Annotated in this window: 236 protein-coding genes, 4 tRNA genes, 1 pseudogene and 1 riboswitch (2 of these 242 only partly in view); of the genes and pseudogenes, 138 read left to right on the top strand and 103 right to left on the bottom strand. The window is 40.9% G+C overall.

The features are described from left to right. Both AC6JA8_RS16090 and AC6JA8_RS16085 read right to left on the bottom strand, forming a co-directional pair. A protein-coding gene (locus AC6JA8_RS16090) for an ATP-dependent helicase C-terminal domain-containing protein (RefSeq protein ID WP_497974708.1) crosses the window boundary here: on the bottom strand, nt 1–1,460 show its 5' portion. Its footprint begins 880 nt before the window's first position; 1,460 of the gene's 2,340 nt are visible here — the first part of the coding sequence; it begins with the start codon at nt 1,458–1,460; the stop codon falls past the left edge of the window. A gap of 12 nt (nt 1,461–1,472) precedes the next feature. Further along, nucleotides 1,473–2,351: a LysR family transcriptional regulator gene (locus tag AC6JA8_RS16085; RefSeq protein ID WP_497974707.1), complete on the bottom strand. Its 879-nt coding sequence runs from the start codon at nt 2,349–2,351 to the stop codon at nt 1,473–1,475. A 103-nt stretch (nt 2,352–2,454) separates the two neighbouring features. Here AC6JA8_RS16085 and AC6JA8_RS16080 point away from each other — a divergent pair, with 103 nt between their 5' ends. The 4 genes from AC6JA8_RS16080 (at nt 2,455) to AC6JA8_RS16065 (ending at nt 5,492) form a co-directional block, all read left to right on the top strand. Beyond that, nucleotides 2,455–2,826, top strand: a complete 372-nt coding sequence (locus AC6JA8_RS16080; protein WP_497974706.1) for a hypothetical protein — start codon at nt 2,455–2,457, stop codon at nt 2,824–2,826. A gap of 71 nt (nt 2,827–2,897) precedes the next feature. Beyond that, nucleotides 2,898–3,614 (top strand): signal peptidase I, encoded by a 717-nt coding sequence (lepB, locus tag AC6JA8_RS16075; RefSeq protein WP_497974705.1) that lies wholly within the window; start codon nt 2,898–2,900, stop codon nt 3,612–3,614. Between the two features lie 126 nt (nt 3,615–3,740). Beyond that, a complete protein-coding gene (locus AC6JA8_RS16070) occupies nt 3,741–4,256 on the top strand; it encodes a hypothetical protein (protein WP_497974704.1) in 516 nt (171 codons plus the stop codon). Nucleotides 4,257–4,343: 87 nt separating this feature from the next. After that, on the top strand, nt 4,344–5,492 hold the full coding sequence (locus AC6JA8_RS16065; protein WP_497974703.1) for a PAS domain-containing sensor histidine kinase: 1,149 nt from the start codon (nt 4,344–4,346) through the stop codon (nt 5,490–5,492). Between the two features lie 9 nt (nt 5,493–5,501). Here the strand turns inward: AC6JA8_RS16065 and AC6JA8_RS16060 are convergent, their stop codons facing one another. Together AC6JA8_RS16060 and AC6JA8_RS16055 are read right to left on the bottom strand one after the other, a co-directional pair. Then, entirely contained in the window at nt 5,502–5,636 is a 135-nt protein-coding gene (locus tag AC6JA8_RS16060) for a hypothetical protein (RefSeq protein ID WP_497974702.1), read from the bottom strand. Between the two features lie 9 nt (nt 5,637–5,645). Further along, nucleotides 5,646–6,170: a hypothetical protein gene (locus AC6JA8_RS16055; RefSeq protein WP_497974701.1), complete on the bottom strand. Its 525-nt coding sequence runs from the start codon at nt 6,168–6,170 to the stop codon at nt 5,646–5,648. 118 nt (nt 6,171–6,288) lie between these two features. On the opposite strand from AC6JA8_RS16055, the gene AC6JA8_RS16050 reads away from it, so the two are divergent. After that, the gene (locus AC6JA8_RS16050; protein ID WP_497974700.1) at nt 6,289–7,185 is read left to right on the top strand and encodes a LysR family transcriptional regulator; all 897 of its coding nucleotides are present in this window, start codon (nt 6,289–6,291) and stop codon (nt 7,183–7,185) included. A gap of 1 nt (nt 7,186) precedes the next feature. After that, the gene (locus tag AC6JA8_RS16045; RefSeq protein WP_497974699.1) at nt 7,187–7,768 is read left to right on the top strand and encodes a DUF4269 domain-containing protein; all 582 of its coding nucleotides are present in this window, start codon (nt 7,187–7,189) and stop codon (nt 7,766–7,768) included. Here AC6JA8_RS16045 and AC6JA8_RS16040 read toward each other — a convergent pair. Both AC6JA8_RS16040 and AC6JA8_RS16035 read right to left on the bottom strand, forming a co-directional pair. Further along, complete coding sequence (locus AC6JA8_RS16040) at nt 7,739–8,521, bottom strand: nitroreductase family protein (protein WP_497974698.1); 783 nt, start codon at nt 8,519–8,521, stop codon at nt 7,739–7,741. The two genes, AC6JA8_RS16045 and AC6JA8_RS16040, sit on opposite strands and share 30 nt — an antisense overlap. Continuing rightward, the gene (locus AC6JA8_RS16035; RefSeq protein ID WP_497974697.1) at nt 8,511–8,852 is read right to left on the bottom strand and encodes a hypothetical protein; all 342 of its coding nucleotides are present in this window, start codon (nt 8,850–8,852) and stop codon (nt 8,511–8,513) included. Before AC6JA8_RS16035 ends, AC6JA8_RS16040 begins: the two co-directional genes overlap by 11 nt. 95 nt (nt 8,853–8,947) lie before the next feature. Between AC6JA8_RS16035 and AC6JA8_RS16030 the strand changes: the two genes are divergently transcribed. Beyond that, nucleotides 8,948–9,832, top strand: coding sequence for a LysR family transcriptional regulator (locus AC6JA8_RS16030; protein WP_497974696.1), 885 nt, complete (start codon nt 8,948–8,950; stop codon nt 9,830–9,832). 125 nt (nt 9,833–9,957) lie between these two features. Continuing rightward, nucleotides 9,958–10,704 carry a hypothetical protein gene (locus AC6JA8_RS16025; RefSeq protein ID WP_497974695.1) on the top strand — a complete coding sequence of 249 codons (747 nt, stop codon included), beginning with the start codon at nt 9,958–9,960 and terminating at the stop codon, nt 10,702–10,704. On the opposite strand, the gene truA is transcribed toward AC6JA8_RS16025, so the two are convergent. From truA to AC6JA8_RS16010, 3 genes are read right to left on the bottom strand one after another with little or no spacing between them, the layout of a single operon-like run. After that, nucleotides 10,701–11,501 carry a tRNA pseudouridine(38-40) synthase TruA gene (truA, locus tag AC6JA8_RS16020; RefSeq protein WP_497974694.1) on the bottom strand — a complete coding sequence of 267 codons (801 nt, stop codon included), beginning with the start codon at nt 11,499–11,501 and terminating at the stop codon, nt 10,701–10,703. The genes AC6JA8_RS16025 and truA overlap by 4 nt on opposite strands. 1 nt (nt 11,502) lies before the next feature. Continuing rightward, nucleotides 11,503–11,907 (bottom strand): GFA family protein, encoded by a 405-nt coding sequence (locus tag AC6JA8_RS16015; protein ID WP_497974693.1) that lies wholly within the window; start codon nt 11,905–11,907, stop codon nt 11,503–11,505. A 1-nt stretch (nt 11,908) separates the two neighbouring features. Next, nucleotides 11,909–12,268 carry a hypothetical protein gene (locus AC6JA8_RS16010; protein WP_497974692.1) on the bottom strand — a complete coding sequence of 120 codons (360 nt, stop codon included), beginning with the start codon at nt 12,266–12,268 and terminating at the stop codon, nt 11,909–11,911. A gap of 138 nt (nt 12,269–12,406) precedes the next feature. Here AC6JA8_RS16010 and AC6JA8_RS16005 point away from each other — a divergent pair, with 138 nt between their 5' ends. Continuing rightward, nucleotides 12,407–12,787: a hypothetical protein gene (locus AC6JA8_RS16005; RefSeq protein WP_497974691.1), complete on the top strand. Its 381-nt coding sequence runs from the start codon at nt 12,407–12,409 to the stop codon at nt 12,785–12,787. A gap of 56 nt (nt 12,788–12,843) precedes the next feature. Here the strand turns inward: AC6JA8_RS16005 and AC6JA8_RS16000 are convergent, their stop codons facing one another. Next, nucleotides 12,844–13,197, bottom strand: a complete 354-nt coding sequence (locus AC6JA8_RS16000) for a hypothetical protein (RefSeq protein WP_497974690.1) — start codon at nt 13,195–13,197, stop codon at nt 12,844–12,846. 323 nt (nt 13,198–13,520) lie between these two features. Here AC6JA8_RS16000 and AC6JA8_RS15995 point away from each other — a divergent pair, with 323 nt between their 5' ends. Beyond that, a complete protein-coding gene (locus AC6JA8_RS15995; protein ID WP_497974689.1) occupies nt 13,521–14,414 on the top strand; it encodes a hypothetical protein in 894 nt (297 codons plus the stop codon). 146 nt (nt 14,415–14,560) lie between these two features. Then, entirely contained in the window at nt 14,561–15,790 is a 1,230-nt protein-coding gene (locus tag AC6JA8_RS15990; protein ID WP_497974688.1) for a catalase family protein, read from the top strand. A 99-nt stretch (nt 15,791–15,889) separates the two neighbouring features. On the opposite strand, the pseudogene AC6JA8_RS15985 reads toward AC6JA8_RS15990, so the two are convergent. Continuing rightward, nucleotides 15,890–16,117 (bottom strand): annotated as a pseudogene (locus AC6JA8_RS15985) (ORF6N domain-containing protein); the annotation flags it as partial. 91 nt (nt 16,118–16,208) lie between these two features. Next, a tRNA-Leu gene (locus AC6JA8_RS15980) sits at nt 16,209–16,294 on the bottom strand. Between the two features lie 109 nt (nt 16,295–16,403). Between AC6JA8_RS15980 and AC6JA8_RS15975 the strand changes: the two genes are divergently transcribed. After that, complete coding sequence (locus AC6JA8_RS15975) at nt 16,404–17,927, top strand: cyanophycinase (protein ID WP_497974687.1); 1,524 nt, start codon at nt 16,404–16,406, stop codon at nt 17,925–17,927. Here AC6JA8_RS15975 and AC6JA8_RS15970 read toward each other — a convergent pair whose 3' ends face one another. Both AC6JA8_RS15970 and AC6JA8_RS15965 read right to left on the bottom strand, forming a co-directional pair. Then, nucleotides 17,928–18,875, bottom strand: coding sequence for an NAD-dependent epimerase/dehydratase family protein (locus AC6JA8_RS15970; RefSeq protein ID WP_102244810.1), 948 nt, complete (start codon nt 18,873–18,875; stop codon nt 17,928–17,930). It lies immediately after the preceding gene. Further along, nucleotides 18,872–19,684 (bottom strand): lysophospholipid acyltransferase family protein, encoded by an 813-nt coding sequence (locus AC6JA8_RS15965; RefSeq protein ID WP_102244809.1) that lies wholly within the window; start codon nt 19,682–19,684, stop codon nt 18,872–18,874. Before AC6JA8_RS15965 ends, AC6JA8_RS15970 begins: the two co-directional genes overlap by 4 nt. 113 nt (nt 19,685–19,797) lie before the next feature. Here AC6JA8_RS15965 and AC6JA8_RS15960 point away from each other — a divergent pair, with 113 nt between their 5' ends. Continuing rightward, nucleotides 19,798–20,115 (top strand): hypothetical protein, encoded by a 318-nt coding sequence (locus AC6JA8_RS15960; protein ID WP_102244808.1) that lies wholly within the window; start codon nt 19,798–19,800, stop codon nt 20,113–20,115. A gap of 10 nt (nt 20,116–20,125) precedes the next feature. Here the strand turns inward: AC6JA8_RS15960 and yihA are convergent, their stop codons facing one another. Beyond that, complete coding sequence (yihA, locus tag AC6JA8_RS15955) at nt 20,126–20,812, bottom strand: ribosome biogenesis GTP-binding protein YihA/YsxC (RefSeq protein ID WP_158649720.1); 687 nt, start codon at nt 20,810–20,812, stop codon at nt 20,126–20,128. Between the two features lie 120 nt (nt 20,813–20,932). Between yihA and AC6JA8_RS15950 the strand changes: the two genes are divergently transcribed. Next, entirely contained in the window at nt 20,933–22,288 is a 1,356-nt protein-coding gene (locus tag AC6JA8_RS15950) for a sigma 54-interacting transcriptional regulator (protein WP_497974686.1), read from the top strand. On the opposite strand, the gene AC6JA8_RS15945 is transcribed toward AC6JA8_RS15950, so the two are convergent. Further along, nucleotides 22,232–23,302, bottom strand: a complete 1,071-nt coding sequence (locus AC6JA8_RS15945) for a hypothetical protein (RefSeq protein ID WP_497974685.1) — start codon at nt 23,300–23,302, stop codon at nt 22,232–22,234. The genes AC6JA8_RS15950 and AC6JA8_RS15945 overlap by 57 nt on opposite strands. A 54-nt stretch (nt 23,303–23,356) precedes the next feature. Continuing rightward, the gene (locus tag AC6JA8_RS15940; RefSeq protein WP_497974684.1) at nt 23,357–23,596 is read right to left on the bottom strand and encodes a hypothetical protein; all 240 of its coding nucleotides are present in this window, start codon (nt 23,594–23,596) and stop codon (nt 23,357–23,359) included. Between the two features lie 7 nt (nt 23,597–23,603). Here AC6JA8_RS15940 and AC6JA8_RS15935 point away from each other — a divergent pair, with 7 nt between their 5' ends. Genes AC6JA8_RS15935 through AC6JA8_RS15920 form a run of 4 tightly spaced genes read left to right on the top strand, consistent with a single transcriptional unit; the run spans nt 23,604 to nt 27,875 of the window. Further along, the gene (locus tag AC6JA8_RS15935; protein WP_497974683.1) at nt 23,604–24,158 is read left to right on the top strand and encodes a hypothetical protein; all 555 of its coding nucleotides are present in this window, start codon (nt 23,604–23,606) and stop codon (nt 24,156–24,158) included. A gap of 53 nt (nt 24,159–24,211) precedes the next feature. Further along, the gene (locus AC6JA8_RS15930) at nt 24,212–25,087 is read left to right on the top strand and encodes a YicC/YloC family endoribonuclease (protein ID WP_497974682.1); all 876 of its coding nucleotides are present in this window, start codon (nt 24,212–24,214) and stop codon (nt 25,085–25,087) included. Further along, nucleotides 25,080–25,658 carry a guanylate kinase gene (gene gmk / locus AC6JA8_RS15925; protein ID WP_102244802.1) on the top strand — a complete coding sequence of 193 codons (579 nt, stop codon included), beginning with the start codon at nt 25,080–25,082 and terminating at the stop codon, nt 25,656–25,658. The genes AC6JA8_RS15930 and gmk overlap by 8 nt, the downstream gene beginning before the upstream one ends. A 12-nt stretch (nt 25,659–25,670) precedes the next feature. Further along, a complete protein-coding gene (locus AC6JA8_RS15920) occupies nt 25,671–27,875 on the top strand; it encodes a RelA/SpoT family protein (protein ID WP_102244801.1) in 2,205 nt (734 codons plus the stop codon). Between the two features lie 3 nt (nt 27,876–27,878). On the opposite strand, the gene AC6JA8_RS15915 is transcribed toward AC6JA8_RS15920, so the two are convergent. From AC6JA8_RS15915 to AC6JA8_RS15905, 3 genes are read right to left on the bottom strand one after another with little or no spacing between them, the layout of a single operon-like run. Further along, nucleotides 27,879–28,535 (bottom strand): YdcF family protein, encoded by a 657-nt coding sequence (locus tag AC6JA8_RS15915; protein WP_497974681.1) that lies wholly within the window; start codon nt 28,533–28,535, stop codon nt 27,879–27,881. 19 nt (nt 28,536–28,554) lie between these two features. Continuing rightward, complete coding sequence (locus AC6JA8_RS15910) at nt 28,555–28,932, bottom strand: Rid family detoxifying hydrolase (RefSeq protein ID WP_497974680.1); 378 nt, start codon at nt 28,930–28,932, stop codon at nt 28,555–28,557. Nucleotides 28,933–28,934: 2 nt separating this feature from the next. Continuing rightward, entirely contained in the window at nt 28,935–31,265 is a 2,331-nt protein-coding gene (locus AC6JA8_RS15905) for an NADP-dependent malic enzyme (RefSeq protein WP_497974679.1), read from the bottom strand. A 125-nt stretch (nt 31,266–31,390) separates the two neighbouring features. Further along, nucleotides 31,391–31,486, top strand: a riboswitch (TPP riboswitch). Between AC6JA8_RS15905 and AC6JA8_RS15900 the strand changes: the two genes are divergently transcribed. The 5 genes from AC6JA8_RS15900 (at nt 31,479) to AC6JA8_RS15880 (ending at nt 35,658) form a co-directional block, all read left to right on the top strand. After that, complete coding sequence (locus tag AC6JA8_RS15900) at nt 31,479–32,075, top strand: ECF transporter S component (protein WP_102245516.1); 597 nt, start codon at nt 31,479–31,481, stop codon at nt 32,073–32,075. (Overlaps the previous riboswitch by 8 nt.) Continuing rightward, nucleotides 32,068–33,456: an ABC transporter ATP-binding protein gene (locus tag AC6JA8_RS15895; protein ID WP_497974678.1), complete on the top strand. Its 1,389-nt coding sequence runs from the start codon at nt 32,068–32,070 to the stop codon at nt 33,454–33,456. Before AC6JA8_RS15900 ends, AC6JA8_RS15895 begins: the two co-directional genes overlap by 8 nt. Then, nucleotides 33,437–34,171, top strand: a complete 735-nt coding sequence (locus AC6JA8_RS15890; RefSeq protein WP_497974677.1) for an energy-coupling factor transporter transmembrane component T family protein — start codon at nt 33,437–33,439, stop codon at nt 34,169–34,171. The genes AC6JA8_RS15895 and AC6JA8_RS15890 overlap by 20 nt, the downstream gene beginning before the upstream one ends. Before the next feature lie 9 nt (nt 34,172–34,180). Next, on the top strand, nt 34,181–35,128 hold the full coding sequence (locus tag AC6JA8_RS15885; RefSeq protein ID WP_497974676.1) for a hydrogen peroxide-inducible genes activator: 948 nt from the start codon (nt 34,181–34,183) through the stop codon (nt 35,126–35,128). A 2-nt stretch (nt 35,129–35,130) separates the two neighbouring features. After that, nucleotides 35,131–35,658, top strand: a complete 528-nt coding sequence (locus tag AC6JA8_RS15880; protein ID WP_497974675.1) for a GNAT family N-acetyltransferase — start codon at nt 35,131–35,133, stop codon at nt 35,656–35,658. 37 nt (nt 35,659–35,695) lie between these two features. Here AC6JA8_RS15880 and AC6JA8_RS15875 read toward each other — a convergent pair whose 3' ends face one another. From AC6JA8_RS15875 to AC6JA8_RS15860, 4 genes are all read right to left on the bottom strand, one after another. After that, on the bottom strand, nt 35,696–36,265 hold the full coding sequence (locus AC6JA8_RS15875; protein ID WP_497974674.1) for a hypothetical protein: 570 nt from the start codon (nt 36,263–36,265) through the stop codon (nt 35,696–35,698). 159 nt (nt 36,266–36,424) lie between these two features. Beyond that, nucleotides 36,425–38,224: an arginine--tRNA ligase gene (argS, locus tag AC6JA8_RS15870; RefSeq protein ID WP_158649718.1), complete on the bottom strand. Its 1,800-nt coding sequence runs from the start codon at nt 38,222–38,224 to the stop codon at nt 36,425–36,427. A 20-nt stretch (nt 38,225–38,244) separates the two neighbouring features. Further along, nucleotides 38,245–38,688: an OsmC family protein gene (locus AC6JA8_RS15865; protein ID WP_497974673.1), complete on the bottom strand. Its 444-nt coding sequence runs from the start codon at nt 38,686–38,688 to the stop codon at nt 38,245–38,247. Then, complete coding sequence (locus AC6JA8_RS15860) at nt 38,688–39,122, bottom strand: hypothetical protein (protein ID WP_142408983.1); 435 nt, start codon at nt 39,120–39,122, stop codon at nt 38,688–38,690. Before AC6JA8_RS15860 ends, AC6JA8_RS15865 begins: the two co-directional genes overlap by 1 nt. Before the next feature lie 88 nt (nt 39,123–39,210). On the opposite strand from AC6JA8_RS15860, the gene lon reads away from it, so the two are divergent. Beyond that, complete coding sequence (lon, locus tag AC6JA8_RS15855) at nt 39,211–41,640, top strand: endopeptidase La (protein ID WP_497974672.1); 2,430 nt, start codon at nt 39,211–39,213, stop codon at nt 41,638–41,640. Here lon and AC6JA8_RS15850 read toward each other — a convergent pair. Beyond that, nucleotides 41,598–43,637 carry a site-specific recombinase gene (locus tag AC6JA8_RS15850; protein WP_497974671.1) on the bottom strand — a complete coding sequence of 680 codons (2,040 nt, stop codon included), beginning with the start codon at nt 43,635–43,637 and terminating at the stop codon, nt 41,598–41,600. The two genes, lon and AC6JA8_RS15850, sit on opposite strands and share 43 nt — an antisense overlap. 22 nt (nt 43,638–43,659) lie before the next feature. Then, the gene (locus tag AC6JA8_RS15845; protein ID WP_497974670.1) at nt 43,660–44,181 is read right to left on the bottom strand and encodes a hypothetical protein; all 522 of its coding nucleotides are present in this window, start codon (nt 44,179–44,181) and stop codon (nt 43,660–43,662) included. Nucleotides 44,182–44,410: 229 nt separating this feature from the next. Between AC6JA8_RS15845 and AC6JA8_RS15840 the strand changes: the two genes are divergently transcribed. The 5 genes from AC6JA8_RS15840 (at nt 44,411) to AC6JA8_RS15820 (ending at nt 51,648) form a co-directional block, all read left to right on the top strand. After that, a complete protein-coding gene (locus AC6JA8_RS15840; protein ID WP_497974669.1) occupies nt 44,411–45,487 on the top strand; it encodes a hypothetical protein in 1,077 nt (358 codons plus the stop codon). Nucleotides 45,488–45,528: 41 nt separating this feature from the next. After that, nucleotides 45,529–47,625: a S9 family peptidase gene (locus AC6JA8_RS15835; RefSeq protein ID WP_497974668.1), complete on the top strand. Its 2,097-nt coding sequence runs from the start codon at nt 45,529–45,531 to the stop codon at nt 47,623–47,625. Further along, nucleotides 47,622–47,996, top strand: a complete 375-nt coding sequence (locus AC6JA8_RS15830) for a bleomycin resistance protein (RefSeq protein WP_497974667.1) — start codon at nt 47,622–47,624, stop codon at nt 47,994–47,996. Before AC6JA8_RS15835 ends, AC6JA8_RS15830 begins: the two co-directional genes overlap by 4 nt. A gap of 179 nt (nt 47,997–48,175) precedes the next feature. Continuing rightward, nucleotides 48,176–49,606, top strand: a complete 1,431-nt coding sequence (locus tag AC6JA8_RS15825; protein WP_497974666.1) for an SGNH/GDSL hydrolase family protein — start codon at nt 48,176–48,178, stop codon at nt 49,604–49,606. Nucleotides 49,607–49,623: 17 nt separating this feature from the next. Next, nucleotides 49,624–51,648 (top strand): S9 family peptidase, encoded by a 2,025-nt coding sequence (locus tag AC6JA8_RS15820; RefSeq protein ID WP_497974665.1) that lies wholly within the window; start codon nt 49,624–49,626, stop codon nt 51,646–51,648. Nucleotides 51,649–51,671: 23 nt separating this feature from the next. Here AC6JA8_RS15820 and AC6JA8_RS15815 read toward each other — a convergent pair whose 3' ends face one another. Continuing rightward, complete coding sequence (locus AC6JA8_RS15815; RefSeq protein ID WP_497974664.1) at nt 51,672–52,553, bottom strand: chemotaxis protein CheX; 882 nt, start codon at nt 52,551–52,553, stop codon at nt 51,672–51,674. A 261-nt stretch (nt 52,554–52,814) separates the two neighbouring features. Between AC6JA8_RS15815 and AC6JA8_RS15810 the strand changes: the two genes are divergently transcribed. Beyond that, nucleotides 52,815–54,524, top strand: a complete 1,710-nt coding sequence (locus AC6JA8_RS15810) for a M3 family oligoendopeptidase (RefSeq protein WP_497974663.1) — start codon at nt 52,815–52,817, stop codon at nt 54,522–54,524. 54 nt (nt 54,525–54,578) lie between these two features. Here the strand turns inward: AC6JA8_RS15810 and AC6JA8_RS15805 are convergent, their stop codons facing one another. From AC6JA8_RS15805 to AC6JA8_RS15790, 4 genes are all read right to left on the bottom strand, one after another. Then, on the bottom strand, nt 54,579–54,908 hold the full coding sequence (locus tag AC6JA8_RS15805) for an SWIB/MDM2 domain-containing protein (RefSeq protein WP_497974662.1): 330 nt from the start codon (nt 54,906–54,908) through the stop codon (nt 54,579–54,581). Nucleotides 54,909–54,990: 82 nt separating this feature from the next. Then, a complete protein-coding gene (locus AC6JA8_RS15800; protein ID WP_497974661.1) occupies nt 54,991–55,380 on the bottom strand; it encodes a GFA family protein in 390 nt (129 codons plus the stop codon). 66 nt (nt 55,381–55,446) lie between these two features. Then, nucleotides 55,447–55,524, bottom strand: a tRNA-Glu gene (locus tag AC6JA8_RS15795). A gap of 39 nt (nt 55,525–55,563) precedes the next feature. Further along, nucleotides 55,564–55,640: transfer RNA gene (locus AC6JA8_RS15790), tRNA-Lys, on the bottom strand. 131 nt (nt 55,641–55,771) lie between these two features. Here AC6JA8_RS15790 and mtaB point away from each other — a divergent pair. Further along, nucleotides 55,772–57,076: a tRNA (N(6)-L-threonylcarbamoyladenosine(37)-C(2))-methylthiotransferase MtaB gene (gene mtaB, locus AC6JA8_RS15785; protein WP_497974660.1), complete on the top strand. Its 1,305-nt coding sequence runs from the start codon at nt 55,772–55,774 to the stop codon at nt 57,074–57,076. Between the two features lies 1 nt (nt 57,077). Here the strand turns inward: mtaB and AC6JA8_RS15780 are convergent, their stop codons facing one another. Next, complete coding sequence (locus AC6JA8_RS15780) at nt 57,078–57,452, bottom strand: hypothetical protein (RefSeq protein ID WP_497974659.1); 375 nt, start codon at nt 57,450–57,452, stop codon at nt 57,078–57,080. A 91-nt stretch (nt 57,453–57,543) separates the two neighbouring features. Continuing rightward, nucleotides 57,544–58,083 (bottom strand): L,D-transpeptidase family protein, encoded by a 540-nt coding sequence (locus tag AC6JA8_RS15775; RefSeq protein WP_497974658.1) that lies wholly within the window; start codon nt 58,081–58,083, stop codon nt 57,544–57,546. Between the two features lie 115 nt (nt 58,084–58,198). Between AC6JA8_RS15775 and xdhA the strand changes: the two genes are divergently transcribed. From xdhA to AC6JA8_RS15755, 4 genes are all read left to right on the top strand, one after another. Then, a complete protein-coding gene (xdhA, locus tag AC6JA8_RS15770) occupies nt 58,199–59,656 on the top strand; it encodes a xanthine dehydrogenase small subunit (RefSeq protein ID WP_497974657.1) in 1,458 nt (485 codons plus the stop codon). Further along, nucleotides 59,653–61,980: a xanthine dehydrogenase molybdopterin binding subunit gene (gene xdhB / locus AC6JA8_RS15765; protein ID WP_497974656.1), complete on the top strand. Its 2,328-nt coding sequence runs from the start codon at nt 59,653–59,655 to the stop codon at nt 61,978–61,980. The genes xdhA and xdhB overlap by 4 nt, the downstream gene beginning before the upstream one ends. Continuing rightward, nucleotides 61,973–62,743, top strand: coding sequence for a xanthine dehydrogenase accessory protein XdhC (gene xdhC, locus AC6JA8_RS15760; protein ID WP_497974655.1), 771 nt, complete (start codon nt 61,973–61,975; stop codon nt 62,741–62,743). The genes xdhB and xdhC overlap by 8 nt, the downstream gene beginning before the upstream one ends. Nucleotides 62,744–62,856: 113 nt before the next feature. Beyond that, a complete protein-coding gene (locus tag AC6JA8_RS15755; protein WP_497974654.1) occupies nt 62,857–63,858 on the top strand; it encodes a zinc-binding dehydrogenase in 1,002 nt (333 codons plus the stop codon). Nucleotides 63,859–63,900: 42 nt separating this feature from the next. On the opposite strand, the gene AC6JA8_RS15750 is transcribed toward AC6JA8_RS15755, so the two are convergent. Further along, on the bottom strand, nt 63,901–64,422 hold the full coding sequence (locus AC6JA8_RS15750; protein ID WP_497974653.1) for a L,D-transpeptidase family protein: 522 nt from the start codon (nt 64,420–64,422) through the stop codon (nt 63,901–63,903). A gap of 108 nt (nt 64,423–64,530) precedes the next feature. Between AC6JA8_RS15750 and AC6JA8_RS15745 the strand changes: the two genes are divergently transcribed. After that, complete coding sequence (locus AC6JA8_RS15745; protein ID WP_497974652.1) at nt 64,531–65,151, top strand: DUF4337 domain-containing protein; 621 nt, start codon at nt 64,531–64,533, stop codon at nt 65,149–65,151. Here the strand turns inward: AC6JA8_RS15745 and AC6JA8_RS15740 are convergent, their stop codons facing one another. The 4 genes from AC6JA8_RS15740 to AC6JA8_RS15725 form a co-directional block, all read right to left on the bottom strand. Further along, nucleotides 65,152–65,685, bottom strand: a complete 534-nt coding sequence (locus tag AC6JA8_RS15740) for a GNAT family N-acetyltransferase (RefSeq protein ID WP_497974651.1) — start codon at nt 65,683–65,685, stop codon at nt 65,152–65,154. 2 nt (nt 65,686–65,687) lie between these two features. Further along, nucleotides 65,688–66,968 carry an adenylosuccinate synthase gene (locus AC6JA8_RS15735; RefSeq protein WP_497974650.1) on the bottom strand — a complete coding sequence of 427 codons (1,281 nt, stop codon included), beginning with the start codon at nt 66,966–66,968 and terminating at the stop codon, nt 65,688–65,690. After that, a complete protein-coding gene (locus AC6JA8_RS15730) occupies nt 66,968–67,918 on the bottom strand; it encodes a hydroxyacid dehydrogenase (RefSeq protein ID WP_497974649.1) in 951 nt (316 codons plus the stop codon). The genes AC6JA8_RS15735 and AC6JA8_RS15730 overlap by 1 nt, the downstream gene beginning before the upstream one ends. 85 nt (nt 67,919–68,003) lie before the next feature. Continuing rightward, nucleotides 68,004–68,549, bottom strand: a complete 546-nt coding sequence (locus AC6JA8_RS15725) for a deoxycytidylate deaminase (protein ID WP_102244766.1) — start codon at nt 68,547–68,549, stop codon at nt 68,004–68,006. A 115-nt stretch (nt 68,550–68,664) separates the two neighbouring features. Between AC6JA8_RS15725 and AC6JA8_RS15720 the strand changes: the two genes are divergently transcribed. The 3 genes from AC6JA8_RS15720 to AC6JA8_RS15710 all read left to right on the top strand — a co-directional run bounded on the left by AC6JA8_RS15720 (nt 68,665) and on the right by AC6JA8_RS15710 (nt 71,031). Then, nucleotides 68,665–69,111, top strand: a complete 447-nt coding sequence (locus AC6JA8_RS15720) for a hypothetical protein (protein ID WP_102244765.1) — start codon at nt 68,665–68,667, stop codon at nt 69,109–69,111. A gap of 76 nt (nt 69,112–69,187) precedes the next feature. Further along, nucleotides 69,188–70,678: a hypothetical protein gene (locus tag AC6JA8_RS15715; RefSeq protein WP_497974648.1), complete on the top strand. Its 1,491-nt coding sequence runs from the start codon at nt 69,188–69,190 to the stop codon at nt 70,676–70,678. Beyond that, nucleotides 70,675–71,031, top strand: coding sequence for a hypothetical protein (locus AC6JA8_RS15710; RefSeq protein WP_497974647.1), 357 nt, complete (start codon nt 70,675–70,677; stop codon nt 71,029–71,031). The genes AC6JA8_RS15715 and AC6JA8_RS15710 overlap by 4 nt, the downstream gene beginning before the upstream one ends. A gap of 3 nt (nt 71,032–71,034) precedes the next feature. On the opposite strand, the gene AC6JA8_RS15705 is transcribed toward AC6JA8_RS15710, so the two are convergent. Next, a complete protein-coding gene (locus tag AC6JA8_RS15705) occupies nt 71,035–71,697 on the bottom strand; it encodes a PilZ domain-containing protein (protein ID WP_497974646.1) in 663 nt (220 codons plus the stop codon). Nucleotides 71,698–71,802: 105 nt separating this feature from the next. Further along, nucleotides 71,803–72,396, bottom strand: coding sequence for a hypothetical protein (locus AC6JA8_RS15700; RefSeq protein ID WP_497974645.1), 594 nt, complete (start codon nt 72,394–72,396; stop codon nt 71,803–71,805). Nucleotides 72,397–72,568: 172 nt separating this feature from the next. Here AC6JA8_RS15700 and AC6JA8_RS15695 point away from each other — a divergent pair, with 172 nt between their 5' ends. After that, nucleotides 72,569–74,650, top strand: a complete 2,082-nt coding sequence (locus AC6JA8_RS15695; RefSeq protein WP_497974644.1) for a hypothetical protein — start codon at nt 72,569–72,571, stop codon at nt 74,648–74,650. Between the two features lie 50 nt (nt 74,651–74,700). On the opposite strand, the gene AC6JA8_RS15690 is transcribed toward AC6JA8_RS15695, so the two are convergent. Next, the gene (locus AC6JA8_RS15690; protein ID WP_497974643.1) at nt 74,701–75,132 is read right to left on the bottom strand and encodes a hypothetical protein; all 432 of its coding nucleotides are present in this window, start codon (nt 75,130–75,132) and stop codon (nt 74,701–74,703) included. Nucleotides 75,133–75,182: 50 nt separating this feature from the next. Between AC6JA8_RS15690 and uvrC the strand changes: the two genes are divergently transcribed. Continuing rightward, a complete protein-coding gene (uvrC, locus tag AC6JA8_RS15685; protein WP_497974642.1) occupies nt 75,183–76,955 on the top strand; it encodes an excinuclease ABC subunit UvrC in 1,773 nt (590 codons plus the stop codon). Here the strand turns inward: uvrC and AC6JA8_RS15680 are convergent. After that, nucleotides 76,942–77,808 carry a LysR family transcriptional regulator gene (locus AC6JA8_RS15680; RefSeq protein WP_497974641.1) on the bottom strand — a complete coding sequence of 289 codons (867 nt, stop codon included), beginning with the start codon at nt 77,806–77,808 and terminating at the stop codon, nt 76,942–76,944. The two genes, uvrC and AC6JA8_RS15680, sit on opposite strands and share 14 nt — an antisense overlap. 93 nt (nt 77,809–77,901) lie before the next feature. On the opposite strand from AC6JA8_RS15680, the gene AC6JA8_RS15675 reads away from it, so the two are divergent. After that, nucleotides 77,902–78,357: a hypothetical protein gene (locus tag AC6JA8_RS15675; protein WP_497974640.1), complete on the top strand. Its 456-nt coding sequence runs from the start codon at nt 77,902–77,904 to the stop codon at nt 78,355–78,357. Nucleotides 78,358–78,459: 102 nt separating this feature from the next. Here AC6JA8_RS15675 and AC6JA8_RS15670 read toward each other — a convergent pair whose 3' ends face one another. Then, entirely contained in the window at nt 78,460–78,672 is a 213-nt protein-coding gene (locus AC6JA8_RS15670) for a hypothetical protein (RefSeq protein WP_102244756.1), read from the bottom strand. A 101-nt stretch (nt 78,673–78,773) separates the two neighbouring features. On the opposite strand from AC6JA8_RS15670, the gene AC6JA8_RS15665 reads away from it, so the two are divergent. From AC6JA8_RS15665 to AC6JA8_RS15655, 3 genes are all read left to right on the top strand, one after another. After that, the gene (locus tag AC6JA8_RS15665) at nt 78,774–79,439 is read left to right on the top strand and encodes a uracil-DNA glycosylase family protein (protein WP_497974639.1); all 666 of its coding nucleotides are present in this window, start codon (nt 78,774–78,776) and stop codon (nt 79,437–79,439) included. Between the two features lie 147 nt (nt 79,440–79,586). Then, on the top strand, nt 79,587–80,699 hold the full coding sequence (locus AC6JA8_RS15660) for a SpoIID/LytB domain-containing protein (protein WP_497974638.1): 1,113 nt from the start codon (nt 79,587–79,589) through the stop codon (nt 80,697–80,699). A gap of 12 nt (nt 80,700–80,711) precedes the next feature. Beyond that, entirely contained in the window at nt 80,712–81,494 is a 783-nt protein-coding gene (locus AC6JA8_RS15655; protein ID WP_102244753.1) for an N-acetylmuramoyl-L-alanine amidase family protein, read from the top strand. Nucleotides 81,495–81,582: 88 nt separating this feature from the next. On the opposite strand, the gene AC6JA8_RS15650 is transcribed toward AC6JA8_RS15655, so the two are convergent. After that, nucleotides 81,583–82,245 carry a hypothetical protein gene (locus AC6JA8_RS15650; protein WP_102244752.1) on the bottom strand — a complete coding sequence of 221 codons (663 nt, stop codon included), beginning with the start codon at nt 82,243–82,245 and terminating at the stop codon, nt 81,583–81,585. A 167-nt stretch (nt 82,246–82,412) separates the two neighbouring features. Here AC6JA8_RS15650 and AC6JA8_RS15645 point away from each other — a divergent pair, with 167 nt between their 5' ends. The 18 genes from AC6JA8_RS15645 to AC6JA8_RS15560 all read left to right on the top strand — a co-directional run bounded on the left by AC6JA8_RS15645 (nt 82,413) and on the right by AC6JA8_RS15560 (nt 100,278). Continuing rightward, entirely contained in the window at nt 82,413–83,339 is a 927-nt protein-coding gene (locus AC6JA8_RS15645) for a hypothetical protein (protein ID WP_102244751.1), read from the top strand. Nucleotides 83,340–83,438: 99 nt separating this feature from the next. Beyond that, the gene (locus AC6JA8_RS15640) at nt 83,439–84,236 is read left to right on the top strand and encodes a DsbA family protein (RefSeq protein WP_497974637.1); all 798 of its coding nucleotides are present in this window, start codon (nt 83,439–83,441) and stop codon (nt 84,234–84,236) included. 111 nt (nt 84,237–84,347) lie between these two features. Then, nucleotides 84,348–84,776: a hypothetical protein gene (locus AC6JA8_RS15635; RefSeq protein WP_497974636.1), complete on the top strand. Its 429-nt coding sequence runs from the start codon at nt 84,348–84,350 to the stop codon at nt 84,774–84,776. A 1-nt stretch (nt 84,777) separates the two neighbouring features. Beyond that, a complete protein-coding gene (locus AC6JA8_RS15630) occupies nt 84,778–85,056 on the top strand; it encodes an HU family DNA-binding protein (RefSeq protein WP_102244749.1) in 279 nt (92 codons plus the stop codon). Between the two features lie 161 nt (nt 85,057–85,217). Further along, nucleotides 85,218–85,835 (top strand): flagellar basal body-associated FliL family protein, encoded by a 618-nt coding sequence (locus AC6JA8_RS15625; protein ID WP_497974635.1) that lies wholly within the window; start codon nt 85,218–85,220, stop codon nt 85,833–85,835. A gap of 67 nt (nt 85,836–85,902) precedes the next feature. Continuing rightward, nucleotides 85,903–86,928 (top strand): flagellar motor switch protein FliM, encoded by a 1,026-nt coding sequence (gene fliM / locus AC6JA8_RS15620; protein WP_497974634.1) that lies wholly within the window; start codon nt 85,903–85,905, stop codon nt 86,926–86,928. A 24-nt stretch (nt 86,929–86,952) separates the two neighbouring features. After that, nucleotides 86,953–87,285, top strand: coding sequence for a flagellar motor switch protein FliN (fliN, locus tag AC6JA8_RS15615; protein WP_102244746.1), 333 nt, complete (start codon nt 86,953–86,955; stop codon nt 87,283–87,285). Nucleotides 87,286–87,310: 25 nt separating this feature from the next. Continuing rightward, on the top strand, nt 87,311–88,591 hold the full coding sequence (locus AC6JA8_RS15610; protein ID WP_497974633.1) for a flagellar biosynthetic protein FliO: 1,281 nt from the start codon (nt 87,311–87,313) through the stop codon (nt 88,589–88,591). 26 nt (nt 88,592–88,617) lie between these two features. Continuing rightward, on the top strand, nt 88,618–89,382 hold the full coding sequence (gene fliP / locus AC6JA8_RS15605) for a flagellar type III secretion system pore protein FliP (RefSeq protein WP_142409005.1): 765 nt from the start codon (nt 88,618–88,620) through the stop codon (nt 89,380–89,382). 7 nt (nt 89,383–89,389) lie between these two features. After that, nucleotides 89,390–89,665: a flagellar biosynthesis protein FliQ gene (gene fliQ / locus AC6JA8_RS15600; protein WP_102244743.1), complete on the top strand. Its 276-nt coding sequence runs from the start codon at nt 89,390–89,392 to the stop codon at nt 89,663–89,665. Nucleotides 89,666–89,670: 5 nt separating this feature from the next. After that, nucleotides 89,671–90,450, top strand: a complete 780-nt coding sequence (locus AC6JA8_RS15595; RefSeq protein WP_491637646.1) for a flagellar biosynthetic protein FliR — start codon at nt 89,671–89,673, stop codon at nt 90,448–90,450. Nucleotides 90,451–90,501: 51 nt separating this feature from the next. Beyond that, nucleotides 90,502–91,581 carry a flagellar biosynthesis protein FlhB gene (gene flhB, locus AC6JA8_RS15590; RefSeq protein ID WP_497974632.1) on the top strand — a complete coding sequence of 360 codons (1,080 nt, stop codon included), beginning with the start codon at nt 90,502–90,504 and terminating at the stop codon, nt 91,579–91,581. Between the two features lie 21 nt (nt 91,582–91,602). Next, entirely contained in the window at nt 91,603–93,681 is a 2,079-nt protein-coding gene (flhA, locus tag AC6JA8_RS15585) for a flagellar biosynthesis protein FlhA (RefSeq protein ID WP_497974631.1), read from the top strand. Nucleotides 93,682–93,684: 3 nt separating this feature from the next. Further along, nucleotides 93,685–95,187 (top strand): hypothetical protein, encoded by a 1,503-nt coding sequence (locus AC6JA8_RS15580; RefSeq protein WP_497974630.1) that lies wholly within the window; start codon nt 93,685–93,687, stop codon nt 95,185–95,187. A gap of 77 nt (nt 95,188–95,264) precedes the next feature. Continuing rightward, complete coding sequence (locus AC6JA8_RS15575) at nt 95,265–96,140, top strand: AAA family ATPase (RefSeq protein ID WP_497974629.1); 876 nt, start codon at nt 95,265–95,267, stop codon at nt 96,138–96,140. A gap of 17 nt (nt 96,141–96,157) precedes the next feature. Continuing rightward, a complete protein-coding gene (locus AC6JA8_RS15570) occupies nt 96,158–96,943 on the top strand; it encodes a FliA/WhiG family RNA polymerase sigma factor (RefSeq protein WP_102244737.1) in 786 nt (261 codons plus the stop codon). Continuing rightward, nucleotides 96,943–97,896: a hypothetical protein gene (locus AC6JA8_RS15565; RefSeq protein WP_102244736.1), complete on the top strand. Its 954-nt coding sequence runs from the start codon at nt 96,943–96,945 to the stop codon at nt 97,894–97,896. Before AC6JA8_RS15570 ends, AC6JA8_RS15565 begins: the two co-directional genes overlap by 1 nt. Before the next feature lie 24 nt (nt 97,897–97,920). Further along, complete coding sequence (locus AC6JA8_RS15560) at nt 97,921–100,278, top strand: hypothetical protein (protein WP_497974628.1); 2,358 nt, start codon at nt 97,921–97,923, stop codon at nt 100,276–100,278. A gap of 35 nt (nt 100,279–100,313) precedes the next feature. Here AC6JA8_RS15560 and AC6JA8_RS15555 read toward each other — a convergent pair whose 3' ends face one another. Next, a complete protein-coding gene (locus AC6JA8_RS15555) occupies nt 100,314–101,519 on the bottom strand; it encodes a polysaccharide deacetylase family protein (protein WP_497974627.1) in 1,206 nt (401 codons plus the stop codon). A gap of 115 nt (nt 101,520–101,634) precedes the next feature. Here AC6JA8_RS15555 and AC6JA8_RS15550 point away from each other — a divergent pair, with 115 nt between their 5' ends. Further along, on the top strand, nt 101,635–102,117 hold the full coding sequence (locus AC6JA8_RS15550; protein WP_497974626.1) for a hypothetical protein: 483 nt from the start codon (nt 101,635–101,637) through the stop codon (nt 102,115–102,117). A gap of 11 nt (nt 102,118–102,128) precedes the next feature. Here AC6JA8_RS15550 and AC6JA8_RS15545 read toward each other — a convergent pair whose 3' ends face one another. Further along, complete coding sequence (locus tag AC6JA8_RS15545; protein ID WP_497974625.1) at nt 102,129–104,930, bottom strand: FG-GAP-like repeat-containing protein; 2,802 nt, start codon at nt 104,928–104,930, stop codon at nt 102,129–102,131. A gap of 77 nt (nt 104,931–105,007) precedes the next feature. On the opposite strand from AC6JA8_RS15545, the gene AC6JA8_RS15540 reads away from it, so the two are divergent. From AC6JA8_RS15540 to AC6JA8_RS15530, 3 genes are read left to right on the top strand one after another with little or no spacing between them, the layout of a single operon-like run. Further along, the gene (locus AC6JA8_RS15540) at nt 105,008–105,745 is read left to right on the top strand and encodes a hypothetical protein (RefSeq protein WP_497974624.1); all 738 of its coding nucleotides are present in this window, start codon (nt 105,008–105,010) and stop codon (nt 105,743–105,745) included. Next, the gene (locus tag AC6JA8_RS15535) at nt 105,742–107,178 is read left to right on the top strand and encodes a GH3 family acyl-acid amido synthetase (protein ID WP_497974623.1); all 1,437 of its coding nucleotides are present in this window, start codon (nt 105,742–105,744) and stop codon (nt 107,176–107,178) included. The genes AC6JA8_RS15540 and AC6JA8_RS15535 overlap by 4 nt, the downstream gene beginning before the upstream one ends. After that, on the top strand, nt 107,171–108,232 hold the full coding sequence (locus tag AC6JA8_RS15530; RefSeq protein ID WP_497974622.1) for an aromatic ring-hydroxylating dioxygenase subunit alpha: 1,062 nt from the start codon (nt 107,171–107,173) through the stop codon (nt 108,230–108,232). Before AC6JA8_RS15535 ends, AC6JA8_RS15530 begins: the two co-directional genes overlap by 8 nt. Here the strand turns inward: AC6JA8_RS15530 and AC6JA8_RS15525 are convergent. Then, a complete protein-coding gene (locus AC6JA8_RS15525) occupies nt 108,219–110,294 on the bottom strand; it encodes an RND transporter family protein (RefSeq protein ID WP_497974621.1) in 2,076 nt (691 codons plus the stop codon). The two genes, AC6JA8_RS15530 and AC6JA8_RS15525, sit on opposite strands and share 14 nt — an antisense overlap. Nucleotides 110,295–110,481: 187 nt before the next feature. On the opposite strand from AC6JA8_RS15525, the gene AC6JA8_RS15520 reads away from it, so the two are divergent. Further along, nucleotides 110,482–111,957, top strand: coding sequence for a hypothetical protein (locus AC6JA8_RS15520; protein WP_497974620.1), 1,476 nt, complete (start codon nt 110,482–110,484; stop codon nt 111,955–111,957). Between the two features lie 51 nt (nt 111,958–112,008). On the opposite strand, the gene AC6JA8_RS15515 is transcribed toward AC6JA8_RS15520, so the two are convergent. Further along, nucleotides 112,009–112,995 (bottom strand): fatty acid desaturase family protein, encoded by a 987-nt coding sequence (locus AC6JA8_RS15515; protein ID WP_497974619.1) that lies wholly within the window; start codon nt 112,993–112,995, stop codon nt 112,009–112,011. A 75-nt stretch (nt 112,996–113,070) separates the two neighbouring features. Here AC6JA8_RS15515 and AC6JA8_RS15510 point away from each other — a divergent pair, with 75 nt between their 5' ends. After that, the gene (locus AC6JA8_RS15510) at nt 113,071–114,750 is read left to right on the top strand and encodes a B12-binding domain-containing radical SAM protein (RefSeq protein WP_497974618.1); all 1,680 of its coding nucleotides are present in this window, start codon (nt 113,071–113,073) and stop codon (nt 114,748–114,750) included. Here AC6JA8_RS15510 and AC6JA8_RS15505 read toward each other — a convergent pair. Further along, on the bottom strand, nt 114,747–115,742 hold the full coding sequence (locus AC6JA8_RS15505; protein ID WP_497974617.1) for a fatty acid desaturase family protein: 996 nt from the start codon (nt 115,740–115,742) through the stop codon (nt 114,747–114,749). The genes AC6JA8_RS15510 and AC6JA8_RS15505 overlap by 4 nt on opposite strands. Nucleotides 115,743–115,856: 114 nt before the next feature. Between AC6JA8_RS15505 and AC6JA8_RS15500 the strand changes: the two genes are divergently transcribed. Together AC6JA8_RS15500 and AC6JA8_RS15495 are read left to right on the top strand one after the other, a co-directional pair. Continuing rightward, nucleotides 115,857–116,531, top strand: a complete 675-nt coding sequence (locus AC6JA8_RS15500) for a lipoprotein N-acyltransferase Lnb domain-containing protein (protein ID WP_497974616.1) — start codon at nt 115,857–115,859, stop codon at nt 116,529–116,531. Continuing rightward, entirely contained in the window at nt 116,524–117,165 is a 642-nt protein-coding gene (locus tag AC6JA8_RS15495) for a phosphatase PAP2 family protein (protein ID WP_497974615.1), read from the top strand. The genes AC6JA8_RS15500 and AC6JA8_RS15495 overlap by 8 nt, the downstream gene beginning before the upstream one ends. Here AC6JA8_RS15495 and AC6JA8_RS15490 read toward each other — a convergent pair. Further along, nucleotides 117,144–117,761 carry a hypothetical protein gene (locus AC6JA8_RS15490; RefSeq protein ID WP_497974614.1) on the bottom strand — a complete coding sequence of 206 codons (618 nt, stop codon included), beginning with the start codon at nt 117,759–117,761 and terminating at the stop codon, nt 117,144–117,146. The two genes, AC6JA8_RS15495 and AC6JA8_RS15490, sit on opposite strands and share 22 nt — an antisense overlap. Nucleotides 117,762–117,836: 75 nt before the next feature. Here AC6JA8_RS15490 and AC6JA8_RS15485 point away from each other — a divergent pair, with 75 nt between their 5' ends. Then, the gene (locus AC6JA8_RS15485) at nt 117,837–118,733 is read left to right on the top strand and encodes an acyl-CoA desaturase (RefSeq protein WP_497974613.1); all 897 of its coding nucleotides are present in this window, start codon (nt 117,837–117,839) and stop codon (nt 118,731–118,733) included. Here AC6JA8_RS15485 and AC6JA8_RS15480 read toward each other — a convergent pair. Genes AC6JA8_RS15480 through mazG form a run of 3 tightly spaced genes read right to left on the bottom strand, consistent with a single transcriptional unit; the run spans nt 118,730 to nt 121,324 of the window. Beyond that, nucleotides 118,730–119,890: a hypothetical protein gene (locus AC6JA8_RS15480; protein ID WP_497974612.1), complete on the bottom strand. Its 1,161-nt coding sequence runs from the start codon at nt 119,888–119,890 to the stop codon at nt 118,730–118,732. The genes AC6JA8_RS15485 and AC6JA8_RS15480 overlap by 4 nt on opposite strands. Beyond that, nucleotides 119,887–120,528 (bottom strand): dephospho-CoA kinase, encoded by a 642-nt coding sequence (gene coaE, locus AC6JA8_RS15475; protein WP_497974611.1) that lies wholly within the window; start codon nt 120,526–120,528, stop codon nt 119,887–119,889. Before coaE ends, AC6JA8_RS15480 begins: the two co-directional genes overlap by 4 nt. Further along, nucleotides 120,509–121,324 carry a nucleoside triphosphate pyrophosphohydrolase gene (gene mazG / locus AC6JA8_RS15470; RefSeq protein ID WP_102244716.1) on the bottom strand — a complete coding sequence of 272 codons (816 nt, stop codon included), beginning with the start codon at nt 121,322–121,324 and terminating at the stop codon, nt 120,509–120,511. The genes coaE and mazG overlap by 20 nt, the downstream gene beginning before the upstream one ends. A 50-nt stretch (nt 121,325–121,374) precedes the next feature. Here mazG and ybeY point away from each other — a divergent pair, with 50 nt between their 5' ends. The 16 genes from ybeY to AC6JA8_RS15390 all read left to right on the top strand — a co-directional run bounded on the left by ybeY (nt 121,375) and on the right by AC6JA8_RS15390 (nt 139,309). Then, the gene (gene ybeY / locus AC6JA8_RS15465; protein WP_497974610.1) at nt 121,375–121,887 is read left to right on the top strand and encodes an rRNA maturation RNase YbeY; all 513 of its coding nucleotides are present in this window, start codon (nt 121,375–121,377) and stop codon (nt 121,885–121,887) included. A gap of 20 nt (nt 121,888–121,907) precedes the next feature. After that, a protein-coding gene (gene prfB, locus AC6JA8_RS15460; protein ID WP_497976888.1) for a peptide chain release factor 2 occupies nt 121,908–123,033 on the top strand; the annotation gives its coding sequence in 2 pieces (ribosomal slippage) (nt 121,908–121,979 and nt 121,981–123,033; 1,125 coding nt in all). Further along, the gene (locus AC6JA8_RS15455; RefSeq protein WP_497974609.1) at nt 123,020–124,222 is read left to right on the top strand and encodes an ABC transporter permease; all 1,203 of its coding nucleotides are present in this window, start codon (nt 123,020–123,022) and stop codon (nt 124,220–124,222) included. Before prfB ends, AC6JA8_RS15455 begins: the two co-directional genes overlap by 14 nt. Next, nucleotides 124,219–124,890, top strand: coding sequence for an ABC transporter ATP-binding protein (locus AC6JA8_RS15450; RefSeq protein ID WP_497974608.1), 672 nt, complete (start codon nt 124,219–124,221; stop codon nt 124,888–124,890). The genes AC6JA8_RS15455 and AC6JA8_RS15450 overlap by 4 nt, the downstream gene beginning before the upstream one ends. A 98-nt stretch (nt 124,891–124,988) precedes the next feature. Further along, nucleotides 124,989–127,274, top strand: coding sequence for an outer membrane protein assembly factor BamA (gene bamA / locus AC6JA8_RS15445; protein ID WP_102244711.1), 2,286 nt, complete (start codon nt 124,989–124,991; stop codon nt 127,272–127,274). A gap of 18 nt (nt 127,275–127,292) precedes the next feature. Beyond that, nucleotides 127,293–127,799, top strand: coding sequence for an OmpH/Skp family outer membrane protein (locus AC6JA8_RS15440; protein WP_158649709.1), 507 nt, complete (start codon nt 127,293–127,295; stop codon nt 127,797–127,799). An 84-nt stretch (nt 127,800–127,883) separates the two neighbouring features. Next, the gene (lpxD, locus tag AC6JA8_RS15435) at nt 127,884–128,924 is read left to right on the top strand and encodes a UDP-3-O-(3-hydroxymyristoyl)glucosamine N-acyltransferase (protein WP_497974607.1); all 1,041 of its coding nucleotides are present in this window, start codon (nt 127,884–127,886) and stop codon (nt 128,922–128,924) included. Nucleotides 128,925–128,943: 19 nt separating this feature from the next. Then, nucleotides 128,944–129,435: a 3-hydroxyacyl-ACP dehydratase FabZ family protein gene (locus tag AC6JA8_RS15430; protein WP_102244708.1), complete on the top strand. Its 492-nt coding sequence runs from the start codon at nt 128,944–128,946 to the stop codon at nt 129,433–129,435. Nucleotides 129,436–129,458: 23 nt separating this feature from the next. After that, entirely contained in the window at nt 129,459–130,250 is a 792-nt protein-coding gene (gene lpxA / locus AC6JA8_RS15425) for an acyl-ACP--UDP-N-acetylglucosamine O-acyltransferase (protein WP_497974606.1), read from the top strand. Between the two features lie 8 nt (nt 130,251–130,258). Next, complete coding sequence (locus AC6JA8_RS15420; RefSeq protein ID WP_497974605.1) at nt 130,259–131,209, top strand: Gfo/Idh/MocA family protein; 951 nt, start codon at nt 130,259–130,261, stop codon at nt 131,207–131,209. Next, nucleotides 131,209–132,360 carry a lipid-A-disaccharide synthase gene (gene lpxB / locus AC6JA8_RS15415; RefSeq protein ID WP_497974604.1) on the top strand — a complete coding sequence of 384 codons (1,152 nt, stop codon included), beginning with the start codon at nt 131,209–131,211 and terminating at the stop codon, nt 132,358–132,360. Before AC6JA8_RS15420 ends, lpxB begins: the two co-directional genes overlap by 1 nt. Continuing rightward, entirely contained in the window at nt 132,332–133,402 is a 1,071-nt protein-coding gene (lpxK, locus tag AC6JA8_RS15410) for a tetraacyldisaccharide 4'-kinase (RefSeq protein WP_497974603.1), read from the top strand. The genes lpxB and lpxK overlap by 29 nt, the downstream gene beginning before the upstream one ends. Before the next feature lie 10 nt (nt 133,403–133,412). Then, entirely contained in the window at nt 133,413–134,567 is a 1,155-nt protein-coding gene (locus tag AC6JA8_RS15405) for a DUF3108 domain-containing protein (protein WP_497974602.1), read from the top strand. Next, entirely contained in the window at nt 134,568–135,734 is a 1,167-nt protein-coding gene (locus AC6JA8_RS15400) for a glycosyltransferase (RefSeq protein WP_497974601.1), read from the top strand. It begins immediately after the preceding gene. A 127-nt stretch (nt 135,735–135,861) separates the two neighbouring features. Further along, nucleotides 135,862–137,397: a YiiX/YebB-like N1pC/P60 family cysteine hydrolase gene (locus AC6JA8_RS15395; protein ID WP_497974600.1), complete on the top strand. Its 1,536-nt coding sequence runs from the start codon at nt 135,862–135,864 to the stop codon at nt 137,395–137,397. Between the two features lie 229 nt (nt 137,398–137,626). Continuing rightward, nucleotides 137,627–139,309, top strand: a complete 1,683-nt coding sequence (locus AC6JA8_RS15390; protein ID WP_497976887.1) for a 30S ribosomal protein S1 — start codon at nt 137,627–137,629, stop codon at nt 139,307–139,309. 64 nt (nt 139,310–139,373) lie between these two features. Here the strand turns inward: AC6JA8_RS15390 and AC6JA8_RS15385 are convergent, their stop codons facing one another. The 3 genes from AC6JA8_RS15385 to AC6JA8_RS15375 form a co-directional block, all read right to left on the bottom strand. Further along, the gene (locus tag AC6JA8_RS15385; RefSeq protein WP_497974599.1) at nt 139,374–140,705 is read right to left on the bottom strand and encodes a hypothetical protein; all 1,332 of its coding nucleotides are present in this window, start codon (nt 140,703–140,705) and stop codon (nt 139,374–139,376) included. A gap of 141 nt (nt 140,706–140,846) precedes the next feature. Further along, entirely contained in the window at nt 140,847–141,131 is a 285-nt protein-coding gene (locus AC6JA8_RS15380; RefSeq protein ID WP_497974598.1) for a hypothetical protein, read from the bottom strand. Between the two features lie 155 nt (nt 141,132–141,286). Beyond that, nucleotides 141,287–141,979 carry a L,D-transpeptidase gene (locus tag AC6JA8_RS15375; protein ID WP_497974597.1) on the bottom strand — a complete coding sequence of 231 codons (693 nt, stop codon included), beginning with the start codon at nt 141,977–141,979 and terminating at the stop codon, nt 141,287–141,289. Between the two features lie 278 nt (nt 141,980–142,257). On the opposite strand from AC6JA8_RS15375, the gene AC6JA8_RS15370 reads away from it, so the two are divergent. The 4 genes from AC6JA8_RS15370 to AC6JA8_RS15355 are packed head-to-tail and all read left to right on the top strand — an operon-like array spanning nt 142,258 to nt 146,245. After that, complete coding sequence (locus AC6JA8_RS15370) at nt 142,258–143,043, top strand: TIGR02147 family protein (RefSeq protein WP_102244694.1); 786 nt, start codon at nt 142,258–142,260, stop codon at nt 143,041–143,043. After that, nucleotides 143,043–143,951, top strand: a complete 909-nt coding sequence (locus tag AC6JA8_RS15365; protein ID WP_497974596.1) for a hypothetical protein — start codon at nt 143,043–143,045, stop codon at nt 143,949–143,951. The genes AC6JA8_RS15370 and AC6JA8_RS15365 overlap by 1 nt, the downstream gene beginning before the upstream one ends. Nucleotides 143,952–143,962: 11 nt before the next feature. After that, nucleotides 143,963–144,388, top strand: a complete 426-nt coding sequence (locus tag AC6JA8_RS15360; protein ID WP_497974595.1) for a hypothetical protein — start codon at nt 143,963–143,965, stop codon at nt 144,386–144,388. A 33-nt stretch (nt 144,389–144,421) separates the two neighbouring features. Beyond that, nucleotides 144,422–146,245, top strand: a complete 1,824-nt coding sequence (locus AC6JA8_RS15355; protein ID WP_497974594.1) for a hypothetical protein — start codon at nt 144,422–144,424, stop codon at nt 146,243–146,245. Between the two features lie 27 nt (nt 146,246–146,272). Here the strand turns inward: AC6JA8_RS15355 and AC6JA8_RS15350 are convergent, their stop codons facing one another. Together AC6JA8_RS15350 and AC6JA8_RS15345 are read right to left on the bottom strand one after the other, a co-directional pair. Then, nucleotides 146,273–146,731, bottom strand: coding sequence for a hypothetical protein (locus AC6JA8_RS15350; protein WP_497974593.1), 459 nt, complete (start codon nt 146,729–146,731; stop codon nt 146,273–146,275). Nucleotides 146,732–146,737: 6 nt separating this feature from the next. Next, nucleotides 146,738–147,544, bottom strand: a complete 807-nt coding sequence (locus AC6JA8_RS15345) for a polysaccharide deacetylase family protein (protein ID WP_497974592.1) — start codon at nt 147,542–147,544, stop codon at nt 146,738–146,740. A gap of 195 nt (nt 147,545–147,739) precedes the next feature. Here AC6JA8_RS15345 and AC6JA8_RS15340 point away from each other — a divergent pair, with 195 nt between their 5' ends. Genes AC6JA8_RS15340 through AC6JA8_RS15330 form a run of 3 tightly spaced genes read left to right on the top strand, consistent with a single transcriptional unit; the run spans nt 147,740 to nt 149,321 of the window. Beyond that, nucleotides 147,740–148,126 (top strand): hypothetical protein, encoded by a 387-nt coding sequence (locus AC6JA8_RS15340; protein WP_497974591.1) that lies wholly within the window; start codon nt 147,740–147,742, stop codon nt 148,124–148,126. Between the two features lie 9 nt (nt 148,127–148,135). Next, complete coding sequence (locus AC6JA8_RS15335) at nt 148,136–148,822, top strand: class I SAM-dependent methyltransferase (protein WP_497974590.1); 687 nt, start codon at nt 148,136–148,138, stop codon at nt 148,820–148,822. Between the two features lie 10 nt (nt 148,823–148,832). Further along, nucleotides 148,833–149,321, top strand: coding sequence for a hypothetical protein (locus AC6JA8_RS15330; RefSeq protein ID WP_497974589.1), 489 nt, complete (start codon nt 148,833–148,835; stop codon nt 149,319–149,321). On the opposite strand, the gene AC6JA8_RS15325 is transcribed toward AC6JA8_RS15330, so the two are convergent. Further along, nucleotides 149,313–149,966: a M24 family metallopeptidase gene (locus AC6JA8_RS15325; RefSeq protein ID WP_497974588.1), complete on the bottom strand. Its 654-nt coding sequence runs from the start codon at nt 149,964–149,966 to the stop codon at nt 149,313–149,315. The two genes, AC6JA8_RS15330 and AC6JA8_RS15325, sit on opposite strands and share 9 nt — an antisense overlap. After that, nucleotides 149,963–150,244, bottom strand: a complete 282-nt coding sequence (locus AC6JA8_RS15320; RefSeq protein ID WP_497974587.1) for a hypothetical protein — start codon at nt 150,242–150,244, stop codon at nt 149,963–149,965. Before AC6JA8_RS15320 ends, AC6JA8_RS15325 begins: the two co-directional genes overlap by 4 nt. Nucleotides 150,245–150,272: 28 nt before the next feature. Here AC6JA8_RS15320 and AC6JA8_RS15315 point away from each other — a divergent pair, with 28 nt between their 5' ends. From AC6JA8_RS15315 to AC6JA8_RS15290, 6 genes are all read left to right on the top strand, one after another. Next, on the top strand, nt 150,273–150,608 hold the full coding sequence (locus AC6JA8_RS15315; RefSeq protein WP_497974586.1) for a response regulator transcription factor KdpE: 336 nt from the start codon (nt 150,273–150,275) through the stop codon (nt 150,606–150,608). A gap of 64 nt (nt 150,609–150,672) precedes the next feature. After that, complete coding sequence (locus AC6JA8_RS15310) at nt 150,673–151,899, top strand: MFS transporter (protein WP_497974585.1); 1,227 nt, start codon at nt 150,673–150,675, stop codon at nt 151,897–151,899. After that, nucleotides 151,896–153,062, top strand: a complete 1,167-nt coding sequence (locus tag AC6JA8_RS15305; protein ID WP_497974584.1) for a GNAT family N-acetyltransferase — start codon at nt 151,896–151,898, stop codon at nt 153,060–153,062. The genes AC6JA8_RS15310 and AC6JA8_RS15305 overlap by 4 nt, the downstream gene beginning before the upstream one ends. After that, the gene (locus tag AC6JA8_RS15300) at nt 153,049–154,215 is read left to right on the top strand and encodes a LuxE/PaaK family acyltransferase (protein ID WP_497974583.1); all 1,167 of its coding nucleotides are present in this window, start codon (nt 153,049–153,051) and stop codon (nt 154,213–154,215) included. Before AC6JA8_RS15305 ends, AC6JA8_RS15300 begins: the two co-directional genes overlap by 14 nt. After that, a complete protein-coding gene (locus AC6JA8_RS15295; RefSeq protein ID WP_497974582.1) occupies nt 154,215–156,734 on the top strand; it encodes an acyl-CoA reductase in 2,520 nt (839 codons plus the stop codon). Before AC6JA8_RS15300 ends, AC6JA8_RS15295 begins: the two co-directional genes overlap by 1 nt. Nucleotide 156,735: 1 nt before the next feature. Next, on the top strand, nt 156,736–157,989 hold the full coding sequence (locus tag AC6JA8_RS15290; protein WP_497974581.1) for a phenylacetate--CoA ligase family protein: 1,254 nt from the start codon (nt 156,736–156,738) through the stop codon (nt 157,987–157,989). Between the two features lie 96 nt (nt 157,990–158,085). Here AC6JA8_RS15290 and hflX read toward each other — a convergent pair whose 3' ends face one another. The 5 genes from hflX to AC6JA8_RS15265 all read right to left on the bottom strand — a co-directional run bounded on the left by hflX (nt 158,086) and on the right by AC6JA8_RS15265 (nt 162,777). Then, complete coding sequence (gene hflX, locus AC6JA8_RS15285; protein WP_497974580.1) at nt 158,086–159,420, bottom strand: GTPase HflX; 1,335 nt, start codon at nt 159,418–159,420, stop codon at nt 158,086–158,088. Nucleotides 159,421–159,429: 9 nt separating this feature from the next. Further along, nucleotides 159,430–160,287: a pantoate--beta-alanine ligase gene (panC, locus tag AC6JA8_RS15280; protein WP_497974579.1), complete on the bottom strand. Its 858-nt coding sequence runs from the start codon at nt 160,285–160,287 to the stop codon at nt 159,430–159,432. Nucleotides 160,288–160,289: 2 nt separating this feature from the next. Next, entirely contained in the window at nt 160,290–161,516 is a 1,227-nt protein-coding gene (gene coaBC / locus AC6JA8_RS15275; protein WP_497974578.1) for a bifunctional phosphopantothenoylcysteine decarboxylase/phosphopantothenate--cysteine ligase CoaBC, read from the bottom strand. A gap of 36 nt (nt 161,517–161,552) precedes the next feature. Beyond that, on the bottom strand, nt 161,553–161,771 hold the full coding sequence (locus tag AC6JA8_RS15270) for a hypothetical protein (protein WP_497974577.1): 219 nt from the start codon (nt 161,769–161,771) through the stop codon (nt 161,553–161,555). Between the two features lie 109 nt (nt 161,772–161,880). Then, the gene (locus AC6JA8_RS15265) at nt 161,881–162,777 is read right to left on the bottom strand and encodes a radical SAM/SPASM domain-containing protein (protein ID WP_497974576.1); all 897 of its coding nucleotides are present in this window, start codon (nt 162,775–162,777) and stop codon (nt 161,881–161,883) included. Between the two features lie 23 nt (nt 162,778–162,800). On the opposite strand from AC6JA8_RS15265, the gene AC6JA8_RS15260 reads away from it, so the two are divergent. Continuing rightward, a complete protein-coding gene (locus tag AC6JA8_RS15260) occupies nt 162,801–163,718 on the top strand; it encodes an SAM-dependent methyltransferase (protein WP_497974575.1) in 918 nt (305 codons plus the stop codon). Here the strand turns inward: AC6JA8_RS15260 and AC6JA8_RS15255 are convergent, their stop codons facing one another. Further along, nucleotides 163,719–164,258 carry a glutathione peroxidase gene (locus tag AC6JA8_RS15255; protein ID WP_497974574.1) on the bottom strand — a complete coding sequence of 180 codons (540 nt, stop codon included), beginning with the start codon at nt 164,256–164,258 and terminating at the stop codon, nt 163,719–163,721. Between the two features lie 138 nt (nt 164,259–164,396). Here AC6JA8_RS15255 and AC6JA8_RS15250 point away from each other — a divergent pair, with 138 nt between their 5' ends. After that, the gene (locus AC6JA8_RS15250) at nt 164,397–165,053 is read left to right on the top strand and encodes a DedA family protein (protein ID WP_497974573.1); all 657 of its coding nucleotides are present in this window, start codon (nt 164,397–164,399) and stop codon (nt 165,051–165,053) included. A 62-nt stretch (nt 165,054–165,115) separates the two neighbouring features. Further along, a complete protein-coding gene (locus AC6JA8_RS15245) occupies nt 165,116–167,203 on the top strand; it encodes a phospholipase D-like domain-containing protein (protein ID WP_497974572.1) in 2,088 nt (695 codons plus the stop codon). Here the strand turns inward: AC6JA8_RS15245 and AC6JA8_RS15240 are convergent. Then, complete coding sequence (locus tag AC6JA8_RS15240; protein WP_497974571.1) at nt 167,198–167,728, bottom strand: methylated-DNA--[protein]-cysteine S-methyltransferase; 531 nt, start codon at nt 167,726–167,728, stop codon at nt 167,198–167,200. The genes AC6JA8_RS15245 and AC6JA8_RS15240 overlap by 6 nt on opposite strands. A gap of 1 nt (nt 167,729) precedes the next feature. Next, complete coding sequence (locus AC6JA8_RS15235) at nt 167,730–168,284, bottom strand: TMEM165/GDT1 family protein (protein WP_497974570.1); 555 nt, start codon at nt 168,282–168,284, stop codon at nt 167,730–167,732. A gap of 357 nt (nt 168,285–168,641) precedes the next feature. Between AC6JA8_RS15235 and AC6JA8_RS15230 the strand changes: the two genes are divergently transcribed. Beyond that, the gene (locus AC6JA8_RS15230; RefSeq protein WP_497974569.1) at nt 168,642–169,712 is read left to right on the top strand and encodes an OmpA family protein; all 1,071 of its coding nucleotides are present in this window, start codon (nt 168,642–168,644) and stop codon (nt 169,710–169,712) included. A 45-nt stretch (nt 169,713–169,757) separates the two neighbouring features. Here the strand turns inward: AC6JA8_RS15230 and AC6JA8_RS15225 are convergent, their stop codons facing one another. Continuing rightward, the gene (locus AC6JA8_RS15225; protein WP_497974568.1) at nt 169,758–170,072 is read right to left on the bottom strand and encodes a helix-turn-helix domain-containing protein; all 315 of its coding nucleotides are present in this window, start codon (nt 170,070–170,072) and stop codon (nt 169,758–169,760) included. A gap of 38 nt (nt 170,073–170,110) precedes the next feature. Then, a complete protein-coding gene (locus AC6JA8_RS15220; protein ID WP_497974567.1) occupies nt 170,111–170,788 on the bottom strand; it encodes a hypothetical protein in 678 nt (225 codons plus the stop codon). A gap of 105 nt (nt 170,789–170,893) precedes the next feature. Here AC6JA8_RS15220 and AC6JA8_RS15215 point away from each other — a divergent pair, with 105 nt between their 5' ends. Next, entirely contained in the window at nt 170,894–171,937 is a 1,044-nt protein-coding gene (locus tag AC6JA8_RS15215; RefSeq protein WP_497974566.1) for a hemolysin family protein, read from the top strand. On the opposite strand, the gene AC6JA8_RS15210 is transcribed toward AC6JA8_RS15215, so the two are convergent. The 3 genes from AC6JA8_RS15210 to AC6JA8_RS15200 form a co-directional block, all read right to left on the bottom strand. Next, nucleotides 171,934–172,353: a hypothetical protein gene (locus tag AC6JA8_RS15210; protein ID WP_497974565.1), complete on the bottom strand. Its 420-nt coding sequence runs from the start codon at nt 172,351–172,353 to the stop codon at nt 171,934–171,936. The genes AC6JA8_RS15215 and AC6JA8_RS15210 overlap by 4 nt on opposite strands. An 80-nt stretch (nt 172,354–172,433) precedes the next feature. Beyond that, the gene (locus tag AC6JA8_RS15205) at nt 172,434–172,733 is read right to left on the bottom strand and encodes a GlsB/YeaQ/YmgE family stress response membrane protein (protein WP_497974564.1); all 300 of its coding nucleotides are present in this window, start codon (nt 172,731–172,733) and stop codon (nt 172,434–172,436) included. 96 nt (nt 172,734–172,829) lie between these two features. Continuing rightward, nucleotides 172,830–173,726 carry an AraC family transcriptional regulator gene (locus AC6JA8_RS15200; protein ID WP_497974563.1) on the bottom strand — a complete coding sequence of 299 codons (897 nt, stop codon included), beginning with the start codon at nt 173,724–173,726 and terminating at the stop codon, nt 172,830–172,832. An 80-nt stretch (nt 173,727–173,806) separates the two neighbouring features. On the opposite strand from AC6JA8_RS15200, the gene AC6JA8_RS15195 reads away from it, so the two are divergent. Continuing rightward, nucleotides 173,807–174,094, top strand: a complete 288-nt coding sequence (locus AC6JA8_RS15195; RefSeq protein WP_497974562.1) for an Mpo1-like protein — start codon at nt 173,807–173,809, stop codon at nt 174,092–174,094. Nucleotides 174,095–174,133: 39 nt separating this feature from the next. Here the strand turns inward: AC6JA8_RS15195 and AC6JA8_RS15190 are convergent, their stop codons facing one another. After that, on the bottom strand, nt 174,134–174,478 hold the full coding sequence (locus AC6JA8_RS15190) for a hypothetical protein (protein ID WP_497974561.1): 345 nt from the start codon (nt 174,476–174,478) through the stop codon (nt 174,134–174,136). An 89-nt stretch (nt 174,479–174,567) separates the two neighbouring features. Continuing rightward, nucleotides 174,568–176,016 (bottom strand): aminotransferase-like domain-containing protein, encoded by a 1,449-nt coding sequence (locus AC6JA8_RS15185; protein ID WP_497974560.1) that lies wholly within the window; start codon nt 176,014–176,016, stop codon nt 174,568–174,570. Between the two features lie 159 nt (nt 176,017–176,175). Between AC6JA8_RS15185 and AC6JA8_RS15180 the strand changes: the two genes are divergently transcribed. Next, complete coding sequence (locus tag AC6JA8_RS15180; RefSeq protein WP_497974559.1) at nt 176,176–176,403, top strand: DUF2917 domain-containing protein; 228 nt, start codon at nt 176,176–176,178, stop codon at nt 176,401–176,403. Here AC6JA8_RS15180 and AC6JA8_RS15175 read toward each other — a convergent pair. Continuing rightward, entirely contained in the window at nt 176,400–176,795 is a 396-nt protein-coding gene (locus AC6JA8_RS15175; RefSeq protein ID WP_497974558.1) for a DUF6973 domain-containing protein, read from the bottom strand. The genes AC6JA8_RS15180 and AC6JA8_RS15175 overlap by 4 nt on opposite strands. Before the next feature lie 7 nt (nt 176,796–176,802). Beyond that, nucleotides 176,803–177,462, bottom strand: coding sequence for a murein L,D-transpeptidase catalytic domain family protein (locus tag AC6JA8_RS15170; RefSeq protein ID WP_497974557.1), 660 nt, complete (start codon nt 177,460–177,462; stop codon nt 176,803–176,805). A gap of 194 nt (nt 177,463–177,656) precedes the next feature. Between AC6JA8_RS15170 and AC6JA8_RS15165 the strand changes: the two genes are divergently transcribed. After that, nucleotides 177,657–178,172: a hypothetical protein gene (locus tag AC6JA8_RS15165; RefSeq protein WP_497974556.1), complete on the top strand. Its 516-nt coding sequence runs from the start codon at nt 177,657–177,659 to the stop codon at nt 178,170–178,172. Nucleotides 178,173–178,210: 38 nt separating this feature from the next. Here the strand turns inward: AC6JA8_RS15165 and AC6JA8_RS15160 are convergent, their stop codons facing one another. Then, on the bottom strand, nt 178,211–178,828 hold the full coding sequence (locus tag AC6JA8_RS15160) for a phospholipid scramblase-related protein (RefSeq protein WP_497974555.1): 618 nt from the start codon (nt 178,826–178,828) through the stop codon (nt 178,211–178,213). Between the two features lie 110 nt (nt 178,829–178,938). Between AC6JA8_RS15160 and AC6JA8_RS15155 the strand changes: the two genes are divergently transcribed. Both AC6JA8_RS15155 and AC6JA8_RS15150 read left to right on the top strand, forming a co-directional pair. Next, entirely contained in the window at nt 178,939–180,312 is a 1,374-nt protein-coding gene (locus tag AC6JA8_RS15155) for a hypothetical protein (protein ID WP_497974554.1), read from the top strand. Nucleotides 180,313–180,441: 129 nt separating this feature from the next. Beyond that, the gene (locus AC6JA8_RS15150) at nt 180,442–181,488 is read left to right on the top strand and encodes a hypothetical protein (RefSeq protein ID WP_497974553.1); all 1,047 of its coding nucleotides are present in this window, start codon (nt 180,442–180,444) and stop codon (nt 181,486–181,488) included. A 91-nt stretch (nt 181,489–181,579) separates the two neighbouring features. Here the strand turns inward: AC6JA8_RS15150 and AC6JA8_RS15145 are convergent. Continuing rightward, nucleotides 181,580–181,656: transfer RNA gene (locus AC6JA8_RS15145), tRNA-Asp, on the bottom strand. A gap of 170 nt (nt 181,657–181,826) precedes the next feature. Between AC6JA8_RS15145 and AC6JA8_RS15140 the strand changes: the two genes are divergently transcribed. Together AC6JA8_RS15140 and AC6JA8_RS15135 are read left to right on the top strand one after the other, a co-directional pair. Beyond that, nucleotides 181,827–182,573: an SDR family NAD(P)-dependent oxidoreductase gene (locus tag AC6JA8_RS15140; RefSeq protein ID WP_497974552.1), complete on the top strand. Its 747-nt coding sequence runs from the start codon at nt 181,827–181,829 to the stop codon at nt 182,571–182,573. A 3-nt stretch (nt 182,574–182,576) separates the two neighbouring features. Further along, entirely contained in the window at nt 182,577–182,849 is a 273-nt protein-coding gene (locus AC6JA8_RS15135) for a hypothetical protein (protein WP_497974551.1), read from the top strand. Here AC6JA8_RS15135 and tsaA read toward each other — a convergent pair. Both tsaA and def read right to left on the bottom strand, forming a co-directional pair. Then, the gene (gene tsaA, locus AC6JA8_RS15130; protein ID WP_497974550.1) at nt 182,842–183,483 is read right to left on the bottom strand and encodes a tRNA (N6-threonylcarbamoyladenosine(37)-N6)-methyltransferase TrmO; all 642 of its coding nucleotides are present in this window, start codon (nt 183,481–183,483) and stop codon (nt 182,842–182,844) included. The genes AC6JA8_RS15135 and tsaA overlap by 8 nt on opposite strands. Nucleotides 183,484–183,485: 2 nt before the next feature. Then, nucleotides 183,486–184,043, bottom strand: a complete 558-nt coding sequence (gene def / locus AC6JA8_RS15125; protein ID WP_497974549.1) for a peptide deformylase — start codon at nt 184,041–184,043, stop codon at nt 183,486–183,488. Between the two features lie 63 nt (nt 184,044–184,106). Between def and AC6JA8_RS15120 the strand changes: the two genes are divergently transcribed. Genes AC6JA8_RS15120 through AC6JA8_RS15105 form a run of 4 tightly spaced genes read left to right on the top strand, consistent with a single transcriptional unit; the run spans nt 184,107 to nt 186,327 of the window. Further along, entirely contained in the window at nt 184,107–184,583 is a 477-nt protein-coding gene (locus tag AC6JA8_RS15120; RefSeq protein ID WP_497974548.1) for a low molecular weight protein-tyrosine-phosphatase, read from the top strand. Then, nucleotides 184,576–185,064, top strand: coding sequence for a transcription elongation factor GreB (gene greB / locus AC6JA8_RS15115; RefSeq protein ID WP_497974547.1), 489 nt, complete (start codon nt 184,576–184,578; stop codon nt 185,062–185,064). Before AC6JA8_RS15120 ends, greB begins: the two co-directional genes overlap by 8 nt. A gap of 5 nt (nt 185,065–185,069) precedes the next feature. Beyond that, on the top strand, nt 185,070–185,450 hold the full coding sequence (locus AC6JA8_RS15110; protein ID WP_497974546.1) for a DUF6165 family protein: 381 nt from the start codon (nt 185,070–185,072) through the stop codon (nt 185,448–185,450). A 19-nt stretch (nt 185,451–185,469) separates the two neighbouring features. Then, nucleotides 185,470–186,327 carry a class I SAM-dependent methyltransferase gene (locus AC6JA8_RS15105; protein WP_497974545.1) on the top strand — a complete coding sequence of 286 codons (858 nt, stop codon included), beginning with the start codon at nt 185,470–185,472 and terminating at the stop codon, nt 186,325–186,327. Here the strand turns inward: AC6JA8_RS15105 and AC6JA8_RS15100 are convergent, their stop codons facing one another. From AC6JA8_RS15100 to AC6JA8_RS15050, 11 genes are all read right to left on the bottom strand, one after another. After that, nucleotides 186,328–186,747, bottom strand: a complete 420-nt coding sequence (locus tag AC6JA8_RS15100; RefSeq protein WP_497974544.1) for a hypothetical protein — start codon at nt 186,745–186,747, stop codon at nt 186,328–186,330. Nucleotides 186,748–186,749: 2 nt separating this feature from the next. Next, nucleotides 186,750–187,238, bottom strand: a complete 489-nt coding sequence (gene nusB, locus AC6JA8_RS15095; protein ID WP_497974543.1) for a transcription antitermination factor NusB — start codon at nt 187,236–187,238, stop codon at nt 186,750–186,752. After that, complete coding sequence (nrdR, locus tag AC6JA8_RS15090; RefSeq protein WP_102244639.1) at nt 187,222–187,719, bottom strand: transcriptional regulator NrdR; 498 nt, start codon at nt 187,717–187,719, stop codon at nt 187,222–187,224. Before nrdR ends, nusB begins: the two co-directional genes overlap by 17 nt. Nucleotides 187,720–187,721: 2 nt before the next feature. Continuing rightward, nucleotides 187,722–188,975: a serine hydroxymethyltransferase gene (glyA, locus tag AC6JA8_RS15085; RefSeq protein ID WP_497974542.1), complete on the bottom strand. Its 1,254-nt coding sequence runs from the start codon at nt 188,973–188,975 to the stop codon at nt 187,722–187,724. A gap of 2 nt (nt 188,976–188,977) precedes the next feature. Further along, a complete protein-coding gene (gene fabF / locus AC6JA8_RS15080) occupies nt 188,978–190,234 on the bottom strand; it encodes a beta-ketoacyl-ACP synthase II (RefSeq protein ID WP_497974541.1) in 1,257 nt (418 codons plus the stop codon). A gap of 85 nt (nt 190,235–190,319) precedes the next feature. Continuing rightward, nucleotides 190,320–190,547, bottom strand: a complete 228-nt coding sequence (gene acpP / locus AC6JA8_RS15075) for an acyl carrier protein (protein WP_102244636.1) — start codon at nt 190,545–190,547, stop codon at nt 190,320–190,322. A gap of 51 nt (nt 190,548–190,598) precedes the next feature. Continuing rightward, nucleotides 190,599–191,360 (bottom strand): 3-oxoacyl-ACP reductase FabG, encoded by a 762-nt coding sequence (gene fabG / locus AC6JA8_RS15070; RefSeq protein ID WP_102244635.1) that lies wholly within the window; start codon nt 191,358–191,360, stop codon nt 190,599–190,601. Continuing rightward, nucleotides 191,357–192,301, bottom strand: a complete 945-nt coding sequence (fabD, locus tag AC6JA8_RS15065) for an ACP S-malonyltransferase (protein ID WP_497974540.1) — start codon at nt 192,299–192,301, stop codon at nt 191,357–191,359. The genes fabG and fabD overlap by 4 nt, the downstream gene beginning before the upstream one ends. A 15-nt stretch (nt 192,302–192,316) precedes the next feature. After that, nucleotides 192,317–193,318, bottom strand: coding sequence for a beta-ketoacyl-ACP synthase III (locus AC6JA8_RS15060; protein WP_142409054.1), 1,002 nt, complete (start codon nt 193,316–193,318; stop codon nt 192,317–192,319). Nucleotides 193,319–193,416: 98 nt separating this feature from the next. Continuing rightward, complete coding sequence (gene rpmF / locus AC6JA8_RS15055; protein ID WP_142409055.1) at nt 193,417–193,626, bottom strand: 50S ribosomal protein L32; 210 nt, start codon at nt 193,624–193,626, stop codon at nt 193,417–193,419. A gap of 107 nt (nt 193,627–193,733) precedes the next feature. Further along, the gene (locus tag AC6JA8_RS15050) at nt 193,734–194,246 is read right to left on the bottom strand and encodes a YceD family protein (RefSeq protein ID WP_497974539.1); all 513 of its coding nucleotides are present in this window, start codon (nt 194,244–194,246) and stop codon (nt 193,734–193,736) included. Between the two features lie 59 nt (nt 194,247–194,305). On the opposite strand from AC6JA8_RS15050, the gene AC6JA8_RS15045 reads away from it, so the two are divergent. From AC6JA8_RS15045 to AC6JA8_RS15010, 8 genes are read left to right on the top strand one after another with little or no spacing between them, the layout of a single operon-like run. Beyond that, on the top strand, nt 194,306–194,812 hold the full coding sequence (locus AC6JA8_RS15045; protein WP_497974538.1) for a shikimate kinase: 507 nt from the start codon (nt 194,306–194,308) through the stop codon (nt 194,810–194,812). Nucleotides 194,813–194,843: 31 nt separating this feature from the next. Beyond that, nucleotides 194,844–196,319 carry a hypothetical protein gene (locus AC6JA8_RS15040; protein ID WP_497974537.1) on the top strand — a complete coding sequence of 492 codons (1,476 nt, stop codon included), beginning with the start codon at nt 194,844–194,846 and terminating at the stop codon, nt 196,317–196,319. Nucleotides 196,320–196,329: 10 nt separating this feature from the next. Further along, entirely contained in the window at nt 196,330–197,469 is a 1,140-nt protein-coding gene (gene alr / locus AC6JA8_RS15035) for an alanine racemase (protein ID WP_497974536.1), read from the top strand. A gap of 4 nt (nt 197,470–197,473) precedes the next feature. Continuing rightward, a complete protein-coding gene (locus tag AC6JA8_RS15030; RefSeq protein WP_497974535.1) occupies nt 197,474–198,277 on the top strand; it encodes an MlaE family ABC transporter permease in 804 nt (267 codons plus the stop codon). Between the two features lie 8 nt (nt 198,278–198,285). Further along, nucleotides 198,286–199,038 (top strand): ABC transporter ATP-binding protein, encoded by a 753-nt coding sequence (locus tag AC6JA8_RS15025; protein WP_497974534.1) that lies wholly within the window; start codon nt 198,286–198,288, stop codon nt 199,036–199,038. 21 nt (nt 199,039–199,059) lie between these two features. Then, complete coding sequence (locus AC6JA8_RS15020; RefSeq protein WP_497974533.1) at nt 199,060–200,430, top strand: MlaD family protein; 1,371 nt, start codon at nt 199,060–199,062, stop codon at nt 200,428–200,430. Between the two features lie 3 nt (nt 200,431–200,433). Then, nucleotides 200,434–201,702: a hypothetical protein gene (locus AC6JA8_RS15015; protein ID WP_497974532.1), complete on the top strand. Its 1,269-nt coding sequence runs from the start codon at nt 200,434–200,436 to the stop codon at nt 201,700–201,702. 3 nt (nt 201,703–201,705) lie between these two features. After that, nucleotides 201,706–202,311 (top strand): L-threonylcarbamoyladenylate synthase, encoded by a 606-nt coding sequence (locus AC6JA8_RS15010; protein WP_497974531.1) that lies wholly within the window; start codon nt 201,706–201,708, stop codon nt 202,309–202,311. Here AC6JA8_RS15010 and AC6JA8_RS15005 read toward each other — a convergent pair. After that, nucleotides 202,288–202,812, bottom strand: a complete 525-nt coding sequence (locus tag AC6JA8_RS15005; protein WP_497974530.1) for a DciA family protein — start codon at nt 202,810–202,812, stop codon at nt 202,288–202,290. The genes AC6JA8_RS15010 and AC6JA8_RS15005 overlap by 24 nt on opposite strands. Nucleotides 202,813–202,855: 43 nt before the next feature. On the opposite strand from AC6JA8_RS15005, the gene AC6JA8_RS15000 reads away from it, so the two are divergent. The 3 genes from AC6JA8_RS15000 to AC6JA8_RS14990 are packed head-to-tail and all read left to right on the top strand — an operon-like array spanning nt 202,856 to nt 205,003. Further along, nucleotides 202,856–203,524 carry a hypothetical protein gene (locus AC6JA8_RS15000; RefSeq protein WP_497974529.1) on the top strand — a complete coding sequence of 223 codons (669 nt, stop codon included), beginning with the start codon at nt 202,856–202,858 and terminating at the stop codon, nt 203,522–203,524. Then, entirely contained in the window at nt 203,514–204,446 is a 933-nt protein-coding gene (locus tag AC6JA8_RS14995) for a hypothetical protein (RefSeq protein ID WP_497974528.1), read from the top strand. The genes AC6JA8_RS15000 and AC6JA8_RS14995 overlap by 11 nt, the downstream gene beginning before the upstream one ends. Before the next feature lie 44 nt (nt 204,447–204,490). Continuing rightward, nucleotides 204,491–205,003, top strand: coding sequence for a GNAT family N-acetyltransferase (locus tag AC6JA8_RS14990; RefSeq protein WP_497974527.1), 513 nt, complete (start codon nt 204,491–204,493; stop codon nt 205,001–205,003). 38 nt (nt 205,004–205,041) lie between these two features. On the opposite strand, the gene rpsT is transcribed toward AC6JA8_RS14990, so the two are convergent. Continuing rightward, a complete protein-coding gene (gene rpsT / locus AC6JA8_RS14985; protein ID WP_102244619.1) occupies nt 205,042–205,305 on the bottom strand; it encodes a 30S ribosomal protein S20 in 264 nt (87 codons plus the stop codon). Nucleotides 205,306–205,470: 165 nt separating this feature from the next. Between rpsT and AC6JA8_RS14980 the strand changes: the two genes are divergently transcribed. The 4 genes from AC6JA8_RS14980 to AC6JA8_RS14965 are packed head-to-tail and all read left to right on the top strand — an operon-like array spanning nt 205,471 to nt 209,541. Next, nucleotides 205,471–206,325 (top strand): 3-hydroxybutyryl-CoA dehydrogenase, encoded by an 855-nt coding sequence (locus tag AC6JA8_RS14980; RefSeq protein ID WP_497974526.1) that lies wholly within the window; start codon nt 205,471–205,473, stop codon nt 206,323–206,325. After that, complete coding sequence (locus AC6JA8_RS14975) at nt 206,312–207,115, top strand: enoyl-CoA hydratase-related protein (protein WP_497974525.1); 804 nt, start codon at nt 206,312–206,314, stop codon at nt 207,113–207,115. The genes AC6JA8_RS14980 and AC6JA8_RS14975 overlap by 14 nt, the downstream gene beginning before the upstream one ends. A 5-nt stretch (nt 207,116–207,120) precedes the next feature. Beyond that, entirely contained in the window at nt 207,121–208,263 is a 1,143-nt protein-coding gene (locus AC6JA8_RS14970) for an acyl-CoA dehydrogenase (RefSeq protein WP_497974524.1), read from the top strand. A gap of 57 nt (nt 208,264–208,320) precedes the next feature. Continuing rightward, nucleotides 208,321–209,541 carry a hypothetical protein gene (locus AC6JA8_RS14965; protein WP_497974523.1) on the top strand — a complete coding sequence of 407 codons (1,221 nt, stop codon included), beginning with the start codon at nt 208,321–208,323 and terminating at the stop codon, nt 209,539–209,541. A 66-nt stretch (nt 209,542–209,607) separates the two neighbouring features. Here the strand turns inward: AC6JA8_RS14965 and AC6JA8_RS14960 are convergent, their stop codons facing one another. Then, nucleotides 209,608–210,057, bottom strand: a complete 450-nt coding sequence (locus tag AC6JA8_RS14960) for a hypothetical protein (RefSeq protein ID WP_497974522.1) — start codon at nt 210,055–210,057, stop codon at nt 209,608–209,610. A 60-nt stretch (nt 210,058–210,117) separates the two neighbouring features. Then, nucleotides 210,118–212,073: a hypothetical protein gene (locus tag AC6JA8_RS14955; protein ID WP_497974521.1), complete on the bottom strand. Its 1,956-nt coding sequence runs from the start codon at nt 212,071–212,073 to the stop codon at nt 210,118–210,120. Nucleotides 212,074–212,192: 119 nt separating this feature from the next. On the opposite strand from AC6JA8_RS14955, the gene AC6JA8_RS14950 reads away from it, so the two are divergent. Beyond that, nucleotides 212,193–213,350 (top strand): thiolase family protein, encoded by a 1,158-nt coding sequence (locus AC6JA8_RS14950; RefSeq protein WP_491637423.1) that lies wholly within the window; start codon nt 212,193–212,195, stop codon nt 213,348–213,350. 26 nt (nt 213,351–213,376) lie between these two features. Next, entirely contained in the window at nt 213,377–214,423 is a 1,047-nt protein-coding gene (locus AC6JA8_RS14945) for a Crp/Fnr family transcriptional regulator (protein WP_497974520.1), read from the top strand. A gap of 2 nt (nt 214,424–214,425) precedes the next feature. Here the strand turns inward: AC6JA8_RS14945 and AC6JA8_RS14940 are convergent, their stop codons facing one another. Next, nucleotides 214,426–215,946 carry a hypothetical protein gene (locus AC6JA8_RS14940; RefSeq protein ID WP_497974519.1) on the bottom strand — a complete coding sequence of 507 codons (1,521 nt, stop codon included), beginning with the start codon at nt 215,944–215,946 and terminating at the stop codon, nt 214,426–214,428. A gap of 191 nt (nt 215,947–216,137) precedes the next feature. Between AC6JA8_RS14940 and AC6JA8_RS14935 the strand changes: the two genes are divergently transcribed. The 4 genes from AC6JA8_RS14935 to AC6JA8_RS14920 all read left to right on the top strand — a co-directional run bounded on the left by AC6JA8_RS14935 (nt 216,138) and on the right by AC6JA8_RS14920 (nt 220,481). Next, entirely contained in the window at nt 216,138–216,962 is an 825-nt protein-coding gene (locus tag AC6JA8_RS14935) for a DUF4339 domain-containing protein (protein WP_497974518.1), read from the top strand. Then, nucleotides 216,952–217,869, top strand: a complete 918-nt coding sequence (locus AC6JA8_RS14930) for an alpha/beta hydrolase (RefSeq protein WP_497974517.1) — start codon at nt 216,952–216,954, stop codon at nt 217,867–217,869. Before AC6JA8_RS14935 ends, AC6JA8_RS14930 begins: the two co-directional genes overlap by 11 nt. Next, entirely contained in the window at nt 217,866–218,396 is a 531-nt protein-coding gene (locus AC6JA8_RS14925) for a hypothetical protein (RefSeq protein ID WP_497974516.1), read from the top strand. Before AC6JA8_RS14930 ends, AC6JA8_RS14925 begins: the two co-directional genes overlap by 4 nt. Before the next feature lie 63 nt (nt 218,397–218,459). Beyond that, a complete protein-coding gene (locus tag AC6JA8_RS14920; RefSeq protein ID WP_497974515.1) occupies nt 218,460–220,481 on the top strand; it encodes a serine/threonine protein kinase in 2,022 nt (673 codons plus the stop codon). 2 nt (nt 220,482–220,483) lie between these two features. On the opposite strand, the gene AC6JA8_RS14915 is transcribed toward AC6JA8_RS14920, so the two are convergent. The 6 genes from AC6JA8_RS14915 to AC6JA8_RS14890 form a co-directional block, all read right to left on the bottom strand. Beyond that, a complete protein-coding gene (locus tag AC6JA8_RS14915; protein WP_102244604.1) occupies nt 220,484–221,350 on the bottom strand; it encodes a pyruvate, water dikinase regulatory protein in 867 nt (288 codons plus the stop codon). After that, nucleotides 221,347–222,315: a tRNA (adenosine(37)-N6)-dimethylallyltransferase MiaA gene (miaA, locus tag AC6JA8_RS14910; protein ID WP_497974514.1), complete on the bottom strand. Its 969-nt coding sequence runs from the start codon at nt 222,313–222,315 to the stop codon at nt 221,347–221,349. The genes AC6JA8_RS14915 and miaA overlap by 4 nt, the downstream gene beginning before the upstream one ends. Beyond that, nucleotides 222,312–224,024 carry a DNA mismatch repair endonuclease MutL gene (gene mutL, locus AC6JA8_RS14905; protein WP_497974513.1) on the bottom strand — a complete coding sequence of 571 codons (1,713 nt, stop codon included), beginning with the start codon at nt 224,022–224,024 and terminating at the stop codon, nt 222,312–222,314. Before mutL ends, miaA begins: the two co-directional genes overlap by 4 nt. Next, nucleotides 224,024–224,932: a GGDEF domain-containing protein gene (locus tag AC6JA8_RS14900; protein ID WP_102244601.1), complete on the bottom strand. Its 909-nt coding sequence runs from the start codon at nt 224,930–224,932 to the stop codon at nt 224,024–224,026. Before AC6JA8_RS14900 ends, mutL begins: the two co-directional genes overlap by 1 nt. Before the next feature lie 63 nt (nt 224,933–224,995). Continuing rightward, the gene (locus AC6JA8_RS14895) at nt 224,996–226,264 is read right to left on the bottom strand and encodes a phosphoglucose isomerase-related protein (protein WP_497974512.1); all 1,269 of its coding nucleotides are present in this window, start codon (nt 226,262–226,264) and stop codon (nt 224,996–224,998) included. Between the two features lie 7 nt (nt 226,265–226,271). Then, nucleotides 226,272–226,415, bottom strand: partial view of an acyl-CoA dehydrogenase family protein gene (locus AC6JA8_RS14890; protein ID WP_497974511.1) — the end only. It continues 993 nt past the right edge of the window; only the last 144 of its 1,137 coding nucleotides appear in the window; its start codon lies beyond the right edge, outside the window — the gene reads right to left on this strand; it ends in the stop codon at nt 226,272–226,274.

The raw sequence follows: 226,415 nt of genomic DNA, 5'->3' as shown, positions 1-226,415 counted from the left end.
CCTTCGCGCAATTTAGAGATTTGATCAACATAACCAAAGAGAATCATCTTCTCCAGGTCAGCATGAGTGCCATTATCTTGAGGCTTAAAGTAATTTTTTGCCAGGGATTTGAAACGATTTGTATTTTTTGGCTCAAGCAGGTCGGCCAGGAATTGAACAACCTGATTGTATGTTTCTGACCCGCAAAGCGAAGCTTCATGCAGTATTTTTGAAACGCGCGGATGAAAGGGAAGACGTGAAAGTTTATGGGCCAGAGAAGTAGGAAGTTTATTTTCTAAAAAACCGATTTGAGTCAGGAAGTCTTCAGATTTTTTAACTTCGCTTTCTTTTAAAGGCGCCACAAAGGTAAAGTCATTGAGAGAGGCCTTAAATAAATCGGCCGATGTAATGATAAGTTCACTCAAGTCCGAGCGGTTGATCTCTGGAATATCAAAAAGATCTCTTCCTTGAAAATCTTGTTCAGCATAAAGTCTTAAAGCGTAGCCATCAGCTTCTCTTCCTGCACGATTGGCCCTTTGAACAGCAGAAGACTGGCTGATCTTTCTTAATTCAACCATCGGAAGCCGGGTAATCGGATTGATTCGGCTAATTTTATGAAGTCCAGAGTCAATAACTGAGCGAACTCCAGGAATAGTCACAGAGCTCTCAGCAATATTTGTCGAGAGGATCACGCGCTTATGAGAAAGATCGTAGAAGCTCTCATCGATATTGATCCCGGCGACTTCAGAGTGAAGGATGACTACTTCGCAGTCAAAATTGTTTCTTACGATCTCTTCGCACTTTCTAATCTCATACATTCCTGGAAGAAAGATTAAGACGTGGCCAGGGCGTTTAATAACATCTGAAAGGGCATTATAAACTTTTCTCTCCAATGGGTCTTTCAGTACAAGCGTATTGTTGGGTAAATGGTCAATCTGGAGTTTATGTTTGGTCTCATTAAGCTCCAGCGTTTTGACCCTGCCTATAAGCGCACTGTCGAGTTCAGCGAGGTTGATTGTCGCCGACATGATGATGACTTTTAAATTTTTATTTTTCTCTTTGATTTTATGAAGAAAACTAAAAGCGATATCCGTGTAGTAGTGCCTTTCATGGAATTCATCCAGGATGACAACATCACAGTCCTCGAGAGTCGGATCGCTGGCCAGAATTCTTAGGAATGTTCCTTCCGTCAGAAAGATGACTTGAGTCTCATCTGTGGCCATCTTTTCATATTTAAAAATATGGCCGACACTTTTTCCTGGTAGCTCACCTTTATTTTTGGCCACAAATTGGGAAGCGAGTTTTGCTGCCAGTTTTCTTGGTTCAAGGATGTAAATTTTCTTTTTATATTTTTCACTCAAAAAGAGTGGGACACGCGTGGTTTTTCCAGATCCGGGAGTTGATTTGATGACTAAGAAGTCCACTTCATCAAGCGACTTTAAAATATCATCTTTTAATGTATCAATAGGAAAAGGGTGCATTCTTATCAATCTCTATTTATGGAAAAGTTTTTCGGTTTCTCTGTTTAATTCATGTGCCAGCACTTTCGCATTAGGAGAAAGCGATTTCTTCGTAATTAAAACAATTTTGTACCTGATTTTCTGGGCCAGGTCATGATGGACCTCAACAAGTTTTAAATCAGGAACAGAGGCGGCCACGAAATCAGGAATCATCCCAATTCCCAATCCTGCGCTGGCAAAACGAGCGATAACTTCCCAGCTTTCAACAACCATCGCAATTTTCGCTTGGGATTTTTTGTAGCGTTCTTTATAAGTCTTTTTTAGTTCATTTACGCCTGGTTTTTCTTCAGTGACTAAAAAACCCATATTCTTAACATTATCAGCAAAAGCAGAGCCGACAACGCAGCGGAAAGTTCCTTCGTGTAGTACGTGTTTGTGAACGCCGCTAATCGCACGGTTATCGACAACCAGGCCAACTTCAATTTCTCCAGCGATAACTTGCTCAAGAATATTTTTAGTGTGCCCGATTTTAAGAACCGGCTGAATTTTAGGATAGTTTTTTTGTAGAGTGCTCATCACATCAGGAAGCAGCACGAGAGCTAAACTTCTGAGCGTGGCAAAAGTGAGAGGTCCATGGGCCTCATCTTTGGCCCCTGCAAGCTTGGCCTTCATGTTGGTAACAGAATCAAGAATTTCTTTAATTGATTCCAGGGCGACAAGCCCTTCACTTGTTAGTTTAAATTGATTTTTACTATGTCCCATCAGCGAGCAATCCATTGACTCTTCTAATTTTCGAATGGCCTGGCTGACAGCGGACTGGCTAACATGATTTTTTTTAGCGGCGGCGGCGACACTTCCGAGATTGGCAGCATCGAGGAAATAGCGCAAATGGTAGATATTTGGATCACTCATAGGATTATATAATAAGAAAAACTACTTATTTTTGAAAGAATAATTAATTTTTATAATACAAAAAGGGGTGCTATAAGCCTCCCATTAACTAAAGGGGGGATTTATGATTGCTAAAATTCTATCGTTTGTGCTTGTTCTTGGCCTTTCCGAGGCCCATGCTTTGGACTTTAAACTTGTAAGACAGAACTCAAACACAGCTTGTTATATTTATACAGATTCAGTTTACTTTGCTTATCAAGGTGAAGAAGTTGGTGGTCGTGACGGCCTATATTTTTCCACAGACATTACTTCAGTTGACCAGCTGGAGGAAGACGTTCGTCAGGCAAAGGCAACTGCTTCTATTGTTATAAAGAATGGAGCAGCAGAGCTTGGATACTTTAAAGGAGACTTTATCGTTGATGCACAAGGGACTATTTATTTTCTGCAGTCCGAAAAAATTAAAACTTTTATGGATTTAAACTGCGCAGGCGAATAGTCTGCTAATAAACAATTGATCTTTGTTATGGACGGGCGTAATACTATTAGAGTCATTATATTGGAGACTCTATGAAAGAACTAAGCAAAAAAATAAATGCTAAGGAGATCAGGTCTTACATCCTGATCATTGCGGCCGTCTTTGCCTTCCGCTCAACTTTTTTTGAGCCTTTTAGAATTCCTTCTGGGTCTATGATTCCTACGCTTAATATCGGCGACTTTATTGTTGTTAATAAATTTGCCTACGGATTTAAACTCCCTTATTCGGAAACTTTTTCAGATCCCGTGTACCTGACAAAATTTGAACCACCAAAGAGAGATGATGTCATTGTTTTCAAATATCCGGTGGACACTTCAAAGAACTTTATTAAACGAGTTATTGGTCTTCCTGGTGATGAGATTGAAATTGTTAATAAAGAAGTCCTGGTTAATGGCAAGCCGATGGCGATGATTCCAGACAACTCAGATGTAACGAAAGATTTCGCAGGAAGTTTTGATGGCGAGAAAGTTCAGTTCTTTAAGATTAAAGATAGTGAACGTGAATTTAATATTCAGACAACGCATAAACTTACCCAGGTCGACACTTTCCCTAAGTTTAAAGTTCCGGCAGGGAATTATTTTGTAATGGGAGATAACCGCGATTTTTCTGCTGACTCACGATTCTGGGGTTTTGTTCCAGAGCAGAATATTAAAGGAAAGGCCTTTGTCGTTTGGATGTCTTTAACTCTTCCATTACTAGATGATGCTTTTAGCTTTACTCCTACGAGAATTGGAAAAATGATTCGTTAATTTAATACGCTTGTATTAAATATGATACGGTCAGGCCATTCCTATTTCGCTAACTTGTTTAAATCAAATATCCCCCTTTTGGCATTGGCCTTGCTTTAGAGCAAGCAGAACAAAAAGGGGGGAACCATGAAATCAATTTTTTTAAGTGCACTTGTATTATTAACTCTAGTGAGCTGTGACTCAGATTCAGTAGCGAAGAAAGAAAGCTGTTATTTTAATGACGTCCAGGTTAGTTGTGATCAACTTCGAGGCAATAGTGATTCAAGGCCAGCGGCGCAACGTTTTTCTTTAGAGGCTTCAGGAAGCGGACGTTACAAGATCGACAACGGTGTTTTGACTTTTCTATCACCAATTGTAAAAACAACGTCTAAGTCCATGGATGGCTCGAACTATAATTGTTCGATCAACATTCCTCAAGGAACTAAGTTTGCTGTTGATGTAGATGAGCGCCAGTTATCTCTTTCATATAACAAAGATAAGGTGTCTTACGAACGAGTTTCGTCAATGGACGAGCTTAACAATGATCATCTGGAATGGGGAAGCTTTGAGCACTATGACAGCGCTAACGATATCAAAGATCATATGAAATTTAATTCCAATGGGATTATTGAGATCAAAGTTCTTTGCTATTTTTCTAAATAATAGAAACCTCATTTAATGATTCGGGCATCAAGCTAAATTTTACAGAAGCCAGTAAGTAAATTATGCTTTAAAAATATTAGGATGCTTATGCCCGAATCTTCTCCTTATTCAATTGACCCAAAAATCATCGCCGAACAAAAAAAGTTCGAAGCATTGTTTTATGGGTGTGACACACCAATGGTGCTTTTCAAAGGACCAGAGCTGATTTATGAAATGTTCAATGAACAGTATCAATCTATTTACCCTGGCCGTGATCTTTTAACCAAACCACTGTTAGTCGCTGTGCCTGAGTTACAAGACTCTCTTTTTCCAAAAATTTTAAAAAAAGTTTACGAAACAGGAGAAGCTTTTTTCTCTCAAGAAGGTCTCGCCTATATTTTAAATAAGGCAAGTGGAGCAGTGGAAGAGCGTTATTTTGATACAACTTTTTCTCGTATCAGTTATGGAGAAGGGGAGCCTTATAGAATTCTTGCGACACCTAGAGAAGTTACGGCCCGAGTCTTAAATAGAAAAAAACTAGAGGATAGTCTAAGAGAGCTACAGGAAGAAAGAGATTTGCGTGAAAGATTTGTTTCTGCCTTGACTCACGATCTTCGCACGCCAATGGCGATTGCCAAAGTCGGCTCACAGATTATTAAGCTCAATAAAGACAAGCCAGATGTCATTGTGGAAACAGCGGATAGGATTGCTGTCAGTGTAGACCGTGCAGACCGTATGATTCGCGACTTGCTGGATGCCAATCGTTTAAAGGTTGGAGCTGGGATTAATGTCACTCTTCAAGAGTGCCACCTCGAGTTGATTGTCTCTTACGTTGTCAACGACCTGGAAAAGCTTCATGGTAAACGTTTTCAAGTTAAATGCTCACAAGATATGATTATCGGTCATTGGGATAACCTAGCCATCCACCGCATGATTGAAAACCTGGCAAGCAATGCAATTAAATATGGCTCATACGATAGTGATGTCATCATTACTTTAAAATGTGAAAATGGATTTGCTGAGATTGCCATCCACAATGAAGGTAAACCAATCTCTAAAGAAGATCAGGCCTTGCTCTTTACTCACTTTGGGCGTTCGAGTGCCGCTTTAAAAAGTGGGCAGACTGGATGGGGAATAGGGCTTGCGTTGGTGAAAGGATTAGCAGAAGCTCATACAGGTTCAGTTCGCGTCGAAAGTTCCGCAGAAGATGGAACAACTTTTTTCGTCACTCTTCCTTTAGAACCTAAAAAGAAATAAAAAGGGCCATCATCTTGATGGCCCGGCAAACATAAAAACAAAACGAGTCTTATTCGGAGTCGTTTGGGATGTCATTTGTTTAGCAAAAGCGCGGTTTGAAACCAAAGACGAAAATAGGATCACGGGTAATAGTAGTCGTGCCATCTTTTCCTCTTAACAGGCCATTCCTGAATTGTAAGTAAGTTCACAATCCAAAATTTGAGTTTCAATTTTATCGTCAGCGCCATCTTGGTAAATATAACCGTTGATGATCGCCTTGAAAGTCGCACTTCCGTTAGTGTCATTGCATTCGTCTTTTTCAGCTTCAAAATTCCACTTCACAGGATTTCCATCAATGTCGAAGGCCTTCACTGTTTCCGGCATTGCAATCACTGAAAAGTATCCTGATTCTGGAACTTCAGCCGTCACTGTTACTACTTTTAAAGGTGAATTGTGAAATGTTGAACCGTAATTGTCCATATCGTCTGGTGTGTTTAAAACAACTTCTTTGTTGTTCAGAGAGATTTTAATTGTGGGAGCTGCCCAGCCTTTTCCATTTGATCTAGTTAGAAAAACGCTCACGTCTTGTTTGGCACCAGAGTTTAGGGCCGAGTGACAAGAAAGTCTGTGACTTCCTGGATGAGCAAAAGCCGCTGTTGAAAGAGTTCCGAAGACTAGTAGAGTAAGTAATTGTTTCATTGTTTTCCCCTTGTTTTGCTTGCGCCGCGAATTTCTTTTACTTTACTGATTTTGAAAATTAGAATGATTTGTATATATTCTTCTAAAAACTAGAATGATTGATTAAGTGGCGGAAACTATGGAATTAAATTACCTAAGAGTCTTTTATGAAGTGGCCAAGACTGGAAAATTTTCAGAGGCGGCAAAAAAACTTAATATCAGTCAATCGGCCTTAAGCCGTTCAGTAAGTCTTTTAGAAGAAACAGAAAACGTCGTTCTTTTTGACCGCTCAAAAAGTGGCGTCACCCTTACTCCTAAGGGAATTGATGTTTTTAAACTGTGTGAGAAGCTCTTTCATACAGAAAAAGAAATTGAAAACCTATGCCGTGGCGTTCAGGAAAACTGTGAAGGCCTGTTGAGATTTGCAGCTTCTGATCACATTGTTAATGATCTTCTACCTGGACCTTTGCATGAATTTAGAAGAGAGCATCCGAAGGTCATTCCTTCTGTACGAGCGGGAACTCCTGATGAGATCGTGCATCTTCTTCTGACCACTGACTGCGAGTTTGCTTTGATGTTTGCTAAGATCAATACTCCGCAAATTGAATTCCGTCGTTTATACCCGGAAAGAATGTCGTTGGTATGTCATCCAGATCTTTGGAAGGAGTCTAAATCATCAAGTAATGAAAAGACTCTCAAAAAACTTATCAGTAAATATGGTTACATCAGTTCAATCGGCGCGACTTTAGGGCGCAGGTCTTCACAAGTACTGATTGAATTATTTGGTGAACTTCCTCCGATTGGTTTTGAAGTCAACAGCCAGGAGTCACAAAAACGCATATGCATGGCCGGGGAAGGTGTTGCTTACCTGACTAACTTTATGGTGAAAAATGAAATCGAAAGCGGTGAGCTTTTTGAAATACCGGTAGAGCATATTCATGAATTCCATTTGTGGTTAGCGAGACCAAAAGGAAAGAACTTGAGCCTGACTTCGCGAATGTTCCTACAACACTTCATTCCGGATTTTGAGTTTTAAGATGAATCTTCCAGACTTTAAAAATCCTGGATATTTAAAAGAGGGAACACTCAGACAAAGGGAAGCCTATAAGGCGATTTCTTCTTTAAATATTTTGGAGCTTCTTAATAGCTATTCACCCATTCTTACGGGAACCATTCCAATTGATATTGATCTTCCAGAAAGCGATCTCGATATTATTTGTTCTAGTTCTGACTTAAAAGTATTCGCTACTCAGATCAAGAAACATTTTGGTAATTGTGAAAGATTTAAACAGTCTCAATATAAAATTAATAATGAAGAATGTGTTGTCGCAAATTTCTTTGCTGAAGGATTTGAATTTGAGGTTTTTTGCCAACATAAAGTGACTGATAAGCAAAATGCTTATTTGCACATGCTTGCCGAAGCTAAGGTTCTTGCTCTGGGTGGGGAAGTCTTCAAAAAGCAGGCACGTCTTTTAAAGGAAAAAGGAATAAAGACAGAGCCAGCTTTTGCTCAGCTTCTGTCTTTACCTGGAGATCCTTATCAGGCAGTCTTGGACCTAAATTATCTATCTGAAGAAAAACTAAAAGAACTAGTGGCGCATAAAATTTTGCTCTTCTAGGTATTTTAAAAGATTTTGAGAGTAATCAATATGTGACTCTCTGGTGTACTTTAATTTTGTGTACACTTCAGCAAGACTTGTTACATTGTTATCTTCAATCATTTTTCTAAGTTCTGGAACCTCTCTATATCTCTTCATCCCAAGCTCTTCGCGTTCTTTATAAATCTCTTTTACTTGCGAAGGTGAGTAATCCCGATAGGTTTCAAAATGCATGACACCGTCTAAAGAAAGCCTTTTTCTGACGGACGGGCTCTCATCCGGATACCCCAATGAAAAACCCACAACTGGGACAACATTGTCCGGACACTGCAGGGCCTTTCCGATAAGGTGAGCATTGGCGAGGGTTGTTCCCATAAAACAAATTCCTAACCCCAATGATTCAGCAAGCAGTGAAAAGTTCTGAGCGACTAAAGTGGCATCAATACTTGCGATCATAAAACTCATAAAGTTGTCGAAATTAAGCGGGGCCTTGTTTTGCTCTATCCATTGTCTCATGCGATGGAAGTCTGCACAGAAGGTGACAAGAACAGGGGCCTCTATCACCATCTCTTGATTAAAGTGCAGAGGATAAAGCTCTTCTCTGAGCTTTTTGTCTTTAGTCACAATCATGCTGTAACATTGCATATTGCCTGATGAGGATGCATTCATAGCGTACTCGGCGATTTTTAAAATCACCTCGTCGTCCACAGGCGTATCCTTATATTTCCTGATAGATCGATGAGCAGCGATCTGAGAAAAAGTATTATTCAGCATAAACCCTTCCACCAGTAATTGGGAAATGGTCACCGCCAATCATCAGTTCACCTTTTAAAGATTTAAAGTCGTCTTCTGAATGAAGCAGGTAGCTTCCTTTTAGAGTAGCTCCATTTTCAATTGTTGAAAAGTTAAAGCTCATGCTTTTTTCCTGGCGCTCATAATTTAAAAGGGAGGTCGTAAATTGACCTGGAACCGTTAGAGACCCTTTGCCATTTTCCATAATAAGCAAATCTTTAAAGGTCGTTGTACCGATTTGCGTATTTAAGATATAGATTTCCATGGCCTGGGCATTAAAAGATAAGAATAGGGCAGTTAATAATGTTTTCATTGGTTTCTCCTGGTGAAAAAGAAATTAGACCAGGGTTTAGGTAAATAAAAGTGAATTATATTTACTTAATGTTAACTAAAAGTTAATGATTAGATATGGACTTAAACCGTTTACAATACTTTCTCGTTGTCTGTCAGACTGAGCATATGAAAAGGGCCTCTGAAATCCTGGGAATTAGTTCTCCCGCTATTTCAAAGGCGCTCAAGATTTTAGAAGAAGAAATTGGTCATAAACTCATTATTAATGAGGGAAGAGGGATCAAGATTACAGACAAGGGCCGTGAGCTTGCCCGCTTAATAGAGCCGCAGCTGAGTAACCTTAACAAGATTAAAGATGAACTCGACTCCAGCCGTTCATTAGTGAATTCAATTCGCTTTGGGACGTTTGAAGTTTTTTCTACTTACTTTGCAGGAGAGCTTTTTCATAAAGTCTTCAAAGATTATGAAGTCAGCATGTACGAGCTTATCCCTGGAAAAATCGAACAAGCGCTGGAAGATTTCCAGATTGATTATGGGATTACTTATCTCCCGATCCCTCACCCCAAGATTGAGCATATAAAGATTGGCGAAGTGAGTATGGGAGTCTTTGCTAAAAAAAGCACTTTTAAGAATGTAGATTTTGCAGAATTGCCTTTTGTTATTCCCATCAGACCCATTGATTCATCACCAACAAAGGTTAAAGGTCTTGATGGATGGCCAGATGATTTGGTTTATAGAAACATCAAATACCGCGTGGGACTTATGGAGTCTGCCCTGGAGTTCTTGCGCCAAGGGATGGCCGTGGCCTATCTCCCAACGTTTGTCGTTGAACTTCATAACAGATCAGTAAAGAGTGAATTCCACCTAAGTGAAGTGGATGTTCATGTGAAAGTGAAGAAACAAAAGCAGGGTATCTACTTAGTTAAAAGAAAGACTGATATCGAATCAGATGTAGATAAAAAGATCGCCAAAGGTATCAGGACGATCATGAAGACGACCTAACTTGATGATATTATAGCCTCAAGGAGTATCCTTCTAATTTATGCAAGGATTCGATTAAATAATTCTAATTTTCAAAACTATAACTGCGTCGTAAATCCTCCCCAGCAAACAAAACAGGGGGATTTATGAGAAATTTAGTTATCGGATTAGTTCTACTTTTCACAGCACAGACATCTTTTGCAAGTGAGCGAGCTTTTAGGATTGATAGATTTTTTCCAGTGGTAAACGGTTATGCTGTGGCCTGGGGAGTTCCTGGTCAGAACTTAGACTTTGAATGGCTCGATACACTTACATACGACCAGATTGATCAGCACCTGGATATTTCATCTGTTCGCAACTTTGTTGTCGATATTGAATCAAATAAGATTTTAACTGTCGTTGGTGCAAACGACGAAGAAAGAGATGAGTTTGTTGTTTTTAATGTTGGTGATACGCACTTTGGAAACCACTACAATCTATCTCTAGATAAACTGGCCATTCAAAACCTTGGTTATGACACTGACGCTATCGTCTTAACAGAAAACTTTAAGTGGTCAAACTATGTTTCCAAAATTCTTTTAATCAACAGAGAAACAAAAGACTTAAAAACTGTCGAATTAAAGGGCGATGAAACAATGGAAGTGTTAAGAAAAAAACTGAGAGAGTCTATACTTCCTAAAAACATCAAGCTTTTTGATGACGCTTCTGAAAATGTAACATTTAACGAAACTAAATTCCTGGAGAATGTAGGGGATGTTAACGTAATCACTTTTGATTACTCGTACCCTAAGTCTATGGAGAATGCACTGGAAGTTGTAGCAACCGTTAAGATGAAATACGAGAACGGTAAAGTGATTCCTTATATTCTTTCTGTAAAACAAAAGCAGTACTAATCTCTTGGATAAGAGATTTTATAAAGGTACAGACCATTAGGAGAAGCAACTTTCCATAGTTGCTTCTCTTTTTTTTGGCCATCAATGAGAGCTAGAAACTCTTCAATACTCAGTTTTTTGCTTCCGACCATCCATAAAGCACTCATCAAATGCCTGATCATTTGCTTGAGAAAGCCATTGGCCTCAATTCTTAATTGATAACAAGATTGTAGATTGTTGGGGATATGAAATAAGGTTTGACCAATAAAGATCTCATGAGGATTGATTTCTGTGAGTTCACAAAAAGAAATCTCTCTTTCTGTTGTCTTCACATTGCTTCCAATAGAATAAAAATTGCAAAAATCGTGTTTTCCAATAATGCCCTTTAAGCAAGTTTGCATGGCCGCAATGTCGAGCTCATTAGCAATATTGGCAATGAACTGCCTGTCTTCCAAGCTCACTTGCTTTTTGTTGGTAAAAAAGTAGCGGTACTCTTTAGAAAGGGCCTCTGCTGCTGGTTTAAAAGTTCCTCCGCAAGGAGCGATCGCCTGGCATTTGATGTCTTGAGGAAGATGATGATTAAATGATTCAAGAAAAGTTTCACATTCAATAGGGAGAGCAGAAGATATTTTTACAACTTGATCAATGGCATGAACACCAGTGTCAGTGCGTGAGGCTGCCCTCGTTGTCACCTTGCCATCAATTAATTGGGCGAGGGCCTTGTTGATTTCATCCTGAACAGTACGAAGTCCATTCTGCCATTGAAAGCCTGCGTATTGAGTTCCTGCGTACTGAATAGTTGTTTTGTAGTAATGCATTTTATCCAGGGAATGTTTCAAACTCTTTTACACCTTCAAGATTTTTTGACCAGGAAGACTTACTTCGGCAGAAAATGTGAGCCGTTGGTTTTAGTTGAACGTCTTCATCCAAACTTCCTGCTGGAACAACCAGAAGTTGACCATTGAGCTGAAGGTTAGGCATTGCGGAGCCGCAGTTGGCGCAAAAGCTTTTAGAGTGTCTGGTTGAATTGAGGAGAAAGGTTCTCACTTTATCTTCACCTGAAATCCAAGTAAGTTTTGCACTTGATGAGAAGAGGTTAGCCGCATGAGCAGAACCTGTGTCTTTTTGGCAATGCTTGCAGTGGCAAAGAAAGAAACTTTCAAAATGCCCATTTACTTCATATGTAATTTGACCACAAAGACATGAGCCAGAATGCTTTTCCATTTTATACCCTCGGAATACCTGTTTGCTCGATGATTTCTACTCCGTTACCAGGAAAGACTGCAAAGTGAGGATGCTCGACAAACATTTCTGCCGCTTCCTCATGTGATTTTGCCTGCACAATAAGAAATGTTCCCATTTGGCTTGGGATGTCGCGAATCCCTTTATTGTCGACTTGCTTTGTGACTTCTCCAAGATGGCCTCCGTCATAAATGACTTGAGCCTGGTATTTTGCTGACCATTTTGCAAGAAGTTCAGGTCCTTGATCTAGTCGGCTTTTCTGCTCTTCTCGTCCGAGTTTTTTCCAGGCTTCATGAGCCTCACTATTTTCGGCACAGGTAAAAATTGCAAGGAATGTTTTCATTGAGGCTCCGCTTTAAACTTCTTTTTCATAACCTATAAAGCTAGTGTAGATTTCTTCACCTAATTATTCAATTTTTACTTAACCTTAATGCTGGGGTGAGTGATAATGAGATGTGTTGTTATTCTTCGAGAGGGTCTTATGAATAGATATCTTTATGGAATGGTTGTTATTTTAGTTGTGGCAGGAATTGCAATCTTCAAGCATTTTGATTTTGGTCTCGTGCTGGTCTTTACAATATCAATCCTAGCGGTACTTGCCTGGCTTAAAAATGTAAATGCACAAAAAGCAGATAAGCTCGAGAGAGTTAAACCAAAAAAAGAAGCAGAAGAGCTATTTACCGGCGAAGAAGGCGAGGATTACCACAACGACTTCTCTAGAGTTCCTGCTGGCGCAGCAGATGATGTAACTCCACCACCTCGTTCAATTGGGTATGGATATGGAGACGGCGGAAGATCGACTTATGAAGACTTAGAGAGGATTGGGATTAATACAAAGATTGATAAAGAAGATAAGAAGTAGGAATAAAAAGGCCCATCGCCTAAAAAACGATGGGCCTTTAATTTTTTTAAAATAAATTAACGCTTACAAGCTAAAGTTGTGATCTCAGACCAAAGCCCATCATTAAAAACCATTTCTCCATTTTGTTTAACCTGAACAAGTTCTACATAAACAGATTGAATTCTTCTTGCAGTTAAACCAACAAATTCCATTTTTAGTTTTTTACAGGCATAAATCCCAGTGCTGTGACTATATTCGCTACCAAATAATGAATAATTTTTGCCATCAATTTCGATTGTAGGATTCATGATATTGATAACATTTTCTTCACTAATAACAGCTGTCCCATTAATTTTACTTTTAATGATTTTTACATCTGCTAAAGAGGAAAATGAAAGAAGTAGCGTTAACATTGTAATGAAAATATTCATAAATTTCTCCGGGCGATTATTGTTTTTATGGATTATACACAAGCTTTGATCAAGGAGAGAAAGCGTGTAAAGGATACCGAGAATGAGGGAGAGCTAAACCATATTTTGAGAGGTTAGAAGTTCCCCGTTAAATGTCACAAGGGAGAAATGTCACAATATATAAAGCGAAAAAGACTAGATGCCTCATAGGATGCTACTAATCTTTACACTGATATATCTTCGTTTTTCCACTTGGATTAGGCCTTTGTCATCAGTCTACAGCTGATCAACAGAGTAAAGAAAAACGTCTTATATTTCGATAAGCATTTAAGGGGCAACATAATATGAAGATTTTAATTAATTTTTTCCTGTTGATTTTTTTAGTAGTGAATCCAAGCTTATCGTTTGCAGAGACGACAAAGTTAGGTGCGGTTGGGCTTAGGTATGTTGCTGATGAATACAACAAAAATTCAAAAGATCTTAATTCACTTGTCTCACATATTAATAAAATAGATAGCAATAAAGGCAAGCAGCTTGAAGAGTTCTTTAAGAAGCAGAGTTTACCATTAAATACAAAACTGCCTGAGATGCAAGTAGAAGGGGATCATCTTGTTGTTGTCGATGGTTTTAATCAAAAGTGGATACTGATTCCTCAACAAAACAGAATGCTAAAGGTTGTTTTTAAGAATGGCCAAAAAGATTTAACATTCGCCATGTCTCCCGATGAAGTAGCAAAAAAGATCGAGCTATTAACAACACCACCAAAAGCAGTAAATATTTTTAACTTTTTCATCCAAAATGCAAATGCTGAGGGCGGAGTCGGTGAAGTTATCGGTATGGCCGCGAATGGAGTTTTTGTTGCTGTCAGTTTTGGAGTTCTAGCAGTTGTAGAAACTATTGGGAATGTTCTATCTGACCTTAAAAAAATTCCAAGCGATTTGAGAGAGTCTCAAGTTAGAGATGCTGCTGATACGGCATGTGCTCAGTTAAAAGAAGGCAAGACGGTAAAAAACGTTGATAAAGTTAAATCTAATTTAGAGGCCCTAAAAGAAAAGAAGGGGTGTGTTGCTTTCTGGGAAAGCTTCATGGAAAATTCTTGTGGATGGTACGATGAAAGATTTGCCTGCTTATCTGGTAAAACAGTGAGTGTGACCGATGGCCAAAGAAATGCAGTAAAGCCAAAAGAAAGTGAAGCGCCTGCGAAGGCAACAAAAGCAGCTAGTGATATTAGGAAGTAATCTAAAAGGGCCATTATTTTTTAGACAAACTTGATAACCTATCTTTTTGATAAGGATGGAGTTTTTTTCCTTTAATTTTTAAAAGATCATTTCTATTGAAAACAAGTAAAATCTATTTAGGAAACTAGATTGATGAGGGAGTAGAAATGAAAAGGTTAAGTATTATTTTGTTGGCTTCGGCCACTGCTTTTAGTTGTTCGTCACCAAAAGAAAAAGCACCACAAATCAGAAATATTGCCAGCAAAGAATCTATTCATGAACAAAATCTCAAAATCTTAAGCTCTATTCCACTACTCAAAGGGGTAGAGGTAAAAACAAGAGACGAGGACTCAATAGCCGCGAGTCTGGTTGAAATTTTTAATAAAATTGCTGATGAGAATAAGAATTCAAATCAATCATTAAATCGTGGGACTCATGCTAAAGGGTCTTGTTTCAATGGACAAATCCAGGTTTATTCTAAAGATGATTTAAAAAGTAAATTTTCTTACCCTGGGAATTATGCTGATGCTTTGTTGCAGGGAGTGTTTTCATTCAAAGGAACTTATCCAATTCAGATTAGATTCGCCAATGCCAAGGGGGGACGTTTCCCTGATACCGCCAACGATGTGCGTGCATTGTCTTTTTCGATGGAAACATCAAATGAAATTTTTGATTATAGTGGAAAGAACCGTCTCGATTTCATGATGAATTCCTCGCCCATGTTTGCTGTAAATAACATTGTTGAATTTTATGAATTAATGAAGGCCGCAAGACTAGGACAAAAAGACTTTAGCTATTTTCCAAATCCGTTATATTTGCAATCAACTATACGAGCTGCCAATTTGCTAAAGACCTATGAACGCAACGATATTAAAAGTTACACAACTGAAATGTACTGGGGGAATCTTCCTTATCTTAGTGGTGTAAATGAAAACGGAACAGCTAAACATTTTGTCAAATACAGGGTCATTCCTTGCAATGGTAAAGGAATTCAAAAAGAGGCAAGTGCTGGTAAGTCTGCAACTTATTTACAAGATGATATCAAGGCAAAAGTTGAAAAAAATGAAGTGTGCTTTTATTTGCAAGCTCAAGTCTTTGATCTCAAAAAATTAAGCAACACTGCTATTGGTCCACAAAAAAGATGGAGCACTTCTCAATGGATTGAAAATGGTGGAGCAGAGTGGGATGAGAAGGTGTTGCCATTTTATACACTAGCTAAAATCGAAGTGCCAAAAACGTTAAATGAAAATATTGATAGCGATGAGCTTTGCAAAGAGAATTATATTAATACTCGTCTTCATGCAACCAGTGCAAATCGTCCTGTCGGGTCACTTGCGAGAGTGCGTACATTCGTAGAAGAGAATAGTCGCGCAAGAAGGATGGGAGAGATTGATTAGTTTTTAAATTGTTGGTGCTTCGTGGAGGATGATCTTCGAACTGAGATTTTGGAGTTTAACTTCTAATTCCTTTTGTAAAGATTACTCTTCAAATACTTGCACACTTGAGGTTCCAAATTGGAACCTCAAAGATTCTTCTTCAATTTCAGTTAGTTGAAACATGAAATCATCAGGAAAACGTTTTTTATTTCTTTGAACTGCTTTATTTAAATTCTTTGTTTCTACACCATAAAGCTTTGCGAGATCGCTATCTAACATTACTCGTTGACCTCGAATTATATAAATCATGCTTTCGATGGCCAATAATTCTTGTTCTATTTTTGTCATAAAATCTCCTTTGAGGAGATTCATATAATGAATAGCGAATATGCTTTGAAGATTTAATAAATTGAGATTGAAATATTTCTGATATGAATTTTGGTGCCTCGGGCGAGACTCGAACTCGCACATCCTTGCGGACGGCGGATTTTGAATCCGCTGCGTCTACCATTCCACCACCAAGGCACTGATTGGATTAGGATATCTTAAGGATAGGAGGCGTTTACGTCAATTCAATTCTTTTAGTCAGGTATTATTAAGTTATCTTTTTCGGGTAGGTTTCGATAAGAAAACTATGAAAATAAAAGCATTATTTCTGGGGTTAATGCTTTCTCAATCTGTCCTGGCCGCGCCAGGAGTAGTTGTGCTTGCGGGCGGAGGTCCGGAGGGCGATATTGGGATGGAGAAGGATTGGTCGTACACTCTTTATAAAAAACTCATCGATAACGGTGACACGACTAAGGATGGAAAGATCAAAGTCGTTGTTCTCTCGCTCGATAAACCCGACACTAATTTCATGGTGGATTATCTCAAATCCATGGGAGCGACGAGCTCTGAAAACCTGGTCATCAATTCTAAAAAAGCGGCCAATGACCCAAAGCTAGTTAAGACGCTGGCCGATGCTGATGTTCTTTTTATTCGCGGTGGAAACCAAGGGAAAGCTTACCAATTGTGGAAAGACACAAAACTGCATGAGCAGATTAAAGCGCTGGCCGATAGAGGCGGGGCGATTGGTGGGACGAGTTCTGGTTCAATGGGGCTTTCGCAGTACTCGATGACTGGTGGGCAGGATTTTACGAGTAAAGATGTTATGCAAGACTCGCATTCACCACTTCTAAACGATAAAGTTGATCCATCTGTTTCTGGAATCCATAATGACTTTTTAAACCTGGTTCCGGGAGTTATTGTCGACACTCATTGTGGTGAGCGTGCGAGACTGGGAAGAATTTTAGCAGTACAGGCAAAAGCGATTGAAGATTATAAAGACGATAAAATCGTCGGGATTTGTCTTGAAGAAAAAACCGGGCTTGTGGTCAAAGACGGAAAGGCCGAAGTTTTTGGAACAGGTGTTGTTCACTTCACTCAGGAAACAGAAGATACAAAAATCATTCGCGAACCGGGAAAGCCTTTGGTTTATACCGATATCAGAAACGATGCCTTGACTCAGGGATGGACGTTTGATTTAAAAACCAGACTTCCTGATTTAAAAAAGAAACCAGAGAGTGCTCAATCAATCAGACCTGTGACTCTTTGTGGTTTGGCCGATGATAAGCTCTCAGTAGAAGGATCAGTTGTAACCAATTACACGATGAATGAACCTGAAAAAGCGAGAAACCTTTTCATAGCCAACGATGCTCACTCTGATTTTAAATTAAAAACAGGTGATAGGATCAGAGGTTTGGTTCAAACCAGGTCATTGGTGAAGCTCTCTGAGCATCCAGAATCAAGCATTGTTTTTTTGGATGCTAATTCCAAACTCGAAGGAATTGGAGACAATCGTTTTATCTCGCTTAAAAAGTCTGGTAAGGAAGCTGAGGTTCCAAGCTTGATCCTTGATTGCCAGTACTGTTCTTTTACTTCAGTCTCACCGTATCTTTCTAATCAGGATGATGGAAGCCAGACTCTGCGATCTGCGGGAATGGTGAACATGCGTGTTCATGTAATCAGTAAAGATGTCGCTTACAATGTTAAAGACCACAAGACATCTTATTCAGACTCTGAGGCCTTGGGTCCAACCTGTGAGGAAAAAGGAAAGAAGAAAGTCATGAAGTTCCTTGATGACCAGCAAAAGATTCTTACAAAGATGATTTGTAAATAATCAATTGAGCTTTAGGAGTTCAAGTGCTTCTTTGGCACTAAAACGGAAAGTGTCTTCTCCCAATGTCTTTTTAAGCTCGCTATTATCCAGAGTCGCTGGGAACTTGATGTAGTCCAGGAGGTAGAGGGGAAACTTCCACACCGGGGTTAAAACTTTTGCCAACTGCTCGACAGCAATAATGGGTACCAGGACTTTTTTCACACCGATAATTTCAGAAGCCTCATGCAAGCTCACCACATCATCGCCGGCAACATTGTAAATTCCAGTTCCTAATTTTTCGACAGCATTGACGATCATAGTGGCCATGTCGAATTCATGGATAAACTGGAACATTGGATTATAATCAAGCGGCAGAGGAGCGTAAGGCGTTTTTAAGTATTGAGTGATTGAGTTTTTAATCTGAGGGCCGATGATGTTACAAGGGCGCAGCACAATGGTTTGAATCTGGTTTTGGTTTTTCCACATCCAGTTCGTACACATCTGATCCATTTCAACCACATCTCTTAGTTCAGCGTATTTAAAACTCGCGCGAAGAGGCGAGTCTTCTCTTAAAAACATCGGGTTGTCAGGAAGAGCTCCGTAAACGTGATGGGTAGAGAGAATGACGACTTTTTTTGAGCGGAACTTCTGAGCAAGTTCTAAAATAGTATTTGTCCCCACCAGATTAATGTCGATGCGTTTGTGGATATTTCCCATCGCAGGAGAGTGACCTAAACGACCTAAGTGCAGGACACTTTCAAACTGGTGCTCGCGGAAAAGTTTCTCAAAGTTCGTGCGGTTGTATTTAATCTGTTGAACAGTGATATGCGGACGCTTTGGAATATTATCAATCGGGCGAGAATCCACGCCGTGAATCCTGATATCGGGATGAGCTTTGATTAAGAGCTCGGCAGTGATCTTGGCAAGAGCACCTTGAATCCCAATGATGAGAACTTTTTTTGTGCTCATGATTTTAACCTTTGCGCTATTGTGCGTTTGTTTTTTAAGCCTTCTTGTGTGAGCTCTTCAATCTTCTTTTCCAGAGCAATGATATGCGGCTCTAGCTCTTCATCTAAAGCTTCAGCGCTAAGTTCTGCCGGAAGCATATAGGGATCACCAATGTAAATATCAATAGGAGAAGGCAGAGGAAATAGGTTTAGCGATAAGGGCACAGCTGGTACATGAAGAAGTTTTGCCACTTTCTTTAAGTGGTAAACGTAAGGAAAAAACTCTTCTGCTCCAACGACAGCAATCGGAAGGATCTCAACCTTTGACGTCAAGGCCATTCTTAGAAAGCCCTTAGTGAAGCGTTGAAGTTTGTAGTGATCTTTTGTTTCTTTTGCAATCCCACGCACTCCTTCAGGAAAAACGAGAATGGATTCACCGCGCTTTAAAAGATTAAGGCAGTTGATCCTGTCGCCTAAAACCGCTCCGCCTTCACTCGACCATCGTCCTAAAAAAGGAAGTGAAGTGAGGAAGCGTTCAACTAAAGGGCGCAGAATTTTTGGGTGATCAAGCTCTGTTGCAAAAGCGGTGCAGATTAAAAGTCCGTCAATCGGAATCTGGCCGGTATGATTTGAAACCACCATGTAGGCCTTGTCTTCAACTTTTTCTTTCCCATGAAGTCGGACATCAAAATAATATTTATAAAATGGCCAGATGGCCTTCAGGTCACTGATGGCGCGCTTAGGTTCTAAACCCCAAGGATCGCGTTCTTTGGAATAGCGTTTTTCCAGGGCCTTTTCCAGTTTAGTGAATTTTTGTTTGAAGATAACCAACTATTCCTCTCAAGGTATTAGTGTTTTCACCTTTAATGCTATCAAAATATTCATTCTTCACAAGCTTTCTTATAGTGGTAAACTACGAAGGATACCAGAGGAGCGATGCGCGCATGAAGAAAAGATCTAACTTAAAAAATAAGTTTAACTTTTGGTTCTTAAATTTTCATAAAGAACTTATGAAGACGAGCGCTATTGGCAAAAAGATGCTCACAGCATCCCGCACGAATGCCCATTTAAAAGAGACCTACGAAGAACTGGGAAAACTTTTAGAGCGTGGAGTTGATAATGGAGATGTTGACTGGGATTCTCCTAAAATGCGTGCCCTTCTTCATACGATTAAAGCGTGCAAAAGAGACCTCGAAGAAATCGAGAGCAAGATGAATAAGATTAAATTCCCGGCGATCGACCTGAAAAAGGATGATGACTAGATACAAGACACTAGATGTCTGAGTCTTCGTGAGTCTTTCTTAATTCCAATTCTTCCAGAATGTGTGTAACGATGGCCTCCTCAACTTGAGGGACACCTTTTTTGCTTTCAGCTGAAGCAAAGTACATCTGGCGAATCCATTTATAATCTTTTGAGAGAGCAGGCTTTAGTTTTTCCAGAGCCGCTCTTTCTTTTTGAGTTTTAAGTTTATCAATCTTGTTAAAGACAAGAACCGTTTTTCTCGCAAAGCCTTTGATGAAGTCATAGAACTGGCGGTCTACGTCCTGGTCAGGGTGACGTGCATCCTGCAGGTTTAGAAGTAGCATTGATTCTGAAGCTTCAGCAAAAAAGGCCCCCATCAATTCGTTCCAGTTTTTTGACATCTCTTTTGAAACTTCTGCAAATCCGTAACCAGGAAGGTCGATCAGGTAAAATGGAGGAAGGTCTGATTTTTTTCCATTGAGATTTAATTCAAATTCAAAAATGTTGATCTCGCGTGTGCGTCCTGGAGTTTTAGAAACGCGCGCTGTCTTTGAACCAAAAAGAGCATTGATCATGCTCGATTTACCAACGTTTGAGCGGCCAACGAAACTTACGCCAATAATATCTTTGTGGTCTGCCAGCCATTCCTCGAATTGAGCAATGTCGGAAATTCCCATTTTGAACTGTGCGCTTTGTTGTCTGATTGTGTAGCTCATAACTGTACCTAAGTTTAAATATTGAGCGAGTATAACACTAAAAATCATATCTGTACACGATTCTAGGCCGGCATAACAGTTGTAAAGAAGGCGAGAAAAAGCTTTTTTAGAGGGGGATTAATGGAAGCTATGAGACAAATGACAACTGAACTGCGCGCAGCTCGCGCACTTTATCCATCCGTCATTCCCAACGGTGCCAGAGAGGGGGATTCTTTTTTACTCGATGCTTTTCAAGAGAAAAAGAGAACTCTCAAACTCAACCGAACTAGTTATCGTTTTCTTTTTGATGATCATTTCAATTTTGATTTTATTAAGTCAGAGATCAAACTTCCTGTTTTTGGTGGAGCGAGTGGTGGCTTTGAAATGATTCTTGTTGCTTCGGCCAAAACTAAAATGCACAACCAACATTCTCGCTACCTTTTTCGCAGTTTGGGAGAAACGCCTTTTAAGCTCAACGGGAGTTACTCTTACGAAGCTTTTTTAGAGCGTGGAGATGTCATTGACCTGGGGTTTAATCGCCTGCACTTTTTAAGGCCGGAGAGACAGACTTCAGAAGAAAATCTTCTGCCTATGGCCGTGATGAGTAGTTCTCTTCCTGTCTTAATTGAAGGTGAAACGGGAACAGGAAAAACAACGTTAGCAAAAAAAATACATGAGGCCAGTGGAAGAAGTGGACGCTTTGTTCATTTAAACCTTTCCGCCTTTTCTCAAGGTCTGATTGAATCAGAACTTTTCGGGCATGTTAAAGGTGCTTTTACCGGGGCCTTAAATGCGAAGAGAGGAGCGATTCTCGAAGCACACAAGGGAACTTTGTTTCTCGATGAAATTGATTCTTTGTCACTGGATCTTCAGACCAAACTGTTACTATTTTTAGATAACTATGAAGTTCGACCTGTCGGAGGAGAAAGCGCAACAACAGCTTCCGTCAGAATGATTTTTGCATCGGGGAGTGATTTGAAGAAGAGAGTGATGGAAGGAAAAATGCGCAGGGATTTTTACTATCGCCTTAGAGCTGGAAGTTCGCTTCGCCTCAATTCATTAATTGAAGACAAAGAGCGTATTAAAGCGCTTTGCTTGATGTTTGAAAAAGAGCATTGTGCTGTGTTGTCAGATGAGTTGATTGATTTTTACATGAATTGCCCTTGGCCTGGAAACATCAGGCAGCTCAATTCTCATCTGATGAGAAAGAAGATTCTCTCTGAAGGAAAAAGACTGGTGGTTGATGAAAGCGACAAGGAACTCATGTTTGAAGAAGGCGAGAGAATCCAGAAACAGGAAATCATCCCAATGGAGCAGATGAAAATCAAATACTGTTATGAGACTTATCTGCGCTCAGATAAGAATCTCACCCGCACAGCAAAGCTTCTGGACGTGAGTCACAATACACTCAAGGCCTATATTGCAAAAAGAGAAAGTGAGTTAAGAGACAATAAGGTAGTCCACATAAATCTCCAGGATTTTCCCTTCGATTCCTGAGTTCTTTAAGTACTCATTGAGTTCAATTCTGATTTTATCTTTGATGATCTGGCGTCCTTCTTCTTCAATTGGAAGTTGAGGGATGACCGGTTCAACATGCATATTGATATAATCACGGATTTCAATTTCGTGATCTTTTAAGAAGAGAGTGACGTTGCGGTTGCTTGAAAGAGCGGTGAAATCCACCCAGATCTGACGATTTCTTCTGGTATCTTCTAAGAAGAGCTGAAGATTGATATCTTTAAATGTCGCCATCTTTTCAGTCTGCATGAAATACTTTGGTCTTCCACCAAGAACTTGCTTGATTTCAACAGACTTAACTTTGGCCCCTTCGATCTTTTCCATCATTTCTTTTTCAATCGCTTTGATTTCTTCATCAGAAGGAGGCAGTTGATTGATATGAATAGAAACACCTAGAAGATGCTCTTCAATTTCTTTCTCAATATGCTCCAGGTCTTTTTTATCTTCGATTGACTTGGCAGTGATCGTGACATCGAGTTCAAGTTCTTTGTCACCCAGAACGTGATATTTTAATTTTTTAAATTCTAAAATCGGTTCTTCCAGCTCTGCTGAGGCCGGAGCTCTTAGAGCTTTTGTTCCGCTGATAATTTTTTCAGTGTTTTTATAAATGAAGTAACCAGAACCTGCAAAAATAGACATGATGATCACAAAACTGAAGGCCTTAACCGGATCAGTTTTGAACTTTTTGAGTGGAGAAACAATCATTTCCACTTTGTTTCTTTGCTTGAATTCATCTGAGCGCAGATAAATTTGAGCACCAACAATATGACCTTTAACGATCGTTATGTAATGTTGGCTATATCCAATGACCTTTAAAAAGAAAATTCTGATTTTTGGAACGTAAACTCCGGCCTTCTTTTTGACCAGTTGAGGAGAGTGTTTAATCCAATCAATCGATTTAAAAACAAAATGTGGAGTGGCCGCCTTCATCTTTTCGATGAACGTCATTATCAGGTTATCAATGGCCTCTTCAATTTTAATTAAAAACTTCAAGTTTAGGACTCCTTCAATGTCTTATCGGACTTCTTCAATAGAAATTGAGGAGGTCTATTTTTGTCCGACTGTGCGAGTCAGGAAATGCAACTTTTGCCTATTGGTGGCCAGAAGCGCTTCCGAGCGAAGGTTCACAAAGGCTTTGCCCGATAAATGACTCATGAAGAGGAAACTCTTCGACAAAAATGACAGGAGAAGACCCATGAAGATATTGGCAAGGAAAGCAATTTTATTGGTTGGAGTAGTAACACTCACTTCAAGCTGCTCCTTGATGCTACCGGATAGGAGTTTCATTGCAGAAATGGAAAGAGAAGATGGTGGCTTTCTCAGTCCTGGACAAGACTTTCCAGTAGTTAGCGGAGACACCGGTGAAAGAGGAAGAAGCCGCGAAGAAATTATGAGCCGAACGCCGGCAAGTGAGAGAGCAAGGCGCTTAAACAAAGAAAGTGTATCGCTACGTGAAGAGCTGATTCAGAAGGAAGATTCCATGACTGAAGAAGAGGCCGGGCGTTATCTTCAAGACAGAAAGTTCCTGCAAACGGACTCTGACAAGCTTTATTACCTGAGTCTGTCACCGTATGAGAGGGATTCTTACATTCAAACGAAGCAAATGGACCTAAAAGAGGACCTGGATCAGCGTAGAAACATGGTGCAGAGGCGCTCAGTCCACGGTAGTGAGCTGTTTTTAGGAATGGAGAAAGGCGAAGTTATTAATGTGTGGGGTAAACCTGCCCGCGTAGAGATTGCAGGTAACCCAAAAAATCAAAATGAGCGCTGGTCTTTTGTTGAAGATGGTAGCGTCAGACAAGTGTATTTTGAGAATGGAAAGGTTCAAGGCTGGGCCCTTGATCTCTAAATCAAAAAGTAATATCCTCGGCACAATCTAAAAATCCCATTGCCGAGGATCCTATGACAGCACAATCTATGACCGGTTTCGGTCAAGCCGCTACTCAGTCTGAGAATTTCATTGTTTCAGTTGAAATGAAAAGTGTGAACAATCGTTTTAAAGACATTCGTTTTAAAATGCCTTCAACACTCAATGCGCACGAACTCGAACTTAAAAAAGAAATGACTGATATTTTTTCGCGTGGGAGTTTTGATGTTTATGTAAATATCAAGCGCGCGGAAAATAAAAATCGCTTCGATGATTTAGACACAAAAAAAGTTTCGCAATTTATCCAGAAGGTAACTGCGCTGACAAAAGCTGAAGGAGTCACTCCGACGCTTTCTATGACAGATCTTCTTCGTTCAGAGTTTCTGATCGACCAGGACGATGCGAACCAGGAAGAACTAAGTGAACTTCTTTTCAAATCTTTCAAAGGTGCTATCGGAGAGCTTAAAAAATCTCGCGAAGCTGAAGGTGAAAAGTTGATTAAAGTCCTAGAGAAACACCTGGATCACTACAAAGAACATTTTAAGACAGTGGAAAAGAACGCTGAACACTTCAAGACCAATGTGGAAGAGAAGCTGAAGAAACGTGTTGATGAATATAAAACTCTGATCGCTGTCGATCAGGGAAGACTGCTTCAGGAAGTGATCTTTTATTTAGAAAAGATCGACATCCATGAGGAAATTAACCGCATTCATTCCCACTTGGAAAAATTTCAAAATCTTTTAAAATCAAGTAATGACGTTGGAAGACAGATTGATTTTATCCTGCAAGAGCTTGGTCGCGAGACTAATACCATAGGGTCAAAGTCAAGTATGAAAGAGATTTCAGATTCTGTTGTTCAAATGAAACTACAGTTAGAAAAAATGCGCGAGCAAGGGTTGAACATTGAATAAGGACCAATTTACCGGCAAATTAATCGTTATTGTCGCTCCGTCTGGCACGGGGAAGTCCACAATGATCAAAAGATTAAAGAAAGATTATCCAACAATCGTCGAATCTGTTTCTTTCACCACAAGACCTATGCGTCCAGGTGAAATTCATGGCTTAAGTTATTTTTTTATTTCACGAGAAGAGTTCATCGCTAAAAGAGACAACAACGAATTTTTAGAATGGGCCGAAGTTCACGGTAACTTTTATGGAACATCTAAAGCTTTTGTCGAGCAATGCCTGAGCGAAGGAAAGCATGTTCTTTTCGACCTCGATGTTCAGGGTGTGGATTCAATGAAGCTGCATTTTGGAGATGTCGCCAATGTTATCTTTATCGCTCCACCATCAGTGGAAGAGCTGGAAAAGAGACTGCGCAATCGTGGAACTGAAAGCACTCAGATCATCAATCTTCGCATTACAAATGCCAAGAAAGAGCTTTTGAGAAAAGACGATTTTGATTTTTTTATTTTAAACGACGATATCGAAAACGCCTATGGCAGGCTAAAAGAAATCACCATGGAAATCCTTCGCGGATAAGAGCTAAAAAGAATGCAACAGAGTTTAGATTTTTCACACGAGAGAGACCTCACAGTAGACGACTTAGTTAGAAGAGTGGAAGCGTACTATCCAGACGCTGACTTCGTTAAACTAAGAAAGGCCTTTCTATTTGCTGAAAAAGCGCACTCTGGGCAAAAGAGAAGCTCTGGTGAAGATTATATCATTCACCCAATGAACGTGGCTGCCACTCTGATCAAGCTTCACATGGACCTTGATACGATTATGGCCGGGTTTCTTCACGACGTCGTTGAAGACTGCAATATCTCTCCTCAGGAAATTGAAAAAGAATTTGGAGCAGGAGTTGCTGACCTGGTTGTCGGTCTGACAAAGATCGGAAAAATCAAATTCAAGACGAAAGAAGAATCGCAAATTGAAAACTTCCGCAAGATGGTCGTGGCGATGGCCAAAGACCTTCGCGTAATCATCGTTAAGCTTGCCGATCGCATGCACAACATGAGAACGCTTCAATACGTTTCTGATGAGAAACAAAAAAAGATCGCTCAAGAGACTCTTGATATCTACGTTCCTCTGGCAAGCCGTCTGGGGATTAACTCAGTTAAGTCGGACCTGGAAGACTTATGTCTTCGTTTCCTTAAACCGGAAATCTATTACCGTTTAGCTGAAAAAGTTTCGATGAAAAAATCGGAGCGCGACGCTTATATCAGAGACGTTATTTCAAACATCAAAGAAAAACTTCTGGAGTACTCACTTCACGCTGAAGTAAAGGGACGTCCAAAACATTTCTATTCTATTTATAAGAAAATGACTTCAAGAGGCGTTGACTTCGAACAGGTTCAGGATTTACTGGCCTTTAGAATTATCGTTTCCAATATCACTGAATGTTATAAGGCGCTGGGGATTATCCACTCGTCTTATACGCCAATTCCAGGGCGCTTTAAGGATTACATCGCTATTCCTAAGGTGAACAACTACCAGTCACTCCATACGACGATTATGGGGCCAAAAGCTGAGCGTATTGAAATCCAGATCAGAACAAGCGAGATGGATGAAGTTGCAGAAGCAGGGGTTGCTGCTCACTGGAAATACAAAGAAGGTCTTGCTGGTAAAACAGCTCCGAAACTCGACTGGGTTCAGGAACTTCTTGAATACAACAAAAACACAGACAACAAAGCAGAGTTCCTGGACGTTATTAAAAACGACCTGGATCTCGATGGTGTATTCGTCTTCACTCCCAACGGAGACGTAAGAGAATTAAAATACGGAGCGACTCCGCTGGATTTCGCTTACGAGATTCACACTGAAGTTGGTCACCACTGCGTGGGTGCTAAGGTTAACGGAAAGATCGTTCCTCTTAGACACATTCTAAAATCAGGGGACTCGGTAGAGATCCTGACAAGTAAAACTCAAACGCCGTCGAAAGACTGGTTAAATATCGCGAAGTCTTCTAAGGCCCGCAGTAAAATCAAGCAATGGCTGCTTAAAGTTGAGCGCGACGAAAACAGAGAACTGGGTCGCGAGATCCTGGAAAAAGCGTTCAAAGTTTTTGGAACGAGTATCAAAGCTCTTAAGAAGAACAACGAGTTCAAAGAGATGTTTGATGAGCTTCACATTATCGATGAAGAAGAACTTTGCGTTCTCGTCGGTTCTGGAAAGCACACAGCAAAAAGTATTATCGAGCACATTCCATCTCTAAAAGAAGCGGCCGCTAAAGCTGAGATTAAAGAGCTGGATGATAAGATCACAGAAATCGAGTCTTACTCAGATAAGATGACGAAAAACGTGCGCAAGAAGTCTCTGTCTGACAATGCCATCATTGTAGACGGAATGAGCGACGTCGTGGTTCGTATGGCCCGTTGTTGTAACCCGATTCCGGGTGACAGTATCGTGGGCTTTATCACTCGTGGACGCGGGATTACTGTTCACACGGCCCAATGTAACCGTGTCGATGCAGAGTCGCTTATTCGCACGATTAGAGTTTCTTGGAATAAAGGTTTCAGCTTCACTCACCCGGTAAGCGTGCGAGTGATGACTCAAGATAAGCCGGGGATTCTATCCCTGATTTCAAAAACCATTAACAACGCCGGCATCAACATCAGAAGTGCCCTTGCCAAGTCTATGCCTGATAGAAAGGGAAGTTTTATCTTTGAAGTTGAAGTTAAGGACTACAGCGAACTTTTAAAGACAATCAGTGCGATTGAGTCTTTAGAAGAAGTTATTTCTGTAACGCGCGTTTAGTGATTAATAGAAATTCTTAATAGGCGATTTCTGATCCCAATAGATCAGGAAGAGTTTTGTACGGATCAGTTTGAAAACTTCCGTATAAAGGATTTTGATATTCTTAAAACTTAAGTAATCAGATGGCACCGGAGTGAAGAAAAACTCAAACTTCTCATCTTCAAGCATCAGCGAATTGAAAATCATTTTGATTCTCATAATGTGGTAGTCACTTGAGATAACCAGGATCTTGTTAAGACCGCGGTTAGAACGAAGGTATTTAAGCGTTGAAACGACGTTTTCCACCGTGTTTCTTGCCGTGTAGTCCAGTTCGATATGGTCTGTTGTTTCTGCCGGATCAATCGGGTTCATAATTGTGCGAACCGAGTTCTTCTCATGAACGCCAGTGATAAAAACATTTGGTTGTTTAAATTCCTGCGCCTTTTTAACAGCAAATTCAATTCTTTTTGGACCGCCCGTGAAAACCACGATGAGGTCAGGCGGACTCTGGACGAAAGTTGAGACAGAGTTTTTCCCTTCGTTTCTTGCGTCCAGAAGTAAAATGGCACAAGCAAATGAGTAACAGAAAAAGAGAGAGGCCAGAATGATCACCACGCTTAAGAAGTGGCGATACATTCTGGTTCCCTTAGATTCAAATACGTATTTGCTTTTTAAAATCATAGTGTCCGATAACTGGTGGCTACTTTGCCGCAATAACTTCGATTTCTACTAGAGCTCCCTTTGGAAGCTTAGAGACTTCAACAGTACTTCTTGCAGGGTATGGTGCCTTAAAAAACTCAGTGTAAGCAACGTTTACAGCTGCAAAGTTGCCTAGATCTGTTAAAAAGATCGATGTCTTAATGATATCTTCTCTTTTAAGATTTTGTGAAGTCAAAAGGCCATCGATGTTCTTCATAATCTGATTTAATTGAGCATCAAAGCCGTTTGCCAGCTCTCCAGACTTTGGTTCGATACCAATTTGGCCTGAAAAGTAATAAGTTCCGTTTACAGCGACGCCTTGCGAATAAGTTCCAACGGCTGCTGGGGCCAAGTCAGTACTAATAATTGTTTTATTCATAATTACTCCTTCGTACTCATTTTCTTATCTGACAGAAGTGCAGAAAGAACACACATATTGACGATTTCAGTTACTGTTGCTGTTCTTGGAATGATGTTCGCCGGCTGATTCATCGGAAGAAGAATTGGCCCGATCGCGTTTGCGTTTCCAAGTTGTGCAAGAAGTTTGTAACTGATGTTCGCTGAGTTTAGTTCAGGGAAGATCAGGATGTCGCTTGGCCCATCAAGAGTAGAGAAGCTAAACAATTTATCCATTAATCCCTTGTTAACAGCAACGTCCGCTTGCATTTCCCCTTCAACTAAAAGGTTCGGGTAGCGAGTTTTTGTTAACTGAACAGCGCGCTTAACAACCTTTGCTCTTTCAGAGTCGTTTGAACCAAAGTTCGAGAACGACAGGAAGGCGATACGTGGTTCGCGCTTCATAAGTTTTCTGAAAAGTTCCGCTGTACCAGCTGCGATCTCACAAAGTTGGTCTTCATTTGGTTCAATTTGAACAGCACAGTCTGCAAAGAACAGAACGCGGTTCTTGAAGCTCATAACGAAGATACCAGCAGCGCTTGCCTTTTCTTTTGTACCAATAACGTGCATTAGTGGTGGGAAGCAGTCAGCGTAGTTTAGAGTTGGACCAGCGATAACAGCATCAGCTAAGCCGTGTTTCACCATCATCGAACCGAAATAGTTCTGGTGGCTCATAAGCTCTTCTGCGTGGTAAACCGAAACACCACTTCTTTGTCTTTCTTTTGAGTAAAGACGAACGTAGTTTTCAAACTCTTCATGTTTTCTTGGATTGATCGTACGAACATCGTCCTTGTATTTTTCCAGGCCAAGCATGTCCATTTTTTTGTGGATAGCTTTCTTGCGTCCAAGAAGAATTGGTTCGATTTTATCTTCTTCAACAAGTTGTTTAACTGCTTGAAGGATACGTGTGTTTGTTCCTTCAGCGAAAACCACTCTAACTTTTTTACCAGACTTCGCTACGTAAGTAGCAAGGCGGTCGCGAAGAGATTTCATGAACTGAGCAGAGTTCCCCATACGTCCTTCAAGGGCGCGGGCGTAAGCGTGAAGATCGTCAATGTTAAATCTCGCTACACCTGAGTCCATAGCAGCTTTTGCTACCGCTGGTGTGACACGAGTTAATACGCGTGGGTCAAATGGCTTAGGGATCAGGTAGTTTTTACCAAATTTAAAGTCTTCTCCACCGTAGGCCATTTTTACTTCTTCAGGAACTTCTTCTTTTGCCAGACTTGCCAGGGCGTGAACGGCCGCTAGTTTCATCTCAACGTTAATTTTTTTCGAACGCGTATCCAGGGCACCTCTGAAAATGAATGGGAATCCTAGAACGTTATTAACTTGGTTAGGGAAGTCTGAGCGACCAGTTGCCATGATGGCATCATCGCGTACAGCGTGAACTTCTGCCGGGTAAATTTCCGGATCTGGGTTGGCCATGGCAAAGATGATAGGGTTTGGTGCCATATCTTTAACCATTTGCTGAGTGACTAGTCCTCTGGCAGAACAACCGATGAAAACGTCAGCTCCCACCATCGCATCACCTAGAGTTCTTGCTTTTGTTTCAACAGCAAATTCGTCTTTGTATTTGTTCATTCCTTCTTTACGACCTTTGTAGATCGCTCCGTTAGAATCACACATGATCAGGTTTTCTCTTGGAAGACCTAATTCAAAGAATAATTTTGCACAAGAAATCGCAGCAGCTCCAGCGCCTGAAACGGCCACCTTTGTTTTCTTGATATCTCTTCCGGTGATCTCGATGGCATTTAAAAGCGCAGCCGAAGCGATAATCGCTGTACCGTGCTGGTCATCGTGGAAAACCGGGATTTGCATTTTTTCAATTAACTGTGTCTCGATTTCAAAACACTCTGGAGCTTTGATGTCTTCAAGGTTTACACCCCCAAAAGTCGGCTCAAGAGCTGAGACAATTTTTACCATTCCTTCAACTGTGTTTTCGTTAACTTCGATGTCGAATACATCGATGTCAGCAAAACGTTTGAAGAGTAGACCTTTACCTTCCATTACAGGTTTACCAGCAACGGCACCGATATTACCTAAACCTAAAACGGCCGTACCGTTAGAGATTACAGCAACCAGGTTTCCTTTGGCAGTGTACTTGTAAGCAAGCTCAGGGTCTTTAGCGATTTCCAGACATGGCCAGGCAACTCCAGGAGAGTAAGCTTTAGTTAAGTCTAGAGAAGTGAGAGTTGGCTTCGTCGAGATAACCTCGATTTTACCGGGGCGCCCGTCGGCATGATAGTCTAGGGCCTGTTGTTTTTTTTCGTCCGCATCGTTTCTTTCAGTGCGATCATTTCGTTGATTACTCACGGTCAATCCTCTTGTTAAATGGAATATTTACGACCGAAGTAGGGTATGCCTTTTGCCTCAATATGCAAAGAAAATAGCATGGTTTTTCATTGCGCAATAAGGGAAGAAAAGCTAAACTGGGCCTATTAGAAACCTAGGGGTGGTGGACCATTGTCTGCCTGAGAAATACCCTCGCACCTGACCAGGATAATGCCTGCGTAGGAAAGGAGAATCATGAATACACTCGCGCGTCCTCTCGAAAAACTAAAATCCCTGACAATCTTTGAAATCGTCCTCACATTAGTGCTCGCTGTGGCATTGGGTGTCGCATTCTGGGGTTGGACTTTTGTTTATGACTTAGCTAAGCCTTTTTTAAAGGTCGCAGGTTTAAGTTACTTAGTGGCAGGATTTTGGATTCTTGCCTCTGTTTTAATTCCTCACATTGTTAGAAAACCAGGTGTCGCTTTAATCGCTTCCCTGATGGCCGCTTTCATTGAGAGTTTGCTCACTCACTGGGGGCTTATGTCTGTCGTTTGGGGATTAGTGCAAGGACTTGGAGCAGAGGTCGTTTTTTTAGCGTTTTCATACAAAAGATGGAACCTGTTTGTGCTTATGTTGGCAGCAGGTGTTTCCGCTTTCTTTAGTTACACACTTGATTATTTCTACTATGACTATAAATCGCTGAGTGCTGGCTTTAACCTGCTTCAGTTGTCGTCTTATATTATTTCGTCGCTCTTTTTTGCAGGCCTTTTAAGTCATTTATTAGGGAAAAGATTAGTGAGACTTGGAATATTAGATCAGTTCCTGATCGCCAAAGACCAAGATGTATAAGTTATCACCATTTACTTATACGTTTGCCGGACGTTCAAAAGCTAAAAAAATATTTTTAGATTCGACTCTTATTTTTGAGCGAAATGACACCGTCGCCATCATTGGGCCTTCTGGCGGCGGAAAGTCGACTTTGCTTAAAATCTTAAAAGGGATCATTCCTGAATACAGCAGTGGTAAACTAGAGGGAGAAATTCTTTTTAATGGACATCCATTGAATGGAGTTTATTTTCAGGAAAACCTGCAAAAAATTCTTTATCTTTTTCAAAATCCTTTTTCGCAGCTGATTTATCCGGGGACAGAAGAAGAGTTTCTCTTTTCTATGGAAAATTTCAATTTCACCCGCGAAGAAATGGACCGCGAGAAAGAGAAGTTTGAAAAACTTTTTAACTTAAAAAATATTTGGGGAAAAAAGACCTCTGAACTTTCAAATGGAGAGTGCCAGAAATTAGTTTTGGCCTCCATGCTGGCCATTGGTCCGGATGTTCTTCTCTTAGATGAACCGACGGCTTTTTTAGATCCGGTCGCAAGAAAAGAATTTTACCAATACCTGGAAGTCATTCGTAAAGACCGTCTTTTAATTATTGTCGATCATCATGTAGATGAGATTAAACCACTCATCAATAAAGTGGTCTTTGTTGACCATGACGGACGTATAACTCCAGGCTCTTTTGCAAAGAATGACTTTGTGGTGGAAGACATCTCATTGCCAAAACCTAAAGCAGTAGAAGAGGTGAGAGTCACTGTTTCTGACCTGAATTTTTCATACCATAAAGACCGCGAACTTTTAAAAGAGGCCAATGCCACTTTTAAAAGTGGTGAAGTTGTGGCCATCAGAGGAAGAAACGGAGAAGGAAAGAGTACATTTTTTAAACTTCTCTCTGGGATTCTTAGACCTAAGAGTGGTCAGGTCCTTTTGGAAAAAAATGGGAAAACTTATAAAAACGACAAGGTCTTTCCTCATGTCGGTTTTGTTTTCCAGAACCCTGAGGCCCATTTTTTCTTTGATACTATTGAAGAAGAACTTAAGCAGAGCTTTCGTTTTTTAAGTAAAGAGCATACGGAACTTAAAGATGATCTCTTGTCCCGATTTTTCCATGACATTGATTTAAAAAAATCGCCCTTTCTTCTCTCTGAAGGAGAAAAACGCAGGCTTTCCATTTTGATGACGGTCTTTTTAGAAAAAAGCTTAATTCTTTATGATGAGCCAACTTTTGGGCAGGATCAAAAGTCGATAGAAGAAATTATTGTCTTAATCAGAGAGTTAAAAAAATTAGGATTGATTCAGGTCTTTATCTCTCATGATGATTACTTGATTGAGAAGATTGCTGACAGGGTTTTAGTTTTAGAAGCGGGGAGGCTCTATGAAGTTCCTCGAGACTAAAGCAGAGTTTATCCACTCATGGTACTTGCTGATTATCAGCTTTTTTACCTTTATCTTTTTGTTGGCATCTAATGTTCTGTGGGCGAATTTCGCGCTGACTTTATTTATGCTCTTTCTCTTTAAGAAAAATGGGCTTTCAAACCGCGTGCTTTTGAAGCTTTCACTATATGCCGGTTTTTTTGCTTTTATGTTCTTACTACTCAATCTTCTTTATCCGGGAGAAAAATTGAGAGTTGGGGAGCAGGTGACTATCTTTTCATGGACTGTTTATAAAGCGGCCTTGATAAATGGATTGCAGAACTTTGCCCGTCTCTTTATGCTGACATTAGTTTCGATGAGTTCAACTTACACTATTATTTACACCAAAGTGATTTTGTACCTCATTATCCATAAAGGTCTTAAGGTCATTATGGGGTATCCACTTTTGATTGCCTTAAATTCAATCCTACTTTTTAAAGAAGAATTTGACCGCATCAGGCTTTCGGCCCGCTTTAGAGGTCTTGGCTGGTGGGACAGGCTTTTTGTTCTTTTCCCACTTCTCGTGTTTGCTATCAGGCACTCACAGCGCGGCTCTCTTTCCCTGGTGACCCGTGGGCTCAATCCGAATAAGAGTTTTTACTTTGGGTATGAGCTAAGTGCCCGTGATCGTAAATGGTTACGTGGATTCTTTCTGTTCTATATAGTCCTTGTTGCTATCGCTATTTATTTTCGATAGAATAAGTCTATGACTATTACACAACTAGAATATGTTCTCGCCGTAGATAAACACCGTCATTTTGGAAAAGCTGCTAAAGCTTGTAATGTGACTCAACCAACACTTTCGATGCAATTGCAGAAAGCGGAAGAAGAATTAGGAGTCGTGATCTTTGATAGATCAAAAAATCCGATTCTTCCGACAGAAGAAGGAAGTCAGATTATTAATCAGGCACGCTCTGTACTTCGCGAGTATAAAAAGATTTTCTCAATTATCGATGCGAACAAAACAGAAGTAAGAGGTGATTTTAGACTGGGTGTTATTCCCACACTTGCTCCTTACGTGATCCCACTTTTTGCCGCCAGCTTCGTAGAGAAATACCCAGATGTAAAACTGACGATTGAAGAGTTTAAAACAGAAGATATTATCGACCTATTAGGACGCGATGAAATTGATGCCGGTCTTTTAGTCACTCCAATTCAGGGAGAGAACTTTATTGAACGCGTTCTCTTTCATGAGCCTTTCTCTGTTTTTGCTTCAGATGACCATCATCTTTTAAAAAAAGCTAAAGTAAAAGACAAAGACCTGGATACATCAGATGTATGGCTTTTAAATGAAGGCCATTGTTTCAGGCAGCAGGTTTTAAACCTATGCAAACTTTCCCGCGATAACGGACTTCACGACAACTTGAAGTTTGAAAGTGGAAACTTAGAGACGCTTAAGAATATGGTTATCAATAGCAGTGGATATACACTGCTGCCAGAGCTTGCCGTTCTTAACCTTTCGAAGGAAGAAAAAAAACACGTGCGTGAGTTCCAGGCACCGATTCCAACTAGAGAAGTGTCATTGGTGCACAACCGTATCTTCTTAAAAGAAAAAATCATTACGGCCCTGGAAGAGTCTATTATTGAAAATCTTCCGGAGAGCCTGACTTCACTTAAAAAGAAAAACATTGAAGTCATTTCAATCGACGCTTAAATATGATTAACATACCGGTGATTGAAACATCCCATCTTATCTTGCGAGGCCATCATCCGGATGACTTCGTAGCACTAAAAGAGATTTGGGAAGACCTGGAAGTGGTGAAGCATATTTCAGGAACTCCTTCGACTGAGCAGCAGTCGTGGATGAGACTGGCCAATTACCTGGGACACTGGAGCCTGATGGGTTTTGGTTACTGGGGCATTGAAGAAAAGAGCACTGGAAAATATATTGGAGAAATTGGTTTTGCAGATTTTAAGCGCGAGATCACTCCTTCAATCACTGGCATTCCTGAGGCCGGATGGATTCTTTCCAGCTCAGTTCATGGCAAAGGTTATGGGAAAGAAGCACTAAAAGCAATTTTAGAATGGAGTGATAAAAATCTCAGTTTCGATAGAACTGTTTGTATTATTAATCCGGAAAATACCCGTTCAATTGCACTGGCCGAAAGGTGTGGGTATAAAAAGATTTGTGAAACGACTTTTAATGGAAAACCAACTATTCTTTTTGAGAGATTAAGAAACTAAAAAAGGCCTCTTTCGAGGCCTTTTGTTTTTAGTCTAATTAGATTTGAGAGCTTAATTCTTTCATTTCCTTGATCGCTCTTTCAATTGAATTGTAACAAACCTTTGAAGCGATCACTCCTTTGTAAGTTACACCAAAAGAGTTCTTACATCTGCTTCCTTGATTGTCTGGCATTGATGGGTATAGGATAGCAAAGTCACCAGTTGTATCTTGCTCATTACAGATTGCTTCTGACTCCATCACTTTGATGGCCTTATCTAAAGTCTTGTAGCAAGAAAATGTGCTAATCGTAGCGCCTTTATATGTAACTGCGATATAGCCAGGAGTACATACTGCTCCTCTAACATCGGCCAGGCCTTCAGCAAGCAGGCTGCAGTTATTGTTCTTTATTTGTTTGTGACATGATTGGATTTTGTTTAAAGCTTTCTGAGCTTCAAATTCATTGTCGTGGCATGAGATGAGTGTGTTGTGGAAAGCTACACCTGTTTTGTTTCCTGTACAGACACGACTCGTATTGTCCATTTGGTTTGCCGAAAAGATAGAACAGTTGTTTTCAGCAAAAGCGGGAATCGCAGCTAATAGAGTAAGGGCAAAAAGAAAAGCTTTCATAAAATCTCCTCGAACGTTAATCGTTTAATGAGGTCATTATGACAGACAGAATTTTTAATTCTGATCTTTTGAAAAAAAGTTATAGGGGGTTGGATTTGTGTCTAATAAGTAGACAAGACTATCACAAAAAAGGCCTGCAAAAGCAGGCCTAAGTTTTTGTTACATTTTTTCAGGAGGAGTGATTCCAAGCAGATAAAGCCCCGTTTTCAGGGTGTCTGCGAAGGCCTCAAGCAGGCTTAAACGAGCCGCTCTTAACTCTTCAGTCTCTGCCTTCATAACAGAAACCTCAGTGTAGAAACGGTTGTACGCTTTACACGTAAAGAAGAGGTGGTTGGCAATCGTTGATGGACGGTAGTTGTCACAGGCATTGATTGTCACCTGGTTAAAATCGTATAAGTGTCTCATTAGATCTCTTTCAGATTCATGAGTCAGAAGATCAAGGTTAGCTAAGCTTCCTTTTAATCCTTGCTCCTGAGCTTTTCTTAGGATCGATTTTGTTCTGGCGTAAGAGTACATTAAGTACGGGCCAGAGTTTCCTTCAAACGACACCCATTCTTTCGGGTCAAAAACGATTTCTTTATTCGGGTCTGCTTGAAGCATCCCGTATTTAATCGCCCCAACAGCAAGCTTGTGAGCTGTGTCTTCTTTTTGCTCTTTAGTCCACTCGGCCGAGTATTTCTCAAGATACGTATTGATCTCTTCGATAACCAGGTTGATGAGTTGAAGGAATGTAAAAGAGTTTCCGGCACGCGAAGACATCTTTCCATCCGGGCGAACAACCATTCCGTATGAAAGGTGGTAGCACTTCGGAGCTTGTGGGAATCCCATTTTCTCCAGAGCGTAGAAGAGTTGTTTGAAGTGGAAGTTTTGCTCGCTTCCTACAACGTAAATACTTCTGTCGATATCGAAGTCATTAAACTTCACTTTTGCCAGTGCTAAGTCTTTAGTGATGTATAAAGTTGTCCCGTCTGATTTTCTTGCCATAAAGAAGCCCAGCTTCTTGTCAGACATATCAAATCCGATGGCCCCTTGATCTTCAACGAATAGACCTTTTTTCATATACTCTTCAACGATGGCCTGAGAAGCTTCTGAAACTTCCGACTCGTAGAAGAAATGATCAAACTTAACGTCTAGCCATTTATAAATCTTGTTGAAGTCATCAAGACAGTACTGACGAGTGACAACCCAAGTGTCGTAGTATTTACCAGACTTGTTTTCAATTTGTTTTAAGATCTCAGAGATCTCTTTGTTGTATTGAAGTTTTGTTGCATCGTCTGTGGCGTCTTTTAGTTTATTGTTGGCCTCCACATAACGTTGCCCAAGCCATTCAGCTTTGTTTTCAACGCTCTCAAGTTTTTCACTTCCCGTATAGTGCTCAACACCCCAAAGGCATTTTGCAATGTGAGTCCCTTCATCTCCAATGTAGTTGGCCGCAATAACTTTGTAGCCATTGTAAGTGAAGATACGGCAGATACTGTCTCCCAGACATACGTTACGTCCGTGACCAACGTGGAACTCTTTGTGAGTGTTGGGTTGAGAGAACTCGATCATAACTTTTGTTTTGTTGTGATCAGCGTTTGATTTTAGAATATTAAATCCTGACCCATTAACTAAACTAGGAACAAGGGCCTTCGCCACTTCTTTCTGGTTCGTGAAGATATTTAAGAAAGCGCCTTTTAAAACGACACTATCAACCCATGGGTTCTTTTCTTCTTCAAGAAGGCGTTTAAGTTCTGTCGCTACTTCGTTAGGGTTTTTCTTAATAGCTTTAGCGAAACGAAAACATGGAAGGGCGTAGTCTCCCAGTGCTTTTTCCGGTGGCTGCTCTAGAGTCCTGAAGAAATCCACAACTGTCAGTTCCGGCGGAAGATTCGCTTCGATTTTCTTTAAAGCAGAAAAAAGCGATTCGGCCAGTGAGCACTTTGCGGGATCGTAACTAAAATTGGCTAGCTGATTCAAAACTATATCTCCTAACGGTATTATAAAACGTTTACTTTTGATTGCAGTGACTGAGCGATAAAGCAGTTCCGGTGAGCTTTTTCATGGAGCCCTTTTAGTTGCTCTTGCGTTGGAGTTTTGTCTCCAGAAAAAACAATCTTTGGAGTCAGGTTGATTTCTGTCACAGAAAATCTTCCTTCAGCATTTTTTCCCATCAAAGCTTCCGCTTTGCAATCGTAGCTTTCAACCACAAAGCCCATCTTGGCCGCAACGGCTAAGAAGGTCAGCATGTGGCAGCTCGCTGTGGCTGAGGCCAGAAGTTCTTCTGGGTTCGTCATGTCGGGGTTGCCGAAGTATTCAGGTGCAGCAGAGTTCTTTAAAGTCTGGTTGCCTGAAAAATGCAGAACATGATTGCGGTTAAGTTTCTCATACGTAAACTCCGCGCTCTCTTTTTTCCAGTTCAGGTTGATTATATATTGGCCCATTAATCTTTTACCTTGTACTCAGCTTCAACAGTCGTTCCACTAAATCCTTGATCGTATCTTTTTGGATGCCTGATCTTATTTGTGATGACAAATTTTTCTGACGATTCACCACTAAGAGCAACGAGCCAGCTGATGATAACCAGAACCTGGTTTGTATTCCAGTAGGCCACAGTTGCAAGAGTCGCGACAAGAATTCTTGGTGCGAAGAAAAATCCCAGCCACCATAAAAAACCACCAAACTCAACCGAACCTACTAACAGTCCTGATACTAAGAGAGTCAGACGTGGGAAGAGTGCAATCGAGAAAAGAAAGAACCATCCGTGTTTGCTAAAGTAATCAATTTTCCCAAATTCTACGTCCGTGAAATTATAAAGAAGTGTAGAAGCACCGGTGATGGCGAGGAAAATAATGGCAATTTTAAATAAGGTTTTCATAGGGAATACTCTACCAAAACACATGGCGATAAGAAATTAAAAAGAGGCTTACCCTTGACGAAAATTAACCTGCCCACAACTTATAAATATGAAAACAACACATACAATACAGTCTTCAGAATTTTTACCAACCTTAGTGCTTAAAAACACCGTACTTTTCCCGGACGTGACCCTGCCGGTCCTCGTCTCAAAGTCGGTTAGTTTAAACGCACTACATCGCGCCATTGACACGGATAAAGAGAGACGTTTTGTCGCTCTGACTCTGAAAGAGGGCGCCGAAATCGACAATATTAAGTCTTCTGACTTTTACACCGTCGGAACACTTTGTATTGTGGAGCGCATAGAGAAAAACGAGAGAGGCGAGTCCATTGCCTACGTTAGATCAATCGAGAGATTTGAGGCCAGGACGATTCAGTTTGAATCGGCCTATAATGCATGGGCGGCGCAAGGAGAGCTCGTCCCGGATCATAAGGATCTCGATGCGGCTACGGAAAAGGCCTTGCTGACAAGTTTAAAAGAAGTCTCAAGAGAAATCTTAACTTCGATCAATGCGACCGAAAATTTTAAGCGCACCCTGGATGATTTTAAAGATGCCGGTCTTTTTACCAATGTGGTGGCCCAACATCTGCCATTGATCATTGCTAAAAAACAGGAAATCCTGGAGCTTGCTTCGGTGAAAAACCGTTCGCTAAAAGTTCTGGAACTTTTAGTTGAACAGCGTGAGATGATTAAAGTTAACAATGAAATGGGTTTAAAGATTTCTGAAAAAACCAGCAAAGCTTACCGTGAATCCATCCTGCGCGAACAACTGCGCACCATTAAGGAAGAACTTGGAGAAGGAGACCCGGCGGACGAATCTGGTGAAAAGAAGTCACTAAAGGATAGAATTAAAGAAGCTAATCTGCCCAAAGATGTCGAGAAAGTCGCGCTGGAGCAGGTGAACCGCTATGAAAATATGGGACAGCAAAATGCAGAGTCTCATGTGATCAGAAACTATCTTGAACTTATTTTAGCTCTTCCATGGAATGAAGAGGCCAAAGGTGAGCTTGATTTAGATCTTGCTCAAAAGATTTTAGATGAAGAGCACTTTGGTTTAGAGAAAATTAAAAAACACATTGTTCAGCATCTCGCTGTCATGAAACTTTCGCCGAATAAAAAAGGCTCAATCCTTCTTTTTGTCGGTCCTCCTGGTGTTGGGAAAACGTCACTCGGGCAAAGTATTGCTAAAGCTCTGGGCAGAAAATTTGTCCGCGCCGCTCTCGGTGGTGTGAGAGATGACTCTGATGTCAGAGGGCATAGAAGAACCTATGTCGGAGCAATGCCTGGCCGAATTATCGAAGGGATCAGACGAGCGAAAGAAAAAAATCCAGTCTTTATGCTGGATGAGATTGATAAACTTGGTCGTGGATACGGAGGAGACCCGGCTTCAGCACTTCTTGAAGTCCTGGACCCGGAACAGAACTCTACGTTCACCGATCAGTACTTAGATTTACCGTTTGATTTATCAAAAGTGTTTTTTATTGCGACGGCAAACTCGCTGGATACAATCCCTGCTCCATTACTAGATAGAATGGAAATCATCCAGCTTTCTGGTTATACGACAGATGAGAAACTGCATATCGCAAAAAGCCACTTGCTTCCTAAACAATTAAAGGAGCACGGAATGACTCCGGAAAAAGTTCAGATCTCTGATGAGGTTCTAACTGGAGTGATTGCCGATTACACCCGTGAGGCCGGAGTGCGCGACCTGCAAAGAAAGATTGCCCGCATCTTGCGCTCAGTGAGTGAGAAGGTGGTGAAACACGCCGATCAGGAAAAGTTTATTGTTGATAATGCCATGGTGGAAGACGTTTTAGGTCTCGATAAAAATTCTTACGAGCTGGCACAAGCGAGTGCGACAGCGGGAGTTGTCACTGGTCTTGCGTGGACACCGGTTGGTGGAGATATCCTCTTTATCGAAAGTGCGATGATGCCAGGATCTGGAAAAATTCAGCTCACAGGTAAATTGGGTGAAGTTATGACAGAGTCGGCCCATATCGGTCTAAGTCTCGTTCGATCAAAACTTTCTAAACTAGTGCCGGGCTTTGATTTCTCGAAAACGGATTTCCACATTCACGTTCCATCTGGATCAATTCCTAAAGATGGACCGAGTGCAGGGATCACGATCTTCACAGCTCTATGTTCATTAGTGCTTGGCAAAGTGGTTGACCCAAAACTTGCGATGACTGGTGAGATTACGCTCAGAGGAGCGGTAATGCCGGTTGGTGGGATTAAAGAAAAGCTGATTGCAGCTCACAGAGCAGGCATCAAGCGCGTGATCCTGTCAAAACGCAATGAAAAAGACTTAAGAGAAGTTCCAGCGATTGTAAAACAGGAGATGGAATTTATCTTTATCGAAAATATTAACGAACTGACACAAGCTGTGTTCGGAAAAATGTCTCCCCCTCATTTTTACGAATCACTACTGGGGCCTCCTTACGTAGAGGACTTCGGTATGAAGAACGAAAACGGTTTCTGATAAAAACGTTTGAGCACTGATTGAAAGATCAGTGCTTTTCTATGTGAGGAAATCTTTTTCGCTCTAAAAGCTACAAACAGTGCCAGGAGGAAACTGACTGACAGGTTTAGGAAACCAATCAATACAATACCCAAGGCAGCTCTGATGAACTCTGGACTTTTAAGGGATTCAACACCTAGTGAGGAAACAGCTGCCGTCAGGGCCCCTGTTGAGAGAGTTACGTGGCGAACTTCAAGTGGGATTCCGATAAATTTTAAAATCTCAGGCATCAATCCGAGTAAAAATCCCAACGATACACTTCCAGCAATACCGGTAATTTCGTGATCAAAAAAATGAGCAACTTTTTTAGCGCCGTCAGCTGTCAGGATTGTTTTAATCTTTTTATTATTAGTAATCAGGTAACTTAACTGGTGAAAGCTATACCAGTTTGTCGTCCAGCCCGCGATAACACTTGATGACCAGAGAAGCACACCAGTGAAAGCTCCATAAATAATAGTCGGGCCAAGAATGTCTGTTGAGTGCAGAGTGTAGTAGGCAGTGTCAGGCGAAAATAACCAGTGTCCGGTCACTGACATACAAATATAGTTAATGATTAAAATGGCCGGGATAACTGCGGCCAGGTTTCCAAAAACTGCTGCAATTTGTGTCCTGGTAATATAAACAATCTCATCTGTTACAGCTTCAATCCCTTCGCGGTTTTCGGCCAGTTCAAGTTTTTTAGCTAGTGCCGGAGCTGTGGCCGCAGGTTGTTTGGTTGCGAGTGTGAAACCACACATCTGAATAAAGAGAAAACTTCCAGCATAATTGATTGTAGAAAAAGCACCATAGAAGAACTTGTTGAGACCAATCATTCCTAACAGGTTTTTTAGCAAGACTGTCAGTGCCGTTAAAACTCCACCGCCCATCGCACTCTTAACCATTTTCACATACTCTTTTTTGTCCTTGGCGATATAGTGTTCGCCGGCCTGAGAGTTATTTTCAATGATTTTCTGAGCAAGGAGAGTCGCGTTGTTTGAATAAATCCCCATTGCATTTCTTTGCAACAGGTTTTGTTCAACTAATTCTGCCACAAAGTGAGAGATTCTCGTTCTGGTTAGGTGGCCAGTGCTGACAATGTCCAGGAGTGTATGAGTTCTTTTTAAGAAGAGTTTCATTCTCTCTAGTTGGAATACCAGATGAGTGCTTACTCCAAAACGATCCAGGTGATGGTAAACTTCACTGATGGCCGCTTGAGACTCCATGAGAAGGTCAAGCAATTCTTCATGCAACTGTTGAGCGAGTGCCGGATTATTGTTTTCACTTTTAGTTTTTAAATAAAGATTTAGTTTCCCTGAAAGATAAAAGAAGGGAAGCGACTTCATTCTTTTATGAGGAATGCGCTTTCTGATTCCTGGACTTAAACCTATCGCGACAATCTGAGAGATCAGGTAGATGAGCGCTTCTTCGATATCACTTTTTAAGTGCGGGTAAGTTTCATTATTTGTATCAAATAAAGTCGTGAGCTTTTCTAATGTTTGTTCATCCAGCGATTTTAACCACTGGACATCTTCTTCATCAGGAAAAAGAGTGATCATTAATTCACTGAGCTGATGACCGATGGGTTTTTTGGGCAGTATTTTTTCCGTGAGCTTGTCAACAAGTTCGCCAATCAGACCAATTTGAGATGGCAGACCAACTTCACAGAAGAATTCAATTGATGAAAGCTCTTGAAGTGTAAGCGTCAATGATTTTTGAATTTTTTCTTTTTTGTCAGGGTTGCGTTCGAGAACCATGAAGAGGTATTTGATTTTTGTTGCGGCCGCTTTTTCAGGAGCGTCTTCAAATAAATCAGTGCCTCTGATCCATTTTACCAGCTTTTGTAACCATTCGATACGGGTTTCAAGAGAGGATTGAGGATTGGCTTCGCTTAAGATGAGGTCGAGTGAAGTTTTTTTATTTTCATCGACCTCGTATTGCTTGTATTTTCTAAAGATTGAAATAAGTCTATTGAACAACATGAGGCATAGTGTACCTCAATTTTTACTTCATAACTAGATTTTTAATTCCTACTGCACCAAGCACCATTACGCGGTTTGTTTGAATTTGAATTGAGTTAATTCCTTTTCCTTGCTTAAAGAGAGTCCATCCGGCCTTGTTGTCTTGAGCAAGTTGAACTTCGTATGATCTTCTTTCTCCTGTTGCACCATTGTAAAGTGTATCTACGATAACGATACCACCTTGCTCTCTATCAAAGTCACTGCTCTTTAATCTCATAAGAACGTGCTTATCCCTTTGTTCTAAAATCATACCACTTTTCATGATCACTGCTGGATCAAGAAGATCGCGACGAACTTTTGCTCCATTTTCGTAAACATCCTTATAGAATGCACGAATTGTTCTTCCATCTGGTGATTCAACGATTAACTTATATGTAGTCGATTTGCTTTCATCTTGAGAGACAGTTGCTAAAACCTTCTCTGAAGCCTTCGCCACATTAAAGATTGAAATCATAATCGCTACTGTACAGATCGCAGTTGATGAAATGATTGATTTTAAGTTCATTGTTTTTTCCCCTTTCAAAAAATAATTTTGATGCTCCCGTCTGTGCACGGGCAGTGCCAAAAAAAAGGTTGAATTCGGAGTTATTCTAGCACCGAAAAACTCGGGTATTGGTGTCCTCTGGTCACCATGTAAAAAATACCTGGGGCCATCTAAAAAGTAGTCAGTCAATAAAGCGCTGATTCATGGCAGAGGAATAAAAATTGCTTAATATGTGAGTAGTGAGGCCCTTATGGTTAGTATTCGCCATTCCATACAGATAAACCGCCGACTTCTCGTTCTCATCGCTGGGCTCTTAGTTGTTGTGGGTCTTTTGTTGGGGAAATTTTACTTCCAGCAAAAAGCAGAAAACAAAGCTCTGCGCTTAAAGATTCTTTCAATGAGTGAGAATAGAAGAACTCCTAAACCTTGGTCTGCTTTAACTGCAGCACCTAATGCTTCGACATCTGCTTTTACTGCACCGGCAGTTGCCCCAGTTCAAATAACAACACCTGCACAAACAGAAGCTCCACCTCTCGTCGATCAAGATACGCAAACATTAGCTGGAACACTAACAAACCAAATGCGCAGACCAAAAAACCTTGATGTTAAAGCTCTCGATCAAAACATTGCTATCGCTGATGAAATTATTTCGCGCGAACCGGATAGTTATAGTGCTTATAAGGCCAAACTTATTTCCATGCTCGTAAAAGAAGGGAAGTTTAATCAACCAGCAAATGAAGATGAAGTAGAGTCTCTCTTGGAAGATATGGCCCAGTTTAATACCAGTAACGATACTCTTGCCCGCAGAGAGGCCACATTAATTGCTAATACTAATGCTGATATTGATAATATTGACAATCAACTCAATGCTCTAGGACAGGAGCGAGAAATGCTTGAGTCGCAGCTCAATAGTTTTACTGCCGACTCGCCAGAACTACTTAGCGTAAATGAGCGTTTGGCGCAAATTGAAGAACAAGAGGCGACGCTGATGTCCAACGTCGAGTCTCTTGAGGCAAACCTCGCTGAGAATAGAGCGCAGATAACAAATGAAGATGTAGTCGAGATTCCTTTTATGCGCCTGCTCGCTAAAAATGATTACGAAAGTGTTATGAGGAACGCACAGACTTTTATTGACCAATTTCCTAATTCACCAAGTGGCTACTATTACATGGTTCGCGCTCTGGAGCTTCAAGGGCAGAAGGCCGAAGCTTTAAACCTTATTCAAAACAGTCGCCTTACTCCAGAAGTACAAGGCAGCCTATTGCAAAGACTGCAAAATGAAAGCTCTCAGGACCCAAAGAATTACTGGCAAAAACTTAGCTTCTAAAGCAAAATACATCCATTATTTCTTTTTCAATGGATGAAAATATGTTCAGACAGGCATTGCTCCTTTTATCGCTGGCCTTCACGCAGGTTCAGGCCGCAGAAGTAAGCGCACCGATTGCAGAAAAAATTCCAACTAAATTAACCAAACACAAAGACACCAGGATCGACAATTATTTTTGGATGAAGGACAAGAAAAATCCAAAGGTCATTGAGCACCTAAAAGCTGAAAATGCTTACACAGACAGTGTGATGAAGGATTCAAAAGATCTACAGGAAAAACTTTACACTGAAATGCGCTCGCGAATTAAAGAGGACGATCAATCTGTTCCTTACATCGAGAGAAACTATCTTTACCTGACGAGAAATTTCCAAGGAAAAGAATACCCTGTTTATTACCGCCAAAAAAATGTAGCAGGAGCAAAAGAAGAACAGCTTTTGGACGTGAATGAAATGGCCAAAGGCCTGGACTTTATTCATGTAAGTTTTCCTGATTTTTATAATGATGAGAAAACGTACGCCTATGCTGTAGATACAAAAGGAGACCGCGTTTTTACGATTTATTTCAAAGACGCTGAAACAGGAAAAACTCTTCCGCAACAAATTGAAGGCGTGACGGGGAATTTCGTATGGGCAGAAACTGGAAAAGTTCTCTTCTATACAAAACATGACCCCATCACATTGCGTTCAGATAAAGTTTATCGTTATGAACTTGAAACAAATAAGAGCACCCTTGTTTACACTGAAAAAGATGAGAAGTTCGAAGCAAGTATCGGAAAAAGCTTAAGCCGCGATTATGTTTATATTTACAACGGCAGTACATTGTCTTCTGAAGTGATGCTTCTTTCTTCGAAAGACCCTTTTGGGAAATTCAAATTGTTTTCTCCAAGGAAAAAAGACCAACTTTATTCAGTAATGGATGGGAAAGACCGCTTCTATATCCTGACAAACTGGAAAGCAAAAAACTTTCGCCTAATGGAGACATCTCCAAAAGAGACAGCTCAAAAAAATTGGAAAGATGTTATAGCACATAGACCAGATGTTTTCATTGAAGAGGCATCGGTCTTTAAAAATTATATTATTTTAAGTGAGCGCTCAAATGGGCTGACGCAAATTAATGTTATTAAGCGCGGAGAGAGTAAAGGAACCTATATTAATTTTCCTGATCCAGCGTACAGTGTGTATTCAGCGATGAATGCAGAATATGATTCAAATGTCTTTCGTTATGGATTTATCTCAATGAATAGACCGGCCTCTTTTTATGATTTTAATTGTGAGACAAAAGAGTCGAAGCTTTTAAAAGAAAAAGAAGTGCCAAAGTACGATTCTTCTCAATACGTTTCTGAAAGAATTTTTGCCACAGCTAAAGATGGAGTGAAGATTCCTATTTCTCTAGTTTATAAAAAAGGTTTTAAGAAAGATGGAACAAATCCTCTTTTAGTTTATGGTTATGGTTCATACGGTATGAGTTCAGATCCATATTTTTCTCCTGCGCGTGTGAGTTTATTGGATCGCGGTTTTGTCTACGCTATTATTCATATCCGTGGAGGAGCTGAAATGGGAAGAGCGTGGTATGAAGATGGAAAGTTCTTAAAAAAGAAAAATACCTTTACTGATTTCGTCGCTGGAACTGAGTTCCTGGTGAATGAAAAATACGGCAATCCTAAAAAGGTTTTCGCTAACGGTGGAAGTGCCGGAGGCCTTCTGATGGGAGCGGTAATGAACCTGCGCCCAGATCTGTACACAGGAATTGTGGCCGAAGTGCCTTTCGTTGACGTGGTAACGACAATGCTTGATAGTTCTCTTCCGCTAACGACAGGCGAGTATGAGGAGTGGGGAAATCCAAACGATAAAAAGTACTACGAGTATATGAAGAGCTATTCTCCTTATGACAACGTTAAGCCAATGGACTATCCAAATCTTTTTGTCACGACAGGATTAAATGACAGTCAGGTTTCTTTTTGGGAGCCGACAAAATGGGTTTCAAAAATCCGCGATATGAGAATAGATAAATCAAAAATCCTAATGATGAAAATCGAAATGGATGTTGGTCATGGTGGAAAAAGTGGACGCTTTGAATACCTTCGCGATGAAGCCCTTCAATATGCTTTTTATTTAAATTTGGCAGGAGTTAAACAATGATGCCAATGGAACTTTCTGCAGCCATTCCTCAGCTTCCCTCGGGAGATATTGAGGTGACAGCGGCCTTTTTTAAGGAAGATCTGGGGTTTGAGATTGTGTCTCTTATGAAAGAGCATAAATTCCTTATCGTAAGAAGAGGGCCGGCCGAGATTCATTTCTGGCAAGCAGAATCTAAGGAAGAAGCTCTGCAAATAGGGAGTGCCAGCAGTTGCTACATTAGAGTGAAAAATATCACCGTTCTTTTTGAAGAATTTAAAAGTAGAAAAACTCGCTTTCGTTACGAACTTCAGAAGATGCCTTGGGGCATGTATGAGATGCAAATTGATGATCCGTTTGGGAATGCGATCAGGTTTGGGGAAGTGATTAATTAGTATATCAAAGGGGCCTTTCTGGGGCCCTTTTTTATTCCAGAGCTGATATGTAAGGACAGCAAATAAACTGTGCCACTCTGGCATGTGAAAAAATAATCTCAGCACTCTATCACCTTGAATTTAAAAAATAAGGTTGTCTTAAAACTCGGATTAGTAAAAGAAGGTATAATAATCAGGAAATGAGAAAAACCATTAAATCTCTCCTGATTAAAGTCTCCTTTTTTTGCCTGTCGCTAGTATTATCTATTGCGGTCTGCGAAGTTGCTCTTAATTACCTGCTAAAAAAATACCAAATGCCTTATACCTACACAGCGGTAAAAAACAATCCTCATAAAAATTTTAATGAAGAGAAGATGAGAAGGCATGAAGACATCTATGAGATGTACAAGTCGTTGCCGAGCAACCTGGAGATTATCACGGTAGGCGATTCATTCACTAATGGTGGGAATGTTGAGTGGGAGCAAAGTTATCCTTTTCGTCTTTTTGAAAAACTCGATAGAAGATTCCCAGTCTCTAATATGGGGATTTGTGAGGATACAACGAAGGGCACTTACATGCGCCTGTCTCACTACTTTCAGAATAAAAAAGATCTTTCCAGAAAGACGATAGTCGTTGTTCTCGTGGGCGCAGCTGATATGTTTTATGACACAGGTAAAGAGTTTGAGTCTTTTTACAACGAGTATATGGGTGGCAATCATATCTCTTCCGAGTCTATTTCTTTTAAAATCGAAGACCGACTTTCTTTATTCTCGAAACTTAAAACAGTCAAAATGACGAAGTTTGTTTTTGACTGGGCCCAGAACAAAATTTTTGATGATCAGCAAACGACTGTAAAAAATGCTCTGGCGGAAAGACTCCAGTCTTGCTTTGACTCGACGGGATCAGTACGCAGAGAGTGCTTTATAAAACACTTAAGTAAAATCAAAACAGCGTTTAAAGATGGTTACAGCAAAATTTTCTTTAAGAAACTTCAAGACACTATTATTAGCGTCAACTTAAGAGACAAAGATGGAAGTGAAGAGCGCATTGTCGAAGACCTTCTAACCGCGATTCATGTTTTCCCGCGAATGCTGGCAGCACCAAGTGTATTATACAATCTTGCCTCATATACAACTCTTCAAAGCCATTACTCACTAGAGCTCGATATCATCCCATTGGTAAAGCACATCACGACAGATGAACGCGACTTTTTCCATGAAATAGAAAAAGACCATGACCAAATCAACAAGAGCTCGGCCATGTTAAAATCAATTGAGAGCTGGAGTGCCTACGGAGCAGAGGCAAGAAGGATTCAAAGTCAGTATCATGAAAAGATCATCAACCTGGTTCAAAAAGAAAGAGGGGAGATTATCTTCCTGACCTACCCTTTAGATTATAAGAATATCAATTCGGCCATTATGAAGCTTGCTCAAAAAGAGAATGTTCACGTGGTGAATGTAGCGAGTGTTTTTAATAAGCTTATTCAAAGCGGAGTGCCTCAAGATGAACTCATTGGAGATTGGGAGCATTGCACACCAAAAGGTTATGATGTTATTGCATCATCTGTTTTAAGCAAGATTGAAGAGATTTCAAGGCTCCATCGGAAAAATGTGGTATCCTATCAGGAGTAAAAACCTAGAGGATCGCCATGAAACTAACTCCACCAAGTGCAGATGCAAAAGAATTTTATACAAGCTACCATAAAGAAAAAGTTCTCGATCCTTATTTCTGGTTAAAAGAAAAAGAGAACCCCGCAGTCATTGCTCACTTAAAAAAAGAAAATGATTATTTCAATAAGATGCTAAAACCCATCTCTGGCTTGTCGAGAAAGATCTTTAAAGAATTAAAAGACCGTTTGCCAAAAGAAGACGCCGCAGTACCTTTTAGAAGAGGACACGCAGAGTTTTTTCATCGTTATGTCAAAGGTAAACAATACATCCAATATTGTAAGAAGGTCGGAAGTAAAATTTCCGTACTGGTGGATTTTAACAAAATGGTGAAAAAGGGAGGTTATCTTTCAATTCACGGCATGGATGTCTCTTATGACGGCCGTTACTTTGCTTATTCTATCGATACAAAAGGTGATGAAGTTTGTGACATTGTCATTATCAGCACAGAGACTAAAAAAGTGATCTCTCATTTAAAAAATACCGGAGGAAACTTTACATGGTCGAATACCGATATGATCTATTATTTGACTCTTGATGGACACATTAGAAACGATAAGGTCTGGAGGCATATTCTTGGAGACAATCAAAAGAAAGACCAATGTATTTTTCACGAACCGGATCAGAAGTTTTTTATTTCATGTTACCCAAGTAGCTCGAAGAAATATTTATTGATTCGCTCTGCTGAAAAAGTTTCTTCTTATGTGGCCTACTTACCACTGGATGAAAAAGGGCAGGCAAGACCTAAAGTCTTTAGCAAGTTAAAAAATGATGTCCTTTACAGTATCGATCATGCTCATAATGGCTTTTATATTAGGACAAATGAAAAGGCCTTGAACTTTAAAATATATTTTTGTCCAGACAACAAAATTGATAAAAAACATTGGAAAGTCATTATCCCTCACTCCAAAGACGTCAATCTTTTGGGAATGGAAAATACCAGTAAGTTCTTATGTGTTTATGAAAGATCAGAAGGTCTTCCTAAGGCCCGTATTATCAATAGAGAGACAGGGAAAATTTATTTTATTAAATTCCCTGAAGCTGCTTACAATATGTCTTTTTCTTCTGATTATTATGAGTATGGAGATAATAAAATCAGAATTCATTATGCGTCTCCCATTACGCCTAAAACAACAATAGAGTATGACCTTTTAACTAGAAAGCAGGTCGTTTTAAAAGTGGATGAAGTAAAGAAATTTCATTCTAAAAACTATCAAGTTGAATACGTCATGGTTCCAGGACATGACAAAGTGAAAATCCCTCTTTGTATCATCTATAAAAAAGGCCTGAAGAAAAATGGTAAAGCTCCAGCGATGATTTATGGATATGGTTCATACGGCTCTACCATCGGGTATAATTTTGTCCCTTCTCTTGTGAGTTTACTAGACCGCGGAATGGTTTATGCCTATGCAGGAATTCGCGGGGGATCTGAGTTAGGAAGAAAGTGGTACGAAGATGGGAAGTATTTAAAGAAGAAAAATACGTTTAAAGATTTTATCAGCTGCTCAGAGTATCTAATAAAAAAGAAATACACATCAGCAGAGCGCCTGTCAGCGAAAGGTGGAAGTGCTGGAGGCTTATTGATGGGGGCCATCTCCAATATGCGTCCTGATCTTTATAAAGTGATTTGTGCCCATGTACCATTTGTTGATTTAATCAATACCATGTTTGATGACTCCCTTCCTTTAACGAAAACTGAATATAAGGAATGGGGGAACCCGCACGATAAAAAATATTATCGTTACATGAAATCGTATTCACCTTATGACAATGTTAAAGAGCAGGCCTACCCGCATATGTATATTACCGGAGGTCTCAATGACCAGCGCGTGACTTACTGGGAGCCTACAAAGTGGGCACTAAAACTTCGCGACTTTAATAGCGGCACTAACGACGTCCTTTTAAAAATCAATATGGGCGAAGGGCATTTTGGGAAGAGCGGTCGTTTTGACAGCTTAAAAGAAGTGGCGGAAGAATATAGTTATGTCCTGACAAAGTTAAAATAAAAAGGCCTCTTTTGGGGCCTTCTTTACACGAGACCGGGAGCGACTTTAATATAAAAAGGCCCAAGCTCCGTAATAAATTTAACGACGAGAATGCTCGAAGGCGATTGAATGGCAGCATCACGGTTATAAGTCGGAATAACCATGTCGAGTTTCATATTGAGCTTGGCCACGGCTACCTTACTCTTACCATAAACGATGTTGCAAAATTCCGAAACTAAGTCTTCATTCTCTTTTGTGATCGCAGTGACTTCTTCGTATAAGACGCGGCTACAGACTTTTAAATAGGTTTCTTCCGGGAAAGAGATGAAGAAGCTCCCTGTGAAATAAGGAGACTTAATAGCAAGCTTTCCGCGAATGGTGATGGAGTTCTCCATCTTTTTATAATCAAGTAGAAAGGGAGCAGCGTGAGAGATCTCTTCACACTGGGCCATTTCTTTAATCGTACTCATGGTTGATTCGATAAAAATATTAAGGAAACTCGCATTGCTGATCGTTCCTTCCGTTTTACTTTTTTGATTGGTCTGGTTTTCTGCCTGACGAGTATCAGAGACCAGGCGGTGGTAAATATCTGCGGCCGTTGAAGGCATATTGATGATTTTAGCATCGGTGAAATTTTCATCGGCCGTGACTACTTGAAAAGTTTCGAAGTCTTCAAGTGCCAAAAAGATCAACGCATTTTTCTGACCACTTCCTCTGATGTATTTACCAAACTCAATGATCGAATCGTTACTATGAGTGCTGTCGAAAACAAAACTTGAAATAAATTTCCCGGAGTTTCTTAATTTTTTGAGTGAATCAATGTCGCGCAAGAATTCAATTTCAATTTCTGTATCAGATCTTTTTTGCTGATTGATCAAATTGAAAAAGCTTAAGTTTTTAGAGACGACACCAATCTTATGAATCATGGGGGACTCTTCGGACGTTTTTTATGAATACACGCTAAATTAATCTTCAAGAATTGCTAAATAATGTGTATTTACCCACGAGGATTAGTCGAAATGAATGAATCACAAACCTTAGTGATTAATCGGTAGGGAGGGCAATTTCAACAATTTACGTAATGCCTTCCAGTTAGAGGTCTCAGCAAACGTTGGCCAGGTGCAGATGGTGAGAGAAGAGGCCCTCAGTTAATTTACTCTTAATTAAAATTAACTTTGGGAGACTCTATGACAGCTGTTTCAAATCCTTTTGAAAAGTTTCAATCGCTAAAAACAATTCCGATAACCGACAAAGATAAACTGACTAGCATTTATGAGAAATTGCTTTCGATGAATCTATCTTCAAAGGAAGAAGTTTTAAAATTTCAAAAGCAAAGAGACCTTATTGAAAAACATAACGTCAATGAAATGGCCGAAAGTTATTTTCTAATGACGATTGATGTGGCCAGTGAAGAAAAGAAAAAAAGAAAAGATTTTTATGACCAGGTGATTTCACCTCTGGTTAAAGAATATGATGAGAAATTAAACCAAAAATTTCTTGCTTCTAAAGTGGCCCAGGAAATGGATGGCCCTTTTGCTCTTCTTCGCCGCAATCAAAAGAATGAAATGGAACTTTTTTGCCAGGAAAACCTTGAACTCCAAAAAGAAATGGACAAAATTTCCAACGAACTGACGGAGCTTCAAGGTAAAATGATGGTCAACTGGAGAGGAGAAGAAAAACCTCTTCCTGCAGTTTACCCTTATCTCAAGTCAGAAGACCGCGCTGTTAGAAAAGAAGCTTTCGAAGCCTTGAGACAATCTGAGATGAAGGTTTATCAGGAAATTGATGAGAAGTTTGACCAGTTACTGACTCTTCGTAATCAAGTTGCAAAAAATGCTGGATTTCCAAGCTACACGGCCTATCGTTTTAAAGAAATGCAGCGCTTTGACTGGAATGAAAAGCATTGTTTTGATTTCCATGCGGCCGTGAAAAAACATATCGTGCCTCTTAAAGAAAAACTCCTAGAGAGAAGAAAAAAGAACCTAAAATTAGACGTCGTAAGACCTTATGATGTTGGTGTCGATATCAACGGCAGGGCTCCTCTGCGCATTTATGAAGAAGGCGATACGAAGTCTTTAATTGAAGGGGCCGGAAAAATTGTTAAGGCCATTGATAGCGAGCTTTTTGGGTACTTTAATCAAATCAAAACGAATCAGCTCCTTGACCTGGATTCTCGCGAGAACAAAGCTCCAGGTGGTTACATGGTTATGTATCCCGTGTTTGAGCAAGCTTCTGTTTTCTACAATGGAGTTGGGCTTGCGGGAGACTTGATGGTTCTTCTCCATGAGCTTGGTCACTGCTTTCATTACTATCTTGGAAAAGATGTTGCGCCTTACTCACTTCAAAATTGGACTTCTGAAGTCGCCGAAGGTGGTTCAATGAGTATGGAATATATCGGTCTGGAAAAAATGAGTGAGTATCTGCCACAGGAGCAGTGCCAGAGAATTAAAGAAGATAAACTCATGAGCATTATTGGTCTCTTCACAATGTGTGCCCGTGGAGATGAATTCCAGCACTGGATTTATGCAAACCCTGGGCATACGAGCGAGATGCGCAGACAGAAGTGGACGGAGCTCTCGCGCATTTACAATGCAGGTGTTGAAGCAGGCGAGTACGAAGAAGACCTGGCAAAAACAGAATGGCAGTTCCCTCACATTCTTCAGATGCCTTTTTACTTTATTGATTACTCAATTAGTGAACTTCTTGCTCTGACGATCTGGGATCGCTATAAAAAAGACCCTGTAGATGGAATCACTCGTTATAAAAACGGTTGTCGTATTGCTGCTTCAAAAACAGTTCCTGAAATTTATGAAGTTTTTGGGACGAAGTTAAGCTTTGGAGAAGATGTGATTGCTCCATTGGCGAAAAGATTAGAAAGTGAGTTAAGCCTCTCATAAATAAAAAAGGCCAGGGGAAAACCCTGGCCTTCATTAAAAGATCTTTTAAAAAGATTATCCTTCTACGTTTGCACCAACAACAGATGCTAGTTGAAGCATGCTGATTGTTTGTCCAAGCTCTAGACCAGTGAAGTCTGTCACTTTACCAGTTGATTTGCTTGTTACTTTCGTTGCTTTGAAAAGTGGAAGAAGAGTTGCGTCTGCAACGATGAATTTTCCAGCGCCTTCTGCTTTTCCGTTTTCTGTTTTAGCTTGAAGGTTGTTTTCTTTGATGTAGTCCCAGAATTTTTGAGTGATCGCAGTTCTTGGAAGTTCAGTTGCTCCACAGAATGCAGCTAGCTTTGAATTTAATTTAACTGGTTTGTTTAGTCCTACTTCTGACATATTTTTCATCCTTGTTAGTGTGTTGTGGGGATATTATTGAATAAAAAACACAATAGTACGACTGCTAGTAACTTAAAAAATCTCATTTCTGCGATTTTTTTCTGTCGGCAGGATGATTTATTCCATCCATGACAGGGACTTCGCCCAATTCATAAGGGTTTACACCTTCCAGGCAGGCCACATTAAAAGCGTACTGGTTAGGATTTGAGCGCCTTTGATGATGTGTATAGATTCCACATACAGAGCAAAAATAGTGTTTGGCCGTAAATGTATTGAATTGATAAAGAGTGAGTTTGTCTTCACCACTTAAAATTTTTATATTTTCTAAATCCACAGAGGCGACAATGGCCCCTCTCATTCGGCAAAAAGAGCAATCGCACCTGCGTGGGTCTTCAAGCCCTCGAGGAAGATGAATTTCAAGTTGTACGCTTTTGCAGTGGCAGGAAGCCTTATGGAATTTTTCGATGTTCATTAGGAAAAAATAGCTTGGAATTAGGCAAAAAAAAAGCCTCGAATAAATCGAGGCTTTTTTTAAACTTGGTACACCCACGGGGATTCGAACCCCGGTTACCGCCGTGAAAAGGCGATGTCCTAGACCGGGCTAGACGATGGGTGCATATACTGCAATTCGTTGATTTTACCGGTGTTTTCGAAATGGTGATCTCTCTGCGACTCGAACGCAGGACCCTCTCCTTAAAAGGGAGATGCTCTAACCAACTGAGCTAAGAGACCATTTTGTTTTCGAAAGTGAGATTAAAAATAGTGTCCCCGTGCTTTTTTGTCAAACTTTTTTTCAACTTTTTTAATGAATTATTTTTCATACGTCTTGATCTCTAGCGTAACGAGGACTATGTTCCTCATCTATGGAAAATACAGAGGTAAATCTAAATAATAAGCGTGTAGCCCTTCATACTTTGGGGTGTCGTTTGAATCTGTCTGAGACGGGTTCAATCGCTCAAGGTTTTAAGGACCGCGGATACGATATTGTTGATTTCGGTGAGCCTGCTGATGTTGTTTTCATCAACACTTGTACTGTTACAGATGCAGCTGATTCCACTTGTAGAAACTTAATCAGAAAAGCGCACACATCTTCTCCTGAAGGAAAGATTGTCGTAGCTGGTTGTTATGCTCAAATGGAGCCGGCGAGAATTGCGGGCATGCAAGGAGTTGACCTGGTTTTAGGAAACTCTGAGAAATATAAAGTCTTCGAATACCTGGATGAAGAAAAAGAAAACGCGATCCACGTTGATAAATCGTGGGAGTTCTATAGTGCCGCAACGACATCTGCAGACTCACACACCAGAGCGTTTTTAAAGATCCAGGACGGCTGTAATTACGTTTGTTCTTTCTGTATCATTCCTTTTGCCCGTGGACGCTCAAGAGCGATCTCTGTGGCAGACGCAGTAACGGAAGCAAAAAAACTTGTGGCCCAAGGATTTAAAGAAATCGTTCTTACAGGTGTTAATATCGGTGAGTACGAACAGGCCTCAGGTGAAAAACTTCATGACTTAGTGGCGGCAGTTCTTGCGGTCGAAGGCCTGGAGAGATTCAGATTATCAAGTGTAGAGCCAAATACAATTACAGATGAGCTTCTAGAGGTTCTAAAAGCTTCTCCAAAAGTTATGGATCACTTCCATATTCCACTTCAAAGTGGAGATGATGAGATCCTAAAAGCAATGAGAAGAAAATATACTGTGGCCGATTATAAAAGAATCATCGGCAAAATCATGGCGGCTTTCCCGAATGCGGGAATTGGTGCAGACGTGATCGTTGGTTTCCCTGGGGAAACTAAAGAGCAGTTCGAAAATACATTTAATCTTCTAAAAGAACTTCCCATCACGCACTTCCACGTTTTCCCTTATTCGAAGAGAAAAAACACGACAGCGGCGAAAATGGAAAATCATATTCACTCGGCCGTTAAAAAAGAGCGCGTAAAAACGCTTATGATGTTCGGGGACGCGAAGCTGAACCTTCTAAGTGAAGACCAAATCGGAAAGAGAACGAAAGTTTTATTCGAAAGAAGAAACAAGTTAGGACTTTTCGAGGGGTATTCTTCAAATTATGTGAGAGTTCAGGTTAGTACTGATCAGGATCTTTCAAATGTGGAGAGAGAAGTTCTCGTCACAGGAATGCTTGAAGGCAAACTGGTCGGAGAACTTCTTCAGTAGTCTACTCTATTGATTCAACAAAACATTCCAATTTGTCACTGGCCTTGTCTTTTTCGACGATCGCAGTGAAATGGAACATGCTATCCATTCTGTCTGGCATGTAGAGTGCGTAGCCGCCATCTACATTAAACTTTTGGTAGAAAGGGTATTTTCTGACCGCTTTCTTATCAATTGTTAACACACCGGCATTGAATTCCGGCTGGTCATCGATAGAGTAGGCAACATCAAGCAGGCTTGTTTCGCTAGTGATTGAACCAGCTAGAGAGGCCTTTTCTTTGGCGCCGAAAAGATAGCGTGCTTCACAGTGAAACTCGCGTTCACTGGCGTTGACTTGGGATGAAAGTAATAGAGCGAGTGCAAGTAATAATATCTTCATAGTAAGCTCCTTAAAACCACTATAGGCCTGAAGCTTACCAGAGTGAAATATATTGTTTAATGAGCGTCTATCTAATAAATAGATGCCTTTTTTACGGGCGAATAACGATCTTTGTAGGCACTTCCAGCATACCGTAGATTTCATCAATCTCAGCATCTGTTACTGCGATACATCCATTCGTCCAATCAAGGTAAGGAAGGGCCGCGCGGATCAGGTCGTCAGCAAGACCACCAAGACCTACTGTGTTTAACCACTCAGTCATCTCTTTAAAGTCGTTTGGAAGGCCGTGAAGCATGATATCTCCACCAGGCTTTACACCAAGGGCCTTGGCCTTAAGTTTATCCTTAAAATTCGGGTAAGAGATGTGTAGTGATTTATGGAATTTTGACTCTGGGTTTTTCATATCCAGCTCGTAGTTTCCTTCCGGCGTTTTATTGTCGCCTTCCTGAACTTTATGCCCGACAGGGTTTCTTCCCAGCATGATTTTGTATGACTTGATGACCTGGTCCTTTTTATTTACCAGCTCAAGGCGGCGCTCGCTCTTAAAAACGCGAACTAAGGCAACCTCACTTTTAGCAAATACATTAGATGTAGTAATAGATAAAACAAGTGCAAGTAATACTGCTCTCATGCTCTTCCCCAAGAGTTATTTGAATTTGGCCGGATACTAAGATTCGCTCTACGGAAAGCCAAGGGACAGTGAAAAAAATATAGATTTTTAGGGGCATTCACCCTAAATTGTTAGGATGAAAACTACAAATACAATCACTACTAAAATCAACGACCAACGAGTTGAAATCAAGGGCGAAAACGCCTTCATGACTCTTGGTAATTTCCTTAGAAATGAAGAGTCTTTAACCGGGACAAAAATTGTTTGTGCCGAAGGCGACTGCGGGGCCTGCACAGTCCTGATCGCTAAAGACATCGATGCTTCAGGAAAGCTGGAATTTAAATCGGTCAACTCATGTATTCTTCCTCTTTATTTGATTGATGGCGCTCAAGTCGTCACTGTTGAAGGGATTGGAAAAAATGTGGGAATGAACATCGACCTGCATGAAGTTCAGCAGAAGATGATTGATCACAACGGAGCTCAGTGTGGGTATTGCACGCCTGGTTTTATTTGTGCCATGGCCGGAGCTGTTGAGAAAGTAAAGTCTTGTGGTGGAGAGCTGACTGAAAAGAAAGCAAAGAATTTTTTAACAGGAAATCTTTGTCGTTGTACTGGGTATCAACCGATCATCGATGCGGCCACATCAATTGATTTAAACAAGGTCGAATTATTAAAAGACCGCTACCACAGCCCTGAGTGGATCAGCGAAATGAAGACCATCAAATCACAAACTGTTGAGATGAAGTTTACTGATAAAAGTATTTTTCTTCCAGCGACGCTTAAAGAAGCGCTTAAAAAGAAATCAGAAAAAAATGATGTCCGCTTAATTGCCGGCTCAACTGACATTGGAGTGGTGGTCAATAAAGGAAAACTTGAAACGCCGGATACGATGGCGCTTTATCATATTGATGAGCTCAATGTGATTTCTCATGACGATCAATTTATCAATGTGGGAGCAACGGTTACGTTGACTGAGTTTGAAGACTACGTGGAAAAACATTTCCCGGAAATGTCGCGCCTTCTGCGCATTTTTGCTTCTCCACAAATTAAGAATCAGGGGACAGTGGTTGGAAACGTGGTGAATGCTTCTCCCATTGCGGACACTATTCCATTTTTGATGGTGAGTGATGCGATTGTGGAATTAGAAAGCACAAGTGGCAAACGCGAAGTGGTACTTTCTAAGTTTTATGTGGGTTATAAAAAGCTCGACATTAAAGCTGATGAGATTGTGACGAGAATTAAGATTCCAGTGCTGGCAAAAAATGAAAAAACCAGGTTGTATAAAGTTTCCATGAGAAAAGACCTGGATATCTCGGCCGTGACTTTTGCGGCAAGAATTGTCTTTGAAGGAAAGAAGATGGCAAAGGTGTCGATCGCTCTTGGTGGAGTGGCGGCAACAGTCGTAAGGCTTTCTGATATTGAAGCGAAACTTACTGGAAAAGATTTTTCAGAGAAAGTTTTCCATGAGGCCGCTGCTTCACTAGATCAATACATTAAACCGCTTTCTGATTTGCGTGCTTCAAAAGAGTACAGAATGCTGGTAGCGAGAAACTACTTCAAAAAGTTCGCTCTGGAAGTAGGAGGTGAGCTGTGAGTGTAGGAAAAAGTGTTCATCACGATTCAGCAGTTGGTCACGTTACGGGAACGAGTGTCTTTATCGACGATCGCCCGAGACTAAAAAATGAAGTGTTTGCTGGAGTGATTGGTGCTCCGGTTTGCGCCGGGAAAATCATCAAAATTGATGGTTCGGCCGCTCTAAAAAACGATGGAGTTTATGGAGTTTTTACTGCCCATGATATCCCTCACAATAATTGGGGGACCATTGTCCCTGAGCAACCGATCCTGGCTTTTGAAAAAATTGGCTATATTGATGAGCCGGTTTGTGTAGTTGCTTGCCGCGATGAAGAGACTTTTAACAAAGTAAAAAAATTAATTAAGATTGAAGCCAAAGAAGAAAAACCAATCCTCTCGATTGATGAGGCGATTGAAAAGAAATCGATTCTTTGTGAGGCCAAGCCTTTTGTCAGAGGAAATGTAGATGAGGTTTTAAAGAAATCTCCTCACACACTAAAGGGCGCCTTTGAGTGTGGTGGGCAAGAGCATTTTTACATGGAAAGCCAGGCGACGATTGCTTACCCGTTAGAGAATGGACAAATTGAAGTTCACTCTTCATCTCAGCACCCGACTGAAACTCAGCACGTGGTGGCCCATGCTTTGGGGCTTGATTACTCTCAGGTTGTTTGTATCGTTAAAAGAATGGGCGGAGGTTTTGGCGGTAAAGAATCTCAGGCCGCACACTTTGCGGCAATGGCAGGGCTCGTTGCTTATAAATTAAATCGCCCGGCAAGACTTGCGCTGACAAAAGATGACGACATGATGATGACGGGGAAACGTCACCCGTTTAAGAATTTTTATGAAGTGGGATTTGACGATAATGGTTTAATCACTGCACTTAAGGTTCATATTTATGCTAACGGGGGAGCTTATGTAGATTTAACTCCTTCGATTTTAGATAGGGCCATGTTCCACGCAGACGGATGTTATTACCTGGAAAACTGCTACATCGAAGGGAAGGCCGTTCGCACTCATCAGCATTCAAATACGGCCTTTAGAGGATTCGGCGGGCCTCAAGGGAATATGACGATGGAGAGTATTATTGAAGATATTGCTCACTATCTGAAAAAAGATTCATTTGAGATCAGAAGATTAAATCTTTATGGAAAAGACTCGCGCAATGTGACTCCTTATAACCAGGTTGTAGAGCATAATGTTCTTCCTGAACTTTTTGATAAACTTCATAAAGACAGCGATTACGAAAAGAGAAAGGCAGAAATTAAGTCCTTTAATGAAAAGAAAAATGGCAAACTTCGTGGTCTATCAATGACCGGAGCCAAGTTCGGGATTGCTTTTACCACTAAATTCTTAAATCAGGGCAATGCCCTGGTGAATATTCACCTCGATGGTACGATTCAAGTTTCAACCGGGGCCACAGAGATGGGGCAAGGGGTGAATACAAAGATGCAGCAGATTGCAGCGACATGTTTTGGGATTCCTCATACAAATGTTGTGATGATGCCGACATCAACTGAAAAAAACCACAACACTTCTCCAACAGCGGCTTCTAGTGGAGCTGATATTAATGGAGGTGCTGTGTTTAAAGCTTGTGAGGACTTGCTCTCAAGACTTCGCTGGGTGTTTAACGAGCTTCATAACTCAGGCATTCAGTACGACACCATTAAAACGATGCCACCAGTTGATTTAAGTGTGGATTTATCGCACATTGAATTTGTCGACAGCACAGTTGTTGATACTAAAACTAAAAAGAGCATGGCCTTTAAAGATCTATTAAAACAAGCTTACTTAAATCAATTCTCGCTTGCGGGTTATGCTTTTTATAAAACACCTGATCTTGGGTTTGATAAGAACACTTGTCAGGGAAGAGCGTTTAATTATTTCACTAATGGCGCCGCTGTCAGTGAAGTTGAAATTGATGAATACACAGGAGAGCTAAAAGTTCTTCGCACCGATATTCTAATGGATTTGGGGCGCCCGATTAATCCGGGGATTGATATTGGACAGGTGAGTGGAGCTTTTGTTCAAGGGATGGGATGGGTGACGACAGAAAACCTTTTCTATCATGAATCAGGGAAACTTCTGGCCCATAGTCCGACAACTTATAAAATTCCAAACATTCAGGACACGCCGAGAGTCTTTAATGTTGAGTTATTAGAAAATCACACTAACACCAGAAACGTCATGAGATCAAAGGCCGTTGGTGAACCACCTCTGCTTCTAGGAGCGAGTGTGTGGACCGCGGTGAAGAATGCTCTTTTTCATAGAAGTAAAGGAGTGGTTCCGCACATTACAAGTCCTGCGACCAACGAAGTGATTTTGATGGAGCTTAATCGTTATGAGTAAACCGATTCTCGAGAGAATTTTAGAGCTTCAAGACAGTGGAGAGACATTTATTGTCGCGACTCTGGTTAATACCAGAGGAAGTGCTCCACAGGAAGTGGGCGCTAAAGTTTTAGTCGGAGAAAAGGGTTATATCGATGGCACGATTGGCGGAGGAAAAGTTGAGGAGCGAGTGATTGCTCATTCAAAAGAGATGTTAAGAACCAACATGGCAAACGACTATGCAGAATGGAACCTTCAGACTGACATTAAGATGACGTGTGGTGGAGTGGTGAGTTTTTTCTTTGAACGAGTTCAGAAAAAACCATCATGGGAGATTGCTGTTTTTGGAGCGGGACATGTGGCCCAGGAAGTCGTAAGACTTCTCTTAAAACTAGAATGCTCACTTACTTGTGTCGATCCCCGTCAGGAATGGTTGGATAAACTTCCTGAGCATCACAAACTAAAAAAAATTCAGACGAGCGAAATGAAAGATGTAGTGGCCACGTTAAGGCCTGGAACTTTTATTGCCTCGATGACCATGGGGCATGCCTTTGACTTGCCAATTCTTCACGCGGCCATGGAAAGAAATGTTTTTCCTTATATCGGGGCCATTGGCAGCGATTCAAAAGCAGCAGTGCTTCGCGCAGACTTAAAAAAGCAAAACGTTTCTCCTGATCTTATTGCCAAACTTTATTGCCCAATTGGAGAGCCCATTGGCAATAACACACCAGTAGAAATCGCTATTAGTATCGTGGCGCAGATGATTAAATTGCGCGATCTTTAAAAGACGCCTTTTAAAAGATGATCACTATCATTGAATCTTCAGTCTTAAGATCTATACTCTAGGTATTGTTCGATTATCTCTTCAGCAGATAATTAAAATATCAAGGAGGCCTTATGTTAGCAGCAAAGTTTATTCCTGGAGAAAAGAAACTGTCATTAAAAGATGTCGCAATTCCTGAACCTGGTCCCAAAGAGGTTTTGTTAAAAGTTCGTGCAGCGGGGATTTGTCACTCTGATTTACACATTTTATCAGGAGAAATTCCTTATACGACTTCATTTACCATGGGTCACGAAGGATGTGGTGAAGTTGTTAAAACGGGAAGTGCAGTCAAAGAAAAATTTAAAGATGGTGTCTTGTATGCGGTTCACGGGCCGAATCCTTGTGGCGAATGTTCATATTGCAAGTCAGGACACGACAATCTTTGCAATAGTCCAGATCGTGCTTATATCGGTATTGGAGCTGACGGTGCTTATGCTGAGTACATGGTTGTACCCGCAAGAAACATTGTCGAAGTTCCACCTGGAATTTCTCCACAAGTCGCAGCTGTTGCGACAGATGCGGTATTAACACCATACCATGCAATTAAAACACTGGGGGAAGTCACTCATAACACAAAAGTTTTACTCATCGGTTTAGGTGGATTGGGAATGAATGGACTCCAAGTCGCGCTGGCACTTGAGGCCGATGTGACTGTTTGTGACTTAAGAGAGTCATCACTTGAAAGTGCTAAAAAATTAGGAGCAAAAAAAGTCATTAATTCAAAATTTATCGAACAGGAATTAAAACCTCAGTCCTTCGATGTTGTTGTCGATTTTGTTGGACGAGATTCAACTTTTTTACAGTCTCAAAAGTTCGTCCGTGCAGGTGGAACAATTGTTTTAGTAGGACTTGGTTCTTCTCAGGTACCGATTGTGACGGCCTCACTTGCCACTTATCAAGTGAAAGTACAGGGCTCTTTTTGGGGAACACACAAAGAGATGCAGGAAGTTTATGACTTAATTGCAGATAAAAAAATTAAGCCTGAAGTGCAGACAGCTCCTTTAAAAGAAGTGAATCACTGGCTTGAAGAGCTTGAGGCCGGGAAAATACCAGGCAGAATGGCGCTCATCCCATAATCAAAAAAGGCAGAGAGTGTATTAAGCTCTCTGCCATTTTATCTAATGGTAAATAGTAATCATCACCGGAGGCTCAAGGTTATCCCATACCTCCTGCATTTCTCTGTTGGTAAGAGCAATACAACCTGCCGTCCAGTCTTTTCCCACTCCCGGAAACAAAAGCTCTAAAGAGCCATCATCGAGAATCACCGAAAGCTCATTGAGATAATTTGGCATCCCATGCAGAAAAATTTCAAAACCTGGATTCACCCGCATATCGCGGGCGCGGGCCACATCTTCGGGATTGGGGTAATTGATATGAATTGATTTATAAAAACTCGAGTAGGGATTTTTATAATCAAAGCGGTATTCACCTTCAGGAACGAGTTTATCACCTTCGCGCCTTTTAGGGGCCATTCCCCCGCGAGAGAGCATGACGGTGTAGACTTTGGTGATTTCTCCCTGATAAAGCATCTCCATCCTGTGTCTTGTTTTATACACACGGACTTCATCGACCTGGTAAGCTTCCGCAGTGGTTAGAGTAGTAATGAAAAGGGCCATGAGTGTTGTCATTATCTTTTTCATAATTAAACGCTAACAGAATTTTTTTCCGGTGGCCTTTATAATTTTTACTTGAATGTTTGTGTTCGCAAAATCTAAAATAGATTCCAAAAAAAATTAACTGAGGAATGTATGACTGAAGAAGTAAAAGAAGATCATAGTTTTGAAATTAAGTGCGGAGTTCTGATTGCCATTTTTGCAGCTGTCATGGCCTTGTCTGATATGTTTGCCGGGAAATACGGGGAAGATGAAATTAAATTCATCAATGAGAAGTCCAGTGCGTATATGTGGTATCAGGCAAAAAGTATTCGTGAAACCAATGTAGAAGGTCAACGCGACCTGATCAATACAATGATTGAAGGCAAAGGTTCTAATGACCCTGCAGTAGTTAAGTTAAAGGAACACACTGACAGGCTAACGAAAAAAATTGAGCGCTACGAAAAAGAAAAAAAGGAAATCCTTCTTGGTTCAAGCAAAGTAGGTGAGGCCAACTGGGTACAAGACGTAGACGGAAAATTAGGTCAGGTTATTGGCGCTAAAGAGTACGAAGAAAAAATTGAAATCTTAGGACGTGCAGGAGATCAGTTTGACCTTTCGAATCTATTCTTTCAATTGTGTCTGGTTATGGGAGCAATTAGTTTAGTTGTGAAGAAAGAAAAACTTCAGCAGGTTTTCTTTTTTGTCATGATTGGTTTAGGTATTATTGGCTCGGTTTTTTCTGCCCTGGCACTTAATATCGCCGCTGCTGCTTAATTATTTCAACTTCAAGGTCATCACGACATCATCAATGACGTGGTGACCGACTCTTAGTCGGTCTTCGTAAACGAAGAGCTCTTTAAATCCGCATGACGTATAAAGTTTTTTTGCCGGAATGTTATGGGCAAAATAGGACAGGTCTATCCAGGAAAGACTTTCTTGTTCGCGTGCCCAGGCAATCGCCATTTCTAAAAGTTTTTTACCGTGTCCCTGACCTCTGGCCGCCATTTCAAGGCCCATTCCAAGTTGAGCGCGGTGAAGAGTTGCATGGAAAAGATTTTTTAAATGCACATGACCTAAGACAAGATCGTCTTGGACGAGAATAAAACTTCTCGACCATCCCTCTTCCGTTACAGGTTTAGTCCATGCCAGGAGGCGCTCTTCTTTTCTTTTGTCCCAGTCGAATTCGTGATCGGGAAGGAAGGGGTGAGACAAGGAGCCGTTAAATCCCGGCTCCTTCATGTGTCTCTTATCGTTTTCGATAACTAGAGTGATATCTTCGTATGTGGCAGGTCGAATTACAAAACTCATTTCTAGAAGTAGTTCTTTCTAAAAAGGATCTCTTTTCTTTCTGGCCCAAACGCTAGAATCCCTACAGGAATTCCCAGGAATGTTTCAATTTCCTTAATGTATGCATTTAGTTCAGGAGAAAGGTCTTTGTCAGTCTTGTTAGTGAAGTCATCTTTAAATGGCTTAAGCGTTTTATAAACGGGCTTAGCTTTATAAAGATCAATTCCCGGGTAAGCACAGTCAATTTGCTTTCCTTCGTATTCGTAGGCCACACAAACTTTCAGTTCATCAACAAAACAAAGGATGTCTAGTTTTGTTAAGGCAATTGAAGTTAAGTTAGAAGCTTTGACTGAGTACTTTAGAAGTGGAAGGTCTAACCATCCACAACGGCGTTTTCTTCCAGTCGTCGCTCCAAACTCTTTTCCAATAGTTTGAATTTTTTCTCCCACTTCATCAAAAAGTTCAGTAGGGAAAGGTCCTTCTCCAACTCTTGTCGTGTAGGCCTTCGTGATTGCTAAAACTTCCTGAACAGATGATTCTGGAATTCCGGCACCAGTGTAAATCCCACCAAGTGATGTTGAAGATGAAGTAACAAACGGATAAGTTCCGTAGTCCACATCAAGAAGAATCCCTTGAGCTCCTTCGAAAAGGATTTTTTTGTTAGCTTGAACAGCTTTATCAAGGAACGAGAAAGTGTCACATACGAACGGTTTTACGTTTTTTCCAAGTTCAAAAAGTCTTTGTGCTTCTTCTTCAATTGAAGGGAAGTCGATGTTGTAGCGGTGTTTGAAAAGGATTTCTTTTTCACCAAGGTTTCTTGCCAGTTTTTTCTTAAGGTTTTCCATGTCGAAAAGATCCTTAAGTTTTACAGCACGTCTTCCGACCTTATCTTCATAAGCAGGTCCGATTCCTTTTCCTGTTGTCCCGATTTTTACAGAACCTTGAGACTCGCGGGCCGCATCTAAAAGCTTATTGTAGCTCGTGATGATGGTCGCGTTTTCAGAAATTTTTAAATTTTCTGAGGTCACTTTAATTCCAGCGTCAGCTACGTTTTGTAGTTCTTTCTGGAATGCTTCCGGTTCAAAAACCACTCCGTGACCGATCACTGAAGCACAGTGAGGGTGGAGGATTCCTGAAGGGATTAAGTGAAGAACAATTTTTTTTCCGTCGACGATGATGGTGTGACCGGCGTTGTTTCCGCCCTGGTAGCGAACTACCACATCACATTTTTCGCTTAAGAGGTCGGTGATTTTGCCTTTGCCTTCATCACCCCATTGAGCACCGATAATCGCTAGTGTTTTCATTACTTTCCTTTTACTTCGTTGAGTAGGTTATTGTTTACGAAGAACTCATTGATTTGGTGTACGGCCATTTCTCCCACTCTGAATTGAGCTTCTTCAGTTGAAGCACCAACGTGTGGAGACATGATCAGGTTGTCTAGTTCGATAAGTTTTGAGTCAGCTGGCAGAGGCTCAGTGGCAAAAACGTCGAAACCAGCGCATCTGATTTTTTTCTCTTTAAGAAGTGTGTAAAGAGCTTCTTCATCTACAATTCCACCGCGAGCGGCGTTGATTAAGATAGCGTCTTTTTTCATAAGGTTTAGAAGTTCACCTGTCACCATTCCTTTTGTTTGTGGAAGTAGTGGAGTGTGGATTGTCACGATGTCACAAGTAGAAAAGATTTCTTTTAGGTCAGCAACTTTTCTTGTGTTAGGTAGGTCTGATTTTTCCATGACCGGGTCAAAGAATAGAACTTCAGGCTCAAATCCAGAAATTCTTTTGGCCACGATTTGTCCGATGCGACCAAAACCAACGATACCAACTTTTTTCTTCCATAACTCAAGTCCAGTAAGAGCGTTTTTCTCCCACTTTCCTTCGTGCATTGTTTTGTTGGCAAACGGAGTGTTTCTTAAACAAGACATCATAAGAGCAACAGCTTGTTCAGCAGCAGAGTTGTTGTTTGCTCCTGGAGTGTTGGCCACTTTTACGCCTTTTTCGGCGCAAAGATTTTTATCGATGTTGTCCGTACCTTCTCCGGCGCGGATAACGATTTTTAAATTTGGAGCTAGAGCAAGAAGTTCAGCGTTGACTGTTGTCGCTGACCTGATGATTAATCCATTCACTTTTGGCAGAAGAGTTTTTAATTCATCTTGTGAAACTTTTGAAGTCGGGTGTACTTCAAGATTTGAATTCTTTTTTAGTTCTTCAAATAGAGACTTATCAAAGCCGTCTGGAACGACAATAAAAGGTTTCATGCGATCTTTCTCCTATAGAATTTAGGGTAGCGGGTGAATGTTTTGGGATTCGCCCCATTATAGGACCGCTAGGAGGAAGTTTCAACTAAATGTCAGTTAAAAGGTTTTGAAGATGGTCGGTTAGTTTATGAAGGGCCTCGGCCGGAAAACTCATCTGACGGTAAGTGATCCCTGAAAGATCGAAGATCTTCTTGGCAATTCTGTTTGTTTCCTGCTCATGATGCTTATCTGAAAGATAAATAACTTCTTTTACTTTAGAGGAAGCGATCAGTTTCGCGCATTCATTGCATGGAAAATGAGTCACATAGGCGCGTGAGCCTTCTAAAGAACGCGTGGCATGTAAAATAGCGTTGGCTTCAGAGTGAACAACGTAGCCGTATTTTTGGAATTCCAGAGGAGCGGACTTGTCTTTCCCCCAAGGAACTTTTGATTCGTCGATTCCTGCAACAAACCCGTTATAGCCCATAGTGATCTGGTGATTGCTCTTGTCGACGAAAACTGATCCAACTTTGGTCGATGGGTCTTTTGATTTAAAGGCCGCGATCATCGCCTGAAGCATGAAGTATTCATCCCAAGAAAGCGCAGATTTCGAGGGAATAAAGTTAATTTTTTGGTCTGTTGTGTCTGTCATAGTGGTATTAAAATCCAATTTTAGGGCCCTTTTAGTCAAGAAAATTAAAAAGTTTCTTGTATCATCTTATTTAAGTCGTTACACTTTAAGAGAATATTCACTAATTGAGGTTTCAATGAAAACAGATTTTGATACATTGCGTGCACTCGCTAGCTATACGATCAACAATCTCAAAGAGAAAAAGTTGATTGAATTTCACCCTTCTAAGCGTGAAGAGCTAATCGAAGCGATGGCTACGGAATACGGCGTTAGTTTCGCAACTGACGAAGACGTAAGAGACCAGGCAATTGAAGAAGTAGAAGAAAAAATGGGGGTTGATAACCTTCCTGAAGACGTTACTGAATCAGAAATGTTCAACCATGCTAGAAAAGAGATCATCAAGTCGTTTAACGGCGAAAACATCGGTGGTCTGTATTTAGTTGAGTCTTTACATCAGATTGCAGTGAGAATGAAAGATTTCGTTCTTGAGTGCGACCTGATCGACGACGTGTTTGGATCTGATGAGGACCTGATTTCTTTCTTAGTTGCTAAGATCAGACTCTTCTCTCCTAAAAAGAACTAATCCTAGAGGGACCGAAAGGTCCCTTTTTTTTTGCCCAAAAACTAAGAAACATTATGATTCGTCCGATCTGTTCGGTATGAAAGCTTTTAAAAAATTCACTCTCTTCCCCGTTCTACTCCTGAGTTTATCTGTCAGTTATTCTGCTGAAGTTAAAAAGCAGTTTTATGTGCTCGGAGGCGGAGGAGAGCCGGTCGGTAAAAGCACGATCTTTGATAATGATTTAAAACTCATCTCCAGCTTTACTGGTTCGAAGAAAAACGGCTGGGAGACGACTATAAGTTTTAATGGTGGCCACGAAAACACGGAGAGCATCATTGCTAAGAAAATGAGCAACGTGAGAAATAAAGGTCCCTTTATTGAATCCAATTACAACGAACTCATTAATGAAATGATTAAGAAGATTGAAAGTGGTGAGCTGGCGGCCGGGGACCAGTTAATGGTGACAATCGATTCCCATGGCGCGCGCAAGAGTTATGAAAAAACTCATCAGATTGCTCTTGCCGGGAGTGCTCTATCTAATCTTAAAACGCTCGAGGGAGCTCAAACGATTAAGCTGGATAACTTAGAGAAGTTGGCGAGCCTTGCCGCTGAAAAAGGAGTGAAGCTGGCCCTCATCGATATGAGCTGCTTTTCAGGAAATCTTCTCAATATAAAAAATGACAAGGTTTGTTTTATCTCAGCAACTGGTCCGGAGCAATACGGTTATGCAGGCTCTGTCGATCTGGGGATTTTTACAATGACCAGCACCTTTAGTGGAAAGTTCTATGACCTTCTGAAAAAGGGGAGAAACCTGGAAGAGATTTTTCTAAATGCAAGAATGAGAGGTGACTCGCCGGAGTTTCCGATGATTTCAAGTGTGGAAGGAGACATGATCCATCAGGCCCTTTATCAAATGCTTCTTCCTTACATGCGATACAATAGAAAAACGATTACCGATTTCCATGAGTCTTATGACTCCAATTATCGTGATTTTGAAAATCAGGTATGCACTTTGAATAAGCAACACAATTCCCTGATGAGTCTTCTTACTCAGGCAGAAGTGATGGCAAAAATCGGGGATGAGTCGATGAACAATGAGTTTCGTTCGTTGAAATGGGCCCTGGAAAAATACCGCGATTATCAGCTTGTGTACGAAGAAGCACTCAGAGCAAAACTTAAAGTTGGCGATGAGATCAAGGCCATCCTTGAAAAAGATTATGCCGAGGATTCTGCACTTTGGAAGAGATACTATCCTGAGGCCTTTATCAATTTAGATTTAGACTACACTATAAAAGTCATGCAGGAGTTGGCGGATAAAGAACAAAATGAGCGCATGAAAAAAATCTGGTTGGGTTCTTTAAAAGATTCGCAAAGACAAAAAGAGATTATTGAAGGAGTTAAGAGCAAGTTAAGTGATAACTCTAAAGCGGCCTTACAGAATGCGCAGAAGGCCTTTGCAGACTCAGGAAAAACGTACTCGCTTGCTTCTCAGGTGACGGTTGAGGCCAGAAAAGTTTACGATACACTTTATAAATCAATGCAAAAAGAATCTAAAAAAAGCAATCCTTGCAGGGAGTTTGTCCTGTGAAAAAAATATTTGTTCTCTTGATGATTCTTAGTTCAAGTGCTTTTGCTGAGTGCGGGATTCATCTTTTTAAAGGTGTTTTAAGGGAGAGTCAAACTTCTTCTTTAAAGTTTCATTATGTCGTTAATGAACAGGCTAAATCACAAATGACGTTCGAATTTAAAGATGCCAAAGACCTGAGCGCTCTTTTGCCAATGCTGAATAAGCCGTCTTCATTCAAAGGGAAGATTGGCAAAAAGATGGATGGGACTAAAGGTGTTGTCGGTGAGATTGAAGCGATTAACGAACGTTTTCCCAACCCGCTGTCCGGGGCCGATACTGGAATTGAGCTGGTCACTAAAATGAAGTGTGATTAATTCTTAGAATTGAAATTCCAAACCAAGAGCATAGTAGTCATCGTTTAAATACCCTTTTTTAGTGTAGATGCGGGCATTTCTCACAATCGCCTTAGCTTCGTTTGTCAGCGAATCAAAAAAACTTAACCCCTCAAGCTCGATAGTCTCTGTGAGTTTGATATTGCTGAGAGTTTCTTTGCTGACAATAATACAGATTCCGGTTTTCGAAATATTGTAGATAGGGCAAGCGACATCCACTGTAGGAATATTGTTGTCACGGCTTTCAAATTTTGCCGAGACAAAACGTTTTTCTTCCTGAGGAATATAAAAACGCGGATGAATGCGCAGCTCTTTTAGTCTTACGTCGTGAGGGATTTGAAAAGCGAGTGAACCTTTTTTTGAAGACACTGAAACAGAGGCCTTGGTTTTAAAAACGAAGTCCTGCACTTGCAGTAGAAAATAAGTTTCAAGCTTAGGATTGAATGTCACTTTTTGTTCTTCAGCGATAGCAACAGTGAAAGTTCCATTATAGGAATCAAGTGAAGCAAACTTCACTTCACATTTAAAAGTGCGCTCACCTGAGGCCGGGTCTTTTTGCCAGATAGTCATAGAAGTTTCTGATTCAAACTTCTTTTGAACTAACTTAATGATTTCTTCGCGGTTTTTTGAAATGCGATAGTCTTCCATACTAGTAGTATCGGATGATCCAGAATTTTCTCCAACATTTCATGGGTATTAACTAGTTAGGCATGAGAAGCATCCAATAAAATATGGCACTTAAATAAGAATTTTTTAAGTGTGTTGCTCTACGAGGGCAAGCCTTAACATGACCTCTTCGAAGTAAGGTCCTTCAACTAAACCATTGAGGATAGAGCTTTTACTTTCAGCATACATGTATTGTCCGCTCTTTAAATTTCTGATGAGAAAAGCATCGTAATAAAGTCTTTCGGCCCTTTCTGCTGTTGCTGTTCCTTCGAGGCGAACCATCTCATAAAGGCCGGATTTAATCAGGTCTTTCTCTCTGAAGTCGCTTGGATTGTGAATTACACTGTTTTCTTCATCAAAGAGAATATCGCGTGCGTGGATTTTTTCTTTGAAGAGTTCAACGATGTCTTTTTGATCGGGAATTGTATTCCAGATAAAACGCGCTTCCCATTCATAGCGAGTGTCGAGGCGCTTAAAAAGAAGTTCTTGTTCGGAACCGGAATCAACGACACTCCACCAGCGGGGAGTGATGAGTTTAAATTCTTTAAAAAGAATGTCCTGAGAATTTTCCAGGTAGTTCTTTTTTTCGTTTTTAATCACTCGCATGGTGTAGACCCCAAGACCCATTAAAAGGAAGAAGGCGATCCATTCAAAAGCGAGTCCGATATTTGCAATAACCATATGAGGTCCTTGGTTTTTATTTAAAAGAGGGGAAAGGTCCAGTATTTTGAAACGCAATTCCTTAGGGTTAGAAGAAACCTAACTAGGCAGAAAGATCTCACTAAACTTTTCTCAGGTAATTACCGAAAATAGATATTGAGTTGAACTCTCTATCCTTTTCGGAGACGCGTTTATGAAGCGATTTTACAACAAACAGGGCCCTGGTATCAAAGGGAAAGTTCTCACAAGTGTGATGTCACTGACATTGCTCATGAACTTTCAGACGCCGGCACTGGCAGCATCATCAACAGATTGTGAAGGGATGAATCACCCTGCTTATCAAGATGAATACCGCGCTTGTTTAAGAGTGGATATCGCAGCTTCGGCGAGTGCCGCAGGTGTAGATTGTATCGACTGTCTTTTTGCTCAAAAGCAAGAATCAAATCCATGGGTAGAAGCACTAGGGATCGTAGCTCAACCACTAGCATACGTGGGAGCGACATACCTTGGAGCAAAATACGCTTATAAATCACAACAAGCGTGGGCCAATGCTTATGAAGCTGGTCACACACAATGTACAAACAGATTTAACTCTTATTTAAATTACAATACAGAACGCGGAGCAAACCCAATTCTTCCTGACGAAGCTCAGGGTTTAGCAGCTTCATGTAATGGAATGGGAATGGGAATGTACGCTGGATACGGTGGACTTTCTGGTAACGGCTACGGCGGTTACGGCAACCCATTTCAAAGCGCAGGTTACTCATCAGGATTCCTTGGTGGAATGATGGGGCCATACTACGGTGGTGGTTATGGTGGGTACGGAACAGGAATTGGAAACGGCGGGTTCGGTGCTGGTCTTGGTTTAGGGATTGGTAGCGGTCTGGCCGGAATGCTTGGGTATGGTTACCCGGGAATTGGAATCAGTGGTGGAATTAGTATCGGTGGCGGACTTGGAGGATATCCAGGAATGGGCGGATACGGTGGTATTGGTGGATACCCAGGAATGGGTGGAATCGGCGGTTACCCTGGAATCGGTGGAAGCATCGGTATCGGTGGTGGAATCGGCGGATACCCTGGCATGGGCGGAATTGGTGGTGGCATCGGTGGATACCCAGGAATGGGCGGAATTGGTGGCGGCATCGGTGGATACCCTGGTATGGGTGGAATTGGTATCGGCGGTGGCATCGGAATCGGTGGTTACCCGGGAATTGGTGGAATTGGCGGTATTGGAATCGGTGGTTACCCAGGAATGGGTGGAATCGGCGGTTACCCTGGAGCTGGTATCGGTGGTGGAATTAATATTGGAATCGGTGGTGGTATCGGAGGCGGTATTGGCGGTGGATATCCGGGAATCGGAATCGGCGGCGGTATTGGTGGATACCCAGGAATGGGTGGAATCGGTGGTTATCCAGGAATGGGTGGCGGAATTGGTTACCCAGGGGCCGGTGGAATTTATGGGCCGGGAATTGGTATCGGGGGATCTATTGGTGTAGGTGGCCCAGGTGTTAACTACCCAGGCGGAATTGGAATTGGTATCGGTAACACTGGTGGATGTGGAATCCTATGTGTTGGCGGCGGTATCGGTGGAGGCATCGGCGCAGGAGCTGGTGGATATCCAATCGGTGGCGGAGGATATTATCCAGGTGGTGGAACTGGCGGTTACTATCCAGGTGGCGTCGGTGGTAACGGTGGATATTACCCTGGTGGTGTAGGTGGAAATGGTGGTTATTACCCAGGCGGCGTTGGAGGTAACGGTGGTTACTATCCAGGCGGTGTAGGTGGTAACGGTGGATATTATCCAGGTGGTGTTGCTGGTAACGGCGGATACTATCCAGGAGTTGGTGGAAACGGTGGATACTACCCAGGTGGTGGTGTTTACGGGCCAGGAACTATTGGTGGTGGAGCTGGTGTCGGTGTCGGCGTTGGTGGACCAAACAATGGTGGATACTGGGGAGGAACTGGCGGATGGAACGGTTCAGGTGGTTACGGAACTGGTGGTATGAACGGTGGATACTATGATCAGTATCAGGCCCAAATGCAGATGCAGTACGGAATCATGGGACAAAACCAGGCGATTGCTAACCGTATGCAAGGAAACGCAATGACAAACCAAATGGGGATGCAAGCGCTTCAACAAAATTATCAAACAGCTTACAACGACCTATACTCAATGGGTGGAGCTGGGTACTACGGTGGAGCTCCATACTCTGCTGGAAACCTAGGCGGAGTCTTCGGAGTACAAGGCGGAATTTCAGCAAGCTTTGGAATGTAATTAGAAAATTAAATCAGATAAAAAAAGAAAGGCTCCCGATGGGAGCCTTTTTATTTTTTGTGCATTAGCGTTCTGTAATCGTCTTTAAAAAGAACTTCGATCTTATTGTTGTCGATGAGTTTCTCAACAACACCCTGTCCGAATGTCGGGTGATTAATCACATCTCCCATTTGGAAAGAGTCTCTAATTGAGTATTCTTTTCCTTGAGACGTCGTTTTGTTCATTGCTTTTGTCCAAAGGTCGGTTACTGATTCAGATGATTTTTTACCACCAGCAGAACGTGCGTTCTTAATGACTCTATCAATTGAAGTTTTCTTCTTTGTTGCACTAGGATCTTTAAACGTGTGAGTCGCTTTACAAGTCTTACACTGAACTTTATCAGCTTCAGTTGCTGATTTCATAGTCACGATGATGTGTGCTAGAATCAATTTACATTTAGAGCAGTGAGAGAGGATTTCTTTTCCAACGCCGATTGAAGACATAATTTTTGAACCTATTTTGAAGTAAAAGGAATTTAAAAAGAGTATTAGAAGTGGACGAATCTGTAAAGGACAATAAGACAAAAGCAACTCTGGTGACAGTGAAAATGGAAGATAAGGCCAAACTACTTCCGACTAAACCAGGTTGTTATTTGATGAAGAACAAAGATGGTCAAATAATTTACGTTGGCAAGGCCAAGAATTTGCGTTCGCGTGTCTCTTCATACTTCAATAACTCAGCTAAAAATGCCAAAACTGATATCTTAGTCAGTCATATTACCGACTTCGATTTTATTATGACGACTTCGGACGCAGAGAGTTTTGTTTTAGAAAACACTCTGATCAAGAAGCACACTCCCAAATATAACATCCGCCTGAAAGATGATAAGTCCTACCCTTATGTGGTGATTAATCACAATGAACCTTTCCCGCGTCTTGAGTTTGTCAGAAGGGTGAAGCGCGCTAAAGGTGTTGAGGTTTACGGACCTTTTGTCACGGGAAGCAACGTCTGGGATATCATTCGCATCCTCACGCAAAGTTTTTGTCTGCGCGACTGCACGCTGTCTGAATTCAGGAAAAGAAAAGAGCCATGTCTCTTGTATCAAATGCATCAGTGTAGTGCTCCTTGTGTAGGAAAAATCAGTGCAGAAAATTATGAGAAGGATCTCGACTACGCCCGCGATATGTTTTCAGGAAGCGGAAGTAAAACGATTAAAGAATTAGAAAGGCGCATGTATGAAGCCTCGGAGAATGAGGAGTTTGAAAAGGCTGCGCTTATCCGCGACAACCTTCGCGTGCTTTCTGATTTCGCCAATAACTTTAAGCAAGAAAATGCTGAGCATGGAGATGAGAAGAATCTGGATATCGTGGCCTTTTATCAAGGTGAGATTGAAGTGGATATTTCTGTCTACATGATGAGAAACGGTGTTCTTCTTGGACATAAAAACTTTAACTTTTCCAATCTCGATATTGTGGAGTCTTTGGAAGAATCAGTGCTTAACTTTTTATTTCAATACTATTCGACGACCTATGATTCATTGCCTGACTTGATTATCACTCAGATGGATCAGGAAAATAATGAAATGCTTGAGGCCGGAGTCAATACTCTTGGTAAAACCATCCGCGTGCGTCCTCCACAAAAGAAATACGATTCCTTTCTCAACCTCACTCGCGATCACGCTTTTGAACAACAGCGAGTTCGCCTTCTACACGAAGATTCAGTCTATGTGGGGCTCAATAAACTTAAAGACCTTCTTTCACTTAAAGAAAGACCAGTGGTGCTTGAGTGTTATGACGTTGCTATCTTTCAGGGATCAAGCCCGACGGCTTCGCAAATTGTTTTCCACGACGGCAAACCTGATAAAAAGAATTACCGCTATTACCATCTTGAAGAGCGCCCGGAAGGAAACAACGACTTTGCCATGATGAGAGAACTTATTATCAGAAGGTCTGATAATGGAAGTCTTCCTGATGTCTTTATTGTCGATGGAGGCTGGGGACAGGTAAACGTTTTTAAAGAGGCACTTAAAGAGCTGGAGATTAAAGTTCCAGTTGTTGGTATCGCCAAATCTAAAAACGTGCGCACCAAAGAAGGATTTAGAAGCGAAGATATTAAAAAATCCGAAGAGCGCCTGATAATTCCAGGAAGGGCCAACCCTTATTTTTTAAATCAAAACCGCTCACTTTTTAAAATTATTGTTCAGATGAGGGATGAGGCCCACAGGTTCTCAAGAAAACTCCACCACAAAGAAGAAACCAAACGAGTCCTGGGGACAAAGAAGCCAAGAAAGCCTAAGAAGGCGGATAGCGCTTCTAGCGAGTCTTAATTTCTTTTACAATCGATTCAAAAACTCTTTCGTTATCTTTATTGGATAAGAAGTTGGAGCGTGTACACAAGTAGAGTTTATAAGTCTTCTTATCTTCCATCAGCACTTTAATTTTGGCAGCAGATTTTTTTCCCAGGCTCGATTGTGGAATGACGGCGTAGCAGCCTAGCTCTGAAACCATTTTAATCATCGAGCGATGTGAGTTTATTGAAAATTTTATATCAATTTTTTTTATCTGTGGTTTTGTTAAATTGCTTTTTAAGAAATTGGTTGTAAAGACATCATCAGGGCGATAAGTGGCCAGAGGCAGAACCTGATTATGTTCCAGGTCTTTTAGTTGTGATTTAAGTGATGAAATCAAGATGGCCTTGTCCTCGTAAACTCCAATGGAGTGGAGGGATTTATTTTCCGGGACTTTGTGAATCAGGATGAAATCCATTTCGCCTGTTAAAAGCTTGTCTATCAACTCATCAGTTGAACGCAGAGACAGCTGAAATTTTGAGAGTTGCCCCTTTTTGTTGAGTTTCGTTAACGCTGGAATCAGGATTTTCTCTCCGGCCTCATAGACACTGCCGATCTTTAAAGGAGCATCACCTGTAGTTGTCGTCGAAACAGACACTAGATTGAGGTAGCTTTGATAAATTTTATCCCGAAGCAATTGACCTTTATTTGAAAGTGCGATGTTTTTCTTATCTCTAATAAAGAGTTCGTATCCAAGGTTTTCTTCCAGCAATTTGATCTTCAATGAAACTGCCGGTTGGGAAGTGTGAAGGATTTTAGCTGCCTGTGAAAAACTTAAAGTATCAGAAAGAACACAGAAGGCTTCCAAATGGTTTAAATTCATCGACTTCATTTATACCTTTTTAGTATTTAATTTATATCTTTATATTATTTTAATCTCAATTCCTTTTGTTGTACATAGTGCAAAAATAAAAAGGAGATATCTATGAAGTACCTTGCGATTGGATTCTTGTTTCTTGTCAATGTAGCGTCAGCTAAATCTGTTCTTGATGAGCACCGCTGGCTAATGATGGATTGCCATAATGAAAAGTCTTCATTCCAATTCAGCATCTCAAGCGACTCTCTCGGCGGGATTAATCAAATTACAGATGCAACTATCGGTGGAGAGATTAAAAAAGCTATGGAGTGGGACCCGATTGAAGAAAAGCCGATTGTGGCCCTGGCAAAAAGAAATGGAAATAACTTTGAAATCCTTCTTCGTTACGAAAATAATATTATGTGGCCGACATACTTAAACCTGAAAATGACCTACAAACCAGACGGGTATATCACTTATGTAAATGTGACTGGGGATGAGGGAGAGTATTTAAAAGAAAAAACTGTTTTCCAATGCTCTATTGGAAATCATGGGCGCGTTTATCTGCAGACTTCTAAATTCTAAAATAAAAAAGCTCCCCGAAGGGGAGCTCTTATGTCTATTCGATTGGCTTTCCATATTATTGAGTACGGGCCTTACGAAAAGAAATGATTTAATTTTATAAAATCAGTTTATGACATGAATGATTTTTCTATTGCCTTGTCCGCAGTCCGGGCATCTCGCCGATTCTTGCATTAAAAGATTTTTGTAATCAGATAGGTGAGTCAGCACTAGCTTTGCACCACAGATTTGACAGTCATTGATGATCTTTTTTACGTTCTTAATGTCGCCGTAATATTCTTGAAAGTTTTCGAATTTGTAGTCTGTTTCCATTGACATGCAGGTGCTCCTGTTTTCACGTTACATAATCTTTTTCGGATTTATTTTTACGCGTCTTTACACCCGGCTTTAAAAATGGGAACTTAGGGATAATTTTGCTTATGGACCAACAATTTAAAAAAATTATTCAAAAAACTAAAGCTTTAAAAGAAGACTTAGATCCTCTGGCAAAGACGTTTGAAGGCGCCCTTTTTAAGGACTCTTCATGGGTGTTTTCTTTTGATGAGTCTGTGCAGGTGGAAAGTGCTCCCGCTCCAGCGAAAACTGCTCCGGTGGTTGCTGCTATGCCTGTGAAAAAAGAAGTTCAGGAAAGGCTTAAAACAGGTGCTCTTTCACTGGTTCTTTTTGTTGGGGATACCTATGCAGAAGGAAAAGGGGAAGACCTTTTAGGTAAGATGATCCAGGCCATGAAGCTAAGGCCTGGTGAATTTAACCGCATCCAGTTTGATGAAAAACTAGAAGACATCAACGACCTGGCCGGAAATTTAACGACGCCAAGTGCAGAAACAATAAATTTAATCGAACAAATTGAAAAATTTAAACCAGAAATCGTCGTGAGCCTTGGGGCCACAGTCACCAATATCCTTCTTGGTAAGAGAGAAAAATTGTCAGGTATTCACGGGCAATTTTTTGATAAGTCTGCAGGATCTTATCACTACAATCTTATGCCACTCTTTCATCCAGACTTTCTAGTCATCAATCCCAACATGAAACGCACAGCTTGGATTGATCTTCAGAAGGTTATGGAGCGCGTAGGGAAAATTTGATCGCCTAGGCGAGCCTTACTCTTTTTCGATACAATTAATAAGAATAATCACTTCTAGGACGGAAGGGATTCAACCAAACATTTTTGGATTAAGTCGAGTAGGATGCTCAAGCTAACAGTTCTTACCTTATTATCATTTTTGACTTTGATGGACCGTGTTTCTGCGGCCCCTGTTGTCAGCGTAAGAATCGGCAAGTCTCTAAAAAATATCCACGTCACAGGCCTTGATCTAAAGAGGCACCTCCTTTTTAATGATGATTATAAAAACTACACTGGAAAAAAAACGGTGAAGTTTAATTGTGAAACTTTCACAACTCTCAATAGACAAAAAAATAAACCTATTCTCCTGGCGACACTTGAGTCGCCGACCGGTCTTCTTTCTTACGACAATGTAAAGTATCAGGGAATGTTTAAAGTTATCACCAACCCAAAAGGAGATAGCTGCGACATTATTAATGACATTCCGATGGAAGCTTATATCAGCTCTCTCTTAACTAAAGAGATGAATTCAAAATGGCCGGCGGAAGCACTTAAGGCACAGGCGGTTGCGGCCAGAAGTTATGCTCTTCATAAGATGCAAAGTCAGCAAGTCAGTAAGGAATTGGGAAGCGAAGCTTTTTATGACCTGGAAAGCTCCGAAAAACATCAGGTCGGGGGCGCATTCTTTGATGCCACTGATTCAACCATCAGTGCTGCTTATTCAACAAAAGGCGAAGTTCTACTTTCAGAAGATGGAAAAGTTCGCCCGATTTTCTTTCACGCGAAATGCGGCGGGAAAACATTAAGACCAGATCAGGTTTGGCACAATAAAGAACCGAGCTATCAATCAGTAAACTGTCCTTTCTGCCACAACATTGGTCCAAAAAGCTGGGCCAAGGTTATCAGCAATGAAAGAATCAAAGATTTTTTCCGCTGGGCAAGCAATCAAAAGATCCTTCAGGAAAAATTAGAAACAAATTTTAATTCTCTGGTTATGGTTCCTGATAACATCGACCGCTTCACGGTTAATTTTTATATCAACGACCGCCCTTATATTATAGAGAAAGCCGTACTTCGAAGATATTTTGGAAACGTCGTTTTTCCATCGAACTCTTTTTCTCTGGAAATGAAGAGAGGTGGCTTTGTTATTTATGGTGAAGGCCTGGGCCATGGTGTAGGGCTCTGCCAAATGGGCGCTTTTGCTCTGGCAAAACAGGGCTGGTCATATAAAAAAATCCTCGCTCATTACTTTCCTGGTCACGTTCTGAAAAAGATGTATTAGACTATAGGTCTGATGACTATTTTTAAATCCCTGTTTATTTTTAGTTTTTGCTGCTTCATGCTCGCACGCGCAGAGGCCCTGACGATTCTCATCGATCCAGGCCACGGTGGTGAAGAGGATGGAGCTGTTGCGACAACTCAAGGTGAAAATCCTCCTCGCATTATTAAAGAAAAAGACATTGCTCTATCGATCGCGAAAAGAATTCACGAACTTCTTCGTCAGAAAAATTACAGCGTGTACTTAACCCGCAGTTTTGATCGCACGGTGACTCTTCCTGAGCGCGCGGCGATTGCTGAAAAAACGAAGGCCGATCTTTTTATTTCTGTTCACATTAACTCCAGCCCAGAGTCGGGTGCTGTCGGTTTTGAAACTTACTATCTTGATAACCACGATGATGTGGCGATTAAAAAAGTGGAGAAAACAGAAAACGTCCAGGCCTCAGGTGATAACGTCGTTGTTCAGCAAATCCTGGTGGATTTAGTTGTTGAGCAGACTGTAAGCACGTCAAAACCTCTGGCGGAAAGCATTCACGGTGTTTTAAAGCAGACGGTAGGGCGCAAGTATAAAATCCCAAGCCGTGGTGTAAAACCGGGGCTCTTTTATGTCTTAGCGCTTTCAAAACGCCCAGGTGTTTTACTTGAAGTAGGGTTTATTTCTACTTACAAAGAAAGAGTGAGAATGATGGACCCGAAGTTTCAGGATGATTATGCAAGAGCTGTGGTGAATGGGATTGAGAGTTACATCAGAAAGCAACAGGCGAAAACCAGATACAATGTGATTAAAAAGAAAAAATAAATGACCAAAAAAAATGCTCCCTAAGGAGCATTTTTATTTTTTAATTTTAAGAGTTTTGGTCATCCCTCTTTCGAGGGCCTTTTTTTATTTAGAACTGACCGTTACAAGTCGGTTTTGTAAATGATGTAGGGATTTGAGCATTAGGTGGAGAGTATGGATTGCTTAGGTTTCTCTCCGAAGTGATCACCGTGTTCATTGCTAAATCAACAACGCTGTATCCACAGTAAGTATTGCTATCAAGTACGATCCCGTATGGAGCGGCGAAGTTTCTCAGTGCGCGCTCGTTAGAGATGATTGATGGAAGTGTAGAGTATGTGTTCTTTAATTCACAGAAAGATAGAGTTACGTTGAACCCGACAACTTGTGAACCGTTTACAACTTGAGTAACAAACATTAGGTCGCGGTAAGCACTTACCCCAATCCAAAGTTTATTAATGGTTCCGTTGGTTAAGAAACCTGACTGCCAGTTACCACCGATTTTATTTGAAGCAACGATACCACCTTGAACATAAAAGCTAACGTCATTAGTTAGACGGTAACCGTTCATACAAGATACGTTGGCCTTAATGCTTTGTACCTGATTGATGATAGTACTTCCCACCGATGTATTCAGCGCAGAGTTACCAGTATAAAAAGGAGAAGACCCCGATATACTACTGTTTACTTTATTTTCCTTCTTTCCACACGACACAAGCACAAGCGCTGTGGCGATCAGGCAAAGGTTTAAGGAGTATTTTAGTCTCGATTTCATATCCGTCTCCACGGGTAGGATTATATGTCTTCTGACTATTCGGGTACTTTAACAAAAGACTTTAATTAAAAACCTAAGACCGTCAAAAAAACTCAGGTTAATTGAAGAATTTTCAAGATTTAGACGATACGGTTTAAAATAGATTAAATTCATTTAAAGAGACGTTTATGGGATTCATCGAACTCAAAGACAAATATTTAAAGCTCCTTTCGGATGAAGAGCAGCAGTTTAAGGTGGGCATGGGGCTGAAGTTCCTTGGCGTTTCCTTATTATGCACGCTCTCAGTACTGCTTTTTACTTATCTTCTCATAAGAATTGATTTGATCTTTTTTGTGGCCAATGGATTTCCCGGAGCTTTGGACTTTCAAGATGCCTTTTTCGAGTTTGTTTACTCTTCTCTTTATGAAAAGCTGGGATGGCTTTTCTTCTCAGGACTTTTTATTTTTGTTTTAGGTTATTATCTTTCGGGAATTATGCTGAGACCTTTTAAGGTTATCGGGCAGTACTGTGAAGATAAGATGAATGATAAGAAGAATTATTACACTCCGGATTTCTTCTCTGACCTGAAATTGCTCACGTCTTTTTCAGTTTTCTTTTTTTCCAAGATTGATGAGGGAGTTATTAAAGGAAAAGTAACACCTAGTGAAGTTCCCGTGCATTTCACGCGCATTCATAAACCAATTTTTGAAACCAGCTTCTTTTTTAACTACGTTCTTATCATTATTATTTTTGCTTTAATGTCATCGGTAGGAATTGTGGCCATTAACATTGAGATTCGCGACCAGATTTTTGAACTGGCCCGAAAGTTCCTCGCCAATAACCATCAAGTAAATTATTTTTTGGATGAGCAGTTTGTTATTGCCGATATCGCCGTCTATTTCTTCGTAGTCTTACATTTGTTTCTTTATTTCCTTTTAGGTGTGCATATGTATGCCAAGGTTGCGACTCCGGCCTTTGCTGTCTTTGCGACAATGCGCTCATTTCTAAAGGGGAATTATCACAATCGCGTGCATTTGATCGGTTATTATTATCTGCGCAACGACTGCAGGAAAATTAACAAATATCTTGAGCACGTTCAAAAAAACCTGACTTAAACGCTCTATACGAAATTTCCCTTTGAAAAAAGTCCCAAGGTTTGAGAAACTATGAGAACTAAAAATTAGTTACTCTTGTTACCAAACCAAAGGATGGATATGAAATTTTCAAAATTGCTAGTTCTCTGCCTAGGTACAGTGCTTCTTGCGAGCTGTACGTCTGATGAAAAAATGAAACAACAAATGACTAAACTTCTACAGGAAGATCCAAAAATCCTAACAGAGGCAATTGAAAAACATCCAGCTGAATTCATCACTGCTCTTCAAAACGCAGCTAAAAATGCTCAGGAAGAAATGGGTAAGAAGCGCGAAGAAGACGAAAAAAAGAAACTTGAAGAGTCATTTGATAAGCCACTTGTGGCAGAAATCAGAAATGACGAAGCTATCCGTGGGCCAAAAGATGCTCCACTTACACTTGTTGAGTACTCTGACTTTGAATGTCCATTCTGTTCACGTGGATATGCAACAGTTAACGACCTGATGAAGAAGTACAACGGAAAAATCCGTTTCATCTACAAGCACCTTCCACTTAGTTTCCACGAGCAGGCGATGATCTCTGCTCAGTACTACGAAGCTATCCGTCTTCAAAATGAGCAAAAAGCATGGCAATTCCATGACGAAATCTTCATGAACCAAGCAAAACTTAAAAACGGGACAGCGTTCCTAGATGCGTCTGCTAAAAAAGTTGGTGCTGATATGGCAAAACTTAAAAAAGACCTGAACTCAGATGCAGTTAAAAACAGAATCGCTGCTGATATGAAAGAAGCTGCAGACTTCGGAATGCAAGGAACTCCAGGTTTCCTTCTAAATGGTGTTCCAGTTCGTGGTGCTTACCCGGCTGAATACTTTGTTACTCTAGTTGATGAACTAGTGAAGCGTGGAAAGGTAAAGCTTTAGTCTTTAGCTTTAGTTAAATTGTCTTTTTAAAAAGTCCGTTTATAATATCATTCAAAGGGTCACGTAATAGTGGCCCTTTTTATTTAAAACAATCAAACAAATGAGTCATCTATGGAAGGATCTGTTTACAGTTCTTTAGGTCTTCGAATGAATCGTACATTCCGCGAAAAGCAGGGAGAATTACTTTCATTAAAAGATTTTCTTGAACATAAGTTCGTCATTCAAAATCAAGATGAACTTAAAAAGATTTTTATTAAAGATCTTAAGGGGATTCTGCAGAAGGAAAACCTTTTTGATCTAATTCAGGGTTTTTTTGATCTTGAAACAGACTTGAACAATGCTTATGAGAGACTGGACTTCGAAATCACTCAGGTGAACTTCGATGAGTTTTATAAGAATCTTTCCCCTGTATTAATGAGAGCGCTTTTAGAAAATGCCACTCAGCCAGACAATGCTGTTATGATATTAAAATCTATTAAAGAGGCCCTTCGTATCGCTCTTGAAGAAGAGTTGGTGCAGTTGGAAGACATCGAGGCTTAATATGAATCGCAAAGAATTAATTGAAGTGCTTTTAAAAGACCGCGACCTATCGACGATGACTAAGAAGCAGGCCAATCAGTTCATTGATGTCATGTTAGACACTATAAAGAGAACAGTTAAAAAAGGTGAGGATGTAACCCTGGTTGGATTCGGCACTTTTACTAAATCGAGAAAAGCTTCAAGACTTGGAGTGAATCCGTCAACCGGTGAGCGCATCAGAATCCGCGCCCGTGTCGTTCCAAAGTTCAAACCTGGTAAACCTTGGAAAGAAAGCCTGTAATTTGATCCAGACAGTCGGGTAATTTTTTCCCATGTCAAAAGCCCGACCGTCAAAAAAACCAACTTTTCCTCTCAAAAGGGAACTTTCTTCCATTTTTTAATGTCCGCACTTGAACCATTTTGCCTTCCTATGTATAATTTTTGACAGGTACCCAATAAACCATGGAAGGTGAAAAGTTGGCCGAAGAGAATAAGACCGCTGATCAGGAAGGATCGAGCGCCCCGTCTGGAAAAAATCCATTATTAGTCGTTTTAGTATTAGTGAATACTCTTGCAGTATGTGCAATCGGCTTTTTCCAATTTCAAAATCATAAGAAATTAAACTCAGTCACAACAGCTGCAGATGTTATGCAACAGCAATTAGCTGAAGGCGAACACGGTGGTGGTGCTGCTGAAGGTGGTGGTGAGCATGGAGCTCCAGCTGCTGGAGGAGAACACGGTGCTGCTGGTGGAGCTGCTAAAGAAGTTAAGACTGATGGTCTCATGTATCCAATTGATCCGTTTACAGCAAACCTTGCTCAAGGTGACGGACCTAAGAGATACATCCGTATTTCCTTAGTATTGAAGTTCACGAAAGACACTAAGAAAGAAGAAGTAGACGCAAGAAAGCCACAGATTTCGGACGCTATCATCAGTATGTTGAATGCGAAAAAACCTGAAGAGCTTCTAAAGCGTGAAGGAAAAGAGTACTTAAAAGAAGAAATTAAGACGGCAATCAATAACTTTCTTATTGATGGTCACTTAGAAGATATTTATTACGTAGGATTTCAAATTAACTAGATCGAGAAACATGGGCTGACATGATGTCAGCAAGCACAAGCTTTAAGAATCCCAGGAGGGGAGAATTATGGCACAAGTACTAAGTCAAGATGAAGTAGATGCATTATTAAACGCTGTTAACGATGGTGGAACAGACTCGTTTTCAGGTGGTGGTGACACTGGCGGTGGATCATCGGATGACTCTGATGAAAATATTCAGACCTACGACCTCACCAACCAGGACCGCGTTATCCGCGGAAGAATGCCTATCCTGGAAATTATCTATGAAAGATTCATCAGAAGCTTTCGTGTATCGCTTTCTAACTCCCTTAGAAAGATTTCGACAATTTCAATTATCTCTACCGACCTTTTAAAGTTCGGTGAATTCGTAAATACACTTCCGATCCCTTCTTGTATGTGTATCATGAGATACAACGAGCTAAGAGGACCGGCCCTTTTAGTTTTCGAATCAAAACTTGCTTACGCAATCATTGATTCATACTTCGGTGGAACAGACCGTCCATTCACAAAGATTGAAGGAAAAGAATTCACGATGATCGAACTATCGTTCATGAGAAAGATCATGGATATGGCGATCAACGACCTTGAAGAAGCATGGGCGCCAGTTCACAGAATCGATGCTCAGTATCTTCGTACAGAGATCAACCCTCAATTCGTAGGGGTAGTACCTCCTTCGGACGTAATTATCGCAACAACTCTTGAAGTAGAATTCGAATCAGCTTCAGGGACAATTATGATCGTCGTTCCATATTCGACGATTGAACCAATTAAGCAAAAACTTTCTTCTAGCTTCCAGACAGATAACGAAATGGCCGATTCCATCTGGACTCAGGCGATGAACGAGCACATCAAGAACACAAAAGCGACTATGGTTGTTCGCCTTGGTGAGACAGAGATGACTCTGGGAGATCTTCTAACATTGGAGCCGGGAGATATTATTCCACTAAATCAAGATGCTTCAGGAGAAGTGACTGTTGCGATTGAAGGTGTGGATAAGATGAAGTGTCTGATGGGGACTTACAAAGGAAGTCGTGCAGTTCAGATCACTCACGTGGATTCACCAATTGCGTACGAAGAAGAAACAGAAGAATAAATCAGGGTAGGAGAGGAGATAGATATGAATAAGGTGACAGTTGATAGAATGGCAGATTCAGTAAAAGCGGGGGATGACTCTCTCAATAAGCTAAAAGTCCAAAACCTGGATTTTATCTTGGATATCCCGCTAAAAGTTTCAGTTGAGCTGGGAAGAACTCAGATCATCGTGAAAGATTTACTACAACTTGGTCAGGGGTCGGTTTTAGAACTAGATAAGCTGGCCGGAGAGCCGCTTGAGATCCTGGTAAATGGCAAGCTGGTTGCAAAAGGTGAAGTAGTAGTTGTTAACGAAAAATTTGGTATTCGTTTAACAGATATTATCAGCCCGATTGAACGCATTGAAACTTTAAAATAAACATTTCCAAGGATTGGAGAAGACAGTGAAAACATTAGTATTATTAATCGCAAGCTTAACTTCCCTAAACATCTCAGCTGCTGATGTCACAATCAAAGGTGCTGACTTAGTGAATGCGAAAGGAAGCGAATCAAAACTAGTCATCAAACACGCTGGAACGTTAAACGACAATCCAAAAATCAGTGTTTCAGACAAAGTTTTAAGCATTTCCATCCCGAACTCAGGATTGGGTGCAAAGATTAATAAGAAAGTGAATGGTTCAAATCTTTCAGCAACGATGACTGGTGAAGAAACTGTTGCCGTTAATGTCACTCTTCCATACTCACTTAAAGGTAGAGAATCAGACGTAACGATCGCTCTAAGAGATGGAGCTATTGACGTTCACTACCCACGTTTACAAGCTCAAAAAACGGTTGAAACTCAGGTTTCAAGAGCTCCAAGCATCACTGATAAAGCGATTGTTCTGGATACAGAAGCTAACAATGCAGAAGCAGAGAAGTTAGATGAAAACTATTTATCTACATTAGTGAAAAAGCAGGAAAAACTAGCTGAAGACAAACACGCTGAAGATAAAAAAGTGGCCCAAGATGATACTACCCAAACTGGTACCGATAGAGTCAATCTGACTCAGTCTAGTGTTGCTAAGTCTGTAAATACTGCTGAAAAAGCAGGGACTCAGGCAGAAGGTAACGGAGAATCAAGATTTTCGGTTGCTGGCTACATTGGCAAGTTCGTTGCTTTCTTAGCTATTATGATCGCTGGATTCTACGGGGTATTAACTCTGTTTAAGAAAGGGATCATCAAGAAGGGAAAACTAGGATTTTTACACAGTACAAAGCTTGTTGAGGTGTTAAGCACAACTCACATTGCTCCAAAGAGAACATTGATGATGGTTAAGGCCCACAAACAAGTTTTCCTGATCTCAAGTTCTGAAACAGGTGTTCAGTTTCTTTCTGAGATCAACGATGTTGCAGGTCTGATCAAAACTGGTGAAGAAGAAATCACTGGATCAAACTTTGATACAAACCTTTACTCTGCTAACAAGACTGATAAAGAGTTCAAGCTTAAAGAAGAAACAAGATACGCTGACATCCAAGATGACTATGAAATGGATTCACTAGACGATATGTTAAACGATTCTGTTCCTGCGGCAAAAAGTGAAAGAAAGAACGCAGGCGCTTCTGGTCTGGCAAACGCTTACGGAGCTACGAATGCTTCGAAGGCGATTGAAAAATCACCGGTAAAAGACCAGGTGAGATTTTCTGATCAGATTAAAACGAAAGTAAAAAATCTAAAACAACTTTAATAGGATTGGTGAGCATGGATGCTCGAATGAAAAAACTTTTAAAAATGCTGGCACTCATTGTAGTGCCGCTTGTTCTTCCGGCGTTGAGTTTTGCTCAGGCAGCTCCGGGGGCAAATAACCTGGCCCTGCCAGGTATGTCGATTAATTTTGGTCAGGGTGTAAACCTGGTAGATTCAATCGAAGTTCTTCTTCTTTTCACGATCATCACATTAGCTCCATCGATTCTTATTCTTTGTACGAGCTTTACAAGAATCCTGATTGTTCTTTCTTTCATGAGACAGGCAATCGGTACTCAGAACATGCCACCTAACCAACTTCTTGTTGGTTTTGCTCTTTTCCTTTCACTGTTTGTTATGCAACCGACAGGGGAGAGAATTTACAACAAGGCGATCCAGCCATATATGGCAAAACAAATCACAACGACTGTAGCGATTGATGAAATCGTTTTAGGTCTTCGTGGTTTTATGCAGAAGCAGGTAAGAAAAGCTGATATCGGTCTTTTCTACGACGTTACTGGAAAAACTGCTCCTCAGACAATTGATGATGTTCCGATTCACTACTTGATTCCGGCCTTCATCATTTCAGAGTTAAAGACATCATTCCAGATCGGGTTTTTGCTTTATATCCCGTTCTTGATTCTGGATATGGTTGTGGCTTCGGTTCTAATGGCGATGGGGATGATGATGCTTCCTCCGGTCGTTGTATCTCTTCCATTTAAACTTTTACTTTTTGTACTGGTAGATGGATGGCAACTTGTAACAGGATCGATCTTAAGATCGTTCAACCAATAGGCGGCGTATGCAATTTGATTCATACACAGACATCACTCATCAGGCCATCAAGGTAGCTCTTATGGTCTCAGCACCAATGCTGGTCGGAGCACTGATCGTGGGGATCTTGGTGTCGCTTTTCCAGGCGGTCACTCAGATCAACGAACAAACGTTAACATTCATCCCAAAGATTATCGTTATCGTAGCAGCTCTTATGTTCTTTGGACCATGGATGTCTGATTCTCTAACGACGTTTACAAAAGATTTAATTTTACAGATTCCTAACATTGTAGCTGAGAGATAATAGGAATGTTGAATATTCAAATAACAGACATGGCAATGATTACAGCGTTCTGGTTAGCATTTACCAGATGGCTTGCTATCATTTTCCAATTGCCTTTATTTGAAAGTGTAACGATTCCAGTTGTGGTGAAAGTCCTGACAACTCTTATGCTGACTTTTGCTTTTTTCCCTTTAATTCAGGATCAGCTTCTTTTAGATATTAAGCATGTTGGTCCGGAGAGCTTCTGGTACTTAACAATTTTTAACACTCTCGTAGGACTAGTAATTGGCTTTTTCGTAAAAGCAATCATGAGTATCTTTATTTCAACTGGTGCGATCATCACTCAGCAGATCGGATTAAACGCTTTAAGTTACTTCGATCCTTTAGCTGGTTCTCCGATCGGTCCATTTGAAAAACTGATTGAGTGGACAGTGCTTATGATGATCATCACTTCGGGAGCTCTACTTCCGATGTTTAAAGGTGTGATTTCATCGTTTTCAACGATCCATGTTTATAACATTGGAAAGCTTGCGCACTCGATTGATTTTTTCATGATCATGTTTAAATCAATCTTTATCTCGTCAATCATGCTGGCAACGCCGATGATTTTCGTAAACTTGATTATTAACGCTGTCATGGGAATCATTTCTCGTGCAGTTCCTCAGATGAACGTTATCGCGGTAAGTTTCGCGGTTAACATTGGACTGGGGCTTTTAGTGTTTGCAGTAGGCTCGGATGAGTTCTTTGCAACATGTTTTAGAATTTATACTGAAAGACTGGGAGATTGGTTCCAGTTAATGTCGTAAGACTATAGTACACACTGTTTCAAGGATTGAAGCAGTTTTGAGGGCAGTAGAATGGCCGAAGAAATGGACGAAGGCGAAAAAACCGAAGAGCCGTCCCAACACAGAATTGATGAGTTTAGGAAGAAAGGGGACGTCGCCTCTTCACGAGAACTTACGTCTGTTCTCGTCCTGGCCGCATGTCTTTTAACTCTTTCTCTTTCATTAGTTTTTATTTTCGAGCAAATGACTGCTTATATTGAGTGGCTTTACACTCTTGATATTTCTTCTGCTTATTCTCCACAGGCGCTAAATACGATTACAACAAAAACATTTGTCGTGGCTGCAAAATGTGCGGCACCTGTTTTATTCGTAGCTCTGTGTGTAGGTGTTCTTGCTCAAGTGGCCCAAATTGGAATTCTTTATTCTCCAGACATCCTGGAGCTAAACTTTGACCGCGTAAATCCAATCAACGGAATAAAGAAACTTTTTTCAAAACAAGCTCTGTTTGAAGCGGTTAAAGGTGTGATTAAATTTGCGGTTGTCCTGGCCGTTGTCTACGCTTACTTAAAAGACGACATCGCTCGCTACAATGGCTTCATGCACCTTGAAATCTCTCAGACATTCTTCCACGCGAAAGATCTTCTGTTGAAAGTTTCTTTTGCTATCATTCTTTCTTTAGCCGTGATTGCAGTCTTAGACTTTGCCTGGCAAAAGTTCACTTACAAGCAGAAGTTGATGCAAACAAAGCAACAATTAAAGCAAGAAAGTAAAGAGCAAGATGGTAACCCGGAAGTTAAGCAGAGAATCCGTCAGATTCAGCGTGAGATGTCTAGAAAACGTATGATTCAGGACGTGAAGACTGCGGACGTTATTGTCACGAATCCAACTCACATCAGTATCGTTTTAAAATATGATTCAGAAACAATGGTTTCTCCAATGGTCGTTGGTAAAGGTCAGGATCACCTGGCAATGAGAATTAGAGAAGTCGCTAAAGAGCACAACATTCCAATCGTTGAAAACGTTCTTCTGGCAAGAACACTTTATAAAACAGTTAAAGTAGGTCACCCGGTTCCGCGCAATATGTATAAAGCGGTAGCAGAAGTACTGGCCTTTGTTTACAAGCTTAAAAAGAAGCGCAAAGCGCTTTCTTAAAATAGTGAGAGTAGGTAGCGAATGAATGATTTTTTAAAGAAAATGAAAATCTTCTCCCAAGGGCCGGATGTTTTAGCCGCCGTGGGTATCCTGATGATCCTGGTGGTGATGATCGTTCCGATTCATCCATTCATCCTGGATTTATTACTGGCCTTATCTCTGGCAACTTCAGTCATGATCATGCTGGTTGCTCTTTATTCAAAGAAGCCATTGGACTTCTCTACATTTCCTTCAGTCCTGCTGATTTCAACATTATTTCGTCTGGCCTTAAACGTTGCTTCAACCAGAAACATTCTGATTCACGGAGCAAGTGACGGAACGGCGGCAGCAGGGGAACTCATCAAGTCTTTCGGAGAGTTCGTAGTAGAAGGGAACTTCGTTGTAGGTATCATTGTCTTCATCATCTTAGTTATCATCAACTTCATGGTAGTAACAAAGGGTGCTGGTCGCGTAGCTGAAGTTGCTGCAAGATTTACACTCGATGCGATGCCAGGTAAGCAGATGGCGATCGACGCCGACTTGAACGCTGGTCTAATCAACGATGTTGAAGCAAAAAGACGCCGTAAAGAAGTTGCAGAAGAAGCTGACTTTTACGGGTCTATGGACGGTGCTTCGAAGTTCGTACGCGGAGATGCAATCGCGGGTATCTTGATTACAGCGGTAAACGTCATTGGTGGTATCATCATCGGTGTTGCTCAAAGTGGGATGGATTTTTCAACTGCGGCCCAAACTTTTACCCTTTTAACGGTGGGTGATGGTCTTGTGACTCAGATCCCGGCCCTGATTATTTCTACAGCTGCCGGTATTATCGTTACTCGCTCAACTAACGATGAAAACATCGGAACTCAGGTTTCAAAACAATTTAAGGTTCACCCAAAGGCCATCTATATCGCAGCAGCGGTACTGGTATTTTTTGGTTTAATTCCGGGACTTCCAAAACTTCCATTTTTTATGATGGGTGGGGCCCTGGCATACGTCGCTAACAGAATTGAAAAATCAAACACTCAAGAAGAAGTGGCAGAGAAGGCAAAAGCAGTGGAAGTTACCAAAAAGGCCAACCCACAAAACCTGGAAGAACTTCTCAATATGGAGCTGGTCGAGCTGGAAGTTGGTTACGGTCTTGTTCACCTGGTGGACACGGAACAAAACGGAGACCTTCTGGAGCGTATTACTCACATGAGAAAAATCTTTGCTTTGGACTGGGGGGTTATTATTCCTTCGGTTAAAATCAAGGACAACCTGGAGCTAAAGCCGGGTGGATACTCTGTAAAAATTAAAGGGGTGCAGGTAGCGAAAGGGGAGTTAATGTCTGATTACTTCTTAGCTATGGACCCGGGAACAGTTATCGAAAAGATGGATGGTGTAGAAACTACAGAGCCGGTCTTTGGTTTAAGAGCTGTTTGGATTTCTGAAGATCAAAAAGAAGATGCTCAGTACAACGGATACACTGTAGTGGATTGCTCAACTATTGTCGCAACTCACTTAACAGAAATCCTGAAATCGAACCTTCATGAGCTCTTCGGACGCCAGGAATTAGTACGCGTTCTGGACAATTTTAAAGAGACAAACCCAAAATTAGTCAACGATTTAATTCCGGAGATCGTAAATTTAGGAATCGTTTTAAGAGTCATGAAAAATTTACTTCGCGAGGGAGTTTCAGTACGTGATCTACGCACAATTTTAGAGACTTTATCAGAGTATGGCTCTACAATAAAAGACACTGAGGCACTGACAGAACACTCTCGTCAGGCCCTGTTTAGAACCATTACTGAGAAGATTAAAAGTGATTCAGGAGATATTCCGTTGTTCACTCTAGATCGTAATATTGAAGAGTCTATCGCTCAAAATATTATCCAGACGGACCAGGGACACCAATTATCTCTTGATCCGAAAGTTACTCAGATCATCCTTGCTTCTCTCAACGAAAAAATTGAAGAGGCCACAAGCATGGGTGAAAAGATGGTTGTATTGTGTTCACCAGTTATCCGCTCGCACTTCAAGCGTTTAACTGAAAAGTTTATCCCTAACCTTGTGGTAGTAAGCCACAATGAATTAAGCCCAGACGCTAATATCAGATCACTAGGAACGGTGAGGTTGTAAGAGATGTACGTAAGAAAATTTGAAGCCGACAGCATTGAAGAAGCTTTAAAAGACATTAAGCGTGAATTAGGTCCTGATGCAGTTATCTTAAAAACGATAACTAACAAGGGTCTTAAAGGCGCATTCAAAAAGAAAAAAATCGAAATCACCGCCGCGATCTCTGAAAAAAATTACGTCAGAAAGGCGTCAGTCGACACCATCCTAAACGACAATCAAAAAGAAGAATTTTACAATGGCAGCGCAAGCTATATTGCCAATATGATCGACCAGCACGATCAGTCTCAGGAGAAACGTGCAGTGCAAACGAATAATCAATCTCAAAGAAATGGTTCAGGATATGGAAGTGCCGGACTTAACCGTCCAGTGAGCACGACAAAAAATATCGCTTCATCAATCAAAGAAGGTCTGGATGATTTCCTAAGCCTTGGAGAAAGAGAAGAGCGCCAGCCGAGAAGGGGAGCGCAGGAATTTAATTTTGATGATGAAATTGAATCAGTGAGACCAATTCCTCAAGCTCCACAAAGACAAGCAGCTCCTCAGGCGAGAGCGCAAATGCAAGCTCAACCGCAGATGCAGGCAGCTCCAGTGCAGCAAGCAGCCCCAGCTAGATCAGCTGTCTCTGATGAACACTATGAAAAACAAAAAAACAAAATCGACGAACTAGAGAAAAAACTTTTTGAATTAACGAGAAATTTCGAGCGTATCCACAAAAAAGAGCCAATCGGAATTTACCAGTTAAGAACAACTCTAAGAAGCCTGGATATCAATGAAACTTACATCCAGACTTTAATCAAAAAAGGTCTGTTCGAACTAACAGACACAGACGTAGAAAATGCTGATGTTGTTTTTGAATTCGCTCTTCGCGAAATGATGAATACAGTAAGCACGGCAATGCCGCTTTTCTCAAGCACAGATAATAAAAAACAACCGGTGATCACTGTTTTCCTTTCGGAAATGTCATGTGGTCAAACGTCGATGGTACAAAAAATCGGAGCGATGAAGCCTGATTCAGTTATCATCAAAAATTCAGTGACAACAATCAACCCAAAAACAACTCCTCCAACTCCGTTTGCAGAGAAAATTTTTGGTTTAAATGTTGTTAAAACTAATTCGATTGCAGAAATCGTAGCAGAGTGCCGTAAGGCCTTAGAAAGCGGGAAATCAGTTTTCATTGACTATAAATGCAGCGAATCTGAAACAAATGAAACGAAAAAATTTATCGATGGTTTAAGACGTGCATTTTCAAAAGTGGAAGTATTGATCACTCTTTCAGCAATTCACACGGAATTGTACAATAGAAAAGTCCTTGGCAGCTACAGAAGACTTTCTGATGGTGCCGTTGTTTCACACGTTGATGCGTGCTTAAACTTTGGGTCGCTCTTTAACATCACACAAGATATTAAAGATCTTCCATACAAGTTTTTCGGAACAGGGGAAGTGTGTCCGGATGATATTGAGCCAGCAACTGCTGAGCGCTTAATGGCCGGAATTTTTAAATTATCGTAAGCGTTTTTTAACATTTAAAAAGTGAAGACCATGAGGGAATTCACGAAGAAGATAAGCTAAAGGGAGACAGGAAGTCCATGCTTAGTTTAAAAAAGCCCAATCCAACTGATTGGCTAGTTTCACAGAATAAGTACCAGTCGAAAAAAACGTCTCTTAAAGCTAAAACAATCTCAGTAACTGCTGGGAAGGGTGGAGTTGGAAAAACTTCAGTTGCCGTAAAAATGGCAAAACTTCTGGCGGACTCAGGATATAAAGTCCTTCTTTTAGACTGCGACACCAACCTGTCAAATACAGTGGTGAAGCTTGGTCTTCCAATCACAAATTATTTTTATGAACTAGTCTCTGCTCAAAGAGAGTTCGATGACTGTCTTCACAAAGACGGGAACCTGCACCTGCTATCAGGCTGTAACGGAAGCATCGATCTTTTTAACAAGAGCCTGGAAATCGACCGCGTGATTATTGATATCCTGGTCAACCATGAAAAAGACTACGATTACATTATCCTTGATTGCCCGGCAGGGATTACAAAAGAAACACTGACACTGAACGCTTACAGTGACTACCGCTTTGTTGTGGTGACACCTGATAAGTCTTCAGTGACGGACTCATACTCGTTAATCAAAATCTTAAATAAAGAGTTTGGCGTTAACGATAACCACCTTCTGATCAACAAAATTTCTTCTGAATCTCAATACCAGAGAATGATTAAAACCCTGAGCGAAACAGTCGAGACTTTTTTAAAGTGCCGTCTGCACATCCTTGGAGGAGTAAAGAAAGAAGAACTTCCTGACGATCATTTTGATACGGTTTTACTACACCAGGAAAATAATTCCCTTCATAAGAATTTCGTGAATATTGTTACAAGATTTACCGACGAGATAGAGGGCGCTAGTGGTCTGCACGACATGCATTATTCAGCGCAGTTCCAACAAGACGTTCGTTTAACAGTATAATTAAGGGAGCACTTTAGATGTCAACTCTATCAAAAAAATTAAAAAATCTTAAAGACTACCGTTCAACTGTTGAGCCGAAAGTTAAAGATGAAATCATCGTTGAATACGCACCGCTAGTGAAGTATATCGCACAGAAAATCGCTTCTCGTCTTCCATCGAATATCGAGCTGGATGACTTGATTTCATGTGGGGTTATCGGGCTAATGGACGCGATTGAAAAATTCGATCCAAACCGCGACAACAAGTTTAAAACATACGCTGAATTCCGTATCCGTGGAGCTATCCTGGATGAACTTCGTGCTCAAGACTGGGTGCCAAGATCAATCCGTGAAAAGGCCAAGACTGTTGAGCGCGCTTACTCAAAACTGGAAGCTAACCTAGGCCGTCCGGCGACTGACGAAGAAATGTGTTCAGAGCTAGGGATGAACCAGGAAGAATTCCACGACTTATTAAACAAAGCAAAGTCGATTTCTCTTCTTAATATCGACGACTCAGCAAGTTTCAATAAAGGCGACAAAAAGCTTATTTCTGAAGTGATGGAAGACCATAAGGCGCTTAACCCATACACGACAGTTTCGCAAAAAGACTCTCGCGAAAAAATCAAAGAGGGGATCATGACTCTGCCTGAAAAGCAAAGACTGGTACTTTCTCTTTATTACTATGAAGACCTTAACCTGAAAGAAATCGGACAGGTTCTGGACGTAACTGAATCGCGCGTGTCTCAGCTTCACACTCAGGCCATCCTGAAGTTAAAAGCAAAGCTACGCACGTTATTTGAATCTTCTGAGGACCTTGCAGGCTAATGGCTGATAAACAAGAAACCATGAATTACCAATCGGACTTTGAAAAAGGTCTGGAAGCTCTAGAGGACATTCAGCTCCTTTCTGAGTTTTCTGTGTCTCCAATCGTGAGTCACGCGTATTTCCACCTTTCGGAAATGAAGAGAAAGGCCGATGCTATTTCTAGCGGTCAGGTTTCTCATTACGATATGGTAGGAAAGGTTCTTGATGAAAAAATCAGCATGATTATCGATGATTTTTTCGGTAACAAATCCCGCTTTAAAGGCTACGAATTCTACAAAAACACTAAAAAAATTGACCTGAAAAAATGGAACCTGGTTTTAGAAACTATCCCAGAGATCCTTTCTCTGGTGACCCTGTTTAACTACCACGGCTCAGTTGATGTGCGCTTTGATGATAGCAGGCTTATGATCTCAGGCCTTATCCTGGAAGACGGGAACCTGGAGAGAAGCAGAAAGCTTATTTACGTGATCACCAGAAAACTACTTCGCGCTAAAGTCCTTTTAACTTTTAACTTAGAGAAGACGGCGAGGGCCGGACTATTTAAGTTGGTTTTAAAGGCCGATCTTTCTCACGATGAAAACCTAGTCTACCGCGTTCACTTTAAAGTGAATAAACATGAACAGTATATGGTTGGTTTTTCGAACGTCTTTTGCCAGTACCGTTCGAATCTTCAAGACGTTAATTTAGTGGGCGAACATAATGTGGTCGAGATCGGGCACGATCTCTCTGTAAAACATTATATCGGATTACCTGAGTTAACTCGTTTAGAATCCGCCAACAAAGAAATTTTGCACTTTCCCTTTTTATTTCGTCCACTTTCAATCATACTACCAGTGAAGGGGAATCTTGTAACTGAAGCCTTTTCACGCAGTCTGGATGACGAAAACAAGAGAAAACAGGATGTTTCTAAATACTATCGTACGATCGATTTTTTCTCGCTATTTAATCTCTAACATTTTTAAGTTTCAGGAGTCGCTATGCGTTTCACTCTAGGACGTGCCGTACACTTTTATTACGTAACGGTGTTGGTTGCTATTACCGCTCTTTTTGCATACGGGGTAAAGCACTATTGGGACACCGGTCTTCTGAACATTGATTACGTCAGTAATCTTTACGATGGAACAAGTAAAGTTAAAGCAGTTAAAGAAAGAAACGATGTTGAAGAACTTAAGAAGTTCGTCGACGGCGATCGCATTAAAGATGCCAACAAAGTTTTTTCTCGTCTTGAAACAGACATCAAAGACCTGAAGTCGATTAAATCAACAGATGATAAAAGCAATTTTGATGAAAACCTAAGACAAGTGAAATCATCTCTTGTGGCCTTCCAATCAGCACCAGAATTAACAACAATCCTTACAAATTTAAACTCAAAAGTTTCTAACTTTGAAAATTTCGTGACAGAAAAGAAGTGGCCAACACTGACAAGAATGTCGATCAATCTTCGCATGAGATTGACTCCAAGCCGCTTGATGAATGGTGGGCTTTATAATTTTGACCGCACTCAAAATCTTGCTCAGTCAGTAAACAACGACCTTGAGGCCATGACAAATTTCACTGAAGCTTCAGGGCTTCCTGTAGATATCAAAGCTGCGATCGTTAACAGAATTAAAACGCTTAAAAACGAAGCCGCTAATCTTGATTCTTACGTAGAGTCTCATACGAAGTTTAACCGTCTTTATAAAGAGTTCTCAACTTCATATGTGGCCTGGTTTAAAATGGTAGAGCCGGAAATCGCACTGAAAAAAATCCAGTTTGAAAAAAGCTCTCAGACAGTTTTCTATTCGTTGATCGCTGTGTTTGCAGGTCTTGTGGCCTCAGTTGTTCTAGGTTTTGCAATCTATAACTTCTCAGCAAAACACGCTTCAGGAAAAACTGAAAAATTAGTGATCGACACTATTAAAGACGGACTTCTTCCAGTTGAGTCTAAGCAAATTGCCGAGTTCTCACCTGAGTTTAATTTAGAGTTTGATAAATATAGAGACTACGCTCATAAGAGAATGGCCTTCGGTTCAATCTTTCAGGAAGCGGTTCCATTTGCCACAATTCTTCTGGATTCAAACTTGAACATGGTGTGGGGGAACTCGCACTTTTATGAAGAATGGCAATTACAAAACTTTAAAGAAGATGAAGATTCACTGACATGGGACTTCTTACAGCGCTTCACTAATCTTGAAGACAATAGTTCAATCTTAAGCGCCCTGAGAATGAGCACACCTGGAAAATACAAGATCCAGGTTAAATCAAACACAATGGCCAAAGCGATGCCGTATGAAATGCACGTTTCACCGGTAGAGTACTCAAGCCAAAAGCGTATTATGGTGATCTTCTACCCAATGGTTGAAGCTCAACAAAACCTTGAGGCTCAGAAATCAGCGATAACTGCTCCGATTATGAAAGCGCTTGAACTTCAGATTGAAGAGAAAATGACGACTGAAGCAAGAAATGAACTAAGAGTGGCCGCTGAAAAGGCCGGTGTCTCAGAACTGTATTCAAAACTTAACCAATATATTGAAAAAGCAGAATCAATCCACGATGAACTAAATCGTGAGATCGAAGCTTTGGAAACATTAACTGCAGAGCATAGAAACACAGCTGGTGAGATGAGAAAATCTCTGGTGGCTTCATTTGAAACACAAAGAGCTTCTATGGATCGTTACGGCCAGTTTAAAACGGCAGTTGCGACAGTGATTGATTCAAGAGACCAGCTAGAAGAGCAATTTAAATATGCGATGAACTCTTCTCGTGAACTTTTTAAGGATCAAAACCGCATCTTCTCAGTGGCTGAAAAAGCAGAGAAGAATGTTGATGACTATATCAAGAGCTTAAAAACAATTACAACACTTAAGAGCGAATTTAAAGATCTTAAAGTGAGTGTAGATGATTTTAAAGGGCGCATTGTTCAGGTTCTTGACCAACTTCTGATTTTCCAAAGCCATGAAAACGACACTCAGAGAGTGGATCAGTTCTTAGGAAAAATCAAAATCGAAATGAAAGGATTTGAAAAAGTTCTTCAAAGTTTCGGTGAAGTTGTCACTCAGCTAGATGTAACAGTTACTAAAGTAGATATGATGGTTGAATCGAGAGAGAAAGTAGACCTGGATGGCATCCGCTACAGAATGGAATCGATTAAAAACAACCTGGAAAATGTTCAGTTCTCAGCTTCTAAGATCGCTCAAGCATCTCACTCTAAAGATGATGAAATGATCAATACGCTAAAGATCCTTATCTCGAATATGAAATCAGAAATGAAGCGTATTAACGATATGTGCAGAATGGCGGGGATGAGTTCAGAGCATTTGGAAGTGATAACGAATAATAGAGAGACAACGGTTTAAAATAGAAGGCCCCTCGAAGAGGGGCCTTTTTATTTTTAAGAACAATTTAGCATAATAAACGGATCATCTGCCCCATACCATTTCCCTTCAAAACACTTAGAGCTCTCTCCCTCGCAATTTCCAAACGTTTTATTGAGGTACTTGCTGTAGCAACCTTTTTCCGATTGGGCGTGGACCTTTTTTTCAATAGTCGCTCCAGCGCATTGTTTTCCTGGATTTGAGATTTGATTAATCAATTTCCCCAGGTCATCGGCCATTTGCACTGGTGCTTGGGCAATCGTTTTACTCTTAATGACAACATCATTGTTGGCCAGCGATGCAGTGGCCATCATTTCTTTTGGTGAAATAAAATCGACTCCTAGGCATTGCCCTAAATCTGCAATCAAAGGAATGGCCCTGGTATTCACTTCTTTTATGTCGTGAAACAGGCTTATTTTGGTTTTAACAGAAGGTGAGCACATATTTTTAAGATTGTTTACAACATAGGTTTTAAACACACTTTCATTTGGCATCGTAAAAGGAAGACTTGAATCATTTGAGTCGTGGTTCCAGCCCACATGAGAAAAGCCGTATTCACCAATTTGCTGTAGTGCTGGGCTCATGCGGCGGTATTCTTTTAACTTCTCAGCGTAGGTATCTCCAGAAAAGACCATCTTCTTGGTTCTTTCCATTTCTTCAATTTCCTTTTGAGAAGGCATTGCGCCTCTTCCGTAAGGAAACCTAAAAAGCCTATATTCTTGCTTAGAGAACTGACCGTTAGTTGCACTATCAAGAAGCTGCATACTTTTTTTGATCTGCTCTTGTCTTTGAGAGTTTGTGTAGCCAGGCTCTTGTGAGGTGGTGATACGCATGTCGTAGGCATTGTGTTCGTGCCCGTGGCTGGCCACAGTGTGACCTGTTGCTAGCTCACGCGCCAAAATGGCCTGCTTTTCTTTTAACCCTGGGGTGCCAAGGTTGAGATTCGTTGTTGTGATAAAAAATGTGGCCTTAATATTGCGCTTATTTAATTCATCTAAAATAATCCCACTCGTTTTTTCGTTAGGGCCATCGTCAAAACTAAGATGAGTTTTGATGCCTTCACAGCTGACGTTTTGATTTTTTAAATCACTCAGTAATTCTTTAAAGAGCGGGTCACTATTTAAAGATTTGCATGTGTTGGCGTGAGCAGAGTGAAGAGTTAAAGAAGAGAGAAGAAAAAGGAGAATTGATGTGTGCATAGTACTACTGAGGGTAAGAGTCATATGCCCAATAGTTTAACATGAAAGTGAGGTTAGGTTACAGATAGCAAATATCTCACAATTAAGTGATGTCTAAATGATTTTTGTATTGATAGTTTAAATAAACAACATACTATTTATGAATAATCTTCTTGGAATTGAGATAAAATTAGGTGAATTAATAATGGAAAGAGTTCGAAGCGCTAAGAAATATTTTATTTTAGTATTCATATGTTTATCACCACTAATTTTTGGCTATTTCAAAATCTCTAAAATGTTTGAATCACCCTTTTTGATGACAATACTCACTGTAGTACTTTCTTCAGTTTTCCTTTTTGTTATGGATCATTATTCATCACTTGGTTTGTGGATCGGGCATAACGGAATAAAGTGGAATCAGGGAGAGCAAACGATTCTTATAACTTGGAATGAAGTAGATGCCCAAATAGAAAAGAAATTCAGATTCTTTAGAGGGTATAAAGTATTTTTAAATGAAAAAATAGGCCAGTATTCGTTTGATTTTATTACGGAGAAGAGTTTTATCTTATTAGTTAAAAAATATGCTCCTAAAAATCATAATATTCATAAAATAATTCAAAGTTATGAAAATGATTTTCTTTAGGAGCTGATTATTTAAAACTTCTCAACTTTCTGCTTGTCATAAAACAAATCATTATACTGATCAATCTTCACATCAGAATAAGTCATGGTCTTTTCCTTCTGCCCACACCATGAAATCTTAAGCTCTTCAATGATTTCATTTTTCCCAAGCCCGATATGCACTCTTGGGTCGTGCTGAGCAGAGAAGCCATTAACCAGTGTTGTTTCAAAGTAAAGTTTTGTTCTTTTCTTTGGTTCTTTAGTTTCACTAATCGTTAAGTAAATCTTCGTTCCAATCGCCATGCGGTTACATTCAGGATTAACTGATTCAAGTCTTAATCCTAACCAGTGATTCTTCTGATCTTTATCCGGGATGTTCTTAAACACCAGCGGGTCACGATAAAGAGAGGAAGCGATCAAATCCATATGCCCATCATTATCAAAATCGGCCGTCGCCATTCCACGCCAGTTTCCAACTTGATTCATCCCGATAAACTCGGCTGCATCCATGAATTGTGGCATTTTATTCATTCCACGGTTTACATAAAGACGATTTTTTTCTTTGCCGTGAATACAAGTCCCGCGGATATCACCCCAATTGTTGATATAGCGGTGAATATCTGGAGAAGAGCGGGCGATCTTTTCGTTGATGTACCAGTAGTCAGGACATTTCTCGAATTTTTTATCGTACATGTCATCAACCATTCCGTTGGCCTGAGGAAGATCTAGCCATCCGTCGTTGTTGAAGTCTGCAGCGTTTGCTCCCCATCCAAAGCGGTTTTCGTTAAGAGCGCCAGCATAAGTTGCCTGGTCTTTGATCTCTGGATAAAAAGGATCTTTTCCAGGGTAGAAGTAGAATAGTAAATTCCCTTCGGCCTGAAGTTGGTGGTGAACATTGGAGATTTGGATATCGGTCATTCCATTATTATCGAAATCACCAATCGTCGCATTCATTCCTTTGTAAGTATCTTTTCCGATTGTTCCAAAATAAGAGCCGCGGTAACTTTCAAAAGTTTTTCCTCCACGATTATAGTAGAAATCATCGGCTCCAAAGTCATTGGCAGCATAAATATCGATGAATCCATCCTGATTAAAGTCAGCAGTTCCAATGGCCATCGTCCATTTGGTTTCAGGCATACCGATTGCTTTAGAGTCTAGTTGAGAAAAAGTCTTATTATCATTTTGTGTGAAGATGTAATTAACTGTTCCATTTTCAGAACGGTGCCAGCTCTCGTGCATAAAATTGAACGGGCGTTTATCTCCTTCGTATTCTGCCTTTGGCAGCTCAAAGAAATCCAGACGAGTTGGTGTTTTATAATCAGGAAGGTGAGTGGCAATGGTATTTCCAATAATCACATCGAGTTTTCCATCGTTGTTCATATCAAAGAAATTAGCTGTGGCCGAGTTAGAGTAAATATTTAAACCAATCTCATCAGTCACATTCTTAAAAGAGACTTTACCACTTTCTTTAAGCATGTTTTTAAACATTCTCGATGTCCCTTCGCGTCCGAAAGCGTAAGTGATATAAAGATCCAGGTCTCCGTCGTTGTCGAAGTCTACAAACATGGCGTTTGACGGAATACCAAATCGCTTGATGTCTGAAGCGTAGAAACTTAGCTCTTCAGAAGGGAAGCGCTCAAAATGAAAGTCGCCTTTATTTTTAAAGAAAGCGTTTCTATCAGCAGGTGATTTGTGACCGCTAGTAAAGAAGACATCTACTAATCCGTCATTGTCGAAATCTCCGACAGCTACACCATCAGTAATTCCCAGAATCCATTTTCCCATATGCTGAACGCGAGGATCGACCAGGTCGAGAACTTCTCCTTTAGAGAAATGCATTCCTGTTTTTTCTGGTCCTTGAAGTTCAAAAACAAAACCAACATCTGGCTTGTTAAGCGTGTCTCTTAAAACGTATTGGTAAGTGAAGTATCCACTAAAACCAAGGGCGAGGATTGTGAAAAATCGTTTGTAGTATCCGCTTTCATAAAAGCGGGACACAAAATATTTTCCGAATCCAACTGTGCGGGCCTCTTTAAAGTGAAACCATGTTAAGCGAATACTCCCCAGAGTAAAAGCAGCATAGAAGAACGTATGGTAACTTGAGAACAAGTGAAAGAGTAAATCGAGGATGGCCAGGGAAGACCCAACGATAATTTGTTGGTTTCTATCCGAAGGGCTGGTCATCGGGTCAGTGATCATAAAAAAAGTGAAAAGGAAAAAAGAAGGAGAAGTGATCGTTCCAAAAAAGAGCGTGTTAAATGGCAGGTAATGGCGGATCAAGATCGAGCGCAGGATAATCTGCAGAGTAAAAACAAAAAGGAATGATCCGACTAACCATCCGCGGTTAATTTTTGGCATAAAAAAGAGCAGGGCCGACATAACAATGACAATCGCCATTGCACCCACGCCGTTCCATTGGTAGGCCGGAGAAGAAGAGATAAACTCGCTGGCCATTAAAAGTGAGAGAGCAACCCCCATCATCGCCGGGTTAAAAGTATGTCTTCCGCGGAAGTTGAAAAAGAACTTCGATGAAATGGCAAAGAAGATCGGAACTAGCGGGTAGAGCATACTGTGGCCATAGTTGACCAGGATACATAGACCCAAACTTGTAGTCAGTGCACTTAGTGGGAAATAGAACTTGTTATTGAAAAGGACATCGTAAAAGATATGTAAAAGAATCCCCACGCAGATTGTGAGCAGGACTTGCATCCAGCTGCGGTTGAACCCCAAGACTGTCATCCCTAAAACGTTATAAACAAAGAGGATGAACGTTACAGTGTAGCGAGCGTCAATTTTAAAGTAAATTGTCTTAAACCTTTCTGTTAGTGCTGTCATGGTAAAATTACATCAAAAAGGCGTCTGTTTGTAAAACTTTGTTTACTTAGCTTCCCTCTATTACTTACAATAGTTAAATGAAAAAAAAGCTCATAGCAAAAACGATTAAGGTTCAGTCGCTTAGGGAGTCTCAAATTGATGAGATGTTTAAGCTGTTTGAAATTTTCTATGAGAACGTTTCTTTCCTGCGCTTTAAGAGCGATCTATTTGCTAAAACAAAGGTCATTATTCTTCTTGATACCGAAAAAAGGATTCAAGGATTCTCAACTTTTTATGACTTTGATTTCCCTCACCATCAAAAGAATTACCGCATCCTTTTTAGTGGGGATACGATCATCGCTCCCACTTACTGGGGGACATCGGCCTTAACGATGGAATTCCTAAAAAACATGATCTTGCTCAAGCTTAAATACCCTACGCGACCAGTCTGGTGGTTTTTAATTTCAAAAGGCTATAAGACGTACTTATTACTAGCGAACAACTTCATTCAGTACTATCCCCGCTACGACAAACAGACCCCAGTAGAACAGAGCACCCTTATTTCTGCTTTATCGGAAAAGTTCTACCCGGGTAAGTATAATGCTGGGACTGGTGTCATTGAATTTGAAGCCAATGAGCATGAACACCTAAGAGAGTCGATTGCTCCGATCACTGATGATTTATTGTCGCGTTATCCGAAAATTAAATTCTTCAATGACCATAATCCCGGATGGAAAAAAGGTGATGAGCTTGCCTGTATTGGCGAAGTCGATCCACTGCTTGGAGTTGTTCACCCTTTTAAAATCATGCGAAAACTTCTAAGACTAAAAAAATGATCCGCTCCATCAGTCACCAGTTGATTAAATGGTACTCGAAAAAAAACTATGAGCAGTTTTGTGAATCGCTTAAAAATCCTAAAAAAGCTCAGATCTCAGTTCTCTTAAATCTCACAGGGATTTCTGATTATAAAGATTTTAAAAACCATTTCCCTGTCACAACTTATGCTGACTGGAAAGAAAGCGTAGAAAAAAGAAAAGAAGAAAGGCCGCAAGAGCACTTCGTTCCGACCAGTGGATCAACTCATGCGATCAAATGGATTCCTTATACTAAAAAATTTAAAGATGAATTGTGGAAAGCTTCTGGGGCATGGATTCATGATCTCTACCTGCGTTTTCCAGATATTGCCAAGGGAACGCATTATTGGTCTCTTTCATGGATACCAGAGGATTTAAGAAAAGAGCACAGTTCAAATGACCTGGACTTTTTTGGTGGGCTTGAAAAATATTTGCTAGAGCAGACCATGACTGTCGATGAAAGTGTCGCCACACTTCCGACACTTAAAGAGTCAATGCGTGAAAACGCAGTGTCGCTCATCGAAAAAGATGTCACTTTAATTTCTGTGTGGAGTCCGACATTTCTATTGGAGCTTTTAGATTTAGTTATTGCCGATAAAGTTTTTTTTGCAGATCGAATCCTGGATTTTAGAAAAAAAGAGGCATTAAAATATGCCGATAAAGTCTCACCTGAACTTTGTAAAATTCTCTTTCCTAAATTAGCACTTATTAGTGCCTGGGCCACATCGAGCTCAGAGTACTACGCTCAAAAAGTAAAAAATCTTTTTCCCCATGTTCCTTTTGAAGCCAAAGGTTTATGGGCCACAGAAGGTGTGGTGACCATTCCTTTTCAAGGGAAATTTCCTCTGGCGGTGAATTCGCATTTTTATGAATTTGAAGATGTTGAAACAAAAGAAATTCATCCCGGATGGGCCTTAAAAAAGGGAATGAAGGTGACACCACTTTTAACGACGGGCTCACTTTTTTTCCGTTATCGTTTAAATGACCTGCTTTTAGTCAGCGATTTTTTTGATCAAACTCCCTGTCTGACTTTTCTTGGAAGAATTGGAGAGACGGACCTGGTCGGTGAGAAAATCTCAAGTGACCTGGCCCAAAAATTACTCTCAAATATTACCAATAAGTATGAAATCAGCCCTCTTTCTCTTTTAGCTGTGGAAGGTCATAAACCTCACTATAGACTATTGGTGGACGGTGTAGGTAAACTTGAAAGACTTGATGAAATCAGTGACTTCCTGGAAAAAGAACTCCTGGGGCATTTCCATTATAAACTGGCCCGTGAATTGGGGCAGCTTGGGCATGTGCAGGTTGAAATGAAAGAAGATGCTTATCAATCTTACGTTGAGTATAGAGAAAAGATGATTGCCTTAAAGGGCAACATTAAAGTCGAACCCCTTGTCAGGACTAGAGATGACTGAGACGCTGAAAACACTTGCTGAACGCGACGGTGAATTAATTCATCACTGGTATATTGCGTGTCTTTCAAGTGAGCTCACAGACAAACCTTTTGAAACTGTTATCTACGACACAAAAATCGTTTTATTTCGCGATGAAAATAAAAAGGCCGTTTGTCTTTTGAATAAATGCCTTCACCGCCATGCTGAGCTTGGAAAAGGAGAAGTCGTTAAGGGCGAGCTTCACTGTCCTTACCACGGATGGACTTACAACAACCAAGGATTGGTGACGAGTGTTCCTTCTGAAGGAGACACTCAAGTTAAAGGAAAGCGCTGCCAAAAATCTTATCCAGTGATTGAGCAGGATGGAGTGATTTGGGTTTTCTTTGGAGACAGTGAGAAAGCAAAGACTCTTAAGCCTTGGGTTTTTCCAAACGCTCAGGATTCAAGCTGGAGCCATTATTTTATGGTCACAGACTTTAACAATGAAGTGACGAACCTGGTGGAAAATTTTATGGACGTTCCGCACACGGTTTATGTGCACAAGGGATGGTTCAGGAATAAAGGTCTTAAAAAAGTTCCCATTTCAGTTGAAACAAAAGACGGTGGAGTGCTCGTCACTTACCATCAAAAAGACGACAACATCGGTGTTTTAATTAGACCTCTTTTAAATCCTAAAAATGATCCAATGGAGCACACTGATCATTTTATTTTTCCCAATACAACACGAGTTGATTACTCATTTGGATCAAACTACAAATATATCATCAACTCTTCATGCACACCTGTTGGAAGCATGAAGACCCGCGTTTATACCTATATCGCTTATAAAATCCCGGTGATCGGCAAGTTTATTAAGCCTTTTATTCATTACTACACCAGACAAGTGATTGAGCAAGATGTGTGGATTATGGATGTTCAGGGAAGAAACTTAAACCCGAGTGAAAACTGGAATTTTCAGTCGACTCCAGCAGATGAGCCTCATTTACAAATTGAACGCTTAAGAAGCTTGGGACGCGCAGGAGACCCGCGCGTCTATACAACAGAAAAGAAAAGCGAAGCCACTATTTGGATTTAGTCTTAGATTTGCCATCACTAATGGCCGTGAGCCCATTGAGAACCCAGAGATCTCCAATAAACATTAAAATGATTCCTATAATCATTAAAAGCGCCAGCGTTCTTGGCGTTTGGAAATAAGAAAAGAAAAGAGTGCTTGAAAGAAGTAGCATGAGGAAAAAATTCTCTGTGCTGGCCTCTCCAACTTCTTCAACCGATTCGCTGAGAGAGTCTTTTTGCAGCAGTAAAAACTGAATAGCATTATCACCGGCAAGACCAATGAGAACTGATAAGGCCACGCACGTGACGACGTTGATCTTAAACTGGAAGATAATAACCAGAATAAGAAGCATAAACGATGCCCAAAGGGTCGATAGAAGGACGGGCAGAGTGTGTTTTCTGCTGATCGTGAAAACCAGCCAGCTGATTAACACGATAATAGAGAAGAAACCAGAGATCGCACTGTCATAGAGAGTTTGCAGGATTCCTACTGCATAATCTTTGGAAACAATGATTTCAGATTTAATAGAGCATTTGTCGCCACAGATATTTTGAATGCGTGAAACAACCACTGGAACGTCTTTAGTATCATAAGACTTGATATAAGCAATGATTCTCTTTGAATCACGAGCGATAAAGAGTTTTCCTAAGTCGGTGCGCTTAAAGTCCTCAAAGATGAGTTTTTGTAAAAACTCGGGGAAGAGAACCACTTCTTTTTTAATATCCATTTCAGAAAACACACCTGCGACGGCGGGATCTTTTTTGATAGCGTCTACGTAAGAGGAAATATCTTCATCCATGTTTTTAAAGACGATACTCAACTCGCCTTCGCTTTGGCGGGTTTCAAGCAGATGCTCTCTAAACTTAGACACCTGATGGGTTTTGGTAAACATATCATAAGGGCTATAGCTGAGGTTGGCCTTATCGTACATGAAAACGATAACCAGCGGAATCAAGGCGATAATAATAGCAATGGCCTTCGGTGGTGTGTAGGTGATGAGTTTTACCGGTACAATGCGCTTTGGTTTCGGGTGAGCATCAATGCGCTTTTTAATCTTGGGAAACATGTTTACAAAAACAGGAATGATTAAGAACATGGCCGCCCATTCAAACATCGCTCCCAATGCAGTCCAAATAGCGAAATGAACAATACTTGGGTTGCTTGAAACAGCAAGAGAGCCAAAACCAATGGCCGTCGTCAGCGATGTTAAGAAGCTTGGAAGTAAGAGTTTTTTTGCAGCGAGATTAAAGGGAGTTTTTTGTTTAAAAACAAGGAAGCTAAAAAGAATATAGTCTTCGATCGAAGAGACAGTGATCATTAAAAAGATACATGAAGAAAGTGGGTCAATCATGTGACCGAAGTAGGCCATGCCGGCCTTGATCATAGAGTTTGTTATCAGGATAACGGCCAAAAGAGCGAAGGCCCCCATAAAAGAGCGGTAGAAAAGATAATACCCGCTAAAAAGCAGAACGCTCGCCATAATGTTGATGACGTTAGAGTATTCAATTCCTGAAAGTACCGATGACTGAAAGAAAAGAGTTCCACCGGGAATGATTTCAAAAGGAAGAGCTTTTCTTGCGCTTTCAATAATGCGATCGAGAGCTTTGTAATCATAGATTCCATGCCTGAATTCTTTTTGGGCAGGATTAATTTCAAAGTGAATGACAAAATCAGTGAGCTCAGGAGTACTGAACATAGTTAAGAGTGGATGTTTTTTTAAGGTCACATAATCCACTTTGCCTTCACAAGGTGACTCGATAATTTGCGGATAGAAGAGAAGGCCATTAGAGTATTCAGGGACGCGCAGGTTAAAGAGGCTGTTGAATCCTCCGATGTCTGCATTGGTGTTAACTTCTTTTCTTAGCCAATTTTGAATTTGGCAGAGATCCTGATTGTTAAAAGGAGTTTTTTTATTAACGATGAGAGTGAGTTTGTCTTCAAAAGAGTATTCCTCCTTTAACTCCCTCATGGCCTGATAAGATGGCAGTTTTTGGTCGCTAAAGTCCTCTGTTCGTACGGCAATTTTTGTCTTGGTACCCAAAGCAATAGAGAAAATAATGAAGGCAAAAAGGATAACAGACACCAGCTTTTTGTACCTGAGGAACGCGCAATGAGTCCTATATAGGTAATAATGCAAGAGGCGCAATAACTTATAACGCCATAAGGCTTTGTTTAGCTGATTGTTTTGCTCAGTCATTCCAAGATTGTCTATTTAAAATAATATACATTTACGTTATGATATTTACTGATTTTCATAGAGGAGGCGGTCAATGTCTATACGTATTTTAGTTTTAGCCCTGAGCATGTGTCAGGCCACATCACTTTTTGCCAAAACAAACAGTGACATCGTAAAAAACTCACCTTTTGCACCTGAGAAATTTACTTTCCAGGCATGGAGTGAGGAAGATGCGGCAGTAAAAATGAAATCATCTGAAAAGAAGAGAAAACCAGCGAACTCTTCAATGGTTGATGATTCGATGATGTCAAAAGAATTAAAAGCGATTCAGACCCGTCTTCATGGAATTAAAACTTCTGAAGCGATGGAAGCATTTTTAGATGAACTAGATAAGAACTATGAGTCTTATCCAACAGACGTAAAATTCTACATCACTCAAGTGATGCCAACAAAAGCTTTTAGAGGATTCTTCTATCGTCTAAAGCCATTGTTTGATGGAAAATCAAACTTTGTTCACTCTCAAATTTTAACGACAGCAAAATCAATGGCCACAAGAGTGAAAGTGTTTCTTCCATACGAACACGCTCAAGCTGGTTATGAATATGTTTCTTCTCCATTCCTTGATACAAAAGGGGAAATGGTTGCAGGATTTAAAGAAGAAGCAGACGTTCAACTATGGATTGTTAACGAACTTCTTCCACTAGTTAATACAGCAGCACAAAGACTTGAAAAACTAAGCCTGGTGGAGCCAATTGTTTGGGACCAGAAAATGGTTTTTGGTTCTCAGTCATTTGCAGATGGAATCAACCGTTTCAAATTAATTGGTGAATTCGAAAAGAACCTGGCGCTTTCAGCAAGCTACAGTGCCATTACTGCAATGGCGACAATGAGAGCTTACAGTGTTCAAAACACAGTAGCTCTATATAAAGAAATCGGATTCCTTTACGGTTTTGATGGGTTTGGTCTATTCAACAGAATCGATGGTGTTTCTGCAGAAAAGATCTCAAAAGTGATGAGAAAACCTGCTTTTGCTTCAACTGGTACATTAATGCCAGACGGAGCGAAGTGGATGGACTACGCTTACAAAGCAAGCCAGAAATCACTTAAGCGTCTAAGCATGGCGTGGGAGCTTTCATCAAGTGAGAGAAAAGATGAAAACCTATACGCTTTCAACACAAACTATATCAGTGTTAACCGCGATGAGATCGAAGAGAACCTTCGCATTCTTAACCGCGTAGTAATGTCTAAAGAAACAGAAACTCTAAGATCTGCAGTAACGGGAGAAGTGGTTCAGTTTAATTACTCGAAGCTATTCACAAACCCACCAAAAGATTTAAAAGTTTTCCTGCCGACTCAATTCGATAAAAACTCAAAAGCGACTCGCGAAGTGACTCTGGCAAACGGAACTAAAAAGACTCTGACTTACAGAAACTATCTGGAAGGAAGTGCAACTGGATGGGATGTAAAACAATACGAAGCGTATTTCCCATCAATCAAGGCGAACGATGATGTTTACCGTACAGTGAGAGTGTTAAATCACATCCAGGGTAACTGGCTAGCAATCAGATAATGAATAACAAAAAGGCCCGGGAAACCGGGCCTTTTTTATTTGTGCTGTTTTTTATTTCTCTTGATGAATCCCACCGAACAAATCCTGTCTCCAGGTGAGCTTGACCGGGTTGAGATACTTCTCTTGGTACTGCTTTGAATTATCCAGGTACCATTGCCTCAGCTTTGGCAGGTTGTGAAGCCCGACATGAGGGTGGATGTGGTGTAAGCAGTGATAGCCAATATTGTGTGGCCCTACAAAGAACCTTTCAAAGAAATTCATATGGTGATCAAAAGTCGACTCAATCATGGTGTAAACTGAGCGGTCTTGAACAATATTGTATTCGTGTTCAATCAAAAGGCGGTAGATACAAAACACACCACCAGCTGGAATCACCAGGTAATAGCAGTATATTAAGAATTCAAAACGAGTCAGGGTTAGGTAATAAAGAACGCAATGAAAGGCCATGATCGGAAGGTCTTCATAGATGCAGGTTAAGATTTCTCTGTCCTTAGAAAGATCTTTGCCTGAAACATCCTGCAAAAAAATGCGTCCATAAGGATTGCGAAGTCTTGGGAAGATAAGAGCGAATGGCGCAAAAAAAGTTCTAGCAATCCAGAAAGGAACAAAAAATAATCCCTTTTTCATTGTCAGCCAAAAACGGACGACACCGATACATTTTTTGTTAATGTTGTAATAAGGGTCGTTGTCTTTAAGTGTGTCGCGGTGGTGGCGGATGTGGTGGTAGGCCATGGCATTGGCACTTTTTCCGATAATGTAACCCGAGAAAATTTCCAGGATTCTCATATGGATTGTTTTTTTGTGCAAATTCATATGGCAGACGTCGTGAAGAATCACGCCAAAAGCATGTAGGCGTCCGGCAATAATGATCGCCCAAATGGGGTACAAATAGGCACTGGTATTATACATTAGATAACAAGCGGCAATAACGACGATCCAGTCGCAGATCAAATCCAAATAAAGCCTTGAAATGCTGGGACCCAAAAGAAGTTCACTGGGAACGTCCTGGCGCTTGAATGATTGAAGCGTTCTTTCCATTTATAAAGCATACAGAATTTTCTCGATTTCTGATACTATATTCAAAGATTCGGCATCTCTTACCAAGGGTGTTTTTTGCTTTCACAACATAAAGTATTGGTGGTCACTGGAGGCTTTCTTTCGGGAAAAGAGGGAAGCTTTTTTGAAGTCTTAAAAAGACAGATTCTCCAGTGGCAATTCTCGAAGTTTTCATGGCTTGAGGCCATGGTGAAAGTGACTTCTGTTGAGCCGATTGTTTATGTGCAAAGCTCGGTTAAAAAAACCAAAGACCAAAGAGTCCTGGATTTTTTTAAGTTCAATGATTTAAATTCGACACCGGAACTTACTGAGACATTGATTGCCACTCTTTTAAAAGAAGAGTCGATGGACTTTGAAGTCGCTTCGGTGAATGATCTTTTTTCCAATAAAAAACTTCGCGAAAGACTTTTAAAAGAGTGCGATTGCGTTTTTATTTCAACAACACTCCTGCGCGATTTAAGTGAGATGTTTCCGATTCTCAACTTGCTCAAGACTTCAAAAAATCACTTGGTGGTTGGTGGACCTCTAACTCAGCTTTTAAAAGAAAATATCAAATACATGGACAATGTTGACGTGGTTGCCATCGGCCATGGAGAGTACCTGGTTCCCACATTATGTGAGTGGATTAGAACTGACTTTAAAGAATTAAAGCCCCATCCCACTGCCAGCGGAAGTAAAATAGAGAATCTCAACAACATTCAGGTTCTCTACAGCGGACACCCTGAATCAAGCAATCTGGATATGTTTCCTGCTGCAGACTGGAAGCTTGCTGAAACTTATCATCAAAAAAAGTTTCCGGTGATTCACTATGAAAGTGTGCGTGGATGTCCGTATAGATGTTCGTTTTGCAATTACCCCTTTCTCTTTAATGAAAATAGTTTCCGTTATCGTTCAGCTCAAAAAATTGCCAATGATTGGGAAACTTACGAAAAGAGTATGGGGCCAAAGATTATCAATTGCCTTGATTCTCTTTTTACCATGCCTCGAAAAAGACTCTTTGAGCTTTGTGAAGAAATAGAAAAGCGCGGTTTAAAAAGCCGTTGGGTTTGTTATGCCAGAGCTGAAGATTTAGCGGATGAAGAAGTTTGTAAGGCGATGAAAGCGGCCAACATTCTTCAAGTGCAGATTGGTCTTGAGTCGGGGAGCCCTCAGATTTTAGACAATATGAAAAAGCACTGTACTCTGGAAGAAAATATTAAAGCGGTAGAGAACTGCCGCAAGTATGGCATCACTTCTGTTGTGTCTTTAATTGTTGGTTTTCCGGGAGAAACAGAAAGCACGATTGAAGAGACTTACGAGTTGATCAAAAAAACAAAACCAGACTTTTTCTTTGTGGCAACCTTTAGTACCCGTGCTGCCGGAGTTCCGATTCTTTCAGTAGAAAACAGAAAGAAATTCGGTATCTGGATTGATGAAAATGTTTTTTCTGTTTCGCCTTATTGGGAGCACGCCACGATGAGTGCCAGCGAAGTTGGAAAGAACGTAAGAAAGCTTCAATTGAGACTCATGAGAGAAAAACATTCACTTAATGCTTTTGCTTTCTATTCAGGAATGCTGGGGTATAAACCAGAAAACCGCGAAGCTCTTTTAGATTTTCAGGCAACCTCAGTAGAGCGTTTTCAAACGCTTCCAAAGTTCTTTAAATTGGCCGTGAGTTTTATTGAAAAGAGAATCCAAAGAGATATCAATAAGCTTAAAGTCACCACAACTGCGACTCAAGATAAACAACTTGCTTAGTTTGTGAAATTTTCTCTTTCAATCAGGTTGTCGAGTTCAGCGTCGATAGGAGCAGGTTCATTTTGATCCAGCTTCACTAAGCCTTTCCACATTTTAAGATAGATTGCCAGGAATGCTGGTTTCTCTACATTTGGGTCCACAAATTTTGGCAGGTGAATCCATGGAACGTTCGGATGCTGGTGGTGAGCAAGGTGATCGTGGTAATTTAAAAAGAAAGCTTTGGTGATCGGGTGAACTTTTAAGTTCCAGGCCCCGTTTCTAATGTCGCGCACACTGTAAGCGTGGTCAGCGTATTGAAGAGCAGACCAGGTAAAGCCAAAAGCAAAGTAACACATGAAGTATGTCGCCAGGTCTAAACCTAGTAAAAAGAACAATCCAAATTGAACCGCAAGTGTGAAGAGTACTTCCATTCTCATGCGAGTGATTTCTCTGCTTGAAAGGTTTTCAAAACTGCGAAGCATACTCGCTCCACCCATTCTTCCCACTTCATAGTTGTCTTTACCTGAAAAACGAGAAGAAAGTAGACTATTTGGGTTTACTAATAACCACATTGAACCAATAAAAGGAACCGCCCAGTAAACTCCAGTCAATACACCGTAGAGGGTGATATTTTTAACCAGCTTGTTGTCGCGGTCGTCATACATTTCAAAAAGTTCGTATTGAGTACGGTTATTGCGGTGGTGGTTTAAGTGACATCTTTTCTGGAAAGAGTAAGCCGTCGGGAACATGGCCGCCGTAATATTTCCAAAGATGTAATTGATTTTACGATTGTAGTGAAAGTTTGAGTGAACTGCTTCGTGCAACAGAGAGAAAGTCGTATTTCCGGTATAAGCAAAAAGCATCACGCAAGCGATCTTAAGCCACCAGTTATCCGTGTGGGCACAGGTATAAAGCAGGAACATCAATAGTGCAATTGAGCCAACAGCTAAAAAAATATTCAAATTCGCTGGAATGGAAATATTTTTGTTATTGTACATTAACGTCTTTTTCATGGAATTATTCTCACATTTAAGAGGGGGCAACGTCAACCGAGGAAAAGTTCGCTCTCTAGCATTTCCCTCGTAAAAAGATCGCCACTTTTGTCACTTTTTGAGTAAGATTAAAGCATGAAAAAACTGCTAAAAATCACCTTGTTTGGTGCCCTCATCCTATTGGTTGGCCTGATGCTCAAGGGTCCGACTCAGGATCGCAAGTCCGATGCGTATTTTGCCTGGAGGTCCCAGCACGAACATGAGCTGGCGATTAATCGCCTTCACCAGGAAGCGATTCTTAGTCCTCATTTTAAGTTCGATCACCTGGAGCTAGTTGAAGTAGCCCCGGGGAAAAAATACTTTAGCCTTTGGGGACACATGATGCTGCGTTTTGCAGGATCAGGAGGAGCTGACCCTGATCAGGATTTAGTTCTTAGTTTTCTTGCAGACTTTAATGATTTCCCGGTTGATGACTGGAAAGCTTCAACTGGTGGTTACGTTGTTATGCCAAAAATTGGAACAGTGGCCCAGTATAAAACAGAATACACTCAAGGAGAGGGAAGAACGATTTTCTTTCACCCAATCCATGCCACTGAAGAAAAAGAACAACTGCTTTTAACGACACTGAGAAGCTGGATTAAAGACCCTACACTTCCTGGTGGATATTCATTTTTTTATAATAATTGTGTGAGTCTTATGACTAAACTTTTAGTGGAAGCGAAACTCTTACCAAGAATGGGCCTTTATGGTTATTGGCCAAAATATGTTCCAAGACAATACGCTCAAGAAGGATTGATTGATTATGAGTAGAGATAGAATTGCGACGATGCCTGACCTTGAAAGATTTAAAGTCATCTGCCTTTATGTGACTCTTTCAACCATTGCTTTTGCTGTTATCTATGGATGGTGTAATCAACAGGCCGCACTTAATCCGGTCAGATACTCAATGTACACTCAATGGGAATTATCTATTCCTTTAATCCCGTGGATGATCTACCCCTATATTTCTTTAAATCTTCTTTTTGTGGTGGCCGCTTTTGTTTTAAAAGACATTTCATCAGTTAAAGGATTTTGTATTTCATTAATTGTCGGTGCGATTGTCGCTGGTTTTGTTTTCTATTTTTTCCCGGGGCAATTGGGGTTTGTTCGCGAAACAGTCCCAGGTTATGAGCAATATTTTGATTTTATGTTTTCCATTGATCACCCACACAACTTGTTTCCAAGCTTGCATGTCACATACTCAACTCTGGCGATTTTCGCGATGATCGAGCAGACGACGAATAAAATCTTTCATGCTTTTATGTGGGTATGGCTGGTTTTGATTTCAGCTTCTGTGGTTTTTGTTCACCAGCACCATCTTTTTGATATTGTGACAGGATTTATCCTGGCGCTGGTGATTTACAAATTAGTCTACGAAAAAATTCACAACACTAAGAGAGCATAAACCGCCTGACAAATCAGGTGGGCCATGACTCCGCAAACAACAGTTAGTGTAAGCCTGTTGATGAAAATCCATTTCGGGTCATCTGAAGCAAAGTAGATATTATCTTTTTCTTCCGCTTCACTGCGTGCCTTTAAAAATAAATAAGCAAAAGTAATTTCAGCAACAGTTGCTAGCGTTGTTACAAAGATAAAGGCCAGTGCCATATTGCTCATCGGAGTAAGGTTCGCGAAACTTCCACGGTTGATATAGTACAACGTCACTAGTCCAATAATGTGGAAAAGGTCATGGCTAATTCCGTATCGTGGAGTCCAGTTAAACCATTTGTAAATCATGACTAGTTCCAGAGGTCCACGCGCCCACCAGCTTAGAAGGTGAAAAGCGATAACATATTTAATTGGGACGATAACATCTGGGTTAAAGATGAAAAGAAAGGGCAGAAAAAACCATGTCGTTACGGTGTAAGCAAGCCAGAATGCTTTGGGGGTCGAAATGGGTCCACCTGTCATGGCATTCGGACCATTTTGCTTTTTCTTGTAAAGATAGGCACATGCACTCACGAGAAGTGGCCATATGACCAGCAGGACTTTTGTTAACATAAAAACCTCTTGTTTATAACAATGTTAAGCTACAACAGGTGTAAAAAGATAGGGGTCTATGTTAAAATTTTTCTGATGTCGTTAACAGTAGAACAAAAAGACAAACTTTTAGGAATCAAACCTCGCTTCTTTTTTGCGATCATGCTTCCTTTTGCTCTTTGTATTGCTTTGGGGCTCTACATTTGGAAACTGCCTTTTGTCTGGCAGGATTTTTTTATCTTTTTCGTTTTTTATCAAATTGCTCTCTTTGGAATTTCGGTAGGAAACCACCGCTATTTTTCCCATAAGTCATTTAAAGCAACGCCCTCTTTTGAGTTTCTGCTTTTTTTCACATCGGCAGTTGCTTTTCAAACTCCGGCCATTTGTTGGGCGGCAGTTCATAGAAAGCATCACCATCATAGCGATAAAGGTGAAGACCCACATTCTCCTTATTTTAAAGAGGGGAGAGCGTTAAGTTTTTGGGAAGGATTTTGGCACGCACACGTCATGTGGATTTTTGGATTAGACACATTAGGTATTATTAAAAAATACACTCAGGATTTTTATCAAAATGAAAGACTAGTGAACTGGCATCGTTTTCACATGCTGATTGGGATTTCATTTCTGATCATTCCGGGTTTTATTGAAGCGGCGATGTTGGGAGAGTTTTCAAGTGACAACATCCTTCGTGGGATTTTCTGGGGCGGTCTTTTTAGAGTGATGCTCTTACACAACGCTGTCTTTTTGATTAATTCATGGGGATGTCACCGCGGTATTGGTTATAGAAGAAATGAAACCAATGACCAAAGCACAAACAATCCACTTCTTTTTCCTTTTATTTTAGGCGAAGCCTGGCACAACAATCACCATGGTTCACAAACCAGTGCCAATAATGCTCAAAAGAGTATTGATATAGACCCGCATTTTTGGATGCTCAAAGGTTTTGAAAAGCTGGGATGGGTGTCAGATCTCAAAGACGCACATAAGTCTTAAACTAAACACATATCAAAACTAACAGTCGGTTTCGTTGAGTCCCAATGAAGTGGGTCTTGAATTTGCCCATGGTCATCTTTGTTATGAACGCTAAAGACCGCCATTGGCATTTTCTGCATAAAAAGAGAGAGAGTCTTTTCCAGGTAATCTTCATTTTCAAAATCAGCGTAGGCCAGCATGTGAAAATCTCTTTCAAAGGCCAGGTGAATAAAGTCGTGAAGGATTTTTTGGCGATCGCTTTTGACTAAGGTCTTATCAAAGACTACTTGAGAAAGATAAAGAATATCCAGTGGCGTGTTTTCCTTTGGGAATTTCTTAAACTCAAAAAAAGGAATCTTACTCCCTATCGAATGGATGAGTTTAAGCGCTTCTGGAATTTTAGTGATGCGGATTTGTTTTGTTTTAATCGGATTCCACACCATCGCTATCGCTTTAAGCTCGCCACTTTTATTAAAAGATAAAAGCAGGTTCTCCATCGAAAAATCGTTCCATTTTTTCAAACGGTGATCCAGTTCTTTGTCCCAGTCATGGGAAAAAAGGTCTTTGGGATTATTGAGTGACAGAAAATTTACAATGAGTTTTTTGTCTTCGTTAGTTGCTATTCGAACATAAGACGAAGACGTTCTCAATTTCACTCTGCCGATAACATTGACCATCTTGTACTTTTGCAACTTGTGGTAATGAAGGTTGGCGATCTTTGTTTCGGCCAGGTTATTTTTTGATTCTTTATTCTCATCAATGAGCACCGTCTGGTAAAAACGACAGTGATGCATTTCTTTGATCTGTGGAGAGAGCCTGATGAGGTTGGCGTACATCAAACGCCATTCGCGGATAAGTTTGCGGTTCATCTTGATACGCAAGTCTCCCAGGTAGCCGATGGTCTGCAATTGTCCATTGATATAACCTGGACGGTAGGTGATAACACCCATGCCGTAAATCACACTTTGGTCATCTCTTAAGAGTATGATGAGTGAAGAGTCACTTCTTTCTTTAAGGAAAGCATAAAAATCGTTTCCTCTGGTGTAGATGATTTCAGACTCCGTCGAACTTAACGATGTCTGGTGATAGAAATCGAGAATGTCTTGATTGTCAGCTTCTGTCGCCTGCGAAATATGTGGGTACTCTGCAAAGAATTCGTTAAGCGATAATTCTTTCATTCGCAAAGAGTGGTTAAGAGTTGACGGAAGTTTTTCTCTAACGTCAAAAAGTCTTTCATGTTTTCAATAAAGAGATCAGACCTTTTCTTTTTTTCTTCAATATCCATTTGTTTGGAAAGAATATTTTCTGCCAGCTCCGTGCTGATGTTGTCGCGTTTTACCAGGCGCTCAAGCTGAATAGAGCGTGGGGCATAGGCACAGACAGCGAGGTCCGTTTTTTCGTTGAGCTTTTTTTCAAATAATAGCGGAACATCATAGACAATAAAACCATGAGGTTCAAAAGCACTATAGGCACTCGAAAAAGCATCGGGCATGCGCGAGTAGATATAAGTTTCAAGTAAAAGTTGATTCTCGGGAGTTTTAAACGCTAGTTCTCTTAGCGTTTTAAAATGAATAGCTTCATCAATGATGGCATCTTTGAAGTTTTTAAAAACAAAATCGAATGACTCTTTTTGCGAGTAGATCCCTTTGACCAGTCGATCAGCATCAATCACCGGGATATTTTCATCACGGAACATTTGCGCGACTGTGCTCTTTCCTGTTGCAATACCACCTGTCAGCGCCACAATGGGCACTGGGATATTGTAGAGGCGAGAGCTCTGATCTTTAGTAATCCACTTACTTTTTAGCTTTTTCATTAACCTTAGCTTGGTTCCAGTAAACGTCCATTTGTTCCTGGTTCATGTTCTCAAGTTTAACACCTTTTGCTTCCATTAAATCTTCCATTGCGTGGAAGCGGCGAAGGAATTTTTTGTTGGCATTACGAAGAGCATCGTGTGGGTCCATATCCAGGTGTCTTGCCAGTTGGGCCACAGAGAAAAGAAGATCCCCTAACTCTTCAAACACGGCTGCGCGGTTTAGCTCGCGGTGTGGAGTTAGTTCTTCTTTTAATTCTTGCCACTCTTCTTCAACTTTGTAGGCCACTTGAGTGTAGTCATCCCAATCGAATTTTATATCGTTTGTTTTTTTACCGATTTTTACCGCAGACATAAGTGGAGGAGCATTTAAAACAGAAGACTTAATGCGGTGGTGATTTTTCTCTCCTTCTTCGCGAAGTTTTTCTTCCGCTTTGATTTTCTCCCAGTTGATTAAAACCTGGTCTGCAGAAATCGAAGTGTCTTTCTTTTCAAAAACGTGAGGGTGACGACGGATAAGTTTTTCACTTAAGCGGGCCGAAACCGATTCAATATCAAAGAGTCCTTTTTCAGAACCCATTTGAGCGTGAAGCAACACCTGCATAAGAACGTCGCCAATTTCTTCTTCCATTTTTTTCGGGTCTTTTTCTTCCACCGCTTCAACAAATTCATACGACTCTTCCAAAAGATATTTCAGGAGAGATTCGTGCGTTTGTTTTAAATCCCAAGGACATCCTTCAGTCGGATGGCGTAGGTCGGCGATGACATCTTTTAGTTTCTCAAAATTGCTTTTATTCATTTGCGGCACCTGCTAATATTTGCTACCTTTTAGGGTATCAGGAAAGATTGATGAAGTTTGAGATATTTTACCAGAATAGTGGGGCAAAAAGAAATAAGAGTCTTGGCATGGACCACGTGATTTCTGCCTTAGAAGCTGTCCTGGCCACGAATCTTAAAAAAAACCCTCATTTCGCAGGTGTCAAAGAAGTGACCATGACTATGACTCTTTGTGGAAAAACAAAGATCAGAACGCTTAACCGCGAGTATCGACAAAAAGACTATGTAACAGACGTTCTTTCTTTTCCAGTTTATGAAAACTTGCGCCCTGATAAAAAGCCCCGCGAGAAAAACCTTTCTCAAATGGATCTGGGCGACTTAGTCATTTGCAAAGAAAAGGCCCTGTCTCAGGCCCGTGAATTTGAGATAACCTATGAGCAGGAAGTGGTTCACCTGGCCGTGCACGGCTTTTTGCACCTACTGGGATTTGACCATGAGATTTCTCTAAAAGAAGAAAAAATCATGGAAGCTCACGAGAATGCACTCGTGGGACAAATTTACAAAAAACTTAAGACCAAGAAATAAATATGAATGAACAAATCAAAATTGAACTCAATGAAAAACGCCTCGACATCAAAACCTACGCGGAGAAATTAGATCTTCTGCGGAGGTCGCTTTGAGATTGAAAAAAAACTCAATCGATTAGAAGAAATCTCTCGCATCGAAGCGATGGATGGCTTTTGGGATGACGCTCCCAACGCTGCCAAAATCCAGAAAGAAAAATCAGTTCTGGAAGAAGTCACCAGAACATACGGCCATTTAAAACAACTCTACGACGACTTTGATGTTCTTTGGGAGTTTGCTACTACCGAAAACGACGAGTCTTCGGCCGTAGAAGCGATCGAAGGTTATAAAAACTTTTTAATTGAATTCACTCACGCTGAACAAAAAGTTCTTCTCTCACATGAACTTGACCCAAACAACGCTATCGTTACAGTTAATGCTGGTGCCGGCGGGACAGAGTCTTGTGACTGGGCCTATATGCTTTTGCGTATGGTGATCCGTTGGGCGGAATCAAAAAAATTTAAAGTGCAAATCCTCGATACACAGGAAGGGGATTCAGCCGGGATCAAGTCGGCGACTGTGACGATTACGGGTCCCTACGCTTATGGTCTTTTAAAATCGGAATCAGGTGTTCATAGGCTCGTTCGTCTTTCACCATTTGATTCAGCAGGAAGAAGACATACATCCTTTGCTTCACTTTTCGTTTCAGCGGAAATTGATGACACGATTGAAATTGAAATCCTGGATAAGGATTTGCGCATCGACGTTTACCGCGCCGGTGGATCGGGTGGTCAGGGTGTAAACACGACAGACTCTGCTGTTCGTATTACTCACTTGCCAACTAATATCGTCGTTGTTTGTCAGAACGAAAGATCACAGCTGCAAAACAAAGCTCAGGCGATGAAAGTTCTTCGCTCTCGTTTATATGAACTAGAGTTAGAAAAAAGAAGAGCGAAAGAAGCTGAGGCCGAAGCCAATAAAAAAGATATTGCATGGGGAGCGCAGATTAGGTCTTACGTTCTTCACCCTTATAAACTGGTCAAAGACCATCGCACAGATTTTGAATCTTCTCAGGCCGAAAAAGTCCTGGAAGGTGACTTGGATGATTTCATCGACGCATTTTTAAGATGGACAGTTGAAGAAGGGACAAAGAGTGAAGTCCACTAACTTTCGCCTTTTTTTGATGCTCTTTTTAGATCATCCAACGACGAAAAAATTCCTGATTGGTGTTTGGATTGGGCTGGCATTTTCTATTGCTGTTATTCTTTCGACTGTCGGGATTATGGATGGATTTGAGCGCGCACTTCGCCACGGTTTGAGAAATTCGGCCGGTGATGTGACGATGCAGTCTCGCTATGGTTTTTTCTTGGTTACAGACAGGCTTAGAGAAAAACTCGATGAAGAAAATATCAAAACATTTTCTCCCTTAGTACAAACTGAAAGCTTCATGGTTTTTAACGATGAATCGCGCGGGGTTTTAATTAAAGGGATTGATTCTTCTTATGGAAAAGTCGTAGGTCTTCCCCTTGATCTCTCACCAATGTCAGTCATTATCGGTTCAGAAATTGCCCGCATCAATCATGTTGCTGTAGGTGATGAAATTGTTTTGGCCTTCGGCAAAGGTGGAACTGAATTTAAAAATATGCCGGCCCTCTCGCGCTTTAGAGTTGAACGCATTATCACGCATGGAGTTTACCAAAAAGATGCCCGCATGATTTATATGCGACTGGAAGATATTCAGCGCATTCAAGGATTGGGTTCAAAAGTAAATACGATTGCTCTTAATGTTGAGCACCCGCCAAAAGTAGGGGACAACGATTTAAAACTGATTGAAGATAAAATCACAGACCTAAGACTTAAGTTTGAGCCGGATTTTTATTTTAAGCCTTACTGGAGAGAGTTCTCTTCTTTGATTGAAGCCGTTCAGGCAGAAAAAGTTTTAATCAGCTTAATCCTGCAACTTATCGTTGTGATTTCTGTTTTTAATGTCCTGGCCTTTATTTATTTTATCAACGAGAAAAAATCAAAAGAGCTTTTCTTATTTAAGGCCCTGGGTCTTTCAAGAAAAGCGATGAATAATCTTTGGCTGAAATTCGTATTTGGCATCTGGGTGGCTTCATCACTTCTGTCGATGGTGTTTGTTCAACTCTTCAGGTTTCTTCTGCTCAATGTTCCACTTTTTAAATTGCCGGCAGAAGTTTATCATATGCCGAGAATTGATCTCTTTTTATCGTGGCAAGACTACGCCCTGGTTTTCACTCTGGCGCTGGTCTGGATTCTTTTAATTACATACTACCTTCTTCGCAAGCTAAGAAATAAGAGTCTCTTAGAAGGTCTTCGTCAGGAATTTGTATGAGCTCAAACATCATGATTAAAATTGAAAACGTGAAGAAATTCTATACGAAGTCTCATGCTTTAAATAACGTGACTGTGACTATGAATGCCGGTGAAGAGTATCTCATTCGTGGAGCTTCTGGTTCCGGGAAATCGACATTGCTTTATCTTCTGGGAGGACTTGAGCGTCCAACAGAAGGGAAGGTGATTGTGAATCAAAAAAACTTAAGTGAATTAAACGATGAAGAACTGGCCTTATACCGCAACCGTTATGTGGGATTTGTTTTCCAGTTTCACTTTCTACTTTCATCAATGAATTGTTTAGAAAACATTCTTCTGCCGGCAAGGCTAGGGGGAGTGTATACGGATGAAGTGAAAGAAAGGGCCATCTCGCTGGCCAAACTTTTACAGGTTGAGCATTGTTTAGAAAAATACCCGTACGAGCTCTCTGGTGGAGAGCAACAGCGAATCAATATCATTCGCGCATTGTCATTAAAACCAAAGCTACTTCTTTGCGACGAGCCAACAGGAAATTTAGATTCGGAGAACTCGCAAAAGGTTATTCAACTATTGAGATCATTAGCGCGTGAATTCGGCGCTACACTTGTCGTTGTCACTCACGACCCACAGATCGCACAAAGCTTTTCCAATCAGCTTCTTATGAAGGATGGAGTTCTTGTAACGCAATGAGTTTCTCATTGTGCTTTTTAGAGTAAAAGAACTTTCCACCACCGGCTTTTCTTGTTACTTTTAATAACTTAGTTTTTTAATCGGACAGTGGAGATTTGATGTCTCTGAGATTTATCTCGTTATTCTTTTTTTTAACCCTTTCACTCATCGGTCACTCTTATGCAGCCGAAGACTTAGGCGCCCGTGTCGATCTTTTTAAGATTGATCGCATCGACGTTCAAGGTATCAAAAAAGTAGAAAAGGAAGCTGTTTTAGAAAAAATCGGTTCTCGTCCAGGGATGACTCTCGACAATTACCTGCTGAAAAAAGATTTAGAAAAAATCTATTCAATGAAATATTTTGAGAGCGTTGAAGCTCATCAGGATACTGACAACGGACAAAACGTTCTGCGTTTTGTTCTAAAAGAAAAACCAATCATTACAAAAATCACTTTCGAAGGTAACGACGGACTTTCAGACGACGATCTAAAAGGGCAAGTTAAATCAAAAGTGTTTTCGATTCTTGATACGACAACAATTAAGAGTGACGTTCAAGGCCTTCTAAAATTCTACGAAGAAAAAGGGTACTTCCTTGCTTCTGTTGATTTCCAGGAAAAGAAAATCAACGATGAAAACACTGAGCTTATTTTCAACATTAAAGAATACGACAAAGTTAAAGTTAAAAAGATCAACTTCCTTGGGAACGTGGCCTTTAAAGACGAAGAACTAAAAAGCATTCTTCAAACTCAAGAAGACAGCTTGTTCTCATTCATGTCGGGAACAGGAAACTTTAAAGAGATCAATTTCCAAAACGACATTGAGAGACTTAAGTATTTCTACCGCATGAAGGGTTACCTTCAGATCAATATTGGAACTCCTGAGATTACTGTCTCTGAAGATAAAAAATGGGTCTTCATTACGATGAAGATGACTGAGGGACCTCAGTTTACTGTTAATAAGATTACTTTTCAGGGCGAAGTGCTTTTTCCAGAAAATGAACTTCACGAGAAAATGGTTCTAAAAGAGCAGGAAACTTACTCTGAAGAATCACTAAGAAAAGATATCCAGATGCTAACGGAAATGTACCAGGATGAAGGATACGCGTTTGCCAACGTTATCCGTAACCTGAATGTTGTTCCGGGCGAAAACAAAGTAGACGTAGAGTTCTCATTCGAAAAAGGGAAGATCGCTTACTTTGGACGCGTAAAAATTAAAGGGAACCCAAAGTCGCGCGATAAAGTTATCCGTCGCGAGATCACAATTAAAGAAGGCCAGAAATTCAACGGAACAGCTCTTCGTCAATCGAGAGAAAACGTTCAACGTTTAGGTTTCTATGAGCCGGATTCAATCGTATTCAACACTGTGTCTCCTAAAGATAAAGAAGATGTTCTTGATGTAGAAGTTTCTGTAAAAGAAAAGAACACTGGGCAGATCTCTCTTGGTGCTGGTTACTCAACTGCAACAGGTGGATTCTTCCAGGCATCAGTGACTCAGTCTAACTTTAGAGGGATGGGGCAGAACTTATCTTTTAGCTTAAACCTGGCAAAGTCTTCAAACACTTTCAGTGTCGATTTCACTGAGCCGTATTTCTTAGATACAAAATGGCTTCTTGGTGGAGGGGTTTTCGTTTCGAATAACGATACGTCTTCTTCATATAGCGAAAGAAGAAAGGGTTTAAACGTTCGAGTGGGTTATCCAATCATGACGTTTACGAACCTTTACGTGACATACAAATTAGAAGACACAACAATTAAATCTGTTGATGACCCGACAATTGATAAAGCACTTGAAAATGGTCTGGCCTCTTCTATCCAAACATCTATTGTACACGACAAGCGCGACGACAGGTCTGACCCGAGAAAAGGGTATTACCTGAGTTATTCAACAGAATACACAGGTGTTGGTGGTGACAAAAAATGGCTAAAGAACGAAGCTGAAGGCCGTGGTTATTACCCAGTTATTGGTGACTTGATTTTCAGAACTCGTTTCTACGCTGGGAAAATCGACCAGGTTGATTCAAGAAAAATCCCAAGAACTGAAAAGTTCACACTTGGGGGATCGAGAAACCTTCGCGGTTACTCATATGAAGATATCGGGCCAACGACACGTATGAAAGGAACAGATGGAGTTGTCCAAGACTTCAACCTGGGTGGACAGTTCATGTCGTTTACTAATTTCGAGTTGCAGCATCCACTTTCAAGAGAAGCCGGACTAAAATGGGTTCTTTTCTTTGATGCTGGGCATGCAGGTGACTTGAAAAACGTTAAGGTTTATACTGATTATGGATTTGGATTTAGATGGTTCTCGCCAATTGGGGTTCTGCGCTTTGAATTCGGTTATCCTTTAACTGGAAAATTCAAAGAACAAGGTTCTCAATTCCACTTTGATATAGGACAATTATTCTAAAATATGAAGGAGTATTCGATGAAAGCACTTATTGCTACTTTGGCCCTTGTAATGACAACTTCTGCTTTTTCAGCAGTTACAGTAGGTAAAGTTGACGTACAAAAAGTTCTAATCACAGTTAACCAAGGTGTTGCTGTACGCGACCAACTAAAAAAATCTTTCGATGAGAAGCAAGCTATCTTAAAGAAAGAAGAAGATTCAATCAAAAAACTACAAGATGACTACTCAAAGAAAGCATCTGTAATCAACGATAAAGAAAAAGCTAAGAAAGAAAGAGAAATCCAGGAAAAGATCATCGCGATCCAACAAAAAACTGCTGGTTTCCAAAAAGAAATCCAGGATATGGAACAAAAACTAAAAACTCCAATCCTAGAGAGAGTTAAATCTGTTGTTGATGAAGTTTCAAAAGCATCAGATGTTGACCTAGTGTATGAAGCAGCGACAGCTCCAATCCTATACGCTAAGTCTGAAAAAGACCTGACTGATGAAGTTGTAAAAGCATACAACAAAAAATTCCCAAAATAGTCAGAAGTAAATTTTTTTAAATAAAGCAAGGGACCCGATGGTAAATGTGACTGTCGGGTCCCTTCACTATGTAAGGGGTCCCTAATGAAACTAGGAAACCTAATTAAGTTCGAACAAAGTTTTCAATTAATCACCGAATCCGACGAAGCACTCGCGGTTGAAGGGATTACCGATTCCACAGAATATCTGCCTCGTCATATCTATTTTATTAAAAATAAAAATTTCATGGCCGACTTTCTTCAAAGTGAAGATGCTCTTCATATCGGTGTGATCATTGAGAGGAAGTTTTTTGATTTAGTTAGTCCTGATCAACTTGAACTGATCAAACAAAAAGCGTGGTGGGTCGCGACAGTTGCTGACGTTAACCTGGCGATGTCTTTTCTTTCAAAACCTTTTTACGATGAAAAAATCGGAAATCCTAATGATATGGTCGATGGCCGTCAGATGGGGACAGCTTCTATTCACCCAAGTGTGTGGATTGCTCAAGGTGCTTTTATCGGCGAGAACGTAACGATTGCTGAGAATACGAAAATTCATTCAGGTGTCACTTTGATGTCTGGTGTGACTGTGGGAGAAGGAACAGAAATTTTCCCAGGCACGACCATCTATAGAAATGTAAAAATTGGCAACAACGTTCGCATTCACGCTAACTGCGTGATCGGTGCGGATGGTTTTGGCTACAACTTCTCAAAAGGTGTTCACCACAAAGTGTGGCACATGGGAAGCGTGATCATTGAAGACGATGTGGAAATTGGAGCTGCGACTTGTGTTGATTCTGGAACGTTCTCTCCGACAAAAATTGGAAGAGGCTCTAAGATTGATAACATGGTTCAAATTGGCCACAACTGCAAGCTTGGAACAGGTGTTATCCTTTGTGGACAAGCAGGTCTTGGTGGAAGTACAACGATTGGTGATTACACTGTTTTCGGTGGAGATGCAAAAGCTGCTAACGGTTTAAAGATCGGTAAAGGCGTGCAAATTGCCGGTGGCGCAGGTGTCATTAACAACGTTGAAGATGGAGAAGTCCTGGGAGGATTCCCAGCGAGAAATATTAAAGAATGGATGAAAGGAGTGGCCTATATTAGAAAGCACTCGCTCTCTTCCTCAAAAGATAAAAGTGAATAGTTATTTAGGAGAACGCTCAATGTTACTGACTACTGAACAAGTTAAACAAATCCTTCCTCATAGAGACCCATTCCTGTTTATCGATTCTGTTGAATCGGTCGTTGTTCCAGGAAAAGAAATCATTCAAGGAAAGATTTTCGATATTAAAGAAATCCAGGACGCAGAAGTTGTCGCTCACTACAGAACGAAAAAAGACCATGCGATTTTTGCCGGACATTTTCCAGATTACCCGATTCTTCCTGGAGTTGTTCAGGTTGAAATGATGGCCCAAGCGACGAGCTTTATCGTTTTATTAGTTAATGAAAACCCATTCAACATGAAAATGGATGTGGCCCTTTTGGGAATCAATGAAGCTCGTTTTAGAAAACCAGTTCTTCCGGAAATGGATTTAAAGCTAGTGACAAAAACTCTGAAGATCAGAGGACCGATGATTACCAGCGAATGTAAACTTTATCACAATGACCAATTAATGAGTGAGGCGACGGTTCTTGCTTCACTAAAGATGCTTTAAGCATAAATAACAAGGAATAGTTTATGAGCAATATTCACCCAAGTGCAATCGTAGACAAAAATGCAAAACTTCACGAGACAGTTCAGGTTGGACCTTTCTGTATCGTTGGACCAAACGTAGAGATCGGAGCTAATACAGTTCTTTTTTCTCACGTCGTGGTAGATGGACATACAACGATTGGAGAAAATAATAAATTCTTCCAAGGCTGTTCAATTGGAGCACCTCCACAGGATAACTCTTACAAAGGTGAGCCAACTCGCACAGTGATTGGAAACAATAATACTTTTAGAGAGTACTGCTCAATTCACCGCGGGACTTTAAAAGAAAACCAAATCACAAAGATTGGTGATAACTGTTTATTCATGGCCTACGTTCACGCTGGTCACGATGTAGTGGTTGGAAACAACTGTACAATCGCTAACTCGACGAACTTTGCTGGTCACGTAAAAATCGGCGATAGAGTGATCATCGGCGGTGGAACTCAAATCCAGCAGTTCGTTTCACTTGGACGTGGAGCTTACATCGGTGGAGCTTCGGCACTTGATCGCGATATCCCGTCATTTTGTACAGCAATGGGGAACCGCGCTCACTTAAAAGGTATCAACATCATTGGTATGAAACGCCAGGGGTACAGCAAACAGGAAATTTCTGAAGTTGTCGATTTCCTAAGAACAATCGAGTCTTCAAACCTTTCTCCTCGTTCATTCGTGGAAAATGCAGAATTAATGGCCGAATACAAAGACAATCGTGTTGTTATTGAAATGGTTGAACAGATTAAAAAATCTGAAATCGGAATCGCGCCGTTTAACCCATAAGGATTTTTGTGAGCAAAATTAGAGTTGCAGTAATTGGATATGGTCACCTGGGAAAATGGCACGCTCAAAAAGCGGAGAGTTTTCCAGAGGTGGCAGAACTAAAATACATCGTTGAAAAATTCCCAGCAGGACAGGAAGCGGCTAAGAAGGCGCACCCGAATGCGACGATTGTTGATGATATTTCAAAATGTATCAATGATATTGATGCCGGAGTCGTTGTTACGCCGACATCATTTCACTATGAAATCGTAGAATACCTTTTAAAACACGATAAGCATGTTTTCTGTGAGAAACCAGTAACAGAAACAACTGAGCAGGCCTTAAGACTACAAGAGCTTCTAAAAGCACACCCGGTGATTTTACAAGTTGGTCACTCGGAAAGATTCCACCAGGCATGGGAGAGAAAAAACGAGTACAAGCATTTCTTCGATGCTCCAGCACACATCACTTTAAGGCGTGTGGCCCCTTTTAAAGGCCGTGCGACAGATGTAGATGTTGTTCAGGATTTAATGATCCACGACCTGGATCTTCTGGTTTATCTCTTTGGGGAAACACCGGTAAGTGTAGAGGCGATGGGCTTTAAAATGAGAACTTCGCACTACGATTATGTAACCGCTAATTTTAAATTCAAGTCAGGAAACCGTGCCACGATTACCGTTGGTCGCAACCAGACTAAGGAAGTGCGCGAGCTGGAGATTTCAAATCACGCAGGAACTCTTCTTGTGGACCTGATGAGAAACGAAATTTCAGAGGCCCTTGGAAAAGAAGCGGGACCTGAATTCGTCAACACTGCTAACTATGAAAAACGCGATCATTTACTTCTTGAGCATAAAAATTTTTACAGCTCGATTGCCAACAAAAAAGCACCGATCATCTCTTTAGAAGATGGTCTGACTGCTGTCAGGTTGATTGATAAAGTTTTAGAAAGTGCCCGCAAAAATATTGAGGTCATGCTTTAATGAGTGAGAAGTCGTGCCTGATCATCGCTGGAGAAAAATCCGGCGAAGAGCATACTCTAAGTTTTTTTAATGATCTAAAAAAGTCTTCTCCTGGTACCAGTTTTTATGGTGTCGGGGGAGATGAATTAAAGCGCGAAGGTTTAGAGCTTCTTTATCATTTAAATGACTTTTCTTCGTGGGGCTATAGTGAAGTCATCACGAAAATTCCTTTTTACTACAAGGCGATGAACCACATTGTTGAAGAAGTTAAGAGAAGAAATACCAAGACCGCTATTTTAGTTGATTTCCAGTCATTCAATATGAAACTTGCCGGCAAACTCAAAGAGCTGGGTGTAGAAGTTTTATATTATGTGGCCCCACAGGCCTGGGCCTGGAAAGAGTATAGAGTTAAAAAAATTGCCCGTTCTGTTCACACTCTTTTTACCATTATACCTTTTGAGAAAAAATGGTTTCAAGACAGAGGAGTTAAGAGAGTGGTCAGTGTTGATCACCCGCTGTGGACAACTTATAAAAATGACCTGTTGAGTTTTAAAAAACAAAGTGAACTTCATTCTCCGGTGCGCCTGCTGCTTTTACCAGGCTCGCGCAAGTTTGAAGTGGAAAAGCTACTCCCAATCTTTATTGAATCTATCAGGCATTTAAGGAAGGAGATTCCTCTGCATGTCTCGATTGTAAAATCGAGCTCTGTGCCCAAGGAGCTTTTTGAACCTTACGCTGAATTTATCGATGAAGAGTTTAGTAATGAAGACCTGACGCTCGCTCTGAAAAAGGCCGATTTTTCTCTGGCGGCGAGTGGGACAGTGACATTGACATGTGCATTGTACGAACTTCCGACTATCGTTTGTTATAAAACGTCGCTCTTAAATCAATTTATTTTTGAGAATCTGGTGAGCTACCGTTGGTTTATCAGTCTTGCCAATATCGTACAGAATCGTTCGGTTTTTCCTGAGTTCCTTCAGGATCAGGTGAGCGCCTATAATATCGTGTCGTATTTAAGGTTTTGGTATTATAATAAAACCGAGTATATGCAGCTTTTAAGCTGGCTTCAACAAACGAAAGACCAGGTCCGTGGTGAGCCCATGAGCGTTCCACAATATATGGCCGATGTAATAGATAACTCTTATGGAAAAAAAATCGATACCTCTCATTAAAAGACTTTTGTTATCTCCATTGTCTTGGATTTGGGAATCGGTTTATTTTTTTCGTAGAGCTTGTTACGACTACGGAATTTTCAGGCAAAGATCATTTCAAGTTCCTATCATTTCAATTGGCAACCTGACGTTTGGTGGAACGGGAAAAACTCCTTTCACTCTTTGGCTTGCTGAGTATCTTCACAAGAGAAATAAAAGAGTCATGATTCTTATGCGCGGTTATAAAGGTAAACTGGAAAATTCCAGTGGTCTAATCATGTCAGGAAAGATGATGGCACCAGATCCGGTAGATTACGGTGATGAAGCCCTTTTATTTGCCAGGAGACTGGAAGACGCTACGATTGTTGTAGGAAAGAGACGTAGTGAAAACTTAAGTTTCTATTTCCCAAAAGTAGAACCAGATGTCGTTTTATTAGACGACGGTCACCAGCACATTAAGATCAAACGCAAGCTCAACATTGTTCTTTTTGATGCAACAATGCCGATGTTCCGCTACCGTGTGGCACCGCTAGGTTATATGCGCGAAGGATTCCAAGGTTTAAAAGATGCTGACTTAGTTGTCATCGGAAAAGCTGACGTAGTTCCTGCTGAAAAAATTAAAACACTAAAAAAATTCCTTCAGCCTCATCTTCCAGTAGGAGTTGAGTTTGCAGAAGTAGGCTTCAGGCCAAACGGTTTTTACAATGCGGCCAATGAGTTGGTTTTAAAAGCGGAAGAGATTAGAGGGCGCAAAGTGATTTGTGTCGCAGGCGTCGCCAACCCACAATCATTCTATAAATTACTTGAAGAACTAGGGGCCGAAGTTATTGTGACTGAGTCGTTCCCGGATCACCATTACTTCAAGCCAGATGAGATCAACGCTCTTTTATCTTATGCTAAGTCAGAAGATGCACTTCTCGTGACGACTGAAAAAGACATGGTGAGAATTAAAAAAATTATTGAGGACGATACGATCGTCTTTTTGGAAGTCGATATCCAATTCTTAAGTGGAGAGGAAGCAACGACAAAGGTTATCGATTCGTGCTTTCAAAATTTATACTAAGGTAAATGTTATGAAGAATTTTAAATCAGCTTTATTTTTCCTTTGCTGCCTGGCCGTAACCAGCTGTGCGACTAATTATGAAGAAGAGAAATCAGTTCTTTTACAGAAACCTGAAGGCTCGGACCTAGTCACTGCATTTGATGTAGAAAAAGAGCAGGCCGAAAGTTATAAGACCCAATCACTTGAAGAACAAAAAAGAGCGGAAGAAGAAAGAGTCGCAGCAGAAGCTCTGGCGGCAGCTCAAAAGAAAACGAAAGGAAAGGCTTCAAAAGCTAAAACTCCTGTAGTGAAAGACACTGAGACTAAAGAGACAACAGCAAGCAAAGAAGCTAAAGCGGTTGCGAAACCTGCGACTCAAACAACTTCGAGCAATTACTTAAATCCAGTTCTACCCGCTGATTATCCGGAAGAATATAAAGCTTACGATGCTAAATCCAAAGCTGTGTGGAGCAAATTTAAACCTGTATTCTATCAAGGTGAACAATCTATTATGGCCATCAGCTACCTTGGGGTGACTGCTGGTTATATTACGATCCTTTCTAAAGAAGTGGTTTCGCTAAATAACAAACAAGCTTTTCATTTTTACGCTCGTTTTAAATCAAGTGATTCTTATCGTTACTTCTACTGGCTGGACGATAGACTAGACAGCTATGTTGAAAAAGAAACTTTTCTTCCAATGAAGTATTCCTTGATTCAAAGAGAGAAAAAACAAAACGTTGATGACCTTCAACTTTTTGATTTCCAAAAAATGATGACGTACCACTGGTATAAACGTGTGAAGGAAGGATCAAATAAGGATGAGAAGATCAATGCTCCTATTCCAAGTTTATCCCAGGATTCTTTCTCGGCCCTTCAACTGGTAAGAGGTCTCCCTTTAAATAAAGGTGACATCTATGAATTCCCGGTAGTGACTCGTGGTAAATTCTGGCTTCTAAAAGTTGAAGTGATGGGTGAAGACACTATTAATGTCGCAGACAAAGAAGTGAAGGCCATTAAAATCAGAGCTGAAACAAATTTTCCTGGTGTTCTTAAAAAGAGCGGCGACATTATCTTCTGGTACGGAAATGATCCAGAAAGAAAACTGCTAAAGTTCCAGGCCAAGATCAAAATCGGATCAGTCTACGGGGAACTGGTAGAATACAAACCGGGAATCAAGGTTCAGTAATTGAAGAATAAGTACTCCAGAAATATTCTTTACGTCCTGCCCAGCAAGGCCTGGAATACGAAGGAGCGCTTCGCTTTTCGCGATATCATTCAAGCAAAAGGTCACGGGTATAATGTTTATCTCTACACCTACGAAGACTCTTTTGCGGCAAAAGTAGCAAAGCATTTAGAGATCGAAATTATTCCTTATAAACCGCATTTTATTAATCGTTTCCTGCGCTTTCATAAGCATCTAACTTTGGGACAGGCCTTTAAGAAAAGTCACATTGATATCGTTCACTGCTACGACTTCACTCTTTTATGTTCACTGTCTTTTCAGCTTAAGAGACAAAATATCACAGCACTGGTAGTGACTCAGGATCATAGTATCGATAAGCCTCTTCAGCGCTTTTGGTACAGACCACTGATCTCGCGTATTGATTCATTGATTCTCGCTAATAAAAACTTATTACAAGATGCCCTTGGGAACTTAGGTCTGCCTCTCAAAAAGATCGAGTATTTTGGGTTGGGGATCAAGTACGAAGAGGCGATTAACCCTCTTCAAATCGCGGTGAACTTTGAACTTTATAAAGATTACTTCCTGGCCGGGACTTACGTTTCGCCGGGATTGAGCGATCACAAACACATTACTCCCATCCTCGCGGCCCTTAAAGTCATTAACCAAAAAGAGCCGGGTGGTAAAAGGAGTAAGCTGGTATTGATTTCCCCTGTGGATTTCCAAAGCATGTCTCTGCTTCCTAATTTAATGAGGGATATTCAGGAGCAAGATCTGCAGGAAGATGTTCTTTTCGTTACAACTCAAGACATTGTCGGAGTTATCTCACGCCTTGATCTATGGGTGAGTAATTCACCAGACGAATTGATTGAAGACCATGCAATTTCTGCTCTTATTCACGAAGTGCCGGCAGTCTTAACTCGTAACTTTTGTAGCAAAGACTTAATCGAAGAGTATGAAGGCGTCGGAGAGACTTATAAGCTCTTCGATGCAAGAGAGCTGCGTGATAAATGGGAGAAGATGATTCTCGGTCGCGCGGTTTATAGAGAGAAAACCAGACTCTACAAATATTTCATCGAGCGCGAACATTCATACAAGAGTTATAAATCACAGCTTATGAGTCTTTATTCAAAATCAGTTCAGAGAAGGGTTCGTCTTTTCAGGAAGAAGTAGAGCTAAGATTAAACACTGTCTAAAAAATAGACACATCAGTCCTCCTAAACTCGCGAAAACAAACTCCATTTAGCAGGCTTCTTTTTTGCATTTCCCCTCTGGAAATAGGCTTTCCTTAGAGGTTGTTATGTCTCTTAAAACAATTCTTTCTTTTATACTTTTAACGGCGTTAGCACTGCCCTTGATGGCCTATGCTGATGAATTCAGAGAGCGCTCTTTCATTGATCATTATACAAAATTAACAATGGAAAACCGCGAGCGCCTTGAGCAGTTAACTGACCACGTTCAAAATGGAGAGCTTTTTCAGAAGATGCGCCAGAAGGCCCGCATTTCATCATTAACTAATGACGAACGCCAAATGCTTCGTGAAGCCTGGGGACAACTGCTTTATTCACACCTGCAATTAAACCTGGTTATTGAGAAACTTTCTTCTTACGAAAAAGAAATCGAAGACGATGAATTCTTAAAAGATGATTACTTCACTGTCCAGTACGCGGCTTACCTGGCCCAATATAAAAGTGCGATCGCTTTTATTCGCGCGATGAGAACGATTCCTACAACTGATAAAGTTTTAAATGAATCTTTTTCTGAATTAGGCCTTGAGTCGAGAACTTTTGCCCGTTTTAAATTTGAATACCTCAATATTAAAAAGTTCACTGAATATTCAGGTTATAGAATCCAGGGCCTAACTAATAAAGTCGCCGTTTCTCCTTTGAGTTCAGGAATTGAAAAAGACGAAGATTACATTGGTAAATTCAACCGCTATAAAGGTTTTCTCTATACAATGAAAAATGCCGGCAGAATTACAGCGCATTTATTATTTAAAATCTATTTCCCTCTACAGAAAAATATTTCTGAATGGATGGGGGATGAGCGCGTGGCCCGCGGAAATGAATTCTTAATTAATCAGGAACAAATTAAAATCATCCACTCTAAATTAAGAGCGGGAGATGTCCTGATTGAAAGACGTGAATGGTATTTATCAAATATCGGTCTTCCTGGTTTCTGGCCACACGCTGCTCTTTATATTGGACGCCCAGAAGAGCGCGCTTACTTGGAGCAAGACCCGGAAGTTATCGAATGGGTAAAAGCTGAAGGAATTGAAAGTGGAAGTTTTGAAGAGCTTTTAGCTAGTCGACATAAAGAAGCTTATCAGGAAAGTTTAGGTCAGGACGAAACAAAACACGACTACCGCGTTCTGGAAGCAATGAGTGAGGGAGTGGTTTTTACCAGCCTTGAGCATTCAGCTAATGCTGACTCGCTTGCAGTTATTCGCCCGCGACTTTCAAATCTCGATATGGCCAAAGGGCTGCTGACGTCGCTGACGTATCAAGGCCGTCCGTACGATTTTAACTTCGACTTCAGAACAGACTCAACTGTCGTTTGTTCGGAACTGATCTACTATACGTACCAGCCGACAAAAGAAAAAAATGGTCTCTACTTCCCGGTGACAACAACAATGGGAAGACCAGTGGTGACTCCAAATAACATTATTAAAGAATTCACTGAAACGTACGGAACAGATAAACAACAATACGACCTGGTAGTCTTTCTCGACGGTAACGACAAAAAGCGCGAAGCTGTTTTCTCTGACATCGAGATGCTAAAGACGACATGGAATCGCCCAAAGTGGTTTATCTTCACTCAAAACAAGAAGAAATAGCTCTAAATTTCAATAAGTTACTTAACATTCCCACGGCGGGTCTTAGACTCGCCGCACCCTCTTAGGTGAAATTCAATAATTCATTCGACTTACATAGGGAAACCTAGTATATTTGCCCTTCAAATCTAGTGACTCTTTTTTAAAGCAGAAGCTGGGGCCAGTCTTTGACTGGTAAAAAAACTCTCTCGAGGTATTTATGGCTCAAAAACAGGAACTAAAACAGAATTGGATGAAAGGTTACGACGTCGTCATTGGTGAAGACATCGAAACAAAGAAAGAAACTGATTTTAGTAAGCTACTAGACACGGCAACAACGAAAAATTTTGAAGAAGGTGAAGTGTTCATGGGAACAATCATCAACATCGGTCAAGATTACGTTACTGTCGACATCGGTTACAAGCAAGAAGGTCTTGTATCGGTGAAAGAATTCCAAAACTACGATGGATCACTGAAAATTAAATCAGGCGATAAAATCGAAGTTTACCTAGAAAAATTAGAATCTCACATGGGGAACCTAATTCTTTCTAAAGACAAAGCAGAAATCCTAAAAGCATGGGATCGCATTTCTGCTGCTTGCGAATCTGGTGAACCATTAACTGGTACAGTAATCGCAAAAGTAAAAGGCGGTCTATCTGTTGATATCGGTGTTAAGGCGTTCCTTCCAGGATCACAAATTGACATCCGTCCAACTCGTTACCTTGATAAGTACATTGGTAAAACAATGGAATTCAAAGTTATCAAGTTCAACAAGAAAAGAGGGAACATTGTTCTTTCTCGTCGTGCAATCCTTGCTGAAGAGCGTGGAAAAATGCGCGGTGAAATTCTTTCTCAAATCGAAGAAGGAATGGTTGTTAAAGGTATCGTTAAAAACATCACTGATTACGGTGCATTCATCGATCTTGGTGGTATTGACGGACTTCTTCACATTACAGATATGTCATGGGGAAGAGTTAAGCACCCATCTAACATCCTTAATATCGGGGATGAAATCGAAGTTAAGATTCTTAAGTTCGATACAGATAAGGAAAGAGTATCTCTTGGTCTAAAACAAGTTCAAGCTAACCCATGGGAAGAAGCTAGAACAAAATACATCCCAGGAACTAAAGTTTCTGGAGAAATCGTATCTGTTAAAGACTACGGAGTATTCATTGAACTAGACGATGGTATCGAAGGTCTAATCCACGTATCAGAAATGTCTTGGACAAACAAAATTAAGAACCCAACTAAGCACTTCAATGCTGGTGAGAGAATCGAAGCTCAAGTTCTAGACGTAGACGTTGAAAACAAGAGAATCTCTCTTGGATTAAAACAACTTCAAGCAAACCCATGGGATGCTCTAGTTGCTAAATTCAAAGTTGGTGACAAAGTTAAAGGTAAAGTGAAATCAATCGTTGATTTCGGTGTATTCGTTGACCTAGGTGAAGAAATGGATGCTCTAATCCACGTTTCTGATATCTCTTGGACAAAGAAAAACATCAACCTTGGTGAAGAATTCAAAGAAGGACAAGCTGTAGAAGCTATGGTTCTAGCTGTTGATAAAGAAAACCAAAAATTCTCTCTAGGTCTTAAACAACTAGAGGAAGATCCATGGAAGAAGATTGAATCAAGATTCCCAGTTGGAACAGTTGTTGAAGCAGAAGTTGTTCGTGTAACTGACTTCGGAGCTTTCGTAGAACTAGAAACTGGTATCGAAGGTCTAATCCACATTTCTGAACTATCTGAAGAAAGAGTTGAAAAACCATCTGACGTAATTAAGAAAGGTGACAAGCCAAAAGCTATGGTCATTTCAGTTGATAAAGAAGCGAAGAAAATCGCTCTATCAATGAAAGCTGCAGCTCACGGCGGAGAGTACAAGTCTACTGAAAAAGTAAAGGCTGCTACTCTTGCTGATAAGTTCAAAAAAGACATGTAATTCGAAAAGGTTTTAACCCAACTTTGAGAATGAATTGGCCCTCGCAAGAGGGCCTTTTTTTTGGCTACTGATTAATCGTCTTCTGTCTCGTCTTATAATAAATCACATCCGAAAGCAGCTGACCTGCAAAATACGTCCCTACGGCCTTGGCAAAACCGGCCTTTGGGTCAGTGGTCATACACATCTGATTGTGCATTAAAAGGGCAAATCCGATGTTGTAGGGCACACTTCCTAGCGTCCAGAGGCGGTGAAAAGTGTAGCGGTCCAGACCCGAGTCTCCAGTCTGGAAAGTGCCGGCGTTGTCCTGGTATTCTTTTTCAGACATTGCTTCAAAAAGAAGTTCACGGCTTTCTTCAAGATCGACTTGATTGATATCAAGTGATTTTTTAATTTCTTCCACACTCATTTTTGAGTGAGGCTTTTGCTTAAAAAGTTTTTCTGTGGCCGCAAGGTGTTTTTCAAACAGTCCATTCTCCTGAGCGAAGTGGAGAAGTTCAGCGACTTCTTCTTCAAGTTTTGGATCATTTTTCATTGTCTCAAATTTCTTCTGCATTTCTTTGTTGTCGTCATTGAAGAAATAAGAGTAGGCTCCCGAAGGTCCCAGGTCTGCCACAGCGGCATTGAAGTAGGTAAGTGGAGCGCGCACTGTCCACGGATTGAGTCTTGGATTAGATGTGACGAATGTTCCACCGACATAGGTGAAGATTCCAGAAAGAGCGAGTTCGAAATACATGCCTTTCATCCACTTTGAGTCTTTCTCTTCATCTTTGTGAGTGTAGGCATAAGTCACTGCTGTTGATGTCATTGACCCGGCCGTGAGTGCCCAGGTCAGTTTTTTAGCGAGGCGAAGATCTGCCGGTGTTGGCTTCTTTTGCACATGAGACTTGCAGCTCATATAAAGCTTTTCATAGAGAACAACTTTTTTTTCTAAGCTGAGTTTATCTTCAGCAGATTTAGCAGTGGCTATTTTTTTTGCACGGTACTTATCTATTTTCTTTTTGTGAGCAAGAAAGCGATCCCAGTTTTTATTTTTTAAATCGGCCGCTTCACCTTTAACCGTCTTGATAAACTCAGCGGCAAGCTCGTCTCGAAGAGTTTTATCTCCCTGGCTAAAAAGGTAAATCGCACGCATTGTGCGTATCTCTTCATCGTTCAATGTATTGAGGTCAATGTCGCGAAAAGCATAAAAAAGATTAGAGAGTTCATCCGTCGTTGCTTCTATCTGCATTTTTTTAGCGAAAGCTTCACCATTAAATCGGGACGGAGCTAAAAAAGAAGTGACGATTTCTTTGCACGACTCAGGTTTGGCCGTAGCGGGATCGCGCTCTTGGTGAAGCGGAGTAGAGCAGGCCGAAAAAAGTAGAGTAAATGTTAGCAGTATTGGTGTTGTTTTCATTGCCGGACTTATCGGCAAGTGAACAAAAAAAAAAGAGGGCCTAGAGAAGTAGACCCTCTTAATCCCTCCAACACAACCCTACTTGTATTGAAAGGACAAAGGACCTCACATTCAAAGGCCCCCTGTGTACTTGAATTTTAATTATTCGCTATCGGCCTGTTCCTGGTTTTGGTCTTGTTGCTCTTGACCACGTCCCCCAGGAGGTGGCCCTTTCGGTTTTTCTACTCCGCAGGCACTAAAGGCCGCTTCCATGGCTTCACGAGATGGCCTATTTCCGCTCCCAGGAGCTCCGATTTTTCCTTCTAAGCAGGTTTTTTGAGCATCAGTTAATTGTGGTCCGCCTCCGCCAGGTCCTCTCTGACCGCGTTCACCAGCAATAGCAACTGACAGGCATAAACTAATAGCAAAGAGCATTGTTGATTTCATATCTCATCCTCCGTTGAACCAAGAATAAGGTAGAAATATTGAAAGATTATGGATTGATTAAAGTATTGATATTAAAAACAAAAAAGCCCTTATTTTAATACTTAAAATAAGGGCCTTAAGTGTGTGCTAAACCTTTGGAGGGTTTTGTATGAGACCTAGTCGATAACTTTGTTTTGAACAACGATTAGAGCTGAAAACGCTGACTTCGTTCCGTACATCTGGTTTCCTTGAGCGTCTAGCATCGCAGTTCCATTAACGTTGAAGCGAGGGTTTCTTGCACCTTCAGTTTCTTGAATACGGTAGAACAAGTCAGATGCTAGTGAGCTTGGAAGACGAACACATCCACCAGAAGCTTTTTTACCTAACATTCCTTCAGTTCCTTTTGGAGCTTCGTGAAGAGCGATTCCACCATTGAAGAAGATAGCAAATGGCATCTTCGTTCCACCAGTGAGCCACGACCATTTTCCGCCGTAAGCTGAAGACCTGTGGTCTTTGCTTAGGAAAGTTGGAGTGTAGTATCCAGTTGGAGTCACAGTCCATGAGTCTGCTTTAGAGTGGTGTTCACCTTTTCTTTCGAATTCATCTCTACCTGTAGAGATTTTTTCTTGTCTAATAAGTTGTCCGTACTCGAATACTTTAATTGTCTGAGCGTCTTTACCTGTGTTGGCCTTGTTAACAACAACCACGTAACGGAATTCTTTTGTCCACGGTTGTGTTTCAAATGTACTTGTTGTGAATGTCACGTCGACATCAACTGGTCTTGTCGTTCCTAGTGTGGCCCCTGCCATGTCTTGTGCTGCAACTGTGAATGCAGTTAGTGCGAAAATCATTGCGAATAAAGTTTTCAATGGAATCTCCTCGTTCATTAAAACAGTGGGAGGTTAGTAACACTTCAAACCTGGTAAGGCATCCTAAATCTTTAGGGGTAAATTTGTTTATCTTTTGAACTTGCTGATTATGCGTTTGGTGTTGGAAATTTTTTTTACTGACATTTTGGTGGCAACGCGGTGTAACCCAACTTTTTTTGTCGCCTTGTTTCCTGATTCTCTCCGTCGGATGTTGCCACAAAGCAACACTTTGTTACCAAAGGTCTTTTAAATTTTCCAAACCAAACGATAATGGATTCATGGAAACAAATACAATTGAGACTAGCCACTCACAATTATGGCTGGAAAATTTACTGGCAGAGAAGACAAAAAAGAATCCGCAATTCTCTCTGCGCGCGTTTGCCAAGATGGTAGATGTGAGTCCAGCGGTTCTTTCAAGAGTTCTTTCGGGAAAAAGAAAGATGACTTTCAACCTGGCAACCAGAATTGCAGATGCACTTCACATGGGGCCGATGGAAAGAGAGACTCTTTATTCTTTTTTCACAGACCCGCAAACGGTCGAAGAAAAAACAGATAGGCATGAAAAAGAACTGAGCATCGATTGTTTCAATGCCATGAAGGAGTGGTACCACTACGGTATTACCCAACTTCTTTTTATGCAGTCATTTCAGGAAGACCCTAAGTGGATTGCTAAAATGCTCTCGATCACTGAGCTGGAAGCAAAGATGGCCATTGAGCGCCTGCTTCGTTTAGGGATTTTAGATAGGGATGAGGAGGGGAAGTTGTTCAGGACTTCAACCCATCTCTCAACCAGCACTGATATTGCTTCAGCAGGTATCAGGCATTTTCAAAAACAAATTCTAGAAAAATCAATTGAGTCTTTAGAAAAAGATCCTCTTTTAGAAAGAGATATCACTTCCATTACTGTCGCGATTAATGAGGAGCGTATCCCAGAAGCAAAAAAAGAGATCATGAAGTTTAGAAAAAGAATGGCAGAATTTTTAGGAGAGGGTGAGAAGACCAGAGTGTACAATCTGGGCGTTCATTTGATTCCTTTGAGCAAGTCTACAAAAGGGGAAGTGTAATGAAGTCTATTTATATTGGTTTAATGTTAATGGTTTTAAATCCTCTCACTGTTTTTGCAAAAGGTGGGGATGATACAGGCAATGGCGGCTCGGGATTACTTAAGCGCTCACCTGTTCAGCAATACTCATGTATATTAAAGGCCGGAAAATATAGCCCTGATAATGGTGGTGTAGAAATCACATCATATGCGAGACAATTTTTTTACTATCTTAATGAAGTTATGCCAGAGCCGATTGAGGATAATCCTTTTTATGTCTGTCATGATGCTCAACTTTATGGAGAAAGAGACTCAATAGAGTTTCCACGCTTAGATTTGATTTCCAATATTTTTCCTGTCTATAGCAGATTTGATTCGCGCTTCCAGAGCGATTCATCAGGAAAGATGCAGATTGATAGGATAATTCAGGACAGAGTTTTAAAAGAGATAGGAGTAAACTATCAGTCAGACCTCTTTTTTAGATATAGATTTAATGGAAGCAGCTTTGGATATGTTGTTAGGCCATTTTTGGATACTTATACAAATAGCTACTATTGCCCTTCGAGCAACAACTTCTTTATTTCACCCGTATTAAAAATTATTACAGAGTACACTGGGGAGACAGAAGGCCTGTATCTAGGAGAGATGGAGCCTCAGAGACTCGTCACACCAAATGAGAATAGAACGATTATTGCTAAACTTCAGGTCGCTGAAAAAAATATCATGAAATATGGTTTTTATATCAGAGATGGGCTGAAAAAAAGAATTGAATATGAAGATCAAATAGAGACAGAAACTATTTACTTTTACTATCCGTTCAGTGATGTGCAAGACCCACTGATAAAAGGAAGCAGGAAGATTGTGACTGTAAAATTTGCGGATCCTGACAGTTATACAAAAAAACTTGGATGCGTGTTTAATAAAAATTAAGGAGCATCAAGATGAAAGTATTTATTCTAAGTTTTTTTAGTTTTTTATTAATATCGACAGCGTCTGCAGGGTTAGAAGAAATTTTTGGCAATGCTGAAGTCGGCGATCAATGCGCAAGTGATTACCAATGCCAAACTCTATGCTGTAAAGGAAATAATGGAGGCAGTTCGAGTTGTGCTGAACATAGTTCACAGCAATCATGCTCAAAACCAGCAGGTGAGACATGTATTTCGAATGAGTTTTGTAAGGCGGAGTATGTGACCGTTTGTAAGGTCGTAAGGACCGGGGTTGGGGCAGATGGTTCACCTATGTGCGCTCTTAGATGCCCACCAACTTTAGTTAAAGGATCATGTGTGAACAATATTTGCCGTCCTCCTGTTCAACCGCCAGTCCCATCTTTTGATCCAAAAGATTGTTCAAGCGCGGTTGACCCATAATTTAAAAATAATTTTTAAGGAAGAAATATGAAGATGAAAACATTATTAATGATGACTTTGCTCGCCCTTAGCACAACTGTTTTTGCTAAAGGTGGAGACGATGCCGGCAATGGCGGATTTGCTTATAAACAATCAATTAAGATTTTAAAAATGGCGAGTGAGGAACTGGAAGATAAAATTGCCCATTCGATGATGCAGGACTTAACTGATTATCCAGAAAGAAGAGAGATTCTTCAAAGAACACTTAAGTACGATAACCTTCGCCAGTTGTATTTTTGGGTTAGGTACCGCGATGGAAAAAAACTTGCGATGGATTATCAAGTAAAACCAGCGAGAGTGACAATTCTTGCTCCTTATTATCAGGCCTTCGCTGGAAAGACAGATACAGAATTAGAAGATGCTTCACTTGAAGTGCAAAAACGCCTGCTTCACGAAGCTTCTCATATTTGGGGTTATAATGAGGCCGCAGCTGAAAAATTCTCGATTGCTTTTTTAGCTGAGCAAAACGACCTTCCAAGACCGACAAAGACTATTGGAATCAAACCAGATTTTTGTTCATGCAGAATGGGCAGACCAGACATTGTGAACGGCTGTGATAGCTTTTGCGCGATTCAGCCTTATTCAACTGCAGCTATTCTCTATGTGAATACAACTCCTGAAGCTGATGTGGCACTCAACCCTAAGTTGGGAAATCTTTATAACTGGTGTACTGCTCAGTTAAACCACGATGAAGTCACACCTCAGTGCGTGTTGAATGCATGGGATGGAGCAAATTCCATTAATATTCCGGTTACCTTAAAGAAAGATTCTAATTCTTTTAGTGCAAATATTTCTCAGTTAAGCACTGAGCGTACATGGATTCTAAAGCTGGTAGAGAATAAAACAGGATCAAATGCCCAGACAAGAGAATTCCAGGTCAGAAGAAAAGAGCTAGCGCCAGAAGATGGTGGAGTGGGCGGAGCTTTAAAGATTGCTCCGGCCAATCAGTACACATGTCTGCTTTACGGTGGAAAGACTGATGCCATGGGTGAAATCATTCGCACAACTTATGTCCGTAAGTACTATTACTACCCAAATAATGAAACTCCGGCGCCTGTTCCTGCTGTCGGTGGAGCAAGACAATCACAAGTTGTTTGTCATGATGAGCAGTTGCATCCAGGTGCAGATAGTTACATCTATGAAAGACTAGAACTCGAGCGCGCTCACTTCTTGACTTGGGATAAAGCTGACCTTCGTTTTACTTATGATGTAGCAAGCAGCGGGAAGTTGCGTATCAATAAGATTTTAGAAGATCGTCTCTCATCTGAGTTTGGTATTAATGCGACATTGAGTCTTTTTAACCTTCTTAATTATTCTAACCGTCCTTCGAGTCTTTCAACGAATCCTTCGAATGTACCAGTCGGTTATGTCATGGTTCCTTTTTCTACTGTGACTGGGACTGCATTTTGCCCAACAGCGACTGACTTTCAGGGAAATCAGCCGCTGCTGAGTCTTCTTGGAGATTATATGCATTCTACCGAGGCGCTTTACATCGCTGAAAAAGAACCGGAAACAATTCAGGATGGGACTAGCTATAAAACTTTTTATGGAACAATGTTGATTACTGATTCCGAGCTACAGGGGATTGCTTTTACCATTGAAAATGGAGTGAAGAAACTTGTAACAAGAGGGGACTATCATTCTAAGAGAGTTTATTATTACTGGCCAAAGCATCCGATGCTTGATCCTTTGAGTGCAAATAATAGAAAGCTTTTTGTGATTAAATCACCTAATGAGTTAAATGAAAATTCTATGAGTGGGTTGCCAATATCGATGCAGACAAGTGATAAAAGAATTGGATGTGTTCCAAGAAAATAATAAAAAGGCCCTCAATGAGGGCCTTTTTTATTTGAGACGACATTTTTTTAAAACTGCTTTGATCTGATTTCTTACAACTTTTAAAGGAAGTTGCTTTTTTATAACATTAGTAAGAATGATTTTATCCGAGATTGATAAGTCACAAAAGTCTGATTCAGTGTAACAGTTTACATGATCCTTAAAAGCGCTGGATTCAATTTGTTGGCAGCTTAAATGAGGATTGTCCATGTAGGAGCGGTAGATCTCATCCTGAAGACAAAAAGCATTTTTAGTTAAAAACTCTTTTCCTCTTTCAGAAAAGCGATAAGCTTTTGCTTTTAAAAATTGTTCGCAATAAAAATAACCAAAATCTTTAGCATAACCTGCCGGACCGCAAGGGATGGTTTTTTCTAGTGAGAGATAAAAATTGCAGGACCCGTATTCCGGGGCCTGCAATTCTGCTTTGACATTAAAAGAAAATAAAAGGCATAGGATAAACGTTTTCAAGAGAGTCTATTTGCCGTTTCTAGCATCCCAGTTGATATCATCAAGAGTTCCAAACGTGAAACCTTCGCTGATTAACTGAGGGATGTACTTAGCAAGCATTTCTGCTGATTGAGGACGAAGGTCGTGCATTAGGACAACTCCACCTTTTACTTTGCGAGACTCGTACATATATCCAGATAGACATTCATCGATAGTCATTTTTTTGCTCCAACAAGCCCAGTCAGCTGCTTGAACATATTGACCGTCTTTTAGCTCAACTTCACCACCGATATCCCAAAGAATTGGTCCGATGTATTGTCTTCCAACTTCTTCTTTGTTTAACAGGTCAGCAAACTTATCGTCCCAAGCTCCTTCCGGTGCTCTGAAGTAGAAGTTCTTCCCGTTTGACATATAAGGAGCAAGGATTGTGTGGGCATCAAGAACTTCTTTCTTTACAGTCTTCTTCCAAGAGAAGAATGAAAGATCTTTTAGTGCATGGTGATCAAGAGAGTGGTTTGCCACAATGTGACCTTCAGCTAAGATTCTTTTCATAATCGCTGGGTGGTCTTTAGCGTTGTTAGCAATGACGAAGAAAGTGGCCTTTACGCCGTACTCTTTTAGAGTATCAAGAATTTTTGGAGTAACAGCAGCTGTTGGACCATCATCGAAAGTAAGGATGATTTCCTTTGAACCGCGGTGAAGTCTTTCCATGTTCCCTTGTGAGAAGACTTTATCTTGGGCATTTTCATCTTGTTGCCCGATAATTTTTCCTGAGAAATCAGCAAAGGCGCTTGCTGACATTAAAAAAAGTGCAGCTAGTAAAGTTGTTTTCATTTGAGAGTCCCCTTTAAGCATTGTGTAAATGTAGGGGACTTATACTAAAATTAAAAATTCTTGTCTTAAGGGCTGAAATTCTTTCATGATGGCCTTTTTTCAGGCGGGTATTTTTTTCACGGAGAGCAGACAAGTACAGGCAATCTATGGTTTAAACGCCCCAAATAAATCGACTTAATTTACGAAGGGGAATCTATGAAAAAGATGATCGCGTCTGCACTATTATTAAGCTCTGTCAGTGCTTTTGCTTACAACACTGAATACGCTCAATTAAGACCTGGAAAAGAAATCCTGGTAGATGTTGCTAAAAAAGATGTTATCTCTCTAACTTTAGAAACAAATAGCAAAGACGCTAAAGCTGAGCCAAAGTACACACTGGTAAAACAATGGAGTAACTTTGAGTGTGAATACAAACAAACTCTTCTTCTGCACTCTGGATACAATATCGAAAGCAAAACTTATAAAAGAACTTGGGAAATCCAGGTAACTTGGACTCCGGGAGCTGATCTTTCTGGATGTATTGTAAAGGTAAGTTTTCCAGGAATGGCAGACTCACGCGCTGAACTTTTCATGAACTACTAATTCATTTTTATGAAAAGTCACTTTGGTTATATTTATCCTACAAAAACTGTATCAGTGCTCGATCTGGATATGACGACTATTCGCGATTTGGATGAGAGCATTGATATTTTATGCGCGCATTTTGGTGAAGATGACCAAGACCAGTCTCTGGCCGAAGAACATTGCCCTTATTTTGGGGTTCTTTGGGAAGCGGGAATTGGACTGAGTCAATTTCTAACGCCACAAATGTGTGAAGGGAAGAAAATCCTGGAAATCGGATGTGGTCTTGCACTGCCTAGTTTTGTCGCAACAAGATTTGGTGGTGATGTTATTGCCACTGATTTTCATGCAGATGTTCCGCTTTTCCTCGAGAAAAATCAAGCAGGCAATCAAACCAAATTTCAATACGAAGTGATGAACTGGCGCTCAGAGATCGAGCGCACTAAAAATACTCTTGGCACATTCGATCTTGTTCTAGGCTCTGACATTTTATATGAAAGTCAACATCCTCTACAAGTGGCCCAGGCCTTGATTGCTTTTTTAAACCCGGGAGGAAAAATCATTCTTTCTGATCCGGGAAGAGCTTATATCCAAAAATTTGTTTCTTCGATGAGGGAGCTGGGGTATCCGGAAGAAATGAAAACGATGAGAGTGAGTGCTAAATTTACTCCCAAAAATGTAGACCGCGAGATCTTCTTATTTGAATTTAAGGCTTAGGAGAACACATATGAGAGCATTTATCTTCGGGATTCTTTTACTGGCAAATACAGCGATGGCGGGGGATGCAGGTGTCTGGCTTAAGTCAAATGACGAAGACTTTGTAGTGGCAAGACTTCCTCGTTTAATCATGGCGACTTTTGTGGATCAGGGATTCAAACAAAAAGAAGTTTCACCTGGAATTTTTGAATTAAAAGTTTCAAACGTGAGATGCGATTATTTATCAAGAGATGCAGCTTACCCGGACCTTCCAACAGGAGGTCTTCCAAGTGTGAAGTGTTATACTGATGCCGTACTTGAAATGAATGGCAAAGGAACAAAGATTCAAGAGGGGCGTTACCTGAATGAACTTTTTAATACGATTCAAGAAAAAAGAGACCTGCCAATCACTGACTGTGCAATGGGAGGGAAGTGTGTTTCTTTTGTTTCGACAATTCAGTGCTGGGTTGATTTAAACATGGAAGAAATGAAAGACGCTTACTCTTGTTTCTTAAAGTAAAATATCTTCGAAAAAAGCACCACGACTTAATTCATCATCAATCAAATGAATCTCCAGTACCCATAATGTGGGTGCTGGGGAAAATTCAATACTGCCTAATTTTTCTTTTGAATGGACGGCGTGAGGGAAGTCTCCCAATCTGTGTCCGTACATATTGCTATTGAGTCTCAGGTTTAGTTTTTTAGCTTCATTTTCCGCGAAAGTATAAAGCTCTTTCCCTGTAAGTTTTTGTTCCTTCCAGGCCTTTTGAGTAGAGTAGAAAACAGCTTTAGCACTCTGAGCGAGATGTTTGTGTTTTGGATTGTGTCCAATCGTAAAAGTCTCACCGTAGTCGCCTTCGTGGTTGTAGTAAACCGGACCGATATCGGCGAAGAAAATATCATCTTCAACAAGTGTGTAATCTTCAGAATTATCGCGGAAATTTTTAGTTGTATTAGGACCCATGCGAAACTTTGTCGGGTGCCATCTTTTTTCAAGGCCCGAATCATCCATCATCGATTCCAGAAGAATACGTCCTTCTTTTTCTGTCATGCCTGGTGTGATTTTTTTAGCAAAGCTCGCTACAACTTGGCGGGTTTTTTCCTGAGCGCGCAGGTAATCTTCCAAGTTGAATTGTTCGCCGGTGTTTTCTAGAGGAGAGCTCATTTGTGGGGACCCGGAGGGCAGATTGCACAGCCGTAATCCGAGTCTTCGTGTTCGTCGATCTCGTCTTGCAGGCTTTGCTGGTAAGCTTTGATCTCAGTGTCGTCTGCGCCAAGTGAGCGAATCAATGTTTCGGCCAGTCCCGGAGCAACCACTTCGATATCTAATCCTGCTTCTTCCATTTGCGTAGCAAAGGCATAAGCATCGTTAATTTTATCGATGGTTGTTTCGAAGAGGCTAGTGCCAGATAATGAATCAATGACGCGAACTTGGTTTGACATTTACCAAGACTAACAAGAGAATGCTCCCATGGTAAAGAGAGTTTTTTATATCGAAAAAGAAAAGTTTTTGCGTTCAATGATGGAGTTGGCACTACGAGCTAAAAAGGCAGAAGTCTATACTGTTGAAACCCTGAACGAGAACTTTTATTTGATTGATGACCTCAAGCCTAACCTGATCATTTTCGACCTGGACAATGATCCTTCCGACCTAGAAAGACTCTATGAGTACTCACAGGGGACTAAACTTGTGGCCACAGGGCCAGTTGGTTCTGAGAATTCGCTGGATAAAAGGGTCGCTGGCTTCCTTCCTAAACCCCTCGTGGCCCATAATCTGGCCGAGAGGGTTCTTGCCTTAATTGACTAAATTAGTTTTAGAGAATTTTTGTCCTCTTCCAAGCAGATTTTAAGGGATAACTTAAAATAGGATTATGACAAATCAAAAACTTGGAATCCTTCGAGAAAAGAATGCCTTCGTCGTTTTTCTCTCTCAACTCTTATCAACCGTCTGTGACAAGATGATGTCCATTGGACTCGTTTGGTATCTCACCACCATGTATTCGATCAACATCGTTCCATGGTTTTTAGCGGTGAGTTTTTTACCACACATCTTTATGTCTTTTTATTCTTCCAAGCTCATCGGGCGATTTGGAATTTTAAAAACAGTTATTGTCTCGGAGTATTTTAGGGGAGTTGTTTTACTCGCACTTTTCGGCGCCTTGTTTACTGTCCCAGAAAAGAGCAATGCCTTCTTGATGCTTTTATTTGCAGCATCTTTTTTAGTGGGAATAGGTTCTAGTGTTTTTAACCCGGCCATCTTATCACTGCCACCACTCTTGGTTGAAGACGACAAGATTGCACCACTCAATGCTTTGCTAGACACCAGTTTTTCAATCTCAAATATTTTGGGAGCTGCTTGTTCTATTTTCTTACTTAATATTTTTGATATCAAAATTTTAATTCTTATCAATGCTGTGAGTTTTATCGGAGCAGCACTTTTGCAAGGGATGGTAAAACTTATCAAAACAGAAGAGAAAGCTTCGGAGGATGCAGAGGCCATGGGGCCTATGGTCGTCTTAAAAAAATACCCGGCGATTGCCAAAATGCTGATGAGCTTTCTTTTTATCAACGTCGTCTTTACTCCGATCATGGTTATGATCCCGTGGTACGTAGAGAATGTTTTTAAGGGCAACGGCAGTGATCTGGCAATGATTGAAGGGGCCATGGGAGTTGGTGCTTTCTTAACAGGAATGTTCTTATCTTTAAGCGCTTTTACAGTGAGAGAAGAAAAACGCATCGGAATGATTGCCATTATCTGTTTCTTGTTCGGTCTCTTCTTTCAGGTCTTCTCATTTTCTAAAACGACAGGAGAGGCGTCCTTCCTGTTATTTTTAATCGGGGTCCTGAGTACATTCTTAAACGTTCAGGTTTTAACTTATTTCCAGACATCCCTCAAAGAAAGCGAAGTGCCTTCGATTATGGTGGCCGTCAATATTATTTCAGCCGCCTCTATGCCACTTTCTTTTGCCATCTCTGGGGTTTTACTTCCAGTGGTTGAAGTTCCAAAGTTTGCTTTAATCTGCGGTCTCTTGACCATGCTGATTGCGTTTTTTATGCCGAGTTTTTTAAAAACTAAACCATCAAGTGAGAATGTATGAAGTTTGGAAATAATGAAGTGATTGAAAGAGCGACGACTGGGGATGTTGATGAGATCATCAATCTCTACCGCGCTGTCTACGGAAGAAAGTATCCAATCTCGTATGGGACAGACCCAGAGCTTCTTTCTCGTTCGATTCAAAATAATGAAACCCATATGGTACTTGTGGCCCGTGATCTCAATCAGAAAGTGATCACCGGTGCGCTTATTACAGAGATTGATAAAGAAAATAAAATTGGAAAGCTGGTAGGGCTTGTCGTTCATCCGAATTTTCAAAAAAATAAAATTGGAAATCACCTGGTGGTTTATGTTGGAGAGCATTTCCTGGAAAAGGAGAGTGAGATCAATTCACTTTATGCGACAACCAGAACCATCACAGTTGGTCCTCAAAGAGTTTTTATAAAAAACCAATACCTTCCCCTGGGGATTTTTCCCAATGCTCACCGCTTGAGTCAGTATGAGACAGTGACATTGTTTGCTAAGTTTAGAAAAGGGCTATTGGAAAAGAGAGTGCCGACTAAAGAAGTTTCGCAATCTCTGATTCCTATGTATAGCATTCTTCAAAACATAGTGCCGGATTTATCAATTCCAGCAGGAGTCCCTCTCTCTGCTCCAGAGGCCCCATCAACGAATGAGGCATGGGACTTTGAAATCATCCGCGCTCCTCATTATGTGTACAGAAAATTCCTGGAGACTTTTCCAGATCCAAAAGACCGCTTCTTTCCTTTTCACACGCCCAATATGCTGATTGCTGATAAAAAGGGGAGAATTGAGATCTTTGCTTATTTCAGTAAGCGCGATGGTTACTGCACACTTATTAAAGCAACAAAACCTATTTCAGAACTTGCTGGCAGTTTAACAAGCCTTTATATGCAACTTGATGATATCGGGGTGTCTTATATTGAAGTTCTTATCAATGTTAAACTCACGCAGTTTATTGAACCTCTACTTGCTGGTCAGTTCGTACCAAGTGCACTGTACCCGGCAATGAGGGAAGTGGACGGCAAGTTTGAAGATTACATTGTTTTAAGTAGAACAATGGAACCTCTAAACTTCAGAGGAATGGCGGTTATTTCTCAGTTTAAACCATTTATTGATCAGTATGTGGATACCTGGAAGCAGGTTAACCTGGATACGATTGAGGTTATTTATGGAACAAAATAAGCTAAGAGTCCCCGATAGCGATAAGCTAAAAAATGTTCAATCTCTATGCGACCAAAGCGATCCGTATAGTGGTTTTAAAAAGAGCGATGATGATTTCATTAAAGCGATGAAAGAAATCTCTGCCTGGCATATTGAAAAAAGTGATTTCTACCGCGACCTGAGCCAGTCACAGAAATTTAAACCTGAAGATGTTAAAACTCTCGATGACTGCTTAAAGATCCCACATCTATGGGCGCATTTTTTTAAAGGGAATGAAATTTTATCAGTTCCTCCTTCAGAAGTTTTTTTACACCTGACCTCATCAGGGACAACTGGTCAGAAGTCGCAAATCTTTTTTGATGAATGGACGATCCGTTCAGCTCAGAGAATGGTTGATTGGATTTTTGAAAAATACGGCTGGGTCACAGAGACTCAAAAGTGCAATTATATTCTTTTTAGCTACCAGACAGAGGCGAGTTCTAAATTGGGAACGGCCTATACAGATAACTTTCTTTGTAAGTACGCTCCAGTCAATGAAGTCTTCACAGCTCTTAAGTTAACAGGGAGTGGAGGACACGAGTTCGATTGTTTTGGAACAATTGATGCTTTTAAGCGATTTGCTGACCAGGGGCTTCCAGTCAGGTTGTTCGGATTCCCGGCCTTCTTTTATTTTGCTCTTGAGCGCATGAAGAAGTTGGGACTTCCTCCTTTAAAATTCCACAAAGACTCGATGGTCTTTCTTGGTGGGGGATGGAAAGGACACGCTGATAAACAAATTGAAAAAAATGACCTTTATGAACTGGCCGAAGAAATGCTGGGGATTCCTAATGACAGGCTTCGCGATGGATTTGGTTCAGTAGAGCACTGTATCCCTTATGTGGAATGCTCTCATCACGAGTTCCACGTTCCCGTTTGGTCGCGCGTTTTTATCCGCGATGTGGAAACTCTAAAACCATTAGGTTTTAACCAAAAAGGTTTTTTACATTTTATTTCTCCTTATATTACCAGTATGCCAGCTCATTCTGTCATTATGGGTGATATGGCCTCGCTGCATGAGAAATGTAAGTGTGGGATGGAGACTCCCTATTTTAAAATCCACGGAAGAGCTGGAGTTTCGAAGAATAAGAGTTGTGCGCTCGCGGCCTCTGAACTTTTAAAAGGGAAGGCGTCATAATGAGTGCAAATCTTTGGTCTGGAAAAATTGTTTCTGATGATGAATTTAAAGTAGAAATTAATAAGCATTTTGAGAATTCTCTTTTTTGGGCAAAACCACCGCTATCACATTACGTACTGTTTGATGTCGTAAAAAGGATGCAGGAAGAACTAAAGGCCCAAGGGAATCTTTATAAAACACTTCTGAAAGATTTAGAAAGTAGAGAAGATATCACCAACGATGAAGTCAAAGCTTCAATGGATGGATTGATTGACTTTTTAAGCGTGGATCAACTGCGTGTAAAATTAAAAAGAGAGCTAGGAAGTGAGCACCCTTTTGAACTTAAAAGACAGGACGCTAGAGAAAACCACTTTGAAGCCTGGTATCCATTAGGGACTTTGGTGCACGTGACTCCAAACAATTCACCACTTCTTGGTGTCTTAGGGGTGATGGAAGGTCTCTTAAGTGGAAATGTGAATATTTTAAAGCTAGCGAGAAGAGACAGTGCTTTTGCCGCTCTTTTTTATGAGGCCCTTTGTAAACTCGACACGACTGGGACAATCAAAGACTACGTTTATGTCGCAAAGATTAGTTCTAAAGAAAAAGACTATTTAAAAAATGTTCTCTCTCTTGCTGATGTTATTTCGGTCTGGGGTGGAGAAGAGAGTGTCCAGAGTGTAAAAGAAATCTCTCCCCGCGGGGCCCGCATTGTCGAGTGGGGACACAAAATTTCTTTTTCTTATATTGCGAAATCTAAAAAAGATGATTCAGAAGTTTATAAGAAGCTTGCTTATGAAATTTGCCTTAATGAACAGATGGCCTGTTCAAGTCCGCAGTGTGTTTTTATTGAAGACGCTGATTTTCGAGAATTAAAAGAGTTGGCAAAAAACCTGGAAAAAGCTCTCAATGAAGTTTCGCCAAGCATGAAGCGCGTTCTTCCTGGAGTTCAGGAAACCGCTGAGCTGACAGTGACGAAAGAGCAGGTAAGACTAAAATCTATTAAAGGCGGAAGCCATCTGGTTGAATCAAAAAACCACGACTGGCGCATTTACGTAGAAGACACACCAGCTCTAAATTCATCACCTCTTTTTAGAACGATTTGGCTAAAACCAATGCCAAGAAATCTCATCATCAGTCACTTAAGACCACTCAAAATGTACCTGCAGACAGCGGGGATCGCTGCCGATGCTTTTGAAGTTGAAGCACTCTCTCGCGATCTTTATATGGCCGGTGTTCAAAGAATCAGGGCCATCGGGGAGATGACTGATAGTTATATCGGTGAGCCCCACGATGGTGTTTACGCTCTTGAGCGCTACTGCCAGAGAATCAATTTTCATGACTCAAAAAATGCAGTCATGATGAAAAATAAAAGCTCTTTTGAAGACCCAAAAACTAAAAATCCAGTTAGGACGACTCCGATTATGGAGAAGGCCGATTTTCAAAACCAAAAAGTGGAAGAGCGTTATTCAGACCTTTTCTTTTATAGTGGAGGAAGTTCTGGAGAGCCTAAGCTTTCAGTTTTTACCTATGAAGATTACCATCGTCAAATGGAGCTTGCTGCTGAAGGACTGTATGCCGCTGGATTAAATCCAGTAACAGACAGGTGTATGAATCTATTTTATGCCGGCTCTCTTTATGGAGGATTCACAAGTTTCTTCACAATCTTAGAAAAGCTTCATGCTGTTCATTTCCCGATGGGAGCAAGCACTGACTTTGCTTTAGTCGGAAAAACAATTATCAAAAATAAAGTTGATACCCTATTAGGGATGCCTTCTTACTTTATTCAGCTTTTTAAAGAGAATCATGAAGAGCTAAAAAAATACCGTGGAATCAAAAAGATTTTTTATGGTGGAGAGCATTTCAGTGAGGCCCAAAGAACGTATCTTAAGCGCGAGTATGGAGTAGAGATTATCCGCTCAGCAAGTTATGGTTCAGTAGATGCAGGCCCATTAGGGTATCAGTGTGAATACGCGACAGGTGGAATTCACCATCTGCATGAAAAACTTCACGATATGGAAATCGTAGGTCTTGAGAGCGATACACCAGTAAAAAAAGGTGAGATTGGAAGACTTCTTTTCACTTCAAAAGTCCGCCATGGGCAGCGAATTGAGCGCTATGCTATTGGGGATGTAGGAAGAGAGCTGAGTGGTCCATGTGAATGCGGTCGCATGGGAACTCGTTTTGAACTGATGGGACGCCATGGTGATGTTTTTAGAATCGGAACAACCTTTTTAAGTTACCAAAAGTTTCAAAAGATCCTGATTGATAAGTTTGAATATGAAGGCTCTATCCAGCTTCATCTTTATGCAGGTGAAGGACTAAAAAAAGAAAAGGTTGTCATTCAAATTGAAAACTTATTCAAAACGGCGCAGACTCCTGAGAGTTTATTAAAAACCTTCATGGAAGAGTACAGCGATTTGAAACTGGTGGTGAAAGAGGACCTGGTGCTGGATTTCGAAGTTCAGGTTGTCGAGAGAAAAGAGCTCACTTTCAGCAGCAGCACTGGAAAACTAAGAAGTGTGATTGATCATAGGATTTAAGATGCAAAAATGGACATTAAAAGAAATTGTGGCCCACGCCAAAGCTCATTCACCTTACTACAGAGAGCTTTATAAAAATGTTCAATCTGATAAATTGTCAGATCTTCCCATCACTGACCAAAGTGAGTTTTGGAAGTCGCGAGTAGTGACGGAAGAAAACCCAGAGGGAATTGTTTTTAAAAGTGGCGGAAGCACTGGAGCTCCAAAATACTCTTATTTCACTCATCAGGAATGGATTGCTTACACTGAATCATTTGGTTGGGGGATGAGTGAGGGGATTCTAGACCATGGAGACAGAGTTGGAAATCTCTTTTACGTAGGTGATTTATACGCTTCTTTTCTTTTTATTAAGGATTCACTGCAGTTTATCCCGTCATCAAAAAAGAGGATCACTCAGTATCCGATTGCCGGGCAAACAGATCATATTCAGATTTTAAAGATCATAGAAGAGTTTAACATCAATACCATTGTAGGAGTTCCTTCAGCGATTCTGACAATGTTAGAGAAGTATTCAGAAAACAAATCCAAGTTTCCGAATCTAAAAATTGAAAAACTTCTTTTTGGTGGAGAGGCTTTATACGATGATCAACACTTAGCTTTAAAAAAGATTTTTCCTGATATTCAAATTTCATCTATCGGTTGCGCCAGCGTCGATGGGGGGATGATTGGTTATTCAGGCCGAGACTGTGCCAATAATGAACATAGAGTTTACGATGAAGCGAGTATTATTGAAATTGTCGACCCGGATACTAATGAAGTGATCATTGAGAAAAATAGAGTCGGAAAAGTCCTGCTGACCAATCTCACTCGCAAATTAATGCCCATTATCCGCTACCCGGCCGGAGATATGGCGATGTGGCTGGAAGATGGCAATACACCGAACCGCAAGTTCAAACTTCAGGGCAGATCAGAAGAAGCAGCAAGGCTTGGAACATTGAGTGTGTATTTTGAAGACACGCGCGACATGGTGATGAAGACATTAAAGGAGTCTACAGGGATTCAATTTCAAATGATCTTGAATCACTACGATCATAAAGATGAACTGGTTTTTAAAGTTGCTGGAAATGGAATTGATAAAACGACTGCTCAATCAAGACTGGTCGATGCTTTTAGTAAAGAGAAGCCTGGTTACATGGATATCTTAAAGAAGAATCTTATTCATCCGCTCAAGATCGAAGTTGTCGAGCAAAGCGAGCTGGATGCCAATGCCAGAACTGGAAAATTAAAGCGCATTATTGATCAACGCTCAAAGTAATGAGAAGGAAATATTAAATGGATAAAGACACCAAAATTGTTATTTTCGGAATCATTCTCACGATGGTCGTTTTTGCGCTGGCCGTTTTCTTTAGGCTTAAGTCGTAGAGAAGTCCATCTCTTCAAGTCTCGGGTCATTTGGCCCCATGATGTATTTCTGTACGCCCAGGTTCCCAAAAATAAAATCAGGCACGCGGATACGATAGAAAATTCCTTTCTCATGATTGGTAGTGTTTACTACGTTGGTCTTTGAAAGGATGGCCGAGTGAGCACTTCCGTCTTCATAAGGAATGAAGAGGTCGTAGTGTTCTTGTTTGGCGAGGAAGAAATCAACGATATGCTCTCTTAATCCTTTCATATCTTCCGGGTCATAACTTGAAACCAAAAAGCTATTTGGATACTTTCTTAGGACAATCTTCTTTAGGAGGTCATCATCAAGTTGATCTTTTTTATTAAAGACAATGATTGTTTCCTTATCTGTCACGTTTAGTTCTTTTAAAACGTCGTAAGTGACCTGTAATTGCTTTTCGTAATGAGGGTCCGAGATGTCACAGACAATAATCAAAAGATCAGCTTCCAGGGCCGATTCAAGCGTTGTCTTAAACCCATCAATAAGTGTGTTGGGAAGGTTGGAAATAAATCCTACCGTATCAATCATAATCATCGGAGGTTTTGTATCCGGGTTAAGCATACGGTAAGTAGAATCGAGAGTCGCAAAGAGTTTGTTCTCTTCTAAGATTTCCACGCGGCAAAGGCGGTTCATGATCGAAGACTTTCCAGCATTGGTATAACCCACAAGGGCAGCTGTTACGGCCTGATTCTCACGGCGCTTCTTTCTCACTTGTCTTTGTTTTTCAAGTTGAATTAATTCTTCTTTGTAGAATTCGATTTTTTCTCTGATGATACGACGGTCAAGCTCAATTTGCTTTTCACCCTCTCCACCGAGAACCCCGACTCCTCCGCGCTGGCGGTTTAAGTGGGTCCAGAATCCGGCAAGGCGAGGAAGCATGTACTGCAGACGCGCAATTTCGATTTGGATTTTTGCTTCCCTCGTACGAGCGTGCTTGGCGAAGATTTCTAAAATAACGTGAACGCGGTCAACGACAGAGAGACCTGTGATCTTTCTAATGTTGGCGATTTGTCTTGCTGTTAATTCAAAGTCAAAAACTAAAAGTTGAGAGTCATCCATCTTTGCAGCTTCAGCAATCTCTTTTAGCTTTCCTGAACCTAAGATAGTTGCAGGATCAATTTCTTTTTTATTCTGAATGTGGGCCTCTCCAGTCTTTAGACCAAGAGTGCGCAGAAGTTCTCTCAGCTCGTTGATTGAGCGTCTAGATTCACTTTCAGTTTGATGATCCGGGAAATTAGGCGAGACGAGGGACACAAGTGTCGCGCGGTAATTGGGATCAATATTTAATTCGTTGTCCATCATAAGTTAAATTTATCCTGCGTGAACCGGAACCAAAATATTGTCTAATAGACGAGTGGTTCCTGATCTGAAAGCCGCTACAATGACCAATTCCTGGGTTTTGGCATTCGGGGCTTCCATGTTGTCAGAGTCGAGGATTTCCAGGTAATCCCATCTCTTATCATTTTTTAAAACATCACTCACAAACGTTTTGTAGTCTTGTTTTGTGCGAATGAGTTTTTCAATTTTCACCAGTGTTTGCGGAAGAGTTAAGGCTTCTGCGCGCTCACTGTCTGAAAGGTATTGGTTGCGGCTTGAAAGGGCGAGACCTTCAGCGTTTCTTACGATTGGCATGATATGGATCTTGATTTTAATATCCAGGTCTTTCACCATCTTTTTGATGATCAGGCATTGCTGAACATCTTTTTGCCCAAAGTACGCAATGTGGGCGCGAGTGATAGCAAACAGGCGGTAAACAACTGTCGTCACTCCATCAAAGTGAGTCGGTCTGACTGCACCTTCAAACTTTTGGGTCATTGGGCCTACGGAAATCGTTGTCGAGAATCCTTCCGGATAAATCTCTTCATTTGCTCCTGGAGCAAAGACGGCAATATCTTTTTGAGCGCTGATTAAAAGGGCCACGGCCGAAATTTTTGCCAGGTCTTCATCTAACGTGCGTGGGTATTTATCAAAGTCTTCATTAGGCCCAAATTGTTTTGGGTTTACGAAGATAGTGACAATCGTCACATCGTTTTCTTCCGTTGATTTTTCAATCAATGAAATGTGTCCTTTGTGCAGATTCCCCATCGTTGGGACCAGACCGATTTTTTCGCTTTTAAGCGCATTTCTGTAATGGTCGAAATCTTTTCTTGTCGTAAATACTTTTATCATGACTAATTAGGTGGGAAAAACTGGAAGATGATTTTATGGGCCAGTTCTTTTTTGGTTAAGATGCCTTCGTAGGTAAAACCTTTTGGCGAAAGCAGACGGTATTCAGCGAAGTCAGCATTAAAGCCTGTCACTTCCTGGTTTTTAGTCAGACCATTGTTCACTTTAGTTCCCACTAAAAGATCAACTGGCTTTGACTGCATTTTTTTATTTAACACTGAATCACTAGGATCTGTTTCTGCAGCAAAACCCACAACTTTAAGTTTTGCACTTTTCTTTTCCAGCACTGTTTTTAAAACATCTGTTGCTGGTTTGATCTTTAAGCTATCGCCCATAGAGTCTTTTTTAATTTTAGAGTCAGAAACATCAAACTCGATATCAGAAATCGCAGCAGAACTAATGTAAAGGTCAGCATCGTTTAAGTGCGAGTGAACCGCGTCCTTCATTTCTTCAACAGTTTTAGCGCGAAGAAGTTTGAAGTTAGGGTGTTTTGAGTAAAGATTTAATTTTGCCGTTGAGTGAGCTCCGGCAATCATCACCACTTTATGTCCCATCGCCAGCGCAGCTTCGGCCAGGTAGTAACCTGTAATTCCCGAAGAAGAATTGGTCAGGTAGCGGACAGGATCAAGCGGAACAATCGTCGCACCAGTTGTGACCAGGATTGTTTTTTGGTCAGCGCTCTGGATTGGTTTAATCATCGTTGGGATGATTTCGATAATCTCATCGACGTTTGGAAGTTTTCCAAGCCCTACTTCTTCGCAAGCTAAGATGCCGGCGTCAGTAGGCGAGACAAAAAGGTTGCTTAGAGTTTTAAGTTTCTTAATATCTTCGATATTTTTTTCAGTGAATGGGTGATGAAGCATATTAGTGTTCATCGCCGGAAAAATTAAAGTGTTCTTGTGTGGTTCAAGCGCAAGGAAAACAGATGAAAGTAAATCAGAGGCCTGTCCTTGAGCTAAACGCGAAAGAGTGTTGGCCGACACAGGTGCAATAGCGAATACATCGCACCAGCGTGCCAGATCAATGTGCAGAACGTTTTTGTGAACGAAGTCGTCTTGTGCTTTGTACACGTCGCTTACACCTAAGTAAGTGAAGACTTCTGGTACAACAAATTTCAAAGCACCTTCAGTTAAAATAACTTTAACTTCATGTCCTTTTTTTACCAGTCCGCGAGCAATGTCTAATGATTTGTAAGCTGAGATTGAACCGCTTACGCCTAACAATATTCTCATTGAAGGAATATTTCATAAAAGGCGCGTGTTTGCAATTTAAGGCATGACCATAGTCACGATTTTCTTAGTGTGCGGGATGTAACTAAAGACAAAAAGAGTAGAGAAAAAAATGAGGAAAGTTGCTTGGGTAACTACCAGAAACCAGCCCATCTTTCCTAAGCTCTTATCGACCTTTTTGTAGGTGTAATTCGACTTTAAAACCTGGTGTCTGTACTCGACAGTAGACGAAGAAGAATAGTGGCTGATTTTGTTCATGACCTCTTGGTCACGGAACTCCTGCCTTTTTTGCTGCAATTCTTGTTCTGTCATACCCCTAGCCTCGTAGAATATTGTACTGAACCTATCGGATATTATAGGGGAAAGCTTAAATGGCCGCTTGGGCTTGCTTAACTGTTTGAAATCTCTTGATGTAAGTGCAGCGCTGGCATAGGTCTTCGACCAGTTTTTTTGCCTCGAAGCCCTTTTTCATAGCGCGGGCCCTCTGGCCTTGCAGGATTTCAGAAAGTGACATCTCTGGCATTTTCCCCAGGTCGATGCGTGCTTCTTTGTCGAGGCAGCAAGGAACCACTGTTCCATCGGCATGGATTCCGATGTGAGAAGAGAGTCCATGGCAAAATCCAGTTTCAGATTGTTTAGGCATCAATGGGCTTGGCCACTCAAAGCGCGAGTCAAAATGCAGGTAAACGCGTTTGTAGATGCGTTTACTTTTGATGTTTCCAACGTCGATGTCTTCTTTGATTTCTGTCTCAAAAAAGTTGCCGATGGTTTTTAAAATATCGGAGTTCGAGTCGTTTTGAGTTGTGGTCTCAAAGATATTCCACAGGCGGTAATTGATATAAAGCTCTGGGCGAATTTCCTGTGATTCCTTCGAGAAATTGAGAATGTCCTGAAGGTAAGGATTGATATCTTTGTTTTTAAAATTGTCTTTAAAGGCATGAATTGAAAAATTGATTTGGTGAAAAGCAGGAGAAGTTGAAAGCAATTGCTTATAGCGATTGAGTAAAATCCCATTGGTCGTGAGATTGATACGCACACCAGCTTCTTCACAGTATTTAATAATGGTTTCAAATTCCGGGTGGGCCAGAGGCTCTCCCATAAGGTGTAAACAAACTTGCTCGGTATGGGGGGCAACGTTTTGGATAACACTTTTGAACATATCCGCGGGCATGATCTTCTTGTCGCGTTCAACCACAGGGCAAAATGAGCACTGAAGGTTGCAAATATTACTGATTTCAATATAAACGCGTTTGAATTTGTTCATTAACGTGCTATTTAGCACACATTATGTCTCAAGACCAATCACCACCTAATTTTTACTATTTCCTATGTAACCCGGGCTCAGAGAAGTTCCTGAAGGAAGAGATCCGCCTGATTTATCCAGAGCTTGCTTTTGCCTACTCGACGGAAGGGTTCCTGACGTTTAAAGAAACGAGAAGATTAGGAAAGACCCTAAGACCGGTTTTCTGTCGTCACTTCGGTAAATTTATCAGAAGAGGATCGTACGAAGAAATCCGCTCGAAGTGGCAGGGGAAGGCCTTGTTCTATTCTCTTAGCGGAGAAATTTTTGAGACCTATGAATACCAAAGTGGAGACTGGGTAAAAGAAATTATCAAAGTTTCTGACAACCAATACTACTTCGGTGAATTTAAATCAGGCATTTTCAATTCTCCAACTCCTGGAGGATTTAGCACTGCAGTTCTTCCAGAAGAAGCTCCATCGCGCGCCTACTTAAAAGTGATTGATGGAATGAAATACATGGGAGTGAAACTTCCAGCAGGTGATACAGCTTTAGAAATTGGTTCAAGCCCTGGAGGAGCGACGTATGCGCTTCTTAAGCAAGGACTAAAAGTTGAAGGTGTTGACCCGGGAGAAATGGCCCCAGTGTGTATGGAGAATCCAAACTTCATTCACCACAAAGTTTCTATTCAAGATTTCCACGTCTCTTCACTAAAAGATCACGTCCAGTGGTTATACGTTGATATGAACCTTGCACCAGAAGGGTCACTGCGCGAGATTGAAAAAGTCGTCGATGCGATCAGGCCTTCACTAAAAGGTGCTTTTATTACGCTTAAGATGACTAAGTTTGAATTGGTGTCGCGAGTGCCGATGTACTTAAACATCATGGGGAAAATGGGGCTTAAAGTTGTGATGGCAACTCAGTTGCCATCACACAAACAAGAGTTCTTGGTTTACGCTGAATAATTAGAGAACTTTCTCAATATTCTTTGTGACACTTTCATCAAGCGGATCAATTTTTGAACTAAAACGTCCAACAACATGACCTTCTTTATTGATGATGAACTTCACAAAGTTCCAGCCAATATCTCCTTCATAACCTTTTTGAGTCGTCAGCCATTTGTAGAGTGGAGTGATACCATCGCCTTTGACCACTTGTTTTTCAATGATAGGAAAAGTTGCACCGTATTTTAAACGGCAGAATTTTGCGATCTCTTCGTTAGATTCTGGAGACTGGCCAAGGAAATCATTGCTGGGGAAACCTACAACTACAAAATTTTTGCCTTTATATTTCTGATAAAGTTTTTCGATGTCATCAAGCTGACCAGTGAAACCACAGCGTGTAGCAATGTTGACGACCATCACTGTTTTTCCTTTGAATTCGCTGAATTTGACTTCTTTTTTATTTGTATCGACATACTTAAAGTCATAGAAATTTTCTGCTCTAACATTTGCAGCAAAAAGGGTTGATGAAATAAAAGCAAAGCACAATAAAAGTTTCGACATGAAAACCTCGTTTTATGTTAATTGGAATGATTATAGCTCTGTTTTTCATGTTGGGAAGGTTGTCTGAGCAATGTTTATCCCTTATGATGAGCGTGTCTATTTACTTGAGGCGCTATGTTTCCTTTTGATACAGAGATTATGCCATTCGTGATCCAGTATGCGCATTCACCATTGCTGGTGTACTCGATTGTCTCTGCCATGATGTTTCTCTCAAGTTTTGGGTTGCCTATTCCAGAAGAGGTGACGATCGTCGCATTAGGACTTATCGTTCATATGGGGCGCCATCCTGATCAATACCCTCCGCCAGCGGGCGTGAGCGTTTCTCCACTTAATATTTACACCGCCATGGCCGTTTGTTTTTTCGCCATCATGATAAGTGACTTCATTGTTTATTCATTGGGAAAAAAGTTTGGGACCAGCCCGTGGTTGCATAAATTTTTTAGAAAGTATCTAGGAGAGAACTCTCTGGAGAAATCGAGAACGATGATTCACAAGCACCGCTTTCTAGTTCCAGCGATCTTTCGCTTTACTCCGGGTGTGCGTTTTCCTGGGCACCTTTCATGCGGAATGATGGGGATCTCCCCATGGACATTCTTAGCGGCCGACGGTTTAGCTGCTCTTATTTCCGTACCAACTCAGGTCTATTTGTTTGCTCACTATGGAGAAGTAATCCTCTCAACTATTAAGCAAGTAAAGCACTATGCCCTTATTATTGCGTTAGTGGCCGCTGGTCTTTATATTGCGGTTAAAGTGAAGAAGAGAATTTTCGGGAAAAAAGAACCGAGCGCGACCTAACCCCACCCAAAAACTTAATTATTTAGGTTTCCATTTCGATAAGTAGCCTCAAGAGGTTGCTTATGAAATTTACAAATGCCACGGCCCTAGTATTACTGCTTTCATTCGTTGGTTGTCAGACGCCAATGACTCGTATGCCGAGTTCAGTGACTGACACTAAGGATTGGGAAGAGCTGCGTTCGCTAAAACAACGTAAAGTTGAATTGGGAGCGATGAGTGTTCACTTTCAGAAAAAGAAAAACGAAGAACAACTATTAAAGATTCAAGATGAACAAAAAAATCTTGATAAGAAGATCAAGGACATTGAATCGCGAGTTTCTGTTCTCGATGCTGGTGGCAGCACAATTACTAATAATCCTACTGAATGGCGTGAAGAAAAAGAACGTTTAGAGCTATCAAAGCTAGAGCTTTATTCGCCTGAAAAAAATGTTCAATTCTCAATCTCAACATACGAAGCCCGTCAGACGGAAGTGCGCCTGACCCATAAGTTTTTTACGGCAATGAAATACAGACATGACGCCGGATCAAATGAGCAAAAACCGACAATGGATTTCGCAGTAAAATGTGATGCTCCTTTTGTGATGAAGTACGGTTTTACTAACAAGAAGGCGAAGGCCGGGCAGGTGGTGAAGTTTTCTCTAGGGGATAAGAAGATCTCTAATGACTGGAGAGATTTCAGTTTTCACCCGGATTTAAAATCGTGTGATTTTTCTTTTACGAGCTCACTTGAAAATAAAGGAAAGAGATACTCTTTCAAATTAGTCAATGAAAGTAGCAAGCTAAAAGGATTAGAGTCACTTATTTCAACAACTGAAGTGTGTTCACTAAAAAAAGATACAGGACGCTTCTTTGAGACAAATGAGTTCTCAAATATGACATGTCCAATGAAGTACGACTCAATCAACATTCTTCCAGAGCCGGAAGACAGTTTACACGCTCGCGTCGTTGGACTTTTAGGTCATGACCTGCCAGAGGATTTCATTAAAAATGGAAATCCTTACGCAGAACTAGATTTCTCAAAAGCTCCTAAATTTGACTCAATCCTGGTTTCATACCTGGTTTTTAGAGCAGACTTTTATGGAACTCTTTTAGCAAGACTTCTTGCTTACCATGCAGATCAAGGAGCACTAGTGCGCATTGTGGTTTCTGAAGTTATTACTTTAGAAAAAGACGAAGCGATGTATGAAAAACTCATGGCAGAGCACCCAAACATGAAAGTGGTGAAGTACCAGTTTGATAACTCTCAAAAAGGTGGGGCGTGGATTTCTGAATTCCACCGTACAAACCACGTAAAAATGTTTGCAGCTTATTCAAAAGAAACTCCAGAAAACTCTTTCGTTATCGTTGGTGGACGCAACGTTCACGACGGTTTCGTTTTTAAGACACCAGTAGATGTTTCAAAATTTCCGGAAATCGTAAATTATGTTTCAGGGGATGAATCGTGGGCCTACTGGAGAGATTTTGAAATGGTCATCAAAGGACAAAACTTTGTTGAAAGTGTTGTCCGTCACTATATGAACTTCTACCACATCAATAAAGATAACCTGGTAATGAAGCTCTCAAGCGTAGCTGTTCAAAAAGAAGCAGCTGCTGAATCAGAAGAAGAGAGCCTGAGACATTATATCTCGATTCCATTTAAGGACGAACCAAACCTGAACCTGTTCTATGCGCGCATGGTGGATTCAGCGAAAAAGAAAATCCTTATTAGTTCGCCTTATTTCAGACCAGTAAAAGAAATCCATGATGCTCTTCAAAGAGCAGTTGATAGAGGAGTCGATATTACCATTATCACTCGCCTTGACCTGGAAGGGGACACTGCGGATTTCATCCTTGGTGCTGTAAACAAGGACGGGGTGAACAAGTTCTTAAAGAAAGTAAAAGTATTCGAGTACACTGAACCAAAAGTTATTCTTCACTCAAAACTTCTAATGGTTGATGATGAAGTTTCTTTTATCAGCTCAGTTAACTTAAACAAGAGAAGTTTCTACCACGATCTGGAAAACGGTGTAGTGGTCAACGACAGAAAGTTCACAACAGAGATGGGCCAACTATACAAAGAGTATATGAAAATCTCTCGCCAGCTGACAGAAGAACAAAAGATCGTCTTCTGGAAGAAATGGATCATCACTATTTTTGATAAAGTTTTATAATGATTCGAAGCTTAACTGCTTACTTAACTTAAGGCCATGAGTATCAACCTCATGGCCTTCTAGTTTTAAGAGGAAGATTTTCATTTCCATACCACCAGCAAAACCAGTGAGCTTTCCGCTCGAACCAATCACGCGATGACAAGGAATGATAACAGGAATGGGATTTTTCCCATTGGCGCCACCGACAGCTCTTTGAGCGTTGGGAGCTTTTAAGTGCTGGGCCTGCTTTCCATAACTCCACACTTGCCCATAAGGGATTTCACATAGTGCATTCCAGGCGCGGTTTTGGAATTCAGTTCCTTCAGGACTAAGAGGAAGATCAAATGTCTTCCTCTTGCCCGCGAAGTATTCATTTAATTGCTTAATTGTTTTTTGGATAACTTTGTTGTCTTCATTTTTTACCGCTCCAACCATTTTAGGTTTCTCTTCATCTTTTACATAAAGAGCAACGAGGGCGTCCTCACTAGCTACGAGAGTGATTTTTCCAATAGGCGAGGGCATAGTATTGTAATGAAGCTTTTCCATTTTATCCTTTGACGATGATGGCAATAGCAAAGATCACATAGAAGACCGCTGCTAGTGCGTGAACCCATTTCATCGGGATTTTTTTGGTCATCTTATCACCGAAAAAAACGGCCAGTCCAGAAGTTACCATCATCCCTAAAGTGGAACCGACGGTCACTAATCCTAGGTCGTTGTATTTTGCTGCAAGGGCCACTGTTGCTAACTGAGTCTTATCTCCCATCTCAGCAAGAAAGAAGGTCACCACTGTTGTAAGGAAAGCTCCCCATTTTCTTTTTTCATTCAGCCCTTCATCTTTATCGGGGATCATTACCCAAATCGCAAAAGCGATAAATGTAAGAGCAAGAACCCACTTTAAGTAAACGTAAGGGATAAGATCTGAGACAAATCGTCCGGCCCATGCGGCCAAGAGGTGATTGAGAATTGTCGCGATGAAAATACCAAAGAAGATGGTCCATGGTTTTCTAAAACGACTGGCAAGAACGAATGCGAGAAGTTGAGTCTTGTCACCCATTTCAGTTAAGGCAACGAAGATGAAAGAGTTAAAAATAATGTCCATGAAAGATCCTCAGCTATTTGTAGTCGTGAGGCCTATGAAGCTTGTTGATTGGAGCTTATATAAGACGACACGACGAAGTTAATTCGTTCATGTCAGTCTCGTTAAAAAAGCCTTGCGGCTTCCCTTATCGACCGGGGGTTGTACCCAGTATGTCGATCGATAATCCTGATTTCATCAATCAGAAAAACTACTCCCTAACGAGCTTGAGAATAACGTGGAGTGTGATAACAGTCAATGCAAATTTCAAAGGCACGCGTAGTCACAATTGATCTAATTGATTTTTATTTAAAATCAATGGACTCATGCTTTGTAATGAGTTACCAATTTGTGCAGGATTTTTTCATCTTAAGGAGGATCATGATGTTAAAAAAATTAACCGCACTATTATTGGCCGTGGCCTTTATTCAAAGTGCAGAAGCTTACGACTTATCTAAAAAATTTGGTTTAGGTATCAGCGGCGGCTATTCGATTCCAGTTTTTGGAAACCCGTTTAACTCAACAGCTGATGCTGATTTTGGTTATGGCGTTCATGGACGCTACCACTTCAATGAGTCTTGGAACCTGGAACTTGCTGTCACTCGTTCTGAATTTGAAGATACAAAAATCCGTCTTGATAACTTCAATGCATTAGGAGTCTGGAGACTTTCTGGTGCTAGTGATTTTTCTCCAATCGTTGGAGCTGGTCTTGGTGTGACAAGACTTAAAAACTTCACTCCAAAAAGTGCAAAGCTAAGCGGTCTTTTCCGTCTTGGAGTTGAGTACGGTGTTACTCAGTGGTTCTCTCTAGGTGTTTTAGCAGACTATCAATATGTTTCAAAACTTATGGGTGATATGCCAACAACAAGAGCACATATTGTGACTCCACAATTAGCACTGACTTGGTACTTTGGTGGAGACAGTACAAAAGCTTACAAAGAAGAAGCTCCAGCAAAACAAATGATGAAAAAAGAAGAGCCGGTTAAATCTGGATTCGTTGATGAAAGCAATCTTGATTCTGATGATGACGGAGTAAAAGATCCGGAAGATAAATGTCCAGGTACTCCAGTAGGCGCGAAAGTAAACGCTATCGGATGTGCGGTAGATGAAAAAGCAACAATGACAATTAACGTAGAGTTCGACAGTGGGAAATCGATGATTTCTTCGCAGTACGACTCTCACTTAGATGAGGTGGCAGAGTTTTTAAAGAAATACTCTGAAGTAAACGTTCAGATCGAAGGATACACAGATAATACTGGGTCTAAAGCTAAGAACGTAGCACTTTCAGCAGCGAGAGCTAAGTCGGTAATGAATGCTCTGATTAAGCGTGGAATTGATAAGAAGCGCTTAACAGCGAAAGGATTTGGACCAGAAAATCCAATTGCTGATAACAGCACACCAGAAGGAAGACAAACAAACAGAAGAGTTGTGGCGGTTCTATCGTCTAAATAACTCAAAGTGAAAGAAAAAGGGCCCAGAATTGGGCCCTTTTTTATTTTAGCTGATTTTTTTAAATTCTTCGTTCAGGTTTTCTCTCAACTGGTTGGTGGCCAGGTCGACAAGAAGTTCAAATAAAACATCAATTTTAACATTAAGTTCGCTGGCAATTTCTGGGAGTTTTTTCATTGGAGGGCTCGAGACACCTCTTTCCCAGTCTGAAACAAACTGTGGGCTAGCGTAGCCAAGTTTTGTCGCAAAATCTGCTTGTGAGTAGCCTTTCTTGAGGCGTTTATCCTTTAGGAAAGTTCCAAGATTTTCCCTGATTCTCTTTGGGTCGCGTTTTGTTTTTGTCGTTCTAACTTTTTTTGCCATAATCATTCCTCGATTTAAGTGAAAGTTTTCTTTTAATTTTATTTCTGAACTAGTTTTGCATGGCTGATGCAGATTGCTCCAACCATCTTTCCTTGGTTCGTCAGGGGCGAAAGGTATTTTAAAAGAATACTGTGTCTTAAATTCTCTTCGCTGCCGATTTCGTCAAATATGTGCTCAGGAACATTCCAGGGCGTAGTTTTATTTAATCTTTTAGTTAATAATTTAAAGGCCATTTTCATCATTTTTAAAGTGGGAAGAAAATCCCTCTTATAAAGCTTGTACCATGTCCCACAAAGTAGTTCATCGATAGTAAATGAAGTATAGTTAAAAAATTCCAGGTTTCTGTAAATCTGGATGTGGTCATCCAGGTAAACTTCAACAACGTCCCCTTGGGCAATTTTATCGAAGATATCATTTTCAGGAACCGCTTTGATCTTTTTTAGAATCCTCCACAACATCTGAGCAGAGTTGCGAGGGTTATCTCCCTGGGCCACACATTCTTTTAGTAGTTCAATGTTAGCATCAAGGTAGGCAATAGCGCGGGTTCTTTGTTCAATCTTACAGCTTTCAAACTTGAGTACGCCAGAATTGCGGTAAGGTTTCGCTTTATAACCAAAACTTTTAATGAGATCGCAGTACTCTTCAGCAAGTCTTTTAAACTCACTGGCAACACAACGAGACTGATCAATATCTTGGATAAGGATTTTGGCGTTCATGGAGAAATCCTACCAACTCTAACGCAGTTAGGGAAAATAATTATTGGTCATTTTACAGCGAAAACTCTAAAATAAGTGTGAATTTCCCGTCTTTTTGAGAAAAAAATGATCACTATTGTCATTGTTTGTGCCTGTCTTTTATTAAACGCTATTTTATCCTGTGCAGAGATGGCCTTCGTCACCATTGACGATAAGGTTTTAAGAAAGCGCGTGCTTGCTGGAGACAAAACAGCAGCGTGGATTGAAGAGATGGCGAAATCGCCTGAAAGGATTCTTTCAGTTGTTCAAATTGGTATTACTTTAGTAGGTGCTATCTCTGGAGCGGTTTCCGGTGCCGGTGCCGAAGAGTCGCTTTCTCCTTTCTTTATGCGCACTTTTGCCTTAAGCGAACATTTTGCTGAAACACTTTCCATTGTTGTGATCGTTGCACCACTGACAATTCTTTCGGTTGTTATCGGAGAGTTAGTTCCAAAATCTCTGGCAATTAAATTTTCAATGCCCATCATTCTTGCTCTGGCACCAGCTCTACGAGTCGCTGAAAAAATCCTGGGACCTTTAGTTAGCCCAATGGAGAAGGCAACTGATTTCATTCTACGTTTGATCATGAAATCAAAACCAAGCACGCCTGAAGAGGCCGCAAGCGATGAGATTTCATTAAAAGGACTTAGAAAAGAATACCAGGAATATTTCCACAACCTGCTAGACCTGGATGCTAAACAGGTTGAGAGTGTTATGGTTCCTTGGGATAAAGTAGATAAGATCAGCTCTGTGGCCACACCTGAAGAAGTATCAATGCTGATTTTGGGCACGAGAAGAACCAGAATTCCTGTCGTTGATGCCAACGAAGTTTATGGTTATCTTCATTCAAAAGAATTCGTTAACCTTTCACAAAGTGGAGTAGGCGACAACTGGCTAAGTTTTGTCAGACCGATTCAATCACTTTCACCGGATACAAAAGTTCTTCACGCCCTAAGAACGATGCAAAAGAAGAAGGCCCACTTCATGATTGTAGGAAGCCTGGAAAATCCGTTGGGGATTATCACTTTGGAAGACATTCTTGAAGACGTCTTTGGGGACTTCATTGACGAGGATGAAGATGGCAAGGTTAAGCTCTTTTTAAGAAGAAGCAACCTGCTTAAAAAATTCTAATTATTTTCCAAAGCTTTAGCGTATACAATTTCATTGTTGGCGTTTAAACAAACGCTCTCAAGTAAACTGATCTTGCGGTTAACTTGGTTGATCAATGCTGTAAATTGAGAGTTATCAGCAGTGATAATTGATTTTGTTTCAGCAATGTTGCGGTTTAATCCCAGTACAACATTCATTACCACATCAACCTGAGCTTCACGATTATCGAAATCAATCGCCAGGTTTTCAAACATAATCCCGTAAACTTCTTTATTTAAGAAAACAGTTTCATTTTTTTGGATTTGTTTTTTTGAGTCAGAGTGAATCACGCGATAAAGTGTACATCCTCTTTTTGAGTCATGGCTTTTTACTACTGAAGCAAAAGTGCTAGTTGTCGTTAGAGCTAAAAGTCCCATCACTAGAAGTGTCTTCTTCATACCGTTCTCACAAGTTTAAATGTTATGCCCTTGAGGATAGCAGAAGTCAGGACTGCGCGGGGGAAGGCCTGTAAAAAGTCCTATGGGTGTCGAAACTTTGGACGCTTTTTCATGTGCTTTAATCCAAAGGCCGCGACGTAAGAGTAGAAAATATAAAGAAGGGAGACGGCACCGATAAAGGAGGCGATCAGGCCTTCCATGTCACCATATTCGTAAAGGCCAAAGCGGGAGCCAAGCCAGCCAAAGAAAACTGACCCGATAAGGCCTATGGTCATGGTGGTAAAGACACTTCCGTGAGGGATTTTAGGCATACAGACTTTTATCACTGCACCTGACATAAACCCTATCATTATAGTCCAAAACACAATTCTCATGGTCATAGAACCTCCATGAACTGACATTTATTGTGGGCCTTTTAAGGGTAGTTTTAAAGACGATAAAAGCTAAGCATGGCCTAGCTTTTATCGAATGATTTTTTATTCAACAGGAACTAATAACTCAGTAATCAACTCATGTTCTGGTGTCACATTCGGATCGTTTAAGTAATTTTCAATACAAGCACCATCGCGAAGTTTGATTTTCTTTTCAGTTAAAATGCGAAAAATTTTTTCAAATGCCGGCCACACTCCTGGATAAGGTCCAGTCAGGATAAAACGAGCATACTTTCCTTCTGCAATTTTTGTGTACTCCAATCCCTTTGGCACAGTTTTAGGTTTTGCGACAAGGGCAACTCCCGCACTGTAAAACATAGAAGATTCATCCTGGGTTTTCATATCCATGACACTCGTCCCAAGGAATTCTTTGATGTCTGTTTTCTGCACGCCTTCGATAAGCGGGAACATGGCATACCAGGCCGGCATGGCCACTTCAGAAAAGATCCCTGCTTTTTTCACATACAAGAAATGAGTCGCTTCTCTGGTGATGATTTCTGGTCTTTCGGTTAAGTTTAAATTCATAAGCATCTCCTCGTTTGTTTGACTGATGCTTAGAGAATAGATCAATTTGTTTTGCTCTTCTTTTCCTTGGTTGCGAAAATCACTTGGACTCAAATGAAATTGTTGCTTAAAAGCTTTATTAAAGGCCGAAGGCGTTTCATAGCCAACACTCATCGCAATTTCAGTCACCGGGCATTCATTGTCTTCCTGGAGCATGCGAAGGGCATTACTCATGCGGATACGGCGAAGGTAAGAAAAAGTTGTTTCTCCGGTATAGGACATAAAGATTCTGCCAAAGTGAAAGGCGGAAGAGCCTGCTTCCTGAGCAATTTTCTTGAGTGTTAACTCCTCAGTGAAGTGGGACCTGATAAAACGCTGGGCGCGGCCGACTTGAGAGCGATGAAAATTCTTTAAGACAACTGGTGATTTCTTTTTCATAAAAACCTCATCATATAAATTTGCCTTACTTTGATGCTCTTGGCCTGTCCAAAATAGCTAATTTTCACTAAACTTTGCAGATGAAAAGTTTTAAAGAATTCTGGCCCTTCTATTTAAGCGAACATTCAAATGCTATAAATCGCAGACTACATTTCTGTGGAACCTTGCTTGTTCATCTTTTACTTATCTGGATAATTGTTTTCGGGAAGTGGAAATATATCTGGATTGTCCCATTATGTGGTTATGCCTTTGCTTGGATAGGGCATTTTGTTGTGGAGAAAAACCGTCCGGCGACTTTTAAGCATCCTGTTTGGAGTTTGATTGGCGATTTTAAAATGTTCTATTTGATGTTGTTTAGGAAGTTATAGGCCGCAAAAAGATTGCGGCCTTTTTTTTGTTTTATCAGATTAAAGACAGCTATAGTCTTCAGTCCCATTTACTGTCACGAGACCGTCATGGTTTTCTTCGAACACAGCGTACTCAATATCAAGAACCTGTTGGTTTTGAAGAATCACTTGAATGCCTGCCATTGGATTGATTGATCCGACTGCCCATGTTGCAGAAAATGTTTCTTCTGCTGTCTGGTTTTCATTGTAAAGTGAAGCGCCAGCAATTGTTGATTCTTTAGTTAAAACAATTTGCAGGCGGTTGTTTGGTTGATTAAGAGACTTACAGTTGATTTTTTCACCGGCGAAAGAAGCAGTGGCCGAGCATACTGTCACAAGAGCGGATACAACGAAAAATAGTTTCATGAAAATCTCCCTGTAGTTTGTTTGCCGCTAAATAACAAAATACAGAGAGGATAGCAATGGAGATTGTGCCGCTAACAGAATCCTGACAATTATTTTTTAGCAAGGGAGTGCGCCAGCTTTCCAATTTTTTCTAGAGCTGCTTCAATATTGCTGTTCCAAAGGGTTCCAGTATTGATTCTGATGCAGTTTTCATACTTTCCGGTTACCGAGAAGAGTGGGCCGGGGATAAGGCTTATTTTGTGTTTTAAGGCCTTCTCGTGGAGTTCCAGAGCGTTAATGCCTTTGGGGAATTCCACCCAAATTAAACAGCCGCCACTTGGCGTAGTGATTTTTGTTCCTTCCGGAAAGCATTCAATAATTTTATGGGAGAAGAGGTGCATGTTTTGCGAAAGCGTCTGGCGAAGCTTTCTTAAATGCCTGTCATAGTTATTATTTTTTAAATGATCGGCAAGTGCGATCTGCGCCGCTGAGTTGGGAGAGACCGTATTGGAGAATTTCATGATCTCAATCTTATCAAAAAGTTTCGCTGGTGGGATGACCCAACCAATGCGGTAGCCCGGGGCAAGCGTTTTAGAAAAAGAAGAGCAGTATATGACGATATCTTTTTTATCAAAAGATTTTAAGGCCAGAGGTCTGTTGCCTTCAAACTGAAGCTCTCCGTAAATATCATCTTCAACAATGTGCACATTGTATTTTGAACAAAGTGAAACCATCTTCTGTTTGCTTTCATCACTCATCAAGCTTCCTAGCGGGTTTGAAAAAGAAGGAGTGACTAAAACTGCTTTCACATCAAATTTAGAAATCTTTTCTTCTAAAGCATCGAGATCCATTCCCGATTGAGAGGAAGTGGCAATCTCTAGAGCTTTTAAACCAAGGTTTTCGAGTGCATTGATGTGCCCGTGATAAGTAGGACTCTCAACGGCGACAATGTCTCCAGGTTTTGTAACGGCCTTGAGTGCGAGATTGATTGCTTCCATACAACCGGTTGTCACGTTGATTGATTCAGGGCTTATGTCACAACCCATTTCAATACTTCGTTTGGCCAGTTCCTGACGAAGCTGCCAGTTGCCGGCACCGATTTCGTAGTTGATACAATCAGCAGCGCGCTCGCGGGAAATTTTAATAAGCGAACGTTGTAAACTTTCAGTCGGAAGTAAATCCTGATGCATAACTGCTGCACCTAAAGGCGCAAGGGACTTATCACCACAGGCATGAATAACGTCGAGGAAAGTGTTATTTGTTTGAACAAAACGAGGAGCAGATGCAGGCTTAGTGACGATCCCAGCTTCTTGTAAGAGTGGACGAATCTTTACGTAGTAACCTGACTGCGGTCTTGCTTCGATAAAGCCCAATCTCTCTAAGAGTTGATAGGACTGAATAACTGTCGAGACACTCACATCGAGTTTCGTCGAGAGCTGTCTCATCGACGGAATTTTTGTACCAGGAAGATAAGTTCCTTCATTGATCCAGGACTTAATCCTCTCGGCGATTTGGATATACAAATGATTTTTATCGGAAGATGTGTCTAGTGTTTCCATATACTGATTTTCCCATGAGTGACTAAAAAATCTACATACAGTTCGAGTACAAAGTGACCATAACAGTTTTCCACTATTATAACTGTTATGGTTACAAATCTCAAATTCTGAATCTGTATCGGTTGGCGAAAAAAGACGATAATGTCTTTGGAGGCACTTATGAACAACCAAATTCATTTATCAGACATCAAGAAGATTACATTAGAAGAAAATCAAGTCTTTAGTCTAAAGCGCTCCAAAGAAGTTCATGTTATCAGTGGAGAATTGTGGCTGACACATGAAGGGGATGCTCAAGATTATTTTTATCAGGCAGGAGATAAGTTTATTCTTCCCGATGGAAAACATAGTGTCATGCAGGCCTTGGGCAAAGCGAGTTTCTGGTTTTAAAAACCGTTGTCCCATTCATTTTCCGGCATCCAGGTGATGACATCTGGATCGGTGGAATTGATTTTTCCCTCTTTAATTTTTTTCATGACAGTCGGGTAGAGGTCACCCGATCCTAATCCTATATTTGTCCCAATGCGGTTGTTGTGAATGTCCATTTGATCAAAATGTGATGTGGGGTCTGTTTCACAAAAACGCGTCACCAGCTCGACAACCTTTGGTGAAAGGTAGCGAGCTGTGAGCGCAGTTGAATATGTGTGCCTGAATGCATCTTGCGGTCCACCTCTTCTTCCCGGAAGCCCCGTCGACATAGCAAACCTATAAAGGATGAAGACGACGATCACAGGAGAGAGAAAACCGAGAATAACTAAAGCGATAAGAGATTTCTTTAACATTTATCCATTAAATCGTTTTATTCTTATGAATGTAAAGTAGTCCTCTACCTTTTAATTTTTTGATAACGCCTTCAATCTTATTTGGAGCAACAGCAGGGCATCCCTGGCTTAGACCAAGTCTTCCTTTTTGATCTGCAAACCATTGAGTTGCATAATCTGCTCCGTGTAGAACGATGTTTCTTGCACGTGCATTGCTGTTAGTTTCAGATAATCCATCTAATCTAAGAGAGACACCGTGCTTACCGATGTAAGAATTGTTATCTGTCAGGTAAAAACCTAATGAACTCATTTCACTATTGATTGTATTTGAAAATTGACCAGCGAATCCCAATTCAGTTTCAGATTTTTTCCCGTGAGTCACGAGCATTGATTCAACCGCACCCGTTTTAAGGTTGAGAATAAAAAATCTTTTCAGTGTTGATTGCATCGTGAAGTCGATGATTCCTACATAGCTTGTATTGTCGATAACATCTTGATTGTCGCGATAAAAATTTAGTGCCTCTCTTAAGGCACGATAGGGAATGGCCTCAGCACAAAAACCAGGCTTGCAGTAGTTAGTCCCGTTAAAAGACAACCAGACTTCGCGAGAATTTTTTGGAGTAAGTGATTCACTTGCATAAGAGTTGGACACGAAGATAGCGAGAAATAAAACGATTAATTGTTTCATAAAGATCCCCCCAAGATTCTAGGAAGGTATATAAGAAATGGCCTTGCTGTGAAAGGTCATTGTAATTTCTTTATCGTAGCCTAAGTATCTAATTTTTAATGAAAGTTTAATAATTAATTCATTTGTTTGCTTGACCAAACAAATGGTAGGGCATACAAAACATCTACCTGAAAATATCTATTATGGAGGACTTAATGAAAAAGGTTATTCTTGCGAGCATGCTTGCTCTATCACTTACTTCAGCTTTCGCGAACGAGGGAGATCTAACTCTTCCAGGTGAGCGTTGGGCCGCTAAATTCACAGCATTCGTATGTGCTGACGGAAACACTCAAACTGCAGGTGTTCCAGCTGATTTCGCTGAAAGAAATGTTGTATTCGGAAAAGCTACAACTGACTACAGCCTTGATAACCTTCTTGTAAGAGCTACATTTGTTGAAAACGGTGTAACTTGTAACTATAGCGCACTTTTATTCGCTGACAACGCAGCTTGGACTGTAAAGCTAGTTGATTCAAAAGCATACTCTGCTAACAATGAATCTTCATGTTTAGAAGGAAAGAAGTTTCTTGATTCAGCTCTGGCTGACAACAAGTACAAATACCTTCACGGCCGTGCAGCGATCTACGTTCCAGCTTCAGATGCTGACGTTCAATGTTCAGCTGAAGAATCAACTATTGGTCTTCACTTCCAGGTTACTGGTAAAATCCAATAATTCTATGTAAGAAAGGGCCGGTTTTTAACCGGCCTTTTTTATGAATTCGTTCCGGCCTTTCTTTCAAAATAATTTAAATCAACAAACATCGCCGAAGCTAAGATCAATTCTCTTTCAGTTGCTGTCAGTCTTTTATCTTTAAATTCAATCGTAAAATTATCTCTGTCTGTGAAGATTTCTGAAAATGTCCCGGACCATTTTTTGAGAATAAGAGCAACTTCTTCACCATTTTTATAAATAGGGAACGTCCACGGCTTCCAAAATGAAGCTGCCATTTTCATAATCACGTTTCCATGGGCATCTTCCAGGTCAAAGCGTTTTGTAATAACCCCAAACCTTTGCTCGAGCGCTCCAATTCTTTGTCCTGTTGCTTTACTGATTTCTAATCTTTGAAAAAGAAAACGGAAAGGATGAAGTGCCTTGTAGGCAAGGGAGCGGTTGGTATCAAAAATATTAATGGTGAAAGTTCTCCAGTGCCCGAGAAAGGCCCTGCCAAAAAAAGCCCCAATACCTTTTCCTTCTTCGGCCACAAACCCCAAAGGTGTGCCTTCCATAGTGAGAATCTCGTACTTATTTCTGGTTTCAACCCCAAAGAGTTCTGCAATTTCTCTTCTCTGTCTAAGAAAAATTCTGTCATGGTTTAGATCTACAGGCATATAAGTCCCTTTTTAAAGTTGTATTTCGAATATTGTACCAGCGAGATAAAATAGAGGAAACGTCAGATCTTTTCTTGATTAAAAAGATCAACTTGCCGGAGGACTTTCTCTTGAAGAAGCGCGCACTCAATTTCGATCACCACTTTCACGAACAAGCACCAAAACACATTCAGAACTTTAAGAAATCAAAGATTGAAGTTTATAATCACAAGACCAGCTTGTGGAATGCTTTTCATGATTCGGGTCTCTCTGACATTTTAGAGCAGGACTGCTCAATTTATCCACGCGTTCTTCCTGGTTCTTATCTTCCAGTTATTAATAAAACAGCAAAAGATATCACAGAGCTTATTTTAAAACTTATCACACTTCCTGAAAGTGAAGTGAATGCGATTTTTCCTCACGGCCCGGTTCGTGATTTTCTTTTAAAAGAATTAAAAGTCATTAAGCACAGACCTGATCGTTTGGTTGGAAGTTTACGCTTTGATATGGCGATTGTTGGAAAACCAGAGGTGAATAATCCTCCTAAGCTTTTAGAGATCAACGAGATCGGTTTTGATGGCCTAGCGAGAATGCCTTTTATCCACGACACGCTTTATTCTTTAATGCCTGAGCTTAGGAAAAAATACTTCTCACTGGATACTTCGAGTGCTGAAATTAAAAACATGAAGAGGCTAGGGAACTCTCTGGCGCGTTTTCAGACAGATTGCTACAACTGGGATGAAGAGCTACTTTTAAGAAGAGCAAAAGAGAAGAAGTATGACCTGCGTTTAGTGACCCCAGCTTCCTATGGCCTGGATGTCGATGTAAACGACTATCCCTTTTTAACTGAAGAAAAAATTCAGATCAAAGACGGCAAGATCAAAGTTGGAAACAACTGGTATCCTGAAAGCTATATGGTGAGCTTTGCTTTAACGATTCAAGACTATATCGATTCAAAAAACCTTTACTCAAAACTAGTGCGCGAAAAAGTTCCTCACTACGGTCCATTCGTCACAGGGCTTTTTGCTTCTAAGAGCATCCTGGCGATTTTAGCTGATCCACATATCAGAAGAAAATATCTTGGTTCATCAAGTCGCTTACAAAATTCGATTCTCCCTGCGCATATGCTCGCAGAAGGAAAAGAAGGAGCACTGGTTAATCCTTCTGACTACGTTATTAAATTCGTCGATGGTTTTGGCGGTGAGCACGTTTTCATGGACGATGAGATGGTGAAGACGATTAAAAAAGTCCCTGCAAAAAAAATGAATGAGTGGGTTATCCAAAAAAGAGTGAATCTCAATACGATAGATATTGATGGATTTTTAACCAAGCCAAGAAAAGCGATCTCTGATTTAGGAGTCTTCGTTCAATATGATTGGAGCAATGGAAAGTTTAATCATTTTGAAGTTGGGGGATTTTTATCGCGTGCGACGAATACGAGTTTGAAAGTTAATATCAGCTCGGGTGGGTCGCAGGTTGGGGTTATGTTTGATAAGAAGAAATAATAAAGTCAGGTCAGAGAATCATGCGACTTGAGTAATTTTAATAACTTGAGGCTGACTAAAATAATAGCACCCCCTTGGAAATTCTTCATATCGCCCCTTCCTGAAATCATCAATTGTTATAATTTCCCTATGAAAAGGTATCTTCTTTTACTCATCGTTTTTTCAACTTGGGCACATGCATTTGAGCCTATTTGCAATACACCGCAATCTCTTAAGAAAAAAGATCTCAATGGCGTGATTTTGTCGAAAGATGCTCTGGAACAAAATCAGCTGATTATTTATTCCGTTAATCCTCCGACTCCAATTGACTGGTCAACGCCTAAAAATCTATTCGATACTATTGTTAAAAACTCATTGCTTTCAGAAAGCTATGAAGACGATGATTTTGATCATAATTTCAATCCGATAAAAAAACGAGTGTTGATTAAATCGCATTCCGTCGGCCACATGTTCGTACAATTATCTTGTGCCGGGTATCCTTCAATCTTAACAGGAATGTCGTCTCCAAGTACTGAGGTCGTTAGTGGCCTTATGATTAAAGGAAAAAGCTTTTCACATTTCACCACTGCGGCCAAAGGTTATTTTAATACAAGCCAAGAGCTTCAGGAAGAAATCGATATCCGAAGAAAGAAAGTTGGTAACCTACACTACATGGGAATTAATTTAAGGCCTGGCTCATGCGAAGAGCTTTTAAAATATTTATCCGAATTCAAGGCCTGTGGACTTGATCAACGTTACGGTGGACTGGATGCAAATCCACATAAAGGTGAAGGATCTATTTGTTCATCTTTTGCGATTAGTTTTTTACAACGATTAAATATTATTCCAATGATTGATAAAATTAAGCCAGGAGAATTTGGCTCAGAGTTTTTAAGAACAGTTGAAATTCCGTTATCTATGCTCGAAACAGAAAAACAAAATCCGGAAATCGGTGCATGGAACCTTTTGAAAGGAACTGCAGTTTCATGGGCCGAAAGTGGGGCTGGAAGAAAAACAGTGTTTTTTGATCCTGAGTTATTTTCAAAATGGGTTGATGGTTTTTCTCAAAACCATAAGGCCAAAGGACTCATTTATCGCGGACGTGAAGGTGGAGAATTAGTTAAAGGTGTCTGGTTTGATGAAAAATCAAAAGACATTCTTCCTAACTCATTTTCGCTGGATTTTTTATTTAATTAAGACTGGATAAAGAGTGTGGACCAAAACGAAAAAGCCCCACATTTCTGCGGGGCTAATCCTAATAGTTCTGAATTTTGTATGTCTTTTAAAATGGCGGGAGCGAAGGGACTCGAACCCTCGGCCTTCTGCGTGACAGGCAGACGTTATAACCAACTTAACTACGCCCCCAGCAATCTTAAAGAAGCTAAAATATAAGGAATCGAAGGTTTTTCGTCAAGATAAAACTTTGAGGATTTCTTAAAAAAAATGCGTTTCGCAATGCTTAAAGATTGTCCCCCCAATGGAAAAGTCCTAGACTATTAGTACAAAAATAACAGCTTAGTGGTCTTAGGAGTTTTGTGAATATTTTTATTACTGGTGGAACAACTGGAATTGGTTTGGCCCTGGCCAAGCTCTACCTTGAAGAAGGTCATCGCGTGGGCGTTTGTGCCCGCAACCTAAGCAAGTTCCCGGCTGAAATCAGAAATAAGTATAAGCAGCTCGTCTGTTACGAAGTGGATGTCACAAATAGAGAAGATCTTTATAAAGCGATTCATGACTTTGCTCCGGTTGAGCTGGATATGGTTTTCGCTAATGCTGGAAGATCGGTAGGTGCGAAATCAAAGACACCACAATTCTCGGTGGCCAATGAGATTATCGACATCAACGTCAAAGGTGTTCTCAATACCTTCGATATCGCTCTTGAAATCATGATGCCAAGAAAGAAGGGACACTTGATTGCGACAGCATCAGTGGCGGGCTTCATGGGGCTTCCGGGGGCAGGTGCTTACAGTGCTTCAAAAGCGGCTGTTTTAAAACTGTGTGAATCGTATGCGCTGGACTTAAAGCCGAAAGGGATTAATGTCACGGCGATTGCACCGGGGTTTGTTGATACGCCGTTAACAAAACAAAACAATCACAAGATGCCATTTCTGATGAGTGCGGATAAGGCGGCGAGACTGATTAAGCGTGCGATTGAAAAAAAGAAAGTGCTTTATGTTTTCCCATTCAGAATGAAGGTTGTGGTTTCGATTTTAGATAAGATGCCTAGAAGTTTATATCGTTTAATTATGAACTTAAAGATGTTCAATTATAGTGAGGAGTAGGGAATGAAATCTCTTTTAGTTTTAGCTTTAGTTCTAGTTTCAACATCAACATTCGCTCAAACCAAAGCAAAGAGCGCCATCCTTCCACCAAGTGTTCAGGCGGCCGACGCTAAAAAACAACCAAAAAAATTAGAGACAGCAAAATCTGCTGAAGCTCCATGTGATACGAAAGAAGACGTGCTTAAGAAACTTGAAGAAAAGAAAAAAGAATCGGCAATGGCCGGAAAAGGTTTAAGCCTTCAAGGGGCGACTGATTCGGGATGTACTCTTAAGTAAGAATTTTTGTAACGAACACTGTGTTGTCTAAAACTTCCCAGTGAACATCGACATCAAAAAGTCTCGAGCCGTATGTTTTGTAACCGTCCTCGTGAAAGCGAGGGCGGGGATCAAGAGAGAGAATATCGACAATTTTATCTTTTAGTTCAGAATCACACTCACATTTAAACACCACCGAAAGCCTCTTTATTTCCATCTCATCCGTCCACCCAGACACGGCTTCTGGCAGCGACTCAATCTCTTTTAAGTAAGGCTTTAAATCATAAACCGGTGTCTGATCCAAAAAATCTCCACCAGAAACAACAATCTTCGTCCCTTCAATTCTCTCAATCTTAACCAGAGACAATCCAATATTGTTCGGTCTAAAAGGCGAGCGCGTGGCAAAGACACCTTGTTTTGTATTTCCACCTAATCTTGGCGGACGCACAGTGAGCGAACTTTCATCAGTCGCTTTCACTTCATGAAACTCAAAGATCACCCACAAATGTGAAAAGCCCTCTAGTCCCATCAGCGCTTCAGTGCGATTAAAGGGAGAAAGAAGTTCTATTGTCGATTCAATCGACGTGAGTCCCGGCTGGCGGGGGATGGAGAATTTCTCTTTGTAAGGGGAGTGAATACGGGCAATCTTTTTCAAGACTACTCGTCCAGTTGATCGTCTGGGTGAGCATTTACGAATTGTGAGAACTCTTCGTTGTAAGAGATCTTTGTCGTATCAGTGATGCGGTCGATGTAGAGTTTCCCGAATAGGTGATCTAGCTCATGCTGGAAAACTGTGGCCAGGAAATCTTCAGCGATAATTTGTTTTGGTTCACCGTGCTCGTTAAGGTAATCGATTTGAACTTTTTTTGGTCTTTCGACAAAACCGCGCAGTCCCGGAACCGATAAACATCCTTCCCAGAATCCCTGGTGTTCAGTCGTCAGGTCTTTGATCACTGGATTGATGATAACCATCAGAGGAGTTCCTTCAAGATCACCGTAACGTGAATTGTTTTCTGGAAGTTCAATAAGAGTGACTTGTTTAGAAACGTCGATTTGAGGAGCAGCGATACCAATACCACCTTCGTGTTTCATGGTTTCGTACATATCGACTAGGAGTTGTTTGAACTCAGGAGTTTTAAGCTCGCTCACAGGCACCTGTTCAGCGATTTTTCTCAATGTCGGATGTCCCATGCGGATGACTTTGCGGATTGCCATAAATTACTCCTCGTTTCCTATTAAATTCTTAGCATAATTTGTGGAATAGAGTAAGCTTATGGCATGAAAAAGGTGTTATTTGTTTGTCTTGGCAATATCTGTCGCTCTCCTGCAGCGGAAGGGGCCATGGTGCATTTAATTAAACAAAAGGGACTGGAAGCAGGCTTCTTGATTGACTCCGCCGGAACGAGCGGCTTTCATGAAGGACATGACCCTGACCATCGCATGATTGCTCAGGCGGGATTAAGAAATATTCGTCTTCCTTCCAAGTCACGACCACTTTTAAAATCAGATTTTGAAAAGTTTGACCTGATTGTTTGCATGGACAAAAGCAACTTTTCTAATGCGAAAAAAATCGCTGGTGATGACCAACTAGCAGCGAAGCTTTGTATGATGACTGATTACTTTTTAAATGCAGATTTTAAAAAGCGCTTTAATGAAATCCCAGATCCGTACTATGGATCAAAAAAAGACTTCGACCTGGTGTTAGATTTAGTGCTCGATGCTTGCGAAGGGTTATTAAAGAAAATTCATGAATAAAGAAAAAAACTATATTACGCCACAAGGCTTTAAACGACTGCAGGACGAGCTTCATCAGCTGGCCCGAGTCGAGCGCCCTGAAGTGACGAAAACCGTGGCCTGGGCCGCTTCAAACGGCGATAGATCGGAGAATGCTGATTACATCTACGGCAAAAAGCGTATGCGTGAAATCGACAAGCGTGTCCGCTTCTTAAGCTCGCGCATCGAGCTGGCCGTGGTGGTAGATCCACTTAGCGTCAAAAGCGAGAAAGTCCAGTTTGGGGCGACGGTTACCATCGCAGATGAAGAGGACGGGGAAGAGAAGACTGTTTCCATTGTCGGTGTCGATGAGATTAATACCGAAAAAAACCAGATTAGTTGGCGCTCCCCCCTTGGAAGTTCTTTGATTGGCAAAGAAGTTGGTGATACAATTTTGCTCAAAGTACCCGCAGGGACAAAGTCTTACGAAATCATCGAAATTGAGTACGTGAGCATCGAGTAAAGTTTATGAATATAAATTGTGAAGTCTCTTTAGGTGAATTGGTCGACAAGATTTCTATCTTAAAAATTAAGCTGGAAAAAATCACTGACGCTGAAAAGTTAAAACACGTTAAAAAAGAAGAGGAAACTCTTTCAAAGACGCTGGCTTCATTAAAGCTTGAAAACATCGACTTTCATTTAAACCAAATGATCGATGTGAACCTGAAACTTTGGAAGATTGAAGACGATATCCGCGACCTGGAAAGAGATAAAGATTTCGGTAGCGCTTTTATCGAGCTTGCCCGCGCCGTTTACATCACTAATGATGAGCGCTTTAGAAGAAAAAACACGATCAACACAACTTATAAATCCGGCCTTCAAGAGGTCAAGTCTTACAAAGACTATTAAGGAATCAAGGCGAGAATCCATGGCGATTAAAAGAACTAACACGAGAGATGAACAGAGAACAACCAAGAAAGTAGCAGCGAAAAAAACGCCTAAGCTCTCACGCGACGAAAAGTACCGCCTGTACCTGGCCTCGGTTCAAAACCCGCAAGCTGACATCGACTTCATCAATAAAGAGTACAAGGCCCTTTATGGACGTGCACCTCTTACACTTCGTGAAGACTTTTGTGGAACTGGTATGCTTGCCTGCGAATGGGTAGAGCAGGGTGATAAACACAAAGCTTACGGTATCGACCTGGATATGGAGCCAATCTCTTACGGATTCGTTAACCACTTCAGCGAACTTGATGAAGATGAACAATCGCGTATGAAATACATCAACGCGAACGTTATGCAGACTTTTGATTTCAAAACGGACGTTGTTGTTGCTTTTAACTTCTCTTACTACCTTTTCAAGAAAAGAAAAGATCTTCTGGCGTACTTCTCGTCAGTAAGAAAGCACATGAAAAAAGACTCGATCTTCTTAATTGATATGTTCGGTGGAACTGAAAGCCGCCAGGAACTTGAAGAGTCAGTAAAACACAAAAACCACACATACTACTGGGACTGCAGTAGCTATAACCCGCTAACGGCAGAGTGCATGTATTACATTCACTTTAAAACTGCTGACGGTGTTAAGCATGAAAAAGTTTTCCAATACGACTGGAGAATGTGGGACGCTCGCGAGTTAATGGATATCCTGGAAGATGCAGGATTCTCTAAAACTCATATTTACTGGGAAGGCGTGGATAAAGATGGAACTGGAAACGGTGTCTTTAAGAAATCCCTGAAAGCAGAAAACTGCGAGTCATGGGTTACTTACATTTGTGCTCAACCTTAATTAATTTTCTAATTGCTTGAACTCAAACTGCGAATAGCGCTTTTTGAGTTCAGGCAACCATTCGTGTTCGGTCTTATCAAAAATCAAAATTGTCTTGCGTGCAGAGTTGTTCCCTTGAAGGAGGGCGATCTGCTCATCGATATCACCAGAGATTTGTGACTTGGTTAAATCCTTTGTCCTTAAGTGGGCCAGGAAAACCTTATCGTTGAAATTTTGGGTGAAAAAAATATGGGCGTGTTTATCCGTGCTGACCGCCTGTCCATAAAGGTATTGGGAAATCAGCCCATCAAAAAGGTAATTGAAATCGTCGAAGCCAATCAGGTCGCGTGAGAGCTCATCGCGGGTTATCCAAAAGATCCCAAGCACCTCTGGGGTGAATTGATCGAGAATGGATAAGGCCGGTCTTGCGCTTTTGTACATGATTAGCGGTGATCCTTAGCGATCTTATCTAAAACACTGTTAATGAAGCCGTGAGAGTCATTAGGGCAGTATTTTTTAGCGATGTTGACGTACTCGTTGATGAAAACACCTGCAGGTGTGTCTTTGTCGCTTAGGATTTCATATGAACCTAAAAGAAGAACAGCAAGATTCATGCGGTCTACTTTTTGAAGGTTATTGTTGGCCAGGTATTTTTCGATCAGTTTAGAGTTTGTCGGCTCTTGTCTTAGAGATCCTAAGATAAGTTCTTTCGCAAACATCTTTGTGTGGATGTCGATTTTGTTATCCGGGTGCTCAGAGTCTTCTTCGTGGTATGAATCATCGAAAAGATTTAGGGCATCGTTAAGCGCTTTGCTGTCATTGATGATTTCGCTTTTTTCTGAAGAGAAGTCATTAAGCAGGTGCTTGTAGATAAATTTAAAGGCGTACTCGCGGCCGATAGTTCTTTTTGTCGTATTAGTGTTGGATGTCACGTTTGTCACCTTTATCGCTGATAGATTTAACTGAGTGTAGTTTGTTTTTTAGACCGTAGACGAATTCTTCGATGTCCTTGAAGTCCCAGTAGAAAGAGGCATAACGAACGTAGGCCACACGATCAAGTTCCTTTAGACGGTCCATGATAATTTCACCTAAGTCGCGGGCGCGCACTTCTGTTCTTGAGATTTCAAGTAGAGATCTCTCTACGCTGTTTAAGAGTTGGTTGATCTGGTCAGTTGAGACGTTTCTCTTCTGACAGGCCTTGTTTAACCCTTTCATGATTTTTTCACGGTTGTAAGCTTCACGACGTCCGTCTTTCTTTACGATAAGAGGCATCTGAATCTGAATGTTCTCGTACGTTGTAAAACGAGTTTCACACGCATCGCACTTACGGCGACGGCGAACAGAGTTTTCTTCTACCAGCATTCTGGAATCGATAACTCTCGTGTCTTGGGCGTTACAACTTGGACAATGCATACTTACTTATATACCGGGTATGATTTACAAAGGTCTAAGACCTGAGTTCTGATTTTCTTTAACGCTTCTTCATTCGTCGCGTTTCTTAGTGCTTCGTTAATCCATGAAGCTAATGTTTCCATGTGAGATTCAGTTAGTCCGCGAGTTGTGATCGCTGGAGTTCCTAAACGCACACCTGAAGTTACAAACGGAGAGCGCTTATCTTGAGGCACCATGTTTTTGTTACATGTGATACCTGCAAGCTCAAGAGCGTGTTCAGCTTCTTTACCAGAAAGCCCAACCGAGTCTGTTTTTACCAGAACAAGGTGGTTGTCTGTTCCACCAGAAACAAGAGCGATGCCTTTGTTTGTTAAAGCAGCTGCAAGCGCTTTAGCGTTGGCGATCACTTGTTTTTGGTAGGCCACGTAGTCTGGTTGAAGAGCTTCGTGGAAAGCAACTGCTTTAGCGGCAATCACGTGCTCAAGTGGACCACCCTGAATACCAGGGAAGATGTTTGAGTTAAGCTTTTTAAACAGTTCTTCGTTGTTTGTTAAAATAATCCCTCCGCGTGGTCCGCGAAGAGTTTTATGAGTTGTTGATGTCGTTACGTCAGCGTGAGGAACAGGAGAGTTGTGTAACCCTGCTGCTACTAATCCTGCGATGTGGGCCATATCAACCATTAGTTTTGCACCAACTTCATCAGCAATTTCTTTAAACGTTTTGAAGTCGATTTCGCGAGGGTAAGCAGAAGCTCCCGCCACGATAAGTTTTGGTTGTTCTTTTTTTGCTTGCTCGCGAACGATGTTGAAATCGATTCTTTCCGTTTCGTAGTTCAGTCCGTAAGCAACAAAGTTAAAAAGTTTTCCTGAGAAGTTAACAGGGGACCCGTGAGTTAAGTGTCCACCTTCTGCAAGGTTCATCCCCAGGACTTTATCGCCTGGATTGATCGTTGCGAAGTAAGCTCCCATGTTTGCCTGAGAACCAGAGTGCGGCTGAACGTTAGCGAACTTTGACCCGAAGATCTTGTTGACTCTTTCGATCGCCAGGATTTCAGACTGGTCAACAAACTCGCACCCACCGTAGTAGCGCTTGTTTGGAAGACCTTCAGCGTATTTGTTAGTCAGGATTGAGCCCTGAGCTTCCATAACGGCTTGTGAAGTGTAGTTCTCAGAAGCGATCAGCTCAAGACCATCTTCCTGACGAACGCGCTCTCTTTCGATGATCGCGTAGATTTCCGGGTCCATAGTTTTTACTGAAGTCGCATTTTTATTAAACATGATTAAACCTTTTTAAGAAGTAGTGAAGAGTTCGTTCCACCGAAACCAAACGAGTTGTTTAGGGCGTACTTAATGTCTTTCTTTACAGCTTTGTTGGCCGTGATGTTCAGGTCGCATTCCGGATCAAGGTTATGAACGTTGATCGTTGGAGGAATCATCCCTGTGTGAAGTGCCATCGCACAGAAGATTGTTTCAATCCCGCCGGCAGCTCCAAGTAAATGTCCTGTCATCGATTTTGTCGAAGACACGTTCAGGTTGTAAGCGTGATCGCCGAATGTTCTCTTGATCGCTCTTAGTTCGCCGATGTCTCCAAGTGGAGTCGATGTCCCGTGAGCGTTTACGTAACCAATTTCTTTTAAATCAACGCCGGCGTCTTCAATCGCCATTTTCATTGATCTGTAAGCACCATCACCTTCAGGGTGCGGAGCTGTAATGTGGTGGGCATCCGAAGTTGCACCATGGCCCACGATTTCAGCGTAAATTTTTGCTCCACGAGCAACTGCTTTGTCGTAGTTTTCTAAAATTAAAATACCGGCACCTTCACCAAGCACGAATCCGTCGCGGTCAGCATCGTATGGACGAGAAGCTGTGGCCGGGTCATCGTTTCTTTTTGAAAGCGCTTTCATGTTACCGAAACCGGCAATTGAAAGATTACAGATAACAGATTCAGCTCCACCTGAAACCATCATGTCTTGTCTTCCAAACATGATTTCGTAACAAGCAGATGTCAGTGCGTGAGCAGCTGAAGCACAAGCTGAAGCGATAGCGAAGTTTAATCCACCAAGATTGTAGCGAATAGTTACAAGTCCTGATGGCATGTTAGGGATGATCGCTGGAATAAAGAAAGGAGAAACACGTCTTGGCCCTTTTTCAAAAAGAGTCTTTGCCGTATTTTCGATTTCAGGGAATCCACCGATACCAACACCCAGGATACAACCCATTCTGTCCATGTCGTATGGACGGTTTTCAAGAAGACCAGCATCAGCTAGAGCTTCGTGAGTCGAGTGCATAGCAAAGTGAATGAAGCGGTCGTATTTGGCAGCTTCTTTTGCGTCTAATATGTCTGCAGCAAGTTCGAAGTTCTTTACTTCACCTGCAAATTTTGTCGTAAGTAATTCAGTGTTAATTTGTTCAACCAAAGAGACACCTGATTTTCCTTCAAGTGCATTTGCCCAAACGTCTTTTAGATTGTGACCAAGTCCATTGATCATTCCCATACCTGTGATGGCTACTCTGTTGAGTTTTCTACCTTCGGTCATATGGCCTCCGTAAACATTTTAATTCGAAAAATTATCCCGTAAAAACTACAAAGGCCTCTTTCGAGGCCTTAAATCAAGAAAGCGATTAAGCTTGTTTCTTTTCTAGGTAAGCAACGATATCTTTTACCGTTTTTAGTCCTTCAGCATCTTCCTCAGGAATTTCTACACCAAATTCGTCTTCCATTTTCATCATTAGTTCTACGATATCTAGTGAGTCTAGGTTTAGATCGTCAACGAAACTTGTTTCAAGATTGATTTTAGCGATATCAATTTTTGTAGCGTCGCTGATTAGTTTAATAACCTTGTCTTTCATTCAATAACTCCTGAAATTAATCTTCTAAAAAAATAAGTATTAGTATTTGTATTAGATATATAATCCACCGTCAATTTTAATCGTTTCTCCAGTGATATATGACGATGCACTGCTTAGTAAAAAGCAAACTAAGTTCGCTACTTCATCGGCCTCTCCCATACGTTTTAATGGGATAGAGTTTAAATAAGCGTCCTTTACTTTCTCGTCTAGAGCGTGAGTCATATCTGTTGTAATAAATCCTGGACAGATTGCGTTACAACGAACATTTCTCGAAGCAAGTTCCTTAGCGTAAGACTTTGTAAATCCGATCAATCCTGCCTTTGAAGCAGAGTAGGCGATCTGGCTTGCGTTCCCCATAAGACCTACGATTGAGCTGATGTTTACCACTGAAACATTCTCAGCTTTAAGGAAGCTTCTAGAAAGGATCTGAGTCAGCATAATAGCTGATGTTAAGTTCGTGTTGATTGTTTGAACAACGTCTTCTTCTTTCATACGAAGAACGATTTGATCTTTAGAAATACCAGCGTTGTTCACTAGACCTGTAATGGGGCCGTTCGTTTCAACAAATTTTTCTACGGCTTCTTTCATTTGAGCAGTGTTAGTTACGTCAAAAAGAAGAGCTGTCACATTTGAAGCGCCTTTAGCTTGAAGTTCTTCTTTTAACTTCATGGCAGCGGCTTCATCACCTCTGTAGTTGAAAACAACGTGAGCGCCTTGAGTTGCAAGAGCTTCTGCCATTTTTCTTCCAAGTCCACGAGATGCACCAGTAATAAGAACTGTTTTACCTTTTAAATCATTGTAAGTTGCGATCATTTTAATAGCTCCTCAATTTCAGCAAGTGCTTCGTCTCTATCCAGAGGGATCACTTTAATGTCTTTGTTAATCTTGCGAACTAGACCCATGAGAACTTTTCCTGGACCAACTTCAATACAAAGTGTGTCCGATGGAAGTTTTTCAATTGATTGCGTCCATAACACCGGACCATAGGCCTGGTGGTATAGGTTGTTGATGATGGTTTCTGGATTTGTTCCAGCAGCATATTCCGTTGCATCGATGTTAGCGATGTATGGAATTTTGTTTTCATGCCATTTAAATTTTTCGAAGGCCGCTTTTAACTGATCAGCAGCTGGCTTCATAAGAGAAGAGTGGAATGGAGCCGATACGTTTAACTCCATTGCTCTATGAGCTTCTTTGAAGTTTTCAGCAAGCCACGCAACTGCGCGCGCACAAGCTTCACTTTCTCCTGAGATAACGATCTGAGAAGGGTCGTTGAAGTTTGCTGGCATAACTTCTGAACCAGGTTTTGAAGCCTGTCTACAAGCTTCAGTCACAACGTCAGCTGGAACTTTTAAAATAGCAAACATCTTTCCTTTTCCGACAGGCACCGCTTCCTGCATGTATTTCCCGCGAAGGTGAACAGCATGAATGGCATCGTATGGAGAAAGAACGCCCGCAACAACAAGAGCTGCGTACTCGCCCACAGAGTGGCCAAGAACGCGGTCTACTTTTACGTTGTATTTTTTTAGAAGTGTGTCCAGTTGGTTATAAAGTGCAACTGAGTGTTTTAGAATTGCCGGTTGAGTGTTGTGAGTAAGTTTCAGTTCTTCTTCTGGCCCTTCGTGCATAAGTTTTTTTAGGTCGTACCCTAAAATCTCATTTCCTTTTTCAAAAAGTGCCTGGTCCAGGTTTTTTCCCATTCCAACGTATTGTGAACCTTGTCCTGGAAAAAGTAGTGTGACTGATTTAATCCCCATTCATTAGCCTTTGTTTTAGTATCTTAATAATGTCGCGCCGGCAGTTAATCCTGCTCCAAAGGCGTCGAATAAAACAATGTCTCCGCGCTTAATGCGTCCATCAGCGATCGCTTCGTGGAAAGCGATAGGCACAGTTGCAGCAGAAGTGTTTCCGTATTTATCGATGTTAACGATCATCTTATCCATGCTCACATCAAGAAGATTCGCAGTGGTTTCGATGATTCTGATGTTGGCCTGGTGAGGAACAACCCATTTCACATCTTCTTTTGTCATGCCGGCCATCTCAAGAACTTTTCTGCCGTTTTCAGCAAGAGTTCTCGTGGCAACTTTGAACATCTCTTTGCCTTTCATTTGCATGAAGTGAGAGCCTTCAAGAATATGCTCAGGAGTAATAGGTGCAACAGCCCCTCCGATTGGTTGATCGAAGAATTCTCCACCAGTTCCATCAGAGTTCAGGATGCTGGCTAAGATTTTTGATTCAGAACCTTCTTCTGCGCGACCAACGATCGCTACACCACATCCATCTCCGAAAAGAATGCATGAGTTTCTATCTTTCCAGTTCACTTCGCGAGAAAGCATTTCTGATCCAACAACCAGAACATTTTTTGCAAGTCCTGTTTTGATGAATGAGTTGGCCATGTTTACACCGTAAACAAACCCAGAGCAGGCAACTGAGATGTCGAGACATGTACAGTTGTTGGTGATTCCCAGTTTTACTTGAAGAATACAGGCTGAGTTTGGAAGTTTTACGTCGGGAGTAACTGAAGCGAAGATAATGAAGTCGATATCGTTTGGTTGTAACCCGGCCGCTTTAAGTGCGTCTTGAGTTGCATTGTAGGCCATGTCTGTTGGCCACTCGCCACCTTCGGTTGAACAGATTCTTCTTTCTCTGATACCTGTTCTTGTGTAGATCCATTCATCACTCGTTTCAACGATTGATTCCAGGTCTTTGTTTGTTAGGATTTTTTTGGGAGCGTACATCCCAGTGCCTAGAATTTTTGCTTCATAGGATTTCATTTTGGACGTCCATGTTTTTTGATTGCCCTAAAAAAAAGGCCCTTATATTCGGTTGAATGATAAGGGCTTTTATATTTAAGACAAAATTTGCTTAATGATTATTGAGCAGCTTCTTCAGTTTCGTTAGCTTTTACAGAAACGACAACTTTACCTTTGTAGAATCCACAAGCTCCACAAACAGTGTGTGGCATAACGTGTGCTCCACAGTTAGAACAAGCCATTGGGTGTTTTCTATATAGTTTATGGTGTTGACCAGCTCTTCTTAAACCTTTTCTTGAAACTGAATTTTTCTTCTTAGGAACTGCCATTTTATACTCCGCGACAAATTTGTAACTTCAACTTAAATTAAATATGAGGGTAAATCAATACGACAAAAAGACTCGTTCGGCAAGTTTTTTTGACGTAACCATGCCTTTTAGGCCTGATCTTCTGTTCTCTCGCTTCTTGGGAAGGCCGGAACTTCCAGGAAAATCTGTTCATGGATGAATTCCATAATGTCGGCCAACCCTTTGCGATAAAAATACAGCTCCATTTCCTCGCCATCAGCGAAAACTGTGGTACTTTCAGCATATTCCGGCTGTTTTTCCTGCGAATCGTGAAGGAAGGCTGCGTTAACTTTGTGGTCCATATGCTGTGGCAAAGGCACTAAAGTAAGGCCACAAGGTAGATGGTATTTCGCATCAATTTCGGCCCTAACCACTAAATGATCCCCGATAAGAGGATTCTTTTTTCGAGAAATTTTTAATTTTAAATGCAGTGAGCCGGCCGGGTAAACGTCTTCTTTATCTAATTGTTCGTGAAGTTCGTCCAGGATTCCCTGAAGCCAGGGAGTCTTCTCATTAGAGAGTTCGTACTCTTCAATGATGTCGTGGCTGTACTTGTTAATAGGGACTTGAGCGTCGATCTGCGTGTTAATTTTTGTTGTCATATTCATGGCTCCCATTTAACTCAGATGATTTTAAAAGTACAATGGGTTTAGAGGTTAGAGTGAATATTTTGGTTTGTGGATTTATGGGCTGTGGGAAAACGACTTTTGTCGAGGCTTTTCAGCGCAATCATTTAGGTTATGAAGCCCTCGATCTCGACACAGCTGTTGCCCTTTCTGTCGGTCTTCTTCCCAGTGAATTAGGAGAGTGGATCAACAAACATGGGCTGGAAGTTTTTCGCCACAAAGAAAGCTTATTGCTCAATGAAATGCTCAATACACCAGTTCCTAAGATCATTGCTTTGGGAGGTGGAACTATTGAAGCCCCAGGGTTTTGGGAGCTTGCAAAAAAGCATAAACTTGTTTTTCTCGACGTGCCTTTTGAGACTTGTTTTGAGCGCATTAAAAACGATTCTAATAGACCCCAAACAAAACTTGGAGAAGAGGGACTTCGCTCTCTCTATCAAAAACGTCTTCCTCTCTATCAAAAAGCTGACCTCCACCTCTCGGAAGAGGGCATAAAAAAGATTGTTTCCCTCTCTTCTCTAGTGCATAATTTAGAAGGATAAAAAATAAAACTGACAAGAGGTTAGGTGTACCATGCTAGCGGAAGGAAAAGTCTCAGTAGCGCTTCTTCTATCTGATTTAAATGAAGTAAAGGAAATTTCTTCAGTTTTTAAAAAACTGGGAGTGATTCCGCATTTCTATGAAGACTTAAAAACTTTCTGGAGTGGAACTCTGGAGCGTTTACCGGCCCTTTGTATTGTCGATGTAAAAAAAATGAGTGAAGGAGAACTTGTCCTTCGCGATCACCCGGCGGTCATCGCCGAAGAAATGCCACTATTATTTTACTACACAGATAAGACTGAACCTCTTTTGGTGTCGACACATAATTTTTTTCACCTGGGAACACTTAAGCAGTCGGCTAATTACGAAGGCCCGCTTAAAGCGATTCTTAAAAGGCTGAATAAAGTATCTTCTTTAGAGCAGCACTACCATATGTTAAAGATGACGACGGTTGCCCAAAAAGAACAGATCGAACGCCTGGAGCTGGCCCTGCGTGAAGAAGAGCGAGCGGACAATTATCAGTCGATGGTTAAAAGTGTTTGCCTGGAGTTTGAAAAGCTTCGTTTGGAAACAGACTTTTTTAAATCTCTGGAGAAAGTTTTCCACGGTATCGATGAAATCGAAGAGTTTGCGTTCCTTGAACTTTCTTTCAATGGACAAAAACTTATTTCACCCATTTCTCATCTACAAAAATTTAGAAACATTCCTTCGCTGTGGTTAGGCCAGGCCTGCACTCACGGGATTGAACTCTTTGCCCAGAATATGGCCACTCAGGTAGCCGTAGATATTATGGGTGGTGATTTGGTTTCTCTTTTGATCAAAGGATCAGAGAGTAAGCCGGATAAAATGATTTTTATTAAATCAAAAAATGAAACGTTCTTTAATAATTTTGACTGGCATATGCTGGAAGCTTATTTAAACGGCTTCTACGCAAGTTTTAAAAATAAACTGACTGCGCCGATTGAAACTAACAGGAAATTCTCTTCGAGCTTTGAGGCCTTAAGTTATCTGGATCAATTTCTTTTTGGTCAGACAGCTAATGAAGCTCAACTAAATAAACTGACTCAGGACATGCGTCTGGTTGACTTAGATCTTTCAAGCCTTATGCAAGTGGTGATGAGAAAGGGGACCAACCGCTTTTTCTGGAACCGCTTTATGAGTGAGTTTATCAACAAGCTGGAAATTCAGACGCGCACAGATTTTAGATTTTTTGAATTCGGTGTCGGCAATATCGGCTTTGTTGTTAAAGCAGCAGACCTGGATATTTTCTTTGATCAGTTAAAAGAATTTTCAGGACGCTTTCAGTACTGGAAATATTTTGAAGACTCCGAAGGAGTTCTGGCCCAATTGATCCAGCCGAAAGTGACGATGTCTCCGATGTCTGCACATGCTTATTTAACCAAGATTCTGGAAATTGAAAGCGAACTTAAAGGGGCCATCACTAAGCCTGTAAAAGAGGCGAAGAAGGCCTGGTCGTTCGTTGAACCAAAAACCAGTTTAGATATGTAGGAAAAACTTAATGAAGTTTAGAAGCCGTTTAGTGGTTAACCTTGACCACTTTGCTTACAATATAAATCAAATTAAAAAGATTTCACCGAAGGCCCAGATCCTTTGTATGATTAAGGCCGACGGATACGGACACGGGATGATTCCGATGGCCCGTTACGCGATCACAGAAATGGGGATTCGCGAGTTTGGGTGTGCGACTATCGGTGAAGCTCTGAAGTTGCGCGAAGAACTCAACGAACTTGAATTTGATATTTACGTTTTCTCTGATATCCAGTTGGAGCTTTTAGAAAACGCTGACATTTATCTTAAGCGCAGAATTATTCCAGTTATCTCAAACGTCAGTGAGTTGGACTATATTTTACACACGCCAGAATTCAGGCATTTTCCGATTTGCTTGAAATTCAATACGGGGATGAACCGTTTAGGTCTCGACCCTAACGACACTCCGCTTATCGTCAACAAACTAAAGCAACACGGAAGAAATTCTGTCCACCATTTGATTAGCCACTACGCTAACGCCAGCTCGGATATGAACTCACACGAAGTGAACGTTCTACAGAGAACTCGTTTTGGAGAAATTAAAAAATTCTTCCGCGATTCGGGGATTACTCTGGAGCGCACATCGCAGTCGAACTCGGGGACAATCGAACAAAAAGTCGGTCTTCCGGAAAACAGCGACGACACTCACGTCAGACCGGGATTGATGCTTTATGGGCCGAGCTCACTGAACTCAGGGGTACCAGGTAACTTTGAAGGGAAGCTGGTCTCGAAATTAGAAACTTACATTTTAAGAACTTTTGAAGTTAAAAAAGGTGATGTGGTTGGATACAACTCAACACCTTGTCCAGAAGATGGTTTGATTGCCATCCTTGCCATTGGATACGGAGACGGATTTTTCAACCGCTATTCTGGGGCGCATTTATACCATAAAGGTTTTGAAGGCGTGATCATCGGAAGAGTGAGTATGGATATGACTCACGTCTTCTTTCCAAAAGAAGCTGCGGATCACATCCGCGCCCACGAGATTTTTACAATCTGGGGAGCAAAAGACGGGGATCTCGAGAGCTTTTGTTCGGAGACAAAAATCATCCCGTATGAAGTTTTCTGTGCGCTTCTTCCTCGCGTTCCAAGAGTTTATCGTTTAAACTAATTGGGTGATAACGAAATTACAAAATTATTTAAAAGATCAGATTGAGGATTTTGGACGCTCCATTTTAGATATGGTCGACGGCCTTGGTATGATCACGCTTTTTGGCGGGCGATTTTTTTATTGGATGGTCAGACGTCCATTTCGTTTTCATCTTTTGATGGAGCAACTTTATTTCATCGGAAACAAAAGTATCCTGATTATTCTCCTGACGGGGATTTTCACCGGGATGGTTTTTTGTACTCAAACTTATTTTGGATTCAAACTTATCAACGTTGATTCACTTGTTGGGTCAATTGTTGCGATCTCTCTGGCAAAAGAACTTGCTCCTGTTTTAACAGGATTGATTGTGGCGGGAAGAGCAGGCTCGGCGATGGCCGCGCAGATTGGATCAATGAAAGTAACTGAGCAAATTGATGCCCTGGAAGTTATGGGGATCAACTCAATTCAATACCTGGCCGTTCCAAGAATCATCGCCTCAACATTAGCGGTGCCGATGCTTTCAGTTCTTTTCCTTTTTATCGGAAACCTTGGAGCGTATTTAGTCGGAACGACAACTCTTTCAATTGATGAAGCGATGTTTTACTCAAAACTCTCTGAGTTCATGATGATTGAAGATGTGGCCCAGGGAGTGATCAAAGCTTTCGTTTTCGGTTTCGTTATTTCTGTCATTGGAACTTATTTTGGTTTCCAGGTAGAAAAGGGAGCCGTAGGAGTAGGGCGCGGAACAAACCTGGCGGTTATCTGGGGAATGGTTTCAGTTCTTATTCTGGATTACTTCTTAACAACCTTTCTGGTTAAGATTTTGTAGGGGGATGGATGCTGACATTTGAAAATCCTGCCATCTCCATTAAAAACGTCACCAAAATTTTTGGTGAACAAAAAGTCTTAGATAGCCTCAACTTTGATATTGAAAGAAATAAGATTACGACGATCCTGGGATTTTCCGGGGCGGGTAAATCAACTCTACTTAAACACATCCTGGGAATCGTAAAGCCGACATCTGGTACGGTGGAAGTTCTGGGACAAGACCTTGCACATTTAGGAAAGGTTGAATTAAGAGAGTTCAGAAGAAATTACGGAATGCTTTTTCAGTATGCGGCCCTATTCGATTCTTTTACTGCAGAAGAAAACGTAGCGTTTCCGTTAAAAGAATTTACAAAGAAAAGCCCACAAGAGATTCACGAGCAGGTTAAAGACCTTTTGATTTCAGTAGGAATCAAAGAAGAGTCTTTTACTCGACTGCCGTCTGAGCTTTCCGGAGGGATGAGAAAGAGAGTAGGTCTGGCGCGTGCGCTGGCCTTAAGCCCGGCCATCATGCTTTATGATGAGCCCACAACGGGCCTCGATCCAATTACAACTAAAATGGTTAACAATCTAATCGTAGATACTGCAAAAAATCACAAAGACCGAGAGATGACATCAGTTATTATTTCCCACGACGTAAAAGCGACGTTAGAAATTTCCGACTATGTGGCCTTTTTGGACCGTGGTAAGATTATTGAGTATTTACCGGTAGATGAGTTTAAAAATTCTAATAAAGAATTAGTTCAGGAATTTTTAAGACTCTAAACAAAAGGTGTGAAATAAGAGATGAATGAATTTAAAGTAGGGCTTTTGGCCATCGCCACATTGGCCGCTATCGTTTTTATGTCGTTCAAGATTACATCGAATCAATCGGGGTTTGGTCAGTACCAAACTTACAGAACGATTGTTAAAGATGCTTCCGGCATTTTCCCAAAAACTCCGATTAAAATTGCCGGTATCGCTGCCGGACGTATCTCTTCTATTGAGCTTCAAGGTAACACAGCTTTAATTACGTTTGAGATCCTTAAACAAATTCAAGTGACAAAAAACTCGAAGCTAAGAATTAAGTCTGTTGGTTTCTTAGGTGATAAATACATCGAAATTTATGTCGGTGATTCTCCTGAGTTTTTAGCGAAAAATGATTTCATCGATTCAGAAGAAGCGGCAGGGATTGAAACCTTGGTAAAAGATGCTTCTGAAGTTTTAGCTGACGTTAAAGCGATTACAAAAAGCTTAAAAGACAGTATCGCACCGGAAGGACAACCTTCACCAATGAAAAAGATCTTAGTTGATATCGGAGCTCTTGTTGAAAACACTAGAGTTGCCACTGAGTCACTTAAGAGAGTCATGACTGGAAACGAAGAAAAACTAAATGCCCTGGTTGAAAACCTGGAGAGTTTTTCTTATGAGCTTGCTTACCAGGTTGATAAAGGAAACCCAGACAGTGCCATGGCCGATATCAAAGAAATCCTGGCAAACTCAAAAAAGATCACTGCTGATTTAAACTCATTGGTTGCTGACGTTAAACGCGGAAAAGGAACAGTGGGGAAACTTCTGGTTGAAGATGAAATTGCTGATCAGGTTAAAGATACACTTTCAAGCGTGCAAAAAATTGTTGGAAAAGCTGACGCTATCAGAACTGAGCTATCGGTTTTTACCGGAGCTAACACTGAAGGTGGCGGAGAGAGTGAAGTGGCGCTTAGGATTTATCCTTCTCCGGAAAGATTCTATCACCTGGGGTTAACGACTTCAGAAATCGGGCCAGACAGAGAAACAATTACAGAGACGACAACAAATGGATCAACTGTAGTGTCTAATAAAAAAGAGCGCGACAGAGATACGTTTAGATTCAATGTTCAAATCGGTCGCCGTGTTCAAGACTTCGCTTTCCGCGGAGGTTTAATTGAATCAACGGGAGGTCTGGGGTTAGATTATTACCTGCAGAACCTGGGGACAAAATTCTCGCTTGAAGCATTCGATTACAAAAAAGATAAAGGAGCTAACCTGCGTTTCATCACTGAACTTCAGATTTGGAATGTTCTTTATGGACGAGCTTCAGCTAATGATATTGGTAGAAAAGAGCGTAGTGCGACGATTCAAGCAGGGCTTCGCTTTAACGATGAAGACTTAAAAGGCTTAATGGGATTCTTCTTCTAATTTATGGAAAGAAACTGGTTAATTAGAACATCACAGAACCAAATCTTAGGCCCGGTGGCCAAGCAAAAACTATTGGAGTTTATCCAGAAAGGTGCGCTTGGATTAACCGATGAAGTGGCCAGCGGAAACGGTTACTGGTTCTCATTAAAAGAAAAAGACCTGGTTGAAAAATACATTTATGGGGACATTCCTCAAGGTTACAACCCAATCTCAGAGTCAAAAAGTGTTCTTTCAAGAAGAGAGCATCCAGAAAGAACGACTTCAATTAATACGGCCCCAGTTAATCAGACACAACACACTCAGGTTATTAAAGTCTCAGACATTCTAGGGACACCGGAAAATGCGAGTAAACCGGCGGCTTCGGCAGCGGCAGGTATTGTTCCTAATGCATCGGACTTAGAATTCCCTGACATGACTGTTGTGACTAAAATTCCAACGCCATCTCCAGTTCCGACACTTAACTTAAATGAAGAAAGTGACCAAAAGATACCGGATGCATCTGACCTGGAATTCCCAGACGTCGCAGCGATTACTTCAAGTGTAAATGCAAATTTCAAGATCGAAGCACCTGCTACGGCCAGCGCTCCTCAAGTACAAACACAGCCTACAGCTCAAGGTCCAAAAATAGATTTCAAAACAGCTGAACCTAAATTTAACAAAGAGTCAGCAAGTTCAGATGAAGCTCATTTTCCAAGTGAGGATGACTTAGCTTTCCCTGATATGGGGATTCCAGCAACTGCTGCTTCCGTCGTTATTGACGATAAGACATCGACTAAAGTTGAAAAAGGGAAGGTTGATCTCTCTCACCAGTACACGAGAACTGTGGCCTTGGACAATGAACAAGTGTCAGTGGCCCTTCCTGAAGTTTCAGATCAGCCAAAAGTTGAAAAGAAGCCGGCCGCAAAATCAATGAGAGAGCTCGAAGGTGTCTCTGATGACATCGCCTTTTCTCTGACTCTTGATGTGCCTAAGGCTTCAGCACCTGAAGCTGATCAGCACCATCACGAAGTTAAGAATGTTGTAGCTAAAAAAGAAAAATTACAGATAGAAGACCGCAAACTTCTTCACGATCGCAAGCCTAAGGCCAGTGCCAAGGCAGCTCAAAGGGATCCAAATAGAGAAGTGGCCCACAGAGACAGAGATACTCATTCGGAGCCTTTAAAAAAGCGCAACGACAATTACATCTTTTTCATTCTGATCATTCTGGTTTTAATCATTGTGGCCGTTTTCTTCTACTTTAAAGAGATCCTAAACAAACCTCTACCGGTGTAGTTTATGAAATTAACTTCAGAAAGCGTTTTCATTTATCCAACGGATACAGTGTGGGGCATCGGTGCCTCAATCCATTCAGAGGCCGCTCATAAGCGCATTGCCGCTATTAAGAGAACTTCTGATGATAAACCTTTATCCATCATGTTCACTGACGTAAACACTCTTTATAAAAGTTTTAATCTTCCGGATTTCATGAGTGTGTCGTGGCTTCGAAACTATTTCAAGCTGGAGTCAACATTAGGTCTTCCGAGAAAAATTTCTAAAATTTCTATTCCTTCATGGGTGACGGGAAAGAGTGAATTTGTCTCTGTCCGCTGCCTGGATGATGCTGCTTTAAAAGACATTTCTGACGCCCTTAAAGCGCCATTTTTTACGACGAGCTTAAACCTCACAGGTGAGCCTCCTATCATTAATTTTGCTGATGCTGAAGCTTTTCAAAAAGATCATGCGCCCGATGCAGAACTCTTTGGCGATAGCTCTCACAATCTTTCAGGAAGATCATCGACGATTGTCTTTTATAAAGGGGACTCGTTTGAAGTGATTCGCGAAGGAATCAAAATTGAAGAAATTAAAAAGCACTTGAAATTAACTGGGCTTAAAATTTCCTGATTGGATATAAAGTGAGATCATTTTTTCTCTGATCTCCTGGTCTTCAATATCTTTAAATAATTCGTCCGCATCTCTTTTTAACTTCTTAAATTCCGGAGAGTGCGGGTGAAGTCTGTTTTCATTTTTCTTTTGTTTTTCAGGTGTGGCAATGAACTGTGTGTACTGTCGGTCAAAGTGCGTGCTATCGACAATGAACTTGATGGTGTTGATAGATTTTTCCAACGACGGGAACTTGGCAAAAATCTTTTTCTTTAACGGCAGCTCCATAAAACTCAATTCATTGGCGAAGGCCGAATGATTAGACAAAACGATGAGTGTGCCATTTTGATTTTTTAGTGGAATCGTATGTTCTGAAAGCTTGTCGCCGGCGATTTCTTTCCAGGCCTTAATCAGGCTGATAAAATCGAAACTATCAGCAATTTGCGCGTGTTTGCTTTGCTCCTGTTTTTGACGGGGAGCTGAGCCTTCAAAGTCGATGAATTGTGAGAGTTTTTTTAGCATAAAAAAGGTTCTAGCATTATAGCTTTTAGAGTACACTAACGCCATGAAAGTGCGATTTTTTTCTATTCTGGCGATGCTTTTGGCCCTCACATCTTGTGCCGGTTATCACTTCAATACTAATAACAACCCCTTAATTGGTTACGATATTCGTTCTATTGCAGTGCCTATGTTTGTGAATCGCTCAGTCATTCCTGAACTCGCTGCACCAATGACCAAAGAAATCATCTTTACCCTAAATGACTATTCTGGACTCCATGTTTTTAGCGGAGAGAACGAAGCGGCCGATGCGGTGTTGATTGGGATTATTGAATCGCGCGATCATTACAACGATGCTGTTAAAACGACTCAGACGCTCTTTACTGACGATACGATTAAATCTTCTGTTGGTAACCGAAGCCCTTTTTATTACCCAGTTCAAACGACCTATAGATTTTCATTAAAGGTGTATTTAATTAAACGCCCTTCAAAAGAAGAAATTCAGCTTTTAACAACAGACATGGGTCAGTTTATGAAAGCGAACCCAAAAGTTGTTTTAATGGACACTATTGACCTCTCAGGATCATTCTCGCGCGCAGTTGGTGAAACGACGACGGCCAATGCTGTAGGGAAGACAAACTTTGTAAAAAACAAAGGTGTTTTTGAAAAGAGTCTTCAAGACACGGCCATCAGTGCAGCTAAAACTTTCAGACAGGTCGTTCTCAATGCTTTCTAAGTTATTGCCTTGGGATTTTCTGCCCAAACACCCGATGACAATCGATCCGAAAAAACCGGGTCTCTATGCATTCTTAGTCTCAGACCCTTATTTAGAACGCGTTCTTTTAGACCGCCTTCCTAAGAAAGATATCCCTTTTTCTCTCTATTCAGGTGTGGAAGTGACTCGCGATTTTATCGAAGAGCATTTCGTAAACCTTTCTTTCTTTTCTTCAACTGATCATATTCAGGTTATCAACGGAGAAAATATCCAGGCCGCAAATCTCGCTCTTTTAACAGAGTCGGGGATCGACTGGAGTGAGCGCTTTATGGTGATTTTTTTCACCAAGAGTGGAAAGACTTTTACTGACTTTGCTAAAAAATCAGACGTTCAGGCGTTTGAAATTGAAGAGCCTCGTTTTTGGGAAGGCGTGAAGATCTGGCAGTTTTGTCAGAAGGCACGCGAAGTGAATCTTCCTCAGGATGTAAGTCGCTTTGTGCTCGATCATTTGGAGCATAACTTTGAATCTTTCTTCTGGGTGATCGATACAATTAAACTCAATTTCCCTGAAGGAAAAATCAATCTCGAAGAATTAAAAACAATGGTGCAAAAAGAGCGTTGGGATTTTTTTGAACTCATTGATCTCTTTAACGACAATCCAAAAAAGTTTTTCCATGAAGTGCTAAAAAAAGGTGATGAAGACTATGAGTGGCTTCGAACGCTCTTTGCTTTCATGCAAGGGCATCTCACAAAAGTACTGTTTCCGGATGAGTTACGTGGAAAGGCGAAGCTCTCTAAATATGACCAAAGTATTTTGGTTGTAAGTGAAAAGTGGAAAAGAAAGGACGTCGAAAAATACCTGCAATTTTTCTCGGAATTAGAAATCCTAGCAAAATCAAGCGATCAGCTCTTGATCAATAAACTCCGGTTAGAAATTATCTAGACGAGACACCTTGACGACCAAAAAAGTGATACCATCTTAGTATCATGAAAAATTTTGAATTTAAAAAACTCGCTCATGAAGACCTCCCATTACTACACTCGTGGATGAAAAGGCCGCACCTTCAGGGATACTGGGCGGAGCAGACCATTCAAGACTACGAATCATTTAAGGAAAAATACAAAGGCGCTATCGAGTCTGAGGAAGTCACTCCTTATCTGGTAATGCTTCAGGGAAAACCGATCGGCTATATCCAGTCTTATAAAGTTGATGGCAAGACCTTTGGGATTGATCAGTTTATTGCCGTTCCGGAATTTATCAATAAAGGATTGGGAAGTATGTTCGTGAAGGAATTCTCGGACGAGCTGCTGATTAATCAAAAAGCGACTCGCGTGATCACGGATCCATCTGTGCTAAACCTGCGCGCACAAAAAGCATACGAAAAGGCCGGCTTTAAAAAGCTGGAAGTCGTTCAAGGTGCGGATGGGGAAGTCTTGATGATGGAGAAAAAACGAAGAGAGAGAAAAACTCAGTCGAAGAAAATAAAAAAAGCCTCATAGTACTATGAGGCTTTTTTATATCTTAAAATCTTTACAGATTATTTAAGGTTGTTGATTTGAGAAGCTAGACGAGAAGTCTTTCTTGCTGCTGTGTTAGCTTTGATAACGCCAGTCTTAGCAAGTTTTCTTAGTTCAGCTTGAGCAGTTTTAAGAACAGCAGCTGCAGCTTTTTTGTCGCCAGCAGTGATTGCATCTCTAACTTTTTTTACTGCAGTCTTAGTTTTAGACTCGTTAACTTTGTTAGCAAGGTTCTTCTTGATATCTTGTTTTGCTCTTTTTTCTGATGATTTGTGGTTTGCCACAATTAACTCCTACCGTTAGATATTTTCAACTTTAACTTTTTGCACTCAGCAATTAATGAGACTCATTTTTTATTCTAATTGTAAAAACTTGGCAAGGTTTTATTTGTGAAACCATGGCCTGGTTTGTATCATTAGGGCGTTTTTACCATTAAGAGTGAGGTATATATGCAAAATGTTCAATCCATTGGGATTGTTGGCGCGGGGCAAATGGGCCGTGGAATCGCGCAAGTAGCTGCAATGAGTGGCTACACTGTTCAAATTTACGATGTTTCTCCCGAAGGACTTAAAAAGGGAGTGGATTTTATCGAAGCTCAACTTAAAAAGGGCGTAGAGAAAGCTAAGTGGGATTCGGCCTTCGTAGAAAAGACGATGAAAGCAATTTCAACAGTTTCTGATATGTCTAAACTTTCAAGCTGCGATCTTCTTATTGAAGCAGCTACTGAAAATAAAGCGATTAAATTCGATATCTTTAAAAAATTAGATGAAGTGGCAAAACCGGGAGCGATCCTGGCGACAAACACTTCTTCAATTTCAATCACTGAAATTGCAGCTGTGACTAAGCGTCCACACCTTGTAGCAGGTATGCACTTCATGAACCCGGTTCCGGTAATGAAGCTGGTTGAAGGAATCAGAGGTCTTGAGACGTCTGATGAAACATTCAACACTGTTGCAGCTGTTTCTGAAAAGATGGGGAAAGTTTTCGTTCGCGCTAACGATATCCCGGGATTTGCAGTTAACAGAATCCTTATGCCGATGATTAACGAAGCTGTGTACGCTCTCTACGAAGGCGTCGCAAGCGCATCTGACATCGATCAGGCGATGAAGCTTGGAACAAACCAACCAATGGGGCCGCTTGAGCTTGCTGACTTTATCGGACTTGATACATGCCTGGCGATCATGAACGTTCTTCATGATGGACTTGGAGACACTAAATACAGACCGTGCCCGCTACTGAAGAAATACGTACTAGCTGGTCGCATGGGGAAAAAATCAGGAAGAGGATTCTATGAATACAAATAAATCATACACGACACTAAAATTTGAACTTCAGGAAAAATTCGGGGTGATCACGATCAACCGCCCGACAAAACTAAACGCTCTTAACACTGAAGTGCTAAGCGAACTAAAAGAACTTCTTACTGACCTTAAGTCAGACGATAAGTTCGACATGCTTGGACTGATCCTTACTGGTGAAGGTGAAAAAGCTTTTATCGCAGGAGCTGACATCGCTGAGATGGCAGACATGACTCCAAGTGATGCTTACACTCTTGGGCAGCTTGGTCAGCAGGTAACGGTTCTGTTTGAAACAATCCAGGTTCCAGTGATTGCTTGTGTAAACGGATTTGCCCTAGGTGGTGGATGTGAAATGGCGATGAGCTGTGATTTTATTTACGCTACAGAAAACGCAGTTTTCGGTCAGCCGGAAGTTAAGCTTGGTCTAATCCCAGGTTTCGGTGGAACTCAAAGACTAGCAAAGCTTGTTGGCAGAAATAACGCTAAAGAACTTATCTTCTCTGGAAGAAACGTAAAAGCGGATGAAGCTCTTAGAATGGGGCTAGTTGTTAAAACTTTCGCTACAAAAGACGCGATGATGGCCGAAGCAATGAAGACTTTAAAGACGATTGCAGCGAATTCTCCGTTTGCTGTCTCAATTGCAAAAAAAGTTATGAATGAAGGTATTGACTTAACTATCGCGGAAGGTTTACAGCTAGAAAAGAGACAGTTTTCAGGCATTTTTTCATCAGAAGATATGCATGAAGGAACTAAGGCCTTCGTGGAAAAACGCGCACCTAACTTTAAAGGGAAATAAAATTTATGAGTATGTACGACCCGCAATACACAGAAATCAGGGATTTAGTTTCAAAATTCACTGATACAGAGGTTGCACCTCTGGCGGCCAAGATTGACCATGATGGAGTGATTCCACAGGATCTTATCAATAAGCTTTATGAAAATGGCTTCATGGGTTCTTATATTCCTGAAGAGTTTGGTGGAGCTGGGATGGATTACACATCTTACGCAATCATTGTTGAAGAAATTTCTCGTGGATGTGCGTCAACCGGAGTTCTTATTTCTGCCCACACATCTCTTTGTATGTGGCCGATCCTGAGCTTTGGGACAACTGAGCAAAAACAAAAATTCCTTCCAGGCCTGGCGTCTGGTGGAGTGATCGGATGTTTCTGTCTATCTGAGCCGAATGCTGGTTCAGACCCTGGAACTCTGGCAACGTTTGCTGAAGACAAAGGGGACTACTACGAGCTTTCTGGGACGAAAAATTTTATCACTAACGGAAAAGACGCAGGAATTGCGATTGTCCTGGCAAAGACGACGAAGACGAACGATCACAAAGGGATCACGGCTTTTATCGTAGATACAAAAACGGAAGGATTCCAGGTTCAAAAACTGGAAGACAAATTAGGGATTAAAGGATCGACGACGGCCCAAATCTGGCTTAACAAAGTGAAGGTTCCAAAAGCGAACATTCTTGGTGAAGTTGGAAAAGGATTTAAAGTCGCTCTTTCAACTCTTGATGGTGGACGCATTGGAATTGCAGCTCAGGCGCTGGGGATTGCGGAAGCGGCTTTCAGATACGCTAAGAAATATTCGAAAGAAAGAGTGCAATTTGGAAAACCGATTTCTGAACTTCAGGCCATCCAGTTTAAGCTGGCCGACATGTCGACAGAAATTGCGGCTTCAAGACTTTTAATCTTGCACGCGAGTTATTTAAAAGATAACGGTCTTCCTTACTCAAAGGAAGCAGCTCAGGCGAAATTGTTTGCTTCTGAGGCATGTATGAGAATTACAACTCAGGCCATTCAGGTCCTGGGTGGAAACGGTTACACGAAAGAGTATCCGTGTGAGCGCCACTTCAGAGACGCGAAGATCACTGAGATTTATGAAGGAACTTCAGAAATCCAGCGCATCGTTATTGCGGCCAATGAATTAAAAGGCGTTTAAGTTTTTATAAATTGAGACAGGTATTAATTGATAAAAAAAATATTGGAGAATCTAGGTATGAAGAAGCCCGCAAAACCGGCAGCTAAAAAAGCAGCAGCAAAGCCTGCGCCTAAAAAGGCTGCACCTCCGGCAAAAAAGCCAGCCGCAAAAGCAGCAGCTCCTGCGAAGAAAGCTGCGGTAAAACCAGCTCCTGCGAAAAAAGCTCCAGCTAAAGTGGCTGCAAAACCAGCAGCAAAAGCAGCTCCAGCTAAAAAAGCAGCAGTGAAGCCGGCTCCAGCGAAAAAAGCAGTAGCTAAAAAACCGGAAGTAAAAGGTAAATCTCAGCAAGGTCTTCAGAAAAAGATCCAGGATAAAATTGCAGCAAGCAAAAAAGCTTCTCAAGATAAAGCAGCTAAAAAAGCAAAAGAAGTAGATGCTAAAAAATTAGCTGAAGAAAAAAAGAAAGCGGCCAAAGCTCTGGAAGCTCAAAAGAAAGCTGACAAGCAAAACAAAGAAAAAGAGAAAGAAAAAGCAAAGGCAGCAAAGCTAGCTGAGAAAGAAGCAGCGAAAGCGGCTAAAGCAGCAGCAAAAGAAGCGGCCAAAGCACCAAAAAAACTTTCTAAGAAAGAAGAAAAAGAACTTCTAAAAGCGAAAGGCAAAAAAGGTGCAGTTGAAGAAGAGGAACTGGACGAAGACGGACTGCCGATCAAGAGACGTGTAGAAGAAGATGAAGAAGATGACGACTTCGAAAGCGATACTCCAAAAAGAGTAAAGATGACTTTCGATGAAGACATCGAAGAAGAAATCATCCCTGTCAGGAAAAAGAAAAGTTCAGCAATTGATGAAGATATTAAAGAAAACCTGGCGGAAGAAATTCTTGCCCTTTCTGAAGACTTTTCAATTGAAGATGTTTTCTCTTCTATCAGAAGTATGGAACTTTTCAAGGTTGAGACCGACGAGTGTGTAGTGCGTGGTTGTGATAACCCTTCTACAACTTCTGGATACTGCCGTTACCACTACATCAAACTTTGGAAAGACGTTAAGAAAAAACAACTTATCCTTTCTGAAGGAAGACTGGCTAAAATCATTGAAGAACTTGTTCGCAAGTACCCAATGAAATACATTGAAACAATCATTCAGGATTTAGCTGATGATAAGGCCTTCAACCACGTTCTTAAAGATCTGGACATTGAGACAGATGCAGAAGAGATTGATGGATTTGATGATGACGAGTTATTAGACGACGACCAGGATATCGCGTTTGAAACTAAGGTTGTGAAGCCTTCTTTTGATGATTAGTCATTTTAAAAGAGAAATCTTGTAAAATAAAAAGGCTCCCGATGGGAGCCTTTTTTTATTTGAGGGCTATTCGCCTAAAAGCATATCAGCTTGCATTGTCAGTCCCACGTTTTCGCGTGTGACTCTGTAGAAGAACTTTTCGTTTCCAAACTCAGCTTCATCCCAGTCCAGAATATATTCATCCCAAATTTCATCTTCAGTGTCTTCGTGAGCAAAAAACTGATCGAAGAAAACACCGGCGGCATCAAACATGCTATCCATGATTTTACTGGCGTCTGTTTTTTCATTCAGGTCGCTTGAAAGGAAAAGGGTTGTTGGTGTTTCGAATTTATCCAGGCCGACGTATGAAATCACCAGTAGTGCTTCGTTCGGGTAAGAGAAACCGAATACCTCAAACGTTTTTTCGTCTTTTAAACATTTGTCGCCGTAGATGTTAAGTAGGATTTGTTTTAATCCATCGGCCCATTCTTTAGGGAAAAGAACCGCTTTAATGTCGTGGTCAAGGCGTGAAAACATGAGTCATCTCCAAGTGGAATTGAGAGACTGATTTAACAATAAAAGGGCCTCTTTGCAATGTTAATTCATGGTGTTTGAGAGGAGCTTTTCGATATCTTCGCGTTTTAACGTGATTAAAACGTCGCGGTCGCTGACGGCGCTGATATTGGTTGGAGTCACTCCGAGTTTACCATAGAGCCTGCGGTGGATCTTAGAAGTGTAAATATACACTGTTTTAATCGCCGGGTCCTGAAGCACCAGACCTGCGGCCTGATTGATAAGAGACTTCGAGAGTTTTTCTGCGTCGGCATCTTTTGAAACTGTCAGGCGCACGATCTCTGCCGATTTTTCACCGGGGTTTCTTTCGAGCTTTTTACCAATGGCCTTTTCCAGAGGGAGCAGGTCATCGCTTTTTCCAGAGATAACGACACCTACACCACCTTTAAAGTTCTGTGTGTCTTTGACTGATCCTGGAGTGTTGACGATCAGTTTTGTTCTTGGAGCAAAGTCCTGGCTTGATTTAATGAAGCCTTTGATTTCATCAGGAGTCAGGTTTAAGCGTTCAGAATAAATATCACCAACGAATTTCCAGTAATCATCGGGAAGGGATTTCATGTGTTGATCGCTTACGCGCTCAATTTTAGAAAGATCCATATAGGTGAATGTTCCCTGATCTTTGGTGGTGAATTCTTTGGCCCATTGGTTTTTTGCTAGTGGAGTGCTTTTTAAATTCGCTCCGATTTGTGAAGAAGCAGTTGTGGTGCTTGTGAGTTGTGGAGTGAATTTGGCCTTGTAAAATTTAAGCACTGGCCCCGGAATTTCCGGAGCAACGGCCATGGCCCATCCCATGGAAGCGATAAACATTGAGTCCTGGTATTCTGTTTTACAATCAGAGAGCGCCTGGAACTTACTTGTGTCGGCAGAGACAAAATATTTCTGCTCTAGGTTTTTGCAAGTCTCACCAAGCTTCATGACTTCTGCGGTTTGAAGTGCATTGGTTGAAAGACCAACAGCTGCTCGTGAGAGCCATGCGGCTTGTTCGATTTCTTTAGCGGTCAATCCCCAGCGAAGAAGTTTTGCACCAAGAGCACCCTCTAATCCAAAGACGCCGGCGCGTCCCCATGGCCCCAGTAAAAAAGGAGCAATGAAAAGAGATGTTTCAACTCCGGCCTTCACCATGGCATCGCGCTTTCTTTCCTTTTCTCTTTTTTGAGAAAGAGAGCAAAGCATGCCTTGTTTATCAGCAGGAGGAGGAATCATTTCAAAACGATCCAGTAAATCATCGACGATCTGCGGGTGATTTGATGTTAAGTTCTCCAGGTATTTTTTAGCGTAGGCCCCATTGTTTTTATGAGTGAGTGGAGCATTGCGATCATTTAAGTAACGTTCATAGCTGTAAACTTTATCTAAAAGAGTTTGGGCCGTTTCACGGCTGGCATTTTTCACCAGGTTCTTAACATCATTTGCTGGAACAGGAATATCGTCGTTCTTAAAATCCTGCACGCGTTTTTTAATATACTCTTCAATACCCGAGTGACTCAAAATTGGCCTTTTTGCCAGAAGAAGTGCTTTTGATCTTTGAACCATTGCCAGTTGATCTTCCAATTCCATTCTGCGAACGGGGCCGCAACCACCATTGCTTGTATAACAGTATTGTAAGCGTGCCTGAACGGCGCGGATGTTGATTGAAAGTTGATAAAGCGTTTGAAAGTCTTCTTCCGTTCCTTCCCATTCTTTTTTGATTTGTGGTTCGAGTTTTTTATTATTCATCTCGCGGCCATCTAAATAGCGGAACATATCAGCGTAGAGATCTTTTTTCTGGCGGTAAATTTCCTGGTGAGTTTTGATTTCACCTTCAATCCACAAATAAGTGTCGATTGAAGACAGGGCAGAAGGAATCACTTCGCCACTTTTTAGAAGGGTGTTGTTACAGGGAGCATTTCCCAGAGCGCTTTCCTGGCAAAGGGGGCTGGTCCACGCGTTATTTGAGTAAACTAGAGTGATAAGGGAAAATAGTAGGATTTTAAGAGTCTTCATTGGGGATTTTATCGGAATTTGACGAATTTTGTTGAGTGAAAAAGGCCCTTTAGGTAGGCAAAATAGCAGTGGTGTGGTTAAATGGGTGCACATTTTTACTTAAATAAAAGGAGACTAATATGAGCGTTTATATTCTTTCAGGTGCCCGCACTCCAAATGGTAGTTTTATGGGATCTCTTAGCGGGGTTTCTGCTCCAAAGCTAGGGGCCGTGGCTATTGAAGCTGCTCTTAAAAAAGCTGAAGTTGATGCTTCGAAAGTAGACGAAGTCTTCATGGGGAACGTTGTGAGTGCAGGTGTTGGACAAGCTCCAGCTCGCCAAGCTGCGATCTTTGCTGGTCTACCAGAATCAGTTCCATGTACGACTATTAACAAAGTTTGTGGTTCAGGACTAAAAACAATTATCACTGGTGCTCAGACAATTATGGCCGGAGACAACAAACTTGTTGTTGCTGGTGGAATGGAAAATATGTCAATGGCACCACACCTTCTAATGAATTCAAGAAATGGATTTAAGTTTGGTGATGCTAATATGAAAGACGCGATGGCATGGGATGGTCTAACAGACGCCTACGCTAACGTGCCAATGGGTGTATGTGCTGAAGAAGCAGCAAAAAAATACACTAACCGCGAAGAGCAAGACGCTTACTCAATTGAGTCTTTTAAGCGCGCTCAAGCAGCAATCAAAGACGGAATCTTCAATTCTGAAATTGCAGCAGTGACAATCAAAGGACCAAAAGGGGACACGGTTGTAACAACTGATGAAGGCCCGGGAAAAGCTAACTTCGAAAAAATGCCATCGCTAAAGCCTGCTTTTGATAAAAATGGAACAATTACAGCGGCAAACGCTTCGACAATCAATGACGGAGCAGCGGCCATCGTTTTAGGTGGTGAGGAATACAAATCACAAGCAAAGTTTAAAATTGTTTCATACGCTAGCCACGCTCAAAGCCCAACATGGTTTACGACTGCTCCAGTTGAAGCTGTTAATAAGGCCCTAAGCAAAGCTGGGCTTAAACTTGATCAAATTGATCTATTTGAAGTGAATGAAGCTTTTGCAGTGGTTGCACTAGCGGCCATGAAAGAGTTAAAATTAGACCATAGTAAAGTTAACATTTACGGTGGTGGAGTGAGTTTAGGTCACCCTATCGGATGTAGCGGAACCAGAATCGTTGTGACATTGATGACAGCAATGGAAAACAAAAAAGCGAAATATGGTATGGCCGCAATCTGTATTGGTGGTGGAGAGGCACTTGCTCTAGTACTTGAAAGAATCTAGTACTTCATTCATTTTTAAGGATTGTCATGACGACAGGAACAGCGGCGGCCCAGAAGAAATCAGGAATTAAAACTCTGGCCCCAGGGCAGATTCTCTTTAACGAAGGCGACGCCGCTGATTCCATGTACATCATTCAAAGAGGACAGCTACGACTGTTTCGCCCGAAAGGAAAAGGCTTCGTAGAAATTGCTGTTCTTCGCTCGGGAGAGATGTTGGGTGAAATGGCCTACTTCGATCCTGAATCTAAAACAAGAAGTGTTTCTGCTTCAGCAATCACGTCAGTTGAAATCATCGAAATTTCTTTTAATGCTCTTGAAAAAACCATGGCGGGATTAAACCCATGGTTCAAGACGTTGATCAATACGTTAGCTGAGCGCCTGAGAAAGACTAATGAGAGAGTCAGAGCATTGGAGAATAACTCGGTTGGGTTTTCTTCTGACTACAGGTTCTTTCAGTCGGCAGACATCGTTAAGATGCTCTCTGTGATGTTTTTAACTTTTAGAAGTTTAGGTGAAAACAGAGATGGGAAGTGGTCTTTAAATTACAACAAACTTAAAACGTATGCGCTGGACATCTTCAACATCAATGAAGCAAAAATGGAAGAGTTCATTCAGCTTTTAACAGATGAGAAGCTTATTGAAGTGACAGTTGATGAGATGGATTCATCAAAAGTTTTCAGTACCCGCGAACCGGATACATTCAGAATGTTCCAGGTTTTCTTTAATACACAAAGATCTCTTCGCGATGAAAAGAAGCTGATCATTACTCCCAAGTGTGAAAAGTTTTTAATTAAAGTTATGGAAGAGTGTGACGCGCTTCCAGTTGTCGATGGAAAAGTAGATCTTGAAATCTCAAAGATCGCAGCTCACTTCAAGCAATACAATATGGGAATCACTCTGGATGATTTCGAAGGTGCTAAAAAAGCAAAGTTCTGCGGAGAGTACCGCATGGGCGAAAACGGCAGCATCAGCACCACTATCAATATTGATTACCTAAGAAAAATGTATCCGGTGATCAGGTTCATGAACGCCCTCAACCGTGTTAACGAGTCGAAGGCGAAGACGAATCCTTAGATTTAATTACTATTTTTTGAATTATACAGAACGTTGATCGTATTTGATGACGTGTTCTGAATTTTATAATTTCCATTCAGACGGATAAAATATCCTGACGTCGTTCCGCTTGGCATGTTGGCCACTTTGTACCCTTGATCCAGGGCCGCAGTGTACTGAAGTCCCATATAATCCCAACCATTTGTTGCTGATTGAGGAACAAGCGAGCCATTGATACGAACTTCGATTGTTGATGTGTTAGGTTCACCGTATTGAAGGTAAACATAACCGTAAGTAGTTTTTTCAGCATTGAAAGTGACAGTTAAACAGTTTGGATAAACGATTTTATCATTTCCATCTACACCATGAAGCTGGATCATTTTCCCAGTGAATGATTCACCTGGAGTAGGGTAGAAGCGCGTGTTTCTTGTTGCTGATACGTTATCAAATGTATATCCATCGCTCGGATTTGATTCACCTGTTCTGTTCGCCAAAATTTTACCATCTGAACGCACAACTCTGATTGTCGATGGATCGATAGAAGTTGAAGATCCTGTCACCGGCCAGTAGTCGTATTTATGTTTTAAGATACTTTCAGTGATTGAAGTCTGAAGACCGTCAAAGATATGATTAAATCCCACTGTACAAAGATCGTAGCTATCAAATGACAGACTATCCATTGGGTTTAAATGGTCGTTTGCTCTGTTCATACCGTTTGTGTACTCAGCTTTGTAAAGAGTATCTGCAACGTATTTATAACGTTGGTTAACAGCACCAACACCGTTAGTACATAGTCCTTTTGTGCTGCTCTTGATTTGTGAGATGTTAATGAATCTCATCATAAGAGAATTTAAGCTGTTACTGTTGGAATATCCAGTACCCGAACAGTTTGCATAAGAGTTTCCACGCATACAAAGAAGCTTGTTAATTTGAGCATCGACTTTTGCTTTCCATGTTGTAGTACCGCACTCGCCATATCCTGTTTCCAGTTCACAAGTGTCATCATCTTCGTTGGAAATCATAACAACGATGGTGTAGGCTTCATTTCTAAAAATTCCATTTCCACGGTTTGCTTCAATAACCTGAGTCGCGCGGTTGATACCCGGCTCTGCTGATTGATTGCTGGTTGTGAAATTTAAACTTTGAGCAGCTGTTGCTTTATCTTTCAGGATTCCCATTGCTGTCGTGTTAAGTCCAATCGGGTTTTTTGCTACCAGTTGAGCTTCGTAAAGCGTATTGGCATTTTGTGAAACCAGAGGAACTGAAAGGATGTGGTAATCGAATCTCTCAGGAATACTACTGATAAGAGAGTTCATAGAAGCTTTTGTACTGCTGTTAACTAAACTAAAACTAGAAGAGTTATCCCATAATAGGAGGATATCTACCTTAGGGCTGATGAGTGTTGATTGGGCACACAGTTTATTGGCCGTACTATCCAGGGCACTTAAACTAGTGTTCTGTGATCCTTTGTTGACCGCAAATTCTTCCTTTGCACAGGCAGAGAAGAGGAGAATCATGGTCATCATCAGTAGTTTGTTTTTCATAAATTACCTTATCCGTACGAAAGTTCACACGTCTTCATAAGACTATTCTTTAGACTTATCGGATTCTTAGGATATTTCTTGAGATAGTTGATTAAAATCCTCTTTAAAGGGCAAAATGTTCAACCTTTTTTTGTAATTTCAAAAAGTTAAAATAGAAGGATAGAGATGTATATAAAGATGGGGAGAACTATATGGTTAACTGGTATTACGTAGTGGGTAGCGAGCGCGTGGGCCCGGTCAGTGTAGAGGCACTCAAACAACTTTTTTTGAATAACGAAATCACGAATGAGACATATATCTGGAGAAAGGGTTTCCAAAATTGGGAGCGTTTAAAGGATGTCGCTGAACTTTCTTTTGAAGCAGAAGAACCGCAAGCAGAAGTCGAAACACCAATGCCAGCACCGACACCACTTCCACAAAGAAGAGCAGAAGTAAAAAAAGAAGGGCCCGTTAGAGAAGAAGAACCTTCTTCTCCAGACGTTCACTTCAATTTTGACTGGAGAAACACGAAGGATAATGATGAACTTTTCTTCGTGAGAATTGGAAAAGATAGAAAGGCAAGTGACTCAGACATTTTTGGGCCATACACGATGACTGAATTAAAAGAGGCCCTGAAGGAAAAAAGAATCAACCTGCAGACTTTAGTTTTTGCACCAGGAATGAGTGCATGGGTAAAGATTGAGGAGACTCCACTTAACAATCAACACCGTCCGGGATCAACATCAATCGCGCTTAATGAACAGCCCCTAATGCTGGTGTTTGATTATTCACCATTGCCACTGGTAACGATGGTAAAAAAAGCGGGAGTGAAAGATGGGGTGCTTCTTGGCTCAGGCCCATTTTTAGAATTCACTAATAAAACAGTGAAGGCTTCTCTTTATGTAGGAAGTGAAATTAAGGCCAGAGATGTGCAAGTGATTGTGCAGAACTACGATAAAAGAGATCAGTCGATTGAGTGTCTGTTTATGGACTTAAACCAGGACGCTAAACGAATCATGCTAAATCATGCAGTCTAGACGAGAGGCTTCTCATTTAGAATGGAAAAATCTCAGTGAAGAGGTGAGAGTGACTCACTTTTCTTCCGAGCGCCACGGGATGTATCGTCCTGAGCAAATTTATTTAAAACACATTCAAGCAAGAAGACCTGGCACAAATCCAGTGACCTTCTTTTTGTTTCATGACCTCTCAGCTTATCACGGGCGTTTTCTCAATTTCATCAATTGGTTTCGCGCTCAACATCCTAATGTGTCTTTTGTCCTGATGGATTTTTTAGGGCATGGACTCAGCTCTGGAACCCGTGGGCATATTGAGAAATTTGGCGATATCGCTTCAGACGTGGTGACAGCGCTGGAGTTGATTGAAAAAAGGCCGGATGAAAAATGGGTGGCCTTAGGTCATGGCCTTGGGGCACTGGCACTTCTGGAAGTTGCCAATCGTTTTGATGAATCCATTGAAGGGAAAATTGACAGTTATGTCGTTTCAAATTTTGTTTTAAATTTTTCTTCAATGATGCTCGAAATTCAAAATAAACTTTTATCCTCAGCTCTTCCTCTGGAAAACCTGATGAAGACAGTGAGACCAATGGAGATTTACTTGCCATCAATGGTGCTCACTCATCCAGGAGAACAGACAGCTTATCTGGAAGACCCGCTCATGATAAGAAGGCCAACCTTCCAAACTTTCCAATGTATTGGGCACAAGGTGAAGAGTATTTACCAGGATGCCTATTTTCTTGATAAACCAACTCTGCTTTTAAAGAGTGAAAGTCCGTACCTTTTTACGAGAGGGATGGAGTCATTTTCCAAGGGTTTTAAAAAGGGATTTTTGACAGAAAAGAAGTATCCAAATTTAAAACATGACTTGTATAATGAAAGAGATAATTTAGAAGTTTATAACGATATTGCTCATTGGGTCCAATCATGAAAAAGTCTTACTCTCTCTTTGTTTTATTTGCCATGGTTTTAGCGCTTAGTTCATGCGCGAATTTAAGTAAAAATACAGTGAAAGAGGGAAGCTTTGTCGTAAGAAACGGAACGGCCGGGGATAAGATCTGGAAAGAGAATTTAACTCTTACCAGAGTGTCTTGGTACCACGAACTGACGATGGAGTTTGACCTGATCATGGGAAGTATTTCTCCACAGTCTGGTTTTAACTTCTGGTTTTCTGCAGGGGAGCTGGCCGAAATCGGAAAATGCCAGGACTTCAAAGTCGTCATGGCCTATTCATCAGATACCAAGATTCTTCCATACTCAGTTTTAAACGAACAACTGGATCTTGCTGGTTATAAAAAGCTCGATCTTTTAACGTTTAAAAAACATTTCCTTCAACACCCGGACTCTGAAATGAATTCATTGCGTTTATATCAGGTATACGGGATTTGCCGTTCGGCCAACGAAACTAAACCACTGATTTTTAACTTCCCTGGCTTCACAGAAAAAGTAGTCAACTAAACAAAAAATTGGCTTAAGTTTTTCTTTAAATCTTCCGATATAAGATATCGGGAGCTTTAAAAAATGTCAGAATTAGCAAAACGCGATCGATTCGGACGCTATCTTATCCTAGACCACTTGGTGGATGGCGGTATGGCAAAGATTTGTCGTGCCCGCTTTTTAGGTGAGCAAGCGGACAAAGTTGTGGCCATTAAGATGGTTCAGCCGCAGTTTTCTAAAGATGAAGCTTTTAAAACCATGTTCATGGATGAGATCAAAGTTACCTTTGGTCTTCTTCACCCGAACGTTATTCAAACTTACGATTATGGTATGACCAAAGGGCAACTTTTCGTTGCGATGGAGTACTGTGATGGCCGTAACTTAAAAGAATACCTAGATAAATTAAAAGAACGCAAATTCGTTTTCCCGGTTGAGATTTCAACATACATTATCTCGCAAGCGTGTCAGGGCCTTTATTACGCTCACACATTCAGAGATAAATTAACGGGACAAGAAGCCAATATCATTCACCGTGATATCTCTCCACACAACATCATGCTTACGTATGATGGTGCGGTTAAGATCATCGACTTCGGTATTGCTAAATCACAAACAAACTCAGAGTCTACTCAAGCAGGGACGATCAAAGGTAAGCTTTCTTACCTGGCGCCTGAATACCTTGAAGGACTTGAGCTTGACCCTCGTTATGACCAGTTTGCTCTTGGGATTACACTTTGGGAAATGCTGTGTTCAAGAAAGCTGTTTAAAGAAAACAACGATCTTGCAGTTTTAAAGAAGATTCAGGAATGTAAAATTCCAGTGCCTTCTTCAATCAACCCGAACGTTCCAAAAGAACTGGATGAAATTGTACTTAAAGCACTAAGTAAGAACCGTTCTAAGCGTTACGAAAATCTTGACCAGATGAACCGTGCGCTCATGAAGTTCTTATATGCGAAATACCCAGACTTCAACGCGACTGACTTATCTTATTTCGCTCAGGAACTCTTCAGAGAAGAAATTAAGAGAGACCGCGAGAAAATGTTTGAGTTCGGTAAGATCGATATCAGACCTTATCTTGATGATCTAAGAAGAGAGCAAGAGCGTGGTGGATCAGCGGCTCCAGTTGTAGGAGTTAATGGCGGATCAGATTCTCCGGCGATTAAGAAAGAAGCAGTCCTGGACTTTGGTTTTGAAGACCAAGCTGCGATTAAGAAAAGAAATACCATCACTGTAAAGAAAACTTCAGTGACGCCAAAAGATAAGACCTTATCTGGTGACGACAATACAATGTCGAGAAGGATTGCTGATATTAATGACAGTACCATGACCAACCTGAAACAGGGGACAGGGACAAAGTCAAAAGTCAGCAAAGAAGGGACTAAGGTTTTAAAAGGCGAAAATAAAACAGATACAAGAAAGACTTCAACCAAAGCACAAAAGACATCTCCAATTACTTATGCGGCCTTGATCGCATTCTTATTGGGTGGTGCTTATTACTACTATGTAAGTTTCTTTGCAGAACCAGAACACGTGGCAGTTGCGGAGCCGGTTAAGACTCCAAAGGCCGATAAACCTGTTCGCCAGCCAGCGAACGATATCACTCCAACTGCACAGCCAGAAGGTGTGGCGAAGATGACGTTAAGTCACTTTGATAAGCAGAAGATGCAGGTTTTTATTGATGGCCAGGCACAATCAGTAGATTTATTAAACTCTATTCAAGTGCCGGTTGGAAAACCATTTGTTCTTCGTGTACAGATTGATGGCAAAAAGCATTTTATTAAAGAACTAAACCTTGCCAACAATACTTCGGTAGAGGAAGAAATTCCGGAAATGCCAAGTATCCCTTATGGGTATGTTCATACATCAAAAGATTGTGCTGTTTCAGGTGAAGTGCGCTTTGATATTTACGGTGAAAAACGAGTGAGTCCAGTTCCAATGAACGAAGACTTCGGTGTCGCTTTCCCGCTAAATCTTGATGAGTACGGAAAGGTTGCGCCTGCGACTTATGAGCTTTTCTTCAAGAAGACAGGTGAAGAGATTGAACGCAAGATTGAAATTACAATTAAGCGTGAAGATCAATCAATCGACCTGTGCGAGTACCTGTAGGATTACTCGTTAGACTCTTCTTTCTTCGTCTGCTTAAAGATATTATTCTTTCTCATACTTAAAAGTTTCATGATATCCGCTGCCGTCTCTTCAAGGGCCTTATCGGTCACGTTGAAGACCGGCCAGCGCTTGTTCTCTTTAAAGATTCTATTGGCCCACTCTACTTCTTCTACAATCTTATTGTGTTCGGCATAGTCACCCTGGTGCTTTTCAGCTCCCAGGCGCTGAAGGCGATTTTTTCTGATTTCTCTTAGAGATTCAGGATCAATAGTCAGAGCAAAGATTTTTCTCTGGTCGACTTCAAAGAGCTCGGTCGGAAGAGGCTGGTCTTTGATCATGGGAATATTTACAACTTTGATTCCGTGCTGAGAAAGGTAGACGGAAAGTGGAGTTTTTGAAGTTCTTGAAACACCAACAAGGATAACATCTGCCAGGTGAAGAGAGGCAAGGTTTCTTCCATCGTCGTGGTTGAGAGTAAACTCCATCGCTTCAACACGCTTGTAGTATTCGTCGTTAACGGCGTGAAGTAGACCCGGTTCACTCATTGGTTCCTGGTTAAAGTAGTTAGAGAAAGCAGTTAGAGCTGGCCCAATTAAATCCAGAGTGCGCACGCGTGTCGTGCGTGAAAGCTCGGCGATATATTCGCGAAGTTTTCCAGAAACAATCGTGTGGATAATCAGGTCGTGGTGAACGGCCGCTTCATTAAAAATAGCGTCGATTTGTTCAGTGGTACGGATGTTTTTATAACGGGTAAAAAAAACTTCACGCTCTTTAAACTGGGCCATAACTGCACGAGAGATCGCAGTTGCCGTTTCTCCTGTTCCATCAGAAATGATGATAATTTTCAGGCGCTTTGTTTCGAGGTTCATTTTTCTTCCTTTATAAATATTGCCACTCTATCCATTATCTTACCCTGATCATGGAGTGGATTAAAACTTTCTTTTGGCGTTATCTTATTGAAAAAAGTTCTCTGGCTTTTGGCCAGCTGGCGAGTTGAGATAGAAATGCGCTCAATGCACTCTTTTTCGGTGGCAAAAAGACCTTGGCGAAGCTCGATGGCCTCTTTGTAGCCAATAGAGGCGAGGGGCTTTTCTTCCAGGCTAAAACCAGCGCGGACAAGACCTTCAATCTCTTCCATTAATCCCTGAGCAAACATCTCTTCCGTGCGTTTTGTGATGACCTGGAAGTGCTCATCTTTTGGAAGATCGAGATAGATATGCAGAACATCCCAGGGATGGACAATCTGAGAAAAGTCATACGGGTTTTGTTCGTCTAGTTCTTTTTTTTGGTCAGAGATTTTATTTCCCGTCACTTCAAAATGTTCAACTGCTCTCATGAGACGATAATGATCATTGGAGTGCAGGTTGACCAGAGATTGAGGGTCGTGAATTTTAAGGTATTCGATAAAAGGAGCTATCCCTTCTGATTTATACCATCCGTCCAGTTTGTCTTTTATTTCCTGAGAAGGAGCTGGAGACTCATACATTCCCTTTAAAAGAGCGCGCAGGTAAAAAGCACTTCCTCCAACGAGAATGATGACTTTATCTTCTTTCATCAAATCTAAAATGAGCTTTTCTCCAATTTTAATAAATTGGGCGGCATTCATCGGGCTTTTGATAGATTCGATGTCAATCATATGATGCTCGATACCGGCCTGTTCACTTTTTGTGGGCTTGGCCGTACCGATAGAAATTTCTTTATAAAAAAGTAAGGAATCGAAATTAACCACGGCCGCTTTTTGTCCAAGATCGTTTTGGATTTTTTGAGCGATGGCTATACTTGTTTTGGTTTTCCCGGAAGCTGTTGGCCCTGAGACGATGATGAGTTTATTCATGCTTTAAACAAGCTTTTTAAGCGCTCATGCGAGAGTTCCACAGAGAATTCAGCGCAAAGAGGAGTATTGAGGTATTTTTCAATAAAATTATCAGGGACTGACATCAGTAGATCGTCGTTGATGAATTCGTGATAGAACTTTTTAAATGAATCTTTCTCATAGTTCTGAGTTTTAGGAAGCTCGTAATACTTAATCAGTCCTTCGGCCACAGAGTTTAAAAGGACTTGTGGAAGAAACTTAGGAATCGTTCTTAAAACGATGTACTCAGCATTCAGGCGGTCAAATTCAAAACCTAGGGCCTTTAAGTCTTCAAAGTGTTTATCAACTTTTCCTTTGAGTATTTTAAAAGGTTCACTGATCAGAAGTGGTCCGGCCGATTCATCATTTAACGAAAAATGCTGAAGCTCTTCACTGATAGCACATGAAAGAAGTTTTCTTAAATCGACTAATGCCGGTTTTCCCTGATCGGCAATTAAAAACTGGCTTAGCAGTCGTTGAAAGCGTGGAGCAGGAGTAAGCAGTGATTCGGCCTTAAAGAGGCTGTAATCAGCAGAGCTTTCTTCATTTGTATGAGAAAAATTCATCAGGTCAAAATTTCTATTTTCATCTTTAGAGAAAAAAGAAGGAGTGCTTTCCGGAGAGTTCCCGGAAAGATCGAAGCCCAATGAAGGTGGAGCTTCTATCGCCTGAGTTTTAATGCCAGCTTTAAGTGAAGTCACTAAAAGAGAGTAGACGACATCTGATCTTAAAAACTTAATTTGAGTTTTATTTGGGTGAACATTGACGTCAATATCTTCAGGTGGGGCCTGGATATCAATCACGTAGTGACCGCTTTCTCCAAAACGCCAGAAGATATCCAGGTTTCTTAGCACTGCCTGGTGCAGGGACTTATCCTGGAAGAAGCGCTTGTTAACAAAAAGATAGTGGTGGCGGTACTGTGGAGTCGTATGTGTTTCTCTGGTGAAATACACCTGAACTTTATAACCTTCATACTCCTGAGAAGCCGCGATAATATTTTTGGTCTCAGTCTTTCTTGAGAAGAAGACCTGAGCAATTCTTTCGATATTGTTTTCAACTTCAACCGCTTTAAAGATCTCTTTTTCTTTTTCATCCCACTTAATAGTGAAAGTCACTTGCGGGTGAGAGAGAACAAACGAGTAGATCATTTTTTTGAGCGCAGACTTTTCACTGACTTTTGATTTAATGAATTTCAGCCTGGCCGGCGTATTAAAGAAGAGGTCTTTAATATAAATGGAAGTCCCTTGAGTGCTGGCGCGCTGAGGGATAAGAAGTTCTGTGGCCCCACCATTGATAATGATTTTTCCACCTTCAGCACTTAAGTCTTTAGGCTGAGTGGTACAAGTCAGGCGGGCCGACGCAGCAACAGAGGCGAGTGCCTCTCCACGGAAACCAAAACTGTGAAGACGGTAGATATCTTCAAAACTTTTAAGCTTCGAAGTGGCGTGGCGAAGAAAAGCAAACGGAAGGTTTTTAAAATTCATCCCGTGACCGTTATCTTCAATCGATAAGAGGTCCATGCCATTTTCAATTAAATGCAGATGGATTTCAGTTGAGCCGGCATCCAGAGAGTTTTCAATTAACTCTTTTAAAAGCGAAGCAGGGCGCTCGAGCACCTCACCGGCCTTAATCTGGTCGATAATATGTTCCGGTAAAATTTCAATGGTAGGATTAGAATCTATTGATGTCATTAGCCCCTATAGAATTGAACCTGATTCCTGCCCCCTTCCTTAGATTTGTAAACAGCTTCATCAGCTCTCTTAAAGAGATCTGTTCCCGTGTTTACGCCTTGGCGGTAATCTGCAACTCCAATAGATGCGGTTACGGGAAGTCGTTTCCCGTCGTAAATAAATTCTTTGTTTTCAATCAGCTTTCTTAATCTTTCTGCGATTTCAAAAGACTGCTTTAAGTTTGTCTTTGGTAAAAGAATAACGAACTCTTCTCCACCGTAGCGGGCGAAGACGTCTTGCTCTCTGATTCCATTTGAACGGATCACTTGGGCCATTTCTTTTAGTACGTAGTCTCCGGCGTCGTGACCGAAGTTGTCGTTAAGTTTTTTAAAGTGGTCAAGATCGAAGATGATCAGTGACAGAGGGTCACCAGTTACTTTCGATTTGTTAACTTCAAGAGTGATTCTGTTATTGAAGTAACCTTTGTTGTAACAACCAGTGTGTTTATCTGTGTTGGCCTCAAGGTTTAACTTATCGTACGTCAGTCTCTCAGGGTCTCCCTTTGGAAGATACTTAAGAGCGATGCTCCCGATCTTAATGATGTCACCCTTTGCAAGAGTGGCATTGCCTTCGACTTTTTTATTGTTAAGGTAAGTTCCGTTTTTTGATCCACTGTCTTCAAGGACGTGAGTGTCTCCTTGAGCGTGAAGTTTGAAGTGGTAGCGTGAAACACCGTTAAACTCTAAAGCGATAGAGTTGTCCGCGTTTCTCCCTACACCTGTTGTTGATTCAATAAGATCAAACAGTGTTCCGTTTAAATCACCACCAACCACGAGCAAAGCAGCGGGCTTTTGTTGCGCTTCTTTTTCTGAAGCTTGTAAAGCGGCCCTAATGTCGGTTAAGACAATGGTTGTGTCATCAGTACTCATTGAACAGGATCCTTTTCTATTAGTGATTTCTTAGCTTTTAATTTTAACTAAGGGTCAAACTTTTTACAACTGGTTCAAAAATTCAAATGCGTAGATCTTTCCAGCTTCAACTCCCGGTTGATCAAAAGGATCAATCATTAGGTAATCTCCCATAAGAGCGGTTAAGCTCTCGAAGAAAAGAACCAGTTGAGCGAGGTGATACTCGTCATTTTTAGCAATTTTTACGTGCAGAACAGCTCTTTCCTGTTCGCGCAGGGCCTTAATAGTCCCTTCCATCTCAGCTTTGATTAAATCTGAAAGTTTAAAGCCTGAGAGCTTTTGAAGGTTATTAGTTGAGAGCACTGAGTGAAGAGGGAAGTCATGAGCAAACTTTTCAACTTCAACCATGATGTAGGCCTTGTCATTTGGGCCTTCCATAAAAAGTTGAACTTGAGAGTGCTGGTCGGTGGCCCCGTAAGCAACAATTGGAGTGAATCCAACATTGATCACGTCTCCGCGTTTGTTTTTCTTTTTTCCTAAACTCTCAGCCCATAATTGAGTGAACCAGAAAGAAAGGTTTCTTAGTTTTGAAGAGTACGGCATGAAGACTGTCTGAGAGATGTCTTTTTTAGTTTTTAACTCATAAAGAAATTCAGCAGCAGCAATCAATTCATTTTTCTTTCCATCTGTAGAAAGCAGTTCGGCCTGAGCGTCTTTTGCTCCCTGAATAAGCTGGTTGATATCCAGGCCTGCAAATAAAGCAGGAAGGAAACCAACAGGAGTCAGGGCACTGAAGCGTCCGCCGACATCACTTGGCACTTCAAGTGTTGTGATATCCCATTCGCGGGCAAGAGTGAGAAGTTCACTCTTAACCGGGTCAGTAGCGAAAACAAAATAATTCTTATATTCAGAAGGTCTGATTCCACGAGACTCAAATAATTGTGAAATAATTGCCATGGCGGCCATGGTTTCAGCAGTTCCACCTGATTTAGAAACAAAATAAAATAAGCAGTCTTTTAAATCTGCACTATGAAGAGGCTTAAGCTGCGAGTGAATTTCTTCCGGGTCAACATTGTTGATAAAGATAAAATTCGTCTCACTTTTTCCCAGTGCACTTACCAGCATTTCCGGCCCAAGGCTTGAGCCACCAATTCCAATATGAACGAAAGTCTTTCTGTCTTTAAACTTGTGGTAGACGGCCTTTGAAGAAAGCTCCAGCTCCGAACGAGTGTAAGTGTAAAAGAACTGCGTGCGAGGGTTGTTGATGATGCTTTTAAAGATCTCAACTTTTTTCGCTGTCAGGTCTTCTGACAGGTAAGGGCGCTCAGGGTAAAAGTGAAATTTAACTGGCATATAATCCTTAGTGAGTTGTGTACTCTTTTTTTAATTGTCTTGCGATAACCACGCGCTGAACCTGGTTTGTTCCTTCAACGATCTGAAGAACTTTTGCATCTCTCATGAAGCGCTCAACAGGGTATTCTCTGGTGTAACCAACACCACCTAA

Source organism: Bacteriovorax sp. HI3, from assembly GCF_059738875.1.
This window is presented reverse-complemented; position numbering and strand designations above follow the sequence as displayed.

Coding starts and splice junctions, on each gene's coding strand:
- AC6JA8_RS16085 (WP_497974707.1), bottom strand. CDS start 2,351: ATGAGTGATCCAAATATCTACCATTTGCGCTATTTCCTCGATGCTGCC.
- AC6JA8_RS16080 (WP_497974706.1), top strand. CDS start 2,455: ATGATTGCTAAAATTCTATCGTTTGTGCTTGTTCTTGGCCTTTCCGAG.
- lepB (WP_497974705.1), top strand. CDS start 2,898: ATGAAAGAACTAAGCAAAAAAATAAATGCTAAGGAGATCAGGTCTTAC.
- AC6JA8_RS16070 (WP_497974704.1), top strand. CDS start 3,741: ATGAAATCAATTTTTTTAAGTGCACTTGTATTATTAACTCTAGTGAGC.
- AC6JA8_RS16065 (WP_497974703.1), top strand. CDS start 4,344: ATGCCCGAATCTTCTCCTTATTCAATTGACCCAAAAATCATCGCCGAA.
- AC6JA8_RS16060 (WP_497974702.1), bottom strand. CDS start 5,636: ATGGCACGACTACTATTACCCGTGATCCTATTTTCGTCTTTGGTTTCA.
- AC6JA8_RS16055 (WP_497974701.1), bottom strand. CDS start 6,170: ATGAAACAATTACTTACTCTACTAGTCTTCGGAACTCTTTCAACAGCG.
- AC6JA8_RS16050 (WP_497974700.1), top strand. CDS start 6,289: ATGGAATTAAATTACCTAAGAGTCTTTTATGAAGTGGCCAAGACTGGA.
- AC6JA8_RS16045 (WP_497974699.1), top strand. CDS start 7,187: ATGAATCTTCCAGACTTTAAAAATCCTGGATATTTAAAAGAGGGAACA.
- AC6JA8_RS16040 (WP_497974698.1), bottom strand. CDS start 8,521: ATGCTGAATAATACTTTTTCTCAGATCGCTGCTCATCGATCTATCAGG.
- AC6JA8_RS16035 (WP_497974697.1), bottom strand. CDS start 8,852: ATGAAAACATTATTAACTGCCCTATTCTTATCTTTTAATGCCCAGGCC.
- AC6JA8_RS16030 (WP_497974696.1), top strand. CDS start 8,948: ATGGACTTAAACCGTTTACAATACTTTCTCGTTGTCTGTCAGACTGAG.
- AC6JA8_RS16025 (WP_497974695.1), top strand. CDS start 9,958: ATGAGAAATTTAGTTATCGGATTAGTTCTACTTTTCACAGCACAGACA.
- truA (WP_497974694.1), bottom strand. CDS start 11,501: ATGCATTACTACAAAACAACTATTCAGTACGCAGGAACTCAATACGCA.
- AC6JA8_RS16015 (WP_497974693.1), bottom strand. CDS start 11,907: ATGGAAAAGCATTCTGGCTCATGTCTTTGTGGTCAAATTACATATGAA.
- AC6JA8_RS16010 (WP_497974692.1), bottom strand. CDS start 12,268: ATGAAAACATTCCTTGCAATTTTTACCTGTGCCGAAAATAGTGAGGCT.
- AC6JA8_RS16005 (WP_497974691.1), top strand. CDS start 12,407: ATGAATAGATATCTTTATGGAATGGTTGTTATTTTAGTTGTGGCAGGA.
- AC6JA8_RS16000 (WP_497974690.1), bottom strand. CDS start 13,197: ATGAATATTTTCATTACAATGTTAACGCTACTTCTTTCATTTTCCTCT.
- AC6JA8_RS15995 (WP_497974689.1), top strand. CDS start 13,521: ATGAAGATTTTAATTAATTTTTTCCTGTTGATTTTTTTAGTAGTGAAT.
- AC6JA8_RS15990 (WP_497974688.1), top strand. CDS start 14,561: ATGAAAAGGTTAAGTATTATTTTGTTGGCTTCGGCCACTGCTTTTAGT.
- AC6JA8_RS15975 (WP_497974687.1), top strand. CDS start 16,404: ATGAAAATAAAAGCATTATTTCTGGGGTTAATGCTTTCTCAATCTGTC.
- AC6JA8_RS15970 (WP_102244810.1), bottom strand. CDS start 18,875: ATGAGCACAAAAAAAGTTCTCATCATTGGGATTCAAGGTGCTCTTGCC.
- AC6JA8_RS15960 (WP_102244808.1), top strand. CDS start 19,798: ATGAAGAAAAGATCTAACTTAAAAAATAAGTTTAACTTTTGGTTCTTA.
- yihA (WP_158649720.1), bottom strand. CDS start 20,812: ATGAGCTACACAATCAGACAACAAAGCGCACAGTTCAAAATGGGAATT.
- AC6JA8_RS15950 (WP_497974686.1), top strand. CDS start 20,933: ATGGAAGCTATGAGACAAATGACAACTGAACTGCGCGCAGCTCGCGCA.
- AC6JA8_RS15940 (WP_497974684.1), bottom strand. CDS start 23,596: ATGAAACTCCTATCCGGTAGCATCAAGGAGCAGCTTGAAGTGAGTGTT.
- AC6JA8_RS15935 (WP_497974683.1), top strand. CDS start 23,604: ATGGAAAGAGAAGATGGTGGCTTTCTCAGTCCTGGACAAGACTTTCCA.
- AC6JA8_RS15930 (WP_497974682.1), top strand. CDS start 24,212: ATGACAGCACAATCTATGACCGGTTTCGGTCAAGCCGCTACTCAGTCT.
- AC6JA8_RS15920 (WP_102244801.1), top strand. CDS start 25,671: ATGCAACAGAGTTTAGATTTTTCACACGAGAGAGACCTCACAGTAGAC.
- AC6JA8_RS15915 (WP_497974681.1), bottom strand. CDS start 28,535: ATGATTTTAAAAAGCAAATACGTATTTGAATCTAAGGGAACCAGAATG.
- AC6JA8_RS15910 (WP_497974680.1), bottom strand. CDS start 28,932: ATGAATAAAACAATTATTAGTACTGACTTGGCCCCAGCAGCCGTTGGA.
- AC6JA8_RS15900 (WP_102245516.1), top strand. CDS start 31,479: ATGAATACACTCGCGCGTCCTCTCGAAAAACTAAAATCCCTGACAATC.
- AC6JA8_RS15895 (WP_497974678.1), top strand. CDS start 32,068: ATGTATAAGTTATCACCATTTACTTATACGTTTGCCGGACGTTCAAAA.
- AC6JA8_RS15890 (WP_497974677.1), top strand. CDS start 33,437: ATGAAGTTCCTCGAGACTAAAGCAGAGTTTATCCACTCATGGTACTTG.
- AC6JA8_RS15885 (WP_497974676.1), top strand. CDS start 34,181: ATGACTATTACACAACTAGAATATGTTCTCGCCGTAGATAAACACCGT.
- AC6JA8_RS15880 (WP_497974675.1), top strand. CDS start 35,131: ATGATTAACATACCGGTGATTGAAACATCCCATCTTATCTTGCGAGGC.
- AC6JA8_RS15875 (WP_497974674.1), bottom strand. CDS start 36,265: ATGAAAGCTTTTCTTTTTGCCCTTACTCTATTAGCTGCGATTCCCGCT.
- AC6JA8_RS15865 (WP_497974673.1), bottom strand. CDS start 38,688: ATGGGCCAATATATAATCAACCTGAACTGGAAAAAAGAGAGCGCGGAG.
- AC6JA8_RS15860 (WP_142408983.1), bottom strand. CDS start 39,122: ATGAAAACCTTATTTAAAATTGCCATTATTTTCCTCGCCATCACCGGT.
- lon (WP_497974672.1), top strand. CDS start 39,211: ATGAAAACAACACATACAATACAGTCTTCAGAATTTTTACCAACCTTA.
- AC6JA8_RS15850 (WP_497974671.1), bottom strand. CDS start 43,637: ATGTTGTTCAATAGACTTATTTCAATCTTTAGAAAATACAAGCAATAC.
- AC6JA8_RS15845 (WP_497974670.1), bottom strand. CDS start 44,181: ATGAACTTAAAATCAATCATTTCATCAACTGCGATCTGTACAGTAGCG.
- AC6JA8_RS15840 (WP_497974669.1), top strand. CDS start 44,411: ATGGTTAGTATTCGCCATTCCATACAGATAAACCGCCGACTTCTCGTT.
- AC6JA8_RS15835 (WP_497974668.1), top strand. CDS start 45,529: ATGTTCAGACAGGCATTGCTCCTTTTATCGCTGGCCTTCACGCAGGTT.
- AC6JA8_RS15830 (WP_497974667.1), top strand. CDS start 47,622: ATGATGCCAATGGAACTTTCTGCAGCCATTCCTCAGCTTCCCTCGGGA.
- AC6JA8_RS15825 (WP_497974666.1), top strand. CDS start 48,176: ATGAGAAAAACCATTAAATCTCTCCTGATTAAAGTCTCCTTTTTTTGC.
- AC6JA8_RS15820 (WP_497974665.1), top strand. CDS start 49,624: ATGAAACTAACTCCACCAAGTGCAGATGCAAAAGAATTTTATACAAGC.
- AC6JA8_RS15815 (WP_497974664.1), bottom strand. CDS start 52,553: ATGATTCATAAGATTGGTGTCGTCTCTAAAAACTTAAGCTTTTTCAAT.
- AC6JA8_RS15810 (WP_497974663.1), top strand. CDS start 52,815: ATGACAGCTGTTTCAAATCCTTTTGAAAAGTTTCAATCGCTAAAAACA.
- AC6JA8_RS15805 (WP_497974662.1), bottom strand. CDS start 54,908: ATGTCAGAAGTAGGACTAAACAAACCAGTTAAATTAAATTCAAAGCTA.
- AC6JA8_RS15800 (WP_497974661.1), bottom strand. CDS start 55,380: ATGAACATCGAAAAATTCCATAAGGCTTCCTGCCACTGCAAAAGCGTA.
- mtaB (WP_497974660.1), top strand. CDS start 55,772: ATGGAAAATACAGAGGTAAATCTAAATAATAAGCGTGTAGCCCTTCAT.
- AC6JA8_RS15780 (WP_497974659.1), bottom strand. CDS start 57,452: ATGAAGATATTATTACTTGCACTCGCTCTATTACTTTCATCCCAAGTC.
- AC6JA8_RS15775 (WP_497974658.1), bottom strand. CDS start 58,083: ATGAGAGCAGTATTACTTGCACTTGTTTTATCTATTACTACATCTAAT.
- xdhA (WP_497974657.1), top strand. CDS start 58,199: ATGAAAACTACAAATACAATCACTACTAAAATCAACGACCAACGAGTT.
- xdhC (WP_497974655.1), top strand. CDS start 61,973: ATGAGTAAACCGATTCTCGAGAGAATTTTAGAGCTTCAAGACAGTGGA.
- AC6JA8_RS15755 (WP_497974654.1), top strand. CDS start 62,857: ATGTTAGCAGCAAAGTTTATTCCTGGAGAAAAGAAACTGTCATTAAAA.
- AC6JA8_RS15750 (WP_497974653.1), bottom strand. CDS start 64,422: ATGAAAAAGATAATGACAACACTCATGGCCCTTTTCATTACTACTCTA.
- AC6JA8_RS15745 (WP_497974652.1), top strand. CDS start 64,531: ATGACTGAAGAAGTAAAAGAAGATCATAGTTTTGAAATTAAGTGCGGA.
- AC6JA8_RS15740 (WP_497974651.1), bottom strand. CDS start 65,685: ATGAGTTTTGTAATTCGACCTGCCACATACGAAGATATCACTCTAGTT.
- AC6JA8_RS15735 (WP_497974650.1), bottom strand. CDS start 66,968: ATGAAAACACTAGCGATTATCGGTGCTCAATGGGGTGATGAAGGCAAA.
- AC6JA8_RS15730 (WP_497974649.1), bottom strand. CDS start 67,918: ATGAAACCTTTTATTGTCGTTCCAGACGGCTTTGATAAGTCTCTATTT.
- AC6JA8_RS15725 (WP_102244766.1), bottom strand. CDS start 68,549: ATGACAGACACAACAGACCAAAAAATTAACTTTATTCCCTCGAAATCT.
- AC6JA8_RS15720 (WP_102244765.1), top strand. CDS start 68,665: ATGAAAACAGATTTTGATACATTGCGTGCACTCGCTAGCTATACGATC.
- AC6JA8_RS15715 (WP_497974648.1), top strand. CDS start 69,188: ATGAAAGCTTTTAAAAAATTCACTCTCTTCCCCGTTCTACTCCTGAGT.
- AC6JA8_RS15705 (WP_497974646.1), bottom strand. CDS start 71,697: ATGGAAGACTATCGCATTTCAAAAAACCGCGAAGAAATCATTAAGTTA.
- AC6JA8_RS15700 (WP_497974645.1), bottom strand. CDS start 72,396: ATGGTTATTGCAAATATCGGACTCGCTTTTGAATGGATCGCCTTCTTC.
- AC6JA8_RS15695 (WP_497974644.1), top strand. CDS start 72,569: ATGAAGCGATTTTACAACAAACAGGGCCCTGGTATCAAAGGGAAAGTT.
- AC6JA8_RS15690 (WP_497974643.1), bottom strand. CDS start 75,132: ATGTCTTCAATCGGCGTTGGAAAAGAAATCCTCTCTCACTGCTCTAAA.
- AC6JA8_RS15680 (WP_497974641.1), bottom strand. CDS start 77,808: ATGAAGTCGATGAATTTAAACCATTTGGAAGCCTTCTGTGTTCTTTCT.
- AC6JA8_RS15675 (WP_497974640.1), top strand. CDS start 77,902: ATGAAGTACCTTGCGATTGGATTCTTGTTTCTTGTCAATGTAGCGTCA.
- AC6JA8_RS15670 (WP_102244756.1), bottom strand. CDS start 78,672: ATGTCAATGGAAACAGACTACAAATTCGAAAACTTTCAAGAATATTAC.
- AC6JA8_RS15665 (WP_497974639.1), top strand. CDS start 78,774: ATGGACCAACAATTTAAAAAAATTATTCAAAAAACTAAAGCTTTAAAA.
- AC6JA8_RS15660 (WP_497974638.1), top strand. CDS start 79,587: ATGGACCGTGTTTCTGCGGCCCCTGTTGTCAGCGTAAGAATCGGCAAG.
- AC6JA8_RS15655 (WP_102244753.1), top strand. CDS start 80,712: ATGACTATTTTTAAATCCCTGTTTATTTTTAGTTTTTGCTGCTTCATG.
- AC6JA8_RS15650 (WP_102244752.1), bottom strand. CDS start 82,245: ATGAAATCGAGACTAAAATACTCCTTAAACCTTTGCCTGATCGCCACA.
- AC6JA8_RS15645 (WP_102244751.1), top strand. CDS start 82,413: ATGGGATTCATCGAACTCAAAGACAAATATTTAAAGCTCCTTTCGGAT.
- AC6JA8_RS15640 (WP_497974637.1), top strand. CDS start 83,439: ATGAAATTTTCAAAATTGCTAGTTCTCTGCCTAGGTACAGTGCTTCTT.
- AC6JA8_RS15635 (WP_497974636.1), top strand. CDS start 84,348: ATGGAAGGATCTGTTTACAGTTCTTTAGGTCTTCGAATGAATCGTACA.
- AC6JA8_RS15630 (WP_102244749.1), top strand. CDS start 84,778: ATGAATCGCAAAGAATTAATTGAAGTGCTTTTAAAAGACCGCGACCTA.
- AC6JA8_RS15625 (WP_497974635.1), top strand. CDS start 85,218: ATGGAAGGTGAAAAGTTGGCCGAAGAGAATAAGACCGCTGATCAGGAA.
- fliM (WP_497974634.1), top strand. CDS start 85,903: ATGGCACAAGTACTAAGTCAAGATGAAGTAGATGCATTATTAAACGCT.
- fliN (WP_102244746.1), top strand. CDS start 86,953: ATGAATAAGGTGACAGTTGATAGAATGGCAGATTCAGTAAAAGCGGGG.
- fliP (WP_142409005.1), top strand. CDS start 88,618: ATGAAAAAACTTTTAAAAATGCTGGCACTCATTGTAGTGCCGCTTGTT.
- fliQ (WP_102244743.1), top strand. CDS start 89,390: ATGCAATTTGATTCATACACAGACATCACTCATCAGGCCATCAAGGTA.
- AC6JA8_RS15595 (WP_491637646.1), top strand. CDS start 89,671: ATGTTGAATATTCAAATAACAGACATGGCAATGATTACAGCGTTCTGG.
- flhB (WP_497974632.1), top strand. CDS start 90,502: ATGGCCGAAGAAATGGACGAAGGCGAAAAAACCGAAGAGCCGTCCCAA.
- flhA (WP_497974631.1), top strand. CDS start 91,603: ATGAATGATTTTTTAAAGAAAATGAAAATCTTCTCCCAAGGGCCGGAT.
- AC6JA8_RS15580 (WP_497974630.1), top strand. CDS start 93,685: ATGTACGTAAGAAAATTTGAAGCCGACAGCATTGAAGAAGCTTTAAAA.
- AC6JA8_RS15575 (WP_497974629.1), top strand. CDS start 95,265: ATGCTTAGTTTAAAAAAGCCCAATCCAACTGATTGGCTAGTTTCACAG.
- AC6JA8_RS15570 (WP_102244737.1), top strand. CDS start 96,158: ATGTCAACTCTATCAAAAAAATTAAAAAATCTTAAAGACTACCGTTCA.
- AC6JA8_RS15565 (WP_102244736.1), top strand. CDS start 96,943: ATGGCTGATAAACAAGAAACCATGAATTACCAATCGGACTTTGAAAAA.
- AC6JA8_RS15560 (WP_497974628.1), top strand. CDS start 97,921: ATGCGTTTCACTCTAGGACGTGCCGTACACTTTTATTACGTAACGGTG.
- AC6JA8_RS15555 (WP_497974627.1), bottom strand. CDS start 101,519: ATGACTCTTACCCTCAGTAGTACTATGCACACATCAATTCTCCTTTTT.
- AC6JA8_RS15550 (WP_497974626.1), top strand. CDS start 101,635: ATGAATAATCTTCTTGGAATTGAGATAAAATTAGGTGAATTAATAATG.
- AC6JA8_RS15545 (WP_497974625.1), bottom strand. CDS start 104,930: ATGACAGCACTAACAGAAAGGTTTAAGACAATTTACTTTAAAATTGAC.
- AC6JA8_RS15540 (WP_497974624.1), top strand. CDS start 105,008: ATGAAAAAAAAGCTCATAGCAAAAACGATTAAGGTTCAGTCGCTTAGG.
- AC6JA8_RS15535 (WP_497974623.1), top strand. CDS start 105,742: ATGATCCGCTCCATCAGTCACCAGTTGATTAAATGGTACTCGAAAAAA.
- AC6JA8_RS15530 (WP_497974622.1), top strand. CDS start 107,171: ATGACTGAGACGCTGAAAACACTTGCTGAACGCGACGGTGAATTAATT.
- AC6JA8_RS15520 (WP_497974620.1), top strand. CDS start 110,482: ATGTCTATACGTATTTTAGTTTTAGCCCTGAGCATGTGTCAGGCCACA.
- AC6JA8_RS15515 (WP_497974619.1), bottom strand. CDS start 112,995: ATGGAAAGAACGCTTCAATCATTCAAGCGCCAGGACGTTCCCAGTGAA.
- AC6JA8_RS15505 (WP_497974617.1), bottom strand. CDS start 115,742: ATGAAAAAGACGTTAATGTACAATAACAAAAATATTTCCATTCCAGCG.
- AC6JA8_RS15500 (WP_497974616.1), top strand. CDS start 115,857: ATGAAAAAACTGCTAAAAATCACCTTGTTTGGTGCCCTCATCCTATTG.
- AC6JA8_RS15495 (WP_497974615.1), top strand. CDS start 116,524: ATGAGTAGAGATAGAATTGCGACGATGCCTGACCTTGAAAGATTTAAA.
- AC6JA8_RS15490 (WP_497974614.1), bottom strand. CDS start 117,761: ATGTTAACAAAAGTCCTGCTGGTCATATGGCCACTTCTCGTGAGTGCA.
- AC6JA8_RS15485 (WP_497974613.1), top strand. CDS start 117,837: ATGTCGTTAACAGTAGAACAAAAAGACAAACTTTTAGGAATCAAACCT.
- AC6JA8_RS15480 (WP_497974612.1), bottom strand. CDS start 119,890: ATGAAAGAATTATCGCTTAACGAATTCTTTGCAGAGTACCCACATATT.
- coaE (WP_497974611.1), bottom strand. CDS start 120,528: ATGAAAAAGCTAAAAAGTAAGTGGATTACTAAAGATCAGAGCTCTCGC.
- mazG (WP_102244716.1), bottom strand. CDS start 121,324: ATGAATAAAAGCAATTTTGAGAAACTAAAAGATGTCATCGCCGACCTA.
- ybeY (WP_497974610.1), top strand. CDS start 121,375: ATGAAGTTTGAGATATTTTACCAGAATAGTGGGGCAAAAAGAAATAAG.
- AC6JA8_RS15450 (WP_497974608.1), top strand. CDS start 124,219: ATGAGCTCAAACATCATGATTAAAATTGAAAACGTGAAGAAATTCTAT.
- bamA (WP_102244711.1), top strand. CDS start 124,989: ATGTCTCTGAGATTTATCTCGTTATTCTTTTTTTTAACCCTTTCACTC.
- AC6JA8_RS15440 (WP_158649709.1), top strand. CDS start 127,293: ATGAAAGCACTTATTGCTACTTTGGCCCTTGTAATGACAACTTCTGCT.
- lpxD (WP_497974607.1), top strand. CDS start 127,884: ATGAAACTAGGAAACCTAATTAAGTTCGAACAAAGTTTTCAATTAATC.
- AC6JA8_RS15430 (WP_102244708.1), top strand. CDS start 128,944: ATGTTACTGACTACTGAACAAGTTAAACAAATCCTTCCTCATAGAGAC.
- lpxA (WP_497974606.1), top strand. CDS start 129,459: ATGAGCAATATTCACCCAAGTGCAATCGTAGACAAAAATGCAAAACTT.
- lpxB (WP_497974604.1), top strand. CDS start 131,209: ATGAGTGAGAAGTCGTGCCTGATCATCGCTGGAGAAAAATCCGGCGAA.
- lpxK (WP_497974603.1), top strand. CDS start 132,332: ATGGAAAAAAAATCGATACCTCTCATTAAAAGACTTTTGTTATCTCCA.
- AC6JA8_RS15405 (WP_497974602.1), top strand. CDS start 133,413: ATGAAGAATTTTAAATCAGCTTTATTTTTCCTTTGCTGCCTGGCCGTA.
- AC6JA8_RS15395 (WP_497974600.1), top strand. CDS start 135,862: ATGTCTCTTAAAACAATTCTTTCTTTTATACTTTTAACGGCGTTAGCA.
- AC6JA8_RS15390 (WP_497976887.1), top strand. CDS start 137,627: ATGAAAGGTTACGACGTCGTCATTGGTGAAGACATCGAAACAAAGAAA.
- AC6JA8_RS15385 (WP_497974599.1), bottom strand. CDS start 140,705: ATGAAAACAACACCAATACTGCTAACATTTACTCTACTTTTTTCGGCC.
- AC6JA8_RS15380 (WP_497974598.1), bottom strand. CDS start 141,131: ATGAAATCAACAATGCTCTTTGCTATTAGTTTATGCCTGTCAGTTGCT.
- AC6JA8_RS15370 (WP_102244694.1), top strand. CDS start 142,258: ATGGAAACAAATACAATTGAGACTAGCCACTCACAATTATGGCTGGAA.
- AC6JA8_RS15365 (WP_497974596.1), top strand. CDS start 143,043: ATGAAGTCTATTTATATTGGTTTAATGTTAATGGTTTTAAATCCTCTC.
- AC6JA8_RS15360 (WP_497974595.1), top strand. CDS start 143,963: ATGAAAGTATTTATTCTAAGTTTTTTTAGTTTTTTATTAATATCGACA.
- AC6JA8_RS15355 (WP_497974594.1), top strand. CDS start 144,422: ATGAAAACATTATTAATGATGACTTTGCTCGCCCTTAGCACAACTGTT.
- AC6JA8_RS15345 (WP_497974592.1), bottom strand. CDS start 147,544: ATGAAAACAACTTTACTAGCTGCACTTTTTTTAATGTCAGCAAGCGCC.
- AC6JA8_RS15340 (WP_497974591.1), top strand. CDS start 147,740: ATGAAAAAGATGATCGCGTCTGCACTATTATTAAGCTCTGTCAGTGCT.
- AC6JA8_RS15335 (WP_497974590.1), top strand. CDS start 148,136: ATGAAAAGTCACTTTGGTTATATTTATCCTACAAAAACTGTATCAGTG.
- AC6JA8_RS15330 (WP_497974589.1), top strand. CDS start 148,833: ATGAGAGCATTTATCTTCGGGATTCTTTTACTGGCAAATACAGCGATG.
- AC6JA8_RS15325 (WP_497974588.1), bottom strand. CDS start 149,966: ATGAGCTCTCCTCTAGAAAACACCGGCGAACAATTCAACTTGGAAGAT.
- AC6JA8_RS15320 (WP_497974587.1), bottom strand. CDS start 150,244: ATGTCAAACCAAGTTCGCGTCATTGATTCATTATCTGGCACTAGCCTC.
- AC6JA8_RS15315 (WP_497974586.1), top strand. CDS start 150,273: ATGGTAAAGAGAGTTTTTTATATCGAAAAAGAAAAGTTTTTGCGTTCA.
- AC6JA8_RS15310 (WP_497974585.1), top strand. CDS start 150,673: ATGACAAATCAAAAACTTGGAATCCTTCGAGAAAAGAATGCCTTCGTC.
- AC6JA8_RS15305 (WP_497974584.1), top strand. CDS start 151,896: ATGAAGTTTGGAAATAATGAAGTGATTGAAAGAGCGACGACTGGGGAT.
- AC6JA8_RS15300 (WP_497974583.1), top strand. CDS start 153,049: ATGGAACAAAATAAGCTAAGAGTCCCCGATAGCGATAAGCTAAAAAAT.
- AC6JA8_RS15295 (WP_497974582.1), top strand. CDS start 154,215: ATGAGTGCAAATCTTTGGTCTGGAAAAATTGTTTCTGATGATGAATTT.
- AC6JA8_RS15290 (WP_497974581.1), top strand. CDS start 156,736: ATGCAAAAATGGACATTAAAAGAAATTGTGGCCCACGCCAAAGCTCAT.
- hflX (WP_497974580.1), bottom strand. CDS start 159,420: ATGATGGACAACGAATTAAATATTGATCCCAATTACCGCGCGACACTT.
- panC (WP_497974579.1), bottom strand. CDS start 160,287: ATGATAAAAGTATTTACGACAAGAAAAGATTTCGACCATTACAGAAAT.
- coaBC (WP_497974578.1), bottom strand. CDS start 161,516: ATGAGAATATTGTTAGGCGTAAGCGGTTCAATCTCAGCTTACAAATCA.
- AC6JA8_RS15270 (WP_497974577.1), bottom strand. CDS start 161,771: ATGAACAAAATCAGCCACTATTCTTCTTCGTCTACTGTCGAGTACAGA.
- AC6JA8_RS15265 (WP_497974576.1), bottom strand. CDS start 162,777: ATGAACAAATTCAAACGCGTTTATATTGAAATCAGTAATATTTGCAAC.
- AC6JA8_RS15260 (WP_497974575.1), top strand. CDS start 162,801: ATGTCTCAAGACCAATCACCACCTAATTTTTACTATTTCCTATGTAAC.
- AC6JA8_RS15255 (WP_497974574.1), bottom strand. CDS start 164,258: ATGTCGAAACTTTTATTGTGCTTTGCTTTTATTTCATCAACCCTTTTT.
- AC6JA8_RS15250 (WP_497974573.1), top strand. CDS start 164,397: ATGCCATTCGTGATCCAGTATGCGCATTCACCATTGCTGGTGTACTCG.
- AC6JA8_RS15245 (WP_497974572.1), top strand. CDS start 165,116: ATGAAATTTACAAATGCCACGGCCCTAGTATTACTGCTTTCATTCGTT.
- AC6JA8_RS15240 (WP_497974571.1), bottom strand. CDS start 167,728: ATGGAAAAGCTTCATTACAATACTATGCCCTCGCCTATTGGAAAAATC.
- AC6JA8_RS15235 (WP_497974570.1), bottom strand. CDS start 168,284: ATGGACATTATTTTTAACTCTTTCATCTTCGTTGCCTTAACTGAAATG.
- AC6JA8_RS15230 (WP_497974569.1), top strand. CDS start 168,642: ATGATGTTAAAAAAATTAACCGCACTATTATTGGCCGTGGCCTTTATT.
- AC6JA8_RS15225 (WP_497974568.1), bottom strand. CDS start 170,072: ATGGCAAAAAAAGTTAGAACGACAAAAACAAAACGCGACCCAAAGAGA.
- AC6JA8_RS15220 (WP_497974567.1), bottom strand. CDS start 170,788: ATGAACGCCAAAATCCTTATCCAAGATATTGATCAGTCTCGTTGTGTT.
- AC6JA8_RS15215 (WP_497974566.1), top strand. CDS start 170,894: ATGATCACTATTGTCATTGTTTGTGCCTGTCTTTTATTAAACGCTATT.
- AC6JA8_RS15210 (WP_497974565.1), bottom strand. CDS start 172,353: ATGAAGAAGACACTTCTAGTGATGGGACTTTTAGCTCTAACGACAACT.
- AC6JA8_RS15205 (WP_497974564.1), bottom strand. CDS start 172,733: ATGACCATGAGAATTGTGTTTTGGACTATAATGATAGGGTTTATGTCA.
- AC6JA8_RS15200 (WP_497974563.1), bottom strand. CDS start 173,726: ATGAAAAAGAAATCACCAGTTGTCTTAAAGAATTTTCATCGCTCTCAA.
- AC6JA8_RS15195 (WP_497974562.1), top strand. CDS start 173,807: ATGAAAAGTTTTAAAGAATTCTGGCCCTTCTATTTAAGCGAACATTCA.
- AC6JA8_RS15190 (WP_497974561.1), bottom strand. CDS start 174,478: ATGAAACTATTTTTCGTTGTATCCGCTCTTGTGACAGTATGCTCGGCC.
- AC6JA8_RS15185 (WP_497974560.1), bottom strand. CDS start 176,016: ATGGAAACACTAGACACATCTTCCGATAAAAATCATTTGTATATCCAA.
- AC6JA8_RS15180 (WP_497974559.1), top strand. CDS start 176,176: ATGAACAACCAAATTCATTTATCAGACATCAAGAAGATTACATTAGAA.
- AC6JA8_RS15175 (WP_497974558.1), bottom strand. CDS start 176,795: ATGTTAAAGAAATCTCTTATCGCTTTAGTTATTCTCGGTTTTCTCTCT.
- AC6JA8_RS15170 (WP_497974557.1), bottom strand. CDS start 177,462: ATGAAACAATTAATCGTTTTATTTCTCGCTATCTTCGTGTCCAACTCT.
- AC6JA8_RS15165 (WP_497974556.1), top strand. CDS start 177,657: ATGAAAAAGGTTATTCTTGCGAGCATGCTTGCTCTATCACTTACTTCA.
- AC6JA8_RS15160 (WP_497974555.1), bottom strand. CDS start 178,828: ATGCCTGTAGATCTAAACCATGACAGAATTTTTCTTAGACAGAGAAGA.
- AC6JA8_RS15150 (WP_497974553.1), top strand. CDS start 180,442: ATGAAAAGGTATCTTCTTTTACTCATCGTTTTTTCAACTTGGGCACAT.
- AC6JA8_RS15135 (WP_497974551.1), top strand. CDS start 182,577: ATGAAATCTCTTTTAGTTTTAGCTTTAGTTCTAGTTTCAACATCAACA.
- def (WP_497974549.1), bottom strand. CDS start 184,043: ATGGCAATCCGCAAAGTCATCCGCATGGGACATCCGACATTGAGAAAA.
- AC6JA8_RS15120 (WP_497974548.1), top strand. CDS start 184,107: ATGAAAAAGGTGTTATTTGTTTGTCTTGGCAATATCTGTCGCTCTCCT.
- greB (WP_497974547.1), top strand. CDS start 184,576: ATGAATAAAGAAAAAAACTATATTACGCCACAAGGCTTTAAACGACTG.
- AC6JA8_RS15110 (WP_497974546.1), top strand. CDS start 185,070: ATGAATATAAATTGTGAAGTCTCTTTAGGTGAATTGGTCGACAAGATT.
- AC6JA8_RS15105 (WP_497974545.1), top strand. CDS start 185,470: ATGGCGATTAAAAGAACTAACACGAGAGATGAACAGAGAACAACCAAG.
- AC6JA8_RS15100 (WP_497974544.1), bottom strand. CDS start 186,747: ATGTACAAAAGCGCAAGACCGGCCTTATCCATTCTCGATCAATTCACC.
- nrdR (WP_102244639.1), bottom strand. CDS start 187,719: ATGCATTGTCCAAGTTGTAACGCCCAAGACACGAGAGTTATCGATTCC.
- glyA (WP_497974542.1), bottom strand. CDS start 188,975: ATGTTTAATAAAAATGCGACTTCAGTAAAAACTATGGACCCGGAAATC.
- fabF (WP_497974541.1), bottom strand. CDS start 190,234: ATGACCGAAGGTAGAAAACTCAACAGAGTAGCCATCACAGGTATGGGA.
- acpP (WP_102244636.1), bottom strand. CDS start 190,547: ATGAAAGACAAGGTTATTAAACTAATCAGCGACGCTACAAAAATTGAT.
- fabG (WP_102244635.1), bottom strand. CDS start 191,360: ATGATCGCAACTTACAATGATTTAAAAGGTAAAACAGTTCTTATTACT.
- fabD (WP_497974540.1), bottom strand. CDS start 192,301: ATGGGGATTAAATCAGTCACACTACTTTTTCCAGGACAAGGTTCACAA.
- AC6JA8_RS15060 (WP_142409054.1), bottom strand. CDS start 193,318: ATGAAATCCTATGAAGCAAAAATTCTAGGCACTGGGATGTACGCTCCC.
- rpmF (WP_142409055.1), bottom strand. CDS start 193,626: ATGGCAGTTCCTAAGAAGAAAAATTCAGTTTCAAGAAAAGGTTTAAGA.
- AC6JA8_RS15050 (WP_497974539.1), bottom strand. CDS start 194,246: ATGACAACAAAAATTAACACGCAGATCGACGCTCAAGTCCCTATTAAC.
- AC6JA8_RS15040 (WP_497974537.1), top strand. CDS start 194,844: ATGCTAGCGGAAGGAAAAGTCTCAGTAGCGCTTCTTCTATCTGATTTA.
- alr (WP_497974536.1), top strand. CDS start 196,330: ATGAAGTTTAGAAGCCGTTTAGTGGTTAACCTTGACCACTTTGCTTAC.
- AC6JA8_RS15025 (WP_497974534.1), top strand. CDS start 198,286: ATGCTGACATTTGAAAATCCTGCCATCTCCATTAAAAACGTCACCAAA.
- AC6JA8_RS15020 (WP_497974533.1), top strand. CDS start 199,060: ATGAATGAATTTAAAGTAGGGCTTTTGGCCATCGCCACATTGGCCGCT.
- AC6JA8_RS15015 (WP_497974532.1), top strand. CDS start 200,434: ATGGAAAGAAACTGGTTAATTAGAACATCACAGAACCAAATCTTAGGC.
- AC6JA8_RS15010 (WP_497974531.1), top strand. CDS start 201,706: ATGAAATTAACTTCAGAAAGCGTTTTCATTTATCCAACGGATACAGTG.
- AC6JA8_RS15005 (WP_497974530.1), bottom strand. CDS start 202,812: ATGCTAAAAAAACTCTCACAATTCATCGACTTTGAAGGCTCAGCTCCC.
- AC6JA8_RS15000 (WP_497974529.1), top strand. CDS start 202,856: ATGAAAGTGCGATTTTTTTCTATTCTGGCGATGCTTTTGGCCCTCACA.
- AC6JA8_RS14995 (WP_497974528.1), top strand. CDS start 203,514: ATGCTTTCTAAGTTATTGCCTTGGGATTTTCTGCCCAAACACCCGATG.
- AC6JA8_RS14990 (WP_497974527.1), top strand. CDS start 204,491: ATGAAAAATTTTGAATTTAAAAAACTCGCTCATGAAGACCTCCCATTA.
- AC6JA8_RS14980 (WP_497974526.1), top strand. CDS start 205,471: ATGCAAAATGTTCAATCCATTGGGATTGTTGGCGCGGGGCAAATGGGC.
- AC6JA8_RS14975 (WP_497974525.1), top strand. CDS start 206,312: ATGAATACAAATAAATCATACACGACACTAAAATTTGAACTTCAGGAA.
- AC6JA8_RS14970 (WP_497974524.1), top strand. CDS start 207,121: ATGAGTATGTACGACCCGCAATACACAGAAATCAGGGATTTAGTTTCA.
- AC6JA8_RS14965 (WP_497974523.1), top strand. CDS start 208,321: ATGAAGAAGCCCGCAAAACCGGCAGCTAAAAAAGCAGCAGCAAAGCCT.
- AC6JA8_RS14960 (WP_497974522.1), bottom strand. CDS start 210,057: ATGTTTTCACGCCTTGACCACGACATTAAAGCGGTTCTTTTCCCTAAA.
- AC6JA8_RS14955 (WP_497974521.1), bottom strand. CDS start 212,073: ATGAAGACTCTTAAAATCCTACTATTTTCCCTTATCACTCTAGTTTAC.
- AC6JA8_RS14950 (WP_491637423.1), top strand. CDS start 212,193: ATGAGCGTTTATATTCTTTCAGGTGCCCGCACTCCAAATGGTAGTTTT.
- AC6JA8_RS14945 (WP_497974520.1), top strand. CDS start 213,377: ATGACGACAGGAACAGCGGCGGCCCAGAAGAAATCAGGAATTAAAACT.
- AC6JA8_RS14940 (WP_497974519.1), bottom strand. CDS start 215,946: ATGAAAAACAAACTACTGATGATGACCATGATTCTCCTCTTCTCTGCC.
- AC6JA8_RS14935 (WP_497974518.1), top strand. CDS start 216,138: ATGGTTAACTGGTATTACGTAGTGGGTAGCGAGCGCGTGGGCCCGGTC.
- AC6JA8_RS14930 (WP_497974517.1), top strand. CDS start 216,952: ATGCAGTCTAGACGAGAGGCTTCTCATTTAGAATGGAAAAATCTCAGT.
- AC6JA8_RS14925 (WP_497974516.1), top strand. CDS start 217,866: ATGAAAAAGTCTTACTCTCTCTTTGTTTTATTTGCCATGGTTTTAGCG.
- AC6JA8_RS14920 (WP_497974515.1), top strand. CDS start 218,460: ATGTCAGAATTAGCAAAACGCGATCGATTCGGACGCTATCTTATCCTA.
- AC6JA8_RS14915 (WP_102244604.1), bottom strand. CDS start 221,350: ATGAACCTCGAAACAAAGCGCCTGAAAATTATCATCATTTCTGATGGA.
- miaA (WP_497974514.1), bottom strand. CDS start 222,315: ATGAATAAACTCATCATCGTCTCAGGGCCAACAGCTTCCGGGAAAACC.
- mutL (WP_497974513.1), bottom strand. CDS start 224,024: ATGACATCAATAGATTCTAATCCTACCATTGAAATTTTACCGGAACAT.
- AC6JA8_RS14900 (WP_102244601.1), bottom strand. CDS start 224,932: ATGAGTACTGATGACACAACCATTGTCTTAACCGACATTAGGGCCGCT.
- AC6JA8_RS14895 (WP_497974512.1), bottom strand. CDS start 226,264: ATGCCAGTTAAATTTCACTTTTACCCTGAGCGCCCTTACCTGTCAGAA.